The 230,686-nt window shown below is 59.7% G+C and carries 205 protein-coding genes, 4 tRNA genes, 4 pseudogenes and 1 riboswitch (2 of these 214 running past the window's edge); of the genes and pseudogenes, 128 read left to right on the top strand and 85 right to left on the bottom strand.

Annotated elements, in window-relative coordinates; translation table 11 throughout:
- The 6 genes from CD175_RS12860 to gap all read right to left on the bottom strand — a co-directional run.
- On the bottom strand, positions 1-161 hold the 5' portion of the coding sequence (locus CD175_RS12860; RefSeq protein WP_104449196.1) for a biliverdin-producing heme oxygenase. Its footprint begins 448 nt before the window's first position; the window shows 161 of its 609 coding nt (coding positions 1-161); its start codon is at positions 159-161; its stop codon lies off the left edge, out of view.
- Positions 162-275: 114 nt separating this feature from the next.
- The gene (locus CD175_RS12855; RefSeq protein WP_104449195.1) at positions 276-2,840 is read right to left on the bottom strand and encodes a TonB-dependent receptor; all 2,565 of its coding nucleotides are present in this window, start codon (positions 2,838-2,840) and stop codon (positions 276-278) included.
- A gap of 122 nt (positions 2,841-2,962) precedes the next feature.
- On the bottom strand, positions 2,963-3,928 hold the full coding sequence (locus tag CD175_RS12850; protein ID WP_104449194.1) for a FecR family protein: 966 nt from the start codon (positions 3,926-3,928) through the stop codon (positions 2,963-2,965).
- Between the two features lie 122 nt (positions 3,929-4,050).
- Entirely contained in the window at positions 4,051-4,569 is a 519-nt protein-coding gene (locus CD175_RS12845; protein WP_104449193.1) for an RNA polymerase sigma factor, read from the bottom strand.
- A 77-nt stretch (positions 4,570-4,646) separates the two neighbouring features.
- The gene (locus CD175_RS12840; RefSeq protein WP_104449192.1) at positions 4,647-5,111 is read right to left on the bottom strand and encodes a methylglyoxal synthase; all 465 of its coding nucleotides are present in this window, start codon (positions 5,109-5,111) and stop codon (positions 4,647-4,649) included.
- A 149-nt stretch (positions 5,112-5,260) separates the two neighbouring features.
- A complete protein-coding gene (gene gap, locus CD175_RS12835) occupies positions 5,261-6,262 on the bottom strand; it encodes a type I glyceraldehyde-3-phosphate dehydrogenase (RefSeq protein ID WP_007974423.1) in 1,002 nt (333 codons plus the stop codon).
- A gap of 220 nt (positions 6,263-6,482) precedes the next feature.
- On the opposite strand from gap, the gene edd reads away from it, so the two are divergent.
- The 11 genes from edd to CD175_RS12775 all read left to right on the top strand — a co-directional run bounded on the left by edd (position 6,483) and on the right by CD175_RS12775 (position 20,112).
- On the top strand, positions 6,483-8,309 hold the full coding sequence (gene edd, locus CD175_RS12830) for a phosphogluconate dehydratase (RefSeq protein WP_007974426.1): 1,827 nt from the start codon (positions 6,483-6,485) through the stop codon (positions 8,307-8,309).
- On the top strand, positions 8,306-9,265 hold the full coding sequence (locus CD175_RS12825; protein WP_104449191.1) for a glucokinase: 960 nt from the start codon (positions 8,306-8,308) through the stop codon (positions 9,263-9,265). The genes edd and CD175_RS12825 overlap by 4 nt, the downstream gene beginning before the upstream one ends.
- 179 nt (positions 9,266-9,444) lie before the next feature.
- Positions 9,445-10,176 carry a response regulator gene (locus tag CD175_RS12820; RefSeq protein WP_007974429.1) on the top strand — a complete coding sequence of 244 codons (732 nt, stop codon included), beginning with the start codon at positions 9,445-9,447 and terminating at the stop codon, positions 10,174-10,176.
- A gap of 31 nt (positions 10,177-10,207) precedes the next feature.
- Positions 10,208-11,635, top strand: coding sequence for an ATP-binding protein (locus tag CD175_RS12815; RefSeq protein WP_205886336.1), 1,428 nt, complete (start codon positions 10,208-10,210; stop codon positions 11,633-11,635).
- Positions 11,636-11,820: 185 nt separating this feature from the next.
- Positions 11,821-13,080: a D-mannose isomerase gene (locus tag CD175_RS12810; protein ID WP_104449189.1), complete on the top strand. Its 1,260-nt coding sequence runs from the start codon at positions 11,821-11,823 to the stop codon at positions 13,078-13,080.
- 117 nt (positions 13,081-13,197) lie between these two features.
- A complete protein-coding gene (locus CD175_RS12805; RefSeq protein ID WP_104449188.1) occupies positions 13,198-14,496 on the top strand; it encodes an ABC transporter substrate-binding protein in 1,299 nt (432 codons plus the stop codon).
- 184 nt (positions 14,497-14,680) lie between these two features.
- The gene (locus CD175_RS12800; RefSeq protein WP_007974433.1) at positions 14,681-15,589 is read left to right on the top strand and encodes a carbohydrate ABC transporter permease; all 909 of its coding nucleotides are present in this window, start codon (positions 14,681-14,683) and stop codon (positions 15,587-15,589) included.
- Complete coding sequence (locus CD175_RS12795) at positions 15,582-16,427, top strand: carbohydrate ABC transporter permease (protein ID WP_095942743.1); 846 nt, start codon at positions 15,582-15,584, stop codon at positions 16,425-16,427. The genes CD175_RS12800 and CD175_RS12795 overlap by 8 nt, the downstream gene beginning before the upstream one ends.
- Positions 16,428-16,431: 4 nt before the next feature.
- Positions 16,432-17,592 carry an ABC transporter ATP-binding protein gene (locus CD175_RS12790; protein ID WP_104449187.1) on the top strand — a complete coding sequence of 387 codons (1,161 nt, stop codon included), beginning with the start codon at positions 16,432-16,434 and terminating at the stop codon, positions 17,590-17,592.
- A gap of 204 nt (positions 17,593-17,796) precedes the next feature.
- Entirely contained in the window at positions 17,797-19,143 is a 1,347-nt protein-coding gene (locus CD175_RS12780; protein ID WP_104449185.1) for a carbohydrate porin, read from the top strand.
- Positions 19,144-19,257: 114 nt separating this feature from the next.
- Positions 19,258-20,112, top strand: coding sequence for a D-hexose-6-phosphate mutarotase (locus tag CD175_RS12775; protein ID WP_104449184.1), 855 nt, complete (start codon positions 19,258-19,260; stop codon positions 20,110-20,112).
- Between the two features lie 87 nt (positions 20,113-20,199).
- Here the strand turns inward: CD175_RS12775 and CD175_RS12770 are convergent, their stop codons facing one another.
- The gene (locus CD175_RS12770) at positions 20,200-21,060 is read right to left on the bottom strand and encodes a MurR/RpiR family transcriptional regulator (RefSeq protein WP_170948639.1); all 861 of its coding nucleotides are present in this window, start codon (positions 21,058-21,060) and stop codon (positions 20,200-20,202) included.
- 228 nt (positions 21,061-21,288) lie between these two features.
- On the opposite strand from CD175_RS12770, the gene zwf reads away from it, so the two are divergent.
- Genes zwf through CD175_RS12755 form a run of 3 tightly spaced genes read left to right on the top strand, consistent with a single transcriptional unit; the run spans position 21,289 to position 24,141 of the window.
- Positions 21,289-22,758, top strand: coding sequence for a glucose-6-phosphate dehydrogenase (zwf, locus tag CD175_RS12765; RefSeq protein ID WP_104449183.1), 1,470 nt, complete (start codon positions 21,289-21,291; stop codon positions 22,756-22,758).
- Positions 22,745-23,458, top strand: coding sequence for a 6-phosphogluconolactonase (gene pgl / locus CD175_RS12760; protein WP_104449182.1), 714 nt, complete (start codon positions 22,745-22,747; stop codon positions 23,456-23,458). The genes zwf and pgl overlap by 14 nt, the downstream gene beginning before the upstream one ends.
- 17 nt (positions 23,459-23,475) lie before the next feature.
- Entirely contained in the window at positions 23,476-24,141 is a 666-nt protein-coding gene (locus CD175_RS12755) for a bifunctional 4-hydroxy-2-oxoglutarate aldolase/2-dehydro-3-deoxy-phosphogluconate aldolase (protein WP_104449181.1), read from the top strand.
- A gap of 264 nt (positions 24,142-24,405) precedes the next feature.
- Here the strand turns inward: CD175_RS12755 and CD175_RS12750 are convergent, their stop codons facing one another.
- Entirely contained in the window at positions 24,406-25,587 is a 1,182-nt protein-coding gene (locus tag CD175_RS12750; protein WP_104449180.1) for an aminotransferase class V-fold PLP-dependent enzyme, read from the bottom strand.
- Positions 25,588-25,607: 20 nt separating this feature from the next.
- Positions 25,608-25,844: a DUF3820 family protein gene (locus CD175_RS12745; protein WP_003227425.1), complete on the bottom strand. Its 237-nt coding sequence runs from the start codon at positions 25,842-25,844 to the stop codon at positions 25,608-25,610.
- A 202-nt stretch (positions 25,845-26,046) separates the two neighbouring features.
- Between CD175_RS12745 and CD175_RS12740 the strand changes: the two genes are divergently transcribed.
- A complete protein-coding gene (locus CD175_RS12740) occupies positions 26,047-26,514 on the top strand; it encodes a ferritin-like domain-containing protein (RefSeq protein WP_007974449.1) in 468 nt (155 codons plus the stop codon).
- 129 nt (positions 26,515-26,643) lie between these two features.
- On the opposite strand, the gene CD175_RS12735 is transcribed toward CD175_RS12740, so the two are convergent.
- Complete coding sequence (locus tag CD175_RS12735) at positions 26,644-27,114, bottom strand: MaoC family dehydratase (protein ID WP_095967928.1); 471 nt, start codon at positions 27,112-27,114, stop codon at positions 26,644-26,646.
- A gap of 42 nt (positions 27,115-27,156) precedes the next feature.
- A complete protein-coding gene (locus CD175_RS12730; protein WP_104449179.1) occupies positions 27,157-28,101 on the bottom strand; it encodes an alpha/beta hydrolase in 945 nt (314 codons plus the stop codon).
- A gap of 239 nt (positions 28,102-28,340) precedes the next feature.
- Here CD175_RS12730 and fadD2 point away from each other — a divergent pair, with 239 nt between their 5' ends.
- Both fadD2 and fadD1 read left to right on the top strand, forming a co-directional pair.
- Positions 28,341-30,029 carry a long-chain-fatty-acid--CoA ligase FadD2 gene (gene fadD2, locus CD175_RS12725; protein WP_104449178.1) on the top strand — a complete coding sequence of 563 codons (1,689 nt, stop codon included), beginning with the start codon at positions 28,341-28,343 and terminating at the stop codon, positions 30,027-30,029.
- Between the two features lie 384 nt (positions 30,030-30,413).
- Positions 30,414-32,114, top strand: coding sequence for a long-chain-fatty-acid--CoA ligase FadD1 (fadD1, locus tag CD175_RS12720; protein WP_104449177.1), 1,701 nt, complete (start codon positions 30,414-30,416; stop codon positions 32,112-32,114).
- A gap of 121 nt (positions 32,115-32,235) precedes the next feature.
- On the opposite strand, the gene CD175_RS12715 is transcribed toward fadD1, so the two are convergent.
- Positions 32,236-32,616, bottom strand: a complete 381-nt coding sequence (locus tag CD175_RS12715) for a hypothetical protein (protein ID WP_007974458.1) — start codon at positions 32,614-32,616, stop codon at positions 32,236-32,238.
- Positions 32,617-32,818: 202 nt separating this feature from the next.
- Here CD175_RS12715 and CD175_RS12710 point away from each other — a divergent pair, with 202 nt between their 5' ends.
- From CD175_RS12710 to def, 3 genes are all read left to right on the top strand, one after another.
- Entirely contained in the window at positions 32,819-33,010 is a 192-nt protein-coding gene (locus tag CD175_RS12710) for a CsbD family protein (RefSeq protein ID WP_104449176.1), read from the top strand.
- A gap of 176 nt (positions 33,011-33,186) precedes the next feature.
- Positions 33,187-34,143: a YihY/virulence factor BrkB family protein gene (locus CD175_RS12705; protein WP_104449175.1), complete on the top strand. Its 957-nt coding sequence runs from the start codon at positions 33,187-33,189 to the stop codon at positions 34,141-34,143.
- A 2-nt stretch (positions 34,144-34,145) separates the two neighbouring features.
- A complete protein-coding gene (def, locus tag CD175_RS12700; protein ID WP_104449174.1) occupies positions 34,146-34,685 on the top strand; it encodes a peptide deformylase in 540 nt (179 codons plus the stop codon).
- Between the two features lie 131 nt (positions 34,686-34,816).
- Here the strand turns inward: def and CD175_RS12690 are convergent, their stop codons facing one another.
- A complete protein-coding gene (locus CD175_RS12690) occupies positions 34,817-35,233 on the bottom strand; it encodes a GNAT family N-acetyltransferase (RefSeq protein ID WP_104449436.1) in 417 nt (138 codons plus the stop codon).
- A gap of 328 nt (positions 35,234-35,561) precedes the next feature.
- Here CD175_RS12690 and CD175_RS12685 point away from each other — a divergent pair, with 328 nt between their 5' ends.
- The 6 genes and pseudogenes from CD175_RS12685 (at position 35,562) to CD175_RS32100 (ending at position 41,154) form a co-directional block, all read left to right on the top strand.
- Positions 35,562-36,503, top strand: a complete 942-nt coding sequence (locus CD175_RS12685) for a fatty acid desaturase (protein WP_104449173.1) — start codon at positions 35,562-35,564, stop codon at positions 36,501-36,503.
- 140 nt (positions 36,504-36,643) lie between these two features.
- A complete protein-coding gene (locus CD175_RS12680) occupies positions 36,644-37,435 on the top strand; it encodes a phosphate/phosphite/phosphonate ABC transporter substrate-binding protein (RefSeq protein WP_104449435.1) in 792 nt (263 codons plus the stop codon).
- 238 nt (positions 37,436-37,673) lie between these two features.
- The gene (locus CD175_RS12675) at positions 37,674-38,222 is read left to right on the top strand and encodes a sigma-70 family RNA polymerase sigma factor (protein ID WP_104449172.1); all 549 of its coding nucleotides are present in this window, start codon (positions 37,674-37,676) and stop codon (positions 38,220-38,222) included.
- A complete protein-coding gene (locus tag CD175_RS12670) occupies positions 38,219-39,232 on the top strand; it encodes an ABC transporter substrate-binding protein (RefSeq protein ID WP_104449171.1) in 1,014 nt (337 codons plus the stop codon). Before CD175_RS12675 ends, CD175_RS12670 begins: the two co-directional genes overlap by 4 nt.
- 602 nt (positions 39,233-39,834) lie before the next feature.
- Positions 39,835-40,608 (top strand): annotated as a pseudogene (locus tag CD175_RS32105) (PAS domain-containing protein); the annotation flags it as partial.
- A gap of 6 nt (positions 40,609-40,614) precedes the next feature.
- Positions 40,615-41,154 (top strand): methyl-accepting chemotaxis protein, encoded by a 540-nt coding sequence (locus tag CD175_RS32100; RefSeq protein WP_371317820.1) that lies wholly within the window; start codon positions 40,615-40,617, stop codon positions 41,152-41,154.
- 190 nt (positions 41,155-41,344) lie between these two features.
- On the opposite strand, the gene CD175_RS12660 is transcribed toward CD175_RS32100, so the two are convergent.
- Both CD175_RS12660 and CD175_RS12655 read right to left on the bottom strand, forming a co-directional pair.
- On the bottom strand, positions 41,345-41,878 hold the full coding sequence (locus CD175_RS12660) for a hypothetical protein (RefSeq protein ID WP_104449169.1): 534 nt from the start codon (positions 41,876-41,878) through the stop codon (positions 41,345-41,347).
- A 148-nt stretch (positions 41,879-42,026) separates the two neighbouring features.
- Positions 42,027-42,665: a glutathione S-transferase family protein gene (locus CD175_RS12655; RefSeq protein ID WP_104449168.1), complete on the bottom strand. Its 639-nt coding sequence runs from the start codon at positions 42,663-42,665 to the stop codon at positions 42,027-42,029.
- Positions 42,666-43,051: 386 nt separating this feature from the next.
- Here CD175_RS12655 and CD175_RS12650 point away from each other — a divergent pair, with 386 nt between their 5' ends.
- A complete protein-coding gene (locus tag CD175_RS12650) occupies positions 43,052-43,300 on the top strand; it encodes a DUF6124 family protein (protein WP_007974480.1) in 249 nt (82 codons plus the stop codon).
- 192 nt (positions 43,301-43,492) lie between these two features.
- Here the strand turns inward: CD175_RS12650 and gntR are convergent, their stop codons facing one another.
- On the bottom strand, positions 43,493-44,524 hold the full coding sequence (gene gntR, locus CD175_RS12645) for an HTH-type transcriptional regulator GntR (protein ID WP_104449167.1): 1,032 nt from the start codon (positions 44,522-44,524) through the stop codon (positions 43,493-43,495).
- A 215-nt stretch (positions 44,525-44,739) separates the two neighbouring features.
- Between gntR and CD175_RS12640 the strand changes: the two genes are divergently transcribed.
- Both CD175_RS12640 and CD175_RS12635 read left to right on the top strand, forming a co-directional pair.
- Positions 44,740-45,273: a gluconokinase gene (locus CD175_RS12640; RefSeq protein WP_104449166.1), complete on the top strand. Its 534-nt coding sequence runs from the start codon at positions 44,740-44,742 to the stop codon at positions 45,271-45,273.
- A gap of 81 nt (positions 45,274-45,354) precedes the next feature.
- Positions 45,355-46,707: a GntP family permease gene (locus tag CD175_RS12635; protein WP_007974485.1), complete on the top strand. Its 1,353-nt coding sequence runs from the start codon at positions 45,355-45,357 to the stop codon at positions 46,705-46,707.
- A gap of 180 nt (positions 46,708-46,887) precedes the next feature.
- Here CD175_RS12635 and alaC read toward each other — a convergent pair whose 3' ends face one another.
- Positions 46,888-48,105, bottom strand: coding sequence for an alanine transaminase (gene alaC / locus CD175_RS12630; protein WP_104449165.1), 1,218 nt, complete (start codon positions 48,103-48,105; stop codon positions 46,888-46,890).
- A 139-nt stretch (positions 48,106-48,244) separates the two neighbouring features.
- Between alaC and CD175_RS12625 the strand changes: the two genes are divergently transcribed.
- The 3 genes from CD175_RS12625 (at position 48,245) to CD175_RS12615 (ending at position 50,046) form a co-directional block, all read left to right on the top strand.
- Entirely contained in the window at positions 48,245-48,907 is a 663-nt protein-coding gene (locus CD175_RS12625) for a LysE family translocator (RefSeq protein WP_104449164.1), read from the top strand.
- 66 nt (positions 48,908-48,973) lie between these two features.
- Positions 48,974-49,459 carry a GyrI-like domain-containing protein gene (locus CD175_RS12620; protein WP_104449163.1) on the top strand — a complete coding sequence of 162 codons (486 nt, stop codon included), beginning with the start codon at positions 48,974-48,976 and terminating at the stop codon, positions 49,457-49,459.
- 98 nt (positions 49,460-49,557) lie between these two features.
- A complete protein-coding gene (locus CD175_RS12615) occupies positions 49,558-50,046 on the top strand; it encodes a GNAT family N-acetyltransferase (RefSeq protein ID WP_102700530.1) in 489 nt (162 codons plus the stop codon).
- Between the two features lie 136 nt (positions 50,047-50,182).
- On the opposite strand, the gene CD175_RS12610 is transcribed toward CD175_RS12615, so the two are convergent.
- Positions 50,183-50,668 carry a GNAT family N-acetyltransferase gene (locus tag CD175_RS12610; RefSeq protein WP_104449162.1) on the bottom strand — a complete coding sequence of 162 codons (486 nt, stop codon included), beginning with the start codon at positions 50,666-50,668 and terminating at the stop codon, positions 50,183-50,185.
- Positions 50,669-50,809: 141 nt separating this feature from the next.
- Here CD175_RS12610 and CD175_RS12605 point away from each other — a divergent pair, with 141 nt between their 5' ends.
- The 3 genes from CD175_RS12605 to CD175_RS12595 all read left to right on the top strand — a co-directional run bounded on the left by CD175_RS12605 (position 50,810) and on the right by CD175_RS12595 (position 52,883).
- On the top strand, positions 50,810-51,235 hold the full coding sequence (locus CD175_RS12605) for a YybH family protein (RefSeq protein WP_104449161.1): 426 nt from the start codon (positions 50,810-50,812) through the stop codon (positions 51,233-51,235).
- Between the two features lie 66 nt (positions 51,236-51,301).
- Entirely contained in the window at positions 51,302-51,646 is a 345-nt protein-coding gene (locus tag CD175_RS12600) for a YciI family protein (protein ID WP_104449160.1), read from the top strand.
- Position 51,647: 1 nt separating this feature from the next.
- Positions 51,648-52,883 (top strand): RNA polymerase sigma factor, encoded by a 1,236-nt coding sequence (locus CD175_RS12595; protein WP_104449159.1) that lies wholly within the window; start codon positions 51,648-51,650, stop codon positions 52,881-52,883.
- Positions 52,884-53,003: 120 nt separating this feature from the next.
- On the opposite strand, the gene CD175_RS12590 is transcribed toward CD175_RS12595, so the two are convergent.
- Positions 53,004-53,858: a LysR family transcriptional regulator gene (locus CD175_RS12590; protein ID WP_104449158.1), complete on the bottom strand. Its 855-nt coding sequence runs from the start codon at positions 53,856-53,858 to the stop codon at positions 53,004-53,006.
- Positions 53,859-53,948: 90 nt separating this feature from the next.
- On the opposite strand from CD175_RS12590, the gene CD175_RS12585 reads away from it, so the two are divergent.
- Positions 53,949-54,386 (top strand): multidrug/biocide efflux PACE transporter, encoded by a 438-nt coding sequence (locus CD175_RS12585; RefSeq protein ID WP_104449157.1) that lies wholly within the window; start codon positions 53,949-53,951, stop codon positions 54,384-54,386.
- Positions 54,387-54,441: 55 nt separating this feature from the next.
- Here the strand turns inward: CD175_RS12585 and CD175_RS12580 are convergent, their stop codons facing one another.
- The gene (locus tag CD175_RS12580) at positions 54,442-55,200 is read right to left on the bottom strand and encodes an SDR family NAD(P)-dependent oxidoreductase (RefSeq protein WP_104449156.1); all 759 of its coding nucleotides are present in this window, start codon (positions 55,198-55,200) and stop codon (positions 54,442-54,444) included.
- 123 nt (positions 55,201-55,323) lie between these two features.
- On the opposite strand from CD175_RS12580, the gene CD175_RS12575 reads away from it, so the two are divergent.
- Entirely contained in the window at positions 55,324-56,220 is an 897-nt protein-coding gene (locus CD175_RS12575) for a LysR family transcriptional regulator (RefSeq protein ID WP_104449155.1), read from the top strand.
- Between the two features lie 114 nt (positions 56,221-56,334).
- Here CD175_RS12575 and CD175_RS12570 read toward each other — a convergent pair whose 3' ends face one another.
- Entirely contained in the window at positions 56,335-57,948 is a 1,614-nt protein-coding gene (locus CD175_RS12570) for an inorganic phosphate transporter (protein ID WP_104449154.1), read from the bottom strand.
- Between the two features lie 229 nt (positions 57,949-58,177).
- Positions 58,178-59,200 (bottom strand): transporter, encoded by a 1,023-nt coding sequence (locus CD175_RS12560; RefSeq protein WP_104449153.1) that lies wholly within the window; start codon positions 59,198-59,200, stop codon positions 58,178-58,180.
- A gap of 272 nt (positions 59,201-59,472) precedes the next feature.
- On the opposite strand from CD175_RS12560, the gene CD175_RS12555 reads away from it, so the two are divergent.
- Entirely contained in the window at positions 59,473-61,098 is a 1,626-nt protein-coding gene (locus CD175_RS12555; protein WP_104449152.1) for a methyl-accepting chemotaxis protein, read from the top strand.
- Positions 61,099-61,150: 52 nt separating this feature from the next.
- Here CD175_RS12555 and CD175_RS12550 read toward each other — a convergent pair whose 3' ends face one another.
- From CD175_RS12550 to CD175_RS12540, 3 genes and pseudogenes are all read right to left on the bottom strand, one after another.
- Positions 61,151-61,456, bottom strand: a complete 306-nt coding sequence (locus tag CD175_RS12550) for a PepSY domain-containing protein (protein WP_104449151.1) — start codon at positions 61,454-61,456, stop codon at positions 61,151-61,153.
- A gap of 134 nt (positions 61,457-61,590) precedes the next feature.
- Positions 61,591-61,698: pseudogene (locus CD175_RS31710) on the bottom strand (metal ABC transporter ATP-binding protein); the annotation flags it as partial.
- Positions 61,699-61,704: 6 nt separating this feature from the next.
- Positions 61,705-62,829, bottom strand: coding sequence for a glycerophosphodiester phosphodiesterase (locus CD175_RS12540; RefSeq protein ID WP_104449150.1), 1,125 nt, complete (start codon positions 62,827-62,829; stop codon positions 61,705-61,707).
- A 211-nt stretch (positions 62,830-63,040) separates the two neighbouring features.
- Between CD175_RS12540 and CD175_RS12535 the strand changes: the two genes are divergently transcribed.
- Positions 63,041-63,367, top strand: coding sequence for a DUF2025 family protein (locus CD175_RS12535; protein WP_104449149.1), 327 nt, complete (start codon positions 63,041-63,043; stop codon positions 63,365-63,367).
- Between the two features lie 124 nt (positions 63,368-63,491).
- On the opposite strand, the gene CD175_RS12530 is transcribed toward CD175_RS12535, so the two are convergent.
- Together CD175_RS12530 and CD175_RS12525 are read right to left on the bottom strand one after the other, a co-directional pair.
- Positions 63,492-63,815, bottom strand: a complete 324-nt coding sequence (locus tag CD175_RS12530; RefSeq protein ID WP_104449148.1) for an antibiotic biosynthesis monooxygenase family protein — start codon at positions 63,813-63,815, stop codon at positions 63,492-63,494.
- Complete coding sequence (locus tag CD175_RS12525) at positions 63,812-64,519, bottom strand: CTP synthase C-terminal region-related (seleno)protein (RefSeq protein ID WP_104449147.1); 708 nt, start codon at positions 64,517-64,519, stop codon at positions 63,812-63,814. Before CD175_RS12525 ends, CD175_RS12530 begins: the two co-directional genes overlap by 4 nt.
- Before the next feature lie 15 nt (positions 64,520-64,534).
- Here CD175_RS12525 and CD175_RS12520 point away from each other — a divergent pair, with 15 nt between their 5' ends.
- Positions 64,535-65,476: a LysR family transcriptional regulator gene (locus tag CD175_RS12520; protein ID WP_104449146.1), complete on the top strand. Its 942-nt coding sequence runs from the start codon at positions 64,535-64,537 to the stop codon at positions 65,474-65,476.
- A 12-nt stretch (positions 65,477-65,488) separates the two neighbouring features.
- Here CD175_RS12520 and CD175_RS12515 read toward each other — a convergent pair whose 3' ends face one another.
- The 3 genes from CD175_RS12515 to CD175_RS12505 all read right to left on the bottom strand — a co-directional run bounded on the left by CD175_RS12515 (position 65,489) and on the right by CD175_RS12505 (position 67,936).
- Positions 65,489-66,022, bottom strand: coding sequence for a DUF1003 domain-containing protein (locus tag CD175_RS12515; protein WP_104449145.1), 534 nt, complete (start codon positions 66,020-66,022; stop codon positions 65,489-65,491).
- Between the two features lie 81 nt (positions 66,023-66,103).
- The gene (locus tag CD175_RS12510; RefSeq protein WP_104449434.1) at positions 66,104-67,171 is read right to left on the bottom strand and encodes a diguanylate cyclase; all 1,068 of its coding nucleotides are present in this window, start codon (positions 67,169-67,171) and stop codon (positions 66,104-66,106) included.
- 156 nt (positions 67,172-67,327) lie between these two features.
- On the bottom strand, positions 67,328-67,936 hold the full coding sequence (locus tag CD175_RS12505; protein ID WP_104449144.1) for a TetR/AcrR family transcriptional regulator: 609 nt from the start codon (positions 67,934-67,936) through the stop codon (positions 67,328-67,330).
- A 215-nt stretch (positions 67,937-68,151) separates the two neighbouring features.
- On the opposite strand from CD175_RS12505, the gene CD175_RS12500 reads away from it, so the two are divergent.
- Positions 68,152-69,210 (top strand): MBL fold metallo-hydrolase, encoded by a 1,059-nt coding sequence (locus CD175_RS12500; RefSeq protein ID WP_104449143.1) that lies wholly within the window; start codon positions 68,152-68,154, stop codon positions 69,208-69,210.
- Between the two features lie 131 nt (positions 69,211-69,341).
- Positions 69,342-70,865 (top strand): amidase family protein, encoded by a 1,524-nt coding sequence (locus CD175_RS12495; protein WP_104449142.1) that lies wholly within the window; start codon positions 69,342-69,344, stop codon positions 70,863-70,865.
- A gap of 7 nt (positions 70,866-70,872) precedes the next feature.
- Here CD175_RS12495 and CD175_RS12490 read toward each other — a convergent pair whose 3' ends face one another.
- The 3 genes from CD175_RS12490 to CD175_RS12480 form a co-directional block, all read right to left on the bottom strand.
- Positions 70,873-71,193: a helix-turn-helix domain-containing protein gene (locus tag CD175_RS12490; protein WP_104449433.1), complete on the bottom strand. Its 321-nt coding sequence runs from the start codon at positions 71,191-71,193 to the stop codon at positions 70,873-70,875.
- A gap of 222 nt (positions 71,194-71,415) precedes the next feature.
- Positions 71,416-71,733, bottom strand: coding sequence for a helix-turn-helix domain-containing protein (locus tag CD175_RS12485; RefSeq protein ID WP_104449141.1), 318 nt, complete (start codon positions 71,731-71,733; stop codon positions 71,416-71,418).
- Positions 71,734-71,852: 119 nt separating this feature from the next.
- Positions 71,853-72,818: a hypothetical protein gene (locus CD175_RS12480; protein ID WP_104449140.1), complete on the bottom strand. Its 966-nt coding sequence runs from the start codon at positions 72,816-72,818 to the stop codon at positions 71,853-71,855.
- A 113-nt stretch (positions 72,819-72,931) separates the two neighbouring features.
- Between CD175_RS12480 and CD175_RS12475 the strand changes: the two genes are divergently transcribed.
- Positions 72,932-74,698: a SulP family inorganic anion transporter gene (locus tag CD175_RS12475; RefSeq protein WP_104449139.1), complete on the top strand. Its 1,767-nt coding sequence runs from the start codon at positions 72,932-72,934 to the stop codon at positions 74,696-74,698.
- Positions 74,699-74,849: 151 nt separating this feature from the next.
- Complete coding sequence (locus CD175_RS12470; RefSeq protein WP_104449138.1) at positions 74,850-78,353, top strand: alkaline phosphatase family protein; 3,504 nt, start codon at positions 74,850-74,852, stop codon at positions 78,351-78,353.
- Positions 78,354-78,659: 306 nt separating this feature from the next.
- Here the strand turns inward: CD175_RS12470 and CD175_RS12465 are convergent, their stop codons facing one another.
- Entirely contained in the window at positions 78,660-79,373 is a 714-nt protein-coding gene (locus CD175_RS12465; protein ID WP_104449137.1) for an HNH endonuclease, read from the bottom strand.
- 116 nt (positions 79,374-79,489) lie between these two features.
- The gene (locus tag CD175_RS12460; RefSeq protein WP_104449136.1) at positions 79,490-80,023 is read right to left on the bottom strand and encodes a BRO-N domain-containing protein; all 534 of its coding nucleotides are present in this window, start codon (positions 80,021-80,023) and stop codon (positions 79,490-79,492) included.
- Between the two features lie 217 nt (positions 80,024-80,240).
- Between CD175_RS12460 and tnpA the strand changes: the two genes are divergently transcribed.
- The 3 genes from tnpA (at position 80,241) to tnpC (ending at position 82,540) form a co-directional block, all read left to right on the top strand.
- A complete protein-coding gene (gene tnpA / locus CD175_RS12455; RefSeq protein ID WP_240628883.1) occupies positions 80,241-80,597 on the top strand; it encodes an IS66-like element accessory protein TnpA in 357 nt (118 codons plus the stop codon).
- Positions 80,597-80,932 carry an IS66 family insertion sequence element accessory protein TnpB gene (gene tnpB, locus CD175_RS31705; protein WP_034149241.1) on the top strand — a complete coding sequence of 112 codons (336 nt, stop codon included), beginning with the start codon at positions 80,597-80,599 and terminating at the stop codon, positions 80,930-80,932. Before tnpA ends, tnpB begins: the two co-directional genes overlap by 1 nt.
- Before the next feature lie 81 nt (positions 80,933-81,013).
- Positions 81,014-82,540, top strand: coding sequence for an IS66 family transposase (tnpC, locus tag CD175_RS12445; RefSeq protein WP_104449135.1), 1,527 nt, complete (start codon positions 81,014-81,016; stop codon positions 82,538-82,540).
- Positions 82,541-83,439: 899 nt separating this feature from the next.
- Here tnpC and CD175_RS12440 read toward each other — a convergent pair.
- From CD175_RS12440 to CD175_RS32095, 4 genes are all read right to left on the bottom strand, one after another.
- On the bottom strand, positions 83,440-84,687 hold the full coding sequence (locus CD175_RS12440) for a ribonucleotide-diphosphate reductase subunit beta (RefSeq protein WP_007978181.1): 1,248 nt from the start codon (positions 84,685-84,687) through the stop codon (positions 83,440-83,442).
- Between the two features lie 526 nt (positions 84,688-85,213).
- A complete protein-coding gene (locus tag CD175_RS12435; protein ID WP_104449134.1) occupies positions 85,214-85,567 on the bottom strand; it encodes a hypothetical protein in 354 nt (117 codons plus the stop codon).
- Positions 85,568-85,756: 189 nt separating this feature from the next.
- Positions 85,757-86,020: a DUF2790 domain-containing protein gene (locus tag CD175_RS12430; RefSeq protein ID WP_007978183.1), complete on the bottom strand. Its 264-nt coding sequence runs from the start codon at positions 86,018-86,020 to the stop codon at positions 85,757-85,759.
- 164 nt (positions 86,021-86,184) lie between these two features.
- Positions 86,185-86,553: a hypothetical protein gene (locus CD175_RS32095; protein ID WP_104449133.1), complete on the bottom strand. Its 369-nt coding sequence runs from the start codon at positions 86,551-86,553 to the stop codon at positions 86,185-86,187.
- A 171-nt stretch (positions 86,554-86,724) separates the two neighbouring features.
- Between CD175_RS32095 and acs the strand changes: the two genes are divergently transcribed.
- From acs to argR, 7 genes are all read left to right on the top strand, one after another.
- On the top strand, positions 86,725-88,680 hold the full coding sequence (acs, locus tag CD175_RS12420; protein ID WP_104449132.1) for an acetate--CoA ligase: 1,956 nt from the start codon (positions 86,725-86,727) through the stop codon (positions 88,678-88,680).
- A gap of 700 nt (positions 88,681-89,380) precedes the next feature.
- A complete protein-coding gene (locus tag CD175_RS12415) occupies positions 89,381-90,157 on the top strand; it encodes an ABC transporter substrate-binding protein (protein WP_104449131.1) in 777 nt (258 codons plus the stop codon).
- A 91-nt stretch (positions 90,158-90,248) separates the two neighbouring features.
- A complete protein-coding gene (locus CD175_RS12410) occupies positions 90,249-90,938 on the top strand; it encodes an ABC transporter permease (RefSeq protein WP_047532379.1) in 690 nt (229 codons plus the stop codon).
- The gene (locus tag CD175_RS12405) at positions 90,935-91,633 is read left to right on the top strand and encodes an ABC transporter permease (protein WP_007971009.1); all 699 of its coding nucleotides are present in this window, start codon (positions 90,935-90,937) and stop codon (positions 91,631-91,633) included. Before CD175_RS12410 ends, CD175_RS12405 begins: the two co-directional genes overlap by 4 nt.
- 1 nt (position 91,634) lies before the next feature.
- The gene (locus CD175_RS12400; RefSeq protein ID WP_104449130.1) at positions 91,635-92,747 is read left to right on the top strand and encodes a M14 family metallopeptidase; all 1,113 of its coding nucleotides are present in this window, start codon (positions 91,635-91,637) and stop codon (positions 92,745-92,747) included.
- 27 nt (positions 92,748-92,774) lie between these two features.
- Positions 92,775-93,539, top strand: coding sequence for an ABC transporter ATP-binding protein (locus tag CD175_RS12395; protein WP_007971015.1), 765 nt, complete (start codon positions 92,775-92,777; stop codon positions 93,537-93,539).
- Positions 93,540-93,786: 247 nt separating this feature from the next.
- Positions 93,787-94,779 (top strand): transcriptional regulator ArgR, encoded by a 993-nt coding sequence (gene argR / locus CD175_RS12390; RefSeq protein ID WP_007971017.1) that lies wholly within the window; start codon positions 93,787-93,789, stop codon positions 94,777-94,779.
- A gap of 7 nt (positions 94,780-94,786) precedes the next feature.
- Here the strand turns inward: argR and CD175_RS12385 are convergent, their stop codons facing one another.
- On the bottom strand, positions 94,787-99,724 hold the full coding sequence (locus tag CD175_RS12385) for a dermonecrotic toxin domain-containing protein (protein WP_104449129.1): 4,938 nt from the start codon (positions 99,722-99,724) through the stop codon (positions 94,787-94,789).
- 310 nt (positions 99,725-100,034) lie between these two features.
- On the opposite strand from CD175_RS12385, the gene CD175_RS12380 reads away from it, so the two are divergent.
- The 7 genes from CD175_RS12380 to astE all read left to right on the top strand — a co-directional run bounded on the left by CD175_RS12380 (position 100,035) and on the right by astE (position 107,913).
- Complete coding sequence (locus tag CD175_RS12380) at positions 100,035-101,255, top strand: aspartate aminotransferase family protein (RefSeq protein WP_095963651.1); 1,221 nt, start codon at positions 100,035-100,037, stop codon at positions 101,253-101,255.
- A 200-nt stretch (positions 101,256-101,455) separates the two neighbouring features.
- Positions 101,456-102,475: an arginine/ornithine succinyltransferase subunit alpha gene (gene aruF / locus CD175_RS12375; RefSeq protein WP_007971023.1), complete on the top strand. Its 1,020-nt coding sequence runs from the start codon at positions 101,456-101,458 to the stop codon at positions 102,473-102,475.
- Positions 102,476-102,562: 87 nt separating this feature from the next.
- Complete coding sequence (gene astA, locus CD175_RS12370) at positions 102,563-103,588, top strand: arginine N-succinyltransferase (RefSeq protein ID WP_007971025.1); 1,026 nt, start codon at positions 102,563-102,565, stop codon at positions 103,586-103,588.
- Entirely contained in the window at positions 103,585-105,054 is a 1,470-nt protein-coding gene (gene astD, locus CD175_RS12365; protein ID WP_167399528.1) for a succinylglutamate-semialdehyde dehydrogenase, read from the top strand. The genes astA and astD overlap by 4 nt, the downstream gene beginning before the upstream one ends.
- Before the next feature lie 137 nt (positions 105,055-105,191).
- Entirely contained in the window at positions 105,192-106,538 is a 1,347-nt protein-coding gene (gene astB / locus CD175_RS12360; protein ID WP_104449127.1) for an N-succinylarginine dihydrolase, read from the top strand.
- Between the two features lie 61 nt (positions 106,539-106,599).
- A complete protein-coding gene (locus tag CD175_RS12355) occupies positions 106,600-106,890 on the top strand; it encodes a hypothetical protein (protein WP_007971029.1) in 291 nt (96 codons plus the stop codon).
- 12 nt (positions 106,891-106,902) lie between these two features.
- Positions 106,903-107,913: a succinylglutamate desuccinylase gene (gene astE, locus CD175_RS12350; protein ID WP_104449126.1), complete on the top strand. Its 1,011-nt coding sequence runs from the start codon at positions 106,903-106,905 to the stop codon at positions 107,911-107,913.
- A gap of 125 nt (positions 107,914-108,038) precedes the next feature.
- Here astE and CD175_RS12345 read toward each other — a convergent pair whose 3' ends face one another.
- On the bottom strand, positions 108,039-108,548 hold the full coding sequence (locus tag CD175_RS12345; protein ID WP_102699825.1) for a 6,7-dimethyl-8-ribityllumazine synthase: 510 nt from the start codon (positions 108,546-108,548) through the stop codon (positions 108,039-108,041).
- 103 nt (positions 108,549-108,651) lie between these two features.
- Positions 108,652-108,822, bottom strand: a riboswitch (FMN riboswitch).
- A gap of 196 nt (positions 108,823-109,018) precedes the next feature.
- Between CD175_RS12345 and ltaE the strand changes: the two genes are divergently transcribed.
- The 7 genes from ltaE to CD175_RS12310 all read left to right on the top strand — a co-directional run bounded on the left by ltaE (position 109,019) and on the right by CD175_RS12310 (position 114,985).
- A complete protein-coding gene (ltaE, locus tag CD175_RS12340) occupies positions 109,019-110,023 on the top strand; it encodes a low-specificity L-threonine aldolase (protein WP_104449125.1) in 1,005 nt (334 codons plus the stop codon).
- Between the two features lie 145 nt (positions 110,024-110,168).
- On the top strand, positions 110,169-112,790 hold the full coding sequence (gene alaS, locus CD175_RS12335; protein ID WP_104449124.1) for an alanine--tRNA ligase: 2,622 nt from the start codon (positions 110,169-110,171) through the stop codon (positions 112,788-112,790).
- Positions 112,791-112,881: 91 nt separating this feature from the next.
- Positions 112,882-114,123 (top strand): aspartate kinase, encoded by a 1,242-nt coding sequence (locus tag CD175_RS12330; RefSeq protein WP_007971040.1) that lies wholly within the window; start codon positions 112,882-112,884, stop codon positions 114,121-114,123.
- A 187-nt stretch (positions 114,124-114,310) separates the two neighbouring features.
- Entirely contained in the window at positions 114,311-114,499 is a 189-nt protein-coding gene (csrA, locus tag CD175_RS12325; RefSeq protein ID WP_002554426.1) for a carbon storage regulator CsrA, read from the top strand.
- Positions 114,500-114,561: 62 nt separating this feature from the next.
- Positions 114,562-114,652, top strand: a tRNA-Ser gene (locus CD175_RS12320).
- A 107-nt stretch (positions 114,653-114,759) separates the two neighbouring features.
- Positions 114,760-114,836: transfer RNA gene (locus CD175_RS12315), tRNA-Arg, on the top strand.
- Between the two features lie 72 nt (positions 114,837-114,908).
- Positions 114,909-114,985: transfer RNA gene (locus tag CD175_RS12310), tRNA-Arg, on the top strand.
- A 19-nt stretch (positions 114,986-115,004) separates the two neighbouring features.
- On the opposite strand, the gene CD175_RS12305 is transcribed toward CD175_RS12310, so the two are convergent.
- Positions 115,005-115,523, bottom strand: a complete 519-nt coding sequence (locus CD175_RS12305) for a cell envelope protein SmpA (protein ID WP_104449123.1) — start codon at positions 115,521-115,523, stop codon at positions 115,005-115,007.
- Positions 115,524-115,844: 321 nt separating this feature from the next.
- Here CD175_RS12305 and mgtE point away from each other — a divergent pair, with 321 nt between their 5' ends.
- Positions 115,845-117,287 (top strand): magnesium transporter, encoded by a 1,443-nt coding sequence (gene mgtE, locus CD175_RS12300; RefSeq protein WP_104449122.1) that lies wholly within the window; start codon positions 115,845-115,847, stop codon positions 117,285-117,287.
- Positions 117,288-117,989: 702 nt separating this feature from the next.
- On the opposite strand, the gene CD175_RS12290 is transcribed toward mgtE, so the two are convergent.
- The 3 genes from CD175_RS12290 to CD175_RS12275 all read right to left on the bottom strand — a co-directional run bounded on the left by CD175_RS12290 (position 117,990) and on the right by CD175_RS12275 (position 119,166).
- Positions 117,990-118,316 carry an Arc family DNA-binding protein gene (locus CD175_RS12290; RefSeq protein WP_003178899.1) on the bottom strand — a complete coding sequence of 109 codons (327 nt, stop codon included), beginning with the start codon at positions 118,314-118,316 and terminating at the stop codon, positions 117,990-117,992.
- A gap of 414 nt (positions 118,317-118,730) precedes the next feature.
- The gene (locus tag CD175_RS12280) at positions 118,731-118,910 is read right to left on the bottom strand and encodes a PA3371 family protein (protein ID WP_104449119.1); all 180 of its coding nucleotides are present in this window, start codon (positions 118,908-118,910) and stop codon (positions 118,731-118,733) included.
- Between the two features lie 22 nt (positions 118,911-118,932).
- Positions 118,933-119,166: a hypothetical protein gene (locus CD175_RS12275; RefSeq protein ID WP_104449118.1), complete on the bottom strand. Its 234-nt coding sequence runs from the start codon at positions 119,164-119,166 to the stop codon at positions 118,933-118,935.
- Positions 119,167-119,456: 290 nt separating this feature from the next.
- Here CD175_RS12275 and CD175_RS12265 point away from each other — a divergent pair.
- Positions 119,457-119,533: transfer RNA gene (locus CD175_RS12265), tRNA-Arg, on the top strand.
- A 2,142-nt stretch (positions 119,534-121,675) separates the two neighbouring features.
- Here the strand turns inward: CD175_RS12265 and CD175_RS31075 are convergent.
- The 4 genes from CD175_RS31075 to CD175_RS12230 form a co-directional block, all read right to left on the bottom strand.
- Entirely contained in the window at positions 121,676-122,668 is a 993-nt protein-coding gene (locus CD175_RS31075) for a hypothetical protein (RefSeq protein ID WP_146094575.1), read from the bottom strand.
- 228 nt (positions 122,669-122,896) lie between these two features.
- Complete coding sequence (locus tag CD175_RS31070; protein ID WP_146094574.1) at positions 122,897-123,658, bottom strand: hypothetical protein; 762 nt, start codon at positions 123,656-123,658, stop codon at positions 122,897-122,899.
- A 648-nt stretch (positions 123,659-124,306) separates the two neighbouring features.
- Positions 124,307-125,206 (bottom strand): DMT family transporter, encoded by a 900-nt coding sequence (locus CD175_RS12240; RefSeq protein WP_104449113.1) that lies wholly within the window; start codon positions 125,204-125,206, stop codon positions 124,307-124,309.
- A gap of 200 nt (positions 125,207-125,406) precedes the next feature.
- Positions 125,407-126,477 (bottom strand): SDR family oxidoreductase, encoded by a 1,071-nt coding sequence (locus CD175_RS12230; protein ID WP_104449112.1) that lies wholly within the window; start codon positions 126,475-126,477, stop codon positions 125,407-125,409.
- 74 nt (positions 126,478-126,551) lie between these two features.
- Between CD175_RS12230 and CD175_RS12225 the strand changes: the two genes are divergently transcribed.
- Positions 126,552-126,941, top strand: a complete 390-nt coding sequence (locus CD175_RS12225; protein WP_104449111.1) for a MerR family transcriptional regulator — start codon at positions 126,552-126,554, stop codon at positions 126,939-126,941.
- 126 nt (positions 126,942-127,067) lie between these two features.
- On the opposite strand, the pseudogene CD175_RS12220 reads toward CD175_RS12225, so the two are convergent.
- A pseudogene (locus tag CD175_RS12220) lies at positions 127,068-127,288 on the bottom strand (transposase domain-containing protein); the annotation flags it as partial.
- Positions 127,289-127,681: 393 nt separating this feature from the next.
- On the opposite strand from CD175_RS12220, the gene CD175_RS12215 reads away from it, so the two are divergent.
- Both CD175_RS12215 and CD175_RS12210 read left to right on the top strand, forming a co-directional pair.
- Positions 127,682-128,116: a YeeE/YedE family protein gene (locus CD175_RS12215; RefSeq protein WP_104449110.1), complete on the top strand. Its 435-nt coding sequence runs from the start codon at positions 127,682-127,684 to the stop codon at positions 128,114-128,116.
- 2 nt (positions 128,117-128,118) lie between these two features.
- Positions 128,119-128,538 (top strand): DUF6691 family protein, encoded by a 420-nt coding sequence (locus tag CD175_RS12210; protein WP_104449109.1) that lies wholly within the window; start codon positions 128,119-128,121, stop codon positions 128,536-128,538.
- Positions 128,539-128,598: 60 nt separating this feature from the next.
- Here the strand turns inward: CD175_RS12210 and CD175_RS12205 are convergent.
- Together CD175_RS12205 and CD175_RS12200 are read right to left on the bottom strand one after the other, a co-directional pair.
- Positions 128,599-128,764, bottom strand: a pseudogene (locus tag CD175_RS12205) (transposase domain-containing protein); the annotation flags it as partial.
- Positions 128,765-129,371: 607 nt separating this feature from the next.
- Positions 129,372-130,502 carry a helix-turn-helix transcriptional regulator gene (locus CD175_RS12200; RefSeq protein WP_104449108.1) on the bottom strand — a complete coding sequence of 377 codons (1,131 nt, stop codon included), beginning with the start codon at positions 130,500-130,502 and terminating at the stop codon, positions 129,372-129,374.
- A gap of 357 nt (positions 130,503-130,859) precedes the next feature.
- Between CD175_RS12200 and CD175_RS12195 the strand changes: the two genes are divergently transcribed.
- From CD175_RS12195 to CD175_RS31065, 5 genes are all read left to right on the top strand, one after another.
- Complete coding sequence (locus tag CD175_RS12195) at positions 130,860-132,074, top strand: NADH:flavin oxidoreductase (protein WP_104449107.1); 1,215 nt, start codon at positions 130,860-130,862, stop codon at positions 132,072-132,074.
- A 263-nt stretch (positions 132,075-132,337) separates the two neighbouring features.
- Entirely contained in the window at positions 132,338-134,089 is a 1,752-nt protein-coding gene (locus CD175_RS12190; RefSeq protein ID WP_276309744.1) for an FAD-dependent oxidoreductase, read from the top strand.
- A 144-nt stretch (positions 134,090-134,233) separates the two neighbouring features.
- Complete coding sequence (locus CD175_RS12185) at positions 134,234-134,746, top strand: flavin reductase family protein (RefSeq protein ID WP_104449105.1); 513 nt, start codon at positions 134,234-134,236, stop codon at positions 134,744-134,746.
- Positions 134,747-134,755: 9 nt separating this feature from the next.
- Positions 134,756-136,429 carry an FAD-binding protein gene (locus tag CD175_RS12180; protein WP_414877278.1) on the top strand — a complete coding sequence of 558 codons (1,674 nt, stop codon included), beginning with the start codon at positions 134,756-134,758 and terminating at the stop codon, positions 136,427-136,429.
- Positions 136,430-136,480: 51 nt separating this feature from the next.
- The gene (locus tag CD175_RS31065; protein WP_414877294.1) at positions 136,481-136,969 is read left to right on the top strand and encodes an SDR family NAD(P)-dependent oxidoreductase; all 489 of its coding nucleotides are present in this window, start codon (positions 136,481-136,483) and stop codon (positions 136,967-136,969) included.
- On the opposite strand, the gene CD175_RS12175 is transcribed toward CD175_RS31065, so the two are convergent.
- Positions 136,900-138,048 carry a helix-turn-helix transcriptional regulator gene (locus tag CD175_RS12175; RefSeq protein ID WP_104449104.1) on the bottom strand — a complete coding sequence of 383 codons (1,149 nt, stop codon included), beginning with the start codon at positions 138,046-138,048 and terminating at the stop codon, positions 136,900-136,902. The two genes, CD175_RS31065 and CD175_RS12175, sit on opposite strands and share 70 nt — an antisense overlap.
- A gap of 298 nt (positions 138,049-138,346) precedes the next feature.
- Here CD175_RS12175 and CD175_RS12170 point away from each other — a divergent pair, with 298 nt between their 5' ends.
- From CD175_RS12170 to CD175_RS12100, 15 genes are all read left to right on the top strand, one after another.
- Complete coding sequence (locus CD175_RS12170; RefSeq protein WP_240628974.1) at positions 138,347-139,417, top strand: 3-ketosteroid-9-alpha-monooxygenase, oxygenase component; 1,071 nt, start codon at positions 138,347-138,349, stop codon at positions 139,415-139,417.
- A 10-nt stretch (positions 139,418-139,427) separates the two neighbouring features.
- Positions 139,428-140,255 carry an SDR family NAD(P)-dependent oxidoreductase gene (locus CD175_RS12165; RefSeq protein WP_104449102.1) on the top strand — a complete coding sequence of 276 codons (828 nt, stop codon included), beginning with the start codon at positions 139,428-139,430 and terminating at the stop codon, positions 140,253-140,255.
- Positions 140,256-140,268: 13 nt separating this feature from the next.
- Positions 140,269-141,078 carry an SDR family NAD(P)-dependent oxidoreductase gene (locus CD175_RS12160; protein ID WP_104449101.1) on the top strand — a complete coding sequence of 270 codons (810 nt, stop codon included), beginning with the start codon at positions 140,269-140,271 and terminating at the stop codon, positions 141,076-141,078.
- A gap of 4 nt (positions 141,079-141,082) precedes the next feature.
- Positions 141,083-141,847: an SDR family NAD(P)-dependent oxidoreductase gene (locus CD175_RS12155; RefSeq protein WP_104449100.1), complete on the top strand. Its 765-nt coding sequence runs from the start codon at positions 141,083-141,085 to the stop codon at positions 141,845-141,847.
- Between the two features lie 11 nt (positions 141,848-141,858).
- Positions 141,859-142,485 carry a nuclear transport factor 2 family protein gene (locus CD175_RS12150; RefSeq protein ID WP_104449099.1) on the top strand — a complete coding sequence of 209 codons (627 nt, stop codon included), beginning with the start codon at positions 141,859-141,861 and terminating at the stop codon, positions 142,483-142,485.
- The gene (locus CD175_RS12145) at positions 142,485-143,585 is read left to right on the top strand and encodes an alkene reductase (RefSeq protein ID WP_104449098.1); all 1,101 of its coding nucleotides are present in this window, start codon (positions 142,485-142,487) and stop codon (positions 143,583-143,585) included. Before CD175_RS12150 ends, CD175_RS12145 begins: the two co-directional genes overlap by 1 nt.
- A complete protein-coding gene (locus CD175_RS12140; protein WP_104449097.1) occupies positions 143,582-145,153 on the top strand; it encodes a FadD3 family acyl-CoA ligase in 1,572 nt (523 codons plus the stop codon). The genes CD175_RS12145 and CD175_RS12140 overlap by 4 nt, the downstream gene beginning before the upstream one ends.
- Positions 145,154-145,176: 23 nt before the next feature.
- Complete coding sequence (locus CD175_RS12135) at positions 145,177-146,388, top strand: helix-turn-helix transcriptional regulator (protein ID WP_104449096.1); 1,212 nt, start codon at positions 145,177-145,179, stop codon at positions 146,386-146,388.
- Between the two features lie 198 nt (positions 146,389-146,586).
- Positions 146,587-147,915 (top strand): NAD(P)/FAD-dependent oxidoreductase, encoded by a 1,329-nt coding sequence (locus CD175_RS12130; protein ID WP_104449095.1) that lies wholly within the window; start codon positions 146,587-146,589, stop codon positions 147,913-147,915.
- Between the two features lie 49 nt (positions 147,916-147,964).
- The gene (locus tag CD175_RS12125; RefSeq protein ID WP_104449094.1) at positions 147,965-149,155 is read left to right on the top strand and encodes a saccharopine dehydrogenase family protein; all 1,191 of its coding nucleotides are present in this window, start codon (positions 147,965-147,967) and stop codon (positions 149,153-149,155) included.
- Positions 149,156-149,218: 63 nt separating this feature from the next.
- Entirely contained in the window at positions 149,219-150,589 is a 1,371-nt protein-coding gene (locus CD175_RS12120) for a DUF1329 domain-containing protein (protein ID WP_104449093.1), read from the top strand.
- Positions 150,590-150,729: 140 nt separating this feature from the next.
- Positions 150,730-152,349: a DUF1302 domain-containing protein gene (locus CD175_RS12115; RefSeq protein ID WP_104449092.1), complete on the top strand. Its 1,620-nt coding sequence runs from the start codon at positions 150,730-150,732 to the stop codon at positions 152,347-152,349.
- A gap of 80 nt (positions 152,350-152,429) precedes the next feature.
- Positions 152,430-153,422 (top strand): WD40/YVTN/BNR-like repeat-containing protein, encoded by a 993-nt coding sequence (locus CD175_RS12110; RefSeq protein ID WP_104449091.1) that lies wholly within the window; start codon positions 152,430-152,432, stop codon positions 153,420-153,422.
- On the top strand, positions 153,419-155,839 hold the full coding sequence (locus tag CD175_RS12105) for an efflux RND transporter permease subunit (RefSeq protein WP_104449090.1): 2,421 nt from the start codon (positions 153,419-153,421) through the stop codon (positions 155,837-155,839). The genes CD175_RS12110 and CD175_RS12105 overlap by 4 nt, the downstream gene beginning before the upstream one ends.
- The gene (locus CD175_RS12100; protein ID WP_205886332.1) at positions 155,802-157,127 is read left to right on the top strand and encodes an MFS transporter; all 1,326 of its coding nucleotides are present in this window, start codon (positions 155,802-155,804) and stop codon (positions 157,125-157,127) included. Before CD175_RS12105 ends, CD175_RS12100 begins: the two co-directional genes overlap by 38 nt.
- Positions 157,128-157,130: 3 nt before the next feature.
- Here the strand turns inward: CD175_RS12100 and CD175_RS31235 are convergent, their stop codons facing one another.
- The 6 genes from CD175_RS31235 to CD175_RS12075 form a co-directional block, all read right to left on the bottom strand.
- Complete coding sequence (locus CD175_RS31235) at positions 157,131-157,289, bottom strand: hypothetical protein (protein ID WP_158255662.1); 159 nt, start codon at positions 157,287-157,289, stop codon at positions 157,131-157,133.
- A gap of 254 nt (positions 157,290-157,543) precedes the next feature.
- Complete coding sequence (locus tag CD175_RS12095; protein ID WP_104449089.1) at positions 157,544-159,349, bottom strand: DUF927 domain-containing protein; 1,806 nt, start codon at positions 159,347-159,349, stop codon at positions 157,544-157,546.
- On the bottom strand, positions 159,336-160,133 hold the full coding sequence (locus CD175_RS12090; protein ID WP_240628972.1) for a toprim domain-containing protein: 798 nt from the start codon (positions 160,131-160,133) through the stop codon (positions 159,336-159,338). The genes CD175_RS12095 and CD175_RS12090 overlap by 14 nt, the downstream gene beginning before the upstream one ends.
- A gap of 168 nt (positions 160,134-160,301) precedes the next feature.
- The gene (locus CD175_RS12085) at positions 160,302-160,610 is read right to left on the bottom strand and encodes a hypothetical protein (protein WP_104449087.1); all 309 of its coding nucleotides are present in this window, start codon (positions 160,608-160,610) and stop codon (positions 160,302-160,304) included.
- Positions 160,607-160,849: a hypothetical protein gene (locus CD175_RS12080; RefSeq protein WP_104449086.1), complete on the bottom strand. Its 243-nt coding sequence runs from the start codon at positions 160,847-160,849 to the stop codon at positions 160,607-160,609. Before CD175_RS12080 ends, CD175_RS12085 begins: the two co-directional genes overlap by 4 nt.
- Positions 160,850-161,141: 292 nt before the next feature.
- Positions 161,142-161,342, bottom strand: a complete 201-nt coding sequence (locus CD175_RS12075) for a helix-turn-helix domain-containing protein (protein ID WP_104449085.1) — start codon at positions 161,340-161,342, stop codon at positions 161,142-161,144.
- A gap of 121 nt (positions 161,343-161,463) precedes the next feature.
- Between CD175_RS12075 and CD175_RS12070 the strand changes: the two genes are divergently transcribed.
- Positions 161,464-162,009 carry a hypothetical protein gene (locus CD175_RS12070; protein ID WP_104449084.1) on the top strand — a complete coding sequence of 182 codons (546 nt, stop codon included), beginning with the start codon at positions 161,464-161,466 and terminating at the stop codon, positions 162,007-162,009.
- Here the strand turns inward: CD175_RS12070 and CD175_RS12065 are convergent.
- Positions 162,002-163,213 (bottom strand): site-specific integrase, encoded by a 1,212-nt coding sequence (locus CD175_RS12065; protein ID WP_104449430.1) that lies wholly within the window; start codon positions 163,211-163,213, stop codon positions 162,002-162,004. The genes CD175_RS12070 and CD175_RS12065 overlap by 8 nt on opposite strands.
- 537 nt (positions 163,214-163,750) lie before the next feature.
- Positions 163,751-165,976 (bottom strand): calcium-binding protein, encoded by a 2,226-nt coding sequence (locus CD175_RS31895; protein WP_104449083.1) that lies wholly within the window; start codon positions 165,974-165,976, stop codon positions 163,751-163,753.
- Between the two features lie 1,077 nt (positions 165,977-167,053).
- Between CD175_RS31895 and CD175_RS12055 the strand changes: the two genes are divergently transcribed.
- The 4 genes from CD175_RS12055 (at position 167,054) to CD175_RS12040 (ending at position 172,252) form a co-directional block, all read left to right on the top strand.
- The gene (locus tag CD175_RS12055) at positions 167,054-168,658 is read left to right on the top strand and encodes a tetratricopeptide repeat-containing response regulator (RefSeq protein WP_104449082.1); all 1,605 of its coding nucleotides are present in this window, start codon (positions 167,054-167,056) and stop codon (positions 168,656-168,658) included.
- A complete protein-coding gene (locus tag CD175_RS12050; RefSeq protein WP_104449081.1) occupies positions 168,655-169,347 on the top strand; it encodes a sensor histidine kinase in 693 nt (230 codons plus the stop codon). The genes CD175_RS12055 and CD175_RS12050 overlap by 4 nt, the downstream gene beginning before the upstream one ends.
- 201 nt (positions 169,348-169,548) lie before the next feature.
- On the top strand, positions 169,549-170,793 hold the full coding sequence (locus tag CD175_RS12045) for a glutamine synthetase family protein (RefSeq protein ID WP_167399527.1): 1,245 nt from the start codon (positions 169,549-169,551) through the stop codon (positions 170,791-170,793).
- A gap of 70 nt (positions 170,794-170,863) precedes the next feature.
- Positions 170,864-172,252 carry an MFS transporter gene (locus CD175_RS12040; RefSeq protein WP_104449079.1) on the top strand — a complete coding sequence of 463 codons (1,389 nt, stop codon included), beginning with the start codon at positions 170,864-170,866 and terminating at the stop codon, positions 172,250-172,252.
- A 63-nt stretch (positions 172,253-172,315) separates the two neighbouring features.
- On the opposite strand, the gene CD175_RS12035 is transcribed toward CD175_RS12040, so the two are convergent.
- The 4 genes from CD175_RS12035 to flgA all read right to left on the bottom strand — a co-directional run bounded on the left by CD175_RS12035 (position 172,316) and on the right by flgA (position 174,925).
- Entirely contained in the window at positions 172,316-173,062 is a 747-nt protein-coding gene (locus CD175_RS12035) for a flagellar brake protein (protein WP_102699812.1), read from the bottom strand.
- 93 nt (positions 173,063-173,155) lie between these two features.
- Positions 173,156-173,623, bottom strand: coding sequence for a flagella synthesis protein FlgN (locus CD175_RS12030; protein ID WP_104449078.1), 468 nt, complete (start codon positions 173,621-173,623; stop codon positions 173,156-173,158).
- Positions 173,624-173,671: 48 nt separating this feature from the next.
- Positions 173,672-173,998 (bottom strand): flagellar biosynthesis anti-sigma factor FlgM, encoded by a 327-nt coding sequence (gene flgM / locus CD175_RS12025; protein ID WP_007980134.1) that lies wholly within the window; start codon positions 173,996-173,998, stop codon positions 173,672-173,674.
- Between the two features lie 168 nt (positions 173,999-174,166).
- Complete coding sequence (gene flgA / locus CD175_RS12020; RefSeq protein ID WP_104449077.1) at positions 174,167-174,925, bottom strand: flagellar basal body P-ring formation chaperone FlgA; 759 nt, start codon at positions 174,923-174,925, stop codon at positions 174,167-174,169.
- Between the two features lie 83 nt (positions 174,926-175,008).
- Between flgA and CD175_RS12015 the strand changes: the two genes are divergently transcribed.
- From CD175_RS12015 to flgE, 6 genes are all read left to right on the top strand, one after another.
- A complete protein-coding gene (locus tag CD175_RS12015) occupies positions 175,009-175,941 on the top strand; it encodes a chemotaxis protein CheV (RefSeq protein WP_015096472.1) in 933 nt (310 codons plus the stop codon).
- 45 nt (positions 175,942-175,986) lie between these two features.
- Positions 175,987-176,814 carry a protein-glutamate O-methyltransferase CheR gene (cheR, locus tag CD175_RS12010; protein ID WP_007980127.1) on the top strand — a complete coding sequence of 276 codons (828 nt, stop codon included), beginning with the start codon at positions 175,987-175,989 and terminating at the stop codon, positions 176,812-176,814.
- Between the two features lie 371 nt (positions 176,815-177,185).
- The gene (gene flgB / locus CD175_RS12005) at positions 177,186-177,593 is read left to right on the top strand and encodes a flagellar basal body rod protein FlgB (protein WP_008051530.1); all 408 of its coding nucleotides are present in this window, start codon (positions 177,186-177,188) and stop codon (positions 177,591-177,593) included.
- 3 nt (positions 177,594-177,596) lie between these two features.
- Positions 177,597-178,040, top strand: coding sequence for a flagellar basal body rod protein FlgC (gene flgC / locus CD175_RS12000; RefSeq protein WP_007980123.1), 444 nt, complete (start codon positions 177,597-177,599; stop codon positions 178,038-178,040).
- A 15-nt stretch (positions 178,041-178,055) separates the two neighbouring features.
- Positions 178,056-178,778, top strand: coding sequence for a flagellar hook assembly protein FlgD (flgD, locus tag CD175_RS11995; RefSeq protein WP_104449076.1), 723 nt, complete (start codon positions 178,056-178,058; stop codon positions 178,776-178,778).
- A 31-nt stretch (positions 178,779-178,809) separates the two neighbouring features.
- Positions 178,810-180,123 carry a flagellar hook protein FlgE gene (flgE, locus tag CD175_RS11990; RefSeq protein WP_104449075.1) on the top strand — a complete coding sequence of 438 codons (1,314 nt, stop codon included), beginning with the start codon at positions 178,810-178,812 and terminating at the stop codon, positions 180,121-180,123.
- A gap of 311 nt (positions 180,124-180,434) precedes the next feature.
- Here the strand turns inward: flgE and CD175_RS11985 are convergent, their stop codons facing one another.
- Positions 180,435-183,329 carry a ribonucleoside-diphosphate reductase subunit alpha gene (locus CD175_RS11985; RefSeq protein ID WP_104449074.1) on the bottom strand — a complete coding sequence of 965 codons (2,895 nt, stop codon included), beginning with the start codon at positions 183,327-183,329 and terminating at the stop codon, positions 180,435-180,437.
- A gap of 736 nt (positions 183,330-184,065) precedes the next feature.
- Here CD175_RS11985 and CD175_RS11980 point away from each other — a divergent pair.
- The gene (locus CD175_RS11980) at positions 184,066-184,788 is read left to right on the top strand and encodes a response regulator (RefSeq protein ID WP_007980115.1); all 723 of its coding nucleotides are present in this window, start codon (positions 184,066-184,068) and stop codon (positions 184,786-184,788) included.
- Entirely contained in the window at positions 184,785-186,395 is a 1,611-nt protein-coding gene (locus CD175_RS11975; RefSeq protein WP_104449073.1) for an ATP-binding protein, read from the top strand. The genes CD175_RS11980 and CD175_RS11975 overlap by 4 nt, the downstream gene beginning before the upstream one ends.
- 126 nt (positions 186,396-186,521) lie before the next feature.
- Here the strand turns inward: CD175_RS11975 and CD175_RS11970 are convergent, their stop codons facing one another.
- Both CD175_RS11970 and CD175_RS11965 read right to left on the bottom strand, forming a co-directional pair.
- Positions 186,522-187,241: a 4'-phosphopantetheinyl transferase family protein gene (locus CD175_RS11970; protein WP_104449072.1), complete on the bottom strand. Its 720-nt coding sequence runs from the start codon at positions 187,239-187,241 to the stop codon at positions 186,522-186,524.
- Between the two features lie 188 nt (positions 187,242-187,429).
- Complete coding sequence (locus tag CD175_RS11965) at positions 187,430-188,221, bottom strand: dienelactone hydrolase family protein (RefSeq protein WP_104449071.1); 792 nt, start codon at positions 188,219-188,221, stop codon at positions 187,430-187,432.
- Between the two features lie 146 nt (positions 188,222-188,367).
- Between CD175_RS11965 and CD175_RS11960 the strand changes: the two genes are divergently transcribed.
- The 3 genes from CD175_RS11960 (at position 188,368) to CD175_RS11950 (ending at position 191,111) form a co-directional block, all read left to right on the top strand.
- A complete protein-coding gene (locus CD175_RS11960) occupies positions 188,368-188,970 on the top strand; it encodes a hypothetical protein (protein WP_104449070.1) in 603 nt (200 codons plus the stop codon).
- Between the two features lie 120 nt (positions 188,971-189,090).
- A complete protein-coding gene (locus CD175_RS11955) occupies positions 189,091-189,768 on the top strand; it encodes a response regulator transcription factor (RefSeq protein ID WP_104449069.1) in 678 nt (225 codons plus the stop codon).
- Positions 189,765-191,111 (top strand): ATP-binding protein, encoded by a 1,347-nt coding sequence (locus CD175_RS11950; RefSeq protein WP_104449068.1) that lies wholly within the window; start codon positions 189,765-189,767, stop codon positions 191,109-191,111. Before CD175_RS11955 ends, CD175_RS11950 begins: the two co-directional genes overlap by 4 nt.
- Before the next feature lie 146 nt (positions 191,112-191,257).
- Here the strand turns inward: CD175_RS11950 and CD175_RS11945 are convergent, their stop codons facing one another.
- On the bottom strand, positions 191,258-192,256 hold the full coding sequence (locus CD175_RS11945) for an AraC family transcriptional regulator (protein WP_104449067.1): 999 nt from the start codon (positions 192,254-192,256) through the stop codon (positions 191,258-191,260).
- Between the two features lie 338 nt (positions 192,257-192,594).
- Between CD175_RS11945 and CD175_RS11940 the strand changes: the two genes are divergently transcribed.
- Positions 192,595-193,929, top strand: a complete 1,335-nt coding sequence (locus CD175_RS11940) for a dicarboxylate/amino acid:cation symporter (protein ID WP_007980098.1) — start codon at positions 192,595-192,597, stop codon at positions 193,927-193,929.
- A 144-nt stretch (positions 193,930-194,073) separates the two neighbouring features.
- Positions 194,074-195,255, top strand: coding sequence for a CaiB/BaiF CoA transferase family protein (locus CD175_RS11935; RefSeq protein ID WP_104449066.1), 1,182 nt, complete (start codon positions 194,074-194,076; stop codon positions 195,253-195,255).
- A gap of 120 nt (positions 195,256-195,375) precedes the next feature.
- Here CD175_RS11935 and CD175_RS11930 read toward each other — a convergent pair whose 3' ends face one another.
- Both CD175_RS11930 and CD175_RS11925 read right to left on the bottom strand, forming a co-directional pair.
- Positions 195,376-195,870 carry a SprT family zinc-dependent metalloprotease gene (locus CD175_RS11930; protein ID WP_104449065.1) on the bottom strand — a complete coding sequence of 165 codons (495 nt, stop codon included), beginning with the start codon at positions 195,868-195,870 and terminating at the stop codon, positions 195,376-195,378.
- 157 nt (positions 195,871-196,027) lie between these two features.
- Positions 196,028-196,630, bottom strand: a complete 603-nt coding sequence (locus CD175_RS11925; protein ID WP_015096459.1) for a Yip1 family protein — start codon at positions 196,628-196,630, stop codon at positions 196,028-196,030.
- Between the two features lie 344 nt (positions 196,631-196,974).
- On the opposite strand from CD175_RS11925, the gene ttcA reads away from it, so the two are divergent.
- Positions 196,975-197,799: a tRNA 2-thiocytidine(32) synthetase TtcA gene (gene ttcA, locus CD175_RS11920; RefSeq protein WP_104449064.1), complete on the top strand. Its 825-nt coding sequence runs from the start codon at positions 196,975-196,977 to the stop codon at positions 197,797-197,799.
- A gap of 128 nt (positions 197,800-197,927) precedes the next feature.
- Entirely contained in the window at positions 197,928-198,602 is a 675-nt protein-coding gene (locus CD175_RS11915) for a DNA-3-methyladenine glycosylase I (protein ID WP_104449063.1), read from the top strand.
- 88 nt (positions 198,603-198,690) lie between these two features.
- On the opposite strand, the gene CD175_RS11910 is transcribed toward CD175_RS11915, so the two are convergent.
- From CD175_RS11910 to arsC, 3 genes are read right to left on the bottom strand one after another with little or no spacing between them, the layout of a single operon-like run.
- Positions 198,691-199,116, bottom strand: a complete 426-nt coding sequence (locus tag CD175_RS11910) for a DUF2069 domain-containing protein (RefSeq protein ID WP_104449062.1) — start codon at positions 199,114-199,116, stop codon at positions 198,691-198,693.
- Position 199,117: 1 nt separating this feature from the next.
- A complete protein-coding gene (gene wrbA / locus CD175_RS11905) occupies positions 199,118-199,714 on the bottom strand; it encodes an NAD(P)H:quinone oxidoreductase (RefSeq protein WP_104449061.1) in 597 nt (198 codons plus the stop codon).
- Positions 199,711-200,064, bottom strand: a complete 354-nt coding sequence (gene arsC, locus CD175_RS11900; protein ID WP_104449060.1) for an arsenate reductase (glutaredoxin) — start codon at positions 200,062-200,064, stop codon at positions 199,711-199,713. The genes wrbA and arsC overlap by 4 nt, the downstream gene beginning before the upstream one ends.
- A 114-nt stretch (positions 200,065-200,178) precedes the next feature.
- Here arsC and CD175_RS11895 point away from each other — a divergent pair, with 114 nt between their 5' ends.
- Positions 200,179-200,646 (top strand): TlpA disulfide reductase family protein, encoded by a 468-nt coding sequence (locus CD175_RS11895; RefSeq protein WP_104449059.1) that lies wholly within the window; start codon positions 200,179-200,181, stop codon positions 200,644-200,646.
- Between the two features lie 86 nt (positions 200,647-200,732).
- Here CD175_RS11895 and CD175_RS11890 read toward each other — a convergent pair whose 3' ends face one another.
- From CD175_RS11890 to CD175_RS11875, 4 genes are all read right to left on the bottom strand, one after another.
- On the bottom strand, positions 200,733-201,137 hold the full coding sequence (locus CD175_RS11890; protein ID WP_104449058.1) for an META domain-containing protein: 405 nt from the start codon (positions 201,135-201,137) through the stop codon (positions 200,733-200,735).
- Entirely contained in the window at positions 201,137-201,571 is a 435-nt protein-coding gene (locus CD175_RS11885) for a hypothetical protein (RefSeq protein WP_015096451.1), read from the bottom strand. The genes CD175_RS11890 and CD175_RS11885 overlap by 1 nt, the downstream gene beginning before the upstream one ends.
- A gap of 77 nt (positions 201,572-201,648) precedes the next feature.
- The gene (locus tag CD175_RS11880; protein ID WP_104449057.1) at positions 201,649-202,641 is read right to left on the bottom strand and encodes a 2-hydroxyacid dehydrogenase; all 993 of its coding nucleotides are present in this window, start codon (positions 202,639-202,641) and stop codon (positions 201,649-201,651) included.
- A gap of 100 nt (positions 202,642-202,741) precedes the next feature.
- A complete protein-coding gene (locus CD175_RS11875) occupies positions 202,742-205,495 on the bottom strand; it encodes a response regulator (RefSeq protein ID WP_104449056.1) in 2,754 nt (917 codons plus the stop codon).
- A gap of 215 nt (positions 205,496-205,710) precedes the next feature.
- Between CD175_RS11875 and CD175_RS11870 the strand changes: the two genes are divergently transcribed.
- From CD175_RS11870 to CD175_RS11835, 8 genes are all read left to right on the top strand, one after another.
- A complete protein-coding gene (locus CD175_RS11870) occupies positions 205,711-206,430 on the top strand; it encodes a response regulator transcription factor (RefSeq protein ID WP_104449055.1) in 720 nt (239 codons plus the stop codon).
- The gene (locus CD175_RS11865; protein ID WP_104449054.1) at positions 206,420-207,841 is read left to right on the top strand and encodes a sensor histidine kinase; all 1,422 of its coding nucleotides are present in this window, start codon (positions 206,420-206,422) and stop codon (positions 207,839-207,841) included. The genes CD175_RS11870 and CD175_RS11865 overlap by 11 nt, the downstream gene beginning before the upstream one ends.
- Before the next feature lie 223 nt (positions 207,842-208,064).
- The gene (cysM, locus tag CD175_RS11860; RefSeq protein WP_015096444.1) at positions 208,065-208,967 is read left to right on the top strand and encodes a cysteine synthase CysM; all 903 of its coding nucleotides are present in this window, start codon (positions 208,065-208,067) and stop codon (positions 208,965-208,967) included.
- Positions 208,967-210,319, top strand: a complete 1,353-nt coding sequence (gene rlmD / locus CD175_RS11855; RefSeq protein ID WP_104449053.1) for a 23S rRNA (uracil(1939)-C(5))-methyltransferase RlmD — start codon at positions 208,967-208,969, stop codon at positions 210,317-210,319. Before cysM ends, rlmD begins: the two co-directional genes overlap by 1 nt.
- Before the next feature lie 122 nt (positions 210,320-210,441).
- On the top strand, positions 210,442-212,685 hold the full coding sequence (gene relA / locus CD175_RS11850) for a GTP diphosphokinase (protein ID WP_104449052.1): 2,244 nt from the start codon (positions 210,442-210,444) through the stop codon (positions 212,683-212,685).
- Positions 212,686-212,819: 134 nt separating this feature from the next.
- Positions 212,820-213,653: a nucleoside triphosphate pyrophosphohydrolase gene (gene mazG, locus CD175_RS11845; RefSeq protein ID WP_104449051.1), complete on the top strand. Its 834-nt coding sequence runs from the start codon at positions 212,820-212,822 to the stop codon at positions 213,651-213,653.
- 28 nt (positions 213,654-213,681) lie between these two features.
- Positions 213,682-214,224, top strand: a complete 543-nt coding sequence (locus CD175_RS11840; RefSeq protein WP_007974544.1) for a DUF2058 domain-containing protein — start codon at positions 213,682-213,684, stop codon at positions 214,222-214,224.
- 186 nt (positions 214,225-214,410) lie between these two features.
- Positions 214,411-215,358: a hypothetical protein gene (locus CD175_RS11835; protein WP_104449050.1), complete on the top strand. Its 948-nt coding sequence runs from the start codon at positions 214,411-214,413 to the stop codon at positions 215,356-215,358.
- A gap of 58 nt (positions 215,359-215,416) precedes the next feature.
- On the opposite strand, the gene CD175_RS11830 is transcribed toward CD175_RS11835, so the two are convergent.
- From CD175_RS11830 to CD175_RS11805, 6 genes are all read right to left on the bottom strand, one after another.
- Positions 215,417-215,605, bottom strand: coding sequence for a hypothetical protein (locus CD175_RS11830; RefSeq protein WP_056728002.1), 189 nt, complete (start codon positions 215,603-215,605; stop codon positions 215,417-215,419).
- A 329-nt stretch (positions 215,606-215,934) separates the two neighbouring features.
- The gene (fabB, locus tag CD175_RS11825) at positions 215,935-217,155 is read right to left on the bottom strand and encodes a beta-ketoacyl-ACP synthase I (protein ID WP_007974551.1); all 1,221 of its coding nucleotides are present in this window, start codon (positions 217,153-217,155) and stop codon (positions 215,935-215,937) included.
- 11 nt (positions 217,156-217,166) lie between these two features.
- Complete coding sequence (gene fabA, locus CD175_RS11820) at positions 217,167-217,682, bottom strand: 3-hydroxyacyl-[acyl-carrier-protein] dehydratase FabA (RefSeq protein WP_003227150.1); 516 nt, start codon at positions 217,680-217,682, stop codon at positions 217,167-217,169.
- Positions 217,683-217,929: 247 nt separating this feature from the next.
- A complete protein-coding gene (locus tag CD175_RS11815) occupies positions 217,930-219,831 on the bottom strand; it encodes an ATP-binding protein (protein ID WP_104449049.1) in 1,902 nt (633 codons plus the stop codon).
- Complete coding sequence (locus CD175_RS11810; protein ID WP_104449048.1) at positions 219,828-220,760, bottom strand: ABC transporter substrate-binding protein; 933 nt, start codon at positions 220,758-220,760, stop codon at positions 219,828-219,830. Before CD175_RS11810 ends, CD175_RS11815 begins: the two co-directional genes overlap by 4 nt.
- A 1-nt stretch (position 220,761) precedes the next feature.
- A complete protein-coding gene (locus tag CD175_RS11805; protein ID WP_104449047.1) occupies positions 220,762-222,885 on the bottom strand; it encodes a TonB-dependent receptor plug domain-containing protein in 2,124 nt (707 codons plus the stop codon).
- Positions 222,886-223,080: 195 nt separating this feature from the next.
- On the opposite strand from CD175_RS11805, the gene CD175_RS11800 reads away from it, so the two are divergent.
- The 5 genes from CD175_RS11800 to CD175_RS11780 all read left to right on the top strand — a co-directional run bounded on the left by CD175_RS11800 (position 223,081) and on the right by CD175_RS11780 (position 227,279).
- Positions 223,081-224,106 carry an NAD(P)H-dependent glycerol-3-phosphate dehydrogenase gene (locus CD175_RS11800; protein WP_033047849.1) on the top strand — a complete coding sequence of 342 codons (1,026 nt, stop codon included), beginning with the start codon at positions 223,081-223,083 and terminating at the stop codon, positions 224,104-224,106.
- Between the two features lie 31 nt (positions 224,107-224,137).
- A complete protein-coding gene (locus tag CD175_RS11795) occupies positions 224,138-224,485 on the top strand; it encodes a DUF4389 domain-containing protein (RefSeq protein WP_007974561.1) in 348 nt (115 codons plus the stop codon).
- Positions 224,482-224,937 carry a phosphohistidine phosphatase SixA gene (gene sixA, locus CD175_RS11790; RefSeq protein WP_095963708.1) on the top strand — a complete coding sequence of 152 codons (456 nt, stop codon included), beginning with the start codon at positions 224,482-224,484 and terminating at the stop codon, positions 224,935-224,937. The genes CD175_RS11795 and sixA overlap by 4 nt, the downstream gene beginning before the upstream one ends.
- A gap of 198 nt (positions 224,938-225,135) precedes the next feature.
- Complete coding sequence (locus tag CD175_RS11785) at positions 225,136-226,803, top strand: AMP-binding protein (RefSeq protein ID WP_104449046.1); 1,668 nt, start codon at positions 225,136-225,138, stop codon at positions 226,801-226,803.
- A 32-nt stretch (positions 226,804-226,835) separates the two neighbouring features.
- A complete protein-coding gene (locus CD175_RS11780) occupies positions 226,836-227,279 on the top strand; it encodes a hotdog fold thioesterase (RefSeq protein WP_007974567.1) in 444 nt (147 codons plus the stop codon).
- Between the two features lie 36 nt (positions 227,280-227,315).
- Here the strand turns inward: CD175_RS11780 and CD175_RS11775 are convergent, their stop codons facing one another.
- Positions 227,316-230,264, bottom strand: a complete 2,949-nt coding sequence (locus tag CD175_RS11775) for an RHS repeat-associated core domain-containing protein (protein ID WP_104449045.1) — start codon at positions 230,262-230,264, stop codon at positions 227,316-227,318.
- A 196-nt stretch (positions 230,265-230,460) separates the two neighbouring features.
- Between CD175_RS11775 and CD175_RS11770 the strand changes: the two genes are divergently transcribed.
- Positions 230,461-230,686: the start of an alpha/beta fold hydrolase gene (locus tag CD175_RS11770; RefSeq protein WP_104449044.1), read on the top strand. It continues 581 nt past the right edge of the window; 226 of the gene's 807 nt are visible here — the first part of the coding sequence; the start codon lies at positions 230,461-230,463; its stop codon lies off the right edge, out of view.

Genomic DNA, 230,686 nt, shown 5'->3' with positions numbered 1-230,686 from the left:
AACAGGTACTGCGCCACCACGAAGCGGGCGAAACTGGCCTGGGTTTCAAACGGGGAGTGGGCCTTCACCAGGGCATCGAGCTTGCTGTGAGGCTCGTGGGTGATCTGGTTCAAACGCTGCGAACGCAGGTTGTGGCGTTGTTCGGTGGCCTGGGTAGTCATGGCAATCCTTGGAGAAAGAAGAGGCGCTTGGTAACGAGACGAACAGGAAGGCGCCTGACAGTAAAAAAATCCTCACCGGGCGGCGCGATGAAACCGCCCGGCGAGATGAGCGGATCAGATATCCCAGATCAGGTTGACCGCAAAGTTGCGACCCGGCTGGGTCAGGCGGTCGAGGTTGGCCGGTTGGGTCACCGAGGCTTCGCCGACACTGTCGTAACCGCGCACGTCATCCCACAGCCAGTACTTCTTGTCGGTCAGGTTGTAGACGCCGCCGCTGACGGTCACGTCGTCGGTCACCTTGTAGAACGCGCTCAGGTCCAGAATGCCGAAGCCCGGGGTCTTGAACTGGGTGCTGGCGCCGTCCGGGGTCTTGAAGGTGCTGCTGTCGACGCGGTCCTTCTTCTTCACCAGTGTCCAGTTGAGCAAGCCGCCGTAGGTGTCCTGCTCGTAGCCGAGGCCGAACACGCCGGTCAGTGGGTTGACGCTGTTGAGCGGCTCGCCGCTGTCGTCGTTGCGACCGTAGGCATAGGCCACCGAGCCCTGGGTGTACAGGCCTTGCGGCGCGCCGAAGGCGTCGAGGTTCAGGCGTCCCTTGACCTCGGCACCCTTGATGGTGGCGTGCTTGATGTTGTTGCTCTGGAACGTGGTCTCGGTGTAGCCGGGAGTGATGGCGTTCTCGTCGATGAAGTCGCGGTATTTGTTGTAGAACACGGCTACGTCGAACGAACCCTGCTCGAAGTTGCCGCGCAAACCGGTCTCGTAGCTTTTGCTCTTTTCCGGTTCGAGGTCCGGATTAGGCGCGACCCGATAGCCGCCGGCGAGGTTTTCGAAACGGCCATACAACGCCTTGGCGGTCGGGGTGCGGAAGCCTTCGGCGTATTGGCCGTACCAGGTGTAGTTATCGTTGAAGCTGTAGGTGGTGCCGAACTTCGGCGACAGGCGATGCCAGGTCTTGGTCTCGTCGCTCACCGTGCCGTTGCCGCTCTGGTCGGCGGTGGCCAGGAACTCTTCGGTGATGTGTGGCTTGAGCTGGGTGTAGTCGTAGCGTGCACCGGGCAGGAAGGTCCAGTTGCCCCAGCTGATCTGATCCTGGGCGAACAGGGCGTAGCTGTTGATGGTCGGGTCCGGGAAATCACTGGCCGGTGTCAGCGTGTCGGTGGCGCTGGGGGCGCCGATGACCCGGCAGGCGCCGGCCACGGTCAGGCAAGTGCCGGTACCGGTACGCAGGCCGGTGATTTTGTCCTGCTTGATGGTGGTGCCATAGGTGACGAAGTGTTCGGTGTCGGCGATGGCAAACGACTTGTCGACCTGGGCATCGAATACCCATTGGCGATCCTTGTAAGTGGTATCGCGGTTACGCAACACGGTCCGCGACGGCGCGTAGATTTCTTCGGTGGTCTGGTCGGTCTTGGCGATCTGGTAGTTCAGCGTCCACTTGATGTTGTCAGCCAGTGCACTGTCCAGGCCGAAGCTGTGTTCCAGGCCAAAACGTTCGCGGGTGATCGTGTCGTTGCCGGTGCGGGACTTGTAGAAGCCGAAACCGCGTCCGGCATTGAACGGGCCTCCCACCGCGCTCAATTGATTGGTATCGCGGTCGTCCTTGTAGTGCTCGTAGGTCAGTCCAAGGCGTGCGTCGTCGGCGTAATCCCAGCCCAGTTTTGCCAGCACGCTGGTGGTGCGAGCGTCCTGGGGGGTGGCTTCAGTACGGTTCAAGCCAGTGCCGCCGGTTTCGCCATAGGACTCTGTTTCATGACCGTTGCGTTGACTGAAGTGCAACAGGCCATCGAACTCGCCGCTGCGGCCGGCGACGGTGCCGGACGTCAGCCAGCTTTCATCGGCGGAGCTGTAGCCGGTTTTCAGGCCTGCACCGACATCCTTGCCCGGTTTGATGATGTCGTCCGGGTCCAGCGTGTAGTAGCTGACCGCACCGCCAATGGCGTTGCTGCCATATAGCACCGACGCCGGGCCCCGGAGGATTTCCACGCGCTTGACGATTTCCGGGTCGACATAGTTGCGGTTGGTCTGGGCATACGGGCCGTTGAAGAAACCGTCGGGCACCTGCACCCCGTCGACCTGGGTCAGCACGCGGTCGCCATCGATGCCGCGGATGTTGTAGCCGGTGATGCCGGCGCGCTGGCCTGCGCCGCCTACCGAAACGCCGGGTTCGTAGCGCACCAGTTCCTTGATGGTGTTGACGTTGTTGCGGTCCAGATCTTCGCGCGTGTAGACAGAGACCGTGCTCGGTACGCTGTTCACATCCTGTTCGTTACGGGTGGCGCTGATGGTGACCTGATCCAGATTGAGGGCACTGCTAGCGCTGCGCTTTTCCAGCACGATGCTGTTATTGCCCAGTTTGCGATAACTCAGGTTGGTCCCCACCAACAGGCGATCCAGGGCTTTCTCCGGCGACAGCGAACCACGGACGCCCGGTGACGCCACACCTTGCGCCAGCTCCGACGACACGCCGACCTGCCAGCCGGTCACGGCGGTAAAGGCATTGAGTGCCGATACCAGAGACTGTTGGGGAATGGCGAACGCGTAGTCGCCCATTTTGCGAGTCGACGGCTCGGTGGCGGTGGCGGCCATGAGCGGTGCGGCACCGGCCATCAGGATGGCAGCAGTCAGCAACGACAGCACGCGGGAAGGTGAGGTGGCTGGGCGGGTAAGGCGAGAGGACATCGATAGCGCTCCGTGTCGCACGAATCTTTATAGGTGCTGATTGGCATGGTTAGATGCGAATCAATTGCATTGGCTATAACGAGACGTACAGGGTTTGGCTATCGAGTAAAAATAATTCTCATTCAGTTCAAGATGACCAGCGCCGGGAATTCCTGGAGCCGTGCCGAGGTGATGTGGGCCAGGGAGCGAACCACATCCAGTGGCTGATCGAGGCGGTAGTTGCCGGTCACGGCGACATCGGCCAATTGTTCGTTGTTGTTGATGATCCACCCCGGGTAGTAGCGGCGAAGTTCCGCCAGCACCTGGTTCAACGGGCAGTTTTCAAACACCAGTCGCCCCTGGACCCACGCCAGGTCGGTGGCGGCATCCAGCTTGGCCGGGCGGTCGAAGCCGTTGGGGCCGATGCGAATGCTTTCCCCAGCGGACAAGCGCACCCGTGCATCGTCACGGTTGGCGCGCAAGTCGACATCCCCGCGCTGCACCCGCACTTGTGCCACGCCGTCGAGGTAACGCACGGCAAACGCGGTATCGCGAACGCTGGCCGTGACCGGGCCGGCGTCGATTTCCAGTGGCTGGTTACGACTGGCCTGCACTTCGAAAAACGCTTCACCCTGATACAGGCGGGCAACGCGTTGCTGGTCGTTGATGGTGCTTGAGAACGCTGAATTGGTATTGAGCAGGACTTTGGAGCCGTCCTCCAGTTGCAGGCGCTGGCGCTCGCCGACCACGGTCAGGTGATCGGCCTGCAGGCGCATCGGCAAGTTGCTGAAATTGAACAGACCGAGCAGCAGCACGGCGGCGGTGGCCAGCGGTTTCCAGTGCGGACGCAGGCGGGCGAGGATCGTGACTTTCGCGGGACGGGCAGCCAGGCTTTGCGCGCATTGCGCCACGTGCGGGCCGTCCCAGATCGCCTGGGCCTTGGCGAACGCCTGGGCATTCAACGGATCGGCGTCAAGCCACGCCTGGAATTGGCGGGTCTGCTCCTCGTCGGGACTGCCGAGCACGATCAGCCAGTCCTGGGCCTGGTCCATCGCACTTGCGGGATCCTGCACCAGTGCAGGCTCAGGGGAGCGGTGGTTGTCCGTCACGGTGTTTCCTCGGCAGTGTCTGTGCACGGCTGTTTTTTTTAGTGAAGCGTTAAAAGTGGGCCAAGGGTAGCAAAGCCTGATGATCAGCGCAGTCGGCCCAGGTAAGCGGCAGGTGCTGATGCTCAGTTGGCGCCCATGCGATCGGCGACACCGATGCAGATCGACATAATCAATTTGAGTTCTTTCTGCACAGTACTGAGGGACACGTTCAGCTCGTCGGCGATCTCCTGGTAGCTATGCCCGTGCAGGCGGCTGAGGATGAAAATCCGCTGTTGGCGGGCGCTGAGTTCACTGAGGCTCACGTTCAGGCGCTCCAGCAATTGTTCGGCGTGGGCGGCGTCTTCGGCGCTGCTGGCGGGGGCGGCGACGCTGTGCACCACCTCCTGCGGTACGTCGTCGACCATGGTGCGCGAATGGATGCGTCGTGCGCGCAAATGGTCCAGCGCCAGGTTGCGCGCCGTCTGGAAGACAAAGGGCTCAAGATGATCGATGGCCCGTTCGCTCAATGCACGGGTCACCCGCAGGTAGGTTTCCTGCAAGAGGTCTTCAGCGGTGCTGTGATTGTTGACCATCCGTTCCAGCGTGCGCAGCAGAGAGGTGCGCTGGGCGAGGAAAACGTGGTTGAAGCGCGACTGACTCACGGGAGAACCTGATCCATTTCGAGCGAATGATAATGCTTATCATCTACTCGGGTGGTCAAGCACTGATTTGTGAAGCTTTACGCGCGACCCTGCAAATAGCTCGCGTAATCGGGAATCCGATGGGGATGCGCCTGATCCATCAACGGGCTGCTGAGCAGGTAGTCGGCGCTGCATTCGTTGCACGCCACCGGGATGTTCCACACGGCCGCGACACGCAGCAACGCCTTGATATCCGGGTCGTGGGGTTGTGGCTCGAACGGGTCCCAGAAGAACACCAGCATGTCGACCCGCTGCTCGGCGATTTGCGCACCGAGCTGCTGGTCGCCGCCCAACGGACCACTGATCATGCTTTCCACGGGCAGGTCGAGGCGTTGTTGCAACAACAACCCCGTGGTGCCGGTAGCGACCAGATCATGCTGGGCCAGCTTGTCTTTCTGCCGTTCGGCCCAGTCGAGCAAGAACACCTTGCAGTGGTCATGGGCAACCAGGGCGATACGCTTGCGCGCCGCCAGGGTCTTTTGCGTAAAGCTGATGCCGATCATCGATTGTTACTCCAGACATGACACGCACCTTGTAGGAGCGAGCCTGCTCGCGATGGACTGTAGAGCACCGCGGGGCATCAGGTTCCCCGCGTTATCGTTAACGACCATCGCGAGCAGGCTCGCTCCTACAAGACCGGGGGGTGTGCTGCTTATTCTGCGTTACACAGCGCCAGGCAGTTATCGAGCATGCGGTTGGAGAAGCCCCACTCGTTGTCGTACCAGGCCAGGACCTTGAGCAGCTTGCCGCTGGACTTGGTGTGGTTGGCGTCGAAAATCGACGACAGGGGGTTGTGGTTGAAGTCGCTGGAGACCAGCGGCAGGGTGTTGTACCCAAGGATCTTCGAGTGCTGGCTGGCTTCTTTCATCAGCGCATTGACCTCATCGGCCGACGCTTCGCGCTTGAGCTGCACGGTCAGGTCCACCAGCGACACATTGATCACCGGTACGCGCACCGACATGCCGGTCAATTTGCCCGCCAGTTCCGGCAGCACCAGGCCCACCGCTTCAGCGGCACCGGTCTTGCTCGGGATCATGTTCTGGGTGGCCGAACGGGCGCGGTACGGATCGACGTGATAGACGTCGGTCAGGTGCTGGTCGTTGGTATAGGCGTGAATGGTGGTCATCAACCCGCTTTCGATGCCCAGCTCACGGTGCAGCACCTGGGCCACCGGGGCCAGGCAGTTGGTGGTGCACGACGCGTTGGAAATGATCTGGTGCGACTGGCGCAGAATGTCGTGGTTGACCCCGTAAACGACGGTAGCATCGGCGCCTTTGGCCGGGGCCGAGATAATCACTTTGCGCGCGCCCGCCGTAATATGCGCGGCGGCTTTGGCCCGGTCGGTGAACAGGCCGGTGCATTCGAATACCACATCAATCTTTTCCGCGGCCCAGGGCAGATCGGCCGGGTTGCGGATGGCACTGACCGAAATGCGGTCGCCATTGACCGTCAGGCTCTCCTGATCATGCTGGACATCGGCATCGAACGTGCCGTGAACGGTGTCGTACTTGAGCAGATGAGCATTGATCGCGCTGTCGCCCAGATCGTTGATGGCGACGATCTGCAGATCCTGACGGTAGCCCTGGGTATAGAGTGCGCGCAGGACATTACGGCCGATGCGGCCAAAACCATTGATTGCGATTCGAAGAGTCATATTGCGGCGCTACCGTCGTTTTGTTGTTGGAATTACAAGATTATTCGCAAAAAAATAGAAAACAAGCCTTTTTGATGGCAATATTTTGTTCAATCTACAACGAGTGACCTGAATCAACTGGTCCAACCGATCAAGAAAACCGTCTGTCATCCCATCGACACCGGCCTTTGATCAGCATAGACAATCAGGTCGCCACATCCGTTAGCCTGGAGTTCTACACATGCATCCCCGCGTCCTTGAGGTCACCGAACGGCTTATCGCCCGCAGTCGCGCCACGCGTGAGGCTTACCTTGCATTGATTCGCGGTGCGGCCAGCGACGGGCCGATGCGCGGCAAGCTGCAATGCGCCAACTTCGCCCATGGCGTGGCCGGTTGCGGCAGCGACGACAAGCACAGCCTGCGGATGATGAACGCCGCGAACATCGCGATTGTTTCGTCATATAACGACATGCTCTCGGCGCACCAGCCGTACGAAGTCTTTCCGGAACTGATCAAAAAGGCCCTGCGCGAAATCGGCTCCGTCGGCCAGTTCGCCGGTGGCACACCGGCCATGTGCGATGGCGTGACCCAGGGCGAGCCCGGCATGGAGCTGAGCCTGCCGAGCCGCGAAGTGATCGCGTTGTCCACCGCCGTGGCGCTGTCCCACAACATGTTCGACGGCGCGCTGCTGCTCGGTATCTGCGACAAGATCGTGCCGGGCCTGATGATGGGCGCGTTGCGCTTCGGCCATCTGCCGATGATCTTCGTGCCGGGCGGGCCGATGGTCTCGGGCATTTCCAACAAGCAGAAAGCCGACGTGCGCCAGAAATACGCCGAAGGCAAGGCGACCCGCGAGGAGCTGCTGGAATCGGAGATGAAGTCCTACCACAGCCCTGGCACCTGCACCTTCTACGGTACGGCCAACACCAACCAGCTGCTGATGGAAGTCATGGGTCTGCACCTGCCGGGCGCGTCCTTCGTCAACCCGAACACGCCGCTGCGTGATGCCCTGACCCGCGAGGCGGCGCACCAGGTCACGCGCCTGACCAAGCAGAACGGCGACTTCATGCCGATCGGCGAAATCGTCGACGAGCGTTCGCTGGTCAACTCGATTGTCGCGCTGCATGCCACGGGCGGCTCGACCAACCACACCCTGCACATGCCGGCCATCGCCATGGCGGCGGGCATTCAACTGACCTGGCAGGACATGGCCGACCTCTCCGAAGTCGTGCCGACCCTCAGCCACGTCTACCCGAACGGCAAGGCCGACATCAACCACTTCCAGGCTGCGGGTGGCATGTCGTTCCTGATCCGCGAACTGCTGGAAGCCGGGCTGCTCCACGAAAACGTCAACACCGTGATGGGCCACGGCCTGAGCCGCTATACCCAGGAGCCGTTCCTCGACAACGGCGAGCTGGTGTGGCGCGAAGGCGTGACCGACAGCCTCGATGAAAGCATCCTGCGTCCGGTGGCTCGCGCATTCTCGGCCGAAGGTGGCCTGCGGGTGATGGAAGGCAACCTCGGTCGCGGGGTGATGAAAGTCTCTGCCGTCGCCGTGGAGAACCAGATCGTCGAAGCGCCGGCCATGGTGTTCCAGGATCAGCAGGACCTGGCCGATGCGTTCAAGGCCGGTTTGCTGGAGAAGGATTTTGTCGCGGTGATGCGCTTCCAGGGGCCGCGCTCCAACGGCATGCCCGAGCTGCACAAGATGACGCCGTTCCTCGGCGTGTTGCAGGACCGTGGCTTCAAGGTGGCGCTGGTGACTGACGGACGCATGTCCGGTGCGTCGGGGAAAATTCCGGCGGCCATTCACGTCAGCCCCGAAGCTTATGTCGGTGGCGCTTTGGCGCGGGTGCAAGAGGGCGATATCATCCGCGTCGATGGCGTCAAAGGCACCCTGGAGCTTAAGGTGGACGCCGAAGAATTCGCAGCGCGCACACCAGCCAAGGGCCTGTTGGGCAACAACATCGGCACCGGTCGCGAACTGTTTGGTTTCATGCGCATGGCCTTCAGCTCGGCGGAGCAGGGCGCCAGCGCCTTTACTTCTGCCCTGGAGACGCTTAATTGAAACTGGCTTTGGTCGGTGACATCGGTGGGACCAACGCACGTTTCGCGTTGTGGAAAAACCAGCAGCTGGAATCGGTCCAGGTGCTGGCAACGGCGGACTTCCCCAGCCCGGAAGAAGCGATCAGCCTCTACCTCAACGGTCTGGGGCTGGCGCCGGGTTCGATCGGTTCGGTGTGCCTGTCGGTGGCCGGTCCCGTCAGTGGCGATGAGTTCAAGTTCACCAACAATCACTGGCGTCTGAGCCGCAAGGGTTTCTGCCAGAGCTTGCAGGTGGATCAACTGTTGCTGGTCAACGACTTCTCGGCCATGGCCCTGGGCATGACCCGTTTGCAGCCCGGCGAATTCCGTGTGGTCTGCGAAGGCACGCCGGAGCCGTTGCGCCCGGCCGTGGTGATCGGCCCGGGCACAGGCCTGGGCGTCGGCACCTTGCTCGATCTGGGCGAGGGCCGGTTTGCTGCGTTGCCAGGGGAGGGCGGCCACGTCGACCTGCCATTGAGCAGCCCGCGTGAAACCCAACTGTGGCAGCACATCTTCAACGAGATCGGCCACGTCAGCGCTGAAACCGCGTTGAGCGGTGGCGGCTTGCCGCGCGTCTACCGGGCGATCTGTGCGGTGGACGGGCACACGCCGGTGCTCGACACGCCGGAAGCCATCACCGCCGCCGGGCTGGCGGGCGACCCGATTGCCGTGGAAGTGCTTGAGCAGTTCTGCTGCTGGCTCGGTCGCGTGGCGGGCAACAACGTGCTGACCACCGGTGGACGCGGTGGCGTGTACATCGTTGGCGGAGTGATTCCACGGTTTGCCGATTTCTTCCTCGAAAGCGGTTTCGCCCGCTGCTTTGCCGACAAGGGTTGCATGAGCGATTACTTCAAGGGGATTCCGGTGTGGCTGGTGACGGCGCCGTATTCGGGGCTCGTCGGTGCCGGTGTAGCGTTGGAGCAATCTATTTCGGTTTGAAAATGCGATCAAAATGTGGGAGCGAGCCTGCTCGCGAAAGCGGTCTGTCAGTCAACGAATGTGTTGAATGTAAAACCGCTTTCGCGAGCAGGCTCGCTCCCACAGTTGTTTCTGTGGTGTTTGTAGAATCAGTGCTTAAGGCATAATCCGCCCAATTCCAATATCAAGGACGCCTTCCTGTGAGCTCAGTCAACAAGTCGATTTTGTTGGTCGATGACGATCAAGAGATACGCGAGTTGCTGGACACCTACCTGACTCGCGCCGGGTTTCAGGTGCGTGCTACTGCCGATGGCGCCGGTTTTCGCCAGGCGCTGAACGAGGCGCCGGCCGACCTGGTGATCCTTGATGTGATGCTGCCCGACGAAGACGGCTTCAGCCTGTGTCGCTGGATTCGCCAGCATCCGCGCCAGGCGCAGGTGCCGATCATCATGCTCACCGCCAGTTCCGATGAAGCGGACCGTGTCATCGGCCTGGAGCTGGGTGCCGACGATTACCTCGGCAAGCCGTTCAGCCCACGGGAATTGCAGGCGCGGATCAAGGCGTTGCTGCGCCGCGCGCAGTTCGGTCAGGAGCGTAACGGCGGTGAGGTGCTGGCCTTCGATGACTGGCGCCTGGACATGGTCAGCCATCGATTGTTTCACATCGATGGCGAAGAGGTGATTCTCTCGGGCGCCGACTTCGCACTGCTGAAACTGTTCCTCGACCACCCGCAGGAAATCCTCGACCGCGACACCATCGGCAACGCGACCCGTGGCCGTGAACTGATGCCGCTGGATCGCATCGTCGACATGGCGGTCAGCCGGTTGCGCCAGCGCCTGCGCGACACGGAAAAACCGCCACGGTTGATCCGCACCGTACGCGGCAGCGGCTACCAACTGGCGGCCAATGTGGTTGCCGGCAATGGCCACTGAGATGTTCCGCAAGCTCGCCGCCAGGGTGCCGATGCCGCGTTCGCTGCTCGGGCGGATGTTGCTGTTGACCTTGCTGGCCGTGTTGTTCGCACAGGCGCTGTCGAGCGTGATCTGGGTGTCGCAACTGCGCGCCACGCAGCTCGAGGGCCTGGTCACCAGCGCCCGCAGCCTGGCCCATTCGATGACGGCCAGTGTCAGTTATTTCCGTTCGTTGCCGGTGGCGTTTCGGCCGCTGGTGCTCGATCAGTTGCGCAGCATGGGCGGCACCCGGTTCGTGGTCACGCTCAACGACAAACCCCTGGGCATGGAAGTGCTGCCCATCACCCCGCGCAAAGAGGCGGTGCTCAAGGCGGTGGACGAGGTGCTGCGCCAGTCCCTCGGCCAGGACACGGACATCTCGGTGACCTTCGTCAGCCCGGAAGACCTGCGTATCTTCAATGGCGGCCTGAAACTCGATGAGTTACCACGCTCCTGGGCGCACTACGCGTTGACCCTGGAACCGGTGAACCCGCCGGTGCTGGTCACGCAGATCCAGATGGCGCCGGGCGAATGGCTGTACATCGCCTCGCTGCTGCCCGAGCCCTATACCAGTCTTGAAGAGCAGGGCCTGCCGGCGCAGCAGGTGTGGTTCATCGTCCTGACCAGCGGCTTTCTGTTGTTGTTCATCGGCCTGCTGGTGCACTGGCAGAGTCGTCCGCTCAAGCGCCTGGCGCGGGCCGCGCGCGATCTGTCGCTGGGTGCCGACGTAGAACCGGTGGCCGAGGGCGGTGGCAGCGAAGTGGTCGAGGTCGGGCGCGCCTTCAACACCATGCGCGAGCGCATCAGCCGTTACCTGACCGAGCGCAGCCAGTTGTTCAGTGCGATTTCCCACGACTTGCGCACGCCGATCACCCGTTTGCGCCTGCGCGTTGAATTGCTCGAAGACGAAACGCTGCAAGCCAAGTTCGGGCGCGATCTTGACGAGCTCGAATTGCTGGTCAAGGGCGCGCTGCAATGTGTGAAGGACACCGACATCCACGAGAACATCGAGCCGGTGGACCTCAACCATGTGCTCGACTGTCTGGTGGAACCGTACCTGGCCCCCAACGGCAATGGTCGCGTGACCCAGCAGGGGCGGGCGCTGGCGGTGTATCCGGGTAAACCGCTGGCGCTCAAGCGCTGCATCGGCAACCTGATCGACAATGCGTTGAAGTACGGGCAGAACGCGCACCTGCACATCGATGACGATGACCGCGCGTTCATCCTGCATGTCGATGATGAAGGGCCCGGCGTGCCGGAGCAGCGGCTGGAGCAGGTGTTCGAACCGCATTTCCGCCTGGCCGGGCAGCAGCAGGGGTATGGGTTGGGGCTGGGGATTGCCCGCAACATTGCCCATAGCCATGGTGGTGAGGTTAGCTTGCAGAACCTGCGTGAGGGTGGGTTGCGGGTGACGTTGCAGTTGCCACGTTCAATTGATTGACATACCCGTCCCTGTAGGAGCCGGCTTGCCGGCGATGGCGTATTCAGGAATGTCATCGCTGGCAAGCCAGCTCCTACAGATGTCATTGTCACAGCCTGGTGACATAACCCACCCCCTTCGTTACAAGCCCGCTGCCTTCCGTTGTTTATGCTGCCCCTCAGTCATAACAACAAAAAAGGTACGCCATGGACACCCTCCAACCGGCCTTCAGCAGTTGGCTGAACGCACCGGCCCATCAGCAATGGCTCGCCGCCGAAGGCCTGCGCCTGTTGAGCTTTGCCAAGGCTTCCAAGCTCCCTGAAGGCTTCGGCAACCTCGATGAAAGGGGCCGCCTCCCGGTCGATGCGCAAGCCCAGACCATGAACACCGCACGCATGACCCACAGCTTCGCCATGGCCCACATTCAGGGTTTGCCAGGCTTTAGCGAACTGGTCGATCACGGCGTCGCGGCACTGCGCGGGCCACTGCGCGATGCGGTTCACGGCGGCTGGTTCGCTACTGCCGAACATCGCGACGGCAACACCGGCAAGAACGCCTACCTGCATGCCTTCGTCGCGCTGGCCGCCAGTTCGGCGGTGGTCGCACGCCGTCCCGGTGCGCAAGCCTTGCTCGATGATGCCATCGACATCATCGACACCTGGTTCTGGAGTGAAGAAGAAGGCGCGATGCGCGAATCCTTCAATCGCGACTGGAGTGAAGAGGAGGCGTACCGGGGCGCCAACAGCAACATGCACGCCACCGAAGCCTTCCTCGCCCTGGCCGATGTCACTGAAGACAACCGCTGGTTGTGCCGTGCACAGCGCATCGTTGAGCGGGTGATCCATGGTCACGCCGCTGCCAACGATCACCTGGTGATCGAGCATTTCGACCGCGACTGGCAGCCACTGCGGGACTACAACCGTGACAATCCGGCGGACGGTTTTCGCCCCTACGGCACCACCCCGGGCCACGGCTTCGAGTGGGCACGGCTGTTGCTGCACCTCGAAGCTTCGCGGGTGAGCGCGGGGATGCTCACGCCGGGCTGGCTGGTCACCGACGCGCAAAAACTCTTTGAGCACAACTGTCGTCACGGCTGGAACATCGATGGCGCACCGGGGATTGTCTACACCCTGGACTGGGACAACAAAGCGGTGGTCCGCCATCGCCTGCACTGGACCCATTGCGAAGCCAGTGCCGCCGCCAGTGCGCTGATCAAACGCACGGGTGAAGCGCAGTACGAGCAGTGGTACCGCCTGTTCTGGGAATTCTGTGACAGTCATTTCATCGACCGCTGTGATGGCAGCTGGTATCACGAACTCGATCCGCAAAACCGCCCGAGTGCCGATATCTGGCCCGGCAAGCCTGACCTTTACCATGCTTGGCAAGCCGTGCTGATTCCGCGCCTGGCGCTGGCGCCGAGCATGGCCACGGCGCTGGCGCAGTTGTCCCAGAGCGGTTCTATGTAACCATGCGGTGACATTCGCGCATCCCTTCGTTACCTGCGAAGGGATATCCCCTGTTTAGAATCCTATGCAGCGCAAGCAACAGACTTGCATGCATAACAACAAGAAAGGTGCTCCTAGATGAATGCGATTTCTCGCCTCGCTACTGTCATTTCTCTCGCTTCCCTGTCTGCGCTCCCCCTCAGTGTCCTGGCCGCCGAATCCAAAGGTTCCGTTGAAGTCGTTCACTGGTGGACCTCCGGTGGTGAAAAAGCAGCGGTCGATGTCCTGAAGGCTCAAGTCGAAAAAGACGGCTTCACCTGGAAGGACGGCGCAGTCGCCGGTGGTGGCGGTTCCACGGCCATGACCGTACTCAAGAGTCGCGCCGTAGCCGGCAACCCGCCAGGCGTTGCGCAGATCAAGGGTCCCGACATCCAGGAGTGGGGCAGCACCGGCCTGCTCAGCACCGATGCGTTGAAAGACGTTTCCAAGGCGGAAAACTGGGATGGCCTGCTGTCGAAGAAAGTCTCCGACACCGTGAAGTATGAAGGCGACTACGTCGCCGTGCCGGTGAACATCCACCGCGTCAACTGGCTGTGGATCAACCCGGAAGTGTTCAAGAAAGCCGGGATCGAAAAAGCCCCGACGACCCTCGAAGAATTCTATGCCGCCGGCGACAAGCTCAAGGCCGCAGGCTTCATTGCGCTCGCCCACGGCGGTCAGCCTTGGCAGGACAGCACCGTGTTCGAAGACGTGGTGCTCTCGGTCATGGGCGCCGACGGTTACAAGAAAGCCCTGGTCGACCTCGACCAGAAAACCCTGTCCGGCCCGGAAATGACCAAGTCGTTCGCCGAGCTGAAAAAGATCACCGGCTACATGGACCCGAACCGCGCCGGTCGTGACTGGAACATCGCCGCCGCCGACGTCATCAATGGCAAGGCCGGCATGCAGATGATGGGCGACTGGGCGAAAAGCGAGTGGACGGCGGCCAAGAAAGTCGCGGGCAAGGACTACCTGTGCGTAGCGTTCCCGGGCACTGAAAAGGCCTTCACCTACAACATCGACTCCCTGGCGGTGTTCAAGCTCAAGGCTGATCGCAAGGGTGACATCGCTGCCCAGCAAGACCTGGCCAAGGTCGCCTTGGGTACCGACTTCCAGAAAGTCTTCAGCATGAACAAGGGTTCGATCCCGGTACGTAACGACATGCTGGGCGAAATGGACAAGCTCGGCTTCGACGAGTGCGCCCAGAAGTCGGCGAAGGACTTCATTGCGGACGACAAGACCGGCGGCCTGCAACCTAGCATGGCGCACAACATGGCCACCTCCCTGGCCGTGCAGGGCGCGATCTTCGACGTGGTCACCAACTTCATGAACGACAAGAACGCTGACCCGGCCAAGGCCAGCGCCCAACTGGCGTCGGCTGTCAAAGCCGCCCAGTAATCCCTGACACAACCCGTTCCTGACTGGAATGGGATTGTGTGGGAGCGGGCTTGCCCGCGATGCAGGCGACTCGGTTTGACTATGAACCCGGTTGATCTCATCGCTGGCAAGCCAGCTCCCACAGGGTCCTGCTCCAGCCAGGGGTCATTGTGTCGCTTCATTTCTCTAAACCTGGATTATCCCGATGAGCTCTGTGGCGGTTTTCAGCAAAGCCTCACCGTTCGATGCGCTGCAACGCTGGCTACCCAAATTGGTACTCGCGCCGAGCATGCTGATCGTGTTGGTTGGCTTCTACGGTTACATCATCTGGACGTTCATTCTGTCCTTCACCAATTCCAGCTTCATGCCGAGCTACAAGTGGGTCGGCCTGCAGCAATACATGCGCCTGATGGACAACGACCGCTGGTGGGTCGCGAGCAAGAACCTCGCGGTGTTCGGCGGCATGTTCATCGGCATCAGCCTGGTGCTGGGTGTGTTCCTCGCCGTGCTGCTGGACCAGCGCATTCGCAAGGAAGGCTTCATCCGCACCGTCTACCTGTACCCGATGGCGCTGTCGATGATCGTCACCGGTACCGCCTGGAAATGGCTGCTCAACCCTGGCCTGGGCCTGGACAAGATGCTGCGTGACTGGGGCTGGGAAGGCTTTCGTCTCGACTGGCTGGTGGATCAGGATCGTGTCGTCTACTGCTTGGTGATCGCCGCCGTGTGGCAAGCCTCCGGGTTTGTCATGGCGATGTTCCTGGCCGGCCTGCGCGGTGTCGATCAATCGATCATCCGCGCCGCGCAAGTCGATGGTGCGAGCCTGCCGACCATCTACCTGAAGATCGTCCTGCCGAGCCTGCGTCCGGTGTTCTTCAGTGCCTTCATGATCCTGGCGCACATCGCGATCAAGAGCTTCGACCTGGTCGCGGCGATGACCGCGGGCGGCCCGGGTTATTCATCCGACCTGCCGGCGATGTTCATGTATTCCTTCACCTTCAGCCGTGGCCAGATGGGCATCGGTTCGGCCAGCGCCATGCTGATGCTCGGCGCCGTGCTGACCATCCTCGTGCCGTACCTGTACTCCGAGCTGCGAGGCAAACGCCATGACTAATCAACTCGGAAAACCGGGCATCAGTTTCAGCCGCATCGCGATCTATGCCACCTTGCTGTTGGCGGCAGCGGTGTACCTGATCCCGCTGGTGGTGATGCTGCTGACCAGCTTCAAATCCCCGGAAGACATTCGTACCGGCAACCTGCTGAGCTGGCCGACCGTGATCGACGGCATCGGCTGGATCAAAGCCTGGGACGTGGTCGGCGGCTACTTCTGGAACTCGGTGAAAATCACCGTGCCGGCGGTATTGATCTCGACCTTCATCGGCGCGATGAACGGCTACGTGCTGTCGATGTGGCGCTTCCGTGGTTCGCAGTTGTTCTTCGGCCTGTTGCTGTTCGGCTGCTTCCTGCCATTCCAGACCGTGCTGCTGCCGGCCTCGTTCACCCTCGGCAAGTTCGGCCTGGCCAACACCACCACCGGCCTGGTGCTGGTGCACGTGGTCTACGGCCTGGCGTTCACCACGCTGTTCTTCCGCAACTACTACGTGAGCATCCCGGATGCGCTGGTCAAGGCCGCAAGGCTCGATGGCGCAGGCTTCTTCACGATCTTCCTGAAAATCCTGCTGCCGATGTCGATCCCGATCGTGATGGTCTGCCTGATCTGGCAGTTCACCCAGATCTGGAACGACTTCCTGTTCGGCGTGGTCTTCGCCAGCGGCGATGCCCAGCCAATTACCGTGGCCCTGAACAACCTGGTCAACACCAGCACCGGGGCCAAGGAATACAACGTTGATATGGCCGCCGCGATGATCGCCGGGCTGCCGACACTGCTGGTCTACATATTCGCTGGCAAGTATTTCCTGCGTGGGCTGACGTCCGGCGCGGTCAAGGGGTAGAAAGATGGCAACTCTCGAATTACGCAACGTCAACAAGACCTACGGCCCCGGCCTGCCGGACACCCTGAAAAACATCGAACTGAAAATCGATGACGGTGAGTTCCTGATCCTGGTCGGCCCGTCGGGCTGCGGTAAATCCACGCTGATGAACTGCATCGCCGGCCTGGAAACCATCAGCGGCGGCGCGATCCTGGTGGATGACGCCGACATCAGCGGCATGAGCCCCAAGGATCGTGACATCGCCATGGTGTTCCAGTCCTACGCGCTGTACCCGACCATGAGCGTGCGCGACAACATCGCCTTCGGCTTGAAGATCCGCAAAATGCCGACCGCGGAAATCGACGAGGAGGTCGCTCGCGTATCCAAGCTGTTGCAGATCGAACACTTGCTCAGCCGCAAACCCGGCCAGCTCTCCGGTGGTCAGCAACAGCGCGTGGCGATGGGCCGAGCCCTGGCGCGGCGGCCGAAGATTTATCTGTTCGACGAACCGCTGTCCAACCTCGACGCCAAGCTGCGGGTCGAGATGCGCACCGAAATGAAACTGATGCACCAGCGCCTGAAAACCACCACGGTCTACGTGACCCACGACCAGATCGAAGCCATGACCCTGGGCGACAAGGTGGCGGTGATGAAGGACGGGATCATCCAGCAGTTCGGTACGCCGAAGGACATCTACAACAACCCGGCCAACCTCTTCGTTGCGAGCTTCATCGGTTCGCCGCCGATGAACTTCATTCCGCTGCGCCTGCAGCGCAAGGACGGTCGCCTGCTGGCGCTGCTCGACAGCGGCCAGGCCCGTTGCGAGCTGCCGCTGGGCATGCAGGACGCCGGTCTGGAAGACCGCGAAGTGATCCTCGGCATGCGCCCTGAACAGATCATCCTGGCCAACGGTGAAGCGAACGGTTTGCCGACCATTCGTGCCGAAGTCCAGGTCACCGAACCGACGGGGCCGGACACCCTGGTCTTCGTCAACCTCAATGACACCAAGGTCTGCTGCCGCCTGGCGCCGGATGTGGCGCCTGCGGTGGGCGAGACCCTGACCCTGCAATTCGATCCGGCGAAAGTGCTGCTGTTCGATGCCAAGACAGGGGAGCGCCTGGGGGTGGCCGGTCAGGTTCAAGGTGAAACCCGCGCGGCGAACGTCGCCCAATTCAAAGGCCGCTGAAGAACAAACCTGTAGGAGCGAGCCTGCTCGCGATGGACGTCAACGATGACACTGGAAACCTGACACCCCACGGTGTTCTCAGGTTTCTCGCGAGCAAGCTCGCTCCTACAAGGGGGGGATATGCGCCGGGTGGAGACATCCGTCGCAACCGTTGTAACCGCGTTAAAGAAGAAAAGTTAATAACAATAAAACGAGGATGTAGGGATGAAGATGAAGAACAAGGCCCGGTTGATCTGCCAGGTGTCAGCAGCGGCAGCACTGGTTCTGGCCGGCAATGCGATGGCCGATGAAGCGTTCAGCTCGGACTCCAAGTGGATGACGGGCGATTGGGGTGGCGAGCGTACCAAGCTGATCGAGCAAGGCATCGACATCAAGATGGACTACGTCGGTGAAGTCGGCGGCAACCTGCATGGCGGGTTCAATGATGACAAGACCGCGCGCTACGCCGACCAGTTTGGCCTGGGCGCGGCGCTGGACCTGGAAAAACTGTTCGGCTGGGACAACACCCAGGCCAAGATCCAGCTCACCAACCGTAACGGCGAGAACATCTCCAACGACCGTATCGGCGACCCGCGTGCCGGCACCTTGAGTTCGTCCCAGGAAGTCTACGGTCGTGGCCACATGGTGCGTCTGACCCAGTTGTGGATTCAGCACCAGTTCTTCGACAACAAACTGGACGTCAAGGCCGGTTATTTCGGTGAAGGGGAAGACTTCAACACCTTCCCGTGCGAATTCCAGAACCTGGCGTTCTGCGGATCCCAGGTCGGTAACTGGGCCACCAATATCTGGTACAACTGGCCGGTCAGCCAGGCGGCGATCCGCGTGAAGTACCACATTAATGATGAGCTCTACGCCCAGATCGGCGCGTACAACCAGAACACGTCGCAACTGGAGCACGGTAACGGCTTCAAGCTCAGCGGCAGTGGCACCAATGGCACCGTCCTGCCGGTCGAGTTGGTCTGGTCGCCGAAGGTCAACAGCCTGCCGGGTGAATACCGCGTCGGCTACTACAAAAGCACCTCCGATGCCGACGACGTTCTCAAGGACGACAACGGCCAGGATGCCGCGACCACCGGCAACCCTTATCGCGTCCACGATAGCAAGCACGGCTACTGGTTCGTCGCGCAGCAGCAACTCACCAGTCACAACGGCGATACTTCCCGTGGCCTGAACATCGCGGCCAACGCCACCTTCCACGACAAGGACACCAACTTCATCGATAACTACCAGTCGCTGATGTTCGTGTACAAGGGCCCGTTCGACGCGCGTCCGAAGGATGACGTGGGCATCGGTTTCGCCCGTATCCATGTCAACGATGACGTGAAGAAAAACGCTGAGCTGACCAACGCGGCCAACGGTGTTTCGGAATACGAGAATCCGCTGTTCTCGCCCATCCGTGAAACCGAATACAACTACGAGATCAACTACGGCTTCCACGTGACCAACTGGCTGACCGTACGTCCCAACCTGCAATACGTCACTCACCCGGGTGGTGTGGATGAAGTCGACAACGCACTGGTGGCCGGCCTGAAAATTCAGTCGGTGTTCTAACGCGTCTGCGATAAGCTTCTCTCCATGTGCGCATATTTGCGGACAGCCATGGCTGTCCGCTTTTTTTTGCGGGCCGCGCACCCCGGTGACAGATGATTTTCAGGACCGTGGCACATGCTTGAGCATCCGCTACAACGCTTCTTCAAATCCTTGCGCGAACGTCCGGTGTTCGCGTGGGAGCGCTATCAGATGCGCGACGTGCTGGTGATCGATCATCCGCTGTGTCAGGCGGTGTTCAGTCGGCAGGGCGCGCAGTTGCTGCACTTCCAGCCCAAGGGGCAAAAGCCCTGGCTGTGGTGCGCGGCAAAGTGGCCGCAGGTCGGGGCCATTCGCGGGGGTGTGCCGGTGTGTTGGCCCTGGTATGGCCGGCATCCGAGCGAAAACGCCTGGCCGTCCCATGGCTGGGCGCGGCTGCTCGACTGGAAGCTGCTCGACAGCAGCAGTGACGACGAAGGCGTGCGATTGCACTGGCAGCTGAAGTTATGCGACTGGCAGGTGGACCTGCACGCGCACCTGGGTGAGCGCATGGACTTGCGCCTGAGCACTGAGCATCAGGACGACATGCCGTGCCAGATGAGCCAGGCTTTGCATGCTTACTGGCGTATTGGCGATGTCAGTGAGATAGCGCTGTCTGGGCTCGAAGGTGCGCAGGGTTATGACCAGTTGAGCCGACAGGTTTGTCAGCAGGAAGGCGAGTTGCGCGTGGACGGCGGTTGCCAGCGGGTGTTCCAGCATGACGGCGAATTGCAGCTCAACGACCACGCCTGGCAGCGGGCGTTGTGCATCGACACGGGCGAAACGGCCGACACGGTGGTGTGGCATCCCGGTTCGCGACCGTTGCTCGGCGTGACCTGGAACGAGATATCCGAATTTGTCTGTGTAGAGGCAGCGAGTGGCGGGACGGACAGTTTGAGTCTGGCGCCGGGGGAGCGGGCGCATTTGAGTTTGCAGGCGCGGGTGGGGGGGTAAAGGAAGATCAAAAGATCGCAGCCTTCGGCAGCTCCTACAAGGGCGTGTGCACACCTGTAGGAGCTGCCGAAGGCTGCGATCTTTTAATTAATTGAACTCGTCACCCACCGGATACCGGCTGGCATTCAGGCTCTCTTTGATCTTGCGCAAATGCGGCTGGAAATCCACGCCCCGGCGCAAGGTCATGCCAGTGGCGAGTACGTCCAGCACGGTCAGCTGGATGATCCGCGACGTCATCGGCATGTAGATGTCGGTGTCTTCCGGCAGCGGAATGTTCAGGCTCAGGGTGCTGGCCTTGGCCAGCGGCGAGTTCTCGGCGGTCAGGCCCAGCACCGAGGCGCCGTTTTCCCGGGCGATACGCGCCACTTCCACCAGTTCGCGGGTGCGACCGGTGTAGGAAATGATCACGAACAGCTCGCCGGTATGGGCCACCGAGGCAATCATGCGCTGCATCAACACATCCGCGTGGGCCGTGACGGCGAGGTTGAAACGGAAGAACTTGTGCTGCGCATCCAGTGCAACCGGGGCCGAGGCGCCGAGGCCAAAGAAGTGGATCTGCCGGGCCTGGATCAGCAGGTCGACGGCACGGCTGATCAGGTTCGGGTCCAGTGCCTGGCAGGCGCTGTCCAGCGAGGCGATGGCGCTGCCGAAGATCTTCTGGGTATAGGCCTCCGGATTGTCATCGGCCTCCACCGCGCGGCTGACGTACGCGGCGCCACTGGCCAGGCTTTGGGCCAGTTGCAGCTTGAGTTCGGGGTAGCCGCTGACGCCGAACGAACGGCAGAAACGGTTGACCGTCGGTTCGCTGACCGAGGCGGCCTGGGCGAGGGCGGCGATGCTGAAGCGGGTGGCCTGCTGCGGGTTGAGCAGGATCACCTCGGCGACTTTGCGTTCGGCCTTGTTCAGCTCTTCAAGGCGATTCTGGATCTGCTCCAGTAAATTTCGCACGCGGTCCATATAAGTATCCTTGATTCACCGGCGCGGATAAGCGCGCGGCTAATGCAAAAAGGGCCTTTGGTGAGGCCCATGACGGTGGCCTATCCTACTGATGGCTCCGACCGACCACCACTCGGAATCTGTATTTTGCGAAAATGTTGTGGTTATTACTACATTTTCCCTTGAGTGATGCCTTGAAAAAAGGTATTTGTAGCTTAACTTGATAAAAGAACAAACATCATGCTCTCGATTACGGTTGAACCGTGCACCTTTGCCTTGTTCGGCGCCCTTGGCGATCTGGCCTTGCGCAAGCTGTTTCCTGCCCTTTATCAACTCGACGGCGCCGGCCTGTTGCACGAGGACACGCGGATCATCGCGCTGGCCCGTGAGCCGGGCAGCGAGCAGGAACACCTGACGTTCATTGCCTCCGAGCTTCGCCGCTATGTCGGTGCCAAAGAGCTGGATGAAGCCGTGCTCGAGCGCTTTCTGGCGCGCCTGAGCTACCTGCACGTCGACTTCCTCAAGTCCGAAGATTATGTGGCCCTGGCCGAAGTGGCCGGTACCACGCAACGGGTCATTGCCTACTTCGCCACGCCGGCCGCCGTCTACGGCGCAATCTGCGAGAACCTGGCCAAGGTCGGCCTGGCGCAAAACACCCGCGTGGTGCTGGAAAAGCCCATCGGTTCGGACCTGGAATCCTCGCGCAAGGTCAACGACGCCGTGGCGCAGTTCTTCCCGGAGAACCGCACCTACCGCATCGACCACTACCTGGGCAAAGAGACCGTCCAGAACCTGATCGCCCTGCGTTTCGCCAACAGCCTGTTCGAAACCCAGTGGAACCAGAATTACATCTCCCACGTGGAAATCACTGTGGCCGAGAAGGTCGGCATCGAAGGCCGCTGGGGTTACTTCGACAAGGCCGGCCAGCTGCGCGACATGATCCAGAACCACCTGCTGCAACTGCTCTGCCTGATCGCCATGGACCCGCCGGCCGACCTGTCCGCCGACAGCATCCGTGACGAGAAGGTCAAGGTGCTCAAGGCCCTGGCGCCGATCAGCCCGGAAGGCCTGACCACCCAGGTGGTGCGCGGCCAGTACATCGCCGGCTACAGCGAAGGCAAAGCGGTGCCGGGGTACCTGGAAGAACCCAATTCCAACACCCAGAGCGATACCGAAACCTTTGTCGCCCTGCGTGCCGACATCCGCAACTGGCGCTGGGCCGGCGTGCCGTTTTACCTGCGTACCGGCAAGCGCATGCCGCAGAAACTGTCGCAGATCGTCATCCACTTCAAGGAACCGTCGCACTACATCTTCGCTCCCGAGCAGCGCCTGCAAATCAGCAACAAGCTGATTATCCGCCTGCAGCCGGACGAAGGCATTTCCTTGCGTGTGATGACCAAAGACCAAGGCCTGGACAAAGGCATGCAGCTGCGCAGCGGTCCGTTGCAGCTGAATTTTTCCGACACCTGGAGCAGCGCACGGATTCCCGATGCCTACGAGCGGTTGTTGCTGGAAGTGATGCGCGGCAATCAGAACCTGTTTGTCCGTAAAGATGAAATCGAAGCCGCGTGGAAGTGGTGTGACCAGTTGATCGCCGGGTGGAAAAAATCCGGTGATGCGCCCAAGCCGTACGCGGCCGGGTCCTGGGGGCCGATGAGCTCTATTGCTCTGATCACGCGGGACGGGAGGTCGTGGTATGGCGATATCTGATTTGAAACTGCCGCAGGGCGTCAGCGCCCATGCGTTCAAGAGCCCGGTGCTGCTGGCTGAAAGCCTGGCACTGAGCGTGGCGAAAAAACTCAGCGACGCGATCGACACCCAGGGCACTGCGACCCTGGTGGTCTCCGGTGGCCGCAGTCCGGTGGCGTTTTTCCAGCACCTGGCCAAGCAGTCGCTGGACTGGTCGAACGTGGTGGTCAGCCTGGCCGACGAGCGCTGGGTGCCGGTGGAACACGCCGACAGCAACGCGGGCCTGATCAAGCGTTATCTGTTGCAAGGTCCTGCGGCCAAGGCGCAGTTCCTGAGCCTGTACAGCGCCAGCGCCAACCTTGAACAGGCGGCTGAGCAGGCCGACCGCTTGCTGTCCGAACTGCCGGTGATCGACGTGCTGATCCTCGGCATGGGCGATGACGGCCACACCGCGTCGCTGTTCCCCAACAGCCCGAACCTTGCCGAGGCATTGCAGGCAGATGGCGTGCGTCGTTGCTGGCCGATGCTGGCGCCGACCGTGCCGCATCAGCGCCTGACCATGAGTCGCGCGCTGCTGGCCTCGGCCAAGCACAAGGCTCTATCGATTTCCGGTCAGTCCAAGCTGACCACCCTGAGTACCGCACTGGCCGGCGACGATGTCGCCGCAATGCCGGTGCGCGCATTTCTGCAACCCACGTTAGAGATTTTCTGGTGCCCATGAGCCAAGGAACAGCCGCTATGACAAACCCATCCCCGACCGTTTCCATGGCGGACAAAGTTGCCCTGATCGACAGCCTCTGCGCGAAAGCGCGGATCCTGCCGGTGATCACCATCGCCCGCGAGCAGGACGTCCTGCCGCTGGCCGACGCGCTCGCGGCCGGTGGCCTGACAGCCCTGGAAGTGACCCTGCGTTCGCAATTCGGCCTCAAGGCCATCCAGATTCTGCGCGAGCAGCGTCCGGAACTGGTGACCGGTGCCGGCACCGTGCTGGATCGCCAGATGCTGGCGGCGGCGGAAGCGGCGGGTTCGCAGTTCATCGTCACGCCGGGCATCACCCGCGACTTGCTGGAAGCCAGTGTCGCCAGCCCGATTCCACTGTTGCCAGGCATCAGCAATGCCTCGGGCATCATGGAAGGCTACGGCCTGGGTTACCGCCGCTTCAAGCTGTTCCCGGCCGAAGTCAGCGGTGGCGTTGCGGCCATCAAGGCGTTGGGCGGCCCGTTCGGCGAAGTGAAATTCTGCCCGACCGGCGGCGTGGGACCTGCCAACATCAAGAGCTACATGGCGCTGAAAAACGTCATGTGCGTGGGCGGTAGCTGGATGCTTGATCCGGAGTGGATCAAGAACGGCGACTGGGCTCGCATTCAGGAATGCACCGCCGAGGCCCTGGCGCTGCTGGACTGATCGCTTCACCCTACACTTCGTTGTGTGTTCTACGGCTTTACGGTGCGCTTGGTCGGTGCACCGTTTTTTTTTGCCTGAAAAAAATGGCCTGGATCGGCTCATACCCCCTGTGGGAGCGAGCAAGCCCGCTCCCACAGGTTCGGCGTTAACCCTTGTAGGAGCGAGCCTGCTCGCGAAAAACCCGAGGGCGACACTGGGCATCAGGTTTCACCCGTTATCGTTCACGACCATCGCGAGCAAGCTCGCTCCCACAATGGTGAGTGTTCAGCGCAGTTCTTTCAGCGCGATGATCAACTGCTGCATATGGTCGGCAGTGCTGGTCAATCCCGGCGTCACGCGGATGCACGGCCCGCAAGCCGCGCCACTGCGCACCACGGTGAACAGGTTGTAGTCGTTGAGCAGCCTTTCGACCATCACCTGTTGATCGGCCTGTTGGGTAAAGCGCATCGAGGTGATGCCGCAATACAGCCGTGGATCATCCGGGGTCAACACCTCGATGCCCGGAAGTTCGCGAACTTCGCGCACCCACAGGTTGCGCAGATAATTAAGCCGTGCGCCCTTGGCCGCGGCTCCTCCCATCGCCCAATGTTCTTCGAGCACCAGCGGCAGGGTCAGCAGCGCCGGGATGTTGGGGGTGCTGTACGAGGTTCGGGCGCGAATGTCAGTGGCCGGGAAGTGCATCTCGCCCATGTCCGGGTCGATGTCAGCCAGGCGTTCGGGAGCAATGTAGATGTAGCCGAGCGTCAGCGGTGCACCGATCCACTTGTGCAGGTTGTAGCCGGCGAAGGCGATACCCAGTTCGGTCAGGTCAAATTCGAGTTGGCCGAGGGCATGGGCACCGTCGAGGATGACGTCAATCCCCTGTTCCTTCGCCGCGGCCGCAATCGCCTGCACCGGCATCACCAGGCCCGTGCGATGAGTGACGTGGGTCAGGGCCATCAACTTCAGCCGTGGGTGCCGGGCGAAGGTTTCGCGGTAGGTGTTCAGCAGGCTGTCGAAGGTGGCCGGGTGTGCGTGTTCGATTTCGATCACTTCAACGCCGCGATTACGCGCCAGCCAGCGCATGGCGCCTTTGACCGTGTCGTATTCCAGATCGCAAACCAGTACCTGATCGCCGGGCTGCAGACGGTTGTAGTTGCGGATCAGCGACTGCAAACCTTCCGACGCGTTGCGGGTCAGGGCGATGCTGTCGGCGGGGACGCCTGTCAACCTGGCCAGTTGCGCACGGATCTTCAGGCTGTCGCCCTGTTCGAAGCGCTGGCGCACGTACACCGAATTGCTGCGATTGATCAGCTCGATGTTGCGTTGGTACTCCTCCACGACCGTGCGCGACATGCGTCCGAAGTAACCGTTCTCCAGGTTGAGCGGGCCGGGTTCGACATCGTAGCGGTCGGCAAAGGTTTGCCAGAAGGCTTCATCACGGGCGCGGCGAGTGTTGTCAGGCATGAGGGTGCTCGGTAGGTGATTCAGTGACGCGGGGCCGGTTTGCCGTGTTTGGCGCGCAGCGGTTCGAGCAAGTCCGACAAACCGTTGTGATCGATTTCCTGCATCAGGGCCAGCAAGCCGCCCAATTCGCCGTGAGGAAAACCCTCCCGGGCGAACCAGTTCAGGTAAGGGCCGGGCAGGTCGGCAATGATTCGACCCTTGTATTTGCCGAAGGGCATTTCACGGGTGATCAGCAGTTCGAGCTTTTCAGGATTCATCGATCGGTCGTCTTGATTCAGTCAGTCTGGAAAATACAGGCATTCTGCATGCAGGCCAAATGACAGATCATGCAAATAAAACGGATACAGATTTTTCGTTAATTGGTAACTGTTTGAAAAATAACGAATAGTTAAACAATTCCGAGCTGGCATGCAGGGTGCAGTACTCATTGCATCTTTCATCAACCGAAGGAATTGAAAAATGACTGACATGAATAAAGAAGCGATTTCTGTACTCAATGACCTGATTGAAACCAGCAAGGACGGTCAGGCCGGGTTCAAGACTTGCGCTGAAGATATCAAGCACCCTGAACTCAAAACCCTGTTTATCAATCGTTCGACCGATTGTGCTACGGCCGCTGCGGAGTTGCAGTCCGCGGTGCGTTCAATGGGTGGCGATCCGGAAACCTCAACCAGTGTCAGCGGTGACCTGCACCGTCGCTGGGTCGACGTGAAGTCGATGTTCACCGGCAAGGGCGAGGAGGCCGTGCTCAATGAAGCCGAGCGTGGTGAAGACCATGCGTTGAAGGCTTATCGTGACGCCATGGAGAAAATCAACAAGCACAACCTGGTGGGCATTCGTGACCTGGTTGAGCGCCAGTACCATGGCGTGCAACGCAATCACGATCAGGTCAAGGCCCTGCGAAACCAGGCGCGTGCGCGTTCGTAAGCCTGGCTGAGCTGAAGTCAATGTGGGAGCGAGCCTGCTCGCGAATGCGGTCTGACAGTCACCATTAATAGTGACTGACACGCCGCCTTCGTGAGCAGGCTCGCTCCCACAGTGTTTTTGACCCTTCGATCAACCGATGCTGATCGCCGGCAGCTCCGTCAACGTCACGCTCTGTTGCTTGCGTGGCGCGAGGATTTCCGCTTCGCCATCCACCACCAGTTCATCCCGCTGATTGAACACGCGAGTGGCAATGCGTACGCGAAACTTCGGCAGTTTTTCCAGAATTTCCAGGCGCACGGTCAGGGTGTCACCGATCTTCACCGGTTTCTGAAAGCTCATTGTCTGGCCGATGTAGATGGTGCCCGGCCCAGGCAATTCGCAGGCGACCGCCGCGCTGATCAACGCTCCGCTGAACATACCGTGGGCGATGCGCTCCTTGAACATGGTGCTGGCGGCGTATTCGGCATCCAGGTGCACCGGGTTGTGATCGCCGGACATCGCGGCGAACAACTGGATGTCACGCTCTTCGACCGTCTTGCTGAAGCTGGCGGTCTGGCCCACTTCAAGGGCTTCGTAAGGGGTGTTGGTAACCTGGGTCATCTGTCTCAATTCCTGTGACGAATTAAATAATTCACAAAAAAACTATTCGGATCGGTGCGGCCGAGGGGTGCTCAAGACCTGGGCGATCCAGTTCAGCACATCGGCGACGATTTCATCGCGGTTGCTTTCGTTGAACAGTTCGTGCCGTGCCTGCGGGTAAACGGTCAGTTGCAGGTGCCGGCTGCCGGCCGCCCGCAACGCGTCGGCCAGATCCTTCAGACGTTTGCCTTCGCTCACCGGATCACATTCACCGCCAATCACCAGCAGCGGCAGGCCCGGGTCAATCTGGGCGAGATTGGACGCTTTGCTGATTTGCTGCAAGCCGCCGAGCAAATCGATCCACAGTTGATTGGTGCAGCGGAAACCGCAGAGCGGGTCGTTGACGTACAGGTCGACCTGCGCCGGATCACGGCTGAGCCAGTCGAACGGCGTACGTGCCGGTTTGAATTTATTGTTGAACGAACCGAACGACAGCCATTCGATCAATGCGCTGCGGCCTTTGCCGCCCTGGCGCAGGCGTTCGAAACGGGCGATTTGCCGTGCCGCGCGATAAAGCGCCACGGGCTGGAAGTTCGAGCCGCTGAGGATTGCCCCGTGCAGGCTGGCACTGTGGTGCAGCAGATAGGCCTGGGCAATGTAACTGCCCATGCTGTGACCGAGCAGCACGATCGGTATGCCAGGGTGCTGCTGGCCGATGTGCTGGTTGAGGCACGCCAGGTCGCTGACGACCTTGCACCAGCCGTCGTCATCGGCGAAATGCCCCAGGGTCCCGTTTTCGGCAGTTTTGCCATGTCCACGCAGGTCCGGCGCACACACGCCATAGCCCTGATCACAGAGTTTTTCCGCAAGGGCTCCATAGCGGCCGCTGTGTTCGGCCATGCCATGGGCCAGCAGAATCATTGCCTTGAGGCTGCCGTCGGGTAGCCACTGGTTGACGAATAGGCGACTGTGGTCGCTCGTGGTCAGCCAGAAAGTGTCATGGATCATGGCGGTTCCTTTGCACTGAGTCGTTGCATTGTATAGCGCATCCCGTTGCATGCGTCTGATCAGCCCACAGCAAGGCAGGAAGATTCACACGATCAATGACGGGTTTGGGCATATTTGCCTGAATCGCCATAGCTGCTAGTGTCCGTGAAGCTCCGCTTTTCGCTTTCTGCCTTTGAGGGATCAGGGAGAAATGACAGAAAGGCGGCCCCGGATAGATTCAGGTAAAGAGGACAAGAACAATGCAACCTGATTTCTGGAATGACAAACGCCCGGCCGGCGTCCCCCTGGATATCGATCTGGGTGCCTACAAGTCGGTGATCGAGGTGTTCGAGCGTTCCTGCAAGAAGTTTGCTGACCGCCCCGCGTTCAGCAACATGGGCGTGACCCTGACCTACGCCGAACTGGAACGCCAGAGCGCTGCTTTCGCCGGCTACCTGCAGGCCCACACCGACCTGGTGCCGGGTGACCGCATCGCCGTGCAGATGCCCAACGTCCTGCATTACCCCATTGCCGTGTTCGGCGCCTTGCGCGCCGGGTTGATCGTGGTCAACACCAACCCGTTGTACACCGCGCGGGAAATGCGTCACCAGTTCAAGGATTCCGGTGCCCGGGCGCTGGTGTACCTGAACATGTTCGGCCAGAAAGTCCAGGAAGTGCTCCCCGACACCGACATCCAGTACCTGATCGAAGCGAAGATGGGCGACCTGATGCCCACCGCCAAGGGTTGGCTGGTCAACACTATGGTGAGCAAGGTCAAGAAGATGGTCCCGGACTATTCCTTGCCCCAGGCCGTCTCTTTCAAGAGCGCGTTGCGCATGGGCCGTGGCCTGGGTATCAAGCCGCTGAAGGTCGGTCTCGACGACATCGCCGTACTGCAATACACCGGCGGCACCACGGGCCTGGCCAAGGGCGCGATGCTGACCCACGGCAACCTGGTGGCGAACATGCAGCAGGCACGGGCCTGCCTCAGCCAGTCGGCGAGCGACGGTCAGCCGCTGCTGCGTGAAGGCCAGGAGGTGATGATCGCGCCGCTGCCGCTGTACCACATCTATGCCTTCACGGCGAACTGCATGTGCATGATGGTGACGGGCAACCACAACGTGCTGATCACCAACCCACGGGACATCGCCGGCTTCATCAAGGAACTGAAGAACTGGCGGTTCTCGGCGCTGCTGGGGCTCAACACACTGTTCGTCGCGCTGATGGATCACCCGGACTTCAAGACCCTGGACTTCTCCAGCCTCAAGCTCACCAACTCCGGTGGCACCGCACTGGTCAAGGCCACCGCCGAACGCTGGGAACAACTGACCGGTTGCCGCATCACCGAAGGTTACGGCCTGACCGAAACCTCGCCGGTGGCTTGTACCAACCCCTATGGCGAGCAGTCCCGGATCGGCACGGTCGGCCTGCCGGTGCCGGGCACCACATTGAAAGTCATCAGCGATGACGGCGTCGAACAACCTTTGGGGGAACGCGGCGAGTTGTGCATCAAGGGCCCGCAGATCATGAAGGGCTACTGGCAGAAACCTGAAGCCACGGCCGAAGTGCTGGATGCCGAGGGCTGGTTCAAGTCCGGTGACATTGCGGTGATCGACCCGGACGGTTTCGTGCGCATCGTTGACCGCAAGAAGGACATGATCATTGTCTCGGGTTTCAACGTGTACCCGAACGAGATCGAAGACGTGGTGATGGCTCACCCGAACGTCGCCAACTGTGCGGTCATCGGTGTGCCTGACGAACGGTCGGGGGAGGCGGTGAAGCTGTTCGTGGTGGCCCGTGAAGCGGGGGTCAGCCTTGAAGAGCTGAAGGCTTACTGCAAGGAGAACTTCACGGCGTATAAAGTACCGAAGCACATCGTGCTGCGTGAGTCGCTGCCGATGACGCCGGTGGGCAAAATTTTGCGGCGGGAGTTGCGTGATATCGCCTGATCGGTGAATGGCCGCGCTTCGCGCGGATCGCGGGCAAGCCACGCTCCCACAGATTCACTGTTGTGCACACACGTTGTGTACGACGCGAACCTTGTGGGAGCGGGCTTGCCCGCGATGCTTTTCGGCGTACGCTAGAGCCCCGAATTCCGTGGCTTTCAGGGATTAATAGGTTTTTTGCTCTAAAATGACTGCTTGTAAGTCTTGAGTCACAAATGTGACCGTAGAGGCCGCTTTTGGCTCTAGTCGACCCTTGGCAAAGCTGCTACTCTCGGCGCGCTTTGTGACTTCTCGGCCTTCTATCAGCCAGATTCACCAATGGCCAAACACCAATAATAATCGCATCAAATGCGGTGCTGAATTCGCGTTGCTGAGGAGTGGGCTTCCATGATCGAAGACTTTTGGAAGGATAAGTACCCAGCTGGAATTGCTGCCGACATCAATCCAGACGAGTATCCGAATATTCAGGCAGTGTTGAAGCAATCCTGCCAACGCTTCGCCAACAAGCCGGCATTCAGCAACCTGGGCAAGACACTCACCTACGGTGAACTGTACGAATTGTCCGGTGCGTTTGCCGCTTATCTGCAACAGCATACCGATTTGCAGCCAGGCGATCGAATCGCCGTGCAACTGCCCAACGTGTTGCAGTACCCGGTTGCCGTCTTCGGCGCCATCCGCGCCGGGCTGATCGTGGTCAACACCAACCCGCTGTACACCGCGCGGGAGATGGAACACCAATTCAACGACTCCGGTGCCAAGGCCCTGGTCTGCCTCGCCAACATGGCGCACCTGGCGGAAACCGTGGTGCCGAAAACCGGCGTCAAGCACGTGATCGTCACCGAAGTCGCCGACCTGCTGCCGCCGCTCAAGCGCCTGCTGATCAACAGCGTGATCAAGTACGTGAAGAAGATGGTGCCGGCCTATCACTTGCCAAAAGCCGTCAAGTTCAACGACGTGCTGAGCAAAGGCCAGGGCCAGCCAGTGGCGGAAGCCAATCCGGCCAGCAGCGATGTCGCGGTGCTGCAATACACCGGCGGCACTACCGGTGTGGCCAAGGGCGCGATGCTGACCCACCGCAACCTGGTGGCGAACATGCTGCAGTGCAAGGCTCTGATGGGTTCCAACCTCAATGAAGGTTGCGAGATCCTGATCACACCGCTGCCGCTGTACCACATCTATGCGTTCACTTTTCACTGCATGGCGATGATGCTGATCGGCAACCACAACATCCTGATCAGTAACCCGCGCGACCTGCCGGCGATGGTCAAGGAACTGTCGAAGTGGAAGTTCAGCGGCTTCGTCGGTTTGAACACGCTGTTCGTGGCGCTGTGCAACAACGAAGGCTTCCGCAAGCTGGACTTCTCCGCGCTGAAAGTCACCTTGTCGGGCGGCATGGCCCTGCAACTGGCCGCGGCCGAACGCTGGAAGGCGGTCACCGGTTGCGCCATCTGCGAAGGCTACGGCATGACCGAAACCAGCCCGGTGGCCACGGTCAACCCGATCCAGAACATCCAGATCGGCACCATCGGCATTCCGGTGCCGTCGACCCTGTGCAAAGTCATCAACGATGCCGGTGTCGAGCAACCGATGGGCGAAATCGGTGAGCTGTGCGTGAAGGGGCCGCAGGTCATGAAGGGTTACTGGCAGCGCCAGGATGCCACCGATGAGATCCTCGACAGCGAAGGCTGGTTGAAGACAGGTGACATCGCGCTGATCCAGCCTGACGGCTACATGCGCATTGTCGATCGCAAGAAAGACATGATCCTGGTGTCCGGTTTCAACGTGTACCCGAACGAGCTCGAAGACGTGCTGGCGACCCTGCCGGGCGTGCTGCAATGTGCGGCCATCGGTGTGCCGGACGAGAAGTCGGGCGAAGCGATCAAGATTTTCATCGTCGCCAAGCCAGGCGTGACCCTGACCAAGGAGCAGGTGATGGAGCACATGCGCGCCAACGTCACCGGCTACAAGGTTCCGCGCTCCGTGGAGTTCCGCGATGCACTTCCGACCACCAACGTCGGCAAGATCCTGCGTCGTGAATTGCGCGATGAAGAGCTGAAGAAGATCAACGCGAAGAAAGCCACCGCGTAATCAACAAAAAGCCCCGCAGATGCGGGGCTTTTTGTTGAAGGTCAAAAGATCGCAGCCTTCGGCAGCTCCTACAGGTGACCGCGATCCCATGTAGGAGCTGCCGAAGGCTGCGATCTTTTCTTTATTGTTGACGAAACGGCGCGAAGTTGACGTTGGTGCCCGCCGGGCGCATGTCTTGCAGGAAGGAGTCCTTGTCGGCGCTCAGTTCCAGGCTCAATGCCGCCTTGCGCTTGCCTTCATTGCGCACCACCAGCCCTTCGAGCTTCTCGCGCAGGAACACGGTCGGCACTTTCAGGTGCAGCAGCTCGTCGGTGGCCGGCGTGTGCATCAGCAGATGGATCCACTCGTACTGACCGATTGCCAGGCGCGTCACCGGGAGGTCGAACCACCAGATGTTGCGATTACGGTTCAATTCGGCGAAGTGGCAGTTGTTGACGCCAAGCACAGCACCGCCGAGTTCCTGGTTTCTGCGGGCAATGGCCTGCTTTTTATCGAGTTTCATAACATTCCTACGGGATTGGATCTTCAGCGCCATGGCCTGAACGTGTTGCGCATTCTCGGGGGTTGGCCCGCAAACATAAAGCGCAACCTGCACTGAACGATGAAATGTCGTGGTGAAAATAAATGAAACTCCCTGCAAAAGCCCTCGGTCAACCTTGTGTAACGACTTTTCTTCCCAATGAACTGTTCACAGGAGAATCACCATGAGCAGCACAAGCGATAAAGTCAAAGGCATGGCCAATGAAGCCGCCGGCAACGTCAAGCAAGGGGTGGGCAAGGCCACCGGTAACGACAAATTGCGCGCCGAAGGCGTGATGCAGGAAAAGAAAGGCGAAGCCCAGCAGGCGGTTGGTAAAGCCAAGGATGCACTGAAAAAAGGCATCGACAAGGCGTGATCCGGCCTTTAATAAAGTTAAGAAGCGGCCATCCTCAGATGGCCGTTTTTGTGTCAGCCTGAACTTGAGGGAGGAAAATGTTTCAAAGTCGCGAAACAGGCTGATTTGATGTAGAAAACGGCCCCTGAGTCGCCACGACTTCAACCCAATTCCGTATGCGGCGAATGGAGACGCGAATGATTTTTCCGGACATGAGAGGCATGCCCCTGCACCGTGTGATGATGCGCACGGTCACCGAGTTCGTCGCCGACGAGATGTCGACCTATGCCTCGGCGCTGGCCTATCAAATGCTGTTTTCGCTGTTTCCGTTCATCCTGTTCCTGATTGCCCTGATCGGCTTCCTGCACCTGCCGGACTTCTTTTCCTGGCTGCGCCTGCAATCGGAACTGGTGCTGCCGCCCCAGGCGCTGGAGCAGGTCAACCCGGTGATCGACCAGCTTCAGCAGTCCAAGGGTGGTTTGCTCTCGGTGGGTATCGTGATTGCGCTGTATACCGCCTCCGCCGGTGTGCGGCTGATGATGAGCGCGATGAACGCGGCCTATGACGTGGTTGAAGGGCGCCCGTTGTGGAAACGCTTTCCGTTGTCGATCATCTACACCGTCGGCATTGCCGGCATGATGCTGGTCGCCGCGGCACTGATGGTGCTCGGGCCGCAGGTAATGGGCTGGATTGCTGCGCAAGTCGGCCTTGAGTATTTCATCGTCACGCTCTGGACCCTCTTGCGCTGGCCAGTGATCGTGATTCTGCTGATGGTCGCGGTGGCGCTGATCTACTACGTCATGCCCGACGTCAAACAGGAATTCCGCTTCATCACGCCGGGCTCGGTGCTGGCGGTGGTGGTGTGGATCATTGCCTCCCTGGGCTTCGGTTTGTACGTCAAGGAGTTCGCCAACTACAACGCCATGTATGGCAGTATCGGTGCGATCATCGTGCTGTTGCTGTACTTCTACATTTCCGCCGCGGTGCTGTTGCTGGGCGCGGAGATGAACGCGGTGATCGAACACATGTCGCGAGAGGGCAAGGACCCTGGGGAAAAAGTGGCTGGCGAGCATGGTCCCGTCCATGAGGAAAAACACCACGTCTCGGGCCTGGGCCGCGATCACTCAATCAAACCGACCATTGATGAAACCTGATCATGATTCGTGAAATTCTGAAAATGGGCGACGAGCGCCTGCTGCGCATTGCCCCGCCGGTACCGGCCGAGATGTTCGACAGCCCCGAGCTGTGGCAACTGATCGATGACATGTTCCAGACCATGGAAAGTGTGGGGGGCGTTGGCCTGGCGGCTCCGCAGATCGGCGTCGACCTGCAACTGGTGATCTTCGGTTTCGAGCACAGCGAGCGTTATCCGGATGCCGAGGCCGTGCCGCAGACGATCCTGATCAACCCGTTGATCACACCGCTCAGCCCGATCATGGAGGAGGGCTTCGAAGGTTGTTTGTCCGTGCCCGGCCTGCGTGGCGCGGTGCAGCGTTACCAGCAGATCCGCTACGAAGGCGTCGACCCCAAGGGCGAGCCCATTGTGCGCGTTGCTTCGGGGTTCCACGCTCGGGTGGTGCAGCATGAGTGCGACCACCTGATCGGCCGCCTGTACCCGTCGCGCATCACCGACTTCAGCAAGTTCGGCTTCACCGAAGTGATGTTCCCGGACCTGGACCCCAACGCGGATGAATAGACTCGCTGCATACCCTGTGGGAGCGAGCTTGCTCGCGATGGCGGTGTATCAGTCGCCAACAATGTTGACTGACCGGGCCTCATCGCGAGCAAGCTCGCTCCCACATTGGATCTCCAACAGGGTTGAGTAAGTTAAACGCCTGGCTCCAACCCCATCGCAATCATCGGCTTGCTGCGCGCATACCGGCTCAACCGTTCAACCATCGCATAAGGCATCGGCGGATCGAACGTAAAGCCGCGTCGCTCATAAAACCCGCGCAAGTCCGGATGACAGAACAACCACACCGGCAGTTCGCAATCCTTCACCGCGGCCGCAATCAACCCGGCGGCAACCCCTTGTTCCCGACACTGCGGATCGACAAACAATCCGGTCAGCCAATGCCCGCCGGACACCGGACGCAAGCACAGTGCGGCCACAATCCCGTCACGCCGGGCCACCCAGAGCTGCGCGTCGCGCACGGCTTTCATCGACGATTGGTGAGCGCGATAGAACTTGTTCATCAATGGCCATAACGGCTCATCGAGCAGGGTGTAGTGGGTGTCGGGCATGGTCTCGGACTGTCGGTGTGCAAAGCGGCGATTATAAAAGAACACGCGCGCCGGGATAGGTGTATACCTGAACTCACATCCCCACGAGTGGAGTACGCATCATGTCCAAAGGTATGGATTCAAAGAAAGCAGACAAGAAAAAGCCGGCGAAAACCGCTATTGAAAAGCGCGCCGACAAGAAAGCCAAAAAGGTCAATGTGTTCGGGCATTGAGCCTGCGCTGACCGATCGCTCCCGCGCAAGGCGGGAGCGATCACATTGAAAATAATCTGCAAGAAATCCGGGCGTCGTTGCACAGAAGAGGATTGGTCCCCGATCCGAGCAATGCCATGCCTCATTATTTCGATGCAGCTCACCGAGAAGAAATCGAAACCCTGCGCCAACGCCTCACCGCCCGCACCGAGTGGCCGACCTGGTTGCTGTTGATTGGCGTGTACAGCGCGTGGTTCGCCCTTGTTCTGGGCAGTGATTCATTGGGCCTGTGGTTGAGCACCTTGTTGCTGATTCCCGTGGTGGTGTTGTGGCTGTCGGTGCAGCACGAACTGCTGCACGGTCATCCGACCCGCTGGCCGCTGTTGAACAAAATCCTCGGCTACGCACCGTTTGCCGTCTGGTATCCCTACACCTTGTATCGCGACAGCCATTTGCTGCATCACCGCGATGAAGACCTGACCATCCCCGGTCGCGATCCGGAAAGCCGTTACCTGAATGCCGAGCAGTGGGAGGGCAGTTCGTTGTTCGAACAAGGCCTGCACTGGTTGAACAAAACCGTGCTCGGGCGCTTTCTGCTCGGTGCGCCAATCGCCTTGCTGACGCTGGCCCGGGAAGAACTGCAACGCCTGAAAAGCGGCGAGCGCCAGGCCTGGTTGATGTGGCTCAGCCATGGCGCCTTGACCCTGTTGATGCTGCTGTTCATCGCGCGCTACAGCGTGTTGCCGGTGTGGCATTACCTGTTCTTGATCAGCGTGCCGGCGCTGTCGATCGCCATGATTCGCTCCTACTATGAACATCGACCTCACGCGGCGCCGGAGCAACGTACCGTGCTCAATGAAGCGGCGTGGCCGTGGCGCTGGCTGTTCCTGAACCTCAATTTCCACCTGGTGCACCACGAATTGCCGGGGTTGCCCTGGTACGACTTGCCCCGCGCTTACCGGGCCCGCCGTGAGCAATGGCTGGCGCGCAGCGGGGGATTCCTGGTGCAGGGTTATGGGCAGCTGTGGCGTGAACATGGCGTAAAGGCCATCGACAGCCCGAGGCATCCGTTTCACTGATGCATAGATCACCTCCAAACCCTGTGGGAGCGGGCTTGCCCGCGATGGCGATTTCAAATCCAGCACACCTGGTGACTGATCCAACGCTATCGCGGGCAAGCCCGCTCCCACAGGGAACTTCGTTGTATGGAGATACGATGATGACCCAACACATCGCCGAACTGCTGATGTACACCGCCCCCGAACCCATCCACCAGGCCAACGAACGCTGGCTGGCGCGAATCCTCGAGCACCTGGGCGAAACCCGCGGCGATGCCGAAGGGTTGTCACTGATGGAGATGTGGTTGTCGCCGCATTTGCTGCTCACCCAAACCTGCGGCTATCCGCTGATGACGGCCTTGCGCGGCAAGGTCCGGGTGCTGGGGCGGCCGCGTTACGAGCTGCCGGACAGCAGCGGCGGCAATCACTGCAGTCTGATCCTCGGGCGCGTCGATGATCCGCGCCAGACCCTGGCGGATTTTCGCGGCAGCCGAGGCGTGATCAATGGCCATGACTCCAACAGCGGCATGAATTTGCTGCGCCACCGGTTGGCGCCATTGCAGCGTGACGGGCGTTTTTTTGCCGAGGTTGGCATCAGCGGCAGTCATCGCGAAAGCCTGCGCTGGTTACGCGAAGGCCTTGCCGATCTGGCGGCCATCGACAGCGTGACATTTGCCTGTCTGGCCCGATACGCCGAGGAAGAAGTGACCGGTTTGCGCGTGATTGCTCGCAGTGCATTGAGTCCGACGTTGCCCTACATCACGGCAGCCAGCGTCAGCGATCTTCAGGCTGAAGGGCTATTGCAGGCGATGAATCAGGCGTTGAGCGAATTGCCTGACGTCGCCGAAATCCTCGGGTTGCCAGAGGTGCTGCCGGCCAGCGAAAGCGACTATCAGGTTGTGCTCGATTATCAGCGTGAGGCCGAGATGTTGGGGTATGGGGATTTGCGATAGGGCGCAAATGTCGGGTCGACAGGTTCATTTTTCGCGGGCAAGCCCGCTCCCACAGGGTTTCGGTGTACCTGTGGGAGCGGGCTTGCCCGCGATGACGGACGGTCAGGCGCAAGAAATCTTTAATTCCATAAGGGAATATAAAAATAAGTTTTAAATATTATTAATGAATAAGGCTCCTTGCTAGGATTCGCCTCACCGGACCACCGGACATTCAGCGACCCCTAACCCAGGAGCCCCTATGTCCGGCGCCGATATTCTTCACCGCAAACACGTGGACGGACTGTTCCGCGCTCACTATCACTGGCTCTGCACACGCCTGCGTCAGTCTCTGAACGATGCCGCCGCTGTCGAAGACATTGCCTGCGAAACCTTCCTGCAGCTGCTCCAGGCGCCAAGCCTGACGGCCATCCGTGAACCCCGTGCCTTGCTCACCACCATCGCTCGGCGCCTGCTCTATCAGCGTTGGCGTCGAGGTGACCTGGAGCGCCAGTACCTTCAGCAACTGCAACAGGCCGAGCCGATCCACGCCGAATCGCCGGAGGAGCTGGCTCAACGGTCCCAGACCCTGACCCGTGTGGAGCGCAGTCTTGAGCGGCTACCCGGCAAAGTGCGCTCGACCTTCCTGTTGTCGCGGATCGACGGCCTGACCTATCCGCAAATTGCCGCTGCGCTGGGCATCTCCCTGCGCTCGGTCAGCGACTACATGACCCGTTCCCAGGCCCTGTGCGACCGGCACAGCGCCAATCAATCCCTGAACCGCCCACCCCAGAACAAGAGGTCCGCATGAGATCGATCAAAACCCTGCTCGGCAGTTCGCTGCTGGCCCTGAGCCTGTTGTCCCACCCGGCATCGGCCACAGAAAAAGCTGCGCCTATCCACTTTGGCGACATCACGTGGGAAAGCGGCAGCCTCATCACCGAAATCCTGCGCCTGATCGTTGAAAAAGGTTACGGCTACCCGACCGACACGCTGCCGGGCAGCACCGTCAGCCTGGAAGCGGCGCTGGCCAAAAACGATATCCAGGTCATCGGTGAAGAGTGGGCCGGACGCAGCCCGGCCTGGGTCAAGGCTGCCGCCGAGGGCAAGGTCTTCGGCCTCGGCGACACGGTCAAAGGCGCCACCGAAGGTTGGTGGGTGCCGGAGTACGTGATCAAGGGCGATCCCGAGCGCGGCATCAAGCCCTTGGCCCCGGAGCTGAAGTCCGTTGCCGACCTGGCGAAGTACAAGGATGTATTCCGTGACCCTGAAGACCCGAGTCGCGGACGCTTCCTCAACAGCCCCACCGGCTGGACCTCGGAAATCGTCAACAGCCAGAAACTCAAGGCTTATGACCTGACCGCCACCTACGTCAACTTCCGCACCGGTTCCGGCGCAGCGCTGGACGCAGAAGTGGCGTCGTCGATCCGCCGTGGCAAACCGGTGCTGTTCTACTACTGGTCGCCGACACCGCTGTTGGGGCGATTCAAACTGGTGAAGCTCGACGAACCGCCGTTCGACGCCGAAGCCTGGAAAACCCTGGCCGACGCCAACAACCCGAACCCCAAAGGCACGCGCTCGATGCCGGCGAGCCTGGCCATCGGTGTGTCGGCACCGTTCAAGGCGCAATACCCGGACCTGGTGACGTTCTTCGAAAAGGTCGACCTGCCGATTGATCTGTTGAACCAGACCCTGGGCCAGATGAGTGAAAAACGGCAGAAACCCCGCGAAGTCGCCGAAGCGTTTTTGCGTGATCAACCGCAGGTGTGGAAGGGCTGGGTGCCGGGGGAGGTGGCTAGCAGGGTGAGTGCCAGCTTGTAGTTTTGTAGTGCCTGGAAAGTAGCTATCGCGAGCAGGCTCGCTCCCACAGTGGAACTGCGGCGGACGCAGTATTTGGGAACCCCAAAATCCTGTGGGAGCGAGCTTGCTCGCGATTCGATATAAAGTCTTACGCCAATTCGGCGGCCAATGCCGCTTGTCCCGCCAGACGCCGGCACTCTGGCCAGGCTCAATTAGCAACAATTCGCTGAATCGTTTTTCTGCTCGATACTGGCCGACTAGTGGCCTTGCAAGCCCTTCGTCGCTGTCTATGATCAGGTGTAACAAGCCATTTCGACCGTGATGAGGCGGTCGTCTTGCCGCCAGAGTGCGGAATCAAAGGCACCAACACTTGAAAACAGGCAGCCGTGCGCTAAATGGACTTGGATTCGAATCTGTTAGGGCTGGCCCGCATGCGGGCTATCAAGAGAAGGATGTCTTGATGAGCGTGTCGCTGTAAGGACCCTCCGATTGATCATCGTTTATCACCTGACTAGTCCTTCTTTTTGGAGGGATGCGTGTGCCTGTTCCACGGAACGTAGTGGTGGATGTGAAAGACCTGCAACTTTCATCAATCAAAAAATCGCGCGGAAGGTGATACAACAATGTTCAACCTACATCACAAGGCTGACCTGCTGGAAATCGAACGCTTCAGCTGTGCGCTGACCGAGGCCAACGCCAAGCTGGCGGCGGTCAGTCGTTCGATGGCGATGATTGAATTCACCCCGGACGGCATCGTCATCGATGCCAACGAGAACTTTTGCAGTGCCATGGGTTACAGCGCCGAAGAAGTGCGCGGCAAGCATCACCGGATTTTTTGTGAAGAGCAGTTCTACCGCAGCGACGACTACACCAAACTGTGGCGCGACCTGGCGCGGGGCGAGCCGCTGAGCGGGACCTTTTTGCGCTTGCACAAAAGCGGCCGTGAAATCTGGCTCGAAGCCAGCTACATGCCGGTGCTGGGCCCCGACCGGCAGGTCAAGAGCGTGATCAAGGTCGCTACCGACATCACTGCCCGGGTCAACAAGGAGCACGAAAACGAAAGCCGACTCGCCGCGATCGGCCGCTCCATGGCCGTCATCGAATTCACGCCTGAAGGCAAGGTCATCAGCGCCAACGACAACTTCCTGAAAACCATGCAGTACTCGCTCAACGAAGTGGTGGGGCAGCATCACAGCCTGTTCTGCCACCGTGCCGAAGCCGAGTCCCAGGGCTACCGCAATTTCTGGGCTTCGCTCAACCGCGGCGAGTATCACTCCCATCGTTTCGAGCGCAGGAACAAGCAAGGTCAGACGGTATTCCTCGAAGCGTCCTACAACCCCTTGTTCGACGCCAAGGGGCGTTTGTACAAAGTGGTCAAGTTTGCCAGCGACATCACTCACCAGATGACCACCCTGCAAACCGCCGCTGAATCGGCCCACAGCACCTCGGTGCAAAACGACGTCTGTGCGCGCAAGGGGTCAGAAGTGGTGCAGCAGACAGTGCAGATCATCCAGGACATTTCCCGCGACCTGAACGAAGCGGCAGTGAGTATCGATGCCGTGAGCAAACAGTCCGACATCATCGGCACCATCGTGCAGACCATCCGCGGCATTGCCGATCAGACCAACCTGCTGGCACTCAACGCGGCGATTGAAGCGGCACGGGCCGGTGAGCACGGGCGCGGGTTTGCGGTAGTGGCCGATGAAGTGCGCAGCCTCGCGGCGCGTACCAGCCAGGCGACGCTGGAGATCGTCGAGGTAGTGCGCAAGAACCACGATTTGTCGCTGAGCGCGGTGTCGAGCATGCAATCGAGCCTGAGCCGAACCGGCCTGGGCGTGGAATTGGCGAACGAGGCCGGGGAAGTGATCCTGGAAATCCAGCAGGGCTCACGGCATGTGGTGGATGCGATCAGTCAGTTCAACTCGACGTTGCAACTGAACTAGTCGCGGTAACTGACAAAGGGTCCCGGTAGAGGGCACTGCCAGTCAGTTGAAACACTGCAAACCTTGTGGGAGCGAGCTTGCTCGCGATAACGATGGGACCGTCACATAAGGGGTGCCTGACAGTCCGCCATCGCGAGCAAGCTCGCTCCCACAGTGTCCCGGGCGTGGGACCTTTTTTATCGCGCAGTGGTTAGAGCGAGGCGAGGAGCTTGTCGACCACCTGACTGCTACCGTTGTCTTTCTCTGCTTGCGCCAATTGCATTTTGTCCTTCATGCGATCGGCAATTTCTTGCGCCACCGCCTGTTGTTTCTCCGGCGGCATGGCTTTCAGGCCTTCCTCGGTAATGCCCATCTCCTTCAGGATTCTGTCGCGCAGACGCTCTTCAGGTGTTTTGCTCATGTAGTCCTTGAATTCGGCGGTGGCCGAGCCTTCGTTGAGCCTGATGGAGTCTGTCGCTTGCAGGTTCACGCGGGTCTTGGCGAACGCTTCGTCGACGTTGTCGCTGATCTTGCTCGCCTCGTTGACGTGCTGCGTGGCGATCCGGGTGGCGGAGTCCTGCACCTGCTGGGTGGCTGTGGTTTGCGCCTGCACATTGTTTTGCATGGCCTGGGCGATGACCGCCTGCATGCCGCCCTGAAGACCGGCGGCGGCATCGGCGGAGGGCTCGTCACCGGGACGCTTGGGGAGTGGGGTCACCAGCGATTGTTTTGCACTGACCAACATGATGAAGAGACCTTGTGGGTGATGGCGATGCGTGGTCTCAGCAAATAGCGTGCCTCGTGGATTAAAGACAACAAAATCAAATGGTTAGCGTGAGAGTGCTAGCAGGATTTCGGTCAGCGGTTGCCGCCGGGCGGCAACCTGCGGCCATTCAAGGCAAGCCGTTGCAGCAATGCTTCAGGAAACCAGGATGTTGCGCCAGGCGCTTGAAATACTCATCGACGGCGGGGTAATCCGGACGCTCGATCGGGGTCATCAGCCAGCGATTGACGGACAGGCCGATGACGATGTCGGCCAGGGTAAACCGCGGTCCGGCGACATAGGCCTTGGTGGTCGAGAGTTGATGTTCGAGGATGGCCATCTTCTGGTTCCAGCCGCGAATGCCGACCTCGAGGCTATGCGGGTCCTGGAATTCCGGGTCCTTGCGCACCAGTGCCATGAACGGGTATCTCCAGGACGGATTGAGCTCGGTGGCTTGCCAATCCATCCACTGTTCCACCCGGGCGCGGGCGGCCGGTTCGGTAGGCAGCAGCTCGGTATGATGGTGATGGTGTTTGCCCACCAGGTAGCGGCAGATGGTATTGGACTCCCATAACACCCCGGCCTCATCGATGATCACCGGTACCTGCGCGTTGGGATTGAACCGGAGGAACTCCGGGCTGTGGGTGGAAGCAAAGCCGCTGCCCCAGTCCTCGCGTTCGTAGGTGATGCCCAGTTCCTCGCAGGTCCACAGGACTTTTCTGACGTTGATGGACGACGCCTTGCCGAGAATCTTCAGTGCATGTTCCATGTTCTGCTCCAGCGAGAATGACGTACAGGCAATTGTAGGTGGTGGCATGTAGGAAGGCGCTGTAGGAGAGCGGCTTCAGATGAGTTGTGCAGGTTACGCTTTCTTGCACCCTTGCCTACAACTACGCCAGAATCCGCCGACTTGTGCGCCTGGTATCCGGACTCTATCGTTCCGTGTCGCTGCAAATTCAGCGATCGGGTTTCGCAGCCCGGGTATCTCTAGACGCATAGCGTCCACCATTCGTGATCAGTTCACATTATGGCGGCTGTGCGTGGGAGACCTTCGGGTCTACCGGGTTCTAGAGTCCCGGTCTGCGACCCGCGTACAGCTGCCACCCTTCGTATCGCAGCGAGACGTGGCAGCTCCATCACTCTAGGAGTATTGCCATGTTCAAACCCACGCCCAACCCCCCACGCAATCCCAGCCCGATGTTCTCCATCTCACCCGGCATCAATAACGAAACGCTGTTGGCGCACGCCTGCGAATCACTGGCCTCGGCGAGTGTGATGACCAATGACTTTGCTACGTTTCTGGAAGGCAGCCAGCGCAACACGGCACTGGCGATCGCACAGATCATCATGCTGGCGGAACTGGCGGTGAATCGTGTGCTGGATAACCTCGATCCGCAGGATTGAACACTGAGCGAGGGTGAAAGGCCTTCCCTGTGGCGAGGGGGCTTGCCCCCGTTGGGTTGCGAAGCGACCCCAAGGCAGACACTGCGGTCATACAGTTCAACCCCGTGAGCCGGATTGCGACTGCTCCGCAGCCGAACGGGGGCAAGCCCCCTCGCCACAATGTCCTTTGCCTGACCAAATTGATGCAGGTGCTTATGTACTCTCCCGCACCTTCAACTCAAACCCCATGTCCTGCACCGGCCTGGCCACGGTGTTGCCGGCCATCAGCGTCAGCATCTGCTCGGCCGCGCGGCGGCCGATGGCTTCGCGTGGGGTGTTGATGCTGCTCAGGCGCGGGACCATGTGTTCGGACATGGGCAGGTCGTTGAAGCCGAGGATCGCCACTTGCTCGGGGATCTTGATCCCGTGTCGCATCGCTTCGAGCAGCGCGCCCTGGGCCAGGTCGTCGTTGCCGAAGAAGATCGCATCGACATCCGGGTGGCTGGCGATCATCTGCAGGAACAATTCGCCGCCAAGGCCCACCGAAGACGGGCGGGGCGTCAGCACTTCCAGCGCCGGGTCGTACAAACCGGCCTTTTGCAGGGCTTTGCGGAAACCTTCGCCGCGCAGCAAGGTGCGCTGGTCCAGTTGCGCGCCGATGTAGGCCAGGCGTTTGCGACCGCGAGACAGCAAGTGCTCGGCCGCCGTTTCGCCGGCCGCCAGTTGCGAAAAGCCAACGCAATTGAGCCCGGCCGCACTGTCCAGTTCCATCATGTACACGCAGGGAATGTTGCTGGCTTCGATCATCCGCCGCGAACTTTCGGTGCGGTCGAACCCGGTCAGCAGCAAGCCGCGTGGCTGATAGGCCATGTAGTTGCGCAGCAGGTTTTCTTCTTCATCACGTGAGTAGTGGAAGTTGCCGATCAGCACTTCGAAGCCCTTGGGGCGCAAAACCTGATGAATGGCTTCCAGGGTATCGATGAACAGCAAATTGGATAATGAAGGCACCAACACCACCACCGAATGGCTCTGGGCCGAGGCCAGGGCGCGGGCGGCAGGGTTGACGACATAGTTGAGGTCCAGCGCCGCTTTCTGCACTTTTTCCACCAGTTCGGTGGCCACGGTGCTGACGCCACGCAGGGCGCGGGAGGCGGTGATCGGGCTGACGCCGGCCAGTCGGGCAACTTCGTTCAGGGTAGGGCGGCCAGTGGTGCGGGTATTTTTATCGTTTTTGGTTGTGTTCATCGACGGCTTGCCAAACAAAATTCAAGGCACTAAGGTAGCGCTGTCTCGATGCAGCTGCAAATGCGTGAGCGAGGGTTCGCCTGATCCTCGCTTTTTGGCGTTGGGACCTAACCTGCTGCAACCCACAAAATGACAAGAAAGGCGTCGGCAACTTCTGCTTTTGGTCTAGTGTCATAACTGGCAAAGGTAGCGCTGTCTGCGCGCTGAGGTGTTACATGAACCATCCCATCACCGCCCTGGTCATCATGGGCGTTGCCGGTTGCGGCAAGACGTGCGTCAGCGAGGCCCTGTGCCAACTGAGCGGCGCTACGGCCATTGAAGGCGACTCTTTCCACCCTGCCGCCAATATCGAAAAGATGAGCGCGGGGATCCCCCTGAACGATGAAGACCGCGCCGGCTGGCTCGACAGCCTGTGCGATGAACTGCGCCGTGTCGACGCCAAGGGCGAGCGCCCGGTGCTGACCTGTTCGGCGCTCAAACACATCTATCGCGAACGTCTGCGCAGCGCCTTGCCGGGCCTGGGCTTCGTGTTCCTTGAGTTGACCCCCGAGGTGGCCGCCGACCGTGTGTCCCATCGGCCGGGCCACTTCATGCCGTCGACTCTGATCGACAGCCAGTTCGCCACCCTCGAATCGCCCGTCGGCGAGCCGTTGACCCTGGCGCTGGATGCTTCGACCCATAGTGTCGAGCAACTGGCTGCGCAGGCTCATGTCTGGTGGCAGGCGCACGGCCTGAAGCAGGCGGTATGACTGTGCTTGCAAAGACAGCGCTGTCCTCGCGGCTTCTGATTAACCCGCTTTAATAACAACAACAACCAGGAGACACCCCTAATGTTTGGCATGTCCCACGAGACGTTCCTGCTGCTCGATGCAGTGGTCACGGTGATCGGGCTTATCGTCCTGATCACCAAGTTCAAGTTGCACCCCTTTCTTGCCCTGATCATCGCCGCAGCCTTCCTCGGGCTGACCTCCGGCATGCCGATCGGCACCATCATCAAGGCGTTCCAGGACGGCTTCGGTGGCGTGCTTGGTTTTGTCGGCATCATCCTCGCGCTGGGCACGATGCTCGGCAAGATGATGGCCGAATCGGGCGGTGCGGATCAGATTGCGCAGACATTGATCCGCGCCTTCGGCAAGGACAAGGTGCAGTGGGCGATGATGTTCGCGGCGTTCCTGGTCGGTATTCCGCTGTTCTTCGAAATCGGCTTCGTGCTGCTGATCCCGCTGGTGTTCATTGTCGCCCGCCGCACTGGCGTGTCGATCATCAAGATCGGTATCCCGCTGCTGGCGGGTCTGTCCGCGGTACACGGCCTGGTGCCGCCGCACCCGGGTCCGCTGCTGGCTATCGGGGTGTTCGGTGCCGACATCGGCAAGACCATTCTGTACGGCCTGATCGTTGCGCTGCCAACCGCCATCATCGCTGGCCCGATCTTCGGTACGTTCATTGCCAAGCACATTCCCGGTCATCCGAACCAGGAACTGGTGGATCAACTGGCGCGCGAAACGGATTCGGCTGAGCTGCCGAGCTTCGGCATCACGCTGGTGACCGTGCTGCTGCCGGTGTTCCTGATGCTGCTCAAGACCTTTGCCGACGTGGTGCTGCCCGATGGCAACATCTTCCGCGCCTTCATGGACCTGATCGGTCACCCGATTTCGGCGTTGCTGCTGGCATTGCTGCTGTCGCTGTATACCTTCGGCTACAAGCAGGGCATCGGTTCCAGCCAGATGATGAAATGGCTCGATGCCAGCCTCGCGCCGACCGCCGCGATCATCCTGATCATCGGTGCCGGTGGTGGCTTCAAGCAGATGCTGGTGACCAGCGGTGTGGGTGACGTGATCGGCCACATGGCGGTGAACGCACAGATCTCGCCGATCCTGCTGGCCTGGCTGGTGGCGGCGGTGATTCGTATCGCCACCGGTTCTGCGACTGTGGCGACCATCACTGGCGCCGGCATCGTGGTGCCGGTGGTGGGGATGATTCCGGGTGTGAACCGTGAGTTGCTGGTGCTGGCCACCGGTGCCGGTTCCCTGATCCTGTCGCACGTCAACGACGCCGGTTTCTGGCTGGTGAAGCAGTACTTCAACATGACCGTGGCTGAAACCTTCAAGACCTGGACGGCGATGGAAACCATCCTGTCGGTGGTGGGCCTGGGCTTTATTCTGTTGTTGTCGCTGTTCGTCTAAGCGATTCGACAGACACAAAAAAACCGCAGCGATGCGGTTTTTTTGTGGGTGCTCGATTTCAAGGACCTATACAAGACCCTGTGGGAGCGAGCTTGCTCGCGATAGCGGTGTATCAGTCGCCATTATTATTGACTGATACGACGCCATCGCGAGCAAGCTCGCTCCCACAGTAGATATGGGTCAGGCGTTGGATTTGGTGACTAGCCCATCCGCCCGGAACATCCCGCGAATCCCGCGTACGGCCTGGCGAATCCGGTCCTGGTTTTCGATCAGGGCAAAGCGCACGTGATCATCGCCGTACTCGCCAAACCCGACGCCCGGCGAGACACACACCTTGGCCTCGGCCAGCAGTTTCTTGGCGAACTCCAGCGAACCCAGGTGCGCGTAAGCCTCAGGGATTTTTGCCCAGACGTACATCGACGCTTTCGGGTTTTCCACCATCCAGCCCAGTTCATGCAGGCCTTTGACCAGTACGTTGCGGCGCTGCCGATACTGCTCGGCGATGTCGCGCACGCATTGCTGATCGCCTTCCAGCGCAGCAATCGCTGCCACTTGCAGCGGGGTGAAAGTGCCGTAGTCGTGGTAGCTCTTGATCCGTGCTAGGGCGTTGACCAGTTCCGGGTTGCCGACCATGAAGCCGATGCGCCAGCCGGCCATGTTGTAGCTCTTGGACAGGGTGAAGAACTCCACCGCAATGTCCTTGGCCCCCGGCACCTGCATGATCGACGGGGCTTTCCAGCCGTCGTAGACGATGTCGGCGTAGGCCAGGTCGTGCACCACCAGCACGTCGTACTGTTTGGCGAGGGCGATGACGCGCTCGAAGAAGTCCAGCTCCACGCACTGGGCGGTCGGGTTGGACGGGAAACCGAGGATCATCATCTTCGGCTTCGGAATCGAACCGCGAATGGCCCGCTCCAGCTCTGCGAAGAAATCCACGCCCGGCACCAGCGGCACCGAGCGCACCTGGGCGCCGGCAATCACGGCACCGTAGATGTGAATCGGGTAGCTCGGGTTGGGCACCAGCACGGTGTCGCCCTGATCCAGGGTGGCCAGCATCAGGTGTGCCAGGCCTTCCTTGGAACCGATGGTAACGATGGCTTCGGTTTCCGGGTCGATGTCGACCTCGTAGCGGTCCTTGTACCAGTTGGAAATCGCCCGGCGCAGGCGCGGAATACCCTTGGAGGTGGAGTAGCCGTGGGTGTCTTCGCGCTGGGCCACCGTGACGAGTTTTTCGACGATGTGCGGCGGCGTGGCGCCGTCGGGGTTGCCCATGCTCAAGTCGATGATGTCTTCGCCACGACGACGGGCGGCCATCTTCAGCTCGGCGGTGATGTTGAAAACGTAAGGGGGGAGTCGATCGATGCGCGCAAAGCGGCGCGGCGAACCTTGTTCGGCCATTGTTGCCTCGGATAACGTAAGCGCCCGGAACCGTCCGAGCGACGCTGGTCACTGCGGTGACCTGTGGCGGAATGTAAGGGCAGCTGTGGCAGACTGTCCAGCCTCAATGTAAACAAATTTTTCCGAAGGATAGGGTTCGATGGAATTTACCAGCGGCTTCTTGCTGAGCCTTTCGCTGTGCCTGGATATCGGCGTGGCCAACATCGCGATGATCACCCTGGCCATGCAGCGCGGCTATTTCCAGGGCTTTGCCCTGGGCCTCGGGACCTGCGTCGGTGACTTGATCTACGCGGTACTGGCGCTGGCCGGCATGACCGTGTTGCTGCAGTACGAAACCGTACGTTGGGTGTTGTGGATCGGTGGCTCGGCGCTGCTGGTGTATTTCGCGGCGAAGATGATCTATTCAGCGATTCACCACGAAGCGGTGCTGGCACAATCGGCCGAGGTGGGGCACAACTCCCATCGCAAGGAGTTCTTTCGCGGGATCTTCCTGGCCATGTCGTCGCCTAGCGCGATTCTCTGGTTCGCCGCCGTGGGTGGCACGCTGATCGCCCGTTCCGGTGGCGGTGGCGTCCTCAGCTCCGCGCTGTTTCTCGGCGGTTTTCTTTGCGCGGGGATTCTCTGGTGTGTCGGGCTGTGCTTTGCCGCGAGCCACGGCGGCAAGTTGCTCGGCGACAAGTTGCTGCGTTATTCCTACATGGCATCGGCGGCGATCTTCTGCTATTTCGCGGTCTACGTGATCCTATCGGGTTATAACGAGTTCGTTGGTGCCGGTGCAGTCGAGCAGTTGCACGCACTGTAACTGGGCGAATCGGGTTTGGCTTCTATACTCCCAGCCGAACCCACTTTTAAGCGCAGGAGTCGAGTCATGGATGAGCAAACACGCGTCGAGGTGACGGAGCCCCGTTTCGAACACGGACACTTTCTGCTGATCGCAGGACTTGGCGAACGATTTACCCAAGAGACAGTAAAAGGCATTCCCGAACTCTGGGATAAATTCATTCCCCACATCGGTAAAGTTCCGGGCCAGAAAGGCGAAGTCACCTACGGCGTCTGCTGCAATTTCGACGGCAAGGGCGGCTTCGATTACATCGCCGGGGTCGAGATCAGCAAACTCGACGACTTGCCGGAAACCTATCGCTGGGTGGAAGTTCAGCCGCAGCTATATGTGGTGTTCGAACACAAGGGACCGCTGGACACCCTGCCGCAAACCTTCCAGTACATCCATGGCACGTGGCTGCCGCAGTCCGGCCACGAACTATTGGCGGCGCCGGAGTTCGAGCGTTACAGCGAAGACTTCAACCCCAAGCTCAACACCGGCAAGCTGGAACTCTGGCTGCCGATCAAGGCATGACACCCGCAGCGAGAGGCGGATCAGCCGATTCGTCTCTCGATGTCCCACGGCGGCTGATCTATCATCCCCAGCCTTTCCCATGTTGATCCCGAGCCGCCATGAACACCGTCATCCGCAACGTCACCCCCGCCGATCTGGACCGCTGCTTTGCCATCGAAACCCTTGCCTATGAAGGTGACGAAGCCGCGACCCGCGAGAAGATCGCCACCCGCATCGCCACCTGGCCCGAGGGGTTTATCGTTGCTGAAGTGGACGGGGTCGTCGCCGGTTTCATCAACTCCGGCGCGGCGTTTCAGGTGGAAATGTCGGACGAGGCGTTCAAGGAACTGATCGGCCACGACCCGGCCGGGCCGCACGTGGTGATCATGTCGGTGGTGGTGCATCCGGATTATCAAGGGCAGGGCCTGGCCAAGCTTTTGATGGGCGAATTCATCGAGCGTATGCGTGCGATGGGCAAGGTCAGCATCAACCTGATGTGCAAGGAGCGGCATATTCCGTTGTATGCCGGTTTCGGCTTTGCCTACGTCAAACCATCGGCGTCGGACCATGGCGGCATGGCCTGGCATGAGATGGTGCTGGAACTCTGACCCGACATAGATCCTCTGTGGGAGCGAGCTTGCTCGCGATGGCGGCGTAACATTCAACAAAGATGTCGACTGATCATCCGCTATCGCGAGCAAGCTCGCTCCCACAGTGGTTTTGTGGTGTTGGTGGGGGCCGTGTTCAAAACACCAACCCCATCCGCCGCTCATAACCGATCCGGCCCTTGTACGCCTCGCCGCTGTCGACAAAGCCGAACCTTTCGTACAGGGCGATGGCGGCTGCGTTGTCGGCATCCACCGACAGCTCCAGCCCGCGGATTTCCGGCCAGGCCAGGCGCGCCGCTTCGGGCAGCGCCTGCAGGCAGGCCTTGCCGTAGCCTTTGCCCTGGGCACGTTGATCGACTTGCAGGGCATGCAGGGTGGCGCTGTGGTCATTGGCCCACGCAGGCAATACGGGTGGGCGCTTGAGCAGCAGGAAGGCAACTGGAACCGCATCGGCCAGCAGGGCAAATCCTTTGACCCCCGGGCCGGGCCTGGACAACAAGGTGTGCAATGCACCGTGGATATCACCGGAGAACTTTATTTGCTCCGGATGTACTTCGATGGCCTCGACCTGTTGGCGCTGCTGCGCATTCAGGCTTTCGTAAGGCACGAGTCGGGCTGTCACGGGAGTGTCCTTTTTCCAACATGAATAGAACCTCGGATTCTAGCGATTCTGGCCGTTAGGATTATTTTTATTTGTTCTGTCGATTCGCCGGATCGCCAGACGACTAAGGGTGTCTTCCAATAAAAACCACGGAGAACCACCATGAACTCGCAAACCCAGATCCAGAACCTCATCGAGAACTACCGTCAGGCGGTCATGGCCAAGGACATTGAAAAAATCATGGCTCTGTATGCCGATGACATCGTCTCCTTCGACGCGGTCAAGGCCCTGCAATTCAAGGGCAAGCCGGCGTATCGCGTGCATTGGCAGGCCTGCATGGAAATGTGCCCCGGCCCGCACATCTTCGAGTTCCACGAAATCACCATTGAGCCGTCCCAGGAGATCGCTTTCGCTCACTGGCTGGCCCATTGCGGTGGCACCAACGACAAGGGCGAAACCCAGGCCTGCTGGATGCGTGTCTCGCAGTGCTATCGACAGGAAGCCGGGCTGTGGCAGATCGTCCACGAACATTGGTCGGCACCGTTCGACATGACCAGCGGCGCGACGCTGTTCGACCTCAAGCCCTGATCGTCGGGAAGCCGAGCCAGAATGCCAGTCAGCGACCATAGTTGCTCGTTCGATAAGGAGAGCGTGATGAAGTACTTATGCCTGGTCTACAGCGATGAGCGCCTGCTGCATTCGCTACCGGAAAGCCCGAAGGACGATGAGTGCATGGCCTATGCCGAGTCGATCCAGGGCAGTGGCCGGATGGTCGCCGCCGAGGCGCTGGAGTCGGTGCAGACCGCCACCACCGTGCGCATGCGCAACGGCAAGCTGTCGATCACCGATGGTCCATTCGCTGAAACCAAGGAGCAACTGGCCGGCTTTTACCTGATCGATGCCAAGGACCTCAACGAAGCCATTCAGGTCGCCGGGAACATTCCGGCGGCCCGGGTCGGCAGTGTCGAAGTGCGCCCCGTTCGGCAGTTGAATCCTTAAGATGCCAGGGCTGCCGGTTCAGACGCAGGTCGAGCGGGTCTATCGTGAAGAGTCGCGGCGCATTCTTGCGACCCTGATTCGTTTGCTGGGGGATTTCGACCTCGCCGAAGAAGCCTTGCACGAGGCTTTTTTCATCGCGGTCGAACGCTGGCAGCGTGACGGCGTACCAGACAATCCGCGGTCCTGGTTGGTGTCCGCCGGGCGCTTCAAGGCCATCGATGCCTTGCGCCGGCGAGCCCGTTTTGCCGCGTCGCAGCCCTTGTTGATCGCGCAGCTGGAGGAGTTGGAACAGGCAGACTGGAGTGATGAAGACGTGGAAGACGATCGCCTGCGGCTGATCTTCACTTGCTGCCACCCGGCCCTGGCGGCGGACGCGCAAGTGCCGCTGACACTACGGGAAGTCTGCGACCTGACCACGGAAGAAATCGCCCGGGCCTTTCTCTCGGCCCCGGCCACCATCGCCCAGCGCATCGTGCGCGCCAAGGCGAAGATTCGCGACGCGAAAATCCCTTATCAAGTGCCGACGCTGGCTGAGTTGCCCGAGCGTCTGGACAGCGTATTACGGGTGATCTACCTGGTGTTCAACGAGGGCTACTCGGCGTCCATCGGCACCGAACTGGTCCGCGAGGAATTGACCCGCGAGGCGATCCGTCTCGGCCGGTTACTGGTGGAGTTGTTGCCGGAGCCGGAAGTGATGGGCTTGCTGGCGTTGATGCTGCTGCACGAGTCGCGGCGTCCGGCCCGGACTTCGGCGAGCGGCGAGCTGATTGTGCTGGACGAGCAGGACCGTTCGCTGTGGGATGCCGGGTTGATCACTGAAGGCTGCGCGCTGATCGAGCACGCGCTGGGCATGGGGCGATTCGGGCCCTATTGCCTGCAAGCGGCCATCGCGGCAGTGCATGCCGAAGCCTCGACGGCGGGGGAAACCGATTGGCCGCAGATTGTTGGCCTGTATGACGTGCTGCTGCGGGCGGTGCCGTCGCCGGTGATCGAGTTGAATCGGGCGGCGGCGATTTCCCAACGCGATGGACCGCAGGCGGGGCTGACGCTGGTCGACGCCATTCTGGCGCGGGGCGAACTGCTGGATTACCACTTGGCGCATTCGGCGCGGGCGGAGTTTTGTCGGCAACTGGATCGCAAGCAAGAGGCGCGGGCGGCGTGGGAACGGGCACTGGAGTTGACCCGGCAAGAGCCGGAGCGGCGGTTTATCGAAGCGCGGCTCAAGGCGTTGGAGTGATGTGATATTGGCTGGCCTCTTCGCGAGCAAGCCCGCTCCCACAGGGGCAGTGGTGCACACAAATTTTGTGACCGACACAATAACCTGTGGGAGCGGGCTTGCTCGCGAATGGCCACACCGCTATTCCAGCATCTTGCCCAGCAACCAGCTCCCCGCCGGCCCCGGCGGATTCAGCCGCGACCACAACGCATCCACTGACACCGTTTTCGGCCAGCCGCGCACCACCAGTTCCTGCAGGGTGCCGGGCCCGAAGCGCTCCACCAGCCAACGGGGCAGCGGCGCCCAGCCGAATCCGCCCTGGGCCATTTCCAGCAGCATCAGATAACTCGGCGCCGACCAGACGCGGCCCTTCGCCCGACTTTCATAGGGATTGATGATGGTGGCCAGGCGCAGTTCGCGGTGTTGCTGCAGTACGTCCTGATCGACGTAGTCCAGCCTTGCCAGCGGGTGGGTAGGGGACACGAACAGGGCGATTTCCGTGCGCTCGTCCACCGTCGAACTGACCAGGTCCGGCGGGTAGCTGTCCTGCATTTCGGCGAAGGCAATCTGCGCCCGGCCGCTTTGCACCAGCGACACCAGGTCATCGCATTCAGCGATCAGGCATTCGAGTTCAAGGTCCGGATAACGCTGCTCGAAGGCACTGAGCGACGCCTCGAAACGGTCCGACTGATAGGTATCGGACAGCGCCACCGTCAACTTCGCTTCCACCCCTTGGGACAGTTGGCGGGCGGTCATTTCCAGACGACTGCTGGCGGCCAGGATGTCTTCGGCCCGTTGCAGCATGACGCGTCCGGCCGGGGTCAGGCCGGGCTTGCGGCTGCTGCGGTCGAACAGCGCCAGGTTGAGGTCGATTTCCAGGCTGGCCACCGCCGCGCTGATGGTCGACTGACTGCGGCCCAGCTTGCGCGCCGCGGCGGAAAACGAGCCTTGGGTCGCCGCTTCGACAAACGCCAGCAACACTTCGTGAGAGGCCATGAACTATCGCCTTGATCGATGGTTATTGGTTATGAAGTATCGGTACGATGACAGATCATGGCAACCACAGTCACTCAAGGGAGTTCGGCCATGAGCGCCAACAAATCCATTACTGAACGAATTTTCCAAGCCATCGGTTTCGAACTGCTGGCCATCCTGATCTGTACCCCGCTGCTGGCCTGGATCATGAAGAAGCCGATGCTGGAAATGGGCATGGTCACCGTCCTCATCGCCGCCCTGGCCCTGGCCTGGAACGTGGTCTTCAACGGTATGTTCGACCGGGTGCTCAAGCGCCTCGCCATCGCCCACAACGCATGGGTCCGCGTGGTGCATGCGCTGTTGTTCGAAGGCGGTCTGGTCGCACTGGGCGTGCCGCTGATTGCCTGGTGGCTGAATGTCAGCCTGTGGCAGGCGTTCCTGCTGGATATCGGCGTGTTGCTGTTCTTCCTGCCGTACACCTACGTGTACCACTGGGTGTATGACGTGGTTCGGGAGCGGGTGGTGCTGCGCCAGTCTTGTGCGCAGTAACGTAAAAAAAGATCGCAGCCTGCGGCAGCTCCTACAAAGCTGCGATCTTTTGATCTTACAAAAACATCCCCCCCGACGCCTCGATGCGCTGGCCATTGATCCACTGGCTGCCCGGCGCGAGCAGCAGCGCAATCGCGGCGCCGATGTCATCCGGCAAACCGGCGCGACCCAGGGCGGTGTTGTTCGCCACCAGGGTGTTCAACCCGGGGTTGTCGCGCACGGCGCCACCGCCGAAATCGGTTTCAATCGCGCCGGGTGCGAGGATATTCACCGCGATGTTGCGCGCCCCGAGTTCCTTGGCCTGGTAGCGGGTCAACACTTCCATCGCGCCTTTCATCGCCGCGTAGGCGCTGTGGCCCGGCAGGCTGAAACGGGTCAGGCCACTGGAAATGTTGATGATGCGGCCGCCGTCATTGAGCAATGGCAACAAGCTCTGCGTGAGGAAAAACGGCCCCTTGAGTTGGATGTTCACCAACAGGTCGAACTGCTCGACGGTGGTGTCGACGAAGTTGGCGTGCAGGCCGATCCCGGCGTTGTTGATCAGAAAATCGAAACCCTCGCGCTCGAAGTGGCTGTGCAGGACCTTCGTGACTTCGCTGGCGAAGGCGCCGAACTGCTCGCTCCGGGCGACGTCCAGTTGCAGCATGACGGCGCGGCCGCCCAGGCTTTCGATCTCGGCTACCAGTGACTGCGCCTCATCGGCGCGGCTGTTGTAGGTGCCGATGATGTCGATGCCTTGGGCAACCAGATGCAGGGCGGCGTTTTTGCCGAGGCCGCGGCTGGCGCCGGTGATCAGTGCGATTTTACGGTTCATGGGGACTTCCTCAGGTGCAGTGGGCGGTTGATGTGAGGAAGTTTATTTATCCGGTCAGTGGTGATAAACAGGGTTAAGGCGGAATCACTGGTCGGATAAACCGAACAATAAAAGAGCAGGCTGATGAACAAACTGGAACTGTTGCGCACCTTTGTCCGTGTCAGCGAGATGTCGAGTTTTACCCTCGCCGGAGAAAGTCTGGGGCTGCCCAGATCTACGGTGTCCGAGCATGTGCAGGCGCTGGAGGCATTGCTCGGCACTCGGCTGTTGCAGCGCACCACCCGCAAGGTCCAGGCGACCCAGGATGGTCTGGTGTTGTATGAGCGCAGCAAGGACCTGTTGTCGCACATGGACGAAATCGAGGGCTTGTTTCGCCAGGACGAAGCATCGCTGGTGGGGCGCATTCGCATCGACCTGCCGAACATTCTCGCCCGTCGCGTGGTCATGCCGCGCCTGCCGGCGTTCATGGCGCAGCACCCGCTGCTGGAGCTGGAAATCAGCAGCACCGACCGTCGGGTCGATCTGCTCGCCGAAGGGTTCGATTGCGTGCTGCGCATCGGCGCCCAACCGGACCAATCGGTGGTGGCGCGACACCTGTGTGACTTCAGCATGGTCAATTGCGCCAGCCCTGCGTATCTGCAGCGCTATGGCGTGCCCGAACGGCTGGAAGATCTGGCACGGCATCGACTGGTGCATTACGTCGGCGTTTTGGGTGCGCGTTCGGAAGGCTTTGTGTACGTCGACAAGGGGCAGGTGCAGCGACTGCCGATGGCCGGCAGTGTCACGGTCAACAGCACCGATGCCTATGAGGCCGCCTGCCTGGGTGGTTTCGGCCTGATTCAGGCGCCGAGAATGGGCATGCAGCAATACCTGCAAAGCGGTGAACTGGTCGAGGTGTTGTCGCCGTTCAATGCGCCGTCCATGGAGGCGTCGCTGCTCTATGCCCGGCAGCGGCATTTGCCGTTGCGGGTGAGGGTGTTCATGGATTGGCTGGGGGAAGTGATCCGCTCGGAAACCTGAGATCGGCCCCCTGTGGGAGCGAGCCTGCTCGCGATGGCTGACTGTCTGACACATAGTTGCTGGATGTGCCGACGCATTCGCGAGTAGGCTCGCTCCCACAGGGTCTTGCGGTGTTTAGAACAGTTGGGTGAACAACCAGTACAGGCTGCCCGACAGCAGGATCGCCGCCGGCAAGGTCAGCACCCAGGCCATCAGCAGGTTGCGGATGGTCTTCATCTGCAGGCCGCCGCCGTTGGCGACCATGGTCCCGGCCACGCCCGAGGACAGCACGTGAGTGGTCGACACCGGCAGGCCGAACATGTCGGCGGCGCCGATGGTCAGCATCGCCACGGTTTCCGCCGAGGCGCCCTGGGCGTAGGTCAGGTGGGTCTTGCCGATTTTCTCGCCGACGGTCACCACGATGCGCTTCCAGCCGACCATGGTGCCCAGGCCAAGGGCGATGGCCACGGCAATCTTCACCCACAACGGAATGAAACGCGTGGAGTTGTCGATCTGCTGCTTGAACAGTTGCAGCTTGCCGCTGGTGTCGGCATCGAAGTTGCCGACCTTGTTCTTGTCCATCAGGCGAATGGTTTCGCTGGTCAGGTACATGTCGTTACGCACGTTGCCCACGGCCTCGGCCGGGACTTTCGACAGCGAACCGTAACCCTTGACCTGGGCGCCGATGCTGCCGGTCAGTGCAGCGAGCGCCGGCACCAGTTGCGGGGTCGCTTCCTTGCTGCGCACGTAATCGGACAGCACCGAGCGCGGGTCGGCCGGGGCCGGCAGCGGGGCCGCCTTGACCAAGGCTTGCTGGGTGACTTCGGCGACCGCCGCGAACTGCAAGGCCTGATCGGCGGGCATGGTGCGGTTCAATGCGTAAGCCATTGGCAGTGTGCCCACCAGAATCAGCATGATCAGGCCCATGCCTTTCTGGCCGTCGTTCGAACCGTGGGCAAACGACACGCCGGTGCAGGTGACGATCAACAGGCCGCGAATCCACCATGGCGGCGGGGTCTCGCCCTTGGGCTCCTTGTACAGCGCACGATTCTTGACGAACGCGCGTAGGGCCAGCAACAGCAGCGCGGCGCAGCCGAAGCCGACCAGGGGCGAGAGCAGCAGTGCGTAACCGATCTTGGTCGCTTGCGCCCAGTCCACGCCGCTGGTGCCGTCGCGGCCGTGCATCAGGGCGTTGGCCACGCCGACACCGATGATCGAGCCGATCAGGGTGTGCGAGGACGAGGCCGGCAGCCCCAGCCACCAGGTGCCGAGGTTCCACAGGATCGCGGCGATCAGCAGGGCGAAGATCATCGCGAAACCGGCGGACGAGCCGACTTGCAGAATCAGCTCCACGGGCAGCAGGGCGATAATGCCGAACGCCACCGCGCCGCTGGACAGCAACACCCCGAGGAAGTTGAAGAAGCCGGACCAGACCACCGCCACGTTCGGCGGCAGCGAGTTGGTGTAGATCACCGTGGCCACCGCGTTGGCGGTGTCATGGAAGCCGTTGACGAATTCAAAGCCCAGGGCGATCAAAAGCGCCACGCCGAGCAGCAGGAACGGCGTCCAAGTGGTGACCACCGTGCCGAGTTCGTTCATGTCGTGCATCAGGCTGTAGGCGGTAAACAACAAGCCGATGGCCAGCACGGCAAAAAACACCACGAGGGTGATCAGGCCGGGCTTCTTGTCGAGTTGCGGTCTGGTACTACTGGCAGGCGTCTGAGCAGCGGTGAAGGAGGGTGTAGCCATCACGGACATTCCTGAGGAGGGAGGTGTACCGGTGATAATCGTTGCTAATTGTTACAGGGAGACTGCTTTGGATCAGTGTTTGGTTTTTTGCAGGGCCGCTGATCTGGAATCGAGCGCTGAACCCTGTGGGAGCGAGCTTGCTCGCGATGACGGTCTTTCATTCAACATCTCTGTTGGCTGACAGGGCCTCATCGCGAGCAAGCTCGCTCCCACAGGTTTTCGGACAGACTCAATAATCCTGCTGCTTGCGAAACGCCCAGCGCCCGGCAATCACGGTAAAGGTCGCGACCAGCGCCACCAGGATCCAGAAGCCTTCCGGGTCACCGGCCAGCGGAATGCCGCCAACGTTCATGCCGAAAAAACCGGCAATGATGTTGATCGGCAGCGCCAGCACCGTCACCACTGTCAGGGTGAACAGCGTGCGGTTGGTCTGTTCGTTGATGTTGGCGGCGATCTCCTCCTGCAATAGCTTGATACGCTCACCCAGCGCCGTGAGGTCGTTGATGATCAGCGCAAACTCCTCGGTGGATTTGCGCAGCTCCTTCACGTCTTCCTTTTGCAGCCATTGCGGCGGCCGGTTGAGCAGGCGCAGCAATGAACCTGGCTCCAGCGCCAGCAGCCGTTGCAAGCGCACCAGTACCCGGCGATTGGCGCCCAGCTCGGCGCGGTTGGTCGACAGGCGCGAGGACAGCAACTCGTCTTCGATCTGGTCCACGCTCTGGCTGGTCTTGCGCACGATCTGGGTCAGCACTTCACCCTGGTCGCGCAGCAGATGCACCAGCAGCTCCAGCGGGGAGCGAAAGCATTCCCGGGCCTTCACCGACGAGCGCAACTTGTCCACCGAGTGCAGAGGCTGCAGGCGGGCGCTGATGATCAGCCGGCTGCGGGCGCACACCCACAAAGTCGAGACATCCGACGAGACCAGGTTGCTGAGGTTGAACACCACGTCGTTGACCACCGCCAGCAACGCGGAGTCGACATGCTCGATGCGCGTCGAGCGCGAGCCTTCGTGCAGCGCCTCGAAAAATTCCTCGGGCAATTCCAGATGGCTTTTCATCCAGCGCTCGCACGCGGCATGGGCGAGGTTCAGGTGCAGCCAGAGAAACTGTTCGTCGCTTTCCGGTTGTTGCAGGTACTGCAAGGCTTCGGCGGAGTTGATTTCCCGACCGGCCTCACCGGGGCGAAAACTGAAACCGTAGAGCAGGCCGAACAGATCCGTGTCGCGATGGCTTTGATCGATGCTGTGGTTCATGAGGACTCGCAAGGGGAGGCGCCTGTCGCGTGTTTTACAGGTTCACTTGAGCGGCATCATCGCAAGCCGGGATGACGTTTTTGTGACAGGAAAATAACGCAAACGATTGCTCTACCGATGGTCGGTTTTTTCTAAAGAACCGCTCTGGCACGCCGATCACGCTTGGGTCAAGTTGCGCGCCGCAGGCCGCGACCGAGACCGCAGACAGGGATGTCCGGACACCTTTCACGCCTTTTTTTGGCGTGCCTCATTCCTGTCATGAGTACCCTTCGATGCTTTTGCAAAAGTCCTTGAGAGCACAAATTCTCGCCCTGCTGAGTGGCAGCCTGCTGGCGATGCTGTTGATCGCCCTGGCGTGCTTTCATTTCCTGTCCAGTGGCGTGAAGAGCTACGCCAATCTGATCGAGGGCCCGCTGCATACCTCGCAATTGATCGATGAAGCCAACCTGCAATTCAAGGTGCAGGTGCAAGAGTGGAAAAACGTCCTGTTGCGCGGCAAGCAACCGGCGGACCTGAGCAAGTACTGGGGGCAATTCGAAGACCGTCAGCGTGATGTGCAAAACATCCTCGGCGAGTTGGCCGCGCAGAAGGGCATCGAGCCGTCATTCAAGCTCCGCATCGAGCGCTTGCGTGACGAACATCGTCAGTTGGGCGCGGCGTATCAGAAGGGGCGGGACGCGTTCGTGGCCGCCGGCGGTGATCCGACGGCGGGCGATACCGCGGTCAAAGGCGTAGACCGCGCGACCAGCGATCAGATGAGCGAACTGGTCAGCGAGTTGCGCAAGCAAGGCGCCGAGCAGTCGACGCTGATCAGCACCGCCGCCGATCGCACGGTGCTGTTGGGGCTTGTCGTGATGCTGGTTTCGGGGTTGTTGATCGGCCTGTTGAGCCTGTGGCTGGTCAACCGCCACCTGGTCGAGCCGATCCGCAAATTGATCGACTACGTGGCGCAACTCAGCCAGGGGCGTCTTGCCGAGCGCGTGGCCAGCACCCGTCAGGACGAGTTGGGCAAACTGGCGATCGCCGCCAACACCCTGCGCGATTTCCTCGCCGAAACCTTCAGCCGTTTGCAGCGCAGCGCGTCGGACCTGGACAGCGCCAGCGGTGAGTTGAACTCGATCGCCACCGTGATGGCCGGCGGTACCAACGAGCAGTTCAACCGCACCGATCAGGTGGCCACGGCAATGAACGAAATGTCCGCCACCGCGCAGGAGGTGGCGCGTCATGCCGCCGAAGCGGCGCGGGCCGCCGACGATGCCGACCAGTCTGCCCAACAGGGCGAAAAAGTCATGCAGGGCACCATCCACACCATCACCCAAATGCGTGGCGAAATCGCCAACACCGCCACGGTCATCCGCCAACTGGAAACCGACAGCGGACGCATCGGCAAGGTCCTGGAGGTGATTCGCGGCATCGCCGAACAGACCAACCTGCTGGCGCTCAACGCGGCCATCGAAGCGGCCCGCGCCGGTGAGGCCGGGCGCGGTTTCGCCGTAGTGGCCGATGAAGTCCGCAGCCTGGCCCAGCGCACGGCGGCGTCGATCATCGAGATCAACCAGATCATTCAAACCGTGCAGACTGGTGCAATCGAAGCAGCCCAGGCGATTGAAAGCGGTCAGTCGCGCAGCGAGGAAAGCGTGCAGCAGGTGACCGAGGCCGGCGCCATGCTTGAACGCATCACCCTGGCCGTGGAAGCCATCCGCGACATGAACCGGCAGATCGCCACTGCAGCGGAAGAACAGACCTCGGTGGCCGAAGACATCTCGCGCAACCTCACCGAGATCACCAGCATCGCCAGCACCAACCTGGACAATGTGCAGCGCACCGAAGCGGCGAGCAACAACCTGCACGGTTTGTCGGGGCAGTTGAACGAGGTGACGGCGCGCTTGAGCGCTTAAACGCAAAAAGCCGCACGATCGTCAGAGCGTGCGGCTTTTGTGGGTGTTGTGATTACTTGTCTTGCTTGTTTTTCAGGACCTTGCCGTTAGAGGCATCGATGTCCACATCCCACTCGACGTTCTTGGCGTCGCGCAACTCGATCTCATACTCGTAACCGTTGAAATGGTTATCCAGCTCGGTTTTGGTGATCGTGGCGCCCGGGTGCAATTCCAGAGCGATCTTGTTCAGATCTTCCAGGGGCTTGATCTTGCCGTCCTTGACCAGTTGCGGGATCTCATCCACGCGCACGTCGGCCTGGGCCAGACCGGCAGTGAGGGTCAGGGTTGCAGCGGTAAACAAAGCAGTCAGAGTCTTCATGGGCTTCTTTCCTTGGGTGATCTGTTCAAGTGAGATCAGGTTAGCTTTTGTAACTTAAGCCACCCTTAAAACCCTCTACATGTCCTGCATCAATTCCTGCTGGACTGTGCCCGAACATACAAACACAAATACATAACCTGTGGGAGCGGGCTTGCTCGCGAATGCGGAGTGTCAGTCAACGTGGATGTTGAAGCTGATGGCCCTTTCGCGAGCAAGCCCGCTCCCACAGGGTTTTGCGTGATTGCGGATCAGTAGCCGTTGTTCTGAAGCACCTGCGCCACATTCGCCGCCGGACGTTTATAAAACTTCAACAACTCACTTGCACGGTTGGTGAAGATCCCGTCGACGCCGGCGTCCATGACTTTCTGGTAGTCCACCGCATCGTCGATGGTGTAGACGTGCACCAGCAGGCCCTGATCGTGGGTGTACTGGTTCATCCAGGGTTGCACCAGGTCCGAGTAACTCTGGTCGCCACCCTGGGTCAGTGCGGCGGACGGGCCGGTGCCGATGGCGCCTTGGGCCTTGGCGTAGTCGACCCAGCGCTGGAATTCGGCTTTGTCCTTCGGTTGTTGTTTGGCGTAGTAAGCGGCTTTATCTTTTTCCCCGGACTCGGCAAAGGTCACCTTGGACTTGGGCTCGATACTGCCTTCACCGACCCACAACAGCAGGATCTTCGGCACCTTCGGCATTTCCTTTTGCAGCAGTTCGAGACTGCTCTTCTCGAAGGTCTGCAAAACCACCTTGCCGTTGCCCTGGCCAACCGCCAGCGCGCTGTTCGCCGGTTTCGATTCGCTCGGGTTCAGCCAGCCGCGGGCCTGAAGTTTTTCCTGGAGGTCGTGTTCGATGCCGGGAAACTGCTTGGGCTCCTTGGTCTCGATGTACAGCCCGGGCTTGTGCTGGGCGCTGCCCTCGGCGATGTCGATGATTTCATCAAGGGTCAGAATCTTCAGGCCGGCGAAGGCTGGACGCGCGCGATCCGGGTAGGCGGTATTGAACCAGCTGCCCGCATCCAGGGTTTTCAGTTCGGCCATGGTGAAGGCATTGGCCGGGCTGTCCTTGCGTTCGGGGAATTTGCTGGCGACGTCGGTCGTGCGTTGCAGGTTGTTGTCGTGCAGGGCGAACAGCACGCCGTCCTTGCTGCGCTGCAGATCCAGTTCCAGGTAATCGGCGCCCAGGTCGCGGGCCGTCTTGTAGGCCGCGGCGGTGGATTCCGGCGCATCGAAAGACGCGCCTCGGTGGGCGATCACCGCCGGGTGCGGAATGCCCAGGCGAGTCGCCAGTTCCGTGGGACCGGGTTCGCTGGCGGCCTGTGCCTGGCCGAGGCCTAGCAACAGGCTCAACAACAGGGCGCTTTTGGTAAAGGTTGCGGGCATGGTCGAGATCCTTTCGCAATGAGTGAGCGGTCCCTTTTAACAACTCATCTTTGCGGGCGCTATCGCGAGACCGACATAAATCTGCCTGAAGCTGATTTTCGTCAGCACTTTTGTGCGCCCGTTTGCAGTACGCTGGGGGCCTGCAATTTCCCCGGCAGAGGGAAACGCAGGCCCTGCGTGTAAACCAACGATCACCATTGCGGGGTTTACCATGCGCATCACTTCCCAGCTCATCTGCCAGGCGGCCGACCAACTCAAAGGCTTCGTCGGCCTCAACCGCAAGACCGGCCATTACCTCGTTCGCTTCAGCGAAGACTCATTCGGCATGGACGTGGCGGACGACGGCATCATCCCGACCAGCGAGTTCGTCTGGGGCGCGGGGCCCGGGCAGGCCATGACGCTTAAGCGCGAATTGATCCAGTTGTTGCTGGACCAGAACATCGATGACCGGATCAACATCACCGATCCGTTGCGGGTGTACATGAACCGGGGGGAAGTGCCGGAGATATCGGCGGTTCGCAGTCTGGTTCAGGGTTGAGTTTTTGTGGTGAATTGACTGGCCCCATCGCGAGCAGGCTCGCTCCCACAAGGATTGATGGCAGCACACGAAACCTGTGGGAGCGAGCCTGCTCGCGAAGACGGCCTCAAGAACACCGCATCATTTACAGACTGAAGCCGTAGGCCCGCTCAACCCGACACACCCGCGTATGAAACCGCGCATACCAGGTCGAACGCCCACGCTCGCGAATCGCCGTATGGTCTGGATGATGCTTCCACGCCAGAATCGCCGCCTCACTAGCCCAATACGACACGGTTATTCCCAGCCCATCCTCACCCCGAGCCGATTCCACTCCGAGAAACCCCGGTTGCTCGCGGGCCAGTTCCAGCATCCGTGCCGCTGCTTCGGCGTAACCCTGATCGCCCTCGGTGCGCAGCGACGTGAAGATCACCGCGTAATAAGGCGCTGTTGGCGTATTGGCGATCATGACGAGCGCCCCGCACAGGCTTGGACAAAGGCGCCAACCAGCGGCGGCAAGACGCCCCCGAGTGCCGCTCGCTCGGGCTGAAACAAGGTCGCGACAAAGAACGGATGACCGCTGAGTTCGACCGCGCGCAGTCCCTGTTGCGAATCGTGGCCAACGGCGTGCAGCCCGCGCTCGAGCAGCTCCCCCTCGAACTGCGGATTCACCCCATAGCGACAGCGATAGCCTTCACGAATCTCGGCGCTTTCGTACGCCTGTGCGATCAACGAGCCTTCAGCCAGATGAATGGAATCGACGGCCTCGACCAGCGCACACGACAGTGGCGTCAGCAGCGCCCGTGCTGCATCGGGCGCCGTCTCGCCGTGTTCGGCATCCGACCAGCCCAGCACATTGCGCGCATATTCCAGCACCGCGTGTTGAAAACCGCCGCAGGTGCCGAGGAAAGGTCGCCGTTGTTCGCGGGCAAAACGGATCGCCAGCAATGCACCGTCCATGTGGCGATACGGACTGGCCGGTACGCACCAGAAACCATCGAACGGGTGCAGCGGTGTCTCGGCGTGGATTTCATCGGTGGCCAGCCATTGCCATTGCACGTTCAGGCCGCTGTGTTCAGTGGCCATTTCAAGGGCTAGGGGAATGGCCTGGTGGGCGGTGACTTGCGGGTCGTAGTCGCCGATCAGGGCGATGCGAATCGGACGGTTTTCCATGAGGGGCCTCTGCACTTGTTGATTCCTGAGGCCCACTATAGATTGGCGTTCACGCACTCAATATTGGCGTTTTCCCAAGTGATCAATGCAACGACGCACTATCGACTGGACTACCCGGACCTGGCCCTGATCCTCGCATTGGTGCGCGGCGGCTCTCTGGCCCGGGCCGCGCAGCTGTTGAAGGTGGACGTCTCGACGGTGTTTCGAGCGGTGCGTCGGCTGGAGGCTGCGCTGGGTCAGCAATTGTTCGAAAAAAGCCGCGCCGGTTACCTGCCCACCACCCTGGCACAGTCACTGGCCGAGCAGGCCGAGCGCGCTGAACAGGCGCTGGAGGCTGCGCGCATCGGGGTGGAGCAGGGGGGTGAAGTGATCAGCGGCATCGTGCGCCTGACCTGTACCGATTCGGTCCTGCAAGGTTTGCTGTTGCCGGCGCTGGCGCAGTTCATGCCGAACTATCCGGCGCTGACGCTCGAACTCAGCACGTCGAATGATTTTGCCAACCTCAGCCGCCGGGATGCCGATATCGCCCTGCGCCTGACCCGCACGCCACCGGAGCACCTGGTAGGACGGCGACTGGCGGACATTGCCTACCGCGTGTGCGCCAGCGAGCGATACCTGCAATCGGTCAACACCGCAGAGCTGGCCTCATTGACCTGGATCGCCCCGGATGACTTCCTGCCGGATCATCCGACCGTGACCTGGCGTCGTCAGGCCTTGCCGGGCGTAACGCCGGGTTACCGTTGCAACAGCATGTTGTCGGTTACCGAGCTGGTCAGGGCGGGGCTGGGTGTCGCAGCGTTGCCGGACTTCTTGATCGGTGAGGGATTACGCCCGTTGGGCGAGCCCTTGCACGGATACGATACCGCGCTGTGGCTGCTGACTCGTCCCGACTGCCGAGCCTTGCGCTCGGTGGTCACCTTGTTCGATGAGCTGGGGCGGGCGCTGAAACTGCCGTGAAACCGTTCAGGCCTATGGCTTGTCCTTGGGCACGAACTGCTCATGCATTTGCGTCGTCAGGTTTTCAATGCGCTCGGTGAGGGCCTTGGTCATCTCCGTGAGGCGGGTGTTCTGTTCGAGCAGCTCCAGCAGTTGCGCGGAGTTTTTCGCGGCTTCTGCCTGCCGCTCACTGTTGGCGGTCGCCAGCGCTTCGCGGTGCTGCGCATCGGCATCGGATTGGGCCTTGTCCCGTGCAGCCTGACGTGTCTGGGCCAACAGAATCAAAGGCGCGGCATAGGCCGATTGCAGGCTGAACGCCAGGTTGAGCAGAATGAACGGGTACGCATCGAAGTGGGTGACACCGAACAGGTTGAGGCACACCCAGACCACCACGATCAGCGTTTGGGCGCCGAGAAAGGTCGGGGTACCGAAGAACCGCGCAAAGGCTTCGGCGCGCAGGGCAAACTTGTCATTGCCAAAGGTCGGCGCCAGATGGGCGTGATGGCGATGGAAACGCAGATGATCGACGGGGGCGGCGGTGGCATTGTCTGTTGGCGTGGTGTTCATGGTGCTCTCTGCTGGGCGCTGGGACTGAGGCTCACTATAGCCCCAGCGTTATTCGAGCAGCGTAATCGCCAAGCGATCGCATCATGCGCTCGACGTTTCCAGGCTGGTGTTGTTTGTGTTGACACTGACCTTGTTGCGTCCGGTGTTTTTCGCGGTGTACAGGGCTTTGTCCGCGTCATCGAGCCAGGCCGTTGCATCGGTAAACGACGGTTGGTAGGCCGCCAGACCGATACTCAGACTGACCCGCAGTTCGGGCACTTCCCCATGCCGATAGTCTTGCAACACGCTGCGCAAACGCTCCATCACGTCCACGGCCTGATTCAGCGGCATGTTAGGCAGAATCACGCAAAACTCATCACCGCCATAGCGGCCGGCCAGGTCACTTTCGCGCAGGTTGCATTTGAGCTCGACGCTCAACTGGCGCAGCACCGAGTCACCGATGAGATGACCGTAGGTGTCATTGATGGTCTTGAAGTGGTCGATGTCGATCAGTGCGATGGCGGCCTGCTCATGACGCTGGCTGCACTCGCGAAACTTCAGTTGCAGCAAGTCCTTCCAGGCACCGTGGTTGAGCAACCCGGTCAAACTGTCGGTGCGGCTCAGGGCGCTCAGGTTACGTTTATGTTCTGAAAGCTTGATCGCCAGCCGGTAGCAGACCATGCCCAACGCCAACGGGTAGAGCGTCAGCATCGGCAAGCACGCCCACACCTGCAATTGCGTGGTCGACAGGGTGAATGCCGCGCCGAACAGCGACCAGGCAATCAGCACGCCCGCCGCTTGGCTCAGGCTACCCAACAGGAACATCCGATGGCCGCCGGCGGCGACATTGTTCATCGCCATCATCGCCAGAATGGTCACGGTGCAAAGCGGATTGAACTGGAACGTCGCGACCCAAAAGCCACCGCATAGCGAATCGTAAAGCAGATTGCGGCGTTCGGCTTTGTAGGGAAAGGCCGAGCGGCTCGACAGTTGATAAGCGAGATGCGGCCAGACAAAACCGTTGAGCGCCAACAAAACCCAGACCCAGATCGGCAGGTTCAACGGGTACAGTGCGGCGGCCACACTGATGCTGCCGATGCCCAAGCCAATGGTTCGAGGCATGTAGATGCGTCTGGCAAATGACAAACCCTTGCCGTGTTGTCTATCCATAATTTCCTGCACCAGATTCATTCTGAAACACTTTACTGCATGGGGGGCGGAATTACCGTTCATCGGTAAAAGCGGTGCACATTGTCATTTATTCCAGCCGGAATAATCAGTGTCCTTCGAAGCCATTTAATGTCGGCAAGTGCTGTAAACGGCTGACTAGAGCTGGTAATAGCCCAGGAACATGTCCAGAGCGGAATCCGCCACCGTGTTTTGCTCCTCGGCTGACAAGCTGGGTTGGCCCATGGAAATCTGCGGCCAGAATGCAAAAGACTTGAGCAGGCCATGGATCTGTTGAGCGGCGAACTCGGGCGCCACGGCTTTCAATCGGCCATCCGCCTGTGCGGCCCGAATCCACACCGTCAGCCCTTCTTCGCGTTCGCCCATTCGCGCCACCATATCCTGCGCCCGCTCCGGGGAATGAATGGTCGCCGCTATCGCCACCCGGGCCAGATCGAGAAAGTTGTCATCGCCCAACATTTGCAACTTGGCCGTTAGCAATACGCGCAATTGGTCGCGCAACGGCAGGTCGGGGCGGTAGGCCGTTTCCTGTTCTGCCGTCACCCGGATCCATAGTTGATTGAGGATCTCGGCGAACAACTCTTCCTTGCTGGGAAAGTGGTTGTACACCGTGCGCTTCGACACACCGGCAGTGGCCGCAATCTTGTCCATGCTGGTGATCTCGAAACCGTTGTCACGGAACTCGTTGATCGCGGCTTGAATGATCGCTTGGCGTTTTCGGTCGGTGAGGCGCTGTGGAGCTGTCATAAGTACGCTTCGGCAGGAAGAAAAGGGAAACTACACTCAGTAGTTTACTTGTCATCGACTTTGATGCAACCTAGAAACTACACTGTGCAGTGTAATGTTTTGTTAATCCTGCCCGGTAAAAATAGAAAGTCCGGCTGATGCGTGCGTGCCTTGGCCATTTATCGTCCCAAATCGGAGAATCGCGTCAAACGCGGTTTTTCTGGAGTCATTCAGTCATGGCCAATTCAAACTCCCCGGCGGACAACGCCTCCACACCTGAAGCGTCCCGACAGGCTCAAGGCCAGTATCAGAACTTCACGCCGGTTCAACCTTTGAGCTTTGGCAAAACCATGGGCATCCTGTGGAACGCGCTGTTCCACAAACCGCAAAACACCCGCCCGAGCGCCCCCGTCCCGGTGCAAGCCCTGACGCAAGCCGCGCTGATCGCCGCGCCCAACCACAGCGTCTATCGCCTTGGCCACTCCACGGTGCTGCTTAAGTTACGCGACAAATTCTGGATCACCGACCCGGTCTTCGCCGAGCGCGCCTCGCCCGTGCAATGGGCCGGCCCCAAGCGTTTCCACCAGCCACCAATCAGCCTGGAAGCATTGCCGCCGATTGAAGCGGTAATTCTGTCCCACGACCACTACGATCACCTGGATCATGCGGCTGTGTTGAAACTCGCGGACAAGACCAAACACTTCCTGGCCCCGCTGGGCGTAGGCGACACCCTGATCAAGTGGGGCATCGACCCCAGCAAAGTCCGCCAACTGGATTGGTGGCAAGGCACGGAAGTCGAGGGCATCCGGTTCATCGCCACGCCGTCGCAACACTTCTCCGGCCGTGGCCTGTTCGACAGCAACAGCACCCTCTGGGCCTCTTGGGTGATGATCGACGGTGACACGCGCATTTTCTTCAGCGGCGATAGCGGCTACTTCGACGGCTTCAAACGCATCGGCGAACAGTACGGCCCATTCGACCTGACCCTGATGGAAACCGGCGCCTACAACGTCGACTGGCCGCACGTGCACATGCAACCCGAACAAACCCTGCAAGCCCACCTCGACCTCAAAGGCCGCTGGCTACTGCCGATCCACAACGGCACCTTCGACCTGTCGATGCACGCCTGGTACGAACCCTTCGATCGCATCCTGGCCCTGGCCTGGGAACGCAACGTATCGATCACCACACCGCAGATGGGAGAGGCGTTCAACCTGATGCATCCGCAGCGGGGTGGGGCGTGGTGGTTGGAGGTTGGACAACAGGTATATCAGGATCAACAGAGCGTTGGGTGAGGCGACTACAGATCGCGACGAACTTTCGTGCAAGCGCTGGTGACCTGAGATGACGGAAAACTCCGACTGATTCTTTAGGCTGAAAAAACGGGTGAAATCATTCACTCGAAATCAGTCAGAAGGATTTTTACATGGAAGTAACGTTAAACAGCTGCATGACGCGGCTGGCCGGGATTGTCCTGTTATCGATGGTCACCAGCGCAGCCTATGCGCAGACCCCGGCGATCGAAACCAGGCTGGAATACTTGAGTGTCGATGAACTCAACCAGCGGATGGGTCGCGGTCAGTTGAATTCCGTAACGCTGGTTCGGCACTTGTTGCAACGGATCGAAAGACTGGACAAACAAGGCCCGGCGATCAACGCAATCATCGAGCTGAACCCTGATGCATTGGAGATTGCCAAGTCCTTGGATCGGGAGCGCCAAAACGGGCAAGTCCGCGGACCGCTGCATGGCATTCCGGTGCTGCTCAAAGACAACATCGATACCTCCGATTCGATGCAGACCAGCGCCGGATCGTTGGCCTTGGTCGGGCAACCTGCTGCGCAGGATGCCTTTATCGTGCAACGTCTCAGGGCTGCCGGGGCGGTGGTACTGGGAAAAACCAATCTCAGCGAGTGGGCCAACTTTCGCGATCCGGCCATTCCCGATGGCTGGAGCGGCCGAGGTGGACAAACCAAAAATCCCCATCTGCTCAGCGCAACACCCTGCGGCTCAAGTTCGGGCTCGGGTGCAGCGGTCGCGGCGGGCTTCGCTCCGCTGACTGTTGGGACGGAGACGATCGGTTCGATTATCTGTCCTGCGTCACTCAATGGTGTGGTCGGCCTCAAACCGACGGTGGGTTTACTCAGCCGTAGTGGCATTGTTCCCGTGACGCACAAACTCGATACACCAGGGCCGATGGTTCGCAGCGTTCGCGACGCTGCATTATTGCTGAACGCCATGGCCGGCAATGATCCAGCTGACCCGATCAACAAGCCGTCAGGCTTCAATACAACGGACTACACGGCTCTGTTGCGCTCTGATGCATTGGCGGGGCGCCGTATCGGTTTCCCGTTGAAGTTCGGCAATAGCGCTGAGGGGTTTGAAAGTGATCCGCAGTTTTCCAGAGCTCTGGAAGTCATGCAGGCTGCCGGCGCAATTCTGATCCCCGTGGAACTCACTGATCCGTTATCGGAGCAGATAGATGAGGCGCTATGGATGGGTATCAAGCGTGATTTGCCAAAGTATCTGGCGACCCGACCCGCAATGGCTGCCCCCACACTGGAAGCTATCGTGCGTTTTAACAAGGACACACCTGGCAGCCCGGATTACGGACAAAGCATCCTTAGCGCGGCCAACACCATCGATTTCGACGAGCGCACGTACAACGAGCTGTGGCGGAAAATCCAGCACGAAAACGCCGCTGTTATCGACGGCTTGTTGAACACCCATCAACTCGATGCCTTGGTGCTCGACGTCGGCTCCCCCGGTTTGAACGTCATTCCGCTGGCAGGCTACCCCGGCATCATGTTGCCTTCTGGAATGGACGCTGACGGCGTACCGACCTCGGTGTTTTTCTACAGCGCGCCCTGGAGCGAGGCCAAACTTCTGGCGATGGCTTACAGCTATGAACAAGCCTCGCATGCGCGTCAGACACCTGCATTCAAGCCGTAGAAATGCACTAAGCAAAAACCACCTCAAGCCGGCCCACCTTTCGTGATCGGGGGGCCGGTTTGACCACGATTTGCACATCCCGTCCGAGAAGTAACAGGCATTCCATCATCTTCGCTTCACTGATCCCGCGGAACTTGCCACGCAACATTTCAGAAAGCTTGGGTTGCGACAAGCCTAAAATTTCAGACGCCTGAACCTGGGTCAAATGGCGCGCCTTGATGATTTCCCCAATTTTTGCAGCCAACTGGGATTTGACTCGCATTTCATTGGCGTGGGGTGTCCCGAGATCTTCGTAGACGTTGCCACTGCTTTCTTCGATTTCAATAATGTTCAATTCCTTTCGCATAAACGGGCTCTCCTGTAGGAGCGAGCTTGCTCCGGGCGACGATCCGACGATGTACTCAAGGACACCGCGTTTATCCATGATTTGCGCGTTATCGTTGACGACCATCGCGAGCAAGCTAGCTCCTACAAAAAACGATGCCTGCACCGCCTTTTGATTTATGCGAAATATACCAATATAGGAATAATCATCAATCGATGAATTGGCTCACTCCACCATCGCAAAATCCGCCCGCCCAACCGGATTCGGCGTCGACCCTTTCACATTCATCCCCCGCCCCGGCGCAAACCCGGGGAAGAACACCAACCCTTCCGATTCGAACCGATAGGCCAGCGCCAGGCGCGTGACATCCAGTACCTCCTGGCGTGCCTCGAAGCGCTGAATGGCCTCCACCGAGACTCGGGATTCGCGCGACAGCTCTTCCACACTCCAGCCCAGCATCGCTCGGGCCTGGGCGCAGTGGGTCGGGGTGAATTGAAAGAGGGCGATACGTTCCAGGGTGATTTTCATCGCTTGAGAGGCCATGGTGTTCTCCGGGCTCGAGAGTGTTGATCAAAATATACTGTGTTTTTGTACAGTTGTTTTGAGCCCGGATCAAACGCAATTTTTGATTATTCTTTTCAGGCAGACGAACGGCGCTGCACTTATTTGTCCGCCAACCCTGGCGCTTCCCGCACGATAAAGTGATCCAGATTCTCGATGTTGGCGCTGAACACCCCGAACGTCTGCTCGGGGTTTTTCTTGCTCGGCACCTGCTTCAGCTCAGGCGTCACGCCATAAAAGAAGCAATACAATTCCCGCCCGCTCTCGATGGCGTGCTTGATCTCCTCGAGGAACGCCTTGCGCTTGCGGTAGCTGTCGATGAGCTTTTTGCTCAGGTAGAGATTGACCGAGTAAGGCCTCTTTTCGAACCAGACCTTCTTCTCGAAATCGATGCGGAAACTCTGGGTGTAGTCCTTGATCTCCTTGACCTTGCCCCAGTAAATCAGCCCCTTGTTGTCCTGCAGGTATTCGATCTTCTTGAAAAACGACCCATAAGGCGCGGTGTGCTCGCCAATCTTCAGTGGCACGCGCTTGAGTAAATCCTTGTCGTCGAAGTTCGACACAAAACACTCCACCGGGTGGGCGAAGACGCTGGTCTTGTCCGGGGCCGACTCCCTGCCCGGTTGCTCGCCGTTACGGTTCACCGAAGGCGTTGGCGGCTCATCCCGCCCCCCGTCCGCCGCAACCTTCGGGCTGGGCGGCTTACGCACATACTCACGCCGAGTCAGTAACAATTCCGACGGGAAGTTTTCCTCGCGGCTGTCATCCGTTTCCGCCTCATCAACACCTGACGCCGGCGCCTTCAGGCTGACATAAGGGCAGCCCTCGACATGCCGCGTACTCGGCAGGTTCTTGAAGTGCGGCGTGCGCACGTAATTCACATTCTTCGCGTTGAACGTGCCCAGCTCGTTGGCCGCATCGAACGCCAGGCGACAGGCATCGTTGGGGCACTGGAAGTGTTCCCTGGTGGAGTCGAAATCCATCGTCTCGTCGAAATTCAGATCCCGAACGTCGTAGATCGACAACTTGTCGTTGAGGCTGAGGCAGTAGGCGAGGTCGAATTTCATGTCGGCTTCCAAGTCCTTTAGGTGAACAGCTTCCAGTGATGGCTCATTCGAAGCAATAGCTACACTGAGATCACTTCGATATCGCCGAGTCTGTCCATTAAAGAGGGCGATTCATGAGCCATTCAGATGCTTCGCCCCCTCACCCGGAGCCAGGCCGCATAGCCCGTCGGGACGAACAGACCGGTTGGCGCCGCTGGCTGCCGGGGCTGGGCGTGCTGCGTGAATACCAATGGGCGTGGTTGCGTTACGACATCGTGGCCGGTCTGGTGCTGACCACGATGCTGGTGCCCGTCGGCATTGCCTACGCGGTGGCCTCGGGCGTGCCCGGCATTTATGGCCTGTACGCGACCATCGTTCCGCTGCTGTTCTATGCCCTGTTCGGCCCCAGCCGGATTCTGGTGATGGGGCCGGACTCCTCCCTGGTGGCCGTCATCCTGGCCGTCATCATTCCACTCTCCGGCGGCGACCCGCAGCGTGCCGTCGCCCTGGCGGGGATGATGGCGATCGTCTCGGGAGCGGTGTGCATCCTGGCCGGTATGGCGCGCCTGGGTTTCATCACCGAGCTGCTGTCCAAACCGATCCGCTACGGCTACATGAACGGCATAGCACTGACCGTATTGATCAGCCAGTTGCCCAAGCTGTTCGGTTTTTCGATTGAGTCCGACGGCCCATTGAGAAACATAGGGGCGATCGCCTCGGCGCTGATGGAAGGAAAGGTCAACTGGACCGCCTTCAGCGTAGGCGGGCTCACCCTGGCGGTGATCCTGCTGCTCAAAAGATGGCCGCGACTGCCGGGCATCCTGATCGCCGTGGTTGGCGCGACGGTCGCCGTGGGTGCCCTCGACCTGGCGACACGCGCCGGTGTGTCGGTCCTTGGTTCGCTCCCCCAAGGCTTGCCCGGGTTCGCCATCCCGTGGATCACCACCGCCGACATCGTCCCGGTGGTGATCGGCGGGTGCGCCGTCGCACTGGTCTCGTTCGCCGACACCAGCGTGCTCTCCCGTGTCTATGCGGCGCGGACCCGAACCTACGTCAACCCGAACCAGGAAATGGTCGGCCTCGGCATCGCCAACCTGGCGGCCGGTTTTTTCCAGGGCTTCCCGATTAGCAGCAGCTCGTCGCGTACGCCCGTGGCTGAGGCCACCGGCGCCAAGACCCAAATGACCGGCGTCGTCGGCGCACTCGCGGTTGCCTTGCTGCTGGTGGTAGCACCGGACCTGCTGCAACATCTACCGTCCAGCGCCCTGGCGGCGGTCGTGATCGCCTCGGCCATCGGCCTCATCGAAATCACCGACCTGCGCCGGATCTATCGCATCCAGCGTTGGGAATGCTGGCTATCGATCGTCTGCACGATCGGCGTGGCCGTGTTCGGCGCGATCGAGGGCATCGGCCTGGCCATCGTGATCGCGATCATCGAATTCCTCTGGGACGCCTGGCGCCCGTACTCCGCCGTATTGGGCCGCGCCGACGGGGTCAAGGGCTACCACGACATCAAACGCTACCCCGACGCGTCCCTGATTCCCGGCCTGATCCTGTTTCGCTGGGATGCGCCCTTGTTCTTCGCCAACGCCGAACTGTTCAGCGACCGCGTGCTGGACGCCGTCGCGGCATCGCCCACGCCCGTGCGCTGGCTGGTGGTCGCCGCAGAACCGGTCACCAGCGTCGACGTGACCTCCGCCGACATGCTCGCCGAACTGGACGACACCCTGCACGCGGCGGGTATCGAGTTGTGCTTTGCCGAGATGAAGGACCCGGTGAAGGACAAGCTGAAGCGGTTCGGGTTGTTTGCGCGGCTGGGGGAGACGGCGTTTTTTCCTACGATTGGGGCGGCGGTGGATAGTTATGTGGCGATGTATTCGGTGGATTGGGTGAAAGGATAGGTGCTCCCGCCATTGGACAAGCCCCCATCGCCTGACTAGCGTTGTCTGGCAGATCGAATCGCCGCATGCCTCATATTGTCCAGCCATCCAAGCCTTGATTGCGGTGAAACCCGAGAGGTCGAAATCGAGACTTCACATCAAGGAGCGCACCATGCCGAACAACTGGCCCGACGGAATTGAGCACGTTGTCGTGTTGATGATGGAAAACCGATCATTCGATCATTTGCTGGGGGATTACACCCGTATCAACCCTGCGTGTGACGGTATCAACCGCAACGCGCCCAGCACCAATCCGCTGAAGCTGGCCAATGGCAATTCGACGGTGATCACCCAGGCGTCGGAGTTCCCGGAAAACTACAACCTGTGGGCGCCGCCGCCCCCTCTGCCTCCGGCGCTACCACCGAGCAACAGTGAGGGTTTCGACCTTGGCCACGAGTTCGTCAACGTAGAGACACAGCTGGGCGTCTCCTTCAAGACCAGCCCGGCCAATCCCAAACTCGATGGTTTTGCCCAGGACGCCTACGACAAGGCCCGCAAGGACTTGAAGGTGTACAAAACCTGGTCGCAATCCATGGCCCAACGTGCGATGAACTACATCCCGTTCGGCGCTAAGCCGGCCGACGATACGCTACCGGCCATCCACGGATTGGCGCGCAATTTCACCGTGTGTGATCGCTGGTTTTCCTCGGTGCCAGGCCCGACCTGGCCGAACCGTTTTTTTGCCATGCTTGGCAATTGCAATGGCCACTTGCTGATGCCCTCGACCGGCACGGTGCTGGCCGGCATCAAAAGCCTGATCGCACAGTTCGGCGGCGAGAGTATTTTTTCGCTGTTGCGCAGCAACGGCCACGACGCGCGCATTTACTCCGACGGTGCGGTTCCGCTGGCGGCGCTGGTCAAGGGCGGTTTGCAGCACCTGAGCATCGAGGCCTTCAAGTCGGACGTTGCCGCTGACACACTCCCCGAACTGTCCTGGATCGAGCCGAGCTATGGCCTGCTCAACGGTAAACTCGGGCCAAACGTGTCCCATCATCCACCGGAGGACCTGCGCTTTGGCGATCAGTTTGTCGGTGAGGTGTTCAACGCCTTGTCGGCCAATGCCGCGGTCTGGAATAAAACCCTGTTCGTGCTGCTGTACGACGAACACGGCGGTTTCCATGATCACGTGGTGCCGCCGACTTGCGTGGCGACAGGTTCAACGGTCGATGTGCCCTGGAAAAATCCCTTCACCCGCCTCGGCGTTCGTGTTCCGGCGATCCTGGCTTCGCCGTGGCTCAAGCCCGGCTTGATTCCCTGGACGGGCAACGTCCAGGCGCAGCATTACGATCACACCAGCCTGCTGGCGTTTCTATGCGACCACTTCAAATTGCCACGCAGTGCCCTCGGCCCACGGGTGATCGCGGCGCAGCACTTCGGCAATGCGCCCATCTGGCGCGCTGCACCGGGCGTAACGGCTGCGCCGACATTGGCGGCCACCGTGGTGCCAAGTCGTGCCGGGTTGCCATTGATCGAGTCCGAACTGGCGACCCAAAGTCGGCAGGTGGTGGACAGCGTCACTGGTTACCTCGACGGCCTTGATCCAGAGCAGATCTGGAAGAGCAGTGCCCAATGGGTCAGTGGCTTTCTCGGCAACCGCAGCCGAGCCTTGGCTGATCCGGCTCAGGCCGCGCTGACACCCGCCGCGCCCAGTGCCGACAGCCTGGAGGCGAAACTGCGGCGCTTGCAGGATTTGATGGTTACCGCCCAAGGGCAAGCGGTTCCACCAGTTGCGGCGCCTGCCAGTAAAACCTTGGCAGAACCAGGGTTGGAAGTCGCGCCCACGCGGCTGCGCATCCTGTGCCTGCCCGGTGTGGGGTTCAGCCGGGCAACGGGCGGGCAGGGTGGCATCGATGCGAACTGGCAGGAGCAATGGCGCACATTGATCCGCAATCAACTGGCGCAGAACGGTCGGCTCATTGATGACCAGGACATCGAATTTCTGTCTTTCGATGACCAACTCAAGGAAGGGCCGGACTTCGCCCAGATCACCCGAGGCCTGGCGATGCTGAGGGCCGACGCAAGCGGCAAGGCCGACGAGAATTTCGGCAGTTGGGGCCTGCCGGTCAATCAGATGTTGCGCACCACGGTGGGCGCCATCGTGCAATGGATCGAAGACGCCGATTTGCGCACGGCGTTGACTCAACATCTGCTGGCAAAGATCGAGGCATTCAATCCGCAGATCATCTTCGCCCAAGTCCTGGGCAGCCTGATCGGCTACGACGCCCTGCGCCGGTCCGTGGTGAAAAAAGGTTCGGCGCTCAAGCGCATCGACGGCCGCGTGTTCGTCAGCTTCGGTTCACCGATCGCACTGCCGCTGGTGATGCGCGAAGTGTGGGGCGGGCGGGTCCTGCGCCTGAGCGAAAACGGCCGAGGTATCCGCCGCTGGTTCCACCTCTACAACCCCAACGACGGCTTGCTGAGCCGGCCGATCACCTCACCGGATTCGGCGCGGGTCGACCTGCAAACCGAGTTCAGTGTGCCACTGCGTGATGACCTGCTCGACCTCAATCACGCCGCCCAGGCCTACTTGTCGTCAGCCACCAGCCAGACCGGCCTGTGGCCACAACTGGCCCGCGATGTGGTGGCCGCACGCGCACTGGAAGTGCCGGCGTTCCTGTCGCGCAGCGGCCAACGTAAACGTCGCGCCCTGGTGGTCGGCATCAACGATTACCTCGACCCGAGCGCACGCCTCGACGGCTGCATCAACGACACCTACCTGATCAGCCGCATGCTCCAGGAAAGCGGTTACGACGCCGGCGACATCCGCTTGCTGCACGACGCCCGAGCCACCCGGGCCAACTTCGTCGAACGCCTCGAATGGCTGGTGGAAGGCGCCCGCGCCGGCGACGAGCGCGTGTTGTTCTACTCCGGCCACGGCACCCAACTGCCGGTCTACAGCAGCAGCGGCGAAGCCGACTGCATGGACGAAACCCTGGTGCTCCACGACTTCGACTGGGACGACGAAAGCACCCACTTCACCGACAAACTGTTCCGCCAGTTCTACAGCCACTTGCCATTCGACCCGGACGGCCACGGCGCGAAACTCACCGTCATGTTCGACTGCTGCTACGCCGGCGGCATGACCCGCGGCAACGGCCGCGTGCGCGGCATCACCCCACCCAGCGACATCCGCCACCGCATGCTGCGCTGGGACCCCTACGCCGGCGACTGGGACCGCCGCGTCTACGCCGTCGACACCGACCGCCGCGACTTCAGCGAACAAGACAACAAAACCCGCGGCCTCACCCGCACCCGCACCACCCAAGGCGCCGCCACGGGCCTGCGCCCCGAGAAAAAAGCCCAACTGCTGCGCCAGGGCAAACTCTATGGTCACCATGGACCCTATATGCCACTGATGCTCTATGCCGCGCGGGAAAACGAAAAAGCCAGCGAGTATGTGGTGGGCTCCAACCACTACGGCGCCTTCACCTACGCCCTGGTTGAGCAACTGCGCAAATTGCATCAGGAGGATGCGACGTTGGGGTTTGATCGGTTGATTGAGCGGGTGGGGAGTGTGTTGAGTGCCAGGTCGCAGGGGCAGACCCCGGAGATAGTTGGACCGAGCGGGGTGAGGGCGGCAGTTTGCCCGTGGCGGATTAGTGGGTTGGGGAAATGATGCTTTAGCGGTATCGCGGGCAAAGAAAAGGGTCGCAGGAAAATCCAGCGGCCCTGATAACACCGACGTTCCCAAGCCAGCCGCCGAACCCCTGTGGGAGCGAGCTTGCTCGCGATTCGCAAGATCAACACAACAACCAAGCCAGCCACCCACCTTGTGGCGAGGGGGCTTGCCCCCGTTGGGCTGCGAAGCAGCCCTAAAATCCGTAACTCGCGGAGTATCAGACAAACCGAATTCTGCGAATTGACGACTGCTGCGCAGCCGAGCGGGGGCAAGCCCCCTCGCCACGGGTTCTGTTTTGCTCGGTTATTCGGGTTTCAGCCGTTTCACCTTTGTATAAAGCGAAGCGGTGAATTCATCCCGATCACTCGAATGGTGACAACGTCGATGACAGTTCGGGCACAGCGCTACAGCATTGCTCGGACGGTCTGAGCCTTCCTGTGCCAAATGCTTAACGTGGTGAACCTCAAGAAACGGCCTGCCCGACTTTTCAAACGGAGCAGGGTTGCCACAGCCTTCGCATTTACCTTCAGCCTGTTGGCGCACCCACGCTCTCACTTCAGGATCACGAACATACGACTTTCCGTTGGACTGAGTTTGCTCTGGTTTCTCAATCCCCTTCGGCTCGACTTTGATCGGTTGTCGCTCAAGCTTTGCAGCTCGCTGCTCGAGCGTCGTTTCGTCCGCTGTCGGGACAAAGTCTTCGGGGGTTACTGGACCTGGAGCATGGAGTGCTTCACGAATGCTCTTCGCAACATTGGCGCCGACATTTTTGGCGGGTTTGTAGCCCTCAATGCGATCACGCCCGAGTTCAACCAACACGGTAGAAATGTTCTGCATCCGAAACTCAACAGAACCTTTGGTCCGACCCGCCAAAGCACCCTCGCGCAGGACGCGATTTTCATGAGCCTTGTTGATCGCCTGACCGTTCTGCTCGCGAGACAGCATGCTGAGATAGGCATCCACCGCAGCCTGGATCTCTGCCTCACTCCAATCGCCGTTGCTCTTTTCCGTATCCATACAATCGCCGAGGGTTAAATACCCTCGGACGATACTGAGTGGCCACTACGACTGTCTACGAAAATTCCTACACAAAGAAGAGAAGATTCTTGCAGGTGGTCCTACATGCTAGGAACCTAACCCATCGAGTGCTTCGACGACTTAAACACCCGCGCAACCTTACGCCACCAAGGATTAACCCCCGGCGCCCTCTGCGGCGTGTGATCGAGCAACAGGTAAGGCATGTCCCGCAGCCGAATCCAACCTTCATCTTGCCAATGCAGCAGGCTCAGCGACATTTCTGGCCAATCCAACAAACTCAGCATCGGCCGATCCGAATTGTCCGGCTGCTCCGCATCACGTAAGGCCGGCACCACTTGATGGGTGATCCACTCTCGCAGCAAGCGATTTTCTGGTGCGTAGTGATAGACCAGCAGCGCATAGACACCGGACTCACTGAGCATCAGCTGTTTTTCCGGTTGCCGGTAATACTCAATCCACAACGGGCGGTGTTGGTCTTTGTCCAGTTTGTTGACCATGCGCTCACTCAGATGGAAACCCATCAAACGGCCGATATCGCGGGCGCAGAACCACGGTTGGTTTTCCAGGAGGAGAGCATGGAGAGGGAGATTGTGGCGGATGAAGACTGTTACAGAAAAGAGATCAGACATGGCCGACCTCCTTGGTTCGGAGAGTGACGAGAAGGTTGTGTTCAGGCATATCCATTACCCCTACGTTTGGACTTTGGCGGGCCTGACCCCAACGTAGAGTGGACATAAGAAGCTCCAACGAGCAGAAGCCTCACACAGCCGTACGATCAATCGTAAGCGTCCGGCCAACACACCTTTCTGATCCCAACGCTTAGGGCGATGGTGGACACCTATTTAAGTGGACACCATTTTTAGCCTTATTAAGCGGATCGCCATGCGCCAACGACACTCTTACCCCAAACCTTTCAAAGCCCAAGTCGTTCAGGAATGTCTGCACGCTGGTGCGTCCATCGCAAGCGTCGCGCTGAGCCACGGGATCAATGCCAATCTCGTGCGTAAATGGATTCCGCTTTATCGCGACGCGGACAGTAAAAACCTGCCCGCTTTTATCCCTTTGAAACTAGAACCCTGCGTTCATGATCGTCCCGAGCCATCGATCAGAATCGACGTGCCAAGCGAGCATGGGAGCCTCGTGGTGAACTGGCCCGTCAACGATCCCGAGGGATGTGCCCGATTCGTCCGGGGATTAATCTGATGATCCGCATCGATTCCATCTGGCTCGCCACCGAGCCGATGGACATGCGCGCGGGCACCGACACCGCGCTTGCACGGGTAGTGGCCGTGTTCGGTGCGGCGAAGCCGCACTGTGCTTATCTCTTCGCCAACCGCCGCGCCAATCGGATGAAAGTGCTGGTGCATGACGGCGTCGGCATCTGGCTGGCAGCACGTCGATTGCACCAGGGGCGCTTTTTCTGGCCGGGTGTCCGACACGGTTCAGAGCTTGAATTAGACGCCGAGCAACTTCAGGCCCTGATACTCGGATTACCGTGGCAAAGAGTCGGTGCCGGCGGCGTCATCACTGTGCTTTAAGTTCTGTCATGGCCAGCTCGCCAGCACAATTGTCCGATCAACCTATCGTCGCCTAATGCCTGCTCTGGCAAAATCAGCGGCATGACTTCCGCCCCGAATCTCGACCAACTGAACCCTGAACAACTGCGTGCTCTGGCCGCGCAGTTGATGCAGCGCGTCGAGACGATGGACAAACAAATCCACCATCACAAAACAGTCAACGAGAAACTGACCCATGAGATCGCGCTGCTCAAGCGCTTCAAGTTTGCCAAGCGCAGCGAACAACTAAGTCCTGCTCAAGCTAGCTTGCTCGATGACCTGATCGACACCGACATCGCGGCTATCGAAGCTGAACTTGAGGCACTGCAATCAACGCCGACTGCGGCCAAAGTGCGTCAGCAACCCAAGCGTGCGCCGCTGCCAGCGCAGTTTCCTCGTACGCTGATCCACCACGAACCGGACAACAGCCATTGCCAATGCGGCTGCGCCCTCAAGCGCATCGGTGAAGATGCCAGCGAAAAGCTCGACTACACCCCCGGCGTGTTTACCGTCGAACGCCATATCCGTGGGAAATGGGCCTGTGAGCAGTGCGAGACGTTGATCCAGGCACCGGTACCGGCGCATGTCATCGACAAAGGCATCCCTACGGCAGGCCTGCTGGCCCACGTTATGGTGGCCAAGTTTGCTGACCATCTGCCGCTGTATCGACAAGAGAAAATTTTCGGCCGAGCTGGTCTGGCGATCGCCCGTTCGACCTTGGCGCAATGGGTTGGCGCCTGCGGCGTGCAGCTACAGCCACTGGTGGATGCGCTGCGCGTAGCAGTGCTCGAGCATGGCGTGATCCACGCCGATGAAACGCCGGTACAGATGCTGACGCCGGGCGCCAAGAAGACCCACCGAGCCTACGTTTGGGCCTACGCAACCAGCCAGTTCGCCGACTTGGCGGCAGTCGTTTACGACTTCAGCCCGAGCCGCGCCGGCGAACACGACCGAACCTTCCTGAACAACTGGCACGGCAAGCTGGTCTGCGACGACTTCGCCGGTTACAAGGCGAGCTTTGATCTGGGCGTCACGGAGATCGGCTGCATGGCCCATGCTCGCCGCAAGTTCTTCGACCTTCACGCGACCAACAAGAGCCAAGTCGCCGAAAAAGCGCTGCATTACATCGCCGCACTTTACGAAATAGAGCGTGAAGTAAAAGACCTAGAACCGGACATGCGGCACCGAATACGGCAGGAAAAAGCGGCTCCGATAATCGAGGCGCTACACGCCTGGATGATTGCCCAGCGCGAACTCGTACCCGAAGGGTCGGCCATCGCCAAAGCCCTGGATTACAGCCTCAAACGCTGGGTCGCGTTGATCCGATATCTCGAGGATGGCGCCGTGCCCATAGACAATAATTGGTGTGAAAATCAAATCCGGCCATGGGCACTTGGGCGCTCGAACTGGCTGTTCGCCGGGTCACTACGCAGCGGCAAACGTGCGGCTGCAATCATGAGCTTGATCCAGTCAGCACGGCTAAATGGACATGATCCGTACGCCTATCTGAAGGATGTTCTGACGCGGCTGCCCGCGCAGCGAGCGAGTGAGATTGAGGCGTTGTTACCACATCGGTGGCAACCGGTGTAATTACATCAGGTCGCGTCGTGGAGCGTTTATGAATATTCCGGCGCATAGTCCCAAAATCATCCACAAAACATGGTTTTTCGTAGCATTGGTTGCAATGGGGTAGATCTACGCCACGTACCGCCCTTTAGCGCCCCTAAACACCCTATAAATCCCCTAGCCTCCCTGTATCCCCCTCTCAAACACCCCATTTCCCCCCATTTAATCCGCGGGAACGGTAGTTACCCTGGAGATAGCGCCCCCTGATAACCCCCTATTTTCCCTAATAATCCCCGTAACACCCCATCACACCCTAATTATCCCTATATATCCCCGTAGCGCACCCCATTCTGCCCCTTCCAAATTCACTCGGGAGTTGTCGCTCCGCATTTGGTAGCAAAACTCGCAAAACTGATCCGAACTTATGAAAAATTGCGACGGAAGCCGGCCGCAAGCGATAGTCCCTGCTGTACCTGAAACCTCTTAAATCCCCGTCTAATGTAATTATACGGATCACCATTGTTTTTGAGGGTGGTCCTGTCACTACGGCCCCATCATCTTGCGCGCGTAACATCCCCCTAGAAGTGGCGATGGTTAAAGGAAGCTATCAGTTGTTGCGCCATTTCCGACTTCGGGCCAGATGCCTTTGCCGGACGCTTACGATCAATCACCAAGGGTGACTGCTCGTCTGTGTAATTGGCTAGCTTTCTACGTTGGGCGTTTCTTAGGCACCTGCAGTAGAGCTTAGGGCCGCATGGAATGGCCCTCAATACAGAAGGTGCTGGAATACATGTAGGAGGTTTAGCTACTACTGAGATTGTGAGTAAGAGCTTTCCTATCCCACAAAAAAGCCCCGATCAGATCGGGGCTTTCAGATGTTCGATTTGTCGATTCAAGTCGTCAAATCGCGGCTGGCTTGGGAATCAATCCCAGCTCAAAGCACCACCAGTCTGATACTCAATAACCCGAGTCTCAAAGAAGTTCTTCTCTTTCTTCAAGTCCATAATCTCGCTCATCCAAGGGAACGGGTTAGTTGTCCCTGGGTACTCTTCCTTCAAGCCAATCTGGCTCAAACGACGGTTAGCGATGAACTTCAGGTAGTCCTCCATCATCGCCGCGTTCATGCCCAGCACGCCGCGAGGCATGGTGTCACGCGCGTATTCGATCTCCAGCTGAGTGCCCTGCAGAATCATCTGCGAAGCTTCTTCCTTCATCTCGGCATCCCACAAGTGCGGGTTTTCGATTTTGATCTGGTTGATCACGTCGATGCCGAAGTTCAGGTGCATGGATTCGTCGCGCAGGATGTATTGGAACTGCTCGGCGACGCCGGTCATTTTGTTGCGGCGGCCCATGGAGAGGATCTGGGTGAAGCCGCAGTAGAAGAAGATGCCTTCCAGGACGCAGTAGTAGGCGATCAGGTTGCGCAGCAGTTCTTTGTCGGTTTCGACGGTGCCGGTTTCGAACTTCGGATCGGAGATCGAGCGGGTGTACTTCAGGCCCCAGGTGGCTTTTTTCGCGACCGATGGGATCTCGTGGTACATGTTGAAGATTTCGCCTTCATCCATGGCCAGCGATTCGATGCAGTACTGGTAGGCGTGGGTGTGGATCGCCTCTTCGAAGGCCTGGCGCAGGATGTACTGGCGGCATTCCGGGTTGGTGATCAGGCGGTACACGGCCAGGACCAGGTTGTTGGCAACCAGGGAGTCGGCGGTGGAGAAGAAGCCGAGGTTGCGCATCACGATGCGGCGCTCGTCGTCGGTCAGGCCTTCCGGGTTTTTCCAGAGGGCGATGTCGGCGGTCATGTTGACTTCTTGCGGCATCCAGTGGTTTGCGCAGCCGTCCAGGTACTTCTGCCAGGCCCAGTCGTACTTGAAGGGTACGAGTTGGTTGAGGTCGGCGCGGCAGTTGATCATGCGCTTTTCGTCAACGGCGACACGGGCGGAGGCGCCTTCGAGTTCGGCGAGGCCTTCGGCGACGTCGAGCGAATCCAGGGCGGCTTTGGCGCGGGCAACGGCGGCGGAGTCAGCGGCGGTCACGGCACGGGCTTCCAGGGCGGCGGCACCGCCGGCGCTGTCGAGACGGTCCATGTTGGCTTCGGTGGCGTGGCCAGCGTTGGCGCTCTTGACTGCTACTTCCGTGTCTTCTTTGTCGAATTCGTCCCAGCTCAGCATGACGTGTCGTCTCCTGCGTGAGGGCCAGAGTGCCCGTGTGAAAATGGATAGTTGGTTTTTCACACGGCCTTACTGGCCGCGTTGGATCTAAAGGAATCGTTTTTTGCAGCAGCTATACGCAGGCATCAAACAGAATTTTGTACGGGGTTCCGAGAGCCACTGATGGGCGCAGCAAGCGGCAAGCGCCTGTGCGGGGCTTCAGACTGGCTTTTCATCCCTGTAAGGGGATATTGCAGGCCCGTTTAAGGCCGCATTATAGGGAAGTTTTGCGTGCTGTGGTGCGGCGAAATGGCTCACGGATCGGTCGACAGGGGCCGTATTTCGGTCGGAGCGAGGGTTTACAGGGCTTTGAACGGTTTTGGTGGGGGAAGATTTTTTTTCTTAATTTTTTGCCCCGGGAATTTTTTGTACAAGAAATAACCAAAAAAGGCTTTTTTCACTACATCTTGTGTTTCTGTGGGGTTTTCTCAGGCTCAAGACACAACTAAGCCCGACCGAAGTCGGGCTGTGAAGTCACGCGGGTGGATCAGCTCAGGCGACCTGCACCGACGTGATCGGCACCATCGGCGGCGAGGCGGGCGGCACCGGTGTGGTCCGAGCCGTCGGAAGCCAGTTTGCCGGCGCCCACATGGTCGGCACCATCGGCGGCGAGGCGGGCGGCACCGGTGTGGTCAGCGCCGTCGGAAGCCAGTTTGCCGGCACCTACATGGTCTGCGCCATCGGCGGCAAAAGAGGCTGAACCGGTGTGGTCGTAACCGTCGGAAGCAACAGCCGCTTCAGTGGTGTAAGCGGCCGAGCCGGTGCGGTCGTAACCATCGGCGGCGAAGGTGTTGGCAGCCAGGACGGAGAGGGTCAGGGCGAGGATCAGTTGGGTTTTCATGGTCAGTGCTCCGGATTCGTGGGCGTTGTTTGTCTTGGGTTGAATAGGATGCTACGCCGATTAATTCGATTAAAAAGCGCAAATAAATGCTTAAAATAATCGAATTATTAGATCATTAAGGTTCGGCGCTTCATCTGCCTGATCGTGGCGGGTGGGTCGAACCTTATTGGGGGAGGGGTGAAGCAGGGATCAGCCGTTAGAGCAACCGTTGCCCATCGCGCTGTAACGCAAGATATGCCGTTGACCGTTGGAATCTTCGTATTCCATTTTCATGGGGACAACTTCACAAACATTCGGTGCTTCGCTCATCGAGATCACTTTGGCGATGTCCAGATTCATCGAGTAAGTGTATTCCTCAATAGGCGGTTGTTGCTGCGCGACATCAGTCGGGGCCTCGCTTGCCATGGCGGTTACGCACACGCTGCCGAGGGCCAGAACCAATAAAGCTTTCATTTAAGTTTTACCTTTCTAAGGTCGAGAGGGGGCACGCAATCCTTTTGAGATTGCGTGTGGAGCTTCAGTACCTGGGTGTTTGATTAACTGCCTTCGTGGGGGCTGTAACTTGGTTAATCAGGTTGCCTTGTTGGCGTGGCAGATTTTAGGGGTGATGGATACGTTCATATAGACGTGGTTTTGATAAACACCTTTGACAGATCCTGTAACAATCCCTGAATAGCCTGTTCTTTTGTAGGAGCGAGCCTGCTCGCGATGAGCCAGAGAACGCCGCGGGGTGTCAGATTGGGCGCGTTATCGTTGACGACCATCGCGAGCAGGCTCGCTCCTACAGGTACCGCTTTTGTAGGAGCGAGCCTGCTCGCGATGAGCCAGAGAGCTCCGCGGGGTGTCAGATTGGGCGCGTTATCGTTGACGAGCATCGCGAGCAGGCTCGCTCCCACAGGTACCGCTTTTGTAGGAGCAAGCTTGCTCGCGATGAGCCAGAGAGCACCGCGGGGTGTCAGATTGGGCGCGTTATCGTTGACGACCATCGCGATCGAGCTCGCTCCTACAGGTGTTGTCTGATGCCCGGGCAGCGCGGGCGCGAGGGTATTCACGACATTTTGTGTGGGCTTGTTACTACCATCGTCGAATGGTTCTATAGGCCCGGCCCGGCTACAACAGGGTCATACAAAAACAACTATTCCACCGAGGTAAGAAAGATGAGTGCGGCTTCCCTGTATCCCGTTCGTCCCGAGGTTCTGGCCAATACGCTGACCGACGAGGCGACCTACAAGGCCATGTACCAGCAGTCGGTCGTCAACCCGGACGGCTTCTGGCGCGAGCAAGCCAAGCGCCTCGACTGGATCAAGCCTTTCACCACGGTGAAACAGACCTCCTTCGACGATCACCATGTCGACATCAAGTGGTTCGCCGACGGCACCCTGAACGTTTCCTATAACTGCCTCGACCGTCATCTGGCCGAGCGCGGCGACCAGGTCGCGATCATTTGGGAAGGCGATGACCCTGCGGAAAGCCGCAACATCACCTACCGCGAGCTGCACGAGCAAGTCTGCAAGTTCGCCAACGCCCTGCGCGGCCAGGACGTGCACCGCGGCGACGTGGTGACGATCTACATGCCGATGATCCCCGAAGCCGTGGTCGCCATGTTGGCTTGTACCCGGATCGGCGCGATCCACTCGGTGGTGTTCGGCGGGTTCTCGCCGGAAGCCCTGGCCGGTCGCATCATCGACTGCAAATCCAAAGTGGTGATCACCGCCGACGAAGGCATTCGTGCCGGCAAGAAGATCCCGCTCAAGGCCAACGTCGACGACGCGCTGACCAACCCGGAAACCAGCAGCATCCAGAAAGTCATCGTGTGCAAGCGCACCGGTGGCCAGATCAAGTGGAACCAGCATCGCGACATCTGGTTCGAGGACCTGATGAAAGTGGCCGGCACCGTGTGCGCGCCCAAAGAGATGGGCGCCGAAGAGGCGCTGTTCATCCTCTACACCTCGGGCTCCACCGGCAAGCCGAAGGGCGTGCAGCACACCACCGGCGGCTACCTGCTGTACGCCGCCATGACCCACGAGCGCGTGTTCGACTACCGCCCCGGTGAAGTCTACTGGTGCACCGCCGACGTCGGCTGGGTCACCGGCCACAGCTACATCGTCTACGGCCCGCTGGCCAACGGCGCGACCACCCTGCTGTTCGAAGGCGTGCCGAACTACCCGGACATCACCCGGGTGGCGAAGATCGTCGACAAGCACAAGGTCAACATCCTCTACACCGCACCGACCGCAATCCGCGCCATGATGGCCTCGGGCACCGCCGCGGTTGAAGGCGCCGATGGCAGCAGCCTGCGCCTGTTGGGTTCGGTGGGTGAGCCAATCAACCCGGAAGCCTGGGACTGGTACTACAAGAATGTCGGCAAGTCCCGTTGCCCGATCGTCGACACCTGGTGGCAGACCGAAACCGGCGGCAACATGATGAGCCCGCTGCCCGGCGCTCACGCCCTCAAGCCAGGCTCGGCGGCACGTCCGTTCTTCGGCGTGGTGCCGGCCCTGGTGGACAACCTGGGCAACATCATCGAAGGCGAGGCCGAGGGCAACCTGGTGATTCTCGATTCGTGGCCAGGCCAGGCGCGTACGCTGTATGGCGATCACGACCGCTTCGTCGACACCTACTTCAAGACCTTCCGCGGCATGTACTTCACCGGTGACGGCGCCCGTCGCGATGCCGATGGTTACTACTGGATCACCGGTCGCGTCGACGACGTGCTCAACGTCTCCGGCCACCGCATGGGCACCGCCGAGATCGAAAGCGCGATGGTCGCGCACCCGAAAGTCGCCGAAGCGGCGGTGGTCGGTGTGCCGCACGACATCAAGGGACAGGGCATTTATGTCTATGTCACCCTGAAAAACGGTGAAGAGCCGAACGAGCAACTGCGCCTGGAGCTGAAGAACTGGGTGCGTAAAGAGATCGGGCCGATTGCTTCGCCGGATGTGATCCAGTGGGCGCCGGGGCTGCCGAAGACCCGTTCGGGCAAGATCATGCGGCGGATTCTGCGCAAGATTGCTACCGCTGAATACGATGGCTTGGGGGATATCTCCACCCTGGCGGACCCGAGTGTGGTGCAGCATTTGATTGATACGCACAAGACGATGAATGTCGCGTAAGCGGCGGTTCTGAGTCATTGAAGCCCCGTCAGGTGTCGAACCTGGCGGGGCTTTTTTGTGCCTGGGTTTTTGTGTTGGCTGGGCTGGACTCTTCGCGAGCAGGCTCGCTCCCACAGGGATCTTTGGTGGGTGAAAATTTTGTGCTCGGCACAAATCCATTGTGGGAGCGAGCCTGCTCGCAAAGGCAGTTTGTCAGGCAATACAGCAACATCAGCCAATAATTATCGGGTTTCTCTGTCGGCGTTTTCCTACTGTTACCTGCGACCTTTCAGGTTACTGAATGTGTAACCGCATCGCGCCAATGCGGGGCATTGGGAAACGCCCAGCCCCATAGCAGGGGTTAAAAACCACGGATAAAAAATAAGACCCCACGCTGCGCTTGCCGGATTAGAAGGGTTTGCCAATAATAGGCCCGCAATTTGCAACATAGATCGGTTCAATGTCTTTTGCTCTTGCATGATTTTGCAGGGCTGTCAACGTGCTAAAACGACTTTCTCGGTGCTTCTGTAATTAGTTGTCGCATTGAAGAAATATCGGCCTCGGGCCTGTCGTTAGAATGCCGATCACTCGCTCGTCGTTGCCCGTGTTGAAATTTCGCACACGCAATGTAGGACGCAGCACTGCTTTCCGGTTCCACTCATTCGCATATTGGGCTGTTGCTCACTCTGCCGTTTTTGCCCTTTACCGATGGAGTCCCAAGATGAAGAAACTCGTGCTGCTTGGCGCCCTGGCACTGTCCGTGCTGTCGCTGCCATCCTTCGCCGATGAAAAGCCTCTGAAAATTGGTATCGAAGCGGCTTACCCTCCGTTCGCTTCCAAAGCACCGGACGGCAGCATCGTTGGTTTCGACTACGACATCGGCAACGCCTTGTGCGAAGAGATGAAGGTCAAGTGCGTGTGGGTCGAGCAAGAGTTCGACGGCCTGATCCCGGCACTGAAAGTGCGCAAGATCGACGCGATCCTGTCGTCCATGTCGATCACTGAAGACCGCAAGAAGTCCGTGGACTTCACCAACAAGTACTACAACACCCCGGCTCGCCTGGTCATGAAGGCCGGCACCCAGGTCAGCGAAGGCCTGACCGAGCTCAAGGGCAAGAACATCGGCGTGCAGCGTGGTTCGATCCACGAGCGTTTCGCCCGCGAAGTCCTGGCCCCGCTGGGTGCCGAGATCAAACCTTACGGTTCGCAGAACGAAATTTACCTCGACGTGGCCGCCGGCCGCCTCGACGGCACCGTGGCAGACGCTACGCTTCTGGATGACGGTTTCCTGAAAACCGACGCCGGTAAAGGTTTCGCCTTCGTCGGCCCTGCGTTCACCGACGTCAAATACTTCGGCGACGGCGTAGGCATCGCGGTGCGCAAGGGCGACAAGGCCGAGCTGGACAAGCTCAACGCCGCCATCACCGCCATTCGCGAGAACGGCAAGTACAAGCAAATCCAGGACAAGTACTTCGCCTTCGATATCTACGGCAAGTAACACGCCCCGGCGACAACTCCGAAATGGCGCAAGCAGCAGGATCTCTGAGGTTTGCGCCATTTTTTCATCCCAACTTTCGAGGACCTGAATCATGTTGAAAGGCTACGGGGCTGTCATCCTCGATGGCGCTTGGCTGACGCTTCAGCTCGCCTTGTCGTCCATGGCCCTGGCCATCGTACTGGGCCTGATCGGCGTGGCACTGCGTCTGTCGCCGGTGCGCTGGCTGGCCTGGCTGGGCGACCTGTATTCCACGGTGATCCGCGGTATTCCCGACCTGGTGCTGATCCTGCTGATTTTCTACGGCGGCCAGGACCTGCTCAACCGCGTCGCACCGCTGCTCGGTTTTGACGAGTACATCGACCTGAATCCGTTGGCCGCCGGTATCGGCACCCTGGGCTTCATCTTCGGTGCGTACCTGTCGGAAACCTTCCGTGGCGCGTTCATGGCGATCCCCAAAGGTCAGGCCGAAGCCGGCATGGCGTACGGCATGAGCAGTTTCCAGGTGTTCTTCCGGGTGTTGGTGCCACAGATGATTCGCCTGGCGATTCCGGGTTTCACCAACAACTGGCTGGTTCTGACCAAGGCGACCGCGCTGATTTCGGTGGTGGGTCTGCAGGACATGATGTTCAAGGCCAAGCAGGCGGCCGATGCCACCCGCGAGCCTTTCACCTTCTTCCTCGCAGTGGCGGCGATGTACCTGGTGATCACCAGTGTGTCGTTGCTGGCATTGCGTCACCTTGAGAAGCGCTACTCGGTAGGCGTAAGGGCGGCTGATCTATGATCTTCGACTACAACGTCATTTGGGAGGCCTTGCCGCTGTACTTCGGCGGCCTGGTGACCACCCTCAAACTGCTCGCGCTGTCGCTGTTCTTCGGCTTGCTGTGCGCATTGCCGCTGGGCCTGATGCGCGTCTCGAAGAACTCGGTGGTCAACATGTCCGCCTGGCTCTATACCTACGTGATCCGCGGCACACCGATGCTGGTGCAGCTGTTTTTGATCTACTACGGTCTGGCGCAGTTCGAAGCGGTGCGTGAGAGCTTCCTCTGGCCGTGGCTGTCCAGCGCAACGTTCTGTGCGTGCCTGGCGTTCGCGATCAACACCAGCGCCTACACCGCCGAGATCATCGCCGGCAGCCTGCGCGCCACGCCGAACGGCGAGATCGAAGCGGCCAAGGCCATGGGCATGTCGCGCTTCAAGATGTACAAGCGCATCCTGCTGCCGTCGGCCCTGCGCCGGGCGCTGCCGCAGTACAGCAACGAAGTGATCATGATGCTGCAGACCACCAGTCTGGCGTCCATCGTGACCCTGATCGACATCACTGGTGCCGCGCGCACGGTCAATGCCCAGTTCTACCTGCCGTTCGAGGCCTACATCACCGCCGGCGTGTTCTACCTGTGCCTGACCTTCATCCTGGTGAAGCTGTTCAAGATGGCCGAGCGCCGCTGGCTGGGCTACCTGGCCCCGCGGAAGCACTGATATGGAACGCATCGATCATGCTTTGCCGTGGAGCCACCTGGGCAGCGAACGCCATATTTCGGTGTTCCGCTTCGGTAGTGGCGAGCGCAAGGCCTATATCCAGGCCAGCCTGCACGCCGATGAGCTGCCGGGCATGCGCACGGCGTTCGAGCTGAAAAAGCGTCTGGCCGAACTCGAAGCCCAGGGCTTGCTCAATGGTGTGGTCGAACTGGTGCCGGTGGCTAATCCACTGGGTCTGGGTCAACTGCTTCAGGGCAATCATCAAGGGCGTTTCGAAGCGGGCAGCGGCAAGAACTTCAACCGCGATTTCGTCGAGTTGAGCGCACCTGTGGCGGCTGCCTTGGTAGAAAGCCTCGGTGACGATCCGCACGCCAACATTCGTCTGATCCGTCAGGCGATGGTCGATCATCTGGCCGCTTTGCCAGAGGCGAGCAGCCAGTTGCAGGGCATGCAGCGCGTGCTGCTCAGCCACGCCTGTACCGCCGATGTGGTGCTGGATCTGCATTGCGATGCCGAAGCGGCGCTGCACATGTACGCCTTGCCGCAGCACTGGCTGCAGTGGCGTTCGCTGGCTGCGCACCTGAACGTGCGGGTCGGTTTGCTGGCGGAAGATTCCGGCGGCAGTTCGTTCGATGAAGCCTGTTCGTTGCCGTGGTTGCGCCTGTCGCGTCTGTTCCCGGAGGCGCAAATTCCGCTGGCCTGCCTGGCGACTACCATTGAATTGGGTGGTCAGGCCGACACCGGTCGCGCCGAAGCAGAGGCTTGTGCCGAAGGCATTCTGGCGTTCCTCGCCGAGCAAGGCCTGATCGGCGGTGAATGGCCGAAAGCTGCGCAAGCGCCTTGCGAGGGCATGCCGTTCGAAGGCACTGAGTTGTTGTTGGCACCACACCCCGGTGTGGTGAGTTTCCTGCGTAAGCCCGGTGAGTGGGTTGAAGCGGGCGACGAGATTTTTGAAGTGATCGATCCGTTGGCGGATCGGGTCAGCACGGTGTGTGCTGGTACGTCCGGGGTGCTGTTTGCCATTGAACGGCTGCGTTATGCCCAACCCGGTTTCTGGCTGGCCAAGGTGGCGGGGCGCGAAGCGCTGCGTCACGGGCGCTTGCTCAACGACTGACTGACTGTTTTTGTGAGAACCGACCGCATGTACAAACTTGAAGTCCAAGACCTGCATAAACGCTATGGCAGTCACGAAGTGCTCAAGGGCGTGTCCCTGAAAGCGGCAGCCGGCGATGTGATCAGCATCATCGGCTCCAGTGGCTCCGGCAAAAGCACCTTCCTGCGCTGCATCAACCTGCTGGAGCAGCCGCACGCGGGCAAGATCCTGCTCAACAACGAAGAGTTGAAGCTGGTGGCGAACAAGGACGGCGCGTTGAAAGCCGCCGACCCGAAACAGCTGCAACGCATGCGTTCGCGTCTGTCGATGGTGTTCCAGCATTTCAACCTGTGGTCGCACATGACCGCGCTGGAAAACATCATGGAAGCGCCGGTGCACGTGCTCGGCGTGTCCAAGGCTGAAGCTCGGGAAAAAGCCGAGCACTACCTGAACAAGGTCGGCGTGGCCCATCGCAAAGACGCTTACCCGGGCCACATGTCCGGCGGCGAGCAGCAGCGCGTGGCAATTGCCCGTGCACTGGCGATGGAACCTGAGGTGATGCTGTTCGACGAACCGACCTCGGCCCTCGACCCGGAGCTGGTGGGCGACGTGTTGAAGGTCATGCAGGCCCTGGCCCAGGAAGGCCGGACCATGGTGGTGGTGACCCACGAAATGGGCTTCGCCCGTGAAGTGTCGAACCAGCTGGTGTTCCTGCACAAGGGTGTGGTCGAAGAAAGCGGCAACCCGCGCGAAGTGCTGGTCAATCCGCAATCGGAGCGTCTGCAGCAGTTCCTGTCCGGCAGCTTGAAGTAATCAGGACTGCCGTTGTGCACCGGGTTAGTGCATGCTTCGCAACCTAGAGGCTGGCTCCGATCCCTTGTGGGAGCGAGCCTGCTCGCGAATGCGGTGTGACATTCAACACAGATGTCGACTGATCTACCGCTTTCGCGAGCAGGCTCGCTCCCACATTTGATCTCTATTGGTTTTGAGATTTGCGTTCATTTACGGGCTAGCATTGGCCCATGCCTTCATCTCTGTTCTTCGCTTCGGATTGCCCACCATGACTGCCCATCGAATTGGTTTCCTGATTTGGCCCAGCACTAAAGCACTGACGCTTGCGCTGGCTGAGGAGGCCTTGCGTGTTGCCCAGCGTGTGCATCCGGACGTGGTTTACGAATTGTCGTTCCTGCAGGCCGAAGCCATTACAGACGCCGCGGCCGACAGCGCCTGGCAATTGCCGGGTGAGGCATGGACCGGCAAGCTGGAAAACTTCCAGAAACTGTTCCTGCTCGCTGACGAGCCACCGACCGCACTGGCGCCGGCGCTCAGCAGTGCGCTCAAACAGCTGGTGCGCTCCGGTTGCGTGATCGGCGGTCTGTCGGCCGGTGTGTACCCGTTGGCGCAACTCGGTTTGCTCGACGGTTATCGCGCGGCTGTGCACTGGCGCTGGCAGGACGATTTCGCTGAGCGTTTCCCGAAAGTCATCGCGACCAGCCACCTGTTCGACTGGGATCGCGATCGCCTGACCGCGTGCGGCGGCATGTCGGTGCTCGACTTGCTGCTGGCCGTGTTGGCCCGCGACCATGGCGCGGAGCTGGCGGGTGCAGTCTCCGAGGAACTGGTGGTTGAGCGCATCCGCGAGGGCGGCGAGCGCCAGCGTATCCCGTTGCAGAACCGTCTCGGCTCCAGCCATCCGAAGCTCACGCAAGCCGTTTTGCTGATGGAAGCCAACATCGAAGAGCCGCTGACCACCGACGAAATCGCCCAGCACGTGTGCGTGTCCCGTCGGCAGCTGGAGCGGATCTTCAAGCAATACCTCAACCGTGTGCCGAGCCAGTACTACCTGGAACTGCGCCTGAACAAGGCCCGGCAGATGTTGATGCAAACCAGCAAGTCGATCATCCAGATCGGCCTGTCCTGTGGCTTCTCCTCGGGGCCGCATTTCTCCAGCGCCTATCGCAACTTCTTCGGTGCCACGCCGCGGGAAGATCGCAACCAGCGGCGCAGCAGCAGTCCGTTCGAATTGTCATCGGTACCGCCGGAACGCGGATAGCCAGTACTCAGTCTTCAATGTCGGTGTCGGGCGCCTCATCCACAGGCACCGGCATGTCGGCTATCTCGTCGATACCCAGATCATTTTCGGTTGCGCGAAAGTACGCAGCGATGCGTTGCAAGCTTTGCGCATTGAACGGGTTGCCGCTGAAGTCAAAGCTTTCTCCGACACCCGGGTCCACCTCCATGAGTTCGGGCGGCATCTCGGTAATGGCGTTGAAACTCAGGTCGACGTCGGTCCAGGTCGTGATGCTCAGCACTCCCTTGGGGATTTCAGTGATGCCCGTATGGCTCAAGTCCAGTGAGGATATTTCTGTCATGTGGCTAAGGTCAGGGCTTGGACCGAGTGGGTTGTCCCGCAGGTTCAACTGGTCAAGGTACTCCATGCCCGCCAGGGCCTCTACGGTTTCCGGAGTCAGCGTAATGCCACACTCCGACAAGCTCAGCACCGACAACTTGCCCATTCTGAAGATGGCTTCGGGAAGGTTGCCCAGTTGGTATCCCCGTATGGTCAGGGTGTCCAGGTTGGCAAAACTGTCCAGGAACCGGCCAAGTCTTGGTGCAATGCCATGGGCGGTCGTCAGGTACATTTCGGGCACATGACTGAAGTCGGCTGACAGCGTCGGCAGGTCACCCATGATTGCCAGGTGTGAGACGAATCCGTACTCACCCACGGCAATGTTTTCGATGGGGATCTGGCGCCAGCAGCGTTCCAGGTTTTGCTTGAATTCGTCTCTTTTGACGTGCTCGGCAAACATCTCGTCGGCCGTCAGCGGGGCGCCAGTAACGGAATGGGTGTCGGGCACATCAGCCGTCCACCGGCTCAGCTCGGTACCGAGTCGGGTGAGTTCGAGCTCGCGACGGGTCAGGTCGGCTCGACCCTCTGCGAGTGTGCCGGGTAAGCGATAGATAAAATCGCTGGCCTCTTCGTTGTCCAGATTTGGGTAGAGGGCTTTGGCGCGATCGATATCGACCTGTTCGGCATGGACTCCAAAATCCATTTCGGTTCGCTGGTAGTGACGCTTGATGTGTTCCCGGGTGGTCGAGGACAGAGGGTTGTTGCCATAATCAAACCCCTCGGTGATATCGCCGGTCAGATCGAAGAGGGCAGTGGGCAATTCGGTGATCTGGTTGTCATTGAGAATGGCGGTTCGAATGCTCGGGTGATTCACCAGGCCGTCGGGAATGCGCGTAATTCCGGTACTGGAAAGGTCGATGTAGGTCAGCTTCGGCATGTTTTCCAGGGAAGGGCACACACCGAGCGGGTTTTTGTACAGATCGAGCGCAGTCAAATGGTTCAGGGCAGAAAGGGTGGCGCGACTCTGTTCTGTGAGGGTCACGGCGCAGTCGCTGAGGATGAGTGCGTCGAGTTGGGGCCATTGGGCAATGGCGTCCGGCAACTGTCCCAGTTCGAAGTTGCGTAGCGCCAGGCGGTTGAGCCCGGAAAACCCCTTCAGAAAATCATTCACACCCTGGGTGGCACGATGACCTTCAAGCGTCACGATGCGTACCTGAGGGAAATCGACGCTCAGCTTTGGCAGCTCGCCAACAACCGGCAGGGAAAATTCAAAGGAAAACGGTACGCCATGGGCGCTGTCGTAGGTGGCCTGACGCCGCCAGCAGTCGAGCAATCTGGCTATCATTTGTCGGCGTGCATACCGTTGGCTGGCGAGCTGCTCGACGCTCAAGCGGGTTTGCGTGCCCGGAACATACAGCGGGATCTCGTCGCGCCAGGTGCTCAATTGCTCAACCAATTGCGCGTGTTGATAAAACAGGCGCTGGAGTTCTGCGCGTGGTCCGCCGGGGTTGCCTTGCAATCGTGCGGCAAAGGCTTGCAGTTCCTCTGGGGTCAGATGGGGAAACAGCCGAAAGATGTGGCTTTGTAATGAAGGGGTATTGGCCGGCATCCGGTGATAACCATCGCCCCCACCCAGCAAACGCATCACCGCCGGGTCGTAGGAAGGCTTGAGATTCGGCCGTTGCGCCAGCAGCGCACGCAATGTTTCGCGAGTGAGAGCGTGGGTGCGAATCAGCTGCTTGAGCTTTTCGCCCTCACCGATGTTGAGGTTCAGGGCGATTCGCTCGCTGTCGGGCAGTGCCTGTAACAGGCTGAAATAGAGGGAGTCGGTGTTACTGAGCTGTTCACCGGCGTCGTCGTAGGCCTGATAAGCCCCTTCATCGGTCAGCACCAGCACCTTGCGCCCGGGTGCATCCGGCTCGCCAATGCTGTCGATCAGCGGTCCAGTGTGGGTGTATTGACGGATTTCCAGGCGCAGTTGTCCCGACCAGCCAGGCAAGCGTTCCAGGGTGTGTAACGCCAGGCGATCGGTGTCGAGATGGTTGCGCGTCGAGTACAGGTAGAGCCCTTCATAAGCGCGAGTGACGCGCACCTGCAGGCCGGCCTCCTGTGCCAGTTCCGTGAGGCGTTTGGACAATGTTCCACGCTCCAGTTGCTCGCGTTCGGCGGCACTGGCGCTGTCGAGCAGTGCTTCGGCGAGGCTGGTTGGCAACCCGAGTTCGCTGTCGATAATGCGCTGGACCAAGGGGCGCGCACCTTGTTCGATTTTGCGGTAGCGCTGGCTGAAGAGGGTTTCCCGTTTGTCGGCGGCAAGCGTTGTCAGGTAGCGGCGCACTGAGCGTGCGTCGGTGCTGTCGAGGTGTTGCAGCAGGGGGGTAATCAGGTCGCCATTGTCCAGTTGCGCTTGATTGATCTGCACCACGACCCGGTTGCCTATGCCGCGCTCCCAGAGGGTTTCTCCTGTTGTGTCGATCAGTCGCAGCCCCTTGTCCGCTGGCCAGCTACCGTAGTCGCAGAGCAGTTCCAGTTGCATCAGCGGATCAGCCTTCCGGTAATCGTCCGCACGATTGCTGCCGATTTGATCAATGAAGATCTGCAGGTCCTGATCAATCTTGAAGCGTTTGAGGGTGTCGGCCAGCAGCGGCGGTACCTGTTCGGCGTCGACATGCAGCTTGCGCAAGGCGTTTTCGTGACAGCCGCTGATGCTGAGGATGCGCTCGCGCTCGCGCTCGGAAAAACGCTGCATGTCTGGGCCGAGGCGCCGCAGCAGGGTGGCCTGGTCCCAGGTCAGTGGCTGCTCGAGTTCGGTGTGCCAGGCCCCTTTTCCGTTGTGCCTCAGGGCGGGTTGGTACGCTTCGGGACGCGTGGGGTGCTGGATGCGATGGTGCCCGGTCAACGGATCTTCGACCACGGAGTAATGGCTGTCGTCCAGTGTCAGCAGGGTTTTGCCTTGATGGGCGTACAGTCCAATCGAGTCGGGTTTCGCGTCGTTGGGGATCGCTTCGGTTTGTTCGTAAGGCATCAGGTCGGGCTTCCAATAGCGGGTTTCGCCATTGGGGCGTTTCACGGCGTTGAAGCGGTCGATGAATTGCACGACTTCCCGGGGCAGGACCGCGCGAAATTCGCTGACGGCGATCATGCCACCTGCCGCGAAAGTGCCCAGTTGCACTGCAGATTCAACCATCCCCATGAAGTGTTCGAAGGCTTCGTTGGTCAGGCCTTCTGCCCAGTCGACAACACCTTCGAAGGTGTCATCCAGCAGCTGATAGGCCGTGTAAGCCAGCATCAGCTCGCCAAGGAACGGGACGAACGGTAACGCAATGAAGGCTGCGATGTTCAGCAGTGCCGAGGCGATTTCCGTGAAGGAGTCCCATAACGCCCATCGGGCCTTGCGGTCGACCGTGGCCGTCGATACTGCGATCACGCGCGCGTCATTGAGGATCTTGTCGAGTTTGCGTTGATAGAGATGAACCCACAGGTCGCCTCTGATCGACGTTACTGCCATTTGCAGGTCGGGACGCTGGTTGGGGTTTTCTCTCCAGGTCGGTCGTGGATCGCCGGGTGGGACCGGTTGCCAGGTGATGGGGTCGAGACGATTGTTCAGCTCGGCGAAGAAGTAACCGCGGTCTTCATGATTGATAAAACGACTGAAAAACTGTTGATAGTCGGGCGCCCGCAGGCGCTGGCTCAGTTCCTTGGCGAATGCCGCCGATGAGGGGTATTGCTTGATGGGATGTTCGGGGTCGTCAGGAATGTAGACCACTACCCGGACCGCTTCGCGGGCGCGCTCCAGTTCCGGGGCGAACAGCACGATGCCGGTCAGGCGGGCATTCATGATCGTCAGTTCATGGCATCGCCAGGATTGGTCGTGGCCATCGGAGAGCAGGCGAAGGAGCGGCTGATGAACGTCGCTGGACAGCAGGTTTTGCATCTGCGCCATCTGCAGGGCGGCGGTCAGTGCGGTTTTTTGGCTTTCGCGAATTTTCGGTTGCAGGATCGCCGCAGCCACCGGGTTGCTGATGCCAAGGTTGTCTTCCAAGTATCTTTTATAGCGCTCGCCAATGTCGAGGTCGCGGCATAGTTGGGTGAACGCCGTGATGGGCATCTTCGCCAGAATCTGTGGCAGGGTGCTGAATTGCCCGGTGGAAGAGGGCGCGGTGATGTAAGTCGAGGCGGGTTCAAAGGCGTCGGCTTCGGTTTCGGCGCTTTCGAAGTTGTGCAGCGCAGCGTCCAGCAACGACACGGTCCAGGTGCGTGCGGCTCCGGACTTCAGGCGCAGCCAGGGTATGTGCGCGGGAATGTACAGACGCAGAAAGATTTTACTGACGTCCGCTTCCAGGCCGAAACGTGTCTTGAGTGCGCCCTTGAGCATGGGTTCGGCGAAGGCTGCGGGGTTCAGCAGATTCGCCAGGGCCTGATCGACCCGGTTCTGGCTTACCGTCTGCAGGGTAATGAGTCGGCCGAGTTCGGCGTGCTGGGCTTTAGATGCATCCCTGATGCGGGTGGGCAACACTGGCTTGATGTTGCGCAGCGCTTCACGCCTTCGTGGTGTGGTTTGGCGAAGCCAGGGCGCAATGACGTTCATCAGATGCTGGTAATGCGCGTCGGGCCTGAAAGTCTCAGAGATGTCGGGGTTTTCGGTATTCATGGGGATAGGTCCACCCTCGCGGTTGATAGACCGTCAGGAAAACCCGTAATCGAAGACGACACGCGGTACATATCTACCGCATTCATGGAATCGGCATGGGTTACGACACAGCGACCTGCCGCAAACGTCCGCCGCCAGTTAAACTGCGCCTTTGCGACCCTATATGTCGCATTGCCGTAAACCCGGGAAAATCCGGGGTTTGCGCTATAAGAAGTTGTCGCTTGGCGGCAAGGCCGGGCTGAAAACTGTCCTTACAATCCCCCCATCGCTCGCCAGTTTCAGGCGAGTGTTTTCTCTTCAGGAGACTCCGATGTCCGTTGAGCACGCTGCGGTACAACGCGCCGATTTCGATCAGGTAATGGTTCCCAACTATGCGCCTGCCGCATTCATTCCTGTGCGTGGCGCCGGTTCCCGCGTCTGGGACCAGTCCGGTCGCGAGCTGATCGACTTCGCCGGCGGGATTGCCGTTAACGTATTGGGCCACGCGCATCCGGCGCTGGTCGGTGCCTTGACCGAGCAGGCGAACAAGCTGTGGCACGTATCGAACGTGTTCACCAATGAGCCGGCCCTGCGCCTGGCGCACAAGCTGGTCGACGCCACCTTTGCCGACCGCGCCTTCTTCTGCAACTCCGGCGCCGAAGCCAACGAGGCCGCCTTCAAGCTGGCCCGTCGTGTCGGTTTCGACCGTTTCGGCAGCGAGAAGTACGAGATCATCGCCGCGCTCAACAGCTTCCACGGTCGTACCCTGTTCACCGTGAACGTCGGTGGCCAGTCGAAGTACTCCGATGGCTTCGGTCCGAAAATCACCGGCATCACCCACGTGCCGTACAACGATCTGGCCGCGCTGAAAGCTGCCATTTCCGACAAGACATGCGCTGTGGTGCTGGAGCCGATCCAGGGCGAAAGCGGTGTCATCCCGGCTGAACTCGAATACCTGCAAGGTGCCCGCGAACTGTGCACCGCGCACAACGCATTGCTGATCTTCGACGAAGTGCAAACCGGCATGGGCCGTACCGGCCACCTGTTCGCCTACCAGCATTACGGCGTGACTCCGGACATCCTGACCAGCGCCAAGAGCCTGGGCGGTGGTTTCCCGATCGCTGCCATGTTGACCACCGAAGACCTGGCCAAGCACCTGGTCGTCGGCACCCACGGCACCACCTACGGCGGCAACCCGCTGGCGTGTGCGGTCGCGGAAGCTGTGATCGACGTGATCAACACCCCTGAAGTGCTGGCCGGCGTCAACGCCAAGCACGACAAGTTCAAGGCGCGCCTTGAGCAGATCGGCGAAAAATACGGCCTGTTCACCAAGGTCCGTGGCATGGGTTTGTTGATCGGCTGCGTGTTGAGCGATGCCTGGAAAGGCAAGGCCAAGGACATCTTCAACGCCGCTGAAAAAGAAGGCCTGATGGTCCTGCAAGCCGGTCCGGACGTGGTGCGTTTCGCGCCAAGCCTGGTGGTGGAAGACGCCGATATCGATGCCGGCCTGGACCGCTTCGAACGCGCCGCGGCAAAACTGACGCAAGCCTGATAGACCCTTCGGCGCCTGACCTTTCAGGCGTCGAACCCAATTTTGATGCCGGGCTTGTTCCATTGTGGGGGCGAGCCTGCTCGCGAAGAGGGCGTGTCAGTCAACATCTCTGCTGACTGATACACCGCTTTCGCGAGCAGGCTCGCTCCCACAGTGTCCGGCGTTTTTTCTGTGAATTTATAAGAGAAAGGAGTGACACCATGCTGGTGATGCGCCCCGCGCAAATGGCTGATCTGGGCGAGGTACAGCGTCTGGCTGCGGACAGTCCGATTGGTGTCACTTCCTTGCCGGATGACGTTGAGCGCCTGAGCGACAAGATCGCGGCAAGCGAAGCCTCGTTCGCCGCCGAAGTGAGCTTCAACGGTGAGGAAAGCTATTTCTTCGTCCTCGAAGACTCCGCCACCGGCAAGCTGGTCGGTTGTTCGGCCATTGTGGCGTCGGCCGGTTACTCCGAGCCGTTCTACAGCTTTCGCAACGAAACCTTCGTGCACGCTTCTCGCGAGCTGAAGATTCACAACAAGATTCACGTGCTCTCCCAGTGCCACGACCTGACCGGCAACAGCTTGCTGACCAGTTTCTACGTGCAGCGCGATCTGGTGGGTTCGCCGTGGTCGGAGCTCAACTCCCGTGGCCGCTTGTTGTTCGTGGCTAGCCATCCGGAGCGTTTTGCCGATTCCGTGGTGACCGAGATCGTCGGTTACAGCGATGAAAACGGCGACTCGCCATTCTGGGATGCCATCGGGCGTAACTTTTTCGACCTCAACTACGCTGAAGCCGAGCGTCTGTGCGGCCTCAAGAGCCGAACGTTCCTCGCCGAACTGATGCCGCATTACCCGATCTATGTGCCCCTGCTGCCGGACTCCGCGCAAGAAGCGATGGGCCAGGTGCACCCGCGGGCGCAGATCACCTTCGACATCCTGATGCGCGAAGGCTTCGAGACCGATCACTACATCGACATTTTCGACGGCGGCCCGACCCTGCATGCCCGCGTCTCGGGGATCCGTTCGATCGCCCAGAGCCGCGTAGTGCCGGTGAAGATCGGCGAACCGGTCAAAGGTGTCGGTCGCCAGTACCTGGTGGCCAACGCCCAGTTGCAGGACTACCGCGCAGTCATGCTCGAGCTTGACTACGCGCCGGGTAAACCGGTGACCCTGGATCTGGAAGCGGCCGAAGCCCTGGGCGTCGGTGAAGGTGCCAGCGTGCGCCTGGTGGCGGTTTAACGCCTGCTGCTATGCCTATAAAGAGTGAATGCTTAGTAAAGCAGCGAGTTTCACGGGTGGCGCAAGCGGCCCGTTTGAGGAGATAGCATGATCGTTCGTCCCGTACGCAGCAGCGATTTACCCGCTCTGATCGACCTGGCCCGCAGCACCGGCACCGGCCTGACTACCTTGCCGGCCAACGAAGAACGTCTGGCCCATCGGGTCGGCTGGGCCGAGAAGACCTTTCGCGGCGAAGCCGGGCGGGGCGACGCGGACTACCTGTTCGTGCTCGAAGACGACGACGGACGCGTGGTGGGCATTTCCGCCATTGCCGGCGCCGTCGGCCTGCGTGAGCCCTGGTACAACTTCCGGGTCGGTCTGACGGTCAGCGCTTCCCAAGAGCTGAACATCTATCGCGAAATCCCGACGCTGTTCCTGGCCAACGACCTGACCGGCAACTCGGAGCTGTGCTCGTTGTTCCTGCACGCCGATTACCGCAGCGGTCTCAACGGTCGCATGCTGTCCAAGGCGCGGATGCTGTTCATCGCCGAATTCCCGCAACTGTTCGGCAACAAGATCATTGCCGAAATGCGCGGTGTTTCCGACGAAGCCGGGCGTTCGCCGTTCTGGGAAAGCCTGGGGCGTCACTTCTTCAAGATGGAATTCAGCCAGGCCGATTACCTGACCGGTGTGGGCAACAAGGCGTTCATCGCCGAACTGATGCCGAAATTCCCGCTGTACACCTGCTTCCTGTCACCGGATGCGCGCAACGTGATCGGTCAGGTTCACCCGGACACCGAACCGGCGCTGGCCATGCTCAAGAGCGAAGGTTTCAGCTACCAGGGCTACGTCGACATCTTCGACGCAGGCCCGGCCATCGAGTGCGAAACCGGCAAGATCCGTGCAGTTCGCGACAGCCAGGCGCTGGTGCTGGCCGTCGGCACGCCGGGTGACGACGCCACACCATTCATCATCCACAACCGCAAGCGCGAAGACTGCCGCATCACTGCTGCGCCGGCACGTCTGGCCGCCGGCACCCTGGTGGTCGATCAGCAGACCGCCAAACGTCTTCAACTCAACGCTGGCGATCAAGTGCGCGCCGTGGCGTTGTCCGCAGCTCGGGAGTCGAAATAATGAAGTCGCTTTACATCGCAGGTGAATGGCTGACCGGTCAGGGCGAAGCCTTCGAATCGCTGAACCCGGTGACCCAGCAGGTGCTGTGGTCCGGCGTCGGTGCCACCGCCGCTCAGGTCGAGTCGGCTGTGCAGGCGGCGCGTCAGGCGTTCCCGGGCTGGGCGCGGCGTACCCTGGAAGAGCGTATCTCGGTGCTGGAGGCCTTTGCTGCCGCGCTGAAGAATCATGCGGACGAACTGGCCCGCACCATCGGCGAAGAAACCGGCAAACCCCTGTGGGAAGCGGCGACCGAAGTCACCAGCATGGTCAACAAGATCGCCATCTCGGTACAGAGCTACCGCGAACGTACCGGCGAGAAGAGCGGCCCGCTGGGCGACGCCACCGCTGTGCTGCGCCACAAGCCTCACGGTGTAGTCGCGGTATTTGGTCCTTACAATTTCCCGGGCCACTTGCCGAACGGCCACATCGTGCCGGCACTGCTGGCGGGTAACAGCGTGCTGTTCAAGCCAAGCGAACTGACACCGAAAGTGGCCGAACTGACGGTCAAGTGCTGGATCGAGGCCGGTCTGCCGGCGGGCGTGTTGAACCTGCTGCAAGGCGCTCGCGAAACCGGTATCGCCCTGGCGGCGAACCCGGGCATCGACGGCCTGTTCTTCACCGGTTCCAGCCGTACCGGCAACCACCTGCACCAGCAATTCGCCGGTCGTCCGGACAAGATCCTCGCGCTGGAGATGGGTGGTAACAACCCGCTGGTGGTCGATCAGGTCGCCGACCTCGATGCCGCGGTGTACACCATCATTCAGTCGGCATTCATTTCTGCTGGCCAGCGTTGCACCTGTGCCCGCCGCTTGCTGGTGCCGCAGGGCGCCTGGGGCGACTCGCTGCTGGCGCGCCTTGTAGCGGTCAGCGCGACTATTGAAGTCGGTGCCTTCGATCAACAGCCGGCGCCGTTCATGGGCTCGGTGGTTTCCCTCGGCGCAGCAAAAGCGCTGATGGATGCCCAGCAACACCTGTTGGCCAATGGCGCCGTGGCGCTGCTGGAAATGACCCAGCCTCAGACTCAATCGGCCTTGCTGACCCCCGGCATTCTGGATGTGACCGCCGTCGCCGATCGTCCTGACGAAGAGCTGTTCGGCCCGTTGCTGCAAGTGATCCGCTACGCTGATTTTGAAGCGGCGATCGCTGAAGCCAACGACACCGCGTACGGCTTGGCCGCTGGCCTGTTGTCGGATTCCGAAGCGCGTTACCAGCAGTTCTGGCTGGAAAGCCGTGCCGGTATCGTCAACTGGAACAAGCAGCTGACCGGTGCCGCGAGCAGCGCGCCATTCGGTGGCGTCGGCGCCTCGGGCAACCATCGCGCCAGTGCCTATTACGCGGCGGATTACTGCGCGTACCCGGTGGCCTCGCTGGAAACGCCGAGCCTGGTGTTGCCTGCGGCCCTGACGCCAGGCGTGAAGATGGCGTGATGCCCATTCGCGAGCAGGCTCGCTCCCACATTGGAATGCATTTCCCTGTGGGAGCGAGCCTGCTCGCGAAGGCCGCGCCTCGGTCTCAAATCTAGTTACTGAAGCCTATAACAACAGATTCTCGTGGAGCCTCGCTGATGAAATCCTATGAAGTCAATTTTGACGGTCTAGTGGGGCCGACCCATAACTACGGCGGCCTGTCCTACGGCAACGTCGCGTCCCAGAGCAACAGCCAGCAGTCTTCCAACCCCAAGGAAGCGGCGCTGCAAGGCCTGGCGAAGATGAAAGCGCTGATGGAAATGGGTTTCCAGCAAGGCGTGCTGGCACCGCAGGAGCGCCCGGATGTGGCCGCGCTGCGTCGCCTGGGCTTTGGCGGCACCGACGCTCAAGTGATCGAGCGCGCTGCCAAAGACGCGATGCCGCTGCTGGTGGCCAGTTGCTCGGCCTCGAGCATGTGGGTGGCCAACGCCGCCACCGTCAGCCCGAGCGCCGACACCGCTGACGGCCGCGTGCATTTCACCGCTGCCAACCTCAACTGCAAATATCACCGCAGCATCGAACACCCGACCACCAGCCGCGTGCTGGGTGCGATGTTCGCTGACCAGAAACACTTCGCCCACCATGCCGCCTTGCCGGCCGTGGCGCAGTTCGGTGACGAAGGTGCGGCCAACCACACGCGTTTCTGCCGTGAATACGGCGAAGCCGGCGTCGAGTTTTTCGTGTTCGGCCGCAGCGCGTTCGACACCCGCTACCCGGCTCCGCAGAAGTACCCGGCGCGCCAGACCCTCGAAGCGTCCCAGGCCGTTGCCCGTTTGCACGGCTTGAGCGATGACGGAGTGGTCTACGCCCAGCAGAACCCGTCGGTGATCGATCAGGGCGTGTTCCACAACGACGTGATTGCCGTCGGCAACGGTGAAGTGCTGTTCTATCACGAGGACGCGTTCCTCGAGACCGAGCAGATGCTGGCCGAGCTGCAGAGCAAACTCGCCAAGGTCGGTGGGAAATTTCAGTCAGTCTGCGTACCGCGTTCCGCAGTAAGTGTGGAAGATGCCGTTCGTTCCTACCTGTTCAATAGCCAGCTGCTGTCGCGTCCTGACGGCTCCATGCTGTTGATCGTGCCGGAAGAATGCCGTGGCAACGAGCGTGTATGGCAATACTTGCAGGGTTTGACCAGCTCCGGCGGGCTGATCCGCGAAGTGAAAGTCTTCGATCTCAAGCAGAGCATGCAGAACGGCGGTGGCCCGGCTTGCCTGCGGTTGCGCGTCGCACTCAACGAAACCGAACTGGCGGCCGTCAACCCAGGGGTTATCATGACGGCACCGTTGTACGGCACACTGACCGAATGGGTCGAGAAGCACTACCGCGACCGCATGACCGAAAACGATCTGGCGGACCCGCAATTGCTGCTTGAGTGCCGGACGGCACTGGATGAACTGACGCAAATCCTTAAACTGGGCGCGGTTTATCCATTCCAGATCAATTGATCGACGACGCGCTGCCCCGGATGGCAGCGCGTCGCTTCATCTCAAACGAGAGCGTAAAGACATGAGCGATACCCTGCAGCTGATCCTTGAAGACACCGACGGCACGCAACTGGAGACGTCCTGCACCCGCGTCGCGGTCCTGTGGCAAGGCAAAGAGCTGTGGATCCAGCAGGACGGCCGTGGCCAGTTGCTGATCGGCGTGGACGTCGAAGAAGGCGATGCCGAGTACGCCAACCTGCTGCTGCGCCCATTGGCGACTAATCTGGTAAGTCTGCAACTGGAGATGGAGCCGGCTGACCTCACCGACGATGAGGACCACGTTCACGGCCCGGACTGCAACCACGATCACTAAGGAAACCGCTCTATGCTCGCCCTCGGCAAACTGCTTGAACTGACCCTCGCCGGCCGCGAACCGGCGGAGAAGACTCAACTGACTGTCGAAGGCGTGCGCATGCGCTGGTTGAGCGAAGGTGCGCTGGAAGTCCGGCCACCTGAAGCGCGTGACAATGGCCTGGACCTGCTGCTGTCGGCGGGGATCCACGGCAACGAAACAGCGCCGATCGAGTTGCTCGATCGCCTGTTGCACGACATTGCCCGCGGCGACCTGAAGCCGCGCGCACGTATTCTGTTCCTGTTCGGCAACCCCGAAGCGATTCGCAAAGGCGAGCGCTTTGTCGAGCAGGACGTCAATCGGCTGTTCAACGGCCGTCACGAACAAAGCAGCGGCTCCGAAGCCCTGCGCGCCTGCGAGCTGGAGCGTTTGGCGGCCAGCTTCTTCAGCCTGCCAGACCGTCAGCGCTTGCACTACGACCTGCACACGGCGATTCGTGGCTCGAAAATCGAGCAGTTCGCCCTGTACCCGTGGAAAGAAGACCGCCAGCATTCGCGTCAGGAACTGGCGCGCCTGCGTGCCGCCGGCATGGAAGCGGTGTTGCTGCAGAACAAGCCGTCCATCGTGTTCAGCGCCTACACCTACGACAAGCTCGGTGCCGAGGCCTTCACCCTGGAATTGGGCAAGGCGCGGCCGTTCGGACAGAACTCCGGGGTCAACGTCTCGCTGCTGGAGGCGCGCCTCAAGCAGATCATCGAAGGCACCGAGCCGGAACTGACTGAAGCGGCACTGGACGGTTTGCAGCTGTACAGCGTGGCGCGGGAAATCATCAAGCACAGCGACAGTTTCCGCCTGAACCTGCCGGCGGACGTCGAGAACTTCTCGGAGCTGGAAGTGGGTTACCTGCTGGCGGAAGACATTGCCAACACCCGCTGGATCATCGAGGAGGAGGGCGCCCGGATCATCTTCCCGAACCCCAGGGTGAAGAATGGCTTGCGTGCCGGCATCCTGGTCGTGCCGACCACCGACGAAAACCTGGCCTGATCTGATAACCCCTGTAGGAGCGAGCTTGCTCGCGATGGACTTGAGAACGCCGCGGGGTATCAGATACCCAGCGTTATCGTTGACGACCATCGCGAGCAAGCTCGCTCCTACAGGGGGTAGCGGTGTTAGACCGCTACCGCGCGCGGTTCAGTGCGGCGCAGCGCACGGATTTTCATCAGCGTATCCGCACAGGTCTTCGCCGCTTCCTGGCCTTTATGCACGAAATGCTCGAAGAAGAATTTCTGGTGCTCTTCGCCGGCATGGAAGTGGTGCGGGGTCAGGGACACCGAGAACACCGGCACTTCGGTTTCCAGTTGAACCTGCATCAGGCCGCTGACCACCGACTGGGCGACGAACTCGTGACGGTAGATTCCGCCGTCCACCACCAGGGCGGCCGCGACGATGCCGGCATAACGACCGGTCTTGGCCAGCAACTTGGCGTGCAGGGGCATTTCGAAGGCGCCGCCGACTTCGAAGAAGTCGATGTCGGATTCCTGATAACCCTGGGCAATCATTTCGGCGAGGAAACCTTTACGGCTCTGATCGACGATCTCCTTGTGCCAGCAGGCCTGGATGAACGCGACGCGCTCGCCGTGATGGTGTTTGCTTTTGCTGTCAATTGCGGTGGGTTGCATGTTCTGACTCCTGTTTGTGTGAAAAACAGGGCGTTATGAATCGAAGGGGATCTGAGGGTACGCACGCTCGCATGAATGCCGGCGGTCGGCCCTTTGGTGTCAATCCCGTTCTCTCTTCATCCGGACTATGACCGTCGGCCCCGGGATCACACCGGGTCTGCTGACCTTGCTGTCAGGCACCGCCGAAGCCGTGCTGCCATCAAGCGCTCGCGGGCTATGCGCATTGCGCGCAATTACCGCCGGTGGGGAGTTGCACCCCGCCCTGAGAACGTTTTTGCCGCCGGAATGTTTGGCGGCGCAGCGTTTTTATCACATATTTCCGATATGCGCATGACCCCTTTTGGATGATTGTCATCGACTTTTCCGTTGTTTTAATCGGCCTTTTCCTACGCAAGGGTTGATTAATCGTCGCCATGCCCGCAGTAATTCTTTCCTGAAAGGGATTTCCCCTGCTTACCGAGGCCAGATTCATGAGCGTTATCGATCTTCGCAGCGACACCGTCACCCAACCTTGCGCCGGCATGCTGGACGCGATGGCCAAAGCCGCCACCGGCGACGACGTGTATGGCGAAGATCCGACGGTCAATCATCTGGAAGCCGAACTGGCCAAGCGTCTGGGTTTTGCCGCGGCGCTGTTCGTGCCGACCGGGACCATGAGCAATCTGCTGGGGTTGATGGCCCACTGCGAGCGCGGTGACGAGTACATCGTCGGCCAGCAGGCCCACACCTATAAGTACGAAGGTGGCGGCGCAGCGGTGCTCGGCTCGATCCAGCCGCAGCCGCTGGAAGTGCAGGCCGATGGCTCGCTGGACCTGGCACAGGTAGCGGCGGCGATCAAACCGGACGACTTCCACTTCGCCCGCACCCGCTTGCTGGCGCTGGAAAACACCATGCAGGGCAAGGTCCTGCCGCTGGAATACCTGGCCCGGGCGCGCAGTTTTACCCGCGAGCAGGGTTTGCAGCTGCACCTGGACGGCGCACGCCTGTACAACGCGGCAGTGAAGCTGGGTGTGGATGCCCGGGAAATCACCCGGTATTTCGATTCGGTCTCGGTGTGCCTGTCCAAAGGGCTGGGCGCACCGGTCGGTTCGGTGCTGTGCGGCTCGGTCGAACTGATCGGCAAGGCCCGGCGCCTGCGCAAGATGGTCGGTGGCGGCATGCGTCAGGCCGGTATTCTCGCGGCGGCCGGCCTGTATGCGCTGGATCACAACGTTCAGCGCCTGGCCGATGACCATGCCAACGCGCAAGTGCTGGCCGCAGGCCTGCGTACGGCGGGCTTCGAGGTCGAGCCGGTGCAGACCAATATGGTATATGTGCAAATGGGCGACCAGGCCGAAGCGCTCAAGGCCTTTGCCGCCGAGCGCGGGATCAAGCTCAGTGCGGCCGCGCGTCTGCGCATGGTCACGCACATGGACGTCAACCGTGCGCAAATCGAGCAAGTCGTCGCGACATTCGTCGACTTTTCGCGCAAGTGATAGCGTTAGGCTCCAATTGACTGTTTCTATCGTATAAACACGCTGTACCCCGCGCGCAGGGCCGATATAATGCGGCCCTTTGCCGTCGCTTCGTCTGTTGACGTTTCGAACAGGCCTTTGGCCGCAGCCTCCGTGGAAGAACCTAATGAAAAGCGCAGAAATCCGTGAAGCCTTCCTTCGCTTCTTCGAAGAGCAAGGACACACCCGTGTAGCCTCCAGCTCTTTGATTCCGGGCAACGACCCAACCCTGCTGTTCACCAACGCGGGGATGAACCAGTTCAAGGACTGCTTCCTGGGCCAGGAAAAACGCGCGTACACCCGCGCGGTCAGCAGCCAGAAATGCGTGCGCGCCGGCGGCAAGCACAACGACCTGGAAAACGTCGGTTATACCGCTCGTCACCACACCTTCTTCGAAATGCTGGGTAACTTCAGCTTTGGCGATTATTTCAAGCGTGATGCCATCAGCTACGCCTGGAACTTCCTGACTTCCGACAAGTGGCTGAACCTGCCGAAGGAAAAGCTCTGGGTCACCGTCTACGCCAGCGATGACGAGGCGTACGACATCTGGACCAAGGAAATCGGCGTTCCGGCCGAGCGCATGGTGCGCATCGGCGACAACAAGGGCGCGCCATACGCTTCCGACAACTTCTGGACCATGGGCGATACCGGCCCGTGCGGTCCTTGCACCGAGATTTTCTACGATCACGGCGCTGACATCTGGGGCGGCCCACCGGGCTCGCCGGAAGAAGACGGCGACCGTTACATCGAGATCTGGAACAACGTGTTCATGCAGTTCAACCGCACCGCCGATGGCGTGTTGCACCCGCTGCCAGCGCCGTCGGTGGACACCGGCATGGGTCTTGAGCGGATCAGTGCCGTGCTGCAGCACGTTCACTCGAACTATGAAATCGACCTGTTCCAGAGCCTGCTGAGCGCGTCGGCCAAGGCCATCGGCTGCACCAACGACGCCCAGGCTTCGCTGAAAGTCGTGGCTGACCACATCCGTTCCTGCGGTTTCCTGATCGCCGACGGCGTGCTGCCGTCCAACGAAGGCCGCGGCTACGTGCTGCGCCGGATCATCCGTCGCGCCTGCCGTCACGGTAACAAGCTGGGCGCCAAGGGCAGCTTCTTCTACCAGATCGTCGCGGCCCTGGTCGCCGAGATGGGCGAGGCCTTCCCTGAACTGAAATCCCAGCAGGCACACATCGAACGCGTGCTGAAGGCCGAAGAAGAGCAATTCGCCAAGACCCTGGAGCAGGGCCTGAAGATCCTCGAGCAGGATCTGGCTGAACTCAAAGGCGACGTGGTGCCGGGCGACGTGGTGTTCAAACTCTACGACACCTACGGTTTCCCGATGGACCTGACCGGCGACATCGCTCGCGAGCGCAGCCTGACCATCGACGAAGAAGGTTTCGAGCGTGAGATGGAAGCCCAGCGCGTCCGTGCCCGTTCCGCCAGCTCCTTCGGCATGGACTACAACAGCCTGGTCAAGGTCGATGTGGACACCGAGTTCACCGGTTACACCGCTCACAGCGGTTCCGCCAAAATCGTTGCTCTCTATAAGGACGGGCAATCGGTTGACGTACTGAGCGAAGGCGAAGAGGGCGTCATCGTCCTCGATCAGACGCCGTTCTATGCGGAGTCCGGTGGCCAGATCGGTGATTGCGGCTTCCTGCAGGCCGGTGCTGCGCGTTTCGACGTGCGCGACACCACCAAGACCGGTGGTGCGTTCCTGCACCACGGCGTGCTGGATTCGGGCAGCCTGATCGTAGGTGCTCCGGTGGAGACTCATGTCGACGCCGAAGTGCGTCACGCGACTTCGCTGAATCACTCGGCGACTCACTTGCTGCACGCCGCATTGCGCCAGGTACTGGGCGACCACGTCCAGCAGAAAGGTTCGCTGGTCGACAGTCAGCGTCTGCGTTTTGACTTCAGCCACTTTGAAGCGATCAAGCCTGAGCAACTGAAAGCGCTGGAAGAGATCGTCAACGCTGAGATTCGCAAGAATTCCGAGGTTGAAACCGAAGAAACCGATATCGAAACCGCCAAGCAGAAAGGCGCCATGGCGCTGTTCGGCGAGAAGTACGGCGATAGCGTGCGCGTACTGAGCATGGGCGATTTCTCCGTCGAGCTGTGCGGCGGTATCCACGCCAACCGTACCGGCGACATCGGCCTGCTGAAAATCATCAGCGAAGGCGGTGTGGCATCGGGTGTGCGTCGTATTGAAGCCGTCACCGGTGCTGCGGCACTGGCTTACTTGAACGCGGCGGAAGAACAACTCAAGGAAGCGGCGAGCCTGGTCAAGGGCAGTCGCGATAACCTGATCGACAAGCTGTCGGCTGTGCTGGAGCGCAACCGTCTGCTGGAGAAGCAACTCGAGCAGTTGCAAGCCAAGGCAGCCAGTGCCGCGGGCGACGATCTGTCGGCCCAGGCGCAGGACGTCAAGGGTGTGAAAGTGCTGGCCGTGCGTCTGGACGGTCAGGATGGCAAGGCGCTGCTGGCGCTGGTCGATCAACTGAAAAACAAACTCGGCCGCGCAGTGATCCTGCTCGGCAGTGTCCATGAGGAAAAGGTCGTTCTGGTTGCAGGCGTAACCAAAGACCTGACTGGCCAACTCAAAGCCGGTGATTTGATGAAGCAAGCCGCTGCGGCAGTGGGCGGGAAGGGCGGTGGTCGTCCAGACATGGCGCAAGGCGGCGGTACCGACGCTGGCGCACTGGATGCGGCACTGGCGCTGACCGTTCCGTTTGTAGAGCAGGGTCTATAAGGCAGTGCTTGCGGCTCGTAGTCTAGTGGCGGGCCGCAACGCTGTTTGAGTGATTATTTGGGCGCCCTTCATGGGCAGAGGCGGCTTTGAAATGGCTTTGATCGTACAGAAATTTGGAGGCACCTCGGTCGGCACTGTCGAGAGAATCGAGCAGGTCGCCGACAAGGTTAAGAAATTCCGCGATGCCGGCGATGACCTGGTGGTTGTGCTGTCTGCAATGAGCGGCGAAACCAACCGTCTGATCGATCTGGCCAAGCAAATCAGTGGCGACGGCCAACCGGTTCCGCGCGAGCTGGACGTGATCGTCTCCACCGGTGAGCAGGTGACGATTGCCCTGTTGGCCATGGCGCTGATCAAGCGCGGCGTGCCGGCGGTGTCGTACACCGGCAACCAGGTGCGGATTCTGACGGATAGCGCGCACAATAAAGCGCGTATCTTGCAGATTGATGACCAGAAGATTCGTGGTGACCTGAAGGCAGGTCGTGTGGTGGTTGTCGCCGGTTTCCAGGGCGTCGACGAGCACGGCAACATCACCACCCTCGGTCGTGGCGGTTCCGACACCACCGGCGTGGCGCTGGCGGCGGCCCTGAAGGCTGACGAATGCCAGATCTACACCGACGTCGACGGCGTCTACACCACCGATCCGCGTGTGGTGTCCGTGGCTCAGCGCCTGGACAAGATCACCTTCGAAGAGATGCTGGAAATGGCCAGCCTCGGTTCCAAGGTGCTGCAGATCCGCGCGGTCGAGTTCGCCGGCAAGTACAACGTTCCGCTGCGCGTACTGCACAGCTTCAAGGAGGGTCCGGGCACCCTCATTACTATTGATGAAGAGGAAACCATGGAACAGCCGATCATTTCCGGTATCGCTTTCAACCGCGATGAAGCCAAGCTGACCATCCGTGGCGTGCCAGACATCCCGGGCGTTGCCTTCAAGATTCTCGGCCCGATCAGTGCCGCGAACATCGAAGTCGACATGATCGTGCAGAACGTCGCGCACGATAACACCACCGACTTCACCTTCACCGTGCACCGTAACGACTACCAGGCAGCGCAAGCCGTGCTGGAAAAAACCGCTGGCGAGCTGGGTGCCCGTGAAGTCGTGGGCGACACCAAGATCGCCAAGGTCTCGATCGTCGGCGTCGGCATGCGCTCTCACGCAGGCGTGGCCAGCCGCATGTTCGAATCCCTGGCCAAGGAAAGCATCAACATCCAGATGATCTCGACCTCGGAAATCAAAGTCTCCGTAGTGATCGAAGAGAAGTACCTGGAATTGGCTGTGCGCGCTCTGCACACGGCTTTCGAACTGGACGCACCGGCCCGCCAGGGCGAGTGATGCGTTTGCCGGAAGGCGCGGTCTGACCGCGCCTTTTGTTTTTTTGAAAGGCGCGACCCGTTGGCTGTTCTTTTGCTCGCGCTGGTCAATACTCAGGCATGTAGGACTTCGACCGTTTTGGTTGTAGGTCGATTGCCTTTTTTTTGCAGACTGTTGTCCCTGAAATGAAATGCGTGAGGAGAAAGGTATGCTGATTCTGACTCGTCGGTGTGCAGAAAGCCTGATTATCGGTGATGGCGAAATCACCGTGACCGTGCTCGGCGTCAAAGGAAATCAAGTGCGCATCGGTGTTAATGCCCCCAAAGAGGTAGCTGTTCACCGGGAAGAAATTTACCTGCGTATCAAGAAAGAGAAGGACGAAGAACCAAGCCATTAATTTTTATCGTTTTTTATGTTTGCAAACGGGGAAGAAGCTGGTTAATATACGCCCCGTGTTGCGGAGAGCTGGCCGAGTGGCCGAAGGCGCTCCCCTGCTAAGGGAGTACACCTCAAAAGGGTGTCGGGGGTTCGAATCCCCCGTTCTCCGCCATTATTTGCTTAGTACGTTGTAATCTGGCTTTTTCGGTAAGTTGTTGAAATTACTAGAAAAAGTGTTTGACATAGAGATTAGACGGCCTATAATGCGCGGCAACAAATGCACTCGTAGCTCAGCTGGATAGAGTACTCGGCTACGAACCGAGCGGTCACAGGTTCGAATCCTGTCGAGTGCACCATTTAAGAGTCATCTGCAGTAATGTGAATGACTTGGCTTCAACCAGTTGTGATCTGGTCTAAAAACACAAATTGCACTCGTAGCTCAGCTGGATAGAGTACTCGGCTACGAACCGAGCGGTCACAGGTTCGAATCCTGTCGAGTGCACCATACAACAGAAAGCCCGCATTTAATGCGGGCTTTTTGCCGTCCGGGATTTGGCTTTTTCTTTCGTGCATCCCTTCTCATCGAACTCTACGTTTGCGCTACGACCTCGTAGAGTGTCGTAACGGTAGCTCGTGGCTGAATTGCGAATACTGATCCTGTCCGGCTTGCCGAGAGCGCTTTCGACGTCTTGCTGGGTCATGCCGGCGATCACTCGCTGATGGAGGATCGCCTCCCGGCGCTGCCTGGCAGTGATCAGGTTTCCGCACTTGTCCTGCGCTTGACCGACCACGGTCGGCTCTTTCCTTTGGATTTTCATTCCTGATGTTTCACGGGGTTCGGCTGGCGGCAAAAGCGCCATCGTGCTGCCGGGTGTAAACGCACGGACATCCTGAAGTGAAACGCTTTCTCCTGCGGCACAACTCAGTGTGGTGAAGGTGATGCGCCCATTGGCCGCCTCGCAGCGGTGAACGCTGGTGGCGAGTGCCAAGGGCAGGGGGCTGAGCAGGCTGAGCAGCAAGAAGAATTGTGAAGATGGTGGCATCAGGCGTCCTCCATGACGTTCCTTTTCAAGGGTAGCGGCTACAATTTTCGAAGCGGCGTGTGTTTTCTTTTCAGAATACGTCGTCGCACTTTCACGGATCAGGACAATGCTCAGGTTTGTTGTGCAAGCGCTTGTTTCAGCCAAGATTTTTTAACGTTTAAAACCGTCAGGCGGTGTATCATTGCGCCCGTCAGCCCCGCCGGGGCTTGTGGAATACCTCCATGGACTTACCCAGTAGTTACTCAGTACCCCGTTTTACCAATCATGAATTGACTGATTGATCCTTCCGGCGTGCCCCGCTGCTGGGAGTGGAGTTCGCCTATGTCCGAAGTTGAAGTAAAGAAAGCGCAGGAAAGCTTGCAGGATCGCCTGGCTCAGGTGGTTGAGTTGCTGCAGCGCCAGCGAGTGGTAGAAGACCTGACTCACCGCCAGGAAGGCCCGCATCATGACCGGGTCGAGAACCTGGTCCACCGGCAGAACCTCGTCGAGTTGCAACGCAAGCTCGATGACCTGCACTCCGCCGACGTCGCCTACATCCTTGAAGCCTTGCCGCTGGACGATCGTCTGACGCTCTGGCAATTGGTCAAGGCCGATCGCGACGGCGACATCCTCCTTGAAGTATCCGATTCGGTCCGTGAATCGCTGATCGCCGACATGGACGATCACGAGCTCCTGGCGGCCGCCAAGGACATGGATGCCGACGAACTCGCTGACCTGGCCTCCGAGCTGCCGCGAGACGTCGTCCATGAGCTCATGGAGACCCTCGACCAGCAACAACGCGAGCGTGTGCGTTCGGCACTGTCCTACGACGAGGAGCAGGTCGGTGCGTTGATGGACTTCGAGATGGTGACCATCCGCGAGGATGTCAGCCTTGAAGTGGTCCTGCGTTATCTGCGTCGTCTCAAGGAGCTGCCGGGCCACACCGACAAGCTGTTCGTGGTCGATTACGACGGCGTCCTCAAGGGCGTGTTGCCGATCAAGCGATTGCTGGTCAACGATCCGGACAAACAGGTTTCCGAGGTGATGGCCAGCGATCCGGTGAGTTTCCATCCGGACGAAGACGCCTACGATGCCGCTCAGGCGTTTGAACGTTACGACTTGATCTCCGCGCCCGTGGTCGACAAGAACGGCAAGCTGATCGGTCGTCTGACCATCGATGAAATGGTCGACCTGATCCGTGAAGAGAGCGAAAGCGAAGTTCTCAACATGGCGGGTCTGCGTGAAGAAGAAGACATTTTTGCGTCGGTCTGGAAATCCCTGCGTAACCGCTGGGCCTGGCTGGCGATCAACCTGATTACCGCGTTCGTGGCTTCCCGGGTCATTGGTTTGTTCGAGGGGTCGATCGAGAAGCTCGTGGCGCTGGCTGCGTTGATGCCGATCGTGGCGGGGATCGGTGGTAACTCGGGCAACCAGACCATCACCATGATTGTTCGGGCCATGGCGCTGGACCAGGTGAGCACGGGCAATACCTCGCGCCTGATGCGCAAGGAGTTGGCAGTCGCCTTGATCAATGGCGTGATATGGGGTGGGGTGATCGGTGTGGTTGCCTATCTGCTGTATGGCAGCTGGTCGCTCGGCGTGGTGATGACCGCCGCGATGACGCTCAACCTGTTGCTGGCGGCATTGATGGGGGTCTTGATTCCGATGACCCTGGCGAAGATGGGGCGTGATCCAGCGATGGGGGCCAGTGTGATGATTACGGCCATGACCGACAGCGGAGGCTTTTTCATCTTCCTCGGGCTGGCGACAATTTTCCTGCTCTGATGTCCTGTTCACTGAAAACCCGCCTTCTGGCGGGTTTTTTGTGCCCGGGTGAAACTGTAGGAGCCAGCCTGCTGGCGATGGACTCCAGTGCGCCGCGTTTATCCAGTTCACCCGCGTTATCGTTAACGACCATCGCTGGCAAGCCAGCTCCTCCAAGGGACCCTGCCCACGCTGAAACTGTAGGAGCCAGCCTGCTGGCGATGGACTCCAGTGCGCCGCGTTTATCCAGTTCACCCGCGTTATCGTTAACGACCATCGCTGGCAAGCCAGCTCCCACAAGGGGCCGTGCCCACGCTGAAACTGTAGGGGTCAGCCTGCTGGCGATGGACTCCAGTGCGCCGCGTTTATCCAGTTCACCCGCGTTATCGTTAACGACCATCGCTGGTAAGCCAGCTCCCACAAGGGGTCGTGCCCACGCTGAAACTGTAGGAGCCAGCTTGCTGGCGATGGACTCCAGTGCGCTGCGTTTATCCAGGTTACCCGCGTTATCGTTAACGACCATCGCTGGCAAGCCAGCTCCTGCAAGGAGCCAGCTTGCTGGCGATGGACTCAAGTGCGCCGCGTTTATCCAGTTCACCCGCGTCATCGTTAACGACCTTCGCCAGCAAGCTGGCTCCTACACGGGGTCGTGCCCATGCTCAGGCCAGTGAAATAACCAAAAAAAAAGCCAGCGATCAGGCTGGCTTGAGCTTTCTGGCTGAATCAGGACGCGTCAGCGGCCATTTCAGCGTCATGAGCGATCAGCGAAACAAGGGCGTTCTGCTGTCGATGGGAGAGTTGGCGGAAGCGTTGCAGCAACTCCCGTTCGTGCAAGGAAAGCTCCGGGCTGTCCAGGCGCATGCTCAACTCTTCTCCCAGTGCGCCTTCCTGAATAAGACTCTGCTCAAGGCGCGCAATGATTTCGGAGTTCATGCTGCGATGATGATTGCGAGCCACCTCGGCAATGCGTTCACGCATTCCGTCTGGCAGACGTACGACGAACTTGTCAGCCGTACGGCTGGAATAAATTGCCTGTTTCAATGGGCGCATATATTTAACCGGTTAGTTCAGGGGAGCGGTTTTCGGGATTGGCCGCAGGATGTCTGGTAGGACAAGCTCTCTGACCAAATGTTCAACCTGAATTGATAGAGGCGCGAATCATGCCTCAAACAAGCCAGATCCTTGGCGTCAATTCTGTGACAAATATTGAACTGGATAAAGGCGTTCTGCCAGCACCAATTATCAGAAATGCGCACTGGTTTGAAAAGTTTGACCGGGCCGTTTCGCTTGGCGCTTTCTCCGACCGACGAAAGGTCTCTGGCGGGAGGAAAAAAAGCGGGCTCGATCCCTGCTCCTTGCCCTTACAGAATAGTGGCAAATGGCCGATTTACTAGGGGAGGTCGTATTGACGGGCTGAATTCAGGATGGATGGCAGGCCCTTGCACTGAATCTGCCAAGCCAGGGTCAACGCAGCACCGGATCAAACTTGATCTTGCGTCCGGCAATCAATGCGAGCACGAACAGAGCGGTGAATACACCACAGGCGATCAGGGGGAGGGTGACGACCATGTCCTGGGTCAATGACAGATGAAAAATGCCGCTCAACAAGGCGAGGATGAAAAAACTCGCGGCTGATCTGGACATGCGATGCTCCTGGTGGGGTGATTCAAAATACCAAACGTTCGGCAGGCGGGTTCGGCACCGGGATGTTTTCCTGGCTGGCCTCCTGGCTGACAAAGCCGTGCTGGTCGCTTATCGCTGCCAGCTGCGGAGCCTTCTGCAACTGAAGGTAATGCGGGATGCGTTGGGCAACCTGCGTAGCGCTGCTCTCGGGAAAAAAATGAAAGCCCAGTAAAACTGCCAGTGCGATTGCATTCGAGAGTAAAAGGGCGCATTTCATGGTGCGAGCCTCGGTTGTTCTGTGAGAACAATGGAAGCAGCTCGCATGCCAGAGTTTATCGGCAATTAAATTCTTTAAAAACAATGAATTAAGTTATTTTTGGTAAAGCTCCATATTGCATTTTGCAATGATGGCTTTTTGCAGTGATGCAATTTGCACGGTAAACAGGTCCGCGTCCGGCTCAGGCATCTGCCTACACTTAAAAAGCCTACGGACGACATGACAAAAGCCAGCCCGGCCGTTAACATGCACGCCGTCCATCGCACCGCGTCTCCTCGCGGTCGACTTGTGTCTCAGTAGCTCAATTGGATAGAGCATCCCCCTCCTAAGGGGAAGGTTGGCAGTTCGAACCTGCCCTGGGACACCATATAAATCAAGGCTTTCGCCGGTTATTCCTACCAGATCAGGGAAACGCTACCAGCAGCGTACCAGCGCCAACAAAAAAAGGCTCCGCACTGAACGATCAGGCGGGGCCTTTTTGTTGGTGCTGAATTAACCGGTTAACCCTTCCTCGAACATACAAGTCAACGATTTGCGCTCGTCATTGAAGACGCTGACCGACCATCTCCACCAAGCTGTGGTGTCGTTTCTTCAAACGACACCCTCCACCTTTGAGCGCTCGACAGCCGTGTTGATTCCTACACAGAGTGTCGTTTTCTACACGATTTTTGGCGGGTCGTTGTATCGCCCCTCGATTTAGCCCTCCACCGTCGTACCTGGTCATGTCGGTTCGCGTTTTACCAGGCGCGCGGTCTTGCCTCGGTTTGAAACGGGGGCAAATCGAGCAGCTGCCGAAATCGCGCTTGAAACACGGAAGTGAGCGCGAACCATCCTCGGTTTGAAACAGCAGATGGTCTGTTGATCCTGCTCGGGTTTCGCGATTTAAAATGCCAAAAACCCATAGTGCGCATAATTCCGATTTCAAATCGGAGAACGTTGGGCGATACCGTGGTAACCACGCTGGCAACAGTGATGGTCTGTCCTCCATTGGGGAGTCGTAGGTCGCCCGAAAACCCGCTTCCACAGCACAGCGGCACCCTATGGGGGTATAACAGGCCCGGCAGTGCATGAGGTGTTTGATGTAATGGCCCCGTGTCTGGCGCCACTCGGGGCTGGCTGCGCTGGCGTGTGGACTGTTTGCGAGTTGAGTCGGGCGCTCGATGCGGTTGACGGCCACCAGGTGGGGGCGAGGGCGACTAGCCTTTTTTGGCGAGTCGGTACCGGCCATGGTTGGAGGCATGTGATCGAGCAGACCAGAATGGATACTCATGGCGTCCCTCTGTCGCGATTGTCCATCAATCAATGTGTGACTGGTTTCAAAAAACGGGGGAACGGGGGAACAGTGGGAACAGCCAATGTTTCCAGGGGCTTGAGCGGGGGGACTTGTACCCCAGTGTTTTTTTTGGGGAACAGCAACAGCCAGATCGGCGGAAAGATCGGCTGAGAAGGTAGGTCATCAGCAAGACCAAAATGCACGCATTCTCCGCGTTGGAGGGGAGTCGTTTTGATGAATGCCCCCCCCGTATATTCTCGTTGTAATTGGTCGAGATGAAATGACGGATCACCTCCGCGTTTAAAACGCGGGAGTGAGCACGAGCTATCACTGGTAAAGACCGGCGGATAGTCGAGTTAACCAGGTCATATGCTTAGTTAACCGGGCTACAGGCCATGGTTCCAAAGGCCTCCAGCCCTGTTAACCAACCGAGTTAACCAGTTAACCTAGGAGTTAACCGAGTAAATTAGTCGGTTAACTCCTAGGCTGACTGCCTGAAAGCCCCGGCCCGACTGGCTCTCAGCCGATTTAACCGATCAATTCAAGCGGCTAACCAGTTAACCGAGTATTTTAGTCGGTTAACTCCTTAGTTAACCGCTCTGAAAGCCACAGCCCGCGTGGCTCTCAGGCGAATGGATGGGTCGCCGAGTTAACCAGCTTAAATGCTTAGTTAACCGGGCTGCAGGCCACAGCCCGTAAGGCTTTCAGCCAAGTTAACCAACCGAGTTAACCAGTTAACTAACTTTGGCGGGGTGCCGCTAACGAATTTGCGCGAGTCTTCGCACCCGTGTTCCTCGGAAATCGCCAGGGTCCCCGGCGTGTTTTGGGAGCGCGGTTGCCACCTCCCCCGCCGCCGCGATCTCTTTCATCATCACAACTGCCGACGCGCCGATGGGTTGGTGTATTTCATCTGTCCTGTCGCTCGACGTTGGGCATAAGGGAGCGGAGGGTCAAATAGGCTATGAGGAGGAGAAGCCCGTTATTCAAGGCCTTCAGCCTGAGTGGATGGTTAAACTGGACGCAATGACAAAACAACAACCAGCGTACGAAAATGGGTCATATGTAGCGAAGACGCGGGGCCCGAATTACCCCCTAGCCCCACCCCTTCGGGAGGACCCATTGATTGGACGCAGACGACCCATTGCAACCTGTCAGCACTGGCAGAAGCCGGCCAATAGAAATCATGCTTTTTTTGCATACATAACCCGGGACGACTTCATCTATGCTTTGCAAATTTTAGAACGGCTCCGGCATGTCCGGATGAGCAGGCGCAATAGGAGTAGAAGGATCGACGGTAATCGGAAATGCTTTCTTTAACTCAGCCTCTAACTCTCTTGAGAATTTGCTGACCATATCAGATACCCGGCGAACATCCGCGATAGCTACCAGGACGGGATAGCCATCTTTATCTCTTCCGCCACGGTGAACAATGTCATGACGAATTATAATTTCAGGCATGAATTTCTCGATGCTTGGAAATTTTATTTTTAGCGTCTTTTCGAGTAACGGCTTGGCTTTATCTAATCGGTGCCATATAAATTTCTGTAGGTACTCGATAACTTTTTTCTCTAATCCGTCCATGGCGACGAAAATGTCAGACAGCTTGAGCTTTTCTTGTGAGAAATCTTCATTACTGTTGACAAAAGAACGCAAGATATCTTTGTTCTTTGTCACCCAGTAAGCAGTAGTATCCCAGAGGTATGCTTCTAAAGCCGTTATAGTAGAACTGTGCAGTAGCTGAATTACAAATCCTTGAATTTGCGATTGCTGTGTTAGCGTTTCTTCAATTTGTTTTAAGCGCTCATTAAGCATAATTAATGGATCTGTTCGATGCTCAGGAAGGGTGGAATAAAAATTTTCGTACTCCCACTCATAATCCACCTCTTGGTCAATAGGTGCCCAGCGGTCACCTCCTGGCTCCTGATGCAATTCGTCGATCAGTTCTTCCATTACGTCATATTCAACGAGACCGTCAAAGCGTTCTTGTATTCTGTCATTTGGATCGTGTGGCCCACCGTTTACGAAAATATATCCTCCTTCTCTGCCATTGTATGGGGTGTCATTGGCTGGGTCTTGATAGCGAGCATAAAACCACTGCCTCATAGCCTCGATCTGAAGCTCTCGTGGCGCTTTTGCCAGCCACGTATCGTCTGGGTTAAATTTATTAGAGAACAGGTTGCCTGCTTCACTGGGAAGATCAGGTCTACCATCAAAGTCTAATTCACTCATCGCTATTTCCTCTGGCAGTTTAAATTGTATCGACCATATGCTTTTCTCCTGTTCGGTATCAAGCGCGGTCGAACCTGAATCGCCCTCCCAGCCGCTCTTACTCTGTCAGCGCAGAGGATCAGCGTCCGCAACCCGAAGCGGCTATTCGTGGCATGAATTTTTGGTCGAAAGTGGCCTATTGTGAAAGGCTGCTAATGGTTGCACAACCAACTCTGTGTTTACTTATACTCATGAGGTGGAATAAGGGAAATGTTGATGCCAGTACGGTTTTTCTTTCATCGCGCTTACAAAGTGATCAATAACTGTTTTTATCGCAATATGAGGGGCGGGGGCGAGAATAATTGCTTTCCATACAGTGTCTACCTCAGATCCAGATGATCGGCGATCATCAGTTTTCATGTGAATTATTCGATCCCGAACACTTTTTAGATGTTTATATCCGTGCCAGCATCGCCCGCCTTTTGGTGAGGCACAGCGCAAAATTTCGGGTAGTACATTTGTCAGTTTTTCGTCTAAAGATGTGTAGCGTTCAATCGTTTGCTTGCTAGCCGCCTCTAAAACGACATCACTTCTATGATGACGCGCATAAAAATAATCTGAAGGTATTGTTTCGTTAACGAATGCCTCAAGTGCTGTAAAGGCTAATACAATCGACTCGATCATTTTCTCAACATAATCGAAAGCATCTTCATCAGACGAGAAGTTAACCTCATGATGCAGTGTTTTATCAATGCCACTCCGATCACGGATTTTGCGTGCGGCAATGAAAGCTAAAGCAGATGAATTAAGTAATAGCGCTGATGCATTTGGCAATGGAATAGTAAGCTGTTTTTTCTTAGTTAAAGAGATGATCGAGGATACTGTAATCCGTGTTCCTTTAGGCGACATAACTCCAGACCAAGGTGATACCCAATCCTCCGTCAAGTAAGTGAATGTTTGCAGTCTCCAATCATTGGAGATTAGGCTTTTTGACGGAGCAACTGGCTTCATGGGACACCTAGTCGGAATTGTGAGCGTGACTTTTAGTAGAAGGTGGATGGTGAATTTTATACGCGCCAACCTTAAAACTATAGCTAACAAATCGATTCAAGAAAGCAGGGGCACTCATCAATGAAGTGGGGCTTTGCTCACAAAACTCCGGATACGAGTGACCGCTTGTGGCCGATTGCAATCGGTCACAATGGTGCTTTTTATGGGCTTAGGAGAAACCAAGTCTACCGATGAAATCACCCCGTTGAGGGCCTAGTTTGGCTCGGGTTCACACGATTTGTCGCTTGAATCCTCTTATAAGATTAATTTCTGTTTGCCGCTCTAGGCCCTACACGGCGCGGTCTTCAGGCGTTTCTAGTCTTCCCCGGCATCTTGCTCCTGTCTTGCTCTGCAGCCGGCTTTTTCCGTATTTTTACTCTACAACAGTGGTTGATTATTGAATGGCCTCGCGACCCTTTTGCGGCGCCGCCTCCAGAGAATTACCCGAATTTTCATTTCTGCCGTCCTTCCACCCATGAATCAGAGCAAAAGCCTTGCCGTCTGAATGACCGCTTTCTGCCGATCGCGACTGGCTGAATCCACAGTCAAAAGCGGTCAGTCGCTCAAAACACTTAAAAACCACAAAAGTAATCAGGATCCGAAAATAGCTCACTCGGTCGAAGGGACGGATGCTTTGCTGCCCAAGCGGATTAATTCATTGGAGAAACACAGGCCGACGATGATCAGTGCCGCTCCCGCGTACAGGCTTTCGCGCGGTACTTCATGGAGCGCCACAAACGCCAGCAGCGCGGCGAACAGTGGCTCGGTCAGCTCCAGCGCCTGCACTTGGGATGGCTTGAGATACTCGATGGCCTTGGTGGTGCAGAAGAAGCCGAGGATGGTCGGCAGCGTGGCCAGCGCCAGCAGTGCGGCGATCGCCAGCGGCGACAGCTCGCCGATCACGAAACCATCGGCCGCAGCCGGCATCAGCAGGTACAGACTGCCAAAAAACAGCAATTGCCGGGTGAGGTGCAGCCCCCCGGACACGCCCATCTGCTTCATGGCAACCGAAAACGCCCCATAACCGCAGCCGGCCATGGAGGCAAGCGCAGCGCCTTGCAGGGTAAAGCCCTGTTGCAGGTCGGCGCCAAAGATCACCGCGATCCCGGCGATGGCCAGTGCGGCGCCCACGGTCGCGTTCGCGGTGATCGCATCCTTGAGGAAAATGCGCCCCAGGATGATCGAGGAAATCGAGGCACTGGCCATCAGCACCACCACTACACCTGCCGCAGCGTAATGCCGATAGGCGGACGTTTCGAAGTGAAACAGCACGAAGATGCCAAGGAAGGCGCAGATTGCCGCCTGAGTCCATTTGGCCGTAGACGCCGGGCGCTTGAGGAAAAACAGTAAGATCGAGAGAAGCACGCAACCAAGTACGGTCTTGATGACGGCGACACTGCTGGCAGTGAAGCCATTACTCATGAGTACTTTGCTAAGCACACCGATCGTCGCGTTCAGTGCCGCAGCGGAGAGTGCAAACATGACGCCTTTGCTGAAACTGGATTGCATTGATGACGGTCCCTGTCGTTGCTTTGTCGTTAGATAGAATGCCGGCCCACATCGACGGCGCCAAGTTCGAGGATACGAAGATCCCACCAACCCCAGTATTTATTGGGGCATAAGCTGGATCGCCCAGTAGGATGCCTTGGAAAAGACCATTTAATCGGGGGCTAACGGCTTTGTCGCCCCCAAGGGAGAAGTCAGCGGGCTTAGCCCTTGGCTAGGCAATATGAGTTGACGAACGTTGCGGTGTGCTGCAAAGACTGGCGTATATCCGGTTTGGCTATTCTATGCCTGTTGGCAAATTGCTCGACCGCTGCGGTATCAAAACGAGTGGTCTGGATAAAGTCCAAGGCTTCGGGTTTTGTATTCAAAAACCACGCGACGGGAGGAATACTCAGTAGCAACTTCAGCAATCGCAGCGGAATGTAATGCTTGGGAGACTTTAAGCCCAAAGGTTGTGCCACCTGTATCAGGAGTTCTCGCAAGTTGGGAGTTTGGTCATCAAGCGCCAGCAGTTCCTGGCCCACCATAGCAGGATCAAAAGCACAAACTGCCACCAGCTCAACTAGGTAATCCACGGTGACCAGTGGCAGCCAGTGCTCGGCGGTACCGGGCACTGCAGCGAGCTTTCCCTGCACAAGGTTGCGTATCAGCTCCACCAGCGGCTGACCGTCAAGGATATGCCCCGTGCGGCTGTGGCCACAGACCGTCGCAGGGTGGACAACGGTAATCTCCCCGCCCTTGGCGGACATGACCTCCAGGGTCGCAAAATGCGCCTCCAGCTTGCTCCCCTCGTAACCACCAACACGCCGGTAGACGGCAGGCCAATTCGTCAGCTGCGGATGACGAGGATCAATTCCGATGCGTTGCAGATGCTCATGATTTTTCAGCATGTAGCCGCCGATCATCACTAACCGGCTTTTTTGCTCAGCCGCCAACAGCGCCACGCGCTTTGCCCCTTCCACATTCACCGCACGGGAATGCTCCGCTGAAAGCCCCCAGGCGAAGTGGGCACCCAGGTGGAATACGACGCTGGTGTGCCTTAGCACTTCTCGGTCAGCAAGACTCAGCCCGAGGTTGTCCCGTTCCAGATCGCCAGCTACGGCAAATACCCGGGTTGCGCACCCGCCCAAATTATCGACTTGCTCCCGCAGTGCAGCCAGTCGCTCCGGGCGACGCATCAACACCCGAACGGTGTGGCCTTTTGCACTCAGGTACGCCACCAAATGTTGACCGACGAAGCCGGTACCCCCCGTGACAAAGCACTCCACGCTCATTTCCCTGCTCCTTGTTTAAGGTGAGAAATCAAGCGTAAACTATCGACCCAACTCTATAGTCAAGCGGTGTTTTCATGAAAATCGGCGAACTCGAGGCCCGCAGCGGCGCCAGCCGCCATACGCTGCGTTACTACGAGCAAATCGGCCTGATCTCACCGCTGCGGCAAACTAACAACTATCGCGTTTACACAGTGCAAACTCTGCAGGATCTGGACTTTATCCAGCGCGCGCAAAGCATGGGGTTTTCCCTGGGGGAAATAGGCGAGATTCTGGATGCGCAGCGGAACAAGCTAATCGATTGTGCTGACGGCGCGAGGCTAATTGAAAAGAAGATGGCAGAAATCAAACAGAAAATCGCCAACCTCCAAAGCATTTATCGGTATCTGGATGAAGAGCGTGCAACCCTCGAAGCCAGTGCTGCCAAGCAACTTGAGCTTGAGCAGCTGAACAACTCTTCCAACTGAACTGTCAGCATCCGGGAAACAGAAGCTGCAGCCTGCTTCCAGTTTCAAGCCCATCGCTTACGCATTTTCTAAAACCGTGTGGCCAGGCCCTGGACAGTAAGCGTCCGCCCAACAGACCTTGCGTGGTTAAACGGGCGCCCATCTATGCGGCAGCCACTCGGTAATCTCGCTCGGCCGCTGCATCGGCAGTCGCGTGAGCACGCCCTTTAAATACGCATACCGATCATGGCCGTTAAGCCGTGCGACTGGTTCAAACTCATAATCGCAGCCGCACGTTTGCCGCTGCGTAAGGAGCCCGCGAATAGCCAGTTTGAACGCCCGAAAGCCCACGGCCGGATTTGATTTTCACATCAGTGAATTGCTCCGGATTTGCTAGACACATGATGTCTGTTTTGGGTCCAGAGTGTGAAAAAGCTTCACCAAAATTGAAGTACGCGCATCTACGTTAAATCTGAAATTTATCGGCACGTCAGCAGATGTGGATTTCGCGTAGAAACGCGATTTCCAGTTCGATTTTGAGTACCTGTTGCGCTCAAAAACGTTTTTACACCGCCTCGGTCGGTTTCAGCCGCTCGTGACAGGCAGAGAGCGGTAAGCGTCTGCCTAACACATCTTATTCAATGACCGTTTTCTATATGGCACCAGGAAATTTTGCCCCGCAAATACCCCGAGCCGTGCGAATGGTTATTATGCTTCGCTTATCAGCGTCCTTTACCACCCATTTGTGCTGGAGATGCAAAATGAGCATTGATTGGATCAACTTCACGCCATGGACTTCATTGTGCGGAGGTGCCTTGATAGGACTGGCCATCAGCTTGTTCGTTCTCGCAAATGGCCGTATCGCAGGCATCAGCGGCTTGCTTGGAGGCATGATTCAATTTGGTAGTGAAGGCTGGTGCGAGAAAGCGTTGTTTCTGCTTGGCTTAATGATTTCGCCATTGTTGTGGGGAGCGTTCACCGTCTTGCCAAAGATAGAGATTAATTCAGAGTGGCCTGCCCTGATCATAGCGGGTCTGCTCGTTGGCGTGGGAACCCGTTACGGTTCGGGCTGTACGAGCGGTCACGGAGTGTGTGGGGTCTCCCGACTATCTCCTCGCTCCATCGTGGCAACGGCGTGCTTTATGACTACTGGATTTGCGACGGTGTACGTCAGTCGCCATGTACTGGGGGTTTAAAGATGATCAAATTAGCCGCGTTTTTTGCGGGCTTAATATTTGGGTTAGGTCTGCTACTGGCAGGCATGGCGAACCCAGCCAAGGTATTGGCCTTTCTTGATGTGGCCGGGGCCTGGGATCCGTCACTCGCACTGGTTATGGGAGGAGCCATCTCAGTAGCGATCATCCCTCTAAATTGGGCGCGTAAGAACAGGCAATCTTTGCTTGGGGCCCGCATGCAGTTACCAGCGAAAAATGAGTTGGACGCACGCTTGATTGGTGGCAGCCTGTTGTTCGGTATAGGGTGGGGAATTGCGGGAATCTGCCCTGGACCAGCGGTCGCTCTTTTGCTCACCTGGCATTGGCAAGTCCTCATATTCTTTTCAGCCATGCTGGTCGGCATGTACTTTTTCTCTGCTTTGGAAAGTCGACGCGCGTCTTAATCAGCTGATGGCTATGGACAACACGTTCATAGCTATGCGCTGCTAGCACGCCTTGCTCAACTAGACACGTTGCCATTTTTGCGGCAGCAACTGATCGATTTCGCTCGCTCGCCCGCTGCGTTGGCAGAAGCGTCAGAACATCCTTTAGATAGGCATACGGATTATGCCCATTCAGCCGCGCAGACTGGATCAAGCTCATGATCGCCGCCCTCTGCTTTTCGGCCCTCTGGGTATGGGATCCCAGTTTCAGCGTTGGCTAATGAATAAAGGCCGTCAAGATCGGCGGCACAGAGTATACGGCCTTGGTAAAGGCGAGAAATTGATGCTTTTAAATCCTCACCTATGGTTGTTTTCTGAAAAGCCTCGCAGGCTCTGATCCGTAAGGCCTCCAGAGGATTACCAGAATCTCCAGATCTAACGCCCGTCTACCTGAATCGTGACCGCATTGAAGCCGTATCTAACGGCCCAAACGGTAATGGATCAGTCTGGCCATCTCGTTAATGGCTGTTTTCGCCATCGAGGGCAGCCAATCGGCGATACATCAGCCTAGTCCATTCACTCATCGATATGTCGGGCCTGAGTCGCTGTGATTCACGGGACCGCAAACCCCATAGGGTACGGGGCTTGCGGGGATCGACGGAACAACAACCAACCCATTATAGATAGTCCTTCTCACCTTCACCGTTATTGACCCTCAACTGGCATCACCCGCTACCAGGCGTAACAGTCCGCCGATCAAAGCGCTGAGCGGTATGAAATGGCTCATGTTGATCATGACAGCCTCCGGCCTTTGGTGTAGTGGTGCGCCGGCTCTGGTCAAACGGGCTGATCGTTCAGCCCAGGGTAGCAACGCTGCGCAGGATCAGGCGCACCAACATAGTCTGACGGGTGACTCCAGTTTTGGAGAAGGTGGAGCGCAGGTGCGCGCGCGCCGTGTTGCGGCTGATGCCGAGCTCTTCCGAAGCCTCGTCGAGGGTAAGGCCATTGGCCAACAGCAGGGTCATTTGGGTTTCCGCTGGCGTCAGGTCGAAAAGTGCCCGGACGATCTCCTGCGGTGCACTGGACTCCTGCTCGGGATCGCTGATGAAGATCGCGACTGCTGGGCAGTACTTGCCCTCACTCCACTCGCTCGGTGGTATCGAGCGCACCACAATGCCCAAATCGGCGAGCCCGGACGTGCGCTGCACGCGCATAGCCTCGACCACTGAAGGGTTGCTGCTCTTCTGCGACAGCAGGGCCTGCTTGACCATTTGGCGAAACTGCTGGCTGTCTCGGGATGTGCCGACCTGCAAGCCGTCGTTGACTAGCTTAATGCCGTCCTTTGTCTCCAGCAGGCGTTCGGCCACGCGGTTCTTCTGCAGCACCTTGCCATCCTGATCGAGGATGATGGTGCCCACCGCTAGTTGATCCACCGCGCCGGCATAGAGGTTGCGCTCGCTTTCCATGCGATTGAGGTGCGAGTGCAGCACCACCGCGCGTTCCAGATGGGGCAGAAACAGGGTCAGCAGATCCTTGTCATTCTGGTCAAAGGGCGGATCGCTGCGCCCACGGCTGATGCGGATGCGACACTTGGCGCCTTCCGGGGTACTGATATCGGCACCGAGCACGTGGAACACGTCGGTCGGCTCCATGAAGTTCTTGTAGAACTCCGAGTTCAGCCAGTCAGGGACCGAGACAAATTCGATCAGGCTGACAACTTGACGCTCGGGCAGACCGACAAAGGGATCGAGGGCATAGAAATGTTGGTTATAGGCTGCCGTCACTGCCTCCGAGGAGCCGGAGGTAGAGATGCTCAGGCCATCCACCTGCTGGCTGGGTGTGCGCAGGATGAACGTGGCGTATTTGGACGCCAAGGCATTTTTGAGTTTGTCGAGGAAGGAGGTCCAGGGAATGTTTTCCAACGGCCCTTGATAGAGGGTATCGAGCATTGTGCTGAATTGGTCGAGTGTCAGGGGGTACGGCATATGCAGGCCATCTTCCATCTTATTGTTATAAAGAGCTTTCGACAGGCTATGGGAAAATGACCGCGAAGTTAAGCGTCTTAGCGACGGCTGGCACTTCGACTGTGGTGCTTGTTTCAGGCAGTTTCCGGATGAACGTCGTGAACGTTGAAGTTCGGGACGAGACGCTGGTGGACGATGAGTTCATAGTTCATGGCGATTTTGCAGCCCCAGAGTTTGACAGCATCGTCCGATCAGACGATGGCCGCCCGAACCCCAGTGGCTCTACTGCCAAGCGTCGGTACCGAGCGGTAACGCGGTTGAACTCGTTCCGTGCCAGCACAACCCCGTCGTCAATTCGTCATCAATGGAGAGCCCAGCATGAGCCTGGCCCTGGAAAAACTACTCGCCCCCGCACAACTGGCCGGCCTGGGCCTGCGCAACCGGGTGATCAAAACCGCCACCTTCGAGGGCATGTGCCAGAACGGCATGCCGAGCGATGGGCTAATTCGGCATCACGCCGAGATAGCGGCCGGTGGCACCGGACTGACCACCGTGGCCTACTGCGGCGTGTCGCCGGACGGCCTGACTTTCAAAGATCAGATGTGGATGCACGATGGCGTCCGCCCGCAGTTGCTGCGCCTGGCTGCCGCGGTACATGCCGAGGGGGGGGCGGTGTCCGCGCAGTTGGCCCATTGCGGTAACTTCAGTCGCAACAAACCGCGCAATATCCCGCGACCGCGCGGCCCCAGCCGCAGCATCAACCAATACGGCTTGCTCAGCGGTCTACCTTTGGGCGGTGCCATGACCGCGGCCGATATCCGCAAGACCATCGCCGAGTACGCCGCCGCCGCGGCTTTCGTCAAGGACGTGGGCTTCGATGCCATCGAGATCCACATGGGCCACGGCTATCTGCTCAGCCAGTTCATATCGCCGGCGCTTAACAAGCGTCGTGATGAGTACGGCGGCAGCCTCGAGAACCGAATGCGCCTGCCGCTCGAAATTTTGGCGGCGGTGCGAAAGGCGGTGGGTGTGGACTTTCCGCTATTGGCCAAGCTCAACCTCAGCGACGGCTTCGCCACCGGTCTGCAAATCGATGAGGCTTGCCGGGCCGCACAACTGCTCGAGCGGGGCGGCCTGAATGCTATTGTCATGAGCGGTGGGGTGGTCAGTCGTACGTCAATGTACCTTTTCCGTGGCACCAGCCCACTGGCGCAGATGATTCCCCTGGAGAAGAACCCGCTACAGCGCAAGGCGATGCAATGGTTCGGTGCCGCCAACTTCCAGGAGTTGCCCTACGAGGAGTTATATTTCCTCGATTTGGCGCGCCAGATGCGCCGATCGGTCAAGATGCCGCTGGTCTATCTGGGCGGGGTGAGCAGCGCCGCCGGTATGCGTCGGGTGATGGAAGAGGGTTTCGACTTTATCGCAATGGGACGTGCTCTGCTGCAAGACCAGAATCTGCTGCAGCGCGTGCGAGAGCAAGGCGAGTCCTGGGTCAGCCGCTGCAACCATTGCAACCAGTGCGTGGCCAGTATGGCCCTGCCCGGCGGAACCCGTTGTGTGTTGGATGAACCCCGGGCGTTCGTTCGATAGCTCCTGGGCGCACGTCCAGTCTCGTCGCTGATCGGCGCGAAGGCCTCGCCGGGCCTTCGCGCGTTACATCTTTCTGTCGTTATTGCTAGTTCCTTTCATAGCGTTCGTTATCGATTGGGGGGAGGGGTACCGTCACCCCCAGCGGTTAGTCCCGTCAGACGATGTCCTGCCCAGTCAAGTCCCCCAACAATCATCGCAATGACAGCATTCGTCGCGGCGCGGTGAGTCGTTGTCCGATCCTACAGAATCCATGGAGGTGGCTTGTGAACGACTGCATCATCAATTGGGATGAGTGCTGCGATGTACTCGTAGTGGGCTCCGGGGCGGGGGCTATGACTGCCGCCCTGCGTGCCCACGATCTGGGCCTGAAGGTGTTGCTGATCGAGAAAAGCGAACAGTATGGCGGCACCTCGGCGACCTCCGGTGGTGGTATCTGGATTCCCAACAATCACCGCATTGCTGCCCTGGGTGGCCAGGATTCGGCGGCGGAGGCGATCCATTACATCTGCACGGTGACCGAGAGTGATGATGCCGATGGACGTATTGCCGCCTATGTCGAGAATGGCCGGCACATGGTCAAGTACCTGGAAGACCACAGCTGCGTTCGCTTTGAGGCACAGGCCAGCTACGCCGACTATTACCCGGAAATGGAGGGCGGCAAACCGGGCTACCGCTCCATGGATCCCTTGCCCTTCGATGCGCGCAAACTGGACGCCGAGTTTCTGCGCATGCGTGAGCCGTCCCCTGCCACCTTGATGCTGGGGCGCATGGCCATGACCATGAAGGAGGCACGTGTACTGCTGTGCCGTGGCCCGGGCTGGGTCGGTCTGACTCTCAAGGTGCTGTGGCGCTACTGGCACGACTGGAAGGGCCGACGGCTGTCGCGGCGCGACCGTTACTTGACCCTAGGTAATGCCCTGATTGGAGCATTGCGTCGTTCGCTGATGGATCGCGGTACGCCGCTGTGGCTAAACTGCGCCTTGCAGGAGTTGGTGCTTGACGGAGGCAGGGTGGTCGGCGTGCAGGCTATGCGCAACGGTCGCCGTATCAACATCAAGGCGCGCCACGGGGTGATCCTTGGAGCGGGCGGCTTTGAGCGCAATCAAGCGATGCGCGAGCAGTACCTGCCGCAACCCTCCAAGGTCGACTGGAGCGCCACGCCACCGTACAACACGGGCGACGCTATCCTCGCTGGCCAGCGCATCGGTGCGGACATTGCCCTGATGGGCCACAGTTGGTGGGCACCGACCACCCGCGTCGAAGGCGAGGTGAGGCAACGTCCGCTATTTGTCGAACGCGCGCTGCCAGGTTGCATCCTGGTGGACTCCACCGGGCAGCGCTTCGTCAATGAGGCGGCCCCCTATACCGATATCGTCTACGCCATGTACGCCCGTCAGCGTGAGGGAGTCATCAGCGTGCCTTGCTGGATGGTGTTCGATGCCGATTTCCGTCACAAGTATCCCTGCGGGGCCCTGGCACCGGGCTATGCCGTACCCGACCGGCGCTTGCCCGAAAATCTGTACAGTTGCTTTCACAAGGCCGACAGCCTGATCGAGCTGGCAGCGAAGATTGAAGTCGATGCTACCGGCCTGCTGGGCACCGTCCAGCGCTTCAACCCCATGGCGCAGACCGGTGACGACCAGGATTTCCACAAGGGCAAGTCGCTCTTCGATCGCTATTACGGCGACCCCAACGTGCAGCCCAATCCCTGCCTGGCGCCGCTGCGCAAGGCGCCGTTCTATGCGGTGCGCATCGACGCGGGCGACATCGGCACCAAGGGTGGCCTGCGCACTGATGTCAAGGCGCGGGTGCTGGACGAGGCCGGTCAAGCCATCCCGGGGCTCTACGCGATCGGCAACAACTCTGCCTCGATGATGGGGCGCACCTATCCGGGCGCCGGCGCCACCTTGGGACCTGCAATGACCTTCGGTTACCTGGCGGCCAATCACATAAGGGCCACCGTGAATGACAAGGGTGTTGAGGTCGAGTCGGCTACCTGTCAGTCGTCAATATAAGGGGCCGCGGGAAGGCGCACAGCGCTTTTCCCGCTCTTGGTGCAAGCCCTTTGGGCTAGTCCCCATAGACGATGTTTGCCTATGGGGGGCGTTGCAAGAATCGACTTCAATCTCCATCCGTCATGACGACAAGAGGGCAAAATCATGAGTCAGGTCGATCTGAAGAGTGAAATGTTGCAAGCGATGCGTCGCTTGGCCAAGTCCGTGACCATTATCACCAGCAGCGACGGGCAGCAGCGTTTCGCCATGTCCGCCACGGCGGTGGACTCGTTGTCCACGGAGCCGCCGTCCTTGCTGATCTGCGTGAACAAGACTGCCTCCCTGCATGAAGTACTGGAGGACGGCGCGGACTTCTGCGTGAACATCCTCGGCCTGGAGCAGGAAGAGCTGTCGCAGTTGTGCAGCGGTCCGGTCAAGGGCGAGGCGCGCTTTGTCCGTGGTAACTGGTGCAGCAGCAAGGGGGGCATTCCCTATCTGACCGATGCGCAGTCGGCGATTTTCTGCCGTCAGGACGGCAAGTTCAGCTATGGCACTCACACTATTTTTATCGGGCGTATCCAACAGATCCACAACGGCGGCGCCATCAGCCCGCTGATCTACCTGGACGGCCGTTACACCACCACATCCGAGGCCGCGGCCCTTGCCGTGGCCTGCTGAGGTATGCTCATGACTGCGATGCAAACCCATTCACAGATGCCGCTACAGGTGGCCGATGCAGGCCGGTTGCAGTGGGATGAACAAGCCGATCTGGTGGTGGTCGGTTTCGGCGCCGCCGGTGCCTGCGCCAGTATCGAGGCGGTGAGCCGCGGGCTGGATGTGTTGGCGCTGGATCGTTTCGCCGGCGGTGGTGCCTCCGCGCGCAGTGGTGGCGTGGTCTACGCCGGGGGCGGCACCGCGCAGCAGCAAGCGGCCGGTGTCGAGGATTCGCCGCAGGCGATGTTCGACTACCTCTGCCAGGAAACCGGCGATGCCGTGAGCGACGAGACCCTGCGTGACTTCTGTGAGCGCAGTCGCGAACAGATAGCCTGGTTGGAGCACCAGGGCGCCAGTTTTCAGGGCAGCGTGCCACCGGTGAAAACTTCCTACCCCAGTGATCAGTACTTTCTCTACTACTCCGGCAACGAGGCAGTACCTACCTATGCCGCCAAAGCCAAGCCGGCGCCGCGCGGTCATCGCACGGTAAGTTCCGGGCAGTCCGGCCACGCGCTGTTCGCCGCACTCAAGTCCAGCGCCCTGTACCAAGGCGTGCGCCTGCAGGTGCAGAGTGAAGTACGTCGCCTGGTGCAGGATGAAGCCGGCGCGGTTCTCGGTGTCGAAGTCTGGCGCTTGCCGTTTGGCAGTCGCATTGCGGAGCGTCACGCGCGCCTGTCGCGTTGGGTCGATGAGTTGCACGTCTATGCACCGTCACTGGCCGAGCGCCTGCGCCGCAAGTTGCGTCAGATGGAACTGACCCATGCCGAGCGGCGGTTGATCCGCGCCCGGCATGGCGTGCTGTTGAGTGCCGGTGGCTTTATCTTCAATCGCGGGATGATTGCCCAGTACGCACCGAAGTACCTGCCCGGCCTGCCCTTGGGTACCAGCGGCTGCGATGGCAGCGGCATACGCCTGGGGCTGGGTGCCGGTGGTGAGCCGGCGCATATGGAGCGGGCCAGTGCCTGGCGCTTCATCAATCCACCGCTGGCCTGGGCCCATGGTGTGATCGTCAACGCCGATGGCCAGCGTTATTGCAATGAAGAGGTTTATGGTGCCACGCTCGGCCATGCCATGGTCGAGAAGCAGGATGGTCGGGCTCTCCTGATCATCAATCGGCGCCTGCTCAAGCAGGCCTTTGTGCAGATCGGGCCGGGCAAGGTCTGGTCGTTCCAGCGCCTGCCGGCGTTGCTCAATATGCTGTTCAACATCAAGCGAGGCAAAAGCCTGGCGCAGTTGGCGAGCAAGACCGGGCTGCCGCTGTCGGGCCTTGAGGAAACGCTGACCGCATACAACCGTGCGGCCCGTGGCGAGTGCAAGGATCCGTTGGGCAAGTCGCCAGCCTTTCTCGCCTCCCTGGAGCAGGGGCCGTGGTATGCCATGGATCTGTCGGTGGACAGCAAGCTGTCCCCCTGCGCGATGATCACTCTGGGCGGCCTCAAGGTCTGCGAGCGCAGTGGTCAGGTGCTGAACACGGACCAACAGCCGATCAGCGGGCTCTACGCCGCGGGGCGCAACGCCGTGGGCGTCGCTTCCAATCTCTATGTGTCCGGTCTGTCCTTGGCGGACTGTGTGTATTCCGGGCGCCGGGTCGGTGCTCACCTAGCCCTTAAGGCCGTTGCAAAAAACTCCACAGGAGATCCCGCATGACGCGACTTGAAGGCAAGGTCACCGACGGCGCGGCATCGGTTTGCCATGCGTGTGCCGATTTGCCGCCGAGGTTGCCCGAGTGGTGTGACTGAAATCGGTGCGCCGGTCGTGCAAGCCCTGACCAGCCCCGAAGGGCTGCAGATGTCGCCGCTGTTCCTCTGCCTGGATGTACGGGCAGAGGCACAAGTGCAGCATTGCGTGGAGGATGTGCACCAACTCTTGGGACTTATCGACGTTCTGGTCAACGCGGCTGGTGTGACCAGCCTGGGTAACATCACTGCCACCAGGACGGCAGTTCAATCATCAACATCGGCTCGATCTTTGGCAAGCAAGGGTGCGCTAGCCAATCGGGCTTTCCTCTTCTGGTTCCGAGAACTTGGCCAACTTCACATTGCCGCCCCGGCTGCACGATCTGATGCAGCTGAGCGCGGCCGACAAGGTCAAGGGTACGTTGCGCTCCGGGCTGTGCCTCAGCTGAGAGACGAATCGCCGCCGAACACCGCCACGCTGTTATGCAGCATATGGGTAAGTTCGCTGTGACGGGTGACGCCGGTTTTGGCATAGATTGAACGCATGTGAGTTTTCACGGTGTTACGTCGGATGTTCAGCCGCTCGCCCGCTTCCTCCAGGGAATGGCCGTGGGCCAACTGGATCGTCAGTTCGGCTTCGGTTGGGGTCAAACCGAACAATTGGCGTAGCGTCTGCTGGTGCACGCAGGCCTTGTGCAGCGGGTCACGCAGGTAGACCACCAGAGCCGGTTGACGTCTTTCCGGACTGTCCAGGCGCGGCAAGCTGCGCACCACAACGCCGAGGCTGGCGCGGCCGGAAGGCCGCTGCAATGTGATTGCCTCGGCGATCTGCGGCCCAGGCCGCACGCGCTGTTCCCGAACCTGGCCGATCAGTTGCTGCAAAGCATTGTTGTCGCGCTCGAAAGCGGCCTGCAGGCTGTCGTTGAGCAAGCTCAGACCGTCGTTCTCGGTCAGCAGGTCTTGGGCGGCCTGGTTGCACTCCAGTACCTTGTATTGGTCGTCGAGGATTATCGTGCCGATCTGTAGACGCTCCACGGTCGAGGCGTACAGAAGCCGTTCGGCCTCGCTGCGTTTGAGCTGACCGCGTAGGCTGACCGCTCGCCGCAGGTGCGGCAACAGGCGCTTGCAGAGCGCTTTGTCCGCCACACTGAAGGCGCCGTCCCGGCGTGGCCGGCAGATGCGCAGGCGGCATTCACGGCCATCCGTACTGTGCAGATCGGCGCCCAGTATGTAGAAGATGTCCAGCGGTTCGTTGAACTGCTGGTAGAAGTCGGAGTTCAGCCAGCGCTCCTCGCCGAGTATTTCCGTCACCGTGTGCACTTCGCCGGGAGGCAGGCCGATGAAGGGGTCGAGGGCATAGTAGGTGCTGCCATAGGCGCTGACCGCCCAGGTCGAGACGGCGCCAGCATTGACCATGAACCCGCAATCATCGGGCGTTGACGGGCGCAGAATCAGGGTTGCGTAGTTGGCCCCCAGGAGGCTGCGCAACCGTTCGAGGCTTTGTTGCCAGGGCCATGTTTCACCGGCCCCTTCATAGATGAGTTCGATGAGTTGGCAAAGCTCATCCAGCGAAACGTTGGCAGTGTCCATAGACCTCGCTCAACTTGGTTTACCTCGGATGTCGCGGCCCTTAGCGCAGCGGCGACGACGTTGTTGCCAGTCAAGCCTCACCCGCAGAGTCGCAGCAGACATCGTTCGAATGGAGGATGCGGCGGTCGCTTAATTTTGCTAATTCCACCTCGCCTCAGTCCAGGGCGGCTATCAGAGCCCTATTTCGGCCAAGTCACCCTTAGGGGTTAGTCCCGTCAAGGGATGTGAGTTGGGGGCGTGCTAGGGATTATTCGGGTCGATATCCATCACCTTAGGGGAAAGCAGCATGGACATTTCGATGAACGATCAAGCACCGAGCGTGGTGCAACGCTTTGCCCGCGGCTGGCATTGTCTCGGTCTGGCCGCCGATTTCGCCGATGGCAATCCCCATCGGCTGAACATCTTTGGCACTCGCCTGGTGGCCTTTCGCGGTGACGATGGAACGCTGAATATCCTCGACGGTTACTGCCCGCACATGGGCGCCGATCTCAGTGACGGCTGCGTGGAAGGCAATTCCCTGCGGTGTCCGTTCCACCACTGGCGCTGGGGCGCTGATGGTGTCTGTGATGACATCCCTTACGCCAAGCGCATCCCGCCGCGTGCCAAGATCAAAAGCTGGCCGATCCTGGAGCAGAATAAGCTGCTGTTCATCTGGCACGACGCCGAGGGCAACGTACCGGATCCGGAGGTGATGATCCCGCGCATCGACGCCTGCTTCTCTGAGCAATGGACCGACTGGATGATGCGCAAGATGGTGATTAACACCAACTGCCGCGAGCTGGTGGACAACCTGGCGGACTCTGCCCATTTCGGCCCTGTGCACGGCTCGCCGGCGAGTTATTTTTGTAACACCTTCGATGGCCACATCGGCTACCAGATGTTCCGCGGCGAGGACAGCGAACTGCTCGGCCGTGGACTGTGTGCCGACAGCGCCTACTTCGGGCCCGCTTACCACATCACCCGCATGCGCGCCGAAACCGCTGGGCAGACCGTCGATACCATCCTTCTGAACTGCCACGTGCCGATCGACCAGAGCAGCTTCGAGCTGCGTTACGCGATCAAGGTGCGCAAGGTCCCGGGGCTATCCGAAGAGCAAAACCAAGCCATCGCCCAATCCTATTCCGAGCAGGCGCACAAGTCGTTCTTCCAGGACGTGGAGATCTGGCACAACAAGATCCGCGTGGACAAACCTGTACTTTCTGACGGCGACGGCCCGGTGTATCAGCTACGTGAGTGGTACGAGCAGTTCTACACCGATGTTGCAGCGCTACCGGCCCCGGAGCTCAAGGTGTTCGAACACCGGGACGGCAACTGGAAAACCCTCGATGCGGTGCCCGAATTGGCCCGTAGCGAACTGCACCTGATCTGAGGAGCCTGCCATGAGACTTGCAAACAAGGTTGCCTTGGTCACGGGGGCAGGTTCGGGTATAGGTCGCGCCACTGCGGAGTTGTTCGCCGCCGAGGGTGCTCGTGTGGTGTTGGCCGATATCGACGAGGCGGCGGCGCGCCGAGTGCTGGAAACTCTCCCGGCGGGCGCCGAAGGCTTGGCATGGGGGTGCGACATCGCCGATGGCGCCTCGGTGCAACGGCTGTTCGTCGAGATCGAGCAGCGTTTTGGCCGCCTCGACGTGCTTGTCAATAATGCCGGTCTTGGACAGGTGCCTGGTGACGGCTTCGACCTGTACCAGCAGCGCCTTGCCCAGCGTAACGAGCAACTCGCCGCCGGTCGGGTGCCGGAGGTATTCACCGATATGGTGGTCGACCTCACAGACGAGGGCTGGCGACGCCTGCTCGCAATCAATCTGGACGGCGCCTTTTACTGCAGCCGCTCCGCTGTTCGACTAATGATCGCCTGCGCCAGCCGCGGCTCGATCGTCAACATTGCCAGTTCCTCGGCGCTCAGTGGCGAGGGGCCGCTGGCGTACTGTGCGGCCAAGGCGGCGATGCTCGGCATGACCAAATGCCTGGCGCGCGACCTCGGCGCACGTGGCATCCGAGTCAACGCCATCTGCCCTGGGCCGACCCGTACCCCTCTGATGCAATCGATTTCCGAAGAGTGGGCCAAGGCCCTGGAACGAGCCATCCCGCTGGGGCACATGCTCGAACCTGGGGAAATCGCCCAGACCAGCCTGTTTCTGGCCAGCGACGAATCCAGTGCCTTCACCGGCCAGACCCTGGCCGCCAGCGGCGGCATGTTGATGCTTTGAAAGGAAGAACAAGATGAGTGCGAGACTACAAAATAAGGTGGCGTTGATTAGCGGAGCCGGTACCGGTATCGGTGCGGCCACCGCGCAGTTGTTCGCCACCGAGGGCGCCCGGGTGATGTTGTGCGGCCGCCGCCGCGAGCCCATCGAGGCCATGGCAGCGCTGATTCGCGAGCAAGGTGGCGAGGCCGATTGGGTGCAGACCGATGTTACTGACGAGCAGGCCATCGAGCGTGCGGTCAGCCGCACCCTCGAGCGTTTCGGCCAACTCGATGTGATGGTCAACAACGCAGTCAATTACACCTGGGGGCCATTGGCTCAACTCAGTACCGAGGACTGGCACAAGAGTTTGCGCGGCAGTCTCGACGTGGCCTTCTTCGGCACCCGTGCGGCCTTTCGCGCGATGCAGGGCAGGGGCGGTTCCATCATCAACATGGGCTCGGTGGTCGGCCTGCTCGGCAGTCCCGGCCTGTCCGCCTACGGCGCAGCCAAGGCCGGTGTGGTTAATTTCAGCCGGGCCGCCGCCCTGGAGGGCGCACCGGACAACATCCGGGTAAATGTGGTGATCCCTGGTGTGGTGTGGAGCGAGGGCACCCGCGAGGCCATGCGCAGCGAGCAGATGATCGCCGGCACGGCACGCGCCGTGCCGCTGCGACGCATCGGTGAACCGGGAGAAGTGGCCAACGCCATTCTCTTCCTGGCATCGAACGAGTCGTCCTATATCACTGGGCAGCAGCTTGTGGTCGACGGCGGCAAGACGTGCGAATTGAACGTCGGCGCCAGCGATTACACCTCGCAGACCTCCAGCAAACTGAGACAGGAATAACACCATGCACAACCTATTGAATACTCCCGCAAGCCCGGTGTTGGTGACCGGCGGCGCCTCAGGCATTGGCGCAGCCTGCGCCGAAGCCCTCGCTGCAGTCGGACGGTCGGCGATCATCTGGGACCTTCAGCAAGACAAGGCACAGGCCGTCGCCGCGCGTCTTGCCGAGCAATACGGCGTGCCTTGCTTAGGCATCGGCATAGACCTGTGTGACGCCGCTGCCATCGCTCCCGCACTGGTTCGCACCCGCGCCGAGCTGGGTGCCCCGGGCGCCTTGGTGCACGCCGCCGGTGTGGTCGACCAGAGTGGACTCGAGCAACTCAGCGCCGAGCGCTGGGATGCCGTGTTGAACGTCAATCTGCGGGCCATGGCCCTGTTGGTGCAGGCCATGTTGCCGGATCTGCGCGCCAATCCGGGGGCTGCGGTGGTCGGTATCGCCTCGATCAACGCCACCTTGGGCAATGGCTTGATCCCCGCCTACAGCGCGTCGAAGGGCGGCATGTTGTCGTTGGTGCGTTCGCTGGCCGATGCCCTCGGCGCCGATGGTATCCGCGTCAATTCGGTGTCGCCAGGGCAGATCCTCACACCGATGGTCGCTCCGATTGCGGCGGCAAATCCGGGGATGTTCGAGCGGCGCATTCTGCTTGGTCGCCTTGGCCAGCCGGAGGAGTTGGGCCGGGTGGTGCGCTTCCTGCTATCGGAAGAAGCCAGCTATATCAATGCCGCCGAGATCCTGGTGGACGGCGGCAATATTTCTTCGCAACGCTGAGGTAGCCCACGATGAACGAACAGACAGTGCTCGAGCGCCTCGACCGCCTGGAATCGCTGGAGCAGATTCGCATGCTGCCGGCCAAGTACGCCCTGGCCCTGGACATGCGTGACCTGGATGCCTGGGTCGGGTTGTTCCCCGAAGACATCAAGGTTAGTCAGGATAAGGTCGGCCGAGCCGACCTCAAGGCCTGGATCGACGACACCCTGCGCCTGCAGTTCAGTACCACATCGCACCACATCGGCGGCCATATCATCGAATTCAAGGACCGCGACAATGCTAGTGGAGTGGTCTACTCCAAGAACGAACACGAGGCGGGGCCTGAGTGGGTGATCATGCAAATGCTCTACTGGGATGACTACCAGCGCATCGACGGTCAATGGTACTTCCGCCGCCGCCTGCCGTGCTACCTCTACGCCAGCGACCTGAACAAGCCGCCGATCGGCGAAAAGAAGATGCGCTGGCCGGGGCGGGAACCCTACGACGGCTCTTGGCATGAACTATGGCCGAGTTGGAAGACGTTCTGGCAGGCAAAGCCCGACGACAGCTTGCCGCAGATCGCCGAACCGGCACCGTTGGATCGATTCCTCGAAACGATGCGTCGTGGTAGCGCCGTGCCACGTGTGAGGGTGCGTTGATGAGGGCTGTAGAAAACAAGTTATTTGAGTCTGTCCAACTGGGCGAGCTGCGCTTGGCCAACCGCATTGTCATGGCGCCCATGACCCGCAGCCGCGCCGACGCCAACGGCGTTCCGGGCGAGCTGCACGCGGCCTACTACGGTCAACGGAGCGATGCCGGCCTGATCGTGGCCGAGGGCACCTACCCGAGCGAGGCCGGCAAGGGATATTGCCGTACACCAGGGATCGTCACGCCGGGCCAGATCGAGGCCTGGCGCCGGGTCACCGCGGCGCTGCAGCCGGGCGGTGCCAGCAGAGTATTGCAACTGATGCACGTAGGCCGGGTCGCCAGCCGCCACAACAAAGCTGAAGGTGCTGAAACCGTCGCCCCCTCGGAGATTGCGGCTCAGGGCAGCCTCTACAGCGACAGCCACGGCATTGTGCCGATGGAGTTACCGCGTGCGCTGCAGGCCGCGGAGATTGTCGAGGTAATCGAGGAATACCGCAACGCTGCGCTCAATGCCCGCGTGGCCGGCTTCGACGGCGTGGAGCTGCACTGCAGCAGCGGTTATCTGCCGATGCAGTTCCTGCTCGAATGCAGCAATCGGCGCCTGGACAACTACGGCGGTTCCCTGCAGCGGCGAATCCGCTTCACTGTGGAATGCCTGGAGGCCATGGCCGAAGCAATTGGTGCCGGACGGGTCGGCCTGCGCATTTGTCCCGGCAACCCCTACAACGATATGAACGATAGCTACCCGCTGGCGACCTATGGCGCCTTGCTCGCTGCTGTTGACCCGTTGGGGCTGGCTTATGTCCACGTCAGCCGCTCGCCAATGGCCGAGCTGGATGCCTTTGCCTTGGCTCGCCGCCACTTCGGCGGGGCCTTAATCCTCAATGACGGCTTCGACGGCCGCAGCGCGGCCAAGGCGTTGGACGACGGGCTCGGCGAGGCGGTGTCCTTCGCCCGGCACTTTATTGCCAACCCCGATCTTGTGACGCGCTTGCGCCAGCAAGCGGAGCTCAGCGAATTCGATCGAACCACCCTCTATACCCCGGGTGCTCGCGGTTACAGCGATTATCCGGCGCTGGCAGCTATTGGCTTGCAGGAGGTTCCGTCATGAATGGGGCAAACGGCAAGCCGCAGACCATTGCCGCCGCCCTGGCCTTAGCGGGCCGGGAACATGCCCAGCGTATCGCCATTGACGACCAGGGACTGCAGCTCAGTTACGCTGAACTCCAGCACTTGAGTCGCCTGGCCGGGCGGGCGCTGCTGGCGCTGGGACTGCAGCCGGGGGAACGGGTCGCCATCTGGGCGCCCAATAGCCATCAGTGGCTAGTCGCAGCCCTCGGCGGTCTGTTCGCCGGGGCGATCCTAGTGCCGCTCAGCACCCGTCTGAAGGGCGACGAGGCCGCCGATATCCTCGGGCGCAGCGGTGCGCGGCTGTTGTTCTGTGTCGGCGAGTTCCTCGGCAGTTACTACCCCGATCTGTTGCGTGACCAGGCGCTGCCGCAACTGGCACGTACCGTAGTGCTGGAAGGAGGGCGCGAGGACGACAACGACTGGGTGGATTTCCTCGCACTCGCTGCGCAGGTACCCGACGAGGTGTTGCAACAGCGCATTGATATCCAGGACGGCGACAGCCCTTGCGACTTGATGTTCACCTCGGGCACTACCGGTTACCCCAAGGGCGTGCTCTGCGCCCAGGGCCAGAACCTGCGACTGTTCGACAGTTGGGGCGAGATTGTCGATCTACGCGCCGGCGACCGCTACTTGATCGTCAGTCCGTTCTTCCACAGCTTCGGCTTCAAGGCTGGCTGGCTCGCCGCGTTGATCCGTGGGGCGACCATCCTGCCCCAGGCGACCTTCGACGCCGAGGCTGTGTTGCAGCGGGTCGAGCGCGACCGGGTGACGTTCCTGCCCGGGCCACCGGCGCTCTATGGCGCCATGCTGGAGCACCCACGGCGCAGCGATTTCGACCTGTCTTCGTTGCGCGTCGCAGTCACCGGTGCAGCCTCGGTGCCGCCAGTATTGGTTCAACGGATGCGTGACGAACTGGGTTTCGCCAGCGTGATCACTGCCTATGGTCTCACCGAATGCTGCGGCTTGGCCACGGTCTGCCGGCCGGGGGACGATGTGCAGACCATTGCCCAGAGCTGTGGCCGCCCGCTGGAAGGTATCGAACTGCGTTGTGTGGATGCTCAGGGCCGGCCGCTGCCACCGGGGCAGCCGGGTGAGGTGTTGATCCGCGGCTACAACCTAATGCAAGGCTACTTCGACGACCCCCAAGCCACCGCCGAGGCTATCGATGCACAAGGTTGGTTGCACACCGGGGACGTCGGTGTGCTAGACGAGCGCGGATACCTGCGCATCACTGATCGGCTCAAGGACATGTTCATCGTCGGCGGCTTCAACTGCTACCCGGCGGAGCTGGAGCGCCTGCTCATGGAACACGAGGCGATCGCCCAGGTTGCGGTGATCGGCATTGCCGACGACAGGCTGGGTGAGGTGGGGCAAGCCCATGTTGTGTTACGCCCGGGCGCCGCGCTAGAGGCCGAGGCGCTGACCGCTTGGTGTCGCCAGCGCATGGCCAACTACAAAGTCCCGCGCAGCGTGAAGTTCGTCGTCGAACTGCCCCTCAATGCTGCGGGCAAAGTGGTCAAGAGCATCCTGCGAACGCAGGCAGGTTGAGGCCATTGTTGCGGAGAACGTCCATGCCAATCTGCAAAGACCGTGTGCCGTTGTCGGTATTACCGTGGCGCAAACAGCCATCCTGGAGAGTCGTCGAGGTCCTCCCCGAGCTGATTGGACTGGTCTACGAAGGCGTCGCCGAAGTCCGGCCTTGGTTCGCCCTGGTCGAGCGTCTGCGCTCGCTGTTTGCTGCGCGCAATGTGACGGTCACGCTGCACCACTGGCAAGATCGGATTGGCGACGTGCATGTCATGTCGCTGGACGAGCACGACAACACGGACTGGCAGCTCGCTGAACGCATCTACCGAGAGCGCTTCGCTCATATAGAACTGTTGCGGCCCGAGACGATGTCCCCGGGACAACTGCGGGAGTTCGGTCCGGGGGATGTCGAGCCGGCTTGCGCCGAATTCTTCACCGTGCTGGGCATCGGTCAATGCCTGCGCATCTGCTTCGCCGAATCTGGCGGGATGCGTTGCTGGGTGGATGTGCTGCTTGGGGACGGCACCCCCAAGCGCGGTTTCTGCGCTGAAGAGCGGCATCTATTTTTGAGTCTCTTGCCGCATTTGACGCGTGCCCTCGGTCTATATGCCCGAATGCAGCGCCAAGAGGCGCACAGGCTGGTGTACGAAGGCAACCTCGACCACCTGCAGCAAGGCTGTCTACTGCTCAACGGCGAGTCGCGGGTGATCACGGCCAATCGGGCGGTCAAAGCGATGCTCGCCCGGCATGCGGGCATCGAGCTTACAAAGGGGAGGGTGCAGATCAGGGATCGCAGCCTGCAGCAGCTGCTCGAGCAGGCCATTGCCAGGGCCGTGGAGCAGCGCCATGCACCTGGCCCTGCGGAGCCGGGCAAACTGCTGCGCGTGCCGGGGCAGGCCGGTGTATTGTTCGGTATGTCGGTTGCACCGGCGCCCCTGCTGCGCTATTTCCAGGGGTGCCAGGCGCCGAGCGTAATCCTCAACCTGGTCGAACTGTCCGAGGTGACCACCGCGCCGCAGTCCTCGAGTTACCCGCCGGAGCTGATCGCCCAGCTGTTCGCCCTGACTCGTCAAGAAGCACGCTTGGCCTCCTGCTTGGCTGACGGCCAAAGCATCAGCGAGGCTGCGGCGCAGATGGGCATCGCTGTCACTGCAGCGCGCAATTACACCAAGAATATCTACGCCAAACTGGGTATCAAGGGCCAGACGGACCTGGTGCGCATGCTGTGCAAGAGCAGCGTTCTGCTGCGCCGATAACCCCCCCCCCCCGCCCAATTGTTTGATGGCGCAGTACCAACTGGTACTGGAGCGCTTTCTCCCTCCTCCATAGCATCGGGATGACTGATCAGTCGGTCGCTGCAACTTCGCGGCAGCCCTGGCCGGACCGTTGAACCCGAGGTTAATGACGAGGAGTCGGCAGTGAGCGTGAATGTGAAGAGGCAGGCAGCTGGACAAGTGCCAGTATTTCCGGCGGCACAGGCCTACGAGGCGGGGGTGGTGCCGATTCGATTCAGTGGCTGGCCGCTGTCTACGCCGCAGCCGGCATACGGCTCGCTGGATCGGGACATCGAAGCAGATGTGCTGGTCGTGGGTGCGGGCCTGGCCGGCGCGTCGCTGACCCTGCACCTGGCCGAGCGCGGTGTCGATGTGGTGCTGCTCGAAGCCGACCAGCCAGCCAGCGGCGCCTCCGGGCGCAATGCCGGCCACGTGCAGCCTTATCTGGGTTCGCTGGAGGCGCTACGCGACCTGCCCGACCAAGGGCGTGGTTTCACCGATTTTTTCATTGCCAACCGCGATATCGTCTTCGAACTCAGTCGCAAGTATGACCTGGCAGCCGACGCCGTACGCTGCGGCATGGTCGAGGCGGCCGTTCGCGAGCACGCTGCACTGAGGCGCAAGGCGCACCAGTGGCAGGCACTGGGTTATGACGTGGATATCGTCGATGCCGAGCGTCTGCACGCGCTGCTCGGCACCGACGCCTACCGTTACGGTATCCACTGGCGCGAAGGCGGCCGGGTCAATCCCTACCTGTTCACCCAGGGCCTGGTCAGCGCTGCCGTCGGCCTGGGGGCTCGGGTGCATGGCAATTCCTGCGTACTCAGTTGCGAACGCGAAGGCGTGCAGTGGCGAGCGCGCACGGCCACCGGCAGCGTGCGTGCAGCGCGTGTGGTGCTGTGCACCAACGGCCATGCCGGCAATCCCTTTTTCCCCGAGCTTGCGCGTACTCAATTCCCCCTGCTGGCCTGCGGTTTGGCAACCCGTCCGCTACCGGCCGAGGTGTTGGCGCAAATCAATCCGGCGCGTGTCGCATTGATGCAGTACCCCGCCGGACTCTACCCGCTGGTTATCGACGGTCGCGGCCGACTGATCACCGCGACCATCCCGGGACGCGGTCGGGCGCAGGACGCGCTGGGTCACTTCGACTATTTCCTGCGCTACCTGCGGCGCACCTTCCCGGCGCTGGGCAAAGTTCCGATCGAGCTGGAGTCCTACTGGACCGGTATGACGGCGAATTCCTCGACCGTCTACGAGGCGGCCTACCCGCAGTTTTACCAGGCCGCCGAGGGCGTGCTGGCACTGCTCAACCTGGGCTCCTGGGGCAATGTCATGGGCCCATTATTGGGAATGCACCTAGCCCAGGTGCTCGCCGACGACCGCCTCGACAAGCTCCTGCTGCCACTCCAGAAGCCGCGTGCGGTGCACTGCGCGGGGCTGTTCGAAACCAAGATTCGCCGTGTGCTGATCCCTGCAGCCAGGCTGGCCGATCGCCTTGGTCTGGTCTGAGTGCACATAACAACCGTTTTTTCACAACAACAATAATCGAGAGGAACGCATGAGAATTTTGTTACTAGGCTGCGGCAACGTCGGCTCGGATGTCGCCCGTCAATTGGTTGCTCGTCACCCTGAACTGGACTGTGTGGTTGGCGATCTCAACCAGGCCGCCGCCGAGAAACTCGCCGCGAAGTTGGGTCCACGCGTACGCGCCGTCAAGGCCGATGTGCTCGACCCTGCCTGCTTGGACACGCTGCTCGACGGCATGGACTTGGTGTTCAACGCTGTCGGCCCCTTCTACCGCAGTGCTGTGCCGGTGATCGAAGCGGCCTTGCGCGCACGCGTCGACTACATCGACATCAACGACGATCACGATGTGGCCGAGACCCTGTTCCTGGACCCATCGTGGCAACAACGCGCCCTCGATGCGGGCATTCGCTTGATTATCGGTTGTGGTTCCACTCCGGGCCTGACCAACGTAATGGCGCGCATGCTGGTCGACCGCCTCGACACGGCTGAAGAGATTCACCTGGCCACCGCCGTGCCTTTCATCCCGGACTTGCTGTCGCCGGCTGTGATCGATCACATGATGCACATCACCTGCGGCGAGGTGCAGCAGTTCGTCGATGGCGAGTACCGCAAGATGCCGGGCTGGGGCGGTCGCCTCGAGGTGCCTTACGCGGCCCCGTTCAAGGCTTACCCATCGTTCTTCATCGGTCACGGCGAGACCGTCACCCTGCCGCATTGCATTGCAGGCCTGAAGCAGGTGACCAACCGCTTGGCGTTCTTTCCGGAAGCAGGCTCACGAATCTGGCAATCGATGATCGACCTCGGCCTTGGCCGCACCGAGACAATCGACGCGCTGGGGTTGTCGCCGTTGAAGTTCCTGACCCATCACCTTTCCAGCATCGCAGGGCGCGAGAGCATGGCCATTGACCTGTCCTCAGAGCCCTGGGCGGTTGCCTCGCGTGTCGAAGTGCGCGGCCTACGCGGTGGCGTCGAGGTATGCAGCGTGCTCGAACACCACCTGCCACTACCACTTGAACAGAGTGAGGACAGTACGGCCGATCCGACCCCTATATGCGCCCGCCTGGTCATTGAGGCCTGGATGGATGGGCAGGTGCGCGGCCAAGGGCTGTTGGCGCCGGAGCAATGCTTGGAGCCGGAGCCTTACGTACGAGCCTTCGCCCGTGAGAGCGGGGCGCAGTTCATTGCCAGCGAGACTCAGTTGCAGAACGACCTGTTCGCCTGACACCGACCGATCACTACGAGGCTGAGCCACGTTCCCAGCCTCAAGCCAAGAGTTGAAAACACCATGCATATCGCATTGAGTCGCACCTTGCCCCTGGCCGCCGCTCTGTTGCTGGCAGCCCAAGGCACCTGGGGCAAACCGAGCGAGGCCGAGATTGCCAAGCTCGGCAATGAACTGACCTGTATTGGCGCCGAGAAGGCAGGCAACACCGATGGCTCTATCCCCGCCTTCAACGGTGCCTGGCTAGGGACCCCGCCGGGAATTCAGTTCGCCGGGGTGGGCACGCGTCATGTCGACGCCTATGCCGCTGAGAAGCCGCTGTTCACGATCACGGCGCAGAACATGGAGGAGCATGCCGCACGCTTGTCCGATGGGCAAAAAGCGTTGCTGCGCAAGTACCCGCAGACCTTCGCTATCCCTGTGTATCCCAGCCACAGGGACTTCCGCTTCGAAGATTTCCGCTGCGAGTTGGCCCTCAAGAACGCCAGGGTTGCCGAACTGGAAGACGGCAACATGGGCGTGCAAGCACTCAAAGGCGCCATTCCTTTCCCGCTGCCGAAAACGGGCGACGAGTTGTTGCGCAACATGCTGCTGCCGGCCTACGTCCATGAGGAGGACGCGGTCTATGACCAGGCTGTGGTTTACCCAGATGGCAGGACTGCCTGGGGGCGCATGCGCATGGAAATTCTCGACCAGACCAGCGGCCCCACCGACATCGGCAAACCGACCACTGGCATGTTCGCTTACTCGCTGACCACCATCCTCAAGCCCGACCGGCAGAAGGGCGAGGTGATGCTGGCCTACACGTATTTCAACGAGGCGAAGAACCCGCAGACCGCCTGGCTGTACAATCCGGGCACACGTCGGGTACGCCAATCGCCTGGTTTCGGTTTTGACATGCCACTGGGTGTTGGCGGCTTTCGTACCATCGACGACGACCGCCTGTTCAACGGCTCGCCCGAGCGCTATGACTGGAAGCTGGTCGGTAAACGCGAGTTGTACATCCCCTACAACGGCTATCGCCTTGAGGCTGAAGGCGTCAAGTACGCCAACCTGCTCAAGGTCGGTAGCATCGACCCCAGTGTGATGCGCTACGAGCCGCACCGTGTCTGGGTGCTGGAGGCCACCCTGAAACCGGGCTACCGCCACCAGTACGCCAAGCGCGTGCTGTACATCGATGAAGACACCTGGATGGCTGTGATGGCGGACAACTACGACGCTCATGGCGAGTTGTGGCGCACCAACTTCATCAACACCTTCTATGCCTATGGCGCCAAGCTGTTCCACACAGGCGTCACGGTCTACCACGACCTGGTTTCCGGGGCCTACCTGGCCGACCGCCTGACCAATGAGATCGACCCGCCGAAGCTCAATGGCAACCGCCTGCAACCCTTCATGTACACCACCGACATGCTGCGCCAGGTAGGGCGCTAGGTGCGACGACAGGCTTAGTCAGATCTCCCCAATCCATTTCACCTGAGCGATTCCGGGTCGGCGACTGCCGCCCGGACCATTGTTGCGCGGCCTGTATTCGCCCGGAGGGGGCATGCAAGCCACCGTATAGGAATCATTCGATGAGCCCGAGCAAAAACAACAAGTACACCGGGATGAACCATCAGGCGCGTGCAGCGAGTAGCCTGTCCTTGGGCCTGCTGGCACTGGCGCTTGCCGGTCCGACCTGTGCTGGTGAGTTCCAACTGGGTGAGGAGGTAAGTGCCAACTACCTGCTAACCCTCGGCTATGGCGCCGCGATGCGTACCGAGAGCCAGTCCAGTGAACTGATCAATGGCCCAATCGATCCGGCAAGTGGCCTGCCAAACACGGTCAACAGCGATGACGGCGACCGTAACTTCGATCCGGGCAGCCTGATCAACAACCGCCTGTCGCTGCTGGGTGAGATTGACCTCCATTACCGCAATTACGGCGCCTTTTTGCGCGCCTCGAGTTTCTACGATGATGTCTGGCAGCACCGCAACGACAACAACTCACCCGATACGGTGAACAAGACCGGTCCGGCGAACGAATTCACACGCGGTGCGCGTGACGCGGCTGGCAGCCGCAGCCGTTTGCTCGATGCCTACCTGTACGGCAGCTTCCAGACTGCCGAACAGTCCATGCTCAATTTGCGCCTGGGTCGCCAGGTGGTGCAATGGGGCGAGAGCCTGTTCTTCCCCAACATCGCCGGTGCCCAGTCACCTGCCGATGCCACCAAAGCCAACGTGCCGGGCATCGAGGTCAAGGATATCCTGCTGCCGGTCGGGCAGATGTTTGCGCAGTGGCAACTGAGCCCGGCATTTGGCGTAAGCGCCTACTACCAGTACGAGTACAAACCGACCGAACTGGATCCGGTCGGTGGCTATTTCTCCACTGCGGACATGATCGGGCCGGGTGCCGAGTTCCTCTATCTGGCGCCGGGCTTCACGCTTCCCAAGGGGCCGACCGACAGGCCGCGCGACAGCGGTCAGTGGGGACTGAGCATGCGCATGGCGGTGGGCAATGAGACCGAGATGAGCCTCTATCGTCTGCGCTATCACGACAAGAACCCCAACGTTCGGGTGAACTTCCAAGATGACCTCCCGAATGACTATCAGGTGATCTACTTCGACGATATTGATCTGACAGGGATCAGCTTCTCTACCCGCATGGGCGATTTCAACGTGGCCGGCGAGATCAGCTACAAGGATGGCGTGCCAGTGTTGGTCGACACTCCAGTCGGTGCGTCCGCGACCCGTGCCAATGCCACCCAGGCGCAGCTTTCCAGTCTGTATATCCTCGGCCCCCGCTGGTTCTCGGACCAGACCACCTTCGTCGGCGAGGTCGCCTACTTGCGGGTCAACAAGGTCGATGACTTCGCCTTCGCCGGTGAGACCTTCGACGAGCTCAGCGCCGATAGAGGAGCCTGGGCCTACCAGCTCAGTGCGACGCCGTCCTGGAATAACGTGATCGATGGCTGGGATCTGAGCATGCCAATGTCCTACGCCGAGCAAGTGAATGGCACGACTGCGGTTGCAGGGGCTTTTGGCGGACTAGTCGGCGAGGGTGACAGCCGTGCTAGCGCAGGGTTGACCTTCAAGTACCTCAACAATCTGGAACTGGGCATGAGCTACAACGCCTTCCTCGGTGGCGCCGACCTGGCCAAGCGTCCGCTGGCCGATCGCGACTATCTGGCATTCAGTGCCAAGTACAGTTTGTGAGTGGCTGGGGGAGTATTTATGAATTTGCAGTCGTTCGCGTTCTCTTTCCAGGTAGCCGCTGATTATACAGGGAGCTTGCTATGAAGATTCTTCTTGGACTAAGCGCGTCAATGCTGGTGGCACTGGGAGGGGTGCTGGCCTTCTCCCCTCGCAGCATGCCGCCACTGCGCGCAAGCGAAGTGCCGGTCGATCGTATGCAGCTCAACGCTGTGCGCGAAACCTCCGCCGGCCTGGTAGTGGCCGGCGAGTTGGGGTTGATCCGTTTATCAAGCGACCAGGGTCGCAGCTGGAGTGCGGCTAATGTTGCATCGCCGCGCCAGGCACTTATCACCCGCGTGGTGTTCGCTGACGCCAACCAGGGGCTGGCCCTCGGACACGAGGGTTGGATCCTGCGCAGCAGCGACGGCGGGCGCAATTGGGAGGAGACTGCGTTCACCGAGAACGGCGGCGCGCCGCTGCTCGATGCAGCGCGCCTGCCTCGCGGCGACTGGCTGGTGGTGGGCGCCTTCGGTCGTGTGTTGCGCTCGAGTGATGATGGGGGCAGTTGGTACGACGACGTGATCTCAGGGCTGACTGATTTGCACCTCAACGGCATCGCCGGTTCAGTGGACGGTCAGCGCTGGCTGATCGTCGGCGAGGGCGGCAAGGTGCTGCGCTCGCGTAACGCGGGCGTAAAGTGGGAAGCGCTGCCGTCCTTCTACGAGGGATCGTTTTATGGCGCGCTCAGTCTCGGCGCTGATCGTTGGCTGGTTTATGGCATGCGTGGCCATGTGTTCCGCAGTGACGATGGTGGCGAGCACTGGTCGCCGGTGTCTTTACCATCGACGGTGTCTCTGCATGCGGGCCGCGTCACGCCCGATGGCACTGTGTTACTCGCCGGTGAGAGCGGCGTGCTACTGGCCAGTAACGATGCAGGCAGGAGTTTTCGCGTGTTGCGCCAGGTTGGTCAGGAAATCCTAACCGACTTGGCGGTTCCTGCTTCCGGCCCCTGGCTGCTGGCTGGTGACGCTGGACTGCGCCGTTTCGATCCGCCCACTCAGCTCCCTGGCTCTACCGAGGACGTCCGCCGATGACCGCTGCAACTTCCGTGACCCGCCTTGAGGCACTGGTCGCCCGACTCGCCTGCTGGCTGATCGCCCGGCGCATGCCGCTGGGCCTGCTGTTTCTTTTGTTGACCCTGGGCCTGAGCGTGTCCGCGCTCGGTACCCGCCTCGACCCGGGCTTCAACAAGCTGATACCTCAGAGTCATCCTTACATGGCCGCCTTCAAGGAGCACGGCGATACCTTCTCCGGGGCCAACCGTATCCTCGTCAGCGTGCACTGGAAGGGCGAGGGCGACCTATACAATCCGCAATTTCTTGAGGTTTTGCGTAAGGTCACCGACGCGGTGTTCTTTACCCCGGGAGTGAACCGCAGCCGGGTACGTTCGCTGTTCACGCCCAACGTGCGCTACATAGAGGTCACCGAGGCCGGTTTCATCGGCGATGTGGTGATTCCCTCACATTTTGTAGCCGATGCCGCCGGACTGGCGCAGATTCGCTCCAACATGGCCAAGTCCGGTGAGATCGGTCAGTTGGTGGCCAACGACCTGCGCTCTTCCATGGTTCAGGCCGATTTGCTGGAGGTCGACCCGCAGACCGGCCAGAAGCTCGATTACGCGGCGGTGGCGCGTGCCCTGGAGGCGATTCGCGCCAGTTATAGCAGTGAGCTGATTGATATCCAGATCGTCGGTTTCGCCAATATTATGGGTGAGGTCATGGATGGCCTGCTCGGAGTGATCGCCTTCTTCGCCGTCACCCTGGGAATTACCGCTTTGCTGCTTTGGCTCTATTGTCGTTCGGTCAAACTCACGGTACTGGCTATCGGCGTGGCGCTACTTCCCGTCATCTGGCTGCTAGGTCTGTTGCCACTTTGCGGCTATGGCATTGATCCGATGTCGGTGCTAGTGCCTTTCATGATTTTCTCCATCGGTGTTTCCCATGCGGTGCAGATGACTAACGCGTGGAAGCAGGATGTGCTTGCCGGGGCCGACGCGCGGGCCGCGGCAGAGGGTGCCATTCGTAAACTGGCGGTGCCAGGCACCGTGGCGTTGTTGGCCAATGCTTTGGGCTTCATGGTGATCATGCTTATCGACATCCCCATCGTCCAGGAACTGGGCGTCACTGCCTGTCTCGGCGTAGCGCTGATGATTGTCACCAACAAAATGTTGCTTCCAATCATCCTCTCCCACTTGCAGCTTGAGTCGAGCGCGCGTCGTTCCGTAGCTGACGGAGGCCACGCGCCTTTGTGGTGGGCGCTATCTTCATTGGCCCGACCCGGTCCGGGTTTGTATAGCCTGGCACTGATGCTGGTGCTGCTGGTCGCAGGCACCTTGCAGGCGCGTTTCTTGCTGATCGGCGATATTGGTACCGGCGCGCCTGAGCTACGAGCCGACTCGCGTTACAACCGCGACAACGCGGCCATCGTTTCCAGCTATTCGATCAGCATGGATGTGCTCTCGGTCTACGCGGAAAATACCGGTGAGGAGGAGGCTTGCCTGGACTGGCGGTTGATGAACGCCGTAGAGCGCTTCGACCTGTACATGAGGGGTGTCGCCGGAGTGCAGTCGGTCAGCAGTGTGGCCGGTGGCATCAAGCTGTACACCGCCGCCAACAACGAGGCCAATCCACGCTGGGCCGCGCTGCAGCGCTCACCTGCGGCACTGCGCATCGGTGGCGGTGCGGCCAATCCGGAGCTGGGGCTCAACAGTGAGAACTGCCGCGTGCTTAACCTGCTTGTGTACCTCGATGACCACCAGGGTTCGACCTTGCACCATGTGACTCGCGAGGTGGAGAAGTTCATTGCCGCCGAGCACACTGCCGGCATCCGTTTCCGCCTCGGCGGGGGCAATGCCGGGGTAGCCGCAGCCACCAATGAAGCAGTCGAGAAGGCCGAAGTGGAGATGCTCGCCGCGCTGTTCGCCACCATCGGACTGCTCTGCTGGCTGACATTCCGCTCTTGGCGTGGAGTACTTTGCGTGGTTGTGCCACTGATGCTGGTGACTATCCTTTGTAACGCGCTGATGGCTCTGCTTGGTATCGGACTGAAAGTCGCGACGCTGCCGGTGATCGCACTAGGTGTGGGCGTCGGAGTGGACTACGGGGTGTACCTCTATGAACACATGCAGCACGAGATTCGTCATGGCCAGGCTCTGCGCGAGGCGTTCTACCAAGCCATGCGCCAACGCGGAACCGCTGCGGTATTCACCGCCCTGACCATGTCCATCGGCGTCGGCACTTGGGCTTTTTCCGCGCTCAAGTTCCAGGCCGATATGGGCGTGCTGCTGGCCTTCATGTTCTTGGTCAACGTGCTTGGCGCGATCTTCCTGCTACCTGTTCTGGCTGCCTGGCTGGGCGTGGGTGCTGCGCCTCGGCGGCCGGGCTCCGTGGCTAGCGTTGCCAAGCGTAGTCTCAATGACCCCGATGAACAGCTCGGTTGGGAGATTCAATAAGGTGCGTATTCAAAAGACAGGCTCGGTGCTGGATATCGACGCTGAAGCGACGAGTTTTCCGGGGCAGGTGATTGGCACCAGGACTTCCCGAAGCCAGCGCGAGGGCTGGGCCATTGTCCTTGGATTGGCCGTAGTGTTGTGCATCATATTCGGCACCACCCTCAACTCGATCAGCGTGTTCACCCTGCCGATCACCAGTGCATTTCAATGCTCCAACGAGCAAGCATCCCGTGTGGCTACCGCCTTCATGTTCACCATGACACTGGCGATGCCCTTGGCGGGTTGGCTGCTTGATCGAGTCTCGCCGCGCCCTGTCATGACCGTCGGAGCTCTTATCGCTGCACTGGGGTACTTGCTCGCCAGCCAGAGCGCTGACATCGACCAGCTCACCTTTGCCATAGCCGTAAGTGGCATTGGCGTAGGAACGTCGACCTATGTTCCGGCCATTACAATCGCCACGCGCTGGATCGCATTTGACCGGCAGGGGCTGGCCTTCGGCATCCTGCTTGCCGGATCTTCCACCGGCGCGGTCATCTTCCCCATGCTACTTACCGACATCATTGCTGTCATCGGTTGGCGAAACACGATGCAGGTGGTCGCCGGTATAATTGGGCTGCTGTGCATTCCAATACTGTTGTGGGCCGCGCGAACACCAGAGAGCCAGTCGATTGCGAACCATCAGCTGGCCACTCAGCTCGAAGGCCATGGTATTTGCCAGGCAATGCGTATGCCGCGTTATTGGTTGTGGATTGCCATGCAACTGCTCCTTTTACTGAGCAGCATTGGCGTCTTCATTGCCCTCGTTCCCTATCTTGTATCTACGGGTTATTCGGCAGAACATGCTGCTGCGTTTCTCGCCGGCACCGCCGTGGCGGCACTGATAGGTAATTTTGCGTTCGGCATGTTGAGTGACCGCTGGGGGGCAAAGGCTATCTTGCTCATCGGTACCGTCTTCGGTGTCGCGGGCATTTTTTTCCTGTTGGCGGCGAGTGATCCCGTGTTAGGGGTGGGAGCAATCACGCTCTTTTCTCTGATCTGGGGTAGCACCTTCAATCTTGTCAACCAATTCGCTCCCTTACTGCTGGTGGAGGCAGTGGGGCAGCGCAATTTCGGTAGCCTTCTCGGCATCGGCAATCTGATCGCGGGCATGGGCTCGGCGTTCAGTCCGACAGCTGTCGGCTATCTTGTCGACGTCACCCATACCTATACCGTAGCCCTGCTTCTATGCGCTGCCCTGGCTGTCGCAGCGTTGATACCTATTGCCTTACAGCGCAGCACCAGTTCTTGATCGCTAGCTGCAATGCCGGCATATGCCATCAAGCGTCTCCTGCAATGGCTCGATCTGTTCTTGGAGCACTTTAATTTCCCGCTCCCACCCGGTTTTCTTGTTCTCCAGTTCCTTCAGCAATTTGGCGTTGTTGGATTTGGTGGCTTGAGTGTTTTCAATCATGAGGTAGTTCTCCAAAAAATAATGAGGTGAGATGAATCGGCGGCGAGCCAAGCCTTACGGGCCAAACACCTCCCGCCAGATCGCTGGACAGCGGCAGGGTCGTTTATAGAAAAACAGGTGTGTGTTCCCCCTGTTCCCCAACATCTCTATAAGGGGGAACGCCCCGAAGCCCCGGAAACATTGGCTGTTCCCACTGTTCCCCGTGTTCCCCACAAAACTAGGTTCCTGTGAAGTCGGCCATGGGTGTTGAGGGGTCATACATGTGCGGCCTCCAGGTCCATGGCTTCGGTATCGACGACATACAGACGCGCCGACCCGCCACCGGGCAGGCGATATTTTTTGGTCTTGCGACTGTCTCGGTCGGTGTCGCGCTTGGCGAACGCACCTACCCCATCCAGCGCCTTGACCACACGACTGAGGCCGTAGCCGTTGGCCGCTTCGACCAGCGCCGACTTGTTGAACAGGTACAGGCGTTTGCCCAGGGATACTTCCCAATACCCGGCGCGGTTGAACACCTTGCTGTCAGGTGTGTGGTCATCCACATCGGAGAAGCGGCTGCTGCCGTGCTTGTCGATGAAGTCGAGGATGCCGGCGAGGATCTGGCGGTCTTCGGCATTGCCGCTGCCGACCCGCGACAGCCACTCGCCATACAGCAACTGGCAGTCGCTCAGGGCACTGCCCGGTGCCCAAGGCAACAGGCCGTAGGCGATGGCCATTTCCCCGGCCAAGGCAATTACGGCGAAGCGGTCGGCCACACGACCAGCCTGTGCGTTGTCCTCGACAAACTTGCCGCGCACGTTGGCGAAGTTTTCCAACAAGCCGGGGCGGTCGTCGCTGGCGAGCAGTTGCTCGACGAACGCAGAGCCCAAATGACCATGGTGGGCACTCACAGCCACGGTGAGCAGGCGGTGAAAGTCGGCACCCTCTAGGCCATGCAGCTCATCGAAGGCGCGATGGGCACGAGTGCCTGCGTTCACGTCGACCATGCGCAATTCAGCGCCGGCGTGGGCAGCATTACCGGAAATGGCGGCGTGCTCGGAAAGGGAGCGTTCACCACTGGACAGGGTGAGCAGGCGCCAGCTCAATTTGGCCCGACCTTCACGCTCGCGGGTCATGGTGCCTTTGCCCTGACCATTGGCCAGTGAGTAGGCCATCTCCTGCACACGCTTTGGATCGGCGCGCTTGATTTCGTCCAGCGGTAACAGGGTGTCATTGCGCCCGGCCGCCTCGATCTCCAAGCCACCTTTGGTCATGTCCCAACTGGCGGCGAATATGCCGGGGTCACCCCACACCGAGGAGCCAATCAACTGCGCCAACGACTTGCCGCTGGAGCTGTCGCCCACCAGGTGTACGCCGCCACCAAGCACGCCAACCAGACTCAGCAGTGGTCCGGCCAGTGCGCAGCCAATCGCTAACGTCAGCACCGGATTGCCCGCGCACTTGGCGGCGACTTCGCGTTGCCAGAGCGCCAGCTCGCCACGCACGCTGAACAGGTTCTGGCCTTTGCCGCTGGCCTGATAACGCACCTTGTCGCTGCCGAGGGTGCGCCCCGGCAAGACAAAGGCGCCGGACTCATGCCAGCCCGGGCGGCTGGTGGTGGCGAACACTTCTTCGGGGCGTTGCTCCAGCAGGTACTCCATAAAGGCAGCGCGCTTTTTCAGTGCGATGATGACGCCCATGCCGAACAACTGGCGGCGGGCATCCTCGCCACTGCCGCCGAACACTTCCATGGGAATGATCCATTCCTTGATGCCGCTGTCGGTGCACAGGCGCAGCAGGCGTCCCTCGCTGCCGTCGTCGCTGTTGGTGGTTCGCGCGGTGACGGTCACCGGGCTGGCGATCCATTCATCAATGATCGGGCGGTCGTTGGTGTCGTTGTCGGCATCGTCCTCATCTTGGCCCGCTGCGCGTTTGAAACCGTGGCGGTACACCCCCGGGCGTAACTTACGGCCCTTCTCATTGGTCACCCAGTGCTCGTACACAGCCCAGCAAGGGCGCTCAGGTGCAATGGTCGGCGCATCAGGCCGAAGGCTGATGACGTTGCTGTCAGGCAGGGACATGGGCGCGTTTCCAATTGGCGAGGTCGTTGAAGTCGGTGAGGTCGGTGGGGGCGTCCTCTGGCCACTCTGGGAATGCGATTTGGCCACCCACTAGCGCGGCGGCGGCATTGGCGGCGGTGCGTCCGGGGTTACCGTCACTGAGCCGGTCGTCGTCGCCGGCGATAAGGATGGGCTGCTCTGGGTAGCGAGTGCGTAGCGCCAGAGCGACCGGCTTGAGGTTGCCGCTGTTCATGGCGCAGGCCACGGCGTAGCCGTGCTGATGCAATGTGGCGCCCGTGGCCCAACCCTCGCAGATGCACAGCGGTTGGCCCGGGACGATGACGCCCAAGGGCGAATAGCTGCCCTTTATCCGCCCGCCCGCCAGGAAGCGTTTGCTGCCGTCGCTGGCAATGCGCTGCAGGTTGACCAACTCGCCCGTCACATACAGCGGCACCAGCAAGGCGTCACCACTCTGGCGCAGGCCATGCGGACGGACGCCTTTGGCGATGAGGTAGGGGTGGGCGGAATCAGCGCGGCGCGCATCACGCCACCAACGCTGAGCACGGATCGCTGCCTTGAGCTGGCGCTGTTGTTGCTCGGCTTCGCGTTGGCGCTTGGCTTGTTCGATACGCTGACGTACTTCGATTGCTTCGCGATGATCGACCGGTTCACGAGAGCACCAGGTGCGCGTCCCGCCATCCTTCCAACTGCCAAAAGCGCCCGACGCAATGCCGTCTAGGTACAAGACATACCAGCCGTTTTCGCTGCTCTGCCTGTCGCCGGGAACGTGGAAGCGATGAATCACACCGCTCGGCTCCGGCAACCAATCGAGTGGGCCATAAACGGACTGAAGTGCGTCACGAAAGAGGACTGGCACGGCCTTGTGATGGGTGACACAAGACCGTCCGGTGACATTCTTCAAGCAAGCCGAGGGCGTCACTGCCGATTGGCAGTGTTGAAAATTCGTCATTAATTAGCCCCTCAGTTCAGGGAGGCAGCGAAACATCTGCTGGCTGGCTTCACCGCGCACACAGGCATGCCCGAACAACGCTTTGTTGGTGAAGTAGCAATCCGTAAACCGGCGGTCATGATCCGAGACAGACCCGATTTCTTGTTCTTTCACCCGATACGGCAACTCACCGCGGCAGCGCATTTCGTTGAGCATCGTCCACCAGCGGGAAGCGTGACTGCGCTCAATTTCAATGAGGTCAATCAGCGTGCGGCGTTGTTCAGTGTTCAGTTCGACGATGGGTGTCTCAGAGATGCAGTTGAGGGTATTCAAAGCGATATCTCCATGACATCCAAATGACCGCGCAAGCGCTTGGATTGCCCGTCCAAATAGTGCGCCCAATCATTGCCCAGGAACTGGCCCAAACCGGTCAGTTTTTCGAGGTCGCGACCCTTGTTGTGTTTGGCGTCGGCACGAATGGCCGTCATCAGGGCGGTCAGCCAGCCGATGTGATCGTGGGTGGCGTCAATCAGGTTGAGCGCTTCATCGGTAATTTGGCGGAGGTTATTCATTTGCTTACCTCCACCCGCCAGATACCGAGAGTGCGAAGAACTTCAAGGCCTGCCATTTTGGTAGCCGCTGGCAAAGTGATCTGACCTAGCAAGACTCCAGAGTTGTCGCTTAATTGGATTGTGATAGGCTTTGTCTGTTGCATGGTTGCCTCCAATGACACCTGTGACGGTTGAGCCAGTGTTCGAAGCACTGGCTCAACACTTCTTATCTCTAGGTTGCCCAAATGATTGCGGTACCCCGGAATATCGAATTGAAATCTTCCGTGTTTTCCCCCCAATGGCGGGACCGCGTTCACCGAGCGCCCTCCATTGCTGCGCGCTCGATAAAAGTCTTGAGCTCCGTCATGAGGATCAAGCGGCGGCGTCCCAGCTTGAAGCTGCCAATTTCTCCGCGGGCGATAATTTCATACAGAGCAGAACGAGCTACACCGATCGATCTGGCAGCGTCATCAATTCCAAGAGCAAGGGATGTGATCTGTTGCGTTTGTGCCATGTGGATAAAATTCCCAGTTGTGGAAAAGACTCGTCCGGACGATACTGGACGGTGTAGACATCCTATTTGTAAGTAACATAGCCTGCAAGCATATTTTTTGTAGACATTCATGGAGAGAAAAATGGCAAACCGTTCAAAAAAGGTCGTGCTATCAGCAAGAATTGACCCATACCTCAAGGCGGCGCTGGAGCTACTGGCGGCTTCGAGAAGCGAAAAAATCGTGAAGCTGTTGGAGAGCTTCATTGAAAACGGCTTGTACGACATAGAAGTGACTGCGCCTGTTGTGCTCAATAGAGCAAACCAAGGACACGAAAAAGTCAGCTTCATGAATTTATTCACTGCGATTTGGTCTGAAGACGAAGTTTTATATAAAGTTCGAGCAGGAGTTCTAGGGCCGCAATATGCTGGCGAAACAATATGGCGCCAAGCGTTGGTAGCTAGTGTTGAGGATTGCTTTAAAGGTGCAGATGACTTATATGGCGACCTGAATGGCCTCACGAAAAAATTGGGGTTTTCAATTTCAGGCTGCTACAAGTTGAATATGGATCTTATTAGAGAGGAATGGCCAATAATTGAAAGTTACGTGGCTTTCGTTGAGAATAATAAACCGTTTGAGCCTAGCTATACCGATTATAAAAAGATGCTTGCGAACTCCAAGGCTAAATAAGTTCTACTGCCGCTGCCTTACTTTCCGGGGCCATATGTGCATAGCGTAGAGTCATCTTAATATCCGAGTGCCCTAGTAGATCGCGTACTGTGTTTAGCGGTACGCCGGCCATTACAAGCCTTGACGCAAAGTCGTGGCGCATGTCGTGCCAACGGAAACTACCAATCTTGGCCCGCTCAAGTAGTTTTAGCCAAGCGCTTTTGACGTCTTCCATTCGTCCTCCAGCTTGGCTGGCAAATACGTAGCCGATCCCGTCAACTTGCTTCTTCCACTCTTCAAGAGTGCTAAGCGCTTCCTTGTTTATGGGTATGTGTCGGGTTTCACTGGTTTTCGCCGTCGCTCCTGCAATGGTGATTGTTTTCGTGTCGAAGTTGACATCAGTCCATTTGAGGTCGAACAATTCGCCGCGACGAACGCCAGTGTTTAGGGAAATGAGGATCATTGGTTTGAGGTGATCGGTGAATGCTACGGCGCGCAGATCCTGCAGCGGCTCTCTGTCACGTTCAAACCTCCATTTGTTTGCGCTGTCTCGCTCCACGCGCATTTGCTCCTGACGGGCATCCATGGCTCTCCTGAGGTTGGCCGATTCGCTCGGCAACAAATAGCGGACCTGGCCTTTTGAGTCGACCTTAAGTTGCTTTAGCCTGTTCAGTGGGTGATCGCTGATGAAGCCCCATTCTACTGCGCGACTGAATACCCCGCTTATCGAGCCAATTTTCCGGTTCGCGGTTGCCGGCTTATTCCCGCTGCTGAGCCAAGCGGTTCTCACCAACTCCAAATCGCGGCCAGTGATCTCATTAAGGCGTCGCGGCATGATCGAAGCGAAGTTGTTATCTAGAGTGTGCAGCGTTTTTTCATACCCTCTGTGGTGAGCCTTGAACCACGGTAGATAGGAGTCGTCGAGAAACTCTCTAAGAGAAGGAGTGTTCGTGTTTCGGCGTTTCTGTGTAACCGCAAGGGGTTCGCCGTGTTCGTGCGCGTCTGCCAGATAGCGTGCGGCCTCTGTCCTGGCTTGGGCCAGCGTTAAGGTGCCAACACGACCAAGGGAGCGTTCCCGGTTGCGCGCCCAAGAAACCATATATGCCATATGTCCGCTGGGCTGCACCCTGATGAACAGCCCGGGCTGGTCCGTATCGAAGACACGATAGTGCTTCTCCTGGGGGATCAGACTATTGATCAATTTCTGTGTGATTTTCGCTTTCATGTCCATACCAGCAGAGTACCAGCAGAAAGCACAGTACCAGCCAGTTTCGCCATACACAACCAGACAGTAAGTATCTGTAATAGCTGGATTTAGTAAGTGCTCACCGAGCTTTATTTGACCCTCCTAAGGGGAAGGTTGGCAGTTCGAACCTGCCCTGGGACACCATATAATTCAAGCGCTTACCTATTTTGGTGTTCTGCCTTTGTTTTTCTGGCTATCACTGGATTTCATCCATTGCGATCGCAGGTGCGAGTGAAGTGCCAAGAGTTTCTTGGTGTTCCTCAGTCGCCATTAGGGCTTTGCGGGTCAGCAGCCACAGTAAACATTGACCTCACCTGTTTAAAGACAGCGTTTGTGAATCGCCGCAACAATCCTGTGAGCCAGACATAAAAAATCCGGAACCTGGTTAGGAGGCTCCGGATTTTTCTGCTGATCAAGGATTCGTCAAGCGTCCATAACTGAACAGCTTTGATGAAATTGTCAGGGTCGTTTAGAACCTTGGTTCGATGAGGGGGCTATTCGCCCCCCCCCCCACGCTCAAAGTATGAAGTCCGAAGTCGAGAGGCTCGTGACGCCGGTGATCTGAATGGCGAACTCGGCGGTGTTGTCCGCATCCGTGTTGCCGTAGAGCACGCCATTCGCAACCTTCAATTGCCCGGCAGCAGTAAAGGCGGTCGTGCTACCGATGATCGCGAGAAAGGCGTCATTGCCACTCGTGGCGGTGTTGGCATCCAGCGTCGACAGGTCAATCTTGTCGCTACCCCGCGCGAAGTCGCTGATGACATCCCAAGTGGAGCTGATCGTCCCCGTTTCCAACAACGAATTGAAGTCGAAAATATCGCTGCCAGCGCCGCCGATGAGGGTGTCCTTGCCTAGTCCGCCCGTTAACACGTTGGCTGCCGCATCGCCTTTCAGCGTATCGGCGTAGCTGGATCCGGTGAGATTTTCGATGGAGAGGAGGCGATCGACACCTGCACCGAGGGTATTCTGGGAGGCAGTCGTAATGCTCAGGTCGACTTTGACCCCGGAAGCTGCCCCCTCGTAGGTAGCCGTGTCCACGCCGCTACCCCCGTTTATGGTGTCATTGCCGGCCGCACCACGCAGGGTGTCATTACCAAGTCCACCACTGATTGTGTCGTCACCGTTGCCTCCATCGAGGCTGTTGTTATAGGCATTGCCCACCAGGCGATCGTTCGCGTAACCGCCAATAACGTTTTCGATATTGAGAATTCGATCATCCTCGTAACGGGATGCCTGGACACGCTGATCGCCCGTGAGGTTGAGATCGACGTTGAGCGTCAATCCCTCTGCTGCGTAGGACAGGGTATCGATGCCCTCACCGCCGTCCAGAAAGTCGTCGCCAAGGCTGCTGATCAGCAAGTCATTACCGGTGCCGCCCGATAACACGTCTGCTCCCAGGCCGCCATTCAGCGTATCGTTACCGACGCCGCCCTTGAGGATGTCATTGTTGTCGCCACCATCGAGCTTGTCGTCGCCGATGCCGCCCTCCAGTGTGTCATCACCATTGCCACCGAACAAACTATCGTTACCGCTGCCACCCACAAGCAGGTCGTAACTATCGCCCCCCTCCAGGATGTCAGCGCCGCCTTCGCCGAACAGGCGATCGTGGGACGAGGAGCCAACGAGACGGTTGTTGCCAAGGCCGCCGAACAAATCGCTACTGCCGGTGGCGAACTGATTTGTGTTGGTCGTGCTCGTATTGAGGAGCAGGTTGGTCGTTGTCAGGTCGGCGACCGAAACTCCCGTGAGCGTCAACTCAGCCGAGTAGCCGCCGTACCAATTTGTGATGACGTCGCCACCTTTGTCGTCCACCGCCTCAACCAAGCGCTTGAGGCTTTCGATATCACTGATCCCGAAACTGCGGACATCGAGCTTGTCCTGCTCCGCGAGACTAAAATCGATGACTCGGGTCGAGTCGTAGTAATTGCTCGCCCGCTGAGCGATGAATGTGTCGCTACCAGCCCCGCCGATGAGCCGATCGCTCCCGGTGCCACCGTTCAGGATATCGTTGCCACTACCGCCTTCGAGCACATCTCCATCGGCACCACCGCTTAGGGTATCGTTGCCGGAACCACCGACCAAAAGGTCATTCCCATCCATGCCGAAGAGGGTGTCATTGCCGCTTTCGCCAAAAAGGCGGTCGCTGGACGAGGAACCTGTAAGCCTGTCATTACCCAACCCTCCGAACAAGTCGCTCCTTGAGGTTGCGGTCAGCGTATCGTCTTTGACGGTCGTATTGAGAAGCACATTGGACGAGTCCAACTCCCCGATTCCGGTGGCCCAAAGATTGTTCAGTTTGGTCGTCGAATAATAACCGTTAGTATTGATTGTAAATAAAAGCTTGTCATCGTAATTGACTTCAAACAGGCGATTAAGCGTCTCGATATCTGAGATACCGACCAGACGAAGATCCAGTCGATCTGCGGACACGTCAAAATCCGTGATGGTTTGCCCTATATAACTGGCTCCACGATTTATGACGAAAGTATCTGCCCCTGCGTCGCCTGTAAGGATGCTATTACTACTAGTGCCCGCGTCCAGGATATCGTTGCCGTTGCCGCCATTCAGGGCGTCCGACCCAGTGCCACCATAGATCGTATCGTTACCATCATTGCCATAAATGGTATCGTCACCCGTTCCGCCATAAATAACTTCGGCGATGTTGGCGCCATAAATTATATCGTAGCCGGTGGTTCCATAGATGGTGGACCCGGTTACCGTCTTTCCATTTACTGTTGCCATTTAGACTCTCCTGTCGTTACTGCTAAAAAAGTGGCTTTTGCCACAGGCTAAACTCCAAGCAGTAACTCGAGGCGCAACCCATCCTCGTACATACTCATGTCAAACTCTTGCTTGGTTTAAAAAAACGGTGCGCATACTATTATCAATCCTGCTCCAGTTGCGTAGTTACAATCCAAAGCCGACATTGGCGACTAGCCAAGTTCGATCAATAGTTGACTAATAGATGTATCTACGAAACCAAGGGGATTCACTACAGCCGTTCACAGATGACTGATGGCAGGTTGGGGGCGTAAGTCGACTCGACTTCCACATTGGCTTTGGAAAAAAATGCCCCCGTACGTGGGTGCCGTGGGGGCTTTTTGACGCCATTCCACTACGCCTGACTACCCTGACCTCATTGTTCAGAATGGATCAGCAGTCATTTTTGGCTATTACTCCTCATGCAGTCCCTATGCCGGGATAATATCAAAACGATATCACTGAGAGCATGGACTCTGTCAAGTAGATTACACAGGGGGGATAGGAAGCGTTCAGCATCGCTGATGCGCAAATCGATCAACCTTCTGGCCACACGAAATACTCCATAATTCTTGAACTCCACTCCTTCCTTGGAGGTTCACCACCGAATTCGAGCATGTGCAACGCATTGAGGTACGCATTCACGGGTGAGCCCGATTCTTATGTTCTTGGGTGCGGGCCGAAGTTTTCAGGTGAAGACAGCCCCCTTTGCTCTATCAGAGGACTAAGTCCGAAGTCGCCAGACGGGTAACCCCGATGAGCTGAATAGCGAACTCGGCGTTGCCGTCAGCATCCGTATTGCCATCTAACGCGTTCACCTTTTCAGCGTGAGCGTTGGGGCAAGCTCTCAAGGGAATGCCATGGCTGGCCGATAACCCGGACAGTTACGAGCTTCTTCGTCTCTGACGGTCCAGTGCATGTGCTGATTGGCGATGAGAAGCTGTTTGATGGCTAAGGGCTACCAGTTATCATCTGCGCGCCAAATCAAGGGCTGCGAAGCTGAGTCCGTCCGTGTATTTGCCTTTGGGTTCTCCTTCTTAAATTGCCTGGAAATCTTCGATGCTGTCGTATCACCAAAAGCGTTTTCTGATCGTCGATGATTTCTCGGACTTCCGCAGTTCGGTTCGTTCGATGCTGCGCGAACTGGGCGTCAAGGAAGTGGACACTGCCGATACCGGCGAACAGGCGCTGAAAATGTGTTCGCAGAAGGCCTACGATTTCATCCTGCAGGACTTTCACCTGGGCGACGGCAAGAAGAACGGCCAGCAGGTGCTCGAAGACCTGATGGAAGAAAAGTTGATCAGCCATGAAGCGGTGTTCGTGATGGTCACCGCCGAAACCAGCCAGGCCATGGTGCTCAGTGCGTTGGAGCATGAGCCCGATGCCTACCTGACCAAGCCGTTCAACCGTTCCAGCCTGGCCCAGCGCCTGGAGCGCCTGGAGCAGCGCAAGACTTTGCTCAAGCCGATCCTGCAGGCCCTCGACCGGGGCAAGCCGATGGAGGTGCTCAATGCCTGCATCGCCCTGTGCAAGCAAGACATCCGTTACTCGCCGCTATGCCTGCGCTATCGCGCCGATGCCTTGCGCGACCTCAATCAGAACGAAGCGTTGGAGCGGCTGTACGACGGCATCATCGCCGACCGCCCGTTGCCATGGGCGTTTGCCGGGTTGGGCAAGTTGCTGTTCAAGCGCGGTCAGGTCGGGCAGGCCAAAGGTATCTACGAAAAAGCCCTGAAAGTGTTCCCGATGATGCCGTCGCTGTATGACGGCATGGCTGACGTGCTGGTCGCCGAAGGGGACACCAAGGGGGCGCAGCGCGTTCTCGAGGAAGCGATTCGCCTGTCGCCGCTGGCAGTGCGCCGGCAAGCGATGTTGGGCAAGCTGGCAATGACCAACGAGGACTTCGACACCGCTTCCAAAGCCTATCGTCAGGCGGTAGCCCAAGGCGCGCAGTCGCGTTTCAAGGACCCTGAAAGTAACCTCGGCCTGGCTCACGCCTTGATTAGCAAGGGCAGCGACAGGGGGCTGGATACCCGCACCCGACTGGAAATCAACACCACGTTGAGCGCAGTGGCCAAGGACAACCCTGGCGACCCTGGCCTGCAAATTCGTGCGCGCTTGATGAAGGCCACCAGTCTGCTGATCAACGATGCGGAAACGGCCGACAAGCTCACCGAGCAGGCCTTGTTGCGCCTCGATGGCATGGAGCAATTCATGAGCGCCGAAGCGGCGTTGCTGGTGGCCAAGCAACTGAAAATGCTCGGGCAGTCCGAAGCCGGTACCGCGATGCTGAAAAACTGCGTGGAAATCTACGGCGACGATCCGGCGGTCATGAAGGACATCGCCAAGCAGACCGACGACCCGAGCATCCTCAATTCCGGAAACGCCGCCGCTGAACTCAACCGTCAGGGCGTGCGCGTCTACAAGACCGGCAATCTGGTGGAGGCCCGGCAGGTCTTTCGCAAAGCCCTGGCCATGCAACCGAAGAACATCAGTATCGCCCTGAACATGGCGCAGTCGTTGTTGCACGGCACCGATACCAGCGTTGCTTCGGCGGAGCTGGAGGAGTGCCGGACCTGCCTGAAAATGGTCGGCCTGATGCCCGACACCGACGCGCGTTTTCCACGCTACCAAAAGCTCAAAAGCAAGGCGTTTGGCCAATGAACGACAACGAACAGGCACTGGACTTCTCCACGGTGATTGCCTCCACCGTGCACGACATGAAGAACTCGCTGGCCATGCTGATGCAGGCCCACAGCCAGTGGCTGGCGCGATTGCCGGAATCGGCGCAGCAGACGCCGGAGCAGGGCGTGATCGACTTCGAGTTCGCCCACCTCAACGGCATGCTGGTGCAGTTGCTGGGGCTGTATAAGCTCGGCGTCAACCAGATGCCGTTGCAACCGGCCTACCATGAACTGGACGACTTCATCGAAGCGCAACTGGCGTGTCATCAAGAGGTGTTCGCCAGCCGCGGCATCATGGCGACCTATGAAGTGGACCCGTTGAGCCCGCTGGGTTTCTTCGACCGCGAGTTGATCGCGTCGGTATTGGCCAACTGCATCAACAACGCCATTCGTTTTGCACGGCATGCCGTTCTGATCAGTGTCAGTGACGAAGCCGGGCAACTGGTGTTGACCATCAATGACGATGGCGAGGGCTATCCGGCGCCGATGATCGAGCGTCAGGCCGATTACGCACAGGGCATCAATCAAAGCACCGGCAGCACAGGGCTGGGCCTGTACTTTGCCGGACGAATTGCCGCGTTGCATCAACGCAACGGCGTGGGCGGGCACACCGAAATCAGCAATGGCGGTCCGTTGGGCGGTGGGGTGTTTCGGCTTTACCTGCCCTGACAGGCCGCATATTTATCGACGCTGCTTGAAATTCCGAACACGCGGAGCCTATTTTGTACGGTCGCCGTTCGCGGCCCGCACAATAACAAGGATAGCGTCATGACGACCGTTGGCCTGAGTTCACTCGCGCAGCGATTGACGGGCATTGATGAAGTTGAATGTGTCACGCCGGATTTGAACGGCGTTCCACGGGGCAAAGTGATGACCTCCGAGGGTTTTCTCGACGGTCGACGATTGCAGCTGGCGCGGGGTGTGCTGCTGCAATGCATCATGGGCGGATACCCGCCGGCGCGGTTTTACGGCAGCGATGATGGTGACCTGGCGCTGATTCCGGACCCTGCACAAATCCACCGCTTGCCCTGGAGCAACCCGCCGCGTGCTTTCGCCATTTGCGACGCGAACGAACTGGGCACTACCACCAGCTCCAACCTGTCGACCCGTGGCCAGCTCAAGGCTGTAATTGCCCGTTACGCGGCCCGCGGCCTGGCGCCGGTGGTGGCGACCGAGCTTGAGTTCTTCGTTTTTGCGCCTAACACCGACCCGACTCAGCCGTTCCAGCCACCGGTGGGGCAGGACGGTCGCCGCGAGGACGGTCAGTCGGCGTTCAGCGTCAGTTCCAACAACGGCTTGCGGCCGTTCTTCAACGAAGTCTACGCGTGCATGGCGGCGCTGGGATTGCCTCGCGATACCTTCATGCACGAGATGGGCGTCAGCCAGTTCGAGATCAACCTGCTGCATGGCGATCCATTGCTGCTGGCCGACCAGACGTTCCTGTTCAAGCACCTGCTCAAGGAAGTGGCTCTCAAGCACGGCCTGAGCGTGGTCTGCATGGCCAAGCCGTTGGCGCATACGCCGGGCAGTTCGATGCATATTCACCAGAGCGTGGTCGAGATCGATTCGGGGCGTAACGTGTTCAGTGACGAGGCGGGGCAGGAGACGGCGACCTTCCGCCATTTCATTGCCGGTCAGCAAGTGTGCATGGCCGACTTCACTGCGTTGTTTGCGCCGAACGTGAACTCCTATCAGCGCTTGTGCCACCCTTACGCCTCGCCGAACAATGCCTGCTGGTCCCACGACAACCGGGCGGCCGGCCTGCGTATCCCGGCCAGTTTGCCGGTGGCCCGTCGGGTCGAGAACCGTTTGCCCGGGGCCGATGCCAACCCGTATCTGGCCATTGCCGCAAGCCTGGCGGCAGGGTTGCATGGCATCGAGAACGCATTGGAGCCGAGCGCACCGATCCAGGGTGAATTCGAAGTGCCGGACAATCTTTCATTGCCGTGTACCTTGCATGCGGCACTTGAGCGTCTCAAACGTAGCCAGTTGGCCAAGGAACTGTTCGGCACGGAATTCATCGAAGGCTACATTGCTTCGAAGACCCTGGAACTGACCAGTTTCCATGATGAAATTACGCCCTGGGAACGACGTGTTTTAGCCGCCCAGGCCTGACGATCTGTCGACATCCGGCTATCGTTTAGCGATAGCCGATTCTCACTGCAAGGAGCCGCTCGGAACGCCGATGCGCCAAATCTGGAAATCCTTTCGAGCACTGTATTTCGCCTCGCTGATGATGCTGATCGGCTCGGGCCTGCTGAGCACTTACCTGGGCCTGCGCCTGGCGGCCGACCATGTCGACAGCCTGTGGGTCGGTGCGTTGATGGCCGCCAACTATTTCGGCCTGGTGCTGGGGGGCAAGATCGGTCACCGCTTGATTGCCCGGGTCGGGCATATCCGGGCCTACTCGGCCTGTGCCGGGATCGTCGGTGCGGCGGTGCTCGGCCATGGCCTGGTCGATTGGCTGCCGGCCTGGCTGTTCCTGCGGGTCATAGTGGGCCTGGGCATGATGTGCCAGTACATGGTGATCGAGAGCTGGCTGAACGAGCAGGCCGAAGCCAAGCAACGCGGGTTGGTATTCAGCGGTTACATGATCGCTTCGTACCTGGGCCTGGTGATGGGGCAGCTGATTCTGGTCATGCACCCGGCGCTGGGGCTGGAGCTGCTGATGCTGGTCGCCCTGTGTTTTGCCCTGTGTCTGGTGCCTGTGGCCCTGACTCGGCGGATTCACCCTGCACCCTTGCATCCTGCACCGATGGAGCCACGGTTCTTTATCAAGCGTGTCCCGCAATCATTGAGTACGGTGCTCGGGGCGGGCCTGATTGTCGGTTCCTTCTACGGTCTGGCGCCGCTGTATGCGTCGCAGCAAGGGTTGTCCACGGAACAGGTCGGTCTGTTCATGGGGTGCTGCATTTTTGCCGGTCTGCTGGTGCAGTGGCCGTTGGGCTGGTTGTCCGACCGCTACGACCGGGCCGTGCTGATCCGCAGTTTCGCGTTCAGCCTGGCACTGGCTGCACTGCCGCTGGCGATCATGCCGCAGGTGCCGCTGGAGGTATTGTTCATCGCCGGCTTCCTCTGCTCGCTGGTGCAGTTCTGCCTGTATCCGTTGGCGGTGGCGTTCTCCAATGACCACGTCGAAGGTGATCGCCGGGTGTCCCTGACGGCGATGTTGCTGGTCACCTATGGCGTGGGTGCGAGTATCGGGCCGCTGGTGGCAGGTGTGCTGATGAAGCTGTTTGGCAGCCAGATGCTCTATGCGTTCTTCAGTTTCTTTGCGTTGGTGCTGGTATGGCGGATTCGCCCGAAAGCGGTGACCAACCTGCATCAGGTCGACGACGCACCGCTGCATCACGTGGCCATGCCGGACAATATGACGAGTTCGCCACTGGTGGCCTGCCTCGACCCGCGTGTTGATGAGCAGGTGGTGCAGGATCAGATGCACACTCCGGTGAGTACCGGGCCAGAGCCCGAGCCTGAGCCAGAACCTGAATCGGTCACCGAAACTGAAACCGATCAACCGCCGCAAGACCCTGATACAGGGCGGGACCCTAACTTCAGCGAGGCCAGGCCTTAAAGTCGGGGCACAAAAAAACGGGCAGTCACCGCAAGGGACTGCCCGTTTTTTGTGGAGGCTCTATCAGATGTCGTCTTTGTCGAAGCGGCGCGCTTCACGCTGCAACTGGTAGACGAAACGTTCGACCTGACGCTGTACCAGTCCGCTCATGTTGTGGAAGCGAACGCCGGCGAAGGTGGTGGAGATCTTTTCTTCGAAGTGCAGATAACGCAACTCGACCGGAGCCGTCATCTTGCCAAAGGGCAGGTCGGCGCTGAAGCGGTCGTACACCTGGCCCAGTTGCAGACTGCCCGTGATGTCGCCGTCGAAACGCAGTTTGCAGCCGGTAGCGGAAATATCCAGCAGCTTGCCGCTGATGGGGGCCTTGAGCTTTTCGCCGTCGAGATTGACGTTGACCAGTTGTGCCAGCTTCAGTGCCGCGCGGAACGCATTGCGACGCTGGTGGTACACCACTTCGTCGGGCAGGGCGCCGCGATAGCAGCGGCTGCCACCGGATTCGTCGATCTTCAATTGGCCGTTGCTTTCCCAGGCGATGCGCACACCTTCGTGGAAGCCTTCGACCCTGAAGGGTTCGCCCGCCATCAGGTAGCGCTCGCCATCGCGAGGGATCATTTCGTCCAGGGCGATCATGTTGCTGTCACGGTCCAGGTCCACCAGATAGCTCTGGAAGCGCTGGCTGCGCTCGTGGAACGTGATGATCAGCGGGTCATGGCTTTCGAGCAGCTGGCGCAGATTGCTGGAGATTTCCAAGGGCGTGGAGAGCACCTTGGGGGGCTGCGGAGCATCATCCACGGATAAGGCATTGGACACGGTTAATCAATCTCCAGACAAAATTTGACTACGACTGGCCAGCATTTTGCCAGCATCTTTCGCGTCTTGGATAGAGCGGGCGCATCAAGCGGCCTAAGCCTGACTGAGCGGGCGCGGCTTAGCAAGCTTGGAGAATGTTCCGCTGGCATCGTAGAGCGCCGGGGTTTCACCACCGTTGAGAATTCTCAGCTGGGTGGCCGTAGCGGCCTGCTGAGTGAGGATCGATTGACCGTTGCTGGCATTACTGGCCTGGCACTGGACCAGGAGATCGCTCAGCACGTCACTTTGCGCCAGCAACTGGTCGCCAATGCTCGACTGGCTGGCCAGTTGCTCCAGCCCGCCGCGGTTGGTCGGCAGGTTGAGGCTGGCGAGAATTTCACTGCGCTTGCGGCCATGCTGTTCGAGCAAGACGACCAATGCCTGTTTCTGCGCCAGGATGTCCTCGAGCAATGGCATGTCACGGCCATGCAAGGCGAGGGATTCGGTCTGCAGTAATTCCAGCAGGTGTTGCGCTGGAGCAAAGTCGTCTGTGATCAGTTGCAGTAGTTGAGTGTCGTGCATGGCTGGCCTTGGGTTTTAAGCGTCCAAAAGCCTGGCGCCGGCGGTGGCCTAGCGCTGGGCTTCGAAGTTGAGCAGTTTGCTGGCTACACGGTTGCTGTCGACTTTATAGCTGCCATCGGCAATCGCTGCTTTCAACTCGGCCACGCGGGCTTTGTCGACGGCAGGCTGATCGCGCAGCGTGTCAGTGACCTTCTGCAACTGTTGAGCCTCATTGCTGATATGTACCGATTCCCCGCTGTTGACGGTACCGGCCTGTTCGGCCGCGGATTCCAGCGGCGCGGTTTTGCCGGCTTCGGCGCTTTCCTTGCTGGCGCTGGTACGTGTACTGCCCGTAAGGGACGAGGAGCTGTTCAAACGGCTGAAATCGATGACCATGATAAAAAAACCTCTGGGAATTTGGACGCTTGCCATGGTTTCGGCCATTCCCTGGAAAACTTTAGGCTCATTTATCAATGAACCTCGCGCGCGTCAGCGCTTGCCCTGCATGGAGCACAGTCTAGGGAACCGCCGCGGCAAGCGCCACATTCCGATGAACAGAGCGCCTTACATGGACACTTCCACCTGCCCCGGCGCCATGACCTGCGCCTTGATGACCCGCTGGGAGTTGAGGTTTTTCACCCGGATCTGTTCGCTCAGGCTGCCGTTCGACAGGGCTTCGCCGGGCATGCGCACGCTCAGCGTACCGCTGCGGGCGGTAATCACCACCTGATCACCCTTGCGGATCACTTCGGCCTGTTCGATATGCACCAGGGTAATCACCTGGTCGGTGACCATTGGTCGGGTCAATCGCTGCCCGATCGCCTGGTCGAGAGACGTCAGGTAGCCCTGGCTGATCAGACTGATATCTCGCTCGCGCAGCACCACATCCTCAGGCTCGACAATGGCGGCACGGCGCAGTGGCCGGGCGGTGGTCACGACATCGCGAAACAGGCGGACTTGAGCGGGTACGAAGACAGTCCAGGGGGAGGCGCCCTCGCAGCGGACCTTGACCGTGACCCGTCCCAGCGGCTTTGGACTCTCAAGCGTTGCTGTCAATTCCTTGTCGCACATGGGCATGTGCATGCGCGGGTCGAGCGGGTTGACCTGGATCTCGTAGCGACCTTCCGTTTGACTGGTTGCCAGATAGTCTTCTACGGTGAATTCAAGAAAGCCCTGAGTGACGCCGATAAGCATGTCAGGCAAGGTAACCGCGTCAGCAAGGGCAGGGCTGCCAGCGTTGAACAGGCAAACAGCCGCCAGCACGCCAAGCAATTTGCGATAGGGTGTGGTCAGGCGTCGAAAAAATGTCGGTTCTGTGTTCATAACGATTAAAAAAGCAAGCGCCGTGCCGTTTAGTGATGAAGGCGCGTCGCAACAACACTTGGCGTTGGTGTAGGAGTCTGGGCATGGCTGGTGTAATGGATTCGGTAAACCAGCGCACGCAACTGGTGGGGCAGAATCGCCTTGAGCTGTTGTTGTTCCGTCTCGACGGCCAGCAGCTGTACGGGATCAACGTATTCAAGGTTCGGGAGGTGCTGCAATGCCCCCAACTGACGTTGATGCCCAAGTCCAGTCCTGTCGTGTGCGGCGTGGCGAACATCCGGGGGGCAACCATTCCGATCCTTGATCTGGCGATGGCGACCGGCTCCGGTGCGTTGAAGGACAAGAACAATCCGTTCGTGATCATCACGGAGTACAACACCAAGACCCAGGGTTTCCTGGTGCGCTCGGTGGAGCGCATCGTCAACATGAACTGGGAGGAGATCCATCCGCCACCCAAGGGCACCGGGCGCGATCATTACCTGACGGCGGTGACACGGGTCGACAATCAGTTGGTCGAAATCATCGATGTCGAGAAGGTGCTCGCGGAAGTGGCACCGACGCCGGAAGCGATTTCCGTCGGCGTGGTGGATGTCGAAACCCAGCACAAGGCGCTTTCGTTGCGCGTGCTGACGGTCGACGACTCCTCGGTGGCGCGCAAGCAGGTCACGCGTTGCCTGCAAACGGTCGGCGTCGAAGTGGTGGCGTTGAACGATGGTCGGCAAGCGCTGGATTACCTGCGCAAACTGGTCGACGAGGGTAAGAAGCCGGAAGAAGAGTTCCTGATGATGATCTCCGACATCGAGATGCCGGAGATGGACGGGTACACCCTGACGGCGGAAATCCGCAACGACCCGCGCATGCAAAAGCTTCATATCATCCTGCATACTTCGTTGTCGGGGGTATTCAATCAGGCGATGGTCAAGAAGGTCGGTGCCGATGACTTCCTGGCCAAGTTCCGTCCTGATGACCTGGCATCCCGGGTAGTCGACCGGATCAAAGCAGCAGATATCAGCTAGGGGCCTGCGCCCCTGGCAGTCAACACGATTTAAGAGGCGGCATCATTGTCTACGGGTAATTTGGATTTCGAACAGTTCCGGGTATTCCTGGAAAAAGCCTGTGGCATTTTGCTCGGTGAAAACAAGCAATACCTGGTCTCCAGCCGTCTCAACAAACTGATGGAACAGCAAGGCATCAAGTCTTTGGGTGAGCTGGTTCAGCGCATGCAGACCCAGCCGCGCAGCGGTTTGCGCGAACAGGTGGTGGATGCCATGACCACCAACGAAACCCTGTGGTTTCGGGACACCTACCCATTTGAAGTCTTGAAGAACAAGGTCCTGCCCGAAGCGATCAAGGCCAGCCCCGGCCAGCGCCTGCGTATCTGGTCGGCGGCGTGCTCGTCGGGCCAGGAACCGTATTCGCTGTCGATGTCCATCGACGAGTTCGAACGGGTCAACATGGGGCAGTTGAGGATGGGCGTACAGATCGTTGCCACCGACCTGTCCGGCACCATGCTGAACAACTGCAAGACCGGCGAGTACGACAGCCTGGCCATCGGCCGCGGTCTGTCGCCCGAGCGTCTGCAGCGTTATTTCGACCCGAAAGGGCCGGGGCGCTGGGCGATCAAGGCGCCGATCAAGAGCCGGGTGGAGTTCCGTTCGTTCAACCTGCTGGACAGTTACGCGAGCCTCGGCAAGTTCGACATCGTGTTCTGCCGCAACGTGCTGATCTACTTCTCCGCCGAGGTGAAGAAGGACATCCTGTTGCGCATCCACAGCACGTTGAAGCCGGGTGGTTACCTGTTCCTCGGTGCTTCCGAAGCGTTGAACGGTTTGCCGGATCATTACCAGATGGTCCAGTGCAGCCCCGGGATCATTTATCAGGCGAAATGATGCAAAAGCGGCGCGCATAAAAAAACGGGAGTCCTCAGGGGCTCCTGTTTTTTTATGCCTGGTGATTTCTCACGGTTGTCTCAATCTCCTTGTAGGAGCTGGCTTGCCAGCGATGGCGTCGAGTCAGCCGACGTTTAATTTGCTGACACACCGCTTTCGCTGGCAAGCCAGCTCCTACAGGGGGAGGTGGTGTTCTCAAGAGTGGTGCCAAGCGGCAGAAAAGCGGCAGGCGGCGGAAAACCGTTGCCGCTTTTCTGGCATTGCCGCGTTGCCATGTCCGGCAAAGCCCCGGTTTCCGGGGTTTTTTGAATTGGCATGGGGCTTGCTATGTCGATCCTACGAAAAATCAGGTCACCCAAAGGTTTCCCGACATGAGCATCAGCTTCGATAAAGCGCTCGGTATCCACGAACAAGCCCTGGGCTTCCGCGCCCAGCGTGCCGAAGTCCTGGCCAATAACATCGCCAACGCCGATACCCCGAACTACAAGGCTCGGGACCTGGACTTCTCGAAAGTGCTCGCCGAGCAGAACGAGAAAACCAAAAGCGGCACCTTCGCCTTGAACATGACCAACAGCCGTCATATCGAAGCTGAAGGTCTGGGCAATGGCGACGAGTCGTTGCTTTATCGCACGCCGATGCAACCGTCGATCGACCAGAACACCGTGGACGCTCAGCTGGAACAGTCGAACTACGCGGAAAACGCGATCGGCTTCCAGGCCAGCTTCACCCTGCTCAACAGCAAATTCAAAGGGCTGGTATCAGCCCTGCGCGGAGAGTAAGTCATGTCTCTATCCAGTGTTTTCAACATTGCCGGTAGCGGCATGAGTGCGCAGACCACGCGTTTGAACACCGTCGCTTCGAACATCGCCAACGCCGAGACCGTCTCGTCGAGCATCGACCAGACCTACCGCGCACGTCACCCGGTATTCGCCACCATGTTCCAGGGCGGCCAGAGCGGCGGCAGCGACTCGCTGTTCCAGAGCCAGGACGCCGCCGGCCAAGGCGTGCAGGTGCTGGGTGTGGTCGAAGACCAGAGCAATCTCGAGGCGCGCTACGAGCCGAACCATCCGGCCGCCGATGCCAAGGGCTACGTCTACTACCCGAACGTCAACGTGGTTGAAGAAATGGCCGACATGATTTCCGCGAGCCGTTCGTTCCAGACCAACGCCGAAATGATGAACACCGCCAAAACCATGATGCAGAAAGTCCTGACCCTCGGTCAGTGATAAGGGGCGACTCAGATGAGTGTTACCGATTCCACCAGTGGTTTGAGCCTCAACGACATCCTGGCCAACTCTTCGATCAAGACCAACACTGCCACTGACGGCCTCGCCTCGGCAGCCGGCAGCGCCTCGGGCAACAAGGCCCTGGGCAAGGATGCGTTCCTGCAGTTGCTGGTAACCCAACTGAAAAACCAGAACCCGCTGGAGCCTCAGGATAACGGTGCGTTTGTGGCACAGCTGGCGCAGTTCAGCAGCCTGGAAGGCATCACCACGCTCAACGACACCGTGAGCGGCCTGGCCAGCAACTACAACTCGTCCCAGGCCTTGCAGGCGTCGTCGCTGGTGGGCCGTTCGGTCATCGCGCCGGGCGACAAGGCCGTGGTCGATACCACCAAGAGCTTGAGCGGCACGGTGGTGGTGCCGTCTTCGGTGGCGTCCGCGACCCTGAAGATCACCGACTCAACCGGCAAGACCGTGCGCACCATCGACCTCGGTTCGCAGAAGGCCGGCAACGCCAGCTTCATCTGGGACGGCAAGAACGATGCGGGTGAGACGGTACCTGCGGGCACCTACACCTTCGGTGCCACGACCGAGATCGATGGCAAGTCCGTCGCGTTGATCACCAACCTGCCCGCGACCGTCAACAGCGTGACCATCAGCCAGACCGGCGGTGAGTTGATGCTCAATCTGGCCGGGCTGGGCAGCGTTGCCCTGTCCAAAGTACAAACCATTGGTATGTAAAGCCGACTAACCCGGCACAAAGGAGTGAAGTATGTCTTTCAACATCGGTCTTAGCGGTCTCTTTGCATCCAACAAACAACTCGACGTTACCGGCAACAACATCGCCAACGTCGCGACCACGGGTTTCAAATCGTCCCGTGCAGAATTCGAAGATGTGTACTCGGCGACCCGCCTGGGCACCGGCAGCAAGACCATCGGCAACGGCGTGCGCCTGGCCAACGTTTCCCAGCAGTTCACCCAGGGTGACGTGAGCAACACCGGCAACGTGCTCGACATGGGTATCCAGGGCAACGGCTTTTTCGTCCTGAACAACAACGGCTCGCTGACCTACACCCGTGCCGGTACGTTCAAGACCGACAAGGAAGGCTACGTCACCAACAGTGACGGCACGGCCCGTTTGCAGGGTTACGGTGTGGATGCCAATGGCAAGATTCTCAACGGCGTGTTGACCGACCTGCGAATCGACACCTCCAACCTGGCGCCGAAGGCCACCAGCACCGTTTCGTCGACGATCAACCTGAACTCCACGGCGCCGGTGATCGATCAGGCGGTGGTGGCCAACAAGTTCGATCCGAGCAAGCCCGCCACTTACACCAAGCAGTTCACTACCCCGGTTTTCGATACGCAGGGCAACCAGCACCCCATGGACCAGTACATGGTCAAGACGGGGCCGAACACTTGGGATACCTACACCCTGATCGATGGTCGCAACCCGGATGGCAGTGATCCGGCCGTGACGGCTCCAATCCCTTCGACCATGGCTTTCGATTCGAGTGGCAAGCTGGTTTCGGTTACCACTCCAGGTACTCCGCCTGTCGTCAGCCCGGATCTGAAGATCACTAACTGGGTCCCAGGCAAGGTGACCAACGGTGTATGGGCAGCCAACGGCGCCGCCGCCGATCCGGCGGGCGTGACCACTTCCATGAGCAACACCACGCAGTTCAACGCCGACACCGCGCGTTCGATTCCTGCGCAGAACGGCTACGCCACCGGCCAGATCACCAACCTGACCATTGATGGCAGCGGTGTGCTGCTGGCCAACTTCAGCAACAACCAGACCAAGCCGATCGGCCAGATTTCCCTGGCCAGCTTCACCAACGAGCAAGGCCTGCAGCCGGTAGGCGGCACAAGCTGGAAAGAAACCTACACGTCGGGCATCCCGGGCTACGATGCGCCGCAGACTGGCACCCTGGGTTCGATCGTTTCCAACTCCCTGGAAGAGTCCAACGTCAACCTGACCAACGAACTGGTCGACCTGATCAAGGCGCAGAGCAACTACCAGGCGAACGCCAAGACCATCTCGACCCAAAGCACCATCATGCAGACCATCATTCAGATGACTTGATGCTGGAAAATGCTGCACAAAAAAGCCCCTCGAGAGAGGGGCTTTTTTGTGCTCGCCGAAAACCTGTAGGAGCGAGCTTGCTCGTGATGTTCTTGAGAACGACGCGTGTATTCAGGATGAACCCGTTATCGTTTACGACCATCGCGAGCAAGCTCGCTCCTACAGGGATCGCATTGAACCTGTGGGAGCGAGCCTGCTCGCGATGGCGTCAGACCGGGCACCATTTTCCATGAGGCAAAAGAAAACCCCCGATCCGCCAGAGGCAGATCGGGGGTTTCGAGTAAGCGCCTTGCGGCGCTTGTCGGCTCAGCTTATTGGCAAGCTTCGCAATCCGGCTCGTCGATGGCGCAAGCCTTCGGCACTGGAGCAGGGCCGGCAGGCGCTGCCAGGACCGAATCTTCACCGTGGTTGCCGCCGCTGGAAACAGCGTTCAGCTTGCCGGTGTTGATGGTCGACTTCTCGGTGCTGGTCGCGGCCAGGGCACGGAGGTAGTAAGTGGTTTTCAGGCCACGGTACCAGGCCATGCGGTAGGTCACGTCCAGCTTCTTGCCCGAAGCGCCGGCGATGTACAGGTTCAGCGACTGAGCCTGGTCGATCCACTTCTGACGACGGCTGGCAGCGTCGACGATCCACTTGGTGTCCACTTCGAAGGCGGTCGCATAGAGCTCTTTGAGTTCTTGCGGGATGCGCTCGATCTGCTGCACCGAACCGTCGTAGTACTTCAGGTCGTTGATCATGACCGAGTCCCACAGACCGCGAGCCTTGAGGTCGCGAACCAGGTACGGGTTGATCACGGTGAATTCGCCCGACAGGTTCGATTTCACATACAGGTTCTGGTAGGTCGGTTCGATCGACTGCGATACGCCGGTGATGTTGGCGATGGTCGCGGTCGGTGCGATGGCCATGATGTTGGAGTTACGAATGCCTTTCTGTACACGGGCGCGAACCGGTGCCCAGTCCAGGGTTTCGTTCAGGTCGACATCGATGTACTTCTGGCCACGGGCCTCGATCAGGATCTGTTGCGAATCCAGCGGCAGGATGCCTTTGGACCACAGCGAACCCTGGAACGTCTCGTACGAGCCGCGCTCGTCAGCCAGGTCGCAAGAAGCCTGGATCGCGTAGTAGCTGACCGCTTCCATCGACTTGTCGGCGAACTCGACGGCTGCGTCGGAACCGTAAGGGATGTGCTGCAGGTACAAGGCGTCCTGGAAGCCCATGATGCCCAGGCCGACCGGACGGTGCTTGAAGTTGGAGTTCTTCGCTTGCGGCACCGAGTAGTAGTTGATGTCGATCACGTTGTCGAGCATGCGCACGGCGGTGTTCACGGTGCGTTGCAGCTTGGCGGTATCCAGCTTGCCGTCGACGATGTGGTTCGGCAGGTTGATCGAACCCAGGTTGCAAACGGCAATCTCGTCCTTGTTGGTGTTCAAGGTGATCTCGGTGCACAGGTTCGAGCTGTGGACCACGCCGACGTGCTGCTGCGGGCTGCGCAGGTTGCACGGGTCCTTGAAGGTCAACCATGGGTGGCCGGTTTCGAACAGCATCGACAGCATCTTGCGCCACAGGTCTTTGGCCTGGATGGTCTTGAACAGCTTGACCTTGCCCGGGTACTCGGTCAGGGCTTCGTAGTACTCGTAGCGCTCTTCGAAGGCCTTGCCGGTCAGGTCGTGCAGGTCCGGTACTTCGGATGGCGAGAACAGGGTCCACTTGCCGTCATCGAAGACGCGCTTCATGAACAGGTCAGGGATCCAGTTGGCGGTGTTCATGTCGTGGGTACGACGGCGGTCATCACCGGTGTTCTTGCGCAGCTCGATGAACTCTTCGATGTCCATGTGCCAGGTTTCCAGGTAGGCACACACAGCGCCTTTGCGCTTGCCACCCTGGTTAACGGCAACGGCGGTGTCGTTCACGACTTTCAGGAACGGAACCACGCCCTGGGACTTGCCGTTGGTGCCCTTGATGTACGAACCCAGCGCACGAACCGGCGTCCAGTCGTTGCCCAGGCCGCCCGCGAATTTCGACAGCATGGCGTTGTCGTGGATCGCGTGGTAGATGCCCGACAGGTCATCCGGCACGGTGGTCAGGTAGCAGCTCGACAGCTGTGGACGCAGGGTACCGGCGTTGAACAGGGTCGGGGTCGAAGCCATGTAGTCGAAGGACGACAACAGGTTGTAGAACTCGATGGCACGGGCTTCGCGGTCTTTCTCTTCGATCGCCAGGCCCATGGCCACGCGCATGAAGAAGATCTGCGGCAGTTCGAAACGCACGCCATCCTTGTGGATGAAGTAACGGTCGTACAGGGTCTGCAGGCCCAGGTAGGTGAATTGCTGGTCGCGCTCGTGGTTGATCGCCTTGCCCAGTTTTTCCAGGTCGAAGGAGGCCAGCTCAGGGTTCAGCAGCTCGTATTCGATACCCTTGGCGATGTAGGCCGGCAGCGCCTTGGCGTACAGGTCGACCATCTCGTGGTGGGTGGCGCTTTCGGCGACGCCGAGGAAGCCCAGGCCTTCGGCACGCAGGGTGTCCATCAGCAGGCGCGCGGTCACGAACGAGTAGTTCGGTTCGCGTTCAACCAGGGTACGGGCAGTCATCACCAGGGCGGTGTTGACGTCGGTCAGGGCCACGCCGTCGTACAGGTTCTTCAGGGTTTCGCGCTGGATCAGGTCGCCGTCGACTTCTTCCAGGCCTTCGCACGCTTCGGTGACGATGGTGTTCAGGCGGCCCATGTCCAGCGGCGCGAAAGTGCCGTCAGCGCGGGTGATGCGGATCGACGGGTGTGCGTTGACCGCAGCTTCGGCCGGGGCGTGGGCAGCGCGTTCTTTCGAACGACCGTCGCGGTAGATCACGTAGTCGCGAGCGACTTTCTGCTCGCCGGCACGCATCAGGGCCAGTTCGACCTGGTCCTGGATTTCTTCGATGTGGATGGTGCCGCCCGAAGGCATGCGACGCTTGAAGGTCGCGGTGACCTGTTCGGTCAGGCGGGCAACGGTGTCGTGGATTCGCGACGAAGCGGCAGCGGTGCCGCCCTCAACTGCGAGAAACGCTTTGGTGATGGCGACGGTGATTTTGTCATCGGTGTAAGGAACGACAGTGCCGTTACGCTTGATCACGCGCAGTTGGCCAGGCGCGGTGGCGGACAGATCCGAATTCGAATCAGCGGCCTGCGGCAAGGTGCCCTGCGGGTTCTCGCGAGTTGTGTCGGTTTGCATGGGGGAGTGTCTCCACATTCTCTATGTTTGTTTGGGCACCATCACGGTGCCCACCGTTCTGTCCTGAAGCACTACAACCGACATGGCATCGGGCATAACAACTTCGGGACAGTAGGAAAAAGGCTAATGATGCCGCTTCCGTGCCGAAGTCTTTGGCCCCGAGCCTGAGCTCGAAGCCGGATTCCTTTCTGGGGTGCCTGTCATGACTGCAACACCCGTACCGTTCCGGCCATGCGGGCCTGAAAAAACGGTGCCATCCGCCTGTGCGGTTTGGGCTTGTAAAATCGTGCTTGGTTCAACCATAAACTGGCAATAAGCGCTTGAGTTTGTGGTCTGAAATGTGGTTGGGCTTTTAAGCTAAAACCCTACATGTAGGGTTTTTTTAGCGCCGAGGTACAAGATAATGCGTTTTTGAGGGGGTTGCAACGTACTGCCTGTGGATAAACCTGTGCGTAAATTGTGTGTGAAAGATGGAACAGGCGTGTAGGCCGCGAGCTAGCTGGAGCGGACTGTTTTTCACTGATTTTCAGCGATTGAAAACAGCCGTTCGGATTTTTAAGGGCGCGAACCCTATCACAAAAAACCCTGTCGTCCGAACGCATTTACCCGCTTGTGTTCTCGACGGGCGGCGTTTATACATTCGGCCCAGCGTGTATACATATTTGTCCCCCCGAATCATTACAAAAAGACGGGCGGATCCTTCCTTATTAGTGGTTTTGGCAAGCAGAGGTCACCCGTGGAGCAAGAAGCCTGGCAGGTATTGATTGTGGAGGACGACCAGCGACTGGCCGAACTGACCCGCGATTACCTGGAAGCCAATGGCCTGCGTGTGTCAATCGAAGGGGATGGTGCCCTCGCTGCGAACCGCATTATCAAGGAGCAACCGGACCTGGTGATCCTCGACCTGATGCTCCCCGGTGAAGATGGCCTGAGCATCTGCCGCAAGGTCCGCGCCCGTTATGACGGCCCGATCCTGATGCTCACCGCCCGCACCGATGATACCGACCAGATTCTCGGCCTGGACCTGGGGGCTGACGACTACGTCTGCAAACCGGTACGCCCGCGCCTGCTGCTGGCGCGCATCCAGGCCCTGTTGCGCCGTAGCGAAACGCCCGAAGTCGCCCCGGAAAAGCAGCGGCGTCTTCAGTTCGGCCCGCTGATCGTCGACAACGCCTTGCGCGAAGCCTGGTTGCAGGGCAACGGCATCGAGCTGACCAGCGCCGAATTCGACTTGCTCTGGCTGTTGGTGGCCAATGCCGGGCGCATTCTCTCCCGGGAAGAAATCTTCACTGCGTTGCGAGGTATCGGCTATGACGGTCAGGACCGCTCCATCGATGTGCGCATCTCACGCATCCGCCCCAAGATCGGCGATGACCCTGAGCATCCACGGCTGATCAAGACCGTGCGCAGCAAAGGCTATCTGTTCGTTCCCGAGGCTTGCGTAGACCAGACCCTGTGAACTCGATCTTCCTGCGTATCTATGGCGGCATGTGTGCCGCGCTGATTCTGGTAGCGGTGCTTGGTGTGCTGGCGTTGCACCTGCTCAATCAGGTACGCAGCGAGCAATACCGCGAGCGCCTGGCCCACGGCACCTTTTCACTGATGGCCGACAACCTGCAACCGATGAACCAGACCGAGCGCCATCGGGCCTTGCTGGTGTGGGAGCGGTTGCTGGGCATTCCGCTGGCGCTGAAAACCTTTGCCGAGACTGACCTCGACCTTACCCAGCGCACCCGTGTGTTGCGCGGCCAGGCATTGGTGGAACAGACCGGCCCGCACGCGGCGAAGGTCTACAAGCTGGTCAGCGACAAGGAACAGTTGATGCTGACCGGGGAAGTGCAGCAGATCAGCGAGCAACTGGCCCGGGCGACCATCTACCTGTTGACCGATGAGCTGGTGCGCACCCCCGTAGCCGATCAGCCCATGCGTCTGGCGCAATTGAAGCAAGACAAGGGCTTTGGCTTCGACCTGCGCCTGGTCACGGTTGACGAGGCGGACATGGACGAAGATCAGAGCCGCCGGGTGTCCGAGGGCGACACCGTGATGGCGCTGGGCAAGGAAGGCGATTCGATCCGGGTGTTTGCCGGCATGGTCGGCACGCCGTGGGTCCTGGAAATCGGCCCGTTGTATCAGATGAATCCTTATCCCCCGCAATGGCTGGTGCTGATCGCTGCGCTGGGCCTGACGCTGATCGGTTTGATCGTTTATCTGTTGGTGCGCCAGCTCGAGCGGCGTTTGCGTGGCCTGGAGGCCGCCGCCACGCGCATTGCCCAGGGCAGCCTGGAAACTCGCGTGCCGGCGCGCGGTGCGGACTCGGTGGGACGGCTGGCTTCGGCGTTCAACGGGATGGCCGAGCACTTGCAGCAGTTGTTGGCGATCCAGCGCGAACTGGTGCGCGCGGTGTCCCACGAATTGCGCACGCCGGTGGCGCGCCTGCGCTTTGGCCTGGAGATGATCGGCACGGCCACCACGCCGCAAGCCCTGGAAAAATACTGCCAGGGCATGGACAACGACATCGAGGATCTCGACCGGCTGGTGGACGAGATGCTGACCTACGCACGGCTCGAACAGGGTTCTCCGGCACTGAATTTCCAGCGGATCGATCTGGATGCCTTGGTCAACCAGGTGATTGAGGAACTGGCGCCGTTGCGTGCCGACGTCACGGTACAGCGGGGGTTGTGCCTGTCGGCCGCCGATAACGACGATGCCTGGGTCGAGGCCGAACCGCGTTATCTGCACCGGGCGATCCAGAACCTGGTGAGCAATGCCATGCGCCATGCGCAATCACGGGTGACCATCAGTTATCAGGTGGGGCAGCAGCGCTGCCGTGTGGATGTCGAGGATGACGGGCCGGGGGTGCCGGAGTCGGCGTGGGAGAAGATCTTTACGCCGTTCCTGCGTCTGGACGACAGCCGTACTCGTGCGTCTGGGGGGCATGGGCTGGGGTTGTCGATCGTGCGGCGCATCATCCATTGGCATGACGGGCGTGCGTTGATCGGCAAGAGCAAGAGTCTGGGTGGGGCGTGTTTCAGCCTGAGCTGGCCGCGCAATCAGGAGAAGCGTTGAGGTCTGTGTAGTCTGTTATGGCCCCTTCGCGAGCAGGCTCGCTCCCACACTGGATCTATGCCACACCACAAATCCCTGTGGGAGCGAGCCTGCTCGCGATGGCGGCCTGACAGGCACCACAAAACCTCAGGCCCTGATACTGACCAGACTCAACAACTGCCCATCCTTGACCCCGAACTGCGCATCCAGCTCGGTGCCGTTGCGCCATTCGCGGGACAAATCCGTGAGCAGTCGCAACCGCACCTCACCCGACTCACGCCACTCCAGCACTTCGGCGTGTTCGAAATAAAAACGTTGCTGAACGATCGGATAGAGTGCCTTGAACAGGCTTTCCTTGACCGAGAACGTCAGGGTCACTAGCAACGCCCGTTGCTCGCGAGGACCGGCCGCCATGCGTTGTAGCTCCGGCGGGTTGAGGATTTCCCCGGCCAGGCGTTCGGCGCGTTCGACATTGAGCAGGTTTTCCAGGTCCATGCCCAGGCCGCGCCAATGGCTTTTGTTCGCGACAATCGCCGCGGCCCGGCCCGTGCTATGGGTGATCGAGCCCGTGATATGAGCAGGCCAGACCGGTGCCCGGTCTTCACCAATGGCCGGAATGACGCTCAATCCTTCCAGGCGCTGTAACGCGGCCCGGGCACACACCCGCCCGGCGAGAAACTCCGCCTGCCGTTTTGCGACAGAGCGCTGAATGCTCGCCGGCACCTCCACTGCGCTGCGCTGAAAGTCATCGCTGGCCAGTCGGGCGCTATCGAAGTGAGTGCTCAACAGGACCGTATCGGGCAGCGCGAACGGTAGCGGCCAGTGGTCATCGAGGGGGGTGCAGCAGATGGGCAGGGCTGGATTCATGTCGGCATTTTGCCGTTAAGCAGCAAGACTGGGTAGTGGCCGATGGCTTTTGTGGCGAAGCCACCCCATAACCTGCAATCGCATTGTGTCAGACAGGGCGCGGTTGCAGGATTTACGACTGCTTCGCAGCCAAGCGGGAGCAAGCTCCCTCGCCACGGGGAGCACTGCTCGACTTCAATTGCTGTGTCTCAACCAAAGATCTTTTTGAAGAAAGCCTGCATGTCCGCCCAGGACTTTTCATCGGCGGCCTTGTTGTAACCAATGTCCGGCCCGCCATGCTCGCCATGGCTCAACCGATCGGCATCCGGGTTGGTGAACCCATGCTTGGCGCCGTCGAGGCTGACAAATGTGTAGTCGGCGCCGGCCTTGTCCATCTCACTCTTGAAAGCCGTGATGTTCTCCGGGGTGACGATGCTGTCCAGCGCCCCGTGCTCCACCAGTATCTTCGCCTTGACGCTGCCTGGCGTTGCCGGCGTATTGGTCGCCAAGGCGCCGTGGAAACTCACCACGCCTGCCAATGGCACGCCCTGTCTGGCGGCATTGAGCACCACGCCACCGCCGAAGCAGTAGCCGATGGCGGCGATTTTATGCGGATCGGTTTGCGGTTGTTTTTTCAACAGGTCAAGCCCGGCCTGAAACCTCGCGCTCGACACGGCACTGTCTTTTGCCACGGCTTGCATGAAGGCCATGGCGTCCTTGGGGTGCTCGGTATTTTTGCCGTCACCGTACATGTCGATGGCCAGGGCGCTGTAGCCCAGGCCGGCAAGATCCCGGGCGCGGCGCTTGGCGTAGTCGTTCAGGCCCCAGAACTCATGCACCACCACGACCCCGGGGCGCGGACCTTTGAGGGCGTCATCGTAGGCGAAGTAGCCAATCATTTTCGTGCCGTCGGCGCTTTGGTAGGGGATTTCCCGGGTCTGGATGGCAGCCTGGCTGAGCCCGCTCAAGGCCAGCAGGAGGACAGCGAAGAACATGCGCATGGTCGGAACTCCTGTTGAAACGTGTCGAAACATTCGGGAAAGGGCGGTTCAGCCCAGGTTCAGAGTGCGTTCAGGGGGAGTTCAGGGCGCGGTGCGTAACCTTGCCCCGTACCCAAAAAACAAACGGCACATGAGGAAACTCCCCAATGACTGCATTCAAAAAATTGCTTCTGGCATTCACGGTTCTGGGCGCAAGCACCGCAGCCTTCGCGTCCGACGACAACTTCGCCAGCCTCACTCTTGGACAGACCAGCGACAAGGTCAAAAAATCCCACGCACTGAACGACAACCTCAATCACCCGAACGCCGATGGTGTGATCGGCAAGGACACCACCTGGGGTGTTCGTCTGGGCCAGCAGAATAGTCAGGGCCGTTACTACGCCACTTACGACAACGTGTCGGGCTCGCACAACGGCATTAAACTGCGTCAGGAAAACCTCCTGGGCAGCTACGATCTGTTCTACCCGGTGGGCGGCAGCACCAAATTGTTCGGCGGCGCCACGGCGGGCCTGACCAAAATGACCCAGGAGTCGCCAGGCTTCAGCCGTGACAGCGATATCGGCTACGCCATCGGTGGTCAGGTGGGTGTGCTGCAACAGGTTTCGCAGAACACCTCGGTTGAACTGGGTTACCGTTACCTGCGCAGCAACGCCAGCACCGAGATGAGTGAGCGCGGTGGCAGCAAGCAGGGTTCGCTGGACCTGACCAGCAGCGCCCAGACCTACCTGTCCGCCAACTACGCTTTCTGACAAGCGTTTCGTGAGCGGCCTGCGCCGGATCGGTCCGAGTGACTGATCCGGCGTTGCCATGTTAGCCATTGAGGTGCGACGTTGCGCCTTTGGAGATGTTGATTTGCCCGGGAGAGTGTTATGAAACTGCTGGTCGTCGAAGATGAAGCGTTGCTGCGTCATCACCTGAAAACCCGCCTGACGGAGAGCGGCCACGTGGTCGAGTCCGTGGCCAACGCCGAGGAGGCGCTGTACCAGGCCGCGCAATTCAACTTTGACCTGGCGGTGATCGACCTCGGTCTGCCGGGCATGAGCGGGCTCGACCTGATCCGTCAGTTGCGTTCAGGTGGCAAGACTTTCCCGATCCTGATCCTCACCGCGCGCGGCAACTGGCAGGACAAGGTCGAAGGCCTGGCCGCCGGCGCCGACGATTACGTGGTCAAGCCGTTCCAGTTCGAAGAACTGGACGCTCGCCTGAATGCCTTGCTGCGCCGCTCCAGCGGTTTCACCCAGTCGACCATCGTCGCAGGTCCCTTGCTGCTGGACCTCAATCGCAAGCAGGCGTCCCTCGACGAACAGCCGCTCGCACTGACCGCGTATGAGTACCGCATTCTCGAATACCTGATGCGCCACCATCAGCAGGTGGTGCCCAAGGACCGCTTGATGGAACAGCTCTACCCGGATGACGACGAGCGTGATCCGAATGTGATCGAGGTGCTGGTCGGGCGTCTGCGCCGCAAACTGGAGGGGCCGGGCGGATTCAAGCCGATCGACACCGTGCGCGGTCTGGGCTATCTGTTCAATGAGCGTTGCACTTGATCCGTTCGCTGCGCATTCGCTTGATGCTCGCCGCCACGCTGTTGGCGGTGTTGTTCATGCTGGCGTTGCTGCCGGCTATGCAGGGTGCCTTCAGCCTGGCGTTGCAGGACTCCATCGAGCAACGTCTGGCATCGGACGTGACCACGTTGATCTCTGCTGCCCGGGTGGAGAACAACAGCCTGCAGATGCCGGCGCAATTGCCCGACGAGCGCTTCAACCTCACCGACAGCCGACTGCTCGGCTATATCTATGACCGTGAAGGGCATCTGGTCTGGCGCTCGAAGGCGACCCGGGAAGAACGCATCAATTACAAGCCACGCTATGACGGACGTGGCAACGAGTTTGCGCGGATCCGCGAAGCCAACGGCCAGGAATTCTTCGTCTACGACGTCGAGGTCAAGCTGCTCGGCGGCAAAAGTGCAGCTTTCAGCATCGTGGCCCTGCAACCGGTTCGCGAGTACGAACTGACCCTCGAAGGCCTGCGGGAAAATCTTTATCTGGGTTTTGGTGCGGCACTCCTGGTGCTGTTGGCATTACTGTGGATCGGTCTGACCTGGGGCTTGCAGGCATTGCGGCGCTTGAGTCAGGAGCTGGACCAGATTGAAGGTGGCACCCGTGAAAGCCTCAGCGAGGAGCATCCCCGGGAGTTGCTGCGCCTCACCGGTTCCCTCAACCGTTTGCTGCACAGTGAACGTGAGCAGCGCAGTCGCTACCGTGATTCCCTCGATGACCTGGCCCATAGCCTGAAAACGCCCCTGGCGGTGTTGCAGGGCGTCAGTGAAGACATGGCCCAGCGTCCCGAGGATCGCGATCAGGCCTGGGTGCTGCAAACCCAGATCGAACGCATGAGCCAGCAGATCAGCTACCAGTTGCAGCGCGCCAGCCTGCGCAAGAGTGGTCTGGTACGTCATCAGGTGCACTTGCACCCGGTGCTGAAAAGTCTGTGCGACACGCTGGACAAGGTCTATCGCGACAAGCGCGTGCACGTTGCGTTCGACCTGCCCGACCCGTGCCATGTACCGATCGAGCAGGGCGCTTTATTGGAAATGATGGGTAACCTGCTGGAAAACGCCTATCGCCTGTGCCTCGGCGAAATACGCATCAGCGTGCGTGAAACCCTCAGCGGCACCGAGTTGTGTGTTGAGGACGACGGCCCTGGCGTTCCGCAGGATCAGCGCTCACGGATTCTCGAGCGCGGCGAGCGGCTGGACCGTCAGCATCCGGGGCAGGGCATCGGCCTGGCGGTGGTCAAGGACATCATCGAGAGCTACAGCGCCCAACTGACCCTGGGGGATTCGCCAATGGGCGGGGCGGCGTTCCGGATTCACTTTCCGGTGGTTTAGCTGTGTTTTATCGGGCGCCATCGCGAGCAGGCTCGCTCCCACCGGGATTAGCGGCGAACACTTTTTTGTGAACGACACTGATTCATTGTGGGACGAGCCTGCTCGCGAAGAGGCCAGTGAAGCCAGCAAAAAATCGGCCTAGAATTTCAGTGTTCCTGCGCCCGATAGGCCCCCGGTGTCAGCCCCGTCCACTTCTTGAACGCCCGGTGAAACGCCGACGGTTCGGAAAACCCCAGTTGCTCAGCGATCTGTTGCAACGACAGGTCGGCGCGGCTCAGGTGGTAAATCGCGATGTCCCGGCGCAACTGGTCCTTCAATTCCTGAAAACTCGAACCCTCTTCCCGCAAATGCCGGCGCAAGGTTTGCGGGCTGATGTGCAAGTGCGCGGCCACGGCTTCCAGGTCGGGCCAGCGAGAACTGTCTCGGCTCAGCAAGCGGCGTAAGCGGCTGCTCAGGCTGTCGCCGTCATCCGGACGCGAAAGCAGGTTGGCCGGGGAGTGCTCAAGAAAATGCTTGAGGGTGCGCTCGTCCTGCAACAACGGCATGGTCAGGTAGCGGCTGTGAAACAACAGGCTGCTTCGGGGGCGTGAAAACTCAAGCGGGCAGGAAAACAGCAGGTCGTACTCGGCACCGTGCTCGGGGCGGGGATAGCTGAATGTGGCGTGCTCCAGTCGAATACGCTGGCCGATCAACCAACTGCCGAATCGATGCCAGATCACCAGCAGAGCCTCGGTCAGAAAGTGGTCCGGGTCCCAAAGCTGCGAGTCGTCCAGGCTCAGGCGGACCCATTCGTCCTCGTGAGTCAGGGTCAAACGCGGAGCCCCGGGGAATAGGCTATAAAACAATAAGCCGCGATTGAGAGCCTTATCCAGGCTGCGGCAGTGGATCACGGCATGGCACATCATCGCGAAGCTGCCCGGTCTGCTCGGGGCCTGCCCGAACCCCAGGTACTCGTCGTCCAGTGCCAGCCATAAGGCCTTGATCAGTTGGGTGAATTGCTCCGGAGCGATGCGCGCCCGCGGTTCATCCAGCAGTTCGGGGCTGATTCCCAGTTGCTGCAGCAGTCTGGAATAGTCGTAGCCGTGTCGACGTGCCCCGCCGAGAACGGCGCGGGCGAAATGACTGGCAATGGTGCGTTCGCGCATGGCAGCAGGCCTGACCGTTGAACGACGGATGGTAGCTGCGCACTGCGGGCATGAACAGGGCGGATATCCGCCAAATTGCAGGACGACTTTTAGTGGAAGGGCGGAAATCCGCCACATGTTTGTAACCCTCCGGTGACAGGGAATTTGCTGCAAGCCCTGATATCAAAAGGCTTGCAGGGTTTTTACGGAAGGTGGCACGGGCCTTGCGATACAACGTGCAGAGGCCTGCCGTTGCGCAGCTCGAAAAAACAAATCCCTCCAGTGCAGGAGGGTTCGCAATTGCGGTGTTGCGGGCAACAGATGGATGTTGTCACCGGGCACCCTTGAGGAACTTTGCAATGACGACTCGTCAGCCACTGTACAAATCCCTGTATTTCCAGGTGATCGTTGCAATTGTCATCGGTATCGCGCTCGGTCACTTCTACCCACAGCTCGGTGTGGCCGTGAAGCCACTGGGTGACGGGTTCATCAAGCTGATCAAAATGATCATCGCCCCGATCATCTTCTGTACCGTTGTCAGCGGTATCGCCGGTATGCAGGACATGAAGTCGGTCGGCAAGACCGGTGGCTATGCGCTGCTGTACTTCGAGATCGTATCGACCATTGCCTTGTTGGTCGGTCTGGTCGTGGTCAACATCGTGCAGCCGGGCAATGGCATGCACATCGACGTCGCCACCCTCGATGCCTCCAAGATTGCCACTTATGTTGCAGCCGGTGCTGACCAAAGCGTCGTCGGCTTCCTGCTGAACGTGATCCCGGCCACTATCGTCGGCGCTTTCGCCACTGGCGACATCCTGCAAGTGCTGATGTTTTCGGTGATCTTCGGTTTCGCCCTGCATCGCCTGGGTGCCTACGGCAAGCCGCTGCTGGACTTCATCGATCGCTTCGCCCATGTGATGTTCAACATCATCAACATGATCATGAAGCTCGCGCCGATCGGTGCCTTCGGTGCCATGGCGTTCACCATCGGTGCCTACGGTGTCGGCTCGCTGGTGCAGTTGGGTCAGTTGATGGCGTGCTTCTACATCACTTGCCTGCTGTTCATCCTGATCGTGCTGGGCTCCATCGCTCGCATGCACGGCTTCAGCGTGCTGAAAATGATCCGCTACATCCGTGAGGAACTGCTGATCGTGCTCGGTACTTCTTCTTCGGAATCGGTACTGCCACGCATGCTGATCAAGATGGAGCGTTTGGGCGCGCAGAAATCCGTCGTGGGTCTGGTGATCCCGACCGGTTACTCGTTCAACCTCGACGGTACCGCCATCTACCTGACCATGGCCGCGGTCTTCATTGCCCAGGCCACCGATACGCACATGGACATCACGCACCAGATCACCCTGCTGGTGGTATTGCTGCTGTCCTCCAAAGGCGCTGCGGGTGTGACCGGTAGCGGTTTCATTGTACTGGCAGCCACCCTGTCCGCTGTTGGCCACCTGCCGGTTGCCGGCCTGGCGCTGATCCTCGGTATCGACCGCTTCATGTCCGAAGCCCGTGCCCTGACCAACCTGATTGGTAACGCCGTGGCGACCATCGTTGTGGCCAAGTGGGTCAAGGAACTGGACACCGACGTGCTGCAAGCGGAACTGGCCTCGGGCGGTCGCGGCATCGCCGACGAGCCTAAAGACGATGTTTTGGGCCACGTCGAAGGAGCAACCCCGACGAACGCCAAGTAAGTCTTGTTGTAATGAAAAACCCGCTTCGGCGGGTTTTTTCATGCCCGGCGTTTGAGCGTAACGGTCACTGCAAGTGGCGCATAAGGTGATTGCTGCAATGTCGTTGGCTGCCTAGGCTGGAGGCATCGTTAAGGGAGAACGTTCATGCTCGGTCCATTGGCATCACTCAAGGTTCTGGATTTCTCGACGCTGCTGCCGGGGCCGTTCGCTTCGTTGCTGCTGGCGGACATGGGCGCCGAAGTGCTGCGCATCGAATCACCGACCCGCATGGATCTGCTGCGGGTGTTGCCGCCCCACGATCAAGGGGTGTCGGCCAGTCATGCCTACCTCAACCGCAACAAGCGCAGCCTCGCCCTGGACCTCAAGCAGCCTGAGGCGCTGGATGTCATCAAGCAGCTGTTGCAGGACTACGACATCGTGCTGGAGCAATTCCGCCCCGGTGTCATGGAGCGACTGGGCCTGGGGTATGAGGCCCTGAAGGCGATCAACCCAAAATTGATTTATGTGTCGATCACCGGCTACGGCCAGACCGGCCCCTACAAGGACCGCGCCGGCCATGACATCAACTATCTGGCCTTGTCCGGGCTGGCGAGTTACACCGGCCGTGCCGACAGTGGACCATTGCCGTTGGGCATGCAGGTGGCGGATGTCGCCGGTGGTTCGCTGCACGGGGTGATTGGCTTGCTGGCGGCGGTCATCGCCCGGCAGCAAACCGGTCAGGGCCAGCACCTGGATGTCAGCATGACCGACTGCGCGTTCAGCCTGAATGCACTGGCGGGTGCCGGATATCTGGCCTGTGGCGTCGAGCCGGGGCCGGAAAACCAGGTGCTCAATGGCGGCAGCTTTTACGATTACTACCGCTCCCGGGATGGGCGCTGGCTGTCGGTGGGTAGCCTGGAGCCGGTGTTCATGAAGCAGTTGTGCACGGCATTGGGGCTGGAGGAACTGGCTGGCCTCGGCCTGTCACCGCAACCGGCGCACCAGAAACAGCTAAAAGACGCGCTGAAGGTCGAATTTGAAAAGCACGACTTTGCCGAGTTGCGTGCGCTGTTCGCTGAGCTGGATGCGTGCGTCGAACCGGTGTTGAGTCTGGGAGAAGCGCTGTGTCATCCGCAGTTGCAAGCGCGGGAGTTGGTGACCGATGTGCCGCGGGACGATGGTTCAAGCCAGGCACAGATGGCATGCCCGTTGAAGTTTTCAGAGGGGTTGCCTGAGCCGAAGCATATCGGCGCGGCGCTGGGGCAGCATACGGATCAGGTGTTGGGGGAGTTGGGGTTTGGTGTCGAGCGGATTGATGAATTGCGGCGAGCCAAAGTGATTCTCTAGGGCCTGTCAGGCCGCCTTCGCGAGCAGGCTCGCTCCCACATTGGGTTTGTGTCACGCCGCAGATCCCCTGTGGGAGCGAGCCTGCTCGCGATGGCGACCGCACAAACACCGTAAATCCAACTACTCGACCCGCATCTCCCCACTGAACACCAAGGTGTTGCGACACCGCCGGCACAGGTACCGCCGTCCTTGCCGCACCAGGCTGTGGCGCTGGGCCGAGAACGGGAAGTCGCTGTCGGCGCACGGGCATTTGTAGATGTAACGGGTCACGCTGCGGCGTTTGACGTCATAGGTGTGGCAGCGGTTGGGCGGCAGTTCGTACACGCCGCGCATGATCAACTGCCACTCTTCGCCATGGGGCTGGATGCGGTCGCCGAACAGCTGGTGGGCGATCAGGTGCGCGACTTCATGGGCCACTGTCTGCTTGAGGAAATCCTCGGTGTTCTCCTGGTACAGCTGCGGGTTGAAGCGCAAGAGGTTCTCGTGCAAATGCGCGACACCGGCTTTTTGTCCGCGCAGCTTGAGGCTCACCACAGGGCGCTTGAAAGGTCGTTTGAAAAAGGATTCGGCTAGTTGGAAACAGTCTTCGACGCGGGAATTGAGTTGCTCGGGCATGCTTGATGGATCTCCAGAGCGGTCGAGTATGCCGCAACCCTCGGGCCTTGCGAATCACCAGGTTGCCGAATGGTCGTGGGCTTTCTCGTTGCTGAAGAATGAAAAGGCCGCCTCGCGGCGGCCTTTATCGGCAGTTCTGATTTTCGGTGATGAGCGGCTAATTGGTGTAGACCGGCCCCACGCCGAGTCCCCAGACAATCACAGTGAACGCCATGATGGCGACCAGCACCACCAGGCCTACGGCGAGCACTGAACTTGAAAACAGGAAGCCCTCGTCAGATGGAATGTTCATGAACGTCGGTAAGCCCACATACAGCAAGTACACCGTGTAGCAGATGGCTGCGGTGCCGACGATCATCCCCAGCCACAAGTGCGGGTACAAGGCCGCGAGGCCGCCGATGAACAAGGGTGTCGCGGTGTAGGTTGCAAACGCAATGCAGCGGGCCAGGCTTGGGTTGGCGTCATAGGTGCGGGCCATCCAGTGAATGAATGCGCCCATTACCGCTACACCCCCGAGCATCGCCAGGTACGACATGACGGTCATCCATATCGCGCTTTCCACGGTCAACATCACGGGAGGCCGATTGCCGATGACCCAGCCGACCTGTGTGGTGCCAATGAAGGCAGACACGGCAGGGATAGCCGCCAGGATCAGCGTATGGGTCAGGTACATGTGGCTGATGCTTTCCTCCTGGTCGCCACGGATTTCTTTCCATTCTTGGTCAGGGTGGGTGAAGAGCCCCACTACGTGATGGATCATGCCAGTCACTCCTCTTGTCTTTACCGTCGCCCCCCAGTGGAGCGCCTACGGGCCAATGCGGCCAAGCAAGTCACAGGTCTGAAATATGCAAGCGACCTTATGTCGCAGTATAGGGAGGAGTTTCCCCGGGTGGAGCAGGGGCTTTAGAGCAAATCGCGCTGTAAACACGAGGCCTAATCGCGGTTGCGTCTGTAAGGGCTGCCGAAGGCTGCGATCTTTTGATCTTGGGTGATTTCGGCGCCGCCGAAGGTCAAAATCAAAAGATCGCAGCCTTCGGCAGCTCCTACGGGTCGATTTTTTGCGTAAAATGCCCGCCTTTCGTCACACCTCACGGATTTCGCGTCATGGGCACTCTCACGGTCAACCAGAACAAACTGCAAAAGCGCCTTCGCCGACAGGCCGGTGAGGCGGTTGCCGATTTCAACATGATTGAAGACGGCGACAAGGTCATGGTCTGCCTGTCCGGTGGCAAGGACAGCTACACCATGCTCGATGTGCTGATGCACTTGCAGAAGGTCGCGCCGATCAAGTTCGAGATCGTGGCCGTGAACATGGACCAGAAGCAGCCGGGCTTCCCGGAGCATGTGCTGCCGGCCTACCTGAAAGAGCTGGGTATCGATTACCACATCGTCGAGAAAGACACGTATTCGGTGGTCAAGGAGCTGATTCCGGAAGGCAAGACCACGTGCTCGCTGTGCTCGCGCCTGCGTCGCGGCACGCTCTACACCTTTGCCGATGAAATTGGCGCGACCAAGATGGCCTTGGGTCACCACCGCGACGACATCGTCGAAACGTTCTTCCTGAACATGTTCTTCAACGGTTCGCTCAAAGCCATGCCGCCGAAGCTGCGCGCCGACGATGGTCGAAACGTGGTGATCCGCCCGCTGGCCTACTGCAACGAAAAAGACATCCAGGCCTACTCGGACTTCAAGCAATTCCCGATCATTCCGTGCAACCTCTGTGGTTCCCAGGAAAACCTGCAGCGTCAGGTGGTCAAGGAGATGCTGCAGGACTGGGAACGCAAGACCCCGGGCCGTACCGAGAGCATTTTCCGCAGCCTGCAGAACGTGATCCCGTCGCAACTGGCGGACCGCAACCTGTTTGACTTCACCAGCCTCAAGATCGACGAAAGCGCCGCATCGCGCTTCGTCAACGTGGTCAACCTCTGATTAAAACGGTAGGAGCGAGCCTGCTCGCGATAGCGGTCTGTCAGACACTTCAGTATTGACTGACACGACGCCATCGCGAGCAGGCTCGCTCCTACAATGGTTTTTCGTTTCAATCCTCAGGAGAGGGCATGCGCGATTACAAGTGGCTCAATGAATACTGCCTGAACCGCTTCGGTTCGGCGGCTGAACTGGAAGCCCACCTGCCCGTTCCCAAAACCCCGGCGCAATTGCGCAAGATCAGCGACGATCGCTACCTTTCGATGATGGCGCTCCGGGTATTCCGCGCCGGGCTCAAGCACAGCCTGGTGGACGCCAAGTGGCCAGCCTTCGAAGAAGTGTTTTTCGGGTTCGACCCGGAAAAAGTCGTGCTGATGAGCGCCGAGCACCTTGAGCGCCTGATGCAGGACACGCGGATCATCCGGCACCTGGGCAAGCTCAAGAGTGTGCCGCGCAATGCACAGTTCGTACTGGACGTGGCCCATGAGAAGGGCAGCTTCGGCGAACTGATCGCCGACTGGCCGGTGACCGATATCGTCGGGCTCTGGACCTTCCTGAAAAAACGCGGGCATCAGTTGGGTGGCCTGTCAGCCCCGCGCTTCCTGCGGATGATCGGCAAGGACACCTTTGTGCCGAGCTACGACGTGGTCGCGGCTTTGAATGCACAGGAAATCATCGACAAGGTGCCGAGCAGTCTGCGCGACCTGGCGTTGGTGCAGGACGTGTTCAACCAGTGGCATGCGGAAAGTGGCGGGCGGCCGATGAGCCAGATTTCGATGATGCTGGCGTACACCGTCAATCATTGAGACCCAGTCGCCTCAATCGCTGGCAAGCCAGCTCCTACAAAAGCACCATACCTTCTGTAGGAGCTGGCTTGCCAGCGATGAGGCCCGATCAGGCGACGGAAATCTCGCCTTCACCCGCCAGCTTGCGGTTCAGCTGATACCGCCAGCGCACATACAGCAACGCCGAGCAGAACACCGCCAGGCTTGCGGCCATCTCCAGCAAACCGAAAATCTGCCGGTTCGGGTCATAAGCGGCCAATGCGCCCTTGATGAAATACAGGTTCACCACAAAGCACATCCATGAATGCCCGCGAGGACTGCCGACGATCATGCCCGGTGCCAGTATCAGCAGTGGCACCAGTTCGATCAGCAGAATCACCCATGGCCGGGCGCCATGCAGGTCGGCGATCAGCAGGTAGTAGACGCACAGCAGGCCCACCAGCCCCAAAAAGCACAGCAGGCTGATGACGCGCATCGCCCGCACCCGCGGTTCGAGCCAGTCAATGGCGGGGAGAATCTTCGGCTTCCTGGCCACTTCAGCTCTCCAGTTTCTGTGCAGTCTTGGCCAGGCGCATGCCCAGCGCGCGGCACAGCGCCACTTCATGGCTATCCAGGCCGCTTTTGCCATCGGCACCGGCGTGGTGGCTGGCGCCGTATGGCGTGCCGCCGCCCTGGGTTTCCAGCAGTGCCGATTCGCTGTACGGCAGGCCGGTGATCAGCATGCCGTGGTGCAACAACGGCAGCATCATCGACAGCAGGGTCGTCTCCTGCCCGCCGTGCAGGCTCGCGGTGGAGGTGAACACGCCGGCCGGTTTACCCACCAGGGCGCCGGTCAGCCACAGGTTGCTGGTGCCGTCGAGGAAGTACTTGAGCGGCGCGGCCATATTGCCGAAGCGGGTCGGGCTGCCGAGTGCCAGGCCGGCGCAGTTCTTCAGGTCGTCGAGGCTGGCATACAGCGCGCCTTCGTCGGGAATCTCCGGCGCAACGGCTTCGCACTCGGTGGAAATCGCCGGCACCGTGCGCAGGCGGGCCTCAAGCCCGGCCTGTTCGACGCCACGGGCGATCTGCCGGGCCATTTCGTTGGTCGAGCCGCTGCGGCTGTAGTACAGAACCAGAATGTAAGGTGCACTCATGGCAACAGTTCCAGGATCTGCTCCGGTGGACGACCGATGACGGCCTTGTCACCGACTTCGAGAATCGGTCGCTCCATCAGTTTCGGGTGGGCGGCGATGGCGGCGATCAATTGCGCTTCGCTCAGGCTGCCGTCGGCCAGATTAAGGGTCTTGTACTCGTCCTCGCCGGTTCGCAGCAGTTGCCGCGCGCTGATCCCCAGCTTGCCCAGCAGGTGCTGGATTTGCGTGGCGTCCAGCGGAGTGTCCAGGTAACGCACCACGGTCGGGGTCAGGCCACGGGCTTCAAGCAGTTCGAGCGCACCGCGGGATTTCGAGCAGCGCGGGTTGTGATAAAGCGTCAGATCGGTCATGAGCGGGTCGCATCTTGCGTAAGGTGGCGGCTATTCTAACTGTGCAGCGCGCAATCCAGAACCGTGAGAGGCGATGGGTCGCAGGCGTATTCAATTTTTGACAAGGAACACGACATGACAAGGCGACTGGCAGCAGCATTGGCGATTATCGGAGCGTTGATGCTGGGGGGCTGCGGGAATGACTATGGCATCGACCAGGACGGCCACAAGATCGCCGCCGACCGACTGGACGGCAAATGGCTGGTACTCAACTACTGGGCAGAATGGTGCGGACCCTGCCGTACCGAGATTCCGGAGTTGAACACCCTGGCCGAGCAACTCAAGGACAAGAAAATCGGTGTGTTCGGGGTTAACTTCGACAACGTCCAGGGGCAGGAACTGAAGGGCGCGAGCGAGAAACTGGGGATCAAGTTCACGGTGTTGGCCCAGGATCCTGCCGAATTGTTCGAATTGCCGCGCAGCGAGGCATTGCCGGTGACCTACATCATCGATGACAAGGGCAAGGTACGTGAGCAGTTGATGGGTGAACAGACGGCGGCGGGGGTGATGGCGAAGCTTGAGGCGTTGCAGGCTAAAAATTAAGGCAAAAGATCGCAGCCTTCGGCAGCTCCTACAGGTTTACGTCTAATCCTGTAGGAGCTGCCGAAGGCTGCGATCTTTTTTGCGGATCAACCCTCTTCACGCCACCAACGCAGCGGCTTGCCTTCGGCTGGCCAGAAGCGCATCTGCTCGATCGGGGAGACGTCCCAGCGCTGGACGTTTTCCAGGGCCTGCAGGAAGCGTTTTTCCTGCTCCATCAGCGCCGGCGCGCACAGTTTGCGGGTGCTGCCGATTTTGCCGAAGGTCAGTTTGTCGCCATCCAGGGTGTACGGCGCGAACCAGTGGTTGCAGCCGCCATTGCCGTAGGCCCGGCCATCTTCACCGAGCGTGATGGTCAGGTGGCTGTAGTCCATCAGCGGCCGCTCGCCGATCCACTCCAGGATGTAGCTGCGATTGTGTTCAAGCTGCACCGGCTCGGCGGCGCAGCCCAGCAGGCTGGCACCGGCCATCGCGCTCAGGGCGAGGCGTTTCATCACGCAGGCTCCTGGCATTTCGGGCACAGGTGTTTCTCGCCGACGGTGGTCCAGCCCAGCTCGGCAATGCGCGCGGTGGCGGCAGGTTTTTCGGCCTTGTTGCCCAGCTTGGCGTCGACGGCGAACTCGAAGCTCAGCGCTTTGGCGCAGCTGTCGCAGTTCACTTGCCAGGTATGGATCGCCAGTTCGCCGAACACCGGGCCGCTGGCCACCGCGACCCATTGGCCGGGCGGATTGATCAGGTGGCGAACCGTTTCGACGGTCAGGCGCATGGACAAGTCCTTGGCACCCTTGAGGGTCACGACCAGCACGTCGTTGTTGCGAATCGAGCCACCGTTGCCGGTGACCTGATAGCGCCCCGGCACCAGGGCGCGGCATTCGGTGAGGGTGTGTTGCGGGTTCATCAGGCTGTAGCGGAAATCGTGTTCGACCATGGGTCCTCCAAATATGCGCGATATGCTAGCACGGGCTTGCATGCCGCATCGCGCAGGCCGATGACCTTCGATCCGTTTCAGTCTCCCGTGACCAGGTTTTCCGGCGTGCCCGCCACCCAGGCGGCGATGTTGCGCAACGTGGTGGAGGCAATCGCGTCCAGCGCTTCGTGGGTCAGAAAGGCCTGGTGCGCGGTGACGATCACGTTAGGAAAGGTCAGCAACCGGGCCAGCACATCGTCTTGCAACGGCAAGTCGGAACGGTCCTCGAAGAACAGTTGCGCCTCCTCCTCATACACGTCCAGCCCCAGATAGCCGAGGCGACCGTCTTTCAACGCGTCGATCAGCGCCGGAGTGTCCACCAGGCCGCCACGTCCGGTATTGATCAGCATCGCGCCCGGCTGCATGTGCGCCAGTGATTCACGGTTGATCAAGTGCTTGCTCTGCTCGTTGAGCGGGCAGTGCAGGCTGATGATCTGCGATTCGGCCAGCAGTTGCGGCAGGCTCAGGTAGCGCGCGCCCAAGGCTTCGACCTGCGGGTTGGGGGAGGGGTCATAGGCCAGTAACCGGCAGCCAAAACCGTTCATGATTTTGGCGAAGGTGGCGCCGATCTGCCCGGTGCCGACCACGCCGACCGTCTTGCCCACCAGGTCGAAACCGGTCAGCCCTTGCAGCCTGAAATCCCCTTCGCGGGTGCGGTTGTAGGCGCGGGGCAAGCGGCGGTTGAGTGCGAGGATCAGTGCCACTGCGTGTTCGGCCACGGCGTGGGGCGAATAGGCCGGGACGCGTACGATAGCCAGTCCCAGACGTTTTGCCGTTGGCAAGTCGACGTGGTTGTAACCCGCCGAGCGCAGGGCGATCAGGCGAGTGCCTCCAGCGGCCAGGCGCTCGAGCACTGCCGCACCGAGGTCATCATTGATGAACGCGCAGACCACTTCATACCCTTGGGCGAGCGCTACCGTGTCGAGGCTCAGGCGCGCCGGCTGAAATTGCAGCTCGATGCCGGCCGGTTGCCCGGCCGCGAGAAAGCTGTCGATGTCGTAGTTCTGGCTGCTGAAAAGAATCGTACGCATCATTTCCTCTTTGCCTCGTTCCAGTAGGAGCTGGCAAGCCAGCTCCTACAGAGTAGGTGGTGAGCTTACGCTGATATTTGATTCCCACGATTGCGCTGCATCAAGCGTTCATTCGCGCGTGGGCTGCCAGGCGATTGATCGCCCGGTCGAGCTCGTCCAGTGCCACGCTGGCTTTCGGGTCCTGTTGCTTGAGCAAGGTTTCGCTGCGTTGGCAGGCCGCACGCAATTGCGGCACGCCGCAGTAGCGTGTCGCGCCATGCAGGCGATGGACCCGTTCGATCAGGGCGTTGTGGTCATTGCTCTGCTGAGCCAGGCGGATGGCTTCGCGGTCTGCTTCCAGGGAGGCGAGCAGCATCGCCAGCATGTCTGCGGCCAGATCAGCCTTGCCGGCGGCCAGGCGCAATCCTTCCTCGTGGTCGAGCACCAACAGGTCATGGGCGCCGGCGTGCCCATCGCCGGAGCGCTCCGGGCTGTGATTGCGCAGCGCCAGGCCGCTCCACTTCAGCACCACCTGGGCCAATTGTCGTTCGCTGATCGGTTTGGTCAGGTAGTCGTCCATGCCGCTTTGCAGCAGTGCGCGTTTTTCGTTGGCCATGGCGTGGGCGGTGAGGGCCACGATCGGCAACGGTGTGCAATGCCGCTCGCTTTCCCACTGGCGAATCGCCTCGGTGCTCTGGCGGCCGTCCATGCCGGGCATCTGCACGTCCATCAATACCAGATCGAATGTCTCGTTCTGTACCGCCTTGACGGCGGCATAACCACTTTCCACCGCGAGCACCTTGGCGCCCATGTCTTCGAGCAGGGTCTGCACCAGCATCAGGTTGGCCGGGTTGTCATCGACGCACAGCACCTTCGGTGCACGGCTGGACACCGGTTCGCCGGGCTCGCTGCGCATCGGGCGCGGGCTGACCAGGTCAGACAGGGAGCGTCGCAGTTTGCGGGTACAGGCCGGTTTCGCCTGGAGCTGGCTGTGGGGGTTGGGCACGGAAAGGTGGAACAGCGTCTGCTCCGTGGTCGGGCACAGCACCAGCACTTTGCAGCCAAGGTGTTCGAGGTCCCAGATGTGCTGGTTGAGGCGTTCCGGCGGCATGTCGTTGCTGGTGATGCCGAGCACGGCGAGGTCGATCGCCTGATCGGTCTGGTGGGCGGCGGTGACGCCATTGGTCAGGCTTTCCAGGGTATTGAACGGCGTGGTGCTCAGGCCGCAGTCTTCCAGTTGATGCTGCAACGCCTGCCGGGCCAGTTCGTGGTTTTCCAGCACCGCCACCCGACGTCCGAGCAGGGGCGCGGCGGGCAGGTCTTCGGCATCGTCGCGGGCTTTCGGCAGGCTCAGGCTGATCCAGAACTCCGAGCCTTCCCCGGGGGTGCTGTCGACGCCGATTTCGCCGCCCATCTGTTCGATCAGGCGCTTGGAAATCACCAGGCCGAGGCCCGTGCCGCCGGGTTGCCGCGACAGCGAGTTGTCGGCCTGGCTGAAGGCCTGGAACAGCGCGCGCACGTCCTGGTTGGACAGACCGATGCCGGTGTCCTGAATGCTGATGCGCAGTTGCACGGTGTCTTCGTGCTCTTCTTCGAGCATGGCACGGGCGACGATGGTGCCTTCACGGGTGAACTTGATTGCGTTGCTCACCAGGTTCGTCAGGATCTGCTTGAGCCGCAGCGGGTCGCCGACCAGGGACAGCGGCGTGTCCCGGTACACCAGGCTCACCAGTTCCAGCTGCTTGGCGTGGGCGGCGGGGGCGAGGATGGTCAGGGTGTCCTGCAGCAGGTCGCGCAGGTTGAACGGAATATGGTCGAGCACCAGCTTGCCGGCCTCGATTTTCGAGAAGTCGAGAATCTCGTTGATGATGCCCAGCAGGCTGTCGGCGGATTTTTCGATGGTACCCAGGTAGTCGAGCTGGCGTGGGGTGAGCTCGCTTTTTTGCAACAGGTGGGTGAAACCGAGAATGCCGTTGAGCGGCGTGCGGATTTCGTGACTCATGTTGGCCAGGAATTCGGACTTGATCCGGCTCGCTTCCAGGGCTTCCTTGCGCGCCAGGTCCAGCTCGATGTTCTGGATCTCGATGGTTTCCAGGTTCTGGCGCACGTCTTCGGTGGCCTGGTCGATGCTGTGCTGCAATTCTTCCTGGGCGTTTTGCAGGGTGCCGGCCATGCGATTGATGCCGGAGGCCAGTTCGTCCAGCTCCTGGCTGCCGAGGGGCGGCAAGCGGGTTTCCAGATGGCCGTCCTTGAGTTGGGCTACGGCCTGCTTGATCTGGCTCAGTGGCCGGTTGATCGTGCGACCCATGCGCAGGGCCAGCAGTGCCGCACCTATCAGTCCGGCTGCGATCAACATCAGGCTGGCGAACAGGCTGCGGTAACCGCGCAACAGCATGCTGTTATGGGACAGCTCCAGTTCGACCCAGCCCAGCAGGCGGTCGGCTTCTTCGGGAATCACGTCTCCGGCCAGGTTGCGGTGTTTGCCGAACACCGGCAGCAGATAGCGGGTCGCATCGTTGCCACTGCGGCGCAGCATCTGCGTGCCACCGCCGGAAGGCGTCTGGTTGAGCATGGTCGGGCCGGCGTGGGCCAGCAGCGTGCGATCGGGAGCCAGGAAGGTCACGGCCCGTACGTCGGTTTGTTCCAGGGCCTGGGTGGCGATGCGTTCGAGCAGTTCGTTGTCCTGATGGCCCATGGCTGGCGCCGCCAGGGGAGCCAACTGCTCGGCGATCATTTCGCCGCGCTGCATGAGTTGGGTTTGCAGGTCAGCCTGTTGCATCCAGGTAAAATACCCCCCCAGCACCAACGCCATCAGGCTGGTCGGCAACAGGGTCAGCAACAGCACGCGGCCTTTGATTCCCAGTTTCTTGAGCACGCATCTCTCCTGCATCCCGCTATTCATAGACCTGCACGAATATCCGCCATGCAGCACTTGCGCAGTGTAGCGATTTGCTCGCGGGCAATCTTCGTAAAAATGCTGCTGCCATTCGTCGGCCCACGCAGCTCATTGGCGCTCCAGCCACGCAGTGGGTTGCCCCTGGCGAGGCAATCTTGAATAATCATTCAACTGAGAATTATTTGCAGATAGTCATGACTCCCATCACTGCCAGCCTCCCCCGAATCCTGTCCATCGAAGACGACCTCGTGCTGGGCGCCTACGTGCATGAGCATCTGGACCGCAGCGGCTTCCAGGTGACCTGGTGCCAGAACGGCCAGGAAGGCCTGGACATGGCCCGGCGGCAACCTTTCGACGTGGTGCTGATGGATATTCTGCTGCCGGGCATGGACGGTCTGGCGGTACTGACCCAATTGCGCCAGAGCCATACCACCCCGGTGTTGCTGATGTCGGCCCTCGGTGCCGAGGCCGACCGCATCAGCGGCTTTCGCCTGGGGGCCGACGATTACCTGCCAAAGCCCTTCAGCATGGTGGAGTTGCGGGTGCGCATTGAAGCCATCCTGCGGCGGGTGGCCCTCGACCGCCGCCCCGTCCCCGCGGTGCCAGCCCCTTCGATGGACAGCCTGCGTTTCGACGATGAAAGCTTCGAGGTGTTTTATGGCGAACAGGCCGGCGGCCTGACCCGCAGCGAGTACCGATTGCTGGAGACACTGCACCGCAGCGCCGACGAAGTCTTGAGCAAAGCCTTCCTTTATCAGCAGGTGCTGCAGCGCGGTTACGCGGCCCATGACCGCAGCCTGGACATGCACATCAGCCAGATCCGCCGCAAGCTCAAGGCCATTGGCTACACCGAGCGCGAAGTGCGCACGGTCTGGGGCAAGGGTTACATCCTGAGCGCCGCCGATGAAATGTAACCTGCCGGGCAGGCACTCGCTGTTCTGGAAGCTTGCTTGCCTATTGGTGGCGTTCTGTCTGCTGATGATCTGGCTCAGTTGGTCCTGGGGACGCTACATGGAAGTGCGCAACCAGTTCCTCTCGGATGAAGCGCGGGGCACCCTGACGCGCTATGCCGCCGAAGCTGAGCAGGCATGGCAACAGACACAGAGCGCCGGTGTCGATGAATGGTTGCAAGGCATGTATCAGCGGGAAAAAGGCTGGGTGGGTGTCATCGGCGCGGATTTGCAGTCCTTGAGCAACCAATCGCTGACGGACAAGGAAGTCGAACGCCTGACTTTTTTGCGCGGCCTGGATTGGCCCATCCACAAAAAGGGCCGGCCCTGGATGCGTGTGCCGTTTCCTGGTGACCCGTCCGCCGGCAGCCTGGTGATCGAGTTGCCTGAGCGCTTCGTTCCCGGGCACTACCGGCTGTTCTGGCGGGTGATCACCAACGGGCTGATTCCGGGATTGTTCACCCTGTTACTTTGCGTCGGGCTGTACCGCCTGCTGGTGGTGCCGCTCAATCACTTGCGCGCGCAAGCCAATGCCTGGCGTGCCGATCAACTGAACGTACGGCTCTCGAGCCGGACCACCAATCGTTCGGATGAGCTGGGCGAGTTGGGCAGGGCATTCGATCACATGTCAGAACGCCTGCAAAGTACCGTAGCCTTGCAGCAGCAACTGCTGCGCGACCTGTCCCACGAATTGCGTACGCCCCTGAGCCGCTTGCGGGTGGCCAGTGAAAGTGAGCAGGGGCTGGAGCTATTGCGCGAACGCATCGGCCGGGAGGTTGATGGCATGCAGCGCCTGGTGGAAGACACGCTGCAGTTGGCCTGGCTGGACACCGAGCGCACCCGCTTGCCCGACGAAGCGATCCAGATCCAGGCGCTGTGGGAGATGCTCACGGAGAATGCCTGCTATGAAAGCGGATGGCCTGATACTCGGCTGCAATGCACGGTGGATGCATCCTGCTGGGTTCGCGGTCATCTCAACACCCTGGCCCAGGCACTGGAAAACATTCTGCGCAATGCGATTCGGCATTCGCCCGAGGGCGGTGTGGTCCACCTTGGCGGACAGTGCGAGGGTAAATACTGGCATCTGTGGCTGGAGGATCAGGGCGGCGGTGTGGCGGACGCTGATCTGGAGCGGATCTTCCTGCCGTTTACCCGACTCGACGGTTCGCGACCAGGCAATGGTGGATTCGGCCTGGGCTTGAGTATCGCTCGTAATGCAGTACAGCGTCAGGGCGGACAGCTTTGGGCGCAAAACACCGGGACCGGGTTGCGCTTGAATATGCGCTTGTTGGCGGATGTGAGTAGCGCCAGTGCCGACGCCATCGCGGGCAAGCCCGCTCCCACACTGACTGTGTTTGAACCGCGAAACCTGTGATCACCCCATCCCCTGTGGGAGCGAGCCTGCTCGCGATGAGGCCCTCACTCCCACCACAACAACCCCTGTTTTTCATGCTCCGAGTGGCACCGCCACTTGCCGCTTGCAGCTCGAAGCTTGCCGCTTATTCCCATAAACCATAAGCACCACACTTTGCGTGATATGGCCTTCCGAGGTTTGCCGGTATGATAGGCGCCCCCGCAGTCTGGATTGCGAATACGCCATGACCTTGCAGTACCCAACCATCGCCGATTGCGTCGGCAACACTCCGCTGGTCCGTTTGCAGCGCCTGCCCGGCGCCACCAGCAATACCCTTTTGCTCAAGCTCGAGGGGAACAACCCGGCGGGTTCGGTCAAGGACCGTCCGGCGCTGTCGATGATCACCCGCGCCGAACTGCGCGGGCAGATCCATGCCGGCGATACGCTGATCGAAGCGACCTCGGGCAACACCGGGATCGCCCTGGCCATGGCCGCGGCGATCAAGGGTTACAAGATGATCCTGATCATGCCGGACAACTCCAGCGCCGAACGCAAGGCGGCCATGACCGCCTATGGCGCCGAACTGATCCTGGTCAGCCAGGAACAGGGCATGGAAGGCGCCCGTGACCTCGCGCAGAAGATGGAAGCCGAAGGTCGCGGCAAGGTACTGGATCAGTTCGCCAACGGTGATAACCCCGAAGCGCACTACACCACCACCGGCCCGGAAATCTGGCGCCAGACCGAGGGCACCATCACCCATTTCGTCAGCTCCATGGGCACCACCGGGACCATCATGGGCGTGTCGCGCTACTTGAAAGAGCAGAACGACAACGTGCAGATCATCGGCCTGCAACCGATGGAAGGCTCGGCGATCCCGGGCATCCGCCGCTGGCCCCAGGAATACCTGCCGAAGATCTACCAGGCTGACCGCGTGGACCGGATCGTCGACATGGCCCAAAGCGAAGCCGAAGACGTGACCCGTCGGCTGGCCCGCGAAGAAGGCATTTTCTGTGGCGTGTCCTCGGGCGGTGCCGTGGCGGCAATGCTGCGCCTGTCCAAAGAAGTTGAAAACGCGGTGATCGTCGCGATCATCTGCGACCGTGGCGACCGTTACCTGTCGACCGGCATTTTCGACGCGCCCAACTGATGGCCAAGCATGAAAGAGGCCTGCGCTTCCAGCCCACCGGTGGCAGCAAGGCCCCGCAAATCCCGACCGGTAAAAAGCAGCGCCTGACCATCGAGCGCCTGGCCAATGACGGTCGCGGTATCGCGTTTTTCGAAGGTCGCACCTGGTTCGTCATCGGCGCGTTGGCCGGTGAAGAGATTGAAGCGCGTGTGCTCGGCGCCCACGGCAAAGTGGTCGAGGCGCGCACCGAACGGGTGTTCAAGGCCAGCGAATTGCGCCGCCCGGCACCGTGCGCCCATGCCGGCCGTTGCGGCGGTTGCAGCGTGCAGCATCTGCCTCATATCGAACAACTTGCCCTGAAACAGCGCATGCTCGCCGAGCAGTTGTCGAAGGTCGCGGGCGTCGAACCCGAAGAGTGGGCGCCGCCTTTGAGCGGTGCGGAATTCGCCTACCGACGCCGCGCCCGCGTGGCGGTGCGCTGGGACATGAAGGCGAAAAAACTCGAAGTCGGGTTCCGTGCCGCCGGCAGCCAGGACATCGTTGGCATCGATGATTGCCCGGTGCTGGTACAGCCCTTGCAACCGATCATGGCCCGCTTGCCGGAAATGCTGCGGCGCTTGAGCAAACCTCAGGCACTGGGACACGTGGAGTTGTTCAGCGGCTCGACGCTGGCGGTTTTGCTGCGGCACATGGCGCCGTTGTCTGAAAGTGACATGACCATCCTCAAGGATTTCTGCGCGTTCCATGAGGCTCAGTTGTGGCTGCATGGCGACGGTGAACCGCAACCGGTCGAGGCCGGTCAGTCGTTGGGCTATCGTCTTGAACAGTGGGACCTGGAGCTGGCGTATCGGCCGGGAGATTTCATCCAGGTCAACGCCGGCGTCAACGAAGCGATGGTCGCCCAGGCGTTGGACTGGTTGAAGCCGACGGCGGATGAGCGCGTACTCGATCTGTTCTGCGGCCTGGGCAACTTTGCCTTGCCGCTGGCCAAGGCCGCTCGCGAAGTGGTGGCCGTGGAAGGTGTGCAGGTGATGGTCGACCGGGCGGCGGCGAATGCCGCTAGCAACAATCTGCATAACGCGAAGTTTTTTCAGGCCGATTTATCCCAGCCTTTGACGGACGCCGAATGGGCCGCCGAAGGCTTTTGTGCGGTACTCTTGGACCCACCGCGTGACGGTGCTTTCGAGGTTGTGCGCAAGCTCAAGACCCTGGGCGCCGAGCGGTTGGTGTATGTGTCATGCAACCCGGCAACGCTGGCGCGCGACACGGTCGAATTGATCAAGCAGGGCTACCGGTTAAAACGTGCCGGGATTCTCGATATGTTTCCTCAAACGGCACATGTCGAGGCCATGGCGTTATTTGAAGCGAGCTAGGATGCTCGTCTGGTCCGACTGGCCCGCCCGTGCAGCCGCGCACCGAGCCCGACGTGGGCGCACCGGCAACGAAGGTCAGCGATTTGACGCATTGAATCTGCGTCGTAGGGAAGGTAAGCAAGATGGTACAGGTGAGAGCACACCAGCCGATCAACACCGACGGCAGTATCAATCTCGAGGCTTGGCTCGATCACGCGGTGAGTGTCGATCTGGCACTGGATCGCGAAGCCTTGAAGGAAGCCTGCGAGTACGCTCGCGAGGCCGAGCAACAAGCCAATGCGGCACAGAATCTGTGGTCGGAAGGTAACTCGACTTTTCGTACCGGGCTTGAGATCGCCGAGATCCTCGCCGATCTCAAACTCGACCAGGACTCTTTGGTCGCCGCGATCCTGTATCGAGGCGTACGCGAAGGCCAGATCAAGTTGCCGGCGGTCAGCCAGCGCTTCGGTCCTGTGGTGGCCAAACTCATCGATGGCGTGCAGCGCATGGCCGCGATCAGCGACAGCCTGAGCCCGCGCAAATCCCTGGTGCTGGGCACCCAGGGCCAGGTGGAAAACCTGCGCAAGATGCTGGTGGCCATGGTCGACGACGTTCGCGTTGCCCTGATCAAGCTGGCCGAACGCACGTGCGCCATCCGTGCGGTGAAAACCGCCGATGACGAAAAGCGCAACCGCGTGGCCCGTGAAGTCTTCGACATTTATGCGCCACTGGCCCACCGCCTGGGTATCGGCCACATCAAGTGGGAACTGGAAGACTTGTCCTTCCGTTACCTGGAGCCGGAGCAGTACAAGCAGATCGCCAAGTTGCTCCATGAGCGGCGACTGGATCGCGAGCGCTTCATCAGCGACGTGATGAGCCAGCTGAAAAACGAATTGCAGGCCACCGGCGTCGATGCCGACATCAGCGGCCGGGCCAAACACATCTATTCGATCTGGCGCAAAATGCAGCGCAAGGGGCTGGAGTTCAGCCAGATCTACGACGTGCGTGCCGTTCGCGTGCTGGTGCCGGAAATGCGCGACTGCTACACCGCGCTCGGCATTGTCCACACCCTGTGGCGGCACATCCCGAAAGAGTTCGACGACTACATCGCCAACCCCAAGGAAAACGGCTATCGCTCGCTGCACACGGCGGTGATCGGGCCTGAGGGCAAGGTGCTGGAAGTGCAGATCCGCACCCACGCGATGCATGAGGAAGCCGAGCTCGGCGTGTGTGCGCACTGGCGCTACAAGGGTACCGACGTCAAGTCCGGTTCCAATCACTACGAAGAGAAAATCTCCTGGCTGCGTCAGGTGCTGGAGTGGCACGAAGAGCTGGGCGACATCGGTGGCCTGGCCGAACAGCTGCGGGTCGATATCGAGCCGGACCGGGTCTATATCTTCACCCCGGACGGCCATGCCATCGACTTGCCGAAGGGCGCGACGCCGCTGGACTTCGCCTACCGCGTACACACCGAAATCGGTCATAACTGCCGTGGCGCCAAGATCAACGGGCGCATCGTGCCGCTCAACTACAGCCTGCAAACCGGTGAACAGGTCGAGATCATCACCAGCAAGCACGGCACCCCGAGCCGTGACTGGCTGAACCCGAACCTGGGTTACGTCACCACGTCGCGGGCACGGGCGAAGATTGTTCACTGGTTCAAGCTGCAGGCTCGCGACCAGAACGTCGCGGCCGGTAAAACCTTGCTTGAGCGCGAGCTCAATCGCCTCGGTCTGCCGGCGGTGGATTTCGACAAGCTGGCCGACAAGGCCAACATGAAAACCGCCGAAGACCTGTTCGCCGCCCTTGGTGCCGGCGACTTGCGTCTGGCGCAATTGGTCAACCTGGCGCAGCAACTGGTCGAGCCGGAGCGCGGCAACGAACAGCTGGAACTGATTCCACGCAAGGCCACCGGCTACAAACCGGGCAAGCGCGGTGATATCCAGATCCAGGGTGTCGGCAACCTGATGACCCAGATGGCCGGCTGCTGCCAGCCGTTGCCGGGCGATGCCATCGTCGGCTACATCACTCAGGGCCGCGGTGTGAGCATTCACCGCCAGGACTGCGCCTCGGTGTTGCAGCTGGCCGGGCGCGAGCCCGAGCGGATCATCCAGGTCAGTTGGGGGCCGGTACCGGTGCTCACCTATCCGGTGGACATCGTCATCCGCGCCTACGACCGTTCCGGCTTGCTGCGTGATGTGTCGCAGGTGCTGCTCAACGAGCGGATCAACGTGCTGGCGGTCAACACCCGCTCCAACAAGGAGGACAACACCGCGCTGATGTCCCTGACCATCGAGATTCCGGGGCTGGATGCATTGGGGCGGTTGTTGGGGCGGATTTCCCAGTTGCCGAACATCATCGAAACGCGGCGTAACCGTACGCCGTGATGGCATGTTTAGCGTCGATCCACTGTGGGAGCGAGCTTGCTCGCGATGACGGCTTAACATTCAGCACATGTGTTGTCTGACAGACCGCTATCGCGAGCAAGCTCGCTCCCACAGGTTCTCGCAGAGTTTAATAAATGTATTCACTTGAAGACCTGCTGCACCTCATGAACCGCCTGCGTGACCCGCAGTACGGTTGCCCATGGGACATCAAGCAAACTTACGCCACCATCGTCCCGCACACCCTTGAGGAAGCCTACGAAGTCGCCGACGCGATCGAGCGCGGTGACTTTGATCACTTGCAGGGCGAGCTGGGCGATCTGCTGTTCCAGGTGGTGTATTACAGCCAGCTGGCTCGCGAAGAAGGGCGCTTCGAGTTCGCCGGTGTAGTCGACAGCATCACCCGCAAACTGATCCGCCGTCATCCCCACGTGTTCCCCACCGGTGACCTGTATGCGCCTCTGGATGTCCCGCGCCTGAGTGAAGAGCAGGTCAAGCAGCGCTGGGAAGAGATCAAGGCCGAAGAGCGCGCGGAGAAATCTTCGGCACCCGAGCAGTTGTCGTTGCTCGATGACGTCCCCGCTGCATTGCCGGCGCTGTCGCGCTCGGCAAAATTGCAGAAGCGTGCAGGGCAGGTCGGCTTCGACTGGCCGGACGCCTTGCCGGTGCTCGATAAAGTGCGTGAGGAGCTCGATGAAGTGCTCGAAGCCATGTCGGAAAACGATCCCGAAGCCGTGGCCGACGAGATCGGCGACCTGCTGTTTTCCGTGGTCAATCTGGCGCGGCATCTCAAGGTTGATCCGGAAACCGCACTGCGTGGCGCCAACGGCAAGTTTGAAAGACGCTTTCGTTTTATCGAACAGGCATTGCGCGATACCCATCGTCCCATAGAAGATTGCACCCTCGAAGAGTTGGACGCCTTGTGGGGCGAAGCCAAACGTCAGGAAAAGAATTTGCCCAGCTGCGGTTGAGCCGTGGCCCAAGTGAGTAATAAGCACCATGAGCATTTCCCTTCGCGACCAGTTGCTCAAAGCAGGGCTGGTCAACCAGAAGCAGGCCAAGCAGGTCAGCAAAGACAAGCAGAAACAACAACGCCTGGCCCACAAAGGCCAGATCGAGCTGGATGACTCCCAGCAGCGCGCGGCGCAGGAAGCCATGGCCGAGAAGGTCAAGCGCGATCAGGAGCTCAACCGCCAGCAGCAGGAGAAAGCCGAGGCCAAGGCCCGTGCCGCGCAGGTCAAGCAACTGATCGAAGTCTCGCGCCTGCCGAAACTGACGACCGAGGATTACTACAATTTCGTCGACGACAAGAAGGTCAAGCGCATCTGCGTCAACACCCTGATGCGCAACAAGCTCAGCAGTGGATCGTTGGCCATCGTGCATCACGCTGGCGGCTACGAAGTGATTCCACGCGAGGCGGCGTTGAAGATTCAGGAGCGCGATCCGCAGCGCATCGTGCAGCTCAATGTGCAGACTGAAGAAGTCATCGCCGAGGACGATCCGTACGCGGCCTATCAGATTCCTGATGACCTGATGTGGTAACAGATTCAATGTCCTAGCGGGCTTACATGTTTGCTAGTACTTTGCATGAATTATACGTTGAGCCCGAAAGATTGTATCGATACGATCTTTCGGGTTTTCTTTTGCCGGAAAATAATATCTTTTTATAAGGATGTTTGTGTCGGAGAAAACAAATGGAATGAACTTTAGTATCCAAGGATGGAATAAATGTTTGTCAGTATCGCTTCGTTACGCCAACCCACTTTCAAGTCGCAGCTTTCACAGTCGCGACCGCTGGGACAATCCATTCGCGATTATCTGGACGATGAACTTGTCGCTCGTGCCGAGCTTGTACGCCGAAAAATCAAGATCGCTGCAAAAGCTGCTCGCGAGGATCATGGCGAGACCGCTTGTGTTTTTTTTACCCTGCCTGAGTTCTTCTGGAACATTCCCTGGCGCGAGGTACGTAATGAAGAGGAGCTCCATGAGCTGAACGCTGCCTACCTGGAGAAAGTGCCAGCGTGCGTAGCTTTATTGATGACCGAACTGCCAGTGGAGCGCTATGGCAAGATCGTATTGCTGGCGGGAAGCTGTGCGACCCTCATCAAGGTTGGAGAAGGTGAGTCGAGTTATTACGACGTTATTAATTACTTGCTGGCGATCACCAATAAAGAATATGAACTCAATATGCCATTGATGTCGATGTGGCCGAAGCGCCATGTATCAGGTATCGACTTTGGCAAACACCTGGCTTCGGAGGGGGACTTTTGGCTGTTCAAGATTTCCGAGGAAATCGAAGTCAGGGTGAAGAAGCTCAGCAGCGTGCGGGCTGAACACAGTTATTTCGGTGGTTATGAAGGGAGATTCATCAACAGCCTCGTCAATGGCTGCCCTTTTGCAATCAACTTGTGCCTGGATTACTACAGCCTGAAAGAAGGCGAGCGCGATATTCAAGTTGAGTTGACCGAGGCAAAAATCGATTTCCTGATCGCCTGTGGCATGAGTTTCGATTATGCCAAGCGTCATCCGTCATCGCTGCAGTTTTCGATCCGCAATGACGGAATGGGCGATGGCGAGGTCGAGGTGGTCAGGCTTCAAGCGGGCTGGATTGTTGAAAGTATTCCTTCGGTGCCAATCGAAGATGACCTTCATTTGACGCTGATCGAGGTTGTCTGATGTGGATGCAGCCTGCCTGGCGGGGAAAGGGCAGGCTGCACCGTGGTCGAGTCTGTTTTCAACCGGTTGCGAGCTCGCGTTTACGCTCGAGCATTTCCAGTTCGGCCCTGTAGTTTTGCGCGTCGGTCTCGGAATGGAACATACCGACCAGCAGGTCTTGTTGGTGCACGTCCCAGATCCGGATACCGGCGGCTACACCCTCGTGGGACTTATGTGAATCGTCGCGTTCAGTTACTTTTACAGTCATCTGCTAGCTCCAATCTCTGTTATCTGCAGCAAGGCGTGTGCAGGCCTCTGTTATAGAGTTTGGTAGCTTGCTAAGTAAATGGCTGAGTTTGGTAACGGTTTTTTGCAAAAACGGAAACAGTCCTGCAGCCCGCTAAATGCGCGACATTCGGTCGCAGGTCATTGAGTTTCATGACAAACGTTTCATCTTGCAGGCGCTGCCGCAGGCTGCGATCTCTGCTTATGAAGATCAAAAGATCGCAGCCTGCGGCAGCTCCTACAAAAAAGCGGCAGCAAAAAAACGCCCCGAACCAGTCGGGGCGTTTTCATGTGCGGCTCAGCTGCGGGAAATTACTTACCTTCCCAGCGCTTCAGTACCAGCGTGGCGTTGGTGCCACCGAAACCGAAGCTGTTGCTCATCACGGTGTTGATGGTGGCGTTTTCGCGGGTCTTGGTCAGCACCGGCAGGTCGGCCACTTCAGGGTCCAGCTCGTCGATGTTGGCGGAGCCGGCAATGAAGTTGCCTTCCATCATCAGCATGCAGTAGATCGCTTCGTGAACGCCGGCGGCGCCCAGGGAGTGACCCGACAGGCTCTTGGTGGAGCTGATGGCCGGAGCCTTGTCGCCGAACACTTCACGCACGCCTTTCATTTCCGCGACGTCGCCGACCGGGGTCGAGGTGCCGTGGGTGTTCAGGTAGTCGATCGGGGTGTCGACGGTGGACAGCGCCTGCTGCATGCAGCGGATCGCGCCTTCGCCGCTCGGGGCAACCATGTCGTAGCCGTCGGAAGTCGCGCCGTAGCCGACGATTTCCGCGTAGATTTTCGCGCCACGGGCCAGAGCGTGTTCCAGCTCTTCGACCACGACCATGCCGCCACCGCCGGCGATGACGAAACCGTCACGGTCAGCGTCGTAGGCACGGGAGGCTTTTTCCGGGGTGTCGTTGCGCTTGCTGGACAGGGCGCCCATGGCGTCGAACAGGAACGACTGGCTCCAGTGCTCTTCTTCACCGCCACCGGCGAAGACGATGTCCTGCTTGCCCATCTGGATCTGTTCCATGGCGGTACCGATGCAGTGAGCACTGGTGGCGCAGGCAGAAGCGATGGAGTAGTTCAGGCCCTTGATCTTGAACGGAGTGGCCAGGCAAGCGGAAACGGTGCTGCTCATGGTCCGCGTGACGCGGTATGGGCCGACGCGCTTGACGCCTTTCTCGCGCAGGATGTCCAGCGCTTCCATCTGGTTCAGGGTCGATGCGCCACCGGAGCCGGCGATCAGGCCGGTACGCGGGTTGGATACCTGCTCTTCGGTCAGGCCCGAGTCGGTGATGGCGTCTTTCATGGCCAGGTAGGCATAAGCTGCCGCGTGGCCGACGAAGCGATAGATCTTGCGATCGATCAGTTCTTCAAGGTTGAGGTCGATGGAGCCGGAAACCTGGCTACGCAGACCCATTTCGGCATATTCCGGGTTGAACCGGATGCCAGGGCGGCTTGCACGCAGGTTAGCGGAGACGGTCTCTTTGTCATTGCCCAGGCAAGAAACGATGCCCAGACCAGTGATAACGACGCGGCGCATGCGGATAACCCTTAGAAGTTGTCAGTGGAGGTGAACACGCCGACCCGGAGGCCTTCGGCGGTGTAGATTTCGCGACCGTCGACAGTGACCGAACCGTCGGCGATGGCCAGGTTCAGCTTGCCCTTGAGGACGCGCTTGATATGAATGTTATAGGTGACTTTCTTGGCGGTCGGCAGGACCTGGCCGAAGAATTTCACTTCGCCCGAACCCAGCGCACGGCCACGGCCCGGCAGGCCTTGCCAGCCCAGGAAGAAGCCGACCAGTTGCCACATGGCGTCGAGGCCCAGGCAGCCCGGCATCACCGGATCGCCTTCGAAGTGGCAGGCGAAGAACCACAGGTCCGGATTGATATCCAGCTCGGCGACCAATTCACCTTTGCCGTACTTGCCACCTTCTTCGCTGATCAGGGTGATGCGATCAACCATCAGCATGTTCGGGGCGGGCAGTTGCGCGTTACCTGGGCCGAACAGCTCACCGCGACTGCAGCGCAGCAGGTCTTCCCGGGTAAAGGCGTTTTGTTTGGTCATGCGAGCTCCTCAATAGTCCCATGCGGCAGGTGGGGCAAATCTTCCCGGCCGATCGAAGCGTTCATGCCTCGAACCGGCAGCCTACTCATAGACTATTGCGTTGTGGTGAAAGTCACAGCACCAAGGACATGAATGTACACTTGTGCACTGAAATTATTATTCAAGCCCCTTTTCGGGCCTGTCGAGGTGCCTAAGACTGCCGCACTTTCGCCTTTCACGCCAGTCGCAGATGGTCGAAAGGCCTGTACTACTGCACCCACCGTTGCAGAATTTGTTGCAGATCAGTCCGTTTGAATGGCTTGGCCAGGTAATCGTTCATCCCTGCCGACAGACAGGCCTCGCGATCGCCCTGCAAGGCGTTGGCGGTCAGGGCGATGATCGGCAGGTCGGTGCACCCGGGTAACTGGCGGATTTGCCGGGTGGCTTCGTAGCCATCGATGATCGGCAAGCGGCAGTCCATCAGGATCGCTTCGAAAATCAGGCTCTCGGCACTGCGTACCGCCTGCGCGCCGTCGGCGGCGACACTGACCTTGAAGCCCAGGCTGCGCAACATGGCTTCGATGACCGTCTGGTTGACCGGGTTGTCTTCGACCAGCAGCACATTGCGCCCTTCGCCGTCGCTGTCGCCGGTTTGCGCGCGGGGGGGCAGCAGTGGCTGCGTCTGCTGGTGCAGGGCCAGGGGAATTTCCAGGGTGAACACCGAACCGCGGCCTTCCTCACTCTGCGCGCGCAAGGTGCCCCCCATGCGTTCGGCGAGGGTGCGGGCAATCGGCAGGCCCAGTCCGGTGCCGCCGTAGCGCCTTGAAATGGAGCTGTCGGCCTGCTGGAAAGCGTTGAACATCAATTCCAGGCTTTCGGTCGGGATGCCGATGCCGCTGTCGCGCACCGTGCAGGTGAACCACAGCAGTTCGTGATCCAGTGACTGCCATTGCGCCTCGAGGGTGACGCGGCCCTGCTCGGTGAACTTCAGCGCGTTGCCGACCAGGTTGACCAGTATCTGCCGGATACGGGTCGGGTCGCCCTTGACCTGCAAGCCGCGCATGTCGTCGGGGATCATCAGTTGCAGGTCGAGACCGCGTTGCGCGGCGCTGTGCTGGAACGACTGGGCGCAACTGCCGATCAGGTCGGCGAGGTTGAAGGCAATGTGTTCCAGTTCCAGCTCCGAACGTTCGATCCGCGAGAAATCCAGGATGTCGTTGATGACCTTGAGCAAGTGCTCGGTGGACTCCGAGGCCAGCGCCGCGTACTCCACCTGTTCCTCGGTCATGTCGGTGGTTTCCAGCAATTGCAGCATGCCCAGTACGCCATTCATCGGCGTGCGCAGTTCATGGCTCATCATGGCGAGGAAGTCGGATTTGGCGTTGTTGGCCTTTTCCGCCTCTTCGCGGGTCTGGATCAACTGCGCCATGGCCTGATGCTGCTCGCGGCTGGCCTGTTCGAGGCCGCTGGCGAGGTTGTTGATGTGTTGCGACAGCGCCCCCAGCTCGGTGTCATCGACAATCGGCAGCGGTGTTTTGTAATCGCCGGCCTGGATCGCCTTGACGGCATTGCCGATATCACGGATTGGTTGCGACAGGCTGCCCGCCAGGCGTCGGGCCACGAGGAAGGTAAACAGCAGGGCAAACAGCGCCAGAATGGCAGCCTTGAGCACGATTTCCTGCTGGCGCCGGCTGAAGGCATCGTTGGACAGCCCGACGATCACCCGGCCGAGGTAGTCCTCGGTGGGGGCGGCAGTGGCGGTTTTGCTGCTCTGGAAAAAGTCATTGTGCAAAGCGATTCGCTGGAGCCGTATGGGGGCCTGGAACACTTCGAGCTGTTGCGCGCGATTGTTGTGTTCGTTCGGTTGTTCGATGTACACCAGAACCCGGTTGCCGCTGTCCTGGATTTCCAGAAAACTCACGTTGGGCGTGGCCAGCGTCGCCTTGAGCAAGGTTTCAAGCACTTCGCTGTTGCCGGAAATCACTCCGTACTCGGTGGCGGGGGCCAGTTGGTTGGCGATCAACTGGCCGGTGTGGGAGATTTCCTGACGCAGATCCTGGATGCGCACGAAGGTGAAGAAGCTGATCAGCAACAAGGTCAGCAGCAGGGCAGGGCCGAGGCTGATGAGTTGGGTGCGGGTGTTGATGTCCCAGCGACGGCGCAGGTTCATGGACGGCGTTCTCCTTCAGCCAGCAAGGTGGCGACAGACGCTTCGTTTATCGCTTCGATACCCAGGGAACGCGCCACCTGCGGATTGCTCGCGACCTTGAATCGATGGGGGTAGTGCGAGCGCGGCCAAGTGGCAGGTGGCCGGTCGAGCAATTCGTCGAGGACCGCCAGCCAGTCGCTCTGATCGCTGTAGGTGCTGGCCAGGCTCCCGGCCTTGACGAAGCCCGCGCTGGGGCCGATCAGTGCCATTTGCCGCGAGTAGCTGCTCAGCAGCAGGTTCTTTGCGGTTTGCGGGTTGTACAGGTCGGCGTCGTCCAGTCCCAGCAAGACGTCGCTGTTCTTGAGCAAGGTCTGTAACGGGCGGCTGTCGTGAATGTTGTTCCAGCGTTGGGTGACCACCTCAAGGCCCAGGGGGAGGGCGGCCTGACGCAACTCATCCAAGAGGAACTCACTGTGGTTGTCGTAGAGCACGCCGATGCGTTTGGCTTGGGGTAACAGGGTGCGGGTCAGGCGTAATTGGCGGTCCGGCGGTGGATCGCTCCACAGCAGGCAAAGGCGCGCTGGTAGCGAGCTGCTCAAGCGTTGCCGGGCTTGCAGGCGGCTGATGCGCAGCACCAGTGTCGGCGGGCCCTGGACGTCCTGCAGGCGCCAATCGAGGCTGGGCAGGTCGAGGAGAATCAAACGGATATTTTCCGGCAGTTTTCCCGGTGTCGGCAAGCTGGTCAGCGCCTGGAATCGCACGTTGTCGTTCGGTCGCAACTCGCTCAGGGCCTGGGTAAACGCCCGCACACCGGGGCTGTCTTCGGCCCCCGTGAGCAAAATGTCGGCCGCATTGCTCGCCAGGCTGCCCAGCATGCCGGTGAACAGCAGGCAAAGCACCGCCAGAACTCGGCCCAAGGTCGGTGTTTTCCAGGCCGGGCGATACGGCATCTTAAAGTTCCAGCTCAGCACTGAAGTACATCACGTGACGCTGGTCATAACGGTTATCGATGAAGGTGGTCGGCTGATTGTCCAGGCGTTGCTGGAGCACTCCGGCCAGCTCCAGGCTGGCCTTGCCCAGGGCGATACGTTTGGCGATGCGCACATCGGCCCGTTCGAAGCGGTAGCCGTTGAGGGCGTCGTCGCCATAATAGAAAAGCGCACTGTTCCAGCCTTGGCCCCAATCGCGCAGCCATCCGGCCGAACCACTGTTGCTTGCCGTCTGCCTGGCATCCAGCGGGTTGCTGGCGTCGGCATCGACGTAGGCATAGGTCAATCGCAGGCGATCGAAGTTGCCAACACGCCAGTCGAGCTGGGTTTCGGCTCCCGAAAAACGCTCCTTGTTGGCGTTGCTGGCGATGTACTGATTGTTGCGCAGCGGTTCACTGATCATGCCGGTGATTTCGTCGTGGAACAGCTTCACGTCGAGTGCCAGCCCCGCTTCAGGGAAATAGCCGTTGTAGCCCAGTTCCCGGGAGCGCATGTGCTCTTGATCGAGGTCGCCGGGGCCACGGGTCTTGACGAAGTAACGGGCGCTGGACTGGCCAAAGGCACCGGGCTTGAGATTGGTGACCTGATAACTCCAGTTGACGTTGTTCTCGAACATGTCCGGCGAACGGATGGCCTCGGAGTACACCGCACGCAAGCCGTGGCGCGGGTTGATCAGGTAGTTGACCGCCATGCGAGGTGTCAGCGAGCTGCCGATCAACCGGGTGTCCTCGAACATGGCGCCGCCTTGCAGCAGCCAGTGTTCGCTGGCACGCCACTCGACCTGGCCGAACACCCGCCAGATCCTGTCATCGAGAGTGCCATCGAAGTAAGTCTCGGAATCCGCTCGGTCGTAACGATAGTTCATCCCGCTGACCAGCCGCAGGTTATCGGCAAGGCTCAGGGTGTCCTGCAGTTCAAGGTCGTAGCGCGTTTCCCGGGTGCTCTGGTCGATGTCGCCGCAAACGGTCTGGTTCGCACCGTTGCGCCATTGATCGAGTACCTGGTTGGCCAGCGCCTGCTCGGCGGGTGTGCCAGCCGGGGCGCCACGGCCGGTGAAGCGTGTGATGTTGCGGGCCAGGCGTTCGGTGTAGTTCGGGTTCAGTTGCCAGAGCTCGGTCAGTTGCGGGCTGAACGAAATTTCTGCGTCGCAGGCGCGCCAGGTTTGCTGCCGATCCCAGTGTTGGGCCGAACCCTGGACATAAAGGCTGTGATCGGGATTGATGTCGAGATTCCAGCGCAACGACCCGGCGTAGTCCCTGGCGGTGACGTCGGAGTCGTTGCCGGCGCGGGTAATTCCCGGGAACACCGGCCGGTAGGTATAGGGCCGCTCGTTGGTGCCGTCCTTGGCATTCACTTGCCAATCGAGGCTTTGCCGTTCGTCGAGGCTCTGGCTGACAGCGAGGTTGAAGCGATCGAGGCGACGACTGTCATGGTAATCAGCGCCGGTTCGGTCGGTGTCGAAGCCGTCGTCTTGCTGGCCGGACAGGGACAGGCGCAGGTCACCATCCTCCCAGCCCAGGCCCTGGCTGGCGTAAAAGTCGTTGATGCCGCGCTGGCCCCGGGTGACCTTCATGCGGGTACCGTGGCTGTCGGCCGGCCGCCGGGTAATGATGTTGACCACCGCCATCAGGGCATTGGCGCCGTAGCTGACGGTATTGGGCCCGCGAAAGACTTCGATGCGCTCGATGTCTTCCATGGCCACCGGAATGTCGCTCCAGTCCACGGTGGCCAGGCCGGCGCGATACACCGAGCGCCCGTCGATCAGCACTTGCATGCGCCGCGCTTGCGTCGCATTGGTGCCGTGGTAGTTCACCGCGGCCTGGTTGCCGCTGATGTTGCCGACCATCATCCCCGGCACCAGGCGCAGCAGTTCGCTGATGTCGCGGGCACCGCTGGCGTGGATCAGGGCGCTGTCGATCACCGTCATGCTGCCCGGTACGGCAGCGGGTGATTGCTTCAGGCGCGTGGCCGTGAGCACTTGCGGCAGCGGTTCGCTGTCCAGGAACAGGTCGTCGGCCAGCACCGGCGAGCTGAAAATCAGCGCCAGTACCAGAGGCGAACGCGGTGAAGGAGCACCCGGAGACACAACACATCCCTGTCAGTGATTGATGGCGCGCATGTTAACCGAGCCGAATGACTTTTCCATTCACGATGTCTGCATTTTCCTCGGTTTTATTGGTCTTCTTCCTGCGGGTGCAGGTATTTGATGTCGGGGCTGGCCGCCGATGGGCTGCCCCGTATAATGCCGACATCGCCACTGGTATGGATTAACGGATTGCATATGACTGAACAGCGCCCGATTGCGGTCCTGGGAGGCGGAAGTTTTGGAACCGCCGTGGCTAATCTGCTGGCCGAGAACGGGCATCAGGTCCTTCAGTGGATGCGTGACCCCGAACAGGCCGAGGCCATTCGGGTCAATCGCGAAAACCCGCGTTACCTCAAAGGCATCAAGATTCTGCCCGGCGTTACCCCGGTCACCGACCTGCAAGCCACCCTGGACGCCTGCGACCTGTGTTTCGTCGCGTTGCCCTCCAGCGCGCTGCGCTCGGTGCTGGTGCCGCACGCCGAACGCTTGAGCGGCAAAATGCTGGTGAGCCTGACCAAAGGCATCGAAGCCCACACGTTCAAGTTGATGAGCGAGATCCTCGAAGAGATCGCCCCGCAGGCACGCATCGGCGTCCTGTCCGGCCCCAACCTGGCGCGCGAAATCGCAGAACATGCGCTGACGGCCACGGTGGTTGCCAGTGAAGACGAAGAACTGTGCCAGCAGGTTCAGGCCGCGTTGCACGGCCGTACCTTTCGGGTTTATGCCAGCGCCGACCGTTTCGGCGTGGAACTGGGCGGTGCGTTGAAAAACGTCTACGCGATCATCGCCGGCATGGCGGTGGCGCTGGGCATGGGGGAAAACACCAAGAGCATGCTGATCACCCGGGCACTGGCGGAAATGACCCGCTTCGCGGTGAATCAGGGCGCCAACCCGATGACCTTCCTGGGCTTGGCCGGCGTGGGCGACTTGATCGTGACCTGTTCTTCGCCAAAGAGCCGCAACTATCAGGTCGGCTTCGCCCTCGGCCAGGGCCTGAGCCTGGACGAGGCCGTCACGCGCCTGGGTGAAGTCGCCGAAGGGGTCAACACCCTTAAAGTACTCAAGGCCAAGTCCCAGGAGGTTGGCGTGTACATGCCGCTGGTCGCCGGGCTGCACGCGATCCTGTTCGAAGGCCGCACGCTGGAGCAGGTCATCGGTCTGTTAATGCGTGGCGAGCCGAAAACCGACGTCGACTTTATTTCCACCAGTGGTTTCAATTAATCACGCTTGCCAGAAAAGCAGGGAGTTGCGCATGAACGATCCAAAAGTAGAAGCCAAGTATGAATCCATCCTGCTACGCGTGTTGTGGATGATCGTCTTCGTGCTGGTGTGGCAAGTCGCGCAGTTCATCCTCGGCGCCGTCGTGCTGGTGCAGTTGATCTATCGTTTGTTCTATGGCGCCCCGAGCGCCAGCCTGATGAACTTTGGCGACAGTCTGAGCCAGTTTCTGGCGCAGATCGGTCGTTTCGGCAGCTTTCACAGCGACCAGAAGCCTTGGCCGTTCGCCGATTGGCCGACGCCGCGTACACCGGAAGGTGAAGCGCCGCATGTTGTGGCACCGGCACCGCATCCGGCTCGAGATGAGGAACCCAAGCTATGAAACTCTGGGTATTGCGTCATGGTGAAGCTGTACCGCACGGCTCCCGCCCCCACGATTCGGAGCGGGAACTGACGGACCACGGTCGTAAGGAGGTGTTGAGCAGCGCCGCGCGCTTGATGGGCCAGCCGCTGACGGCGATCTATGCCAGCCCCTATCTGCGCGCGCAGCAGACGGCACAACTGGTGCGCGAGGCGTTGGGTTTCGAGCCCGAGATCCGCACCGTGGATTGGCTGACCCCGGAAACCGACCCGGACAAAGTCGCCGAGCAACTTGTTTCCGTGAGCAACGTCCTTTTGGTCAGCCACAACCCGCTGGTGGGTAACTTGCTGAGCTACCTGCAACACGGCGCCGGATATCCGCCGGAAAAGGTCAGCACCGCGGGATTGGCCGAGCTCAAGGCAGATGAATTGCTGGTCGGGTCGATGACGCTCGACAGCATCAAGCATCCTTAGCGCCGCTTTTCTGTGGGAGCGTGGCTTACCCGCGAAGGCATCGACTCGGTTATGCCTGATAAACCGCAGAGCCTGCATCGCGGGCAAGCCACGCTCCCACAGGGATGTCATCACCCAGGAAATTTTGTATGAAATAGTCAACCAAGCACTTGCTTGGTTGACTACGCTTGCTCCAGAACAAAAACACAGGAGCGAGTCATGTCTGCTGCTTTTCGTTTGCCGCTGGACGTTTTCTACGAGCGTGAGGCCCGTCATCCCCGCCAGCGCTTCCTGGTCCAGCCTGTGGGGGGCGGACAGGTCGAGACCTTGACCTGGGCGGACGTCGGTCATCAGGCCCGTTGCGCGGCCCATTGGTTGCGAGCGCGGGAGTTGCCGCAGGGCAGCCATATCGCCCTGATTTCGAAGAACTGTGCGCACTGGATCATCGCCGACCTGGCGATCTGGATGGCCGGGCATGTGTCGGTGCCGTTGTACCCCAACCTCACCGCCGAATCGGTGGCCCAGGTGCTCGAACATTCGGAAGCGGCGCTGGCGTTCATCGGCAAGCTCGATGATTGGCCAGGCATGTCCCGTGGCGTCAGCCCCGACCTGCCGACCATCAGCCTGCCCCTGCATCCGCCGGGTACGTTCGATTTCAGCTGGGCCGACCTGCAAGGCAGCTCGCCGATCCAGGACGATCCGAAACCTTCCGCCGATCAACTGGCGACCATCATTTACACCTCCGGCACCACGGGCATGCCCAAAGGCGTGATGCACAGCTTCGGCAATCTGGGCTTCGCCACCACACGCGGCACTGCGTTGTTTGGCCTCAACGAGTCGGACCGGTTGTTGTCCTACCTGCCGCTGTGCCACGTTGCCGAACGGATGTTCGTCGAACTGGCGTCGATCTATACCGGCCAAACGGTATTTTTCGCCGAAAGCCTCGATACCTTCCTCACCGACCTGCAGCGTGCGCGCCCGACCGCACTGTTTGGCGTACCGCGCATCTGGACCAAATTCCAGATGGGGGTGTACAGCAAGATCCCGGCAAAACGCCTCGACTTCCTGCTCGGCTTGCCGATCATCGGCAAACGAGTGGGGCATAAAGTCCTCGCCGGGCTGGGTCTGGATGCGTTGCGCATCGCGTTGTCCGGCGCGGCTCCGGTGCCGCAGACCTTGTTGCAGTGGTACCGCAAACTGGGACTGGACGTGCTGGAGGTCTACGGCATGACCGAGAGTTGCGGTTACTCCCACATCGGCATGCCGGGCCAGAACAAACCGGGCTGGATCGGCAAGCCGTGCCCGGAAGTTGAAGTACGGATCGCCGAGACGGGAGAGGTCATGGTGCGCAGTGGCGCGACCATGCTCGGCTATTTCAAGGAACCGGAAAAAACAGCTGACACCATTACCGAGGACGGCTTTCTGCGCACCGGCGACAAGGGCGAGGAGGACGCCGAAGGCAATCTGCGCCTGACCGGGCGCCTGAAGGAAATCTTCAAGACCAGCAAAGGCAAATACGTGGCGCCGGCACCGATCGAAAATCGCCTGGCCGTGCATTCGCGTATTGAACAGGTCTGCGTGGTGGGCGATGGCTTGAGTGCACCGCTGGGTTTGTGCGTGTTGTCGGCGGTTGGCCAACAGGATGCCGGCGGGGCTGCACGCGCCGGTTTGCATTCCAGCCTGGAAAAGCTGCTGGAAGAGGTCAACGGCGACCTCGACAAACATGAGCGGCTGCGGCGCCTGGTGGTGGTCAAGGACAGTTGGGCCGTGGAAAACGGCTTTCTCACCCCGACGTTGAAGATCAAGCGCAACGTGATCGAAGCGGCGTACGGTGAGCGTTTTGAAGAATGGAGCGAGCGCAGCGAAGCGGTGCTGTGGCAGGATTGATCCACCAACAAAACCGACAAGGAAACCCTGCGATGAGTCTGTGGCGCACCACTCCCAACATCGAACAGTTGAACGCAATCCAGAAAAACACCATCGGCGAAGTGCTGGACATCCGTTTCGAAGCTTTTGACGATGAGTCCCTGACCGCCAGCATGGTCGTCGATCACCGCACTCATCAGCCATACGGCTTGCTGCATGGCGGTGCCTCGGTGGTGCTGGCCGAGTCGGTCGGCTCCATGGCCAGCTACCTGTGCATCGATGCCAGCAAGTTCTATTGCGTGGGCCTGGAAATCAACGCCAACCATTTGCGCGGCCTGCGCAGCGGGCGGGTGACGGCGGTGGCCAAGCCGATCCACATCGGCCGCACGACCCATGTCTGGGACATTCGCCTGACCAGCGATGAGGGCAAGGCCAGTTGCGTGTCGCGGCTGACCATGGCAGTGGTGCCGTTGGGTGAGACGCCACCGGTGCGGTAGTTGTGCAGATGGACTCTGCCGTTGATAAACACAGGCCTAAACAAAAGTATTGCTGGATGCACTAGCCGTCACGGTCGAACGGTCGAGAATTCTCGACCAACCGCGTCTGACGTATTGATTTACATACCCGCGCAGTTCGGTCACGGCAGAGACCACCGCTCGGCCCATGGCAACGGTTCTTCTTGTTGAGGCGCTTTGCGAGTCGGCCGGGTTGCCTGTGATGGCTTCAGCAAGCCATTCAACGCCTTCTGTGCCCCAATAAGACCATTCGGCATTGGTAGTGCGGCTCAATATCTCAGCGGACAGATCATTGATGTTGGGCATCTGTACGGTAGCGGTGTGTGGCTGATGTGCAGCATGCGGATGGGTGCTACGCAAAAGTGTGCCGACGGCACCGTCCAAAGCCTCAATAGTCGGAGAAAGGTTAGGTTGAAGAACTTCAGGCACGTGAGAACGTCCCAGTTCTCGGCTGGTTGTTCCTGCAGAGTACAGAACGGTAGCCGCGACAGTTCTCGAGAGTCTTTCACGCAGTGGCACATCGCCCCACTCGAAATTGCTTCCAAAACCTCTGAACAATTGCTGGAAAAGGCCGCGGGAAATAGCGCTTGTCTGGCCAACAAATCTTGCCCGAGTGACTGGATCCCACTCGTCTTGCCCATGTTGGGCATGAATGTCGTAACCCGCTGAAACACTCAACGCGGGTAAGGTGCCCACAGCTAACGAATTGGCTGACTGCAAATGGTTGCCTGATACACCTGCTGACGAGTAATAAACCGAGATGAAACTGATGGATTCCACGACGTATCTCAATGCCGTGTTTCTTCCGGGGGTCGCGCGAATCATGTCAAACGCCAGGTTTACACCCGCTGCGACGGTATTACCCAAATGGCTCCCCAGGTAGTCACGTGCAGCCGCTGAAGCCATGGCTTGTGGAATATTTCCGGAAAAAAAGGAACGGGTACTTTCCCATAAGCGCATGGCCGCGCCGCGAACAACGGAAAACAAGCTCAAACCCTGTAAATCGACATGGCCAATAGGGTTTCCGTTCACCATTGAATACAGATTCAGTCCATCGACCGTTCCTGCCGGATCTGCACTCAGCCATCGCTGACACCACGGCAAGTAATACCGAAACCCGTAGTAGTAGAGGCCGCTGGCATCCCGTTCCTGTCCCGAGTAGCGAAGCGTTTTGTAGCTGGCTTCAACCTTGTTGCGTCCGGCCCACCAGCAGGTTCCGCCGTAGGGGTAGTAGCTTTCCCGGGAGATGAGCAATGCCGCTTCGTCCAGTTCGAGGGTGCTGGAACCCAAATGATCGGTGAAGCTGTAACGTTGTTGGTCCTGAGGGATGCCGGTAGGTTGTCCTTTTTGCCAGTGCAGCACCTGCACCGTGCCACGCCCGGCCTTGACTGTGATGACATGGAGGATTTCGTCGGCGGATGTGCGGATTTCCAGACCCGGCAGGTAGCGAGTTTCGTGAGTGCGGATCAATTTGCCGGTGTAGGCCTGACGGATTTTTCGTTGACGCTGGCCACCGCCGTCGTACACATAAAACTCGCAATCGTCCGGCTCCTCTTCACGCACCACCTGATCGACCTGTCGCAGTTGATTGCACAGGTTCCATTGCAGGGATTGCCCCGGTTGAAGCTCGGTACGGTTGCCATTCAGGTCATGACCAGCGGCAATTTCCTGTTCGTCGGGCAGCTCGTCATTGGTTTTTTCGGGGAGGCTGCGATTGCTGAACCGGGCGACTGCCGTGCGTTCGGTACGGCAGGCGCTGTCTGCCTGATGCTGCATGACCTTCAGGTTGCCGGCCTCATCATAGGTGTAGAGACGCGTGTAATTTTCCAGTTGTCCGGGATCGATCGTGGCTTGGAAATCCGGGAGTTGGGGCCCACCCGGCGCATTGCGCAATTGCCGGCCACTGGCCTCGATCAGGCGGTAGAGGCTGTCGTAGCGGTAGCGATTAACGGGCTCGATGCGCTGGTTGCGGTGAAAGTGAGTCGCTTGGGCGGCATCGGTGATGCAGGTGACATTGCCCACCGCGTCGTATTCATAAGTCAGGTCTTGCAGCGCTGGCTGACCTGTTACATAGGCTTTCAGCTGTTCCAGTCGGCCATCGTCGGGCCGAAAAGTCGCCCGGGAAATAACGCCATTTCCAGCGCGCTGTTGTTCGACATGACCAAAGGCGTTGTACTGAATGTCTTGGACCAGCGCCGTTTCGTCAGCCTGCCCGGCGAGTTTCAAACGAACCTCACGCAGTTCGCCCGCACAGTTATGAATGAACGTCTGCCGGTTGCCCAATGCATCGGTCTGGCTGACGGCCTCGCTGGCGGCGTTGCAATGAAGGCGCGTGATTGCAGGTTCGATTTCCAGCAAGGCGTCGCGTTCAGGCACTGACTCGGGCCAGTCCACCGGCCATTGCGGGTCGGCGATGAAGGTTCGGCTGTGCTGCAACGGCGTACCGTTCAGACTGAACCCGGTAAAGAGCAGGGTGCCGGCGGTGTCGTCCTGCCGAATCAAATGACCGCGCAGGTTATGGCAGGCATCGGCGTCGTTATCGGCATAGGTGAACCGTGCGATGCAGCGTTCGGCTCCTTGCCACGCGCGCTCGAACGTAGCGACCGGGCGGCACAGGGGGTCATAGTCCACGCGGTTCTGGCTGAGTTTCTGGTCCCAGCCTTCAACCCATTGTCCGTGCGCGCCGAGCAAACCCAGGCGCCAGCCGGCGTCGCTGTTGTGCGAAAGAACGACAGCGCCCGATAAACTGAAAAGGTATTGCTGATTGGCTGTCGGCTGACCGTCCTGATGTAAACGGAACAGGCGTGGATCACGACTGAGGACGGCGCGACCAGCGCCATCATATTCCTGCTGAGTGATGCACGGCTGCGCAACCGACGCGTTCTGGCGACGGTGATAGGCTACACCGCGCACGCTCAGCCCGCGCGGGTCAAATACCTGGATAGCCGGCGTGTTGGCGTGGGTCATTGTGACTATGCCCGTGACTCGGCGGAACAGCCCTTCTTATCCGCTTGATGCCGGTTGCCAGTCAACTGTCAGAAATAACAGGTGGCGCCGTCATAGCCACGGCAGGTCTGTCATCATTCCTGGCAGTTACGGTCATTGCTGCAAGACGCGGTCTTGCGGACAATCAATGTCTGTTCTCGCTTATGGATTTGCAGGTATGTCGCAACAGATCTTTTTCGCCCACGCCAATGGTTTTCCTTCGGGGACCTACGGCAAGTTGTTTGCGGCGCTGGCACCCGAGTTTCAGGTGACGCATCTGGAGCAGCACGCCCACGATCCGCGTTACCCGGCGGACGACAACTGGTACAACCTGGTGGATGAGCTGATCCATCACCTGCAACAACAGGCCGAGCCCGTGTGGGGCGTCGGTCACTCCTTCGGTG

This window comes from Pseudomonas laurylsulfatiphila (genome assembly GCF_002934665.1).
GTDB classification, from domain to species: domain Bacteria; phylum Pseudomonadota; class Gammaproteobacteria; order Pseudomonadales; family Pseudomonadaceae; genus Aquipseudomonas; species Aquipseudomonas laurylsulfatiphila.
This window is presented reverse-complemented; position numbering and strand designations above follow the sequence as displayed.

Bases quoted from the DNA above. Each gene is read 5' to 3' on its own strand.
- CD175_RS12160 (WP_104449101.1), top strand. From the start codon at position 140,269: ATGAGTGCGAGACTACAAAATAAGGTGGCGTTGATTAGCGGAGCCGGT.
- CD175_RS12100 (WP_205886332.1), top strand. From the start codon at position 155,802: ATGACCCCGATGAACAGCTCGGTTGGGAGATTCAATAAGGTGCGTATT.
- flgA (WP_104449077.1), bottom strand. From the start codon at position 174,925: ATGAACACAGAACCGACATTTTTTCGACGCCTGACCACACCCTATCGC.
- CD175_RS12225 (WP_104449111.1), top strand. From the start codon at position 126,552: ATGAAAATCGGCGAACTCGAGGCCCGCAGCGGCGCCAGCCGCCATACG.
- CD175_RS31235 (WP_158255662.1), bottom strand. From the start codon at position 157,289: ATGATTGAAAACACTCAAGCCACCAAATCCAACAACGCCAAATTGCTG.
- CD175_RS12780 (WP_104449185.1), top strand. From the start codon at position 17,797: ATGAAGATGAAGAACAAGGCCCGGTTGATCTGCCAGGTGTCAGCAGCG.
- CD175_RS12805 (WP_104449188.1), top strand. From the start codon at position 13,198: ATGAATGCGATTTCTCGCCTCGCTACTGTCATTTCTCTCGCTTCCCTG.
- CD175_RS12150 (WP_104449099.1), top strand. From the start codon at position 141,859: ATGAACGAACAGACAGTGCTCGAGCGCCTCGACCGCCTGGAATCGCTG.
- CD175_RS12635 (WP_007974485.1), top strand. From the start codon at position 45,355: ATGTTTGGCATGTCCCACGAGACGTTCCTGCTGCTCGATGCAGTGGTC.
- CD175_RS12745 (WP_003227425.1), bottom strand. From the start codon at position 25,844: ATGAATCCTGAAAAGCTCGAACTGCTGATCACCCGTGAAATGCCCTTC.
- CD175_RS11925 (WP_015096459.1), bottom strand. From the start codon at position 196,630: ATGATCCATCACGTAGTGGGGCTCTTCACCCACCCTGACCAAGAATGG.
- CD175_RS12755 (WP_104449181.1), top strand. From the start codon at position 23,476: ATGACAAACCCATCCCCGACCGTTTCCATGGCGGACAAAGTTGCCCTG.
- CD175_RS12710 (WP_104449176.1), top strand. From the start codon at position 32,819: ATGAGCAGCACAAGCGATAAAGTCAAAGGCATGGCCAATGAAGCCGCC.
- CD175_RS12280 (WP_104449119.1), bottom strand. From the start codon at position 118,910: ATGTCCAGATCAGCCGCGAGTTTTTTCATCCTCGCCTTGTTGAGCGGC.
- CD175_RS12735 (WP_095967928.1), bottom strand. From the start codon at position 27,114: ATGACCCAGGTTACCAACACCCCTTACGAAGCCCTTGAAGTGGGCCAG.
- CD175_RS12040 (WP_104449079.1), top strand. From the start codon at position 170,864: ATGCGCCAAATCTGGAAATCCTTTCGAGCACTGTATTTCGCCTCGCTG.
- CD175_RS12690 (WP_104449436.1), bottom strand. From the start codon at position 35,233: ATGCCCGACACCCACTACACCCTGCTCGATGAGCCGTTATGGCCATTG.
- cysM (WP_015096444.1), top strand. From the start codon at position 208,065: ATGACCTTGCAGTACCCAACCATCGCCGATTGCGTCGGCAACACTCCG.
- CD175_RS12475 (WP_104449139.1), top strand. From the start codon at position 72,932: ATGAGCCATTCAGATGCTTCGCCCCCTCACCCGGAGCCAGGCCGCATA.
- wrbA (WP_104449061.1), bottom strand. From the start codon at position 199,714: ATGAGTGCACCTTACATTCTGGTTCTGTACTACAGCCGCAGCGGCTCG.
- CD175_RS12440 (WP_007978181.1), bottom strand. From the start codon at position 84,687: ATGCTGAGCTGGGACGAATTCGACAAAGAAGACACGGAAGTAGCAGTC.
- CD175_RS11955 (WP_104449069.1), top strand. From the start codon at position 189,091: ATGAAACTGCTGGTCGTCGAAGATGAAGCGTTGCTGCGTCATCACCTG.
- flgC (WP_007980123.1), top strand. From the start codon at position 177,597: ATGTCTCTATCCAGTGTTTTCAACATTGCCGGTAGCGGCATGAGTGCG.
- aruF (WP_007971023.1), top strand. From the start codon at position 101,456: ATGCTGGTGATGCGCCCCGCGCAAATGGCTGATCTGGGCGAGGTACAG.
- CD175_RS12855 (WP_104449195.1), bottom strand. From the start codon at position 2,840: ATGTCCTCTCGCCTTACCCGCCCAGCCACCTCACCTTCCCGCGTGCTG.
- CD175_RS12530 (WP_104449148.1), bottom strand. From the start codon at position 63,815: ATGATCGCCAATACGCCAACAGCGCCTTATTACGCGGTGATCTTCACG.
- CD175_RS12505 (WP_104449144.1), bottom strand. From the start codon at position 67,936: ATGACAGCTCCACAGCGCCTCACCGACCGAAAACGCCAAGCGATCATT.
- CD175_RS11940 (WP_007980098.1), top strand. From the start codon at position 192,595: ATGACGACTCGTCAGCCACTGTACAAATCCCTGTATTTCCAGGTGATC.
- CD175_RS12615 (WP_102700530.1), top strand. From the start codon at position 49,558: ATGAACACCGTCATCCGCAACGTCACCCCCGCCGATCTGGACCGCTGC.
- ltaE (WP_104449125.1), top strand. From the start codon at position 109,019: ATGAGCGTTATCGATCTTCGCAGCGACACCGTCACCCAACCTTGCGCC.
- astA (WP_007971025.1), top strand. From the start codon at position 102,563: ATGATCGTTCGTCCCGTACGCAGCAGCGATTTACCCGCTCTGATCGAC.
- arsC (WP_104449060.1), bottom strand. From the start codon at position 200,064: ATGACCGATCTGACGCTTTATCACAACCCGCGCTGCTCGAAATCCCGC.
- alaC (WP_104449165.1), bottom strand. From the start codon at position 48,105: ATGGCCGAACAAGGTTCGCCGCGCCGCTTTGCGCGCATCGATCGACTC.
- CD175_RS11865 (WP_104449054.1), top strand. From the start codon at position 206,420: ATGAAATGTAACCTGCCGGGCAGGCACTCGCTGTTCTGGAAGCTTGCT.
- CD175_RS12540 (WP_104449150.1), bottom strand. From the start codon at position 62,829: ATGCCCGCAACCTTTACCAAAAGCGCCCTGTTGTTGAGCCTGTTGCTA.
- CD175_RS32100 (WP_371317820.1), top strand. From the start codon at position 40,615: ATGACCACCCTGCAAACCGCCGCTGAATCGGCCCACAGCACCTCGGTG.
- CD175_RS12405 (WP_007971009.1), top strand. From the start codon at position 90,935: ATGATCTTCGACTACAACGTCATTTGGGAGGCCTTGCCGCTGTACTTC.
- CD175_RS12775 (WP_104449184.1), top strand. From the start codon at position 19,258: ATGCTTGAGCATCCGCTACAACGCTTCTTCAAATCCTTGCGCGAACGT.
- CD175_RS12215 (WP_104449110.1), top strand. From the start codon at position 127,682: ATGAGCATTGATTGGATCAACTTCACGCCATGGACTTCATTGTGCGGA.
- fabB (WP_007974551.1), bottom strand. From the start codon at position 217,155: ATGCGCCGCGTCGTTATCACTGGTCTGGGCATCGTTTCTTGCCTGGGC.
- CD175_RS12750 (WP_104449180.1), bottom strand. From the start codon at position 25,587: ATGCCTGACAACACTCGCCGCGCCCGTGATGAAGCCTTCTGGCAAACC.
- CD175_RS11835 (WP_104449050.1), top strand. From the start codon at position 214,411: ATGTTTGTCAGTATCGCTTCGTTACGCCAACCCACTTTCAAGTCGCAG.
- gntR (WP_104449167.1), bottom strand. From the start codon at position 44,524: ATGAACACAACCAAAAACGATAAAAATACCCGCACCACTGGCCGCCCT.
- CD175_RS12580 (WP_104449156.1), bottom strand. From the start codon at position 55,200: ATGAACCGTAAAATCGCACTGATCACCGGCGCCAGCCGCGGCCTCGGC.
- CD175_RS12550 (WP_104449151.1), bottom strand. From the start codon at position 61,456: ATGAAGACTCTGACTGCTTTGTTTACCGCTGCAACCCTGACCCTCACT.
- CD175_RS31895 (WP_104449083.1), bottom strand. From the start codon at position 165,976: ATGGCAACAGTAAATGGAAAGACGGTAACCGGGTCCACCATCTATGGA.
- CD175_RS11840 (WP_007974544.1), top strand. From the start codon at position 213,682: ATGAGCATTTCCCTTCGCGACCAGTTGCTCAAAGCAGGGCTGGTCAAC.
- csrA (WP_002554426.1), top strand. From the start codon at position 114,311: ATGCTGATTCTGACTCGTCGGTGTGCAGAAAGCCTGATTATCGGTGAT.
- CD175_RS12705 (WP_104449175.1), top strand. From the start codon at position 33,187: ATGATTTTTCCGGACATGAGAGGCATGCCCCTGCACCGTGTGATGATG.
- CD175_RS11895 (WP_104449059.1), top strand. From the start codon at position 200,179: ATGACAAGGCGACTGGCAGCAGCATTGGCGATTATCGGAGCGTTGATG.
- CD175_RS12685 (WP_104449173.1), top strand. From the start codon at position 35,562: ATGCCTCATTATTTCGATGCAGCTCACCGAGAAGAAATCGAAACCCTG.
- rlmD (WP_104449053.1), top strand. From the start codon at position 208,967: ATGGCCAAGCATGAAAGAGGCCTGCGCTTCCAGCCCACCGGTGGCAGC.
- CD175_RS12355 (WP_007971029.1), top strand. From the start codon at position 106,600: ATGAGCGATACCCTGCAGCTGATCCTTGAAGACACCGACGGCACGCAA.
- CD175_RS12810 (WP_104449189.1), top strand. From the start codon at position 11,821: ATGGACACCCTCCAACCGGCCTTCAGCAGTTGGCTGAACGCACCGGCC.
- CD175_RS12195 (WP_104449107.1), top strand. From the start codon at position 130,860: ATGAGCCTGGCCCTGGAAAAACTACTCGCCCCCGCACAACTGGCCGGC.
- CD175_RS12655 (WP_104449168.1), bottom strand. From the start codon at position 42,665: ATGGAACATGCACTGAAGATTCTCGGCAAGGCGTCGTCCATCAACGTC.
- CD175_RS11885 (WP_015096451.1), bottom strand. From the start codon at position 201,571: ATGGTCGAACACGATTTCCGCTACAGCCTGATGAACCCGCAACACACC.
- CD175_RS12795 (WP_095942743.1), top strand. From the start codon at position 15,582: ATGACTAATCAACTCGGAAAACCGGGCATCAGTTTCAGCCGCATCGCG.
- CD175_RS11815 (WP_104449049.1), bottom strand. From the start codon at position 219,831: ATGAACCTGCGCCGTCGCTGGGACATCAACACCCGCACCCAACTCATC.
- astE (WP_104449126.1), top strand. From the start codon at position 106,903: ATGCTCGCCCTCGGCAAACTGCTTGAACTGACCCTCGCCGGCCGCGAA.
- CD175_RS12125 (WP_104449094.1), top strand. From the start codon at position 147,965: ATGAGAATTTTGTTACTAGGCTGCGGCAACGTCGGCTCGGATGTCGCC.
- flgM (WP_007980134.1), bottom strand. From the start codon at position 173,998: ATGGTCATCGATTTCAGCCGTTTGAACAGCTCCTCGTCCCTTACGGGC.
- CD175_RS12030 (WP_104449078.1), bottom strand. From the start codon at position 173,623: ATGCACGACACTCAACTACTGCAACTGATCACAGACGACTTTGCTCCA.
- CD175_RS12740 (WP_007974449.1), top strand. From the start codon at position 26,047: ATGACTGACATGAATAAAGAAGCGATTTCTGTACTCAATGACCTGATT.
- CD175_RS12095 (WP_104449089.1), bottom strand. From the start codon at position 159,349: ATGTCCCTGCCTGACAGCAACGTCATCAGCCTTCGGCCTGATGCGCCG.
- CD175_RS12330 (WP_007971040.1), top strand. From the start codon at position 112,882: ATGGCTTTGATCGTACAGAAATTTGGAGGCACCTCGGTCGGCACTGTC.
- CD175_RS12415 (WP_104449131.1), top strand. From the start codon at position 89,381: ATGAAGAAACTCGTGCTGCTTGGCGCCCTGGCACTGTCCGTGCTGTCG.
- mgtE (WP_104449122.1), top strand. From the start codon at position 115,845: ATGTCCGAAGTTGAAGTAAAGAAAGCGCAGGAAAGCTTGCAGGATCGC.
- CD175_RS12555 (WP_104449152.1), top strand. From the start codon at position 59,473: ATGCTTTTGCAAAAGTCCTTGAGAGCACAAATTCTCGCCCTGCTGAGT.
- def (WP_104449174.1), top strand. From the start codon at position 34,146: ATGATTCGTGAAATTCTGAAAATGGGCGACGAGCGCCTGCTGCGCATT.
- CD175_RS12585 (WP_104449157.1), top strand. From the start codon at position 53,949: ATGAGCGCCAACAAATCCATTACTGAACGAATTTTCCAAGCCATCGGT.
- CD175_RS11970 (WP_104449072.1), bottom strand. From the start codon at position 187,241: ATGAATCCAGCCCTGCCCATCTGCTGCACCCCCCTCGATGACCACTGG.
- flgE (WP_104449075.1), top strand. From the start codon at position 178,810: ATGTCTTTCAACATCGGTCTTAGCGGTCTCTTTGCATCCAACAAACAA.
- CD175_RS12430 (WP_007978183.1), bottom strand. From the start codon at position 86,020: ATGAAAGCTTTATTGGTTCTGGCCCTCGGCAGCGTGTGCGTAACCGCC.
- CD175_RS12675 (WP_104449172.1), top strand. From the start codon at position 37,674: ATGTCCGGCGCCGATATTCTTCACCGCAAACACGTGGACGGACTGTTC.
- mazG (WP_104449051.1), top strand. From the start codon at position 212,820: ATGTATTCACTTGAAGACCTGCTGCACCTCATGAACCGCCTGCGTGAC.
- CD175_RS12275 (WP_104449118.1), bottom strand. From the start codon at position 119,166: ATGAAATGCGCCCTTTTACTCTCGAATGCAATCGCACTGGCAGTTTTA.
- CD175_RS11870 (WP_104449055.1), top strand. From the start codon at position 205,711: ATGACTCCCATCACTGCCAGCCTCCCCCGAATCCTGTCCATCGAAGAC.
- CD175_RS12525 (WP_104449147.1), bottom strand. From the start codon at position 64,519: ATGGAAAACCGTCCGATTCGCATCGCCCTGATCGGCGACTACGACCCG.
- CD175_RS12170 (WP_240628974.1), top strand. From the start codon at position 138,347: ATGAACGATCAAGCACCGAGCGTGGTGCAACGCTTTGCCCGCGGCTGG.
- CD175_RS12435 (WP_104449134.1), bottom strand. From the start codon at position 85,567: ATGAAAACCCAACTGATCCTCGCCCTGACCCTCTCCGTCCTGGCTGCC.
- CD175_RS12465 (WP_104449137.1), bottom strand. From the start codon at position 79,373: ATGGATACGGAAAAGAGCAACGGCGATTGGAGTGAGGCAGAGATCCAG.
- CD175_RS12560 (WP_104449153.1), bottom strand. From the start codon at position 59,200: ATGAACCACAGCATCGATCAAAGCCATCGCGACACGGATCTGTTCGGC.
- edd (WP_007974426.1), top strand. From the start codon at position 6,483: ATGCATCCCCGCGTCCTTGAGGTCACCGAACGGCTTATCGCCCGCAGT.
- CD175_RS12230 (WP_104449112.1), bottom strand. From the start codon at position 126,477: ATGAGCGTGGAGTGCTTTGTCACGGGGGGTACCGGCTTCGTCGGTCAA.
- CD175_RS12385 (WP_104449129.1), bottom strand. From the start codon at position 99,724: ATGAATACCGAAAACCCCGACATCTCTGAGACTTTCAGGCCCGACGCG.
- CD175_RS12055 (WP_104449082.1), top strand. From the start codon at position 167,054: ATGCTGTCGTATCACCAAAAGCGTTTTCTGATCGTCGATGATTTCTCG.
- CD175_RS11785 (WP_104449046.1), top strand. From the start codon at position 225,136: ATGTCTGCTGCTTTTCGTTTGCCGCTGGACGTTTTCTACGAGCGTGAG.
- CD175_RS12165 (WP_104449102.1), top strand. From the start codon at position 139,428: ATGAGACTTGCAAACAAGGTTGCCTTGGTCACGGGGGCAGGTTCGGGT.
- CD175_RS12620 (WP_104449163.1), top strand. From the start codon at position 48,974: ATGGATGAGCAAACACGCGTCGAGGTGACGGAGCCCCGTTTCGAACAC.
- fadD1 (WP_104449177.1), top strand. From the start codon at position 30,414: ATGATCGAAGACTTTTGGAAGGATAAGTACCCAGCTGGAATTGCTGCC.
- CD175_RS12815 (WP_205886336.1), top strand. From the start codon at position 10,208: ATGCCGCGTTCGCTGCTCGGGCGGATGTTGCTGTTGACCTTGCTGGCC.
- CD175_RS12380 (WP_095963651.1), top strand. From the start codon at position 100,035: ATGTCCGTTGAGCACGCTGCGGTACAACGCGCCGATTTCGATCAGGTA.
- CD175_RS11965 (WP_104449071.1), bottom strand. From the start codon at position 188,221: ATGCGCATGTTCTTCGCTGTCCTCCTGCTGGCCTTGAGCGGGCTCAGC.
- CD175_RS12140 (WP_104449097.1), top strand. From the start codon at position 143,582: ATGAATGGGGCAAACGGCAAGCCGCAGACCATTGCCGCCGCCCTGGCC.
- CD175_RS11935 (WP_104449066.1), top strand. From the start codon at position 194,074: ATGCTCGGTCCATTGGCATCACTCAAGGTTCTGGATTTCTCGACGCTG.
- CD175_RS11915 (WP_104449063.1), top strand. From the start codon at position 197,928: ATGCGCGATTACAAGTGGCTCAATGAATACTGCCTGAACCGCTTCGGT.
- CD175_RS12240 (WP_104449113.1), bottom strand. From the start codon at position 125,206: ATGCAATCCAGTTTCAGCAAAGGCGTCATGTTTGCACTCTCCGCTGCG.
- CD175_RS31070 (WP_146094574.1), bottom strand. From the start codon at position 123,658: ATGAAGCCAGTTGCTCCGTCAAAAAGCCTAATCTCCAATGATTGGAGA.
- CD175_RS12460 (WP_104449136.1), bottom strand. From the start codon at position 80,023: ATGTCTGATCTCTTTTCTGTAACAGTCTTCATCCGCCACAATCTCCCT.
- CD175_RS12395 (WP_007971015.1), top strand. From the start codon at position 92,775: ATGTACAAACTTGAAGTCCAAGACCTGCATAAACGCTATGGCAGTCAC.
- CD175_RS11890 (WP_104449058.1), bottom strand. From the start codon at position 201,137: ATGAAACGCCTCGCCCTGAGCGCGATGGCCGGTGCCAGCCTGCTGGGC.
- CD175_RS11960 (WP_104449070.1), top strand. From the start codon at position 188,368: ATGACTGCATTCAAAAAATTGCTTCTGGCATTCACGGTTCTGGGCGCA.
- CD175_RS11795 (WP_007974561.1), top strand. From the start codon at position 224,138: ATGAACGATCCAAAAGTAGAAGCCAAGTATGAATCCATCCTGCTACGC.
- CD175_RS12840 (WP_104449192.1), bottom strand. From the start codon at position 5,111: ATGATCGGCATCAGCTTTACGCAAAAGACCCTGGCGGCGCGCAAGCGT.
- ttcA (WP_104449064.1), top strand. From the start codon at position 196,975: ATGGGCACTCTCACGGTCAACCAGAACAAACTGCAAAAGCGCCTTCGC.
- CD175_RS12670 (WP_104449171.1), top strand. From the start codon at position 38,219: ATGAGATCGATCAAAACCCTGCTCGGCAGTTCGCTGCTGGCCCTGAGC.
- CD175_RS11775 (WP_104449045.1), bottom strand. From the start codon at position 230,264: ATGACCCACGCCAACACGCCGGCTATCCAGGTATTTGACCCGCGCGGG.
- CD175_RS11800 (WP_033047849.1), top strand. From the start codon at position 223,081: ATGACTGAACAGCGCCCGATTGCGGTCCTGGGAGGCGGAAGTTTTGGA.
- CD175_RS12305 (WP_104449123.1), bottom strand. From the start codon at position 115,523: ATGCCACCATCTTCACAATTCTTCTTGCTGCTCAGCCTGCTCAGCCCC.
- CD175_RS32095 (WP_104449133.1), bottom strand. From the start codon at position 86,553: ATGGTCGTCAACGATAACGCGCCCAATCTGACACCCCGCGGTGCTCTC.
- argR (WP_007971017.1), top strand. From the start codon at position 93,787: ATGACTGCCCATCGAATTGGTTTCCTGATTTGGCCCAGCACTAAAGCA.
- CD175_RS12110 (WP_104449091.1), top strand. From the start codon at position 152,430: ATGAAGATTCTTCTTGGACTAAGCGCGTCAATGCTGGTGGCACTGGGA.
- CD175_RS12290 (WP_003178899.1), bottom strand. From the start codon at position 118,316: ATGCGCCCATTGAAACAGGCAATTTATTCCAGCCGTACGGCTGACAAG.
- CD175_RS12730 (WP_104449179.1), bottom strand. From the start codon at position 28,101: ATGATCCATGACACTTTCTGGCTGACCACGAGCGACCACAGTCGCCTA.
- alaS (WP_104449124.1), top strand. From the start codon at position 110,169: ATGAAAAGCGCAGAAATCCGTGAAGCCTTCCTTCGCTTCTTCGAAGAG.
- zwf (WP_104449183.1), top strand. From the start codon at position 21,289: ATGCTCTCGATTACGGTTGAACCGTGCACCTTTGCCTTGTTCGGCGCC.
- CD175_RS12145 (WP_104449098.1), top strand. From the start codon at position 142,485: ATGAGGGCTGTAGAAAACAAGTTATTTGAGTCTGTCCAACTGGGCGAG.
- CD175_RS12065 (WP_104449430.1), bottom strand. From the start codon at position 163,213: ATGAAAGCGAAAATCACACAGAAATTGATCAATAGTCTGATCCCCCAG.
- CD175_RS12790 (WP_104449187.1), top strand. From the start codon at position 16,432: ATGGCAACTCTCGAATTACGCAACGTCAACAAGACCTACGGCCCCGGC.
- CD175_RS12800 (WP_007974433.1), top strand. From the start codon at position 14,681: ATGAGCTCTGTGGCGGTTTTCAGCAAAGCCTCACCGTTCGATGCGCTG.
- CD175_RS12105 (WP_104449090.1), top strand. From the start codon at position 153,419: ATGACCGCTGCAACTTCCGTGACCCGCCTTGAGGCACTGGTCGCCCGA.
- acs (WP_104449132.1), top strand. From the start codon at position 86,725: ATGAGTGCGGCTTCCCTGTATCCCGTTCGTCCCGAGGTTCTGGCCAAT.
- CD175_RS12070 (WP_104449084.1), top strand. From the start codon at position 161,464: ATGGCAAACCGTTCAAAAAAGGTCGTGCTATCAGCAAGAATTGACCCA.
- CD175_RS12515 (WP_104449145.1), bottom strand. From the start codon at position 66,022: ATGAACACCACGCCAACAGACAATGCCACCGCCGCCCCCGTCGATCAT.
- CD175_RS12120 (WP_104449093.1), top strand. From the start codon at position 149,219: ATGCATATCGCATTGAGTCGCACCTTGCCCCTGGCCGCCGCTCTGTTG.
- CD175_RS12570 (WP_104449154.1), bottom strand. From the start codon at position 57,948: ATGGCTACACCCTCCTTCACCGCTGCTCAGACGCCTGCCAGTAGTACC.
- CD175_RS12605 (WP_104449161.1), top strand. From the start codon at position 50,810: ATGAACTCGCAAACCCAGATCCAGAACCTCATCGAGAACTACCGTCAG.
- CD175_RS12680 (WP_104449435.1), top strand. From the start codon at position 36,644: ATGACCCAACACATCGCCGAACTGCTGATGTACACCGCCCCCGAACCC.
- CD175_RS12480 (WP_104449140.1), bottom strand. From the start codon at position 72,818: ATGAAATTCGACCTCGCCTACTGCCTCAGCCTCAACGACAAGTTGTCG.
- pgl (WP_104449182.1), top strand. From the start codon at position 22,745: ATGGCGATATCTGATTTGAAACTGCCGCAGGGCGTCAGCGCCCATGCG.
- CD175_RS11985 (WP_104449074.1), bottom strand. From the start codon at position 183,329: ATGCAAACCGACACAACTCGCGAGAACCCGCAGGGCACCTTGCCGCAG.
- CD175_RS31075 (WP_146094575.1), bottom strand. From the start codon at position 122,668: ATGAGTGAATTAGACTTTGATGGTAGACCTGATCTTCCCAGTGAAGCA.
- CD175_RS12500 (WP_104449143.1), top strand. From the start codon at position 68,152: ATGGCCAATTCAAACTCCCCGGCGGACAACGCCTCCACACCTGAAGCG.
- CD175_RS12470 (WP_104449138.1), top strand. From the start codon at position 74,850: ATGCCGAACAACTGGCCCGACGGAATTGAGCACGTTGTCGTGTTGATG.
- CD175_RS12510 (WP_104449434.1), bottom strand. From the start codon at position 67,171: ATGGATAGACAACACGGCAAGGGTTTGTCATTTGCCAGACGCATCTAC.
- CD175_RS12660 (WP_104449169.1), bottom strand. From the start codon at position 41,878: ATGTTGGTCAGTGCAAAACAATCGCTGGTGACCCCACTCCCCAAGCGT.
- CD175_RS12485 (WP_104449141.1), bottom strand. From the start codon at position 71,733: ATGGCCTCTCAAGCGATGAAAATCACCCTGGAACGTATCGCCCTCTTT.
- CD175_RS12050 (WP_104449081.1), top strand. From the start codon at position 168,655: ATGAACGACAACGAACAGGCACTGGACTTCTCCACGGTGATTGCCTCC.
- CD175_RS12575 (WP_104449155.1), top strand. From the start codon at position 55,324: ATGAACAAACTGGAACTGTTGCGCACCTTTGTCCGTGTCAGCGAGATG.
- CD175_RS11830 (WP_056728002.1), bottom strand. From the start codon at position 215,605: ATGACTGTAAAAGTAACTGAACGCGACGATTCACATAAGTCCCACGAG.
- CD175_RS12200 (WP_104449108.1), bottom strand. From the start codon at position 130,502: ATGCCGTACCCCCTGACACTCGACCAATTCAGCACAATGCTCGATACC.
- sixA (WP_095963708.1), top strand. From the start codon at position 224,482: ATGAAACTCTGGGTATTGCGTCATGGTGAAGCTGTACCGCACGGCTCC.
- CD175_RS11930 (WP_104449065.1), bottom strand. From the start codon at position 195,870: ATGCCCGAGCAACTCAATTCCCGCGTCGAAGACTGTTTCCAACTAGCC.
- CD175_RS12175 (WP_104449104.1), bottom strand. From the start codon at position 138,048: ATGGACACTGCCAACGTTTCGCTGGATGAGCTTTGCCAACTCATCGAA.
- flgD (WP_104449076.1), top strand. From the start codon at position 178,056: ATGAGTGTTACCGATTCCACCAGTGGTTTGAGCCTCAACGACATCCTG.
- CD175_RS11780 (WP_007974567.1), top strand. From the start codon at position 226,836: ATGAGTCTGTGGCGCACCACTCCCAACATCGAACAGTTGAACGCAATC.
- tnpC (WP_104449135.1), top strand. From the start codon at position 81,014: ATGACTTCCGCCCCGAATCTCGACCAACTGAACCCTGAACAACTGCGT.
- fadD2 (WP_104449178.1), top strand. From the start codon at position 28,341: ATGCAACCTGATTTCTGGAATGACAAACGCCCGGCCGGCGTCCCCCTG.
- CD175_RS12080 (WP_104449086.1), bottom strand. From the start codon at position 160,849: ATGAATAACCTCCGCCAAATTACCGATGAAGCGCTCAACCTGATTGAC.
- CD175_RS12715 (WP_007974458.1), bottom strand. From the start codon at position 32,616: ATGAAACTCGATAAAAAGCAGGCCATTGCCCGCAGAAACCAGGAACTC.
- CD175_RS12345 (WP_102699825.1), bottom strand. From the start codon at position 108,548: ATGCAACCCACCGCAATTGACAGCAAAAGCAAACACCATCACGGCGAG.
- CD175_RS12595 (WP_104449159.1), top strand. From the start codon at position 51,648: ATGCCAGGGCTGCCGGTTCAGACGCAGGTCGAGCGGGTCTATCGTGAA.
- CD175_RS12075 (WP_104449085.1), bottom strand. From the start codon at position 161,342: ATGGCACAAACGCAACAGATCACATCCCTTGCTCTTGGAATTGATGAC.
- CD175_RS12535 (WP_104449149.1), top strand. From the start codon at position 63,041: ATGCGCATCACTTCCCAGCTCATCTGCCAGGCGGCCGACCAACTCAAA.
- CD175_RS12410 (WP_047532379.1), top strand. From the start codon at position 90,249: ATGTTGAAAGGCTACGGGGCTGTCATCCTCGATGGCGCTTGGCTGACG.
- astB (WP_104449127.1), top strand. From the start codon at position 105,192: ATGAAATCCTATGAAGTCAATTTTGACGGTCTAGTGGGGCCGACCCAT.
- CD175_RS11880 (WP_104449057.1), bottom strand. From the start codon at position 202,641: ATGCGTACGATTCTTTTCAGCAGCCAGAACTACGACATCGACAGCTTT.
- gap (WP_007974423.1), bottom strand. From the start codon at position 6,262: ATGACTCTTCGAATCGCAATCAATGGTTTTGGCCGCATCGGCCGTAAT.
- CD175_RS12135 (WP_104449096.1), top strand. From the start codon at position 145,177: ATGCCAATCTGCAAAGACCGTGTGCCGTTGTCGGTATTACCGTGGCGC.
- CD175_RS12180 (WP_414877278.1), top strand. From the start codon at position 134,756: ATGACTGCGATGCAAACCCATTCACAGATGCCGCTACAGGTGGCCGAT.
- tnpB (WP_034149241.1), top strand. From the start codon at position 80,597: ATGATCCGCATCGATTCCATCTGGCTCGCCACCGAGCCGATGGACATG.
- CD175_RS12400 (WP_104449130.1), top strand. From the start codon at position 91,635: ATGGAACGCATCGATCATGCTTTGCCGTGGAGCCACCTGGGCAGCGAA.
- CD175_RS12015 (WP_015096472.1), top strand. From the start codon at position 175,009: ATGGCTGGTGTAATGGATTCGGTAAACCAGCGCACGCAACTGGTGGGG.
- CD175_RS11810 (WP_104449048.1), bottom strand. From the start codon at position 220,760: ATGCCGTATCGCCCGGCCTGGAAAACACCGACCTTGGGCCGAGTTCTG.
- CD175_RS12185 (WP_104449105.1), top strand. From the start codon at position 134,234: ATGAGTCAGGTCGATCTGAAGAGTGAAATGTTGCAAGCGATGCGTCGC.
- CD175_RS12155 (WP_104449100.1), top strand. From the start codon at position 141,083: ATGCACAACCTATTGAATACTCCCGCAAGCCCGGTGTTGGTGACCGGC.
- CD175_RS11945 (WP_104449067.1), bottom strand. From the start codon at position 192,256: ATGCGCGAACGCACCATTGCCAGTCATTTCGCCCGCGCCGTTCTCGGC.
- CD175_RS12625 (WP_104449164.1), top strand. From the start codon at position 48,245: ATGGAATTTACCAGCGGCTTCTTGCTGAGCCTTTCGCTGTGCCTGGAT.
- CD175_RS12045 (WP_167399527.1), top strand. From the start codon at position 169,549: ATGACCTCCGAGGGTTTTCTCGACGGTCGACGATTGCAGCTGGCGCGG.
- CD175_RS12210 (WP_104449109.1), top strand. From the start codon at position 128,119: ATGATCAAATTAGCCGCGTTTTTTGCGGGCTTAATATTTGGGTTAGGT.
- CD175_RS12495 (WP_104449142.1), top strand. From the start codon at position 69,342: ATGGAAGTAACGTTAAACAGCTGCATGACGCGGCTGGCCGGGATTGTC.
- flgB (WP_008051530.1), top strand. From the start codon at position 177,186: ATGAGCATCAGCTTCGATAAAGCGCTCGGTATCCACGAACAAGCCCTG.
- CD175_RS12590 (WP_104449158.1), bottom strand. From the start codon at position 53,858: ATGGCCTCTCACGAAGTGTTGCTGGCGTTTGTCGAAGCGGCGACCCAA.
- CD175_RS12650 (WP_007974480.1), top strand. From the start codon at position 43,052: ATGTTCAAACCCACGCCCAACCCCCCACGCAATCCCAGCCCGATGTTC.
- CD175_RS12600 (WP_104449160.1), top strand. From the start codon at position 51,302: ATGAAGTACTTATGCCTGGTCTACAGCGATGAGCGCCTGCTGCATTCG.
- CD175_RS12640 (WP_104449166.1), top strand. From the start codon at position 44,740: ATGAACCATCCCATCACCGCCCTGGTCATCATGGGCGTTGCCGGTTGC.
- fabA (WP_003227150.1), bottom strand. From the start codon at position 217,682: ATGACCAAACAAAACGCCTTTACCCGGGAAGACCTGCTGCGCTGCAGT.
- CD175_RS12115 (WP_104449092.1), top strand. From the start codon at position 150,730: ATGAGCCCGAGCAAAAACAACAAGTACACCGGGATGAACCATCAGGCG.
- relA (WP_104449052.1), top strand. From the start codon at position 210,442: ATGGTACAGGTGAGAGCACACCAGCCGATCAACACCGACGGCAGTATC.